Raw genomic sequence first — 191298 nt, 5'->3', positions numbered from 1 at the left:
AATTCGGCAAGCCACGAACGATAGTTTCTGACAACGGGACAGAAATGACTAGTCATGCCATTCTCAAGTGGTGTCAGGAGACGGGCATTGAATGGCACTACATCGCGCCGGGCAAACCAATGCAAAATGGGTTTGTCGAAAGCTTCAACGGTAGTTTCCGTGATGAATGCCTGAACGAGACCTTGTTCTCTTCGCTCGCTCAGGCGCGCACTGAGATCAAAGCATGGAAGGATGATTACAACAAAAACAGATCGCACTCTTCACTCGGCAATGTCACACCGAATGAGTTCGCCATAAAAATGGCTCTAGAAAAACAGGCCGCTTAAGGCCAATATTAAACTCTAAGACTCTCCTGAAAAATGGAGGAGTGTTGGGGCTCAGGTCACAGGACGGTGTTCAGGCTGATGGTGTGGCTACAATAGCAGTACAGGCTAGCCTAGTGGATTCACAAGGAGTGGCTGCACAAGGAAAAAATCTTGTTTTTGCCCTTCCTTCAGGTGTTGATGCAACTTTTACTGATGCATCAAAAGCGCTCGTGCTTGGTACAGATGCGCATGGTCAAGCTGTAGCGAAAGTACGGGCTCGCTCAGCAAGCGATGTGATAGTTAATGTAACGTGTAAACTGCAAGATCAGGATGAGCCAAAAGCAAATCTTGATGTTCACTTTAAGGCTGACGTTCCAATTGAGCAGTATACTAGGCTTACACTAGAAACAACAAAGAACCATGCAACTTTTGGCACGGGTCAACAGGATGAAGTTTTAGCCACCTTAACAGATATGAAGGGCGCCCCAGGAAAGAATATATCGCTTATTTTTACGCTTCCGCAAAGTAGTCGCGCTATTTTCATAAACGGTACGAAATCAATTACTGTTACTACGGATGAAAAGGGGCAAGTTCGCGTTGCAGTCATCGCAGCCAAGGATGGGGCATTTACGACAACGGTCACTTGTATAGTGGAATTGAATGCAACTGTTAATGCTAATACAGATGTTGTTTTTGAGACAAGTATTGTAACGCCTGCTCTGACTTTGGAAGTTACAAAAAATAATGCAAAAGTGATAGATGGAGATTACATTGCTGTTCGTGCTAAAATTAAACTGCCAACAAATAGTCCGCAACAGCATTATGTGCTAGGTGTTACTTTAAAAAATACTCCAGACCATCAGGAATATTTAATTTTTGCAGCAAATAGTTCTTCTGATAATGCATCATTTGCTTTTTTAAATACTATTTCTACAACGGGTGATGAAACCAACATTGATGTATGGATTAAATATAAAAATACTAATATCACCAGTAATGTATCGGCAGTCATCGTAGCGGAGTTGTTCTATCCAAAAGGATCAGCCAGAGAAAATGATAACCCTGTTGTTTCAAATGAGGTAACTGTTACGTTTTTAGTGCAAAAAAACCTCAGCCAGTGCCAGTGAAAAATAAAAAAATTACTATTGAGTACCTTAGGCATATGTATCGTGGCTTATCGGGAATTGTAACATTTAGACTTATTGATGAAGACACAGGAAAAAGTGCTCCGCATATAAAATTTTGGGCTGGTGTGTATCCTTTTCCAGCTCGTAGTGCTCTTACTGGACCTTTCGTTGGTTGGACAGATTCTCCTTACCTGTCTCCTAATTTACCATTTCTTTACCCTAACCATATTATGTGGTATTCTGATGAAAGAGGCTTGGCTGAGTTAAGTTAGACTATGACACCGGACGTTAGGAAAGTATCTGTTGTTATGGAGCAACCGCCTAGAGGTGACCTTAATCCAGCGGTCGTCGGTGAGTTTTCATTTGATGTATTATAGATTTTTTAATTATATGTGGTGCGCATATTAATTTGCGCACCATTTATTTTTTAACTCACCCTGTTTAATTTAACAGTATATGCTTCATTTTAATTGAACTATATTTTTATAATTACTTGGTAATTTTTAATATATAGGAATTTAAAATGACTGATATAGATAATGATATTTTGCTTTCAAATGATCCTATCGTTCTGCCCGTTTTAGCATCATTGAAGCTTAATTTAGTTAAAAGTGGTGTTGCAAAAGCAAATGGTAAGGATGTTATCATTGCAAATGCTACGATTGATAATGCTGGGGACTATAATCCTGATAATCCAGCATATATCGCCTTTCAAATTATTTCTGGAAGTGCCACTTTTGAAGGCACAACAGCACAAAAATATGTCAAAAAAGCTGTCAATATGGCATGGACGGCGAGTGTTCATATCGTCGACACTATAGGTGAAACTGGAACCATTAAGGCGTTCTTGTACACGACGAATGGCGACAAATATGTCACCCAGGATTATACATTTATTAATACATTAACTGGCCTGAAGTTAGAGCGCATAACACAGGACGGTGTTCAGGCTGATGGTGTGGCTACAATAGCAGTACAGGCTACTCTGCTGGATTCACAAGGAGTGGCTGCACAAGGAAAAAATCTTGTTTTTGCCCTTCCTTCAGGTGTTGATGCAACTTTTACTGATGCATCAAAATCGCTCGTGCTTGGTACAGATGCGCATGGTCAAGCTGTAGCGAAAGTACGGGCTCGCTCAGCAAACGATGTAACGGTTAATGTAACGTGCAAACTGCAGGGGCAGGATGAGCCAAAAGCAAATCTTGATGTTCACTTTAAGGCTGACGTTCCAATTGAGCAGTTTACTAGGCTTACACTAGAAACAACAAAGAACCATGCAACTTTTGGCACGGGTCAACAGGATGAAGTTTTAGCCACCTTAACAGATATGAAGGGCGCCCCAGGAAAGAATATCTCGCTTATTTTTACGCTTCCTCAAAGTAGTCGGGCTAATTTCATAAACGGTACGAAATCAATTACTGTTACTACGGATGAAAAGGGGCAAGTTCGCGTTGCAGTCATCGCAGCTAAGGATGGGTCATTTACTACAACGGTTACTTGTATAGTGGAATTAAATGCAACTGTGAATGCTAATACAGATGTTATTTTTGAGACAAGTATTGTAACGCCTGCTCTGACTTTGGAAGTTATAAAAAATAATGCAAAAGTGATAGATGGTGATTACACTGCTGTTCGTGCTAAAATTAAACTGCCACATAATAGTCCGAAGCAGCATTATGTGCTAGGTGTTACTTTAAAAAATACTCCAGACCATCAGGAATATTTAATTTTTGAAGCAAACGCTTCTTCTGATAATGCAACATTTGGTTATTTAAAAAGTATTTCTACAACGGGTGATGAAACTGATGTTGATGTATGGATTAAATATAAAAATACTAATATCACCAGTGATGTATCGGCAGTCATCGTAGCGGAGCTGTTCTATCCAAAGGGATCTGCCAGAGAAGAGGATGATCCTGTTGTTTCAAATGAGGTAACTGTTACATTCTTAGCTGAAGTGAAACCTAAGCCAGTGCCGGTTGCCCATGACCGGTACGATATTGAAATAATTCCATTAAGGGATAATGTTACAGCGCCATATTCTGTAATGGCTCCCCCCGGGCTTGGTAATATAGCATCTGTTCGGTTGACGCGTAATGGGTATCCAGTAGCAGGGCAGATTGTTCGATGTGATTTCGCAGCAAATGCGCTTGCTGGCTGGTATAAGTTTGCGAATGATGGCTCTCAGATGTCGCAATGTGTATCTGGGAACGGTACGACGCAGGTATTTATGCGAACCGACGGCAATGCTCATTTTTCGGTCACTATGGCCGTATGGTCGAATGGATCTTCACCGCAGGCACATTCCGGTACCCTTTCTGCTTCATATCAGGATGCTCATGCCAGTCATGCTTTTCATTGGCAATAGAATAAATATTAAGTATCCGTAATTTAATAAAATAGCGCCATAATATTTGGCGCTATTTTTTTATTAAATTTATAATATTTTGCATTATATATTAATATTTATTGAATTATAGTTTAATAAAGGTAGTAAATATTTTAATATTTAATTATTGTCAAGATTTTGTAAAATAATACAGTAATATTTTTTGCTTTAATTGACTCTATTGTTCTCTTGTGTAGCTTTAAATGATTAATTTTTTTCATTTATTTTATACATTAAAGAGGTAATTTATGATAATTAATCGAAATTTATTAAATATTTCTTTGCTTGTGCTTTTGTCTTCTACTTCACTTGTTCTGGCTGCTGGTAATGGGGGCGGTTCTGGTAGCGTAGGTCCTAACGGTGAAATTGTTGGTGGTCGTGGAGGGGGGGCTGACGTATATGGTGGTAGTGGTGGGTCGACTGTAGGGCATCCGGCGCCAGCAGTACCGACAGACGGATCAGGTGGTCGGGGATCAACATCGGCGTTACCTCAGTTTCCGGCTGGTGGTGGTGGTCGCGGTGGTAAACCTACAATTATTAATAATGAGACTGATGAGTTGCCAGGGCCCCTTGACTTTTCGGCGAATGGTAATCCAGGGGCACAAGGTGAAAGTGCCGCTGGCGGGGGCGGGGCTGTTAGTGTAATCATTAATGCCAGTACTTATACCCTCACTCGACCTATCAGGGGAGGTTTAGGGGGCTACGGCGCAAAGAATGATCCTATAGAGGGTAATGCCGGCTTGGTTGGTTCGGGTGGTGGCGGAGTTGGTGTTGTTTTTAATGGGGATGTTTTAAATATACCTGAACATTCAGGTGTTGAGGGAGGCTTAGGGGGGACAACTGTAAACGGTGGCTCACTTGACCGGTCGCCACTTGTATCTGCAGGCGGTGGCGGATTGGGATTGCTGATCAATAAAGGGACTGTAAATAATGCAGGCCATATACTGGGGGGCGCAGCGGGAAGTACTTTTGATGGTAGCTTGGGCGCGCAGGCGGGTGCAGGTGTATATATGCGGTCTGGAACAGTTTTGAACAATAGTGGTAGGATATCGGTTGCGTTTAACTCGGCGAACTTCAGTACCCAGCCTGCAGTCATTATGGCAGGTGATGGGATTGTTTTTAATAATAAAGAAAACGGTAAAGTTTATACTGGTTTTAATGCAACAACAAAATACGACCCATTTATAGTGGTTGAGGGTAACTCAAATATTATTGTCCATGAAGGCATAATATCAGGAGGACCATTTCTTGAAGGATTTGGCGAACTTACAGATGAAGCAAATACACCAATGGTTTCGTTTGATGGTGACAATAATACACTTGAATTGCGTGGTGGCAATAAAATAACGGGGCTAGTTAGTGCAACAGGTGGAAAAAACCATTTGGTATTTGGGGGCGCAAAAGACGATAGCTTTGATATTTCTAAGCTTGGTATAGAGGGGGCAACTCAGCAATACACTGGTTTTTCTGATTATAAAAAGACGGGCAGTAGTCATTGGACACTGCTTGGAGCACAAGGTGATAGTGCGCCCTGGAAACTGGAAGAAGGTGTCTTGTCCGTAATGGGTAGTATTGCAGGCACTATGCATGCTGTGAACGGACGATTGGAGGGGGCCGGTTCAGTCGGAAGTCTCACACATGAAGCAGGAAGCACAGTTGCCCCGGGTCAAAAAGGTATCGGAGTACTGACAGTTAATGGCGATTATATAGGTAATGCCGGTAATGTTGAGATTTCTGCTGTGCTGGGCGGAGATGATTCACAGGCGAGCCGGCTTATAGTTAAGGGCAACTCATCGGGCTCAGCTAATGTTCATGTCATTAATCGCGATGGTTTGGGTGCTCATACTGTCGAGGGCATAAACATCATAGAAGTGGGTGGCCAGTCTGATGCGACGTTTACCTTAGAAGGTAACGCTGTAACTAAGGACGGGCAGTCATCAATTGTTGTTGGTGCTTATTCTTATACGCTTCATAAGAATGGATTAGCCGATCCTAATGATGGTAACTGGTATTTAAGGTCGTCGTTAGGGCAGCCAGATAATCCTGTTAATCCTGTTAATCCAGATAATCCTGTTAATCCAGTTAATCCTGTTAATCCGCATGTGAGCCCAAATCCACCTCGATATAACCCTGGAGCTCCGGTTTATGAGGGTTATCTGCATTCAATGCAAGCACTCAATCGGTTGCCAACGCTTCAGCAACGTGTTGGCGAGCGCTACTGGAAGGGGGCAAGTAATCCGATTATTGAACAAGGTGCAGATGCCATAGTAGGAGAGCCTTTTATACCGGAAGCCCAGAGCGGTCCATTGATCGATAATGGAGGCATTTGGGGGCGCGTTGAAGGTAGTTACGAACATTTCGAGGCTAGAGTATCAACATCCGGTATGGCGCAAAATGTAAATTCATTAATTTTACAAGCTGGGCTTGATGGACAGTTTTATGAAGGTGAAACTGGCAAGTTGATTGGTGGCTTCACGGCACAATACGGAACTGCCAGATCTAGCGTTATTTCTGATCACGGTGATGGTAAAATCGACACCCAGGGTTGGGGTCTTGGGACTACTCTGACGTGGTATGCGGATAATGGTTTTTATTTAGATGGTCAGGCACAACTCATGCGCTATGATAGCAATCTTTATTCGACCACGACAAGCAGATCACTTCTCGAAGATAGTAAAGGTTTTGGATATAGTGCAAGTTTAGAGGCTGGAAAGCGTATTTATGTTGATAGTCATTGGTCACTAACTCCGCAAATGCAATTCATATGGTCTTCAGTGGATTTTGATTCCTTTAATGATGCTTGGGGTGCTTCTGTCAGTAAAGGCAATGGAAATAGCTTGAGGGGAAGATTAGGTATATCTGCAAATTATAGTAATGGCTGGTATGCGTCTAATGGTATGGTTAGTCGTTCTGATATTTATACTATAGTTAATCTGTATCAGGAGTTCATGAAGGCTCCTAAGGTTGCAGTAGCTGGTTTGAACTTTGAACATAATAATGAAAAAACATGGGGGGGGATTGGTGCCGGAGGCACCTATATGTGGGCAGATAATAAATATGCTCTCTATGGAGAAGGTTCTGTTAATACAAGCTTAAAAAATTTCGCGAAAAGTTATAATGTTAAAGGAACATTAGGTTTCAAAATAAAGTGGTAATGATTTAACTAAAATATACAGGGCTGCTTTTTATATGAGCAGCCCTGTATTGATCAAGATAAATTAAAGAAATTTGCTTTTATATTTAAAAGTGCATCTGTTTCAAAAACAGAAGATATAAAAATATTAAACTGACCGGGATCTTGGCTAGTTACTGCAAATTCTGCAGTTTTGTTGATGACATTAATTGTTTTATTATTGCTCATTGAAAACTTAAAACCTGTTCTTAAAGTTTTTTGAAGAAATTCTAAATTTTCATCAACTGATACAAGTAATGTTTCATCTTCATTTGAGTCCTGCATAATGATACTAACAATTGACATTGTTTGCCCATCTGCAATGCATTTTGTGTTGATGCAGTATGATTTAAATTGGCTTGATGCATCACCTGTTACTTGAACGTAATTACCGAATGTAACTGGTGAGGATAGTAATGGCTTTTTGTCGTTTTCCCTTGTAATAGTTATGCCGTCTTTCACTACAGCAAGTTTCGTGTCATATCTGGGGCCAGTATTGATATTGTCAATTTTTATTAGTACGATCGGACAAACACCTTTGTCGTCTAATTGAAAAAGAACACTATCTGCGCCGCCAGCTTCTTGAAATCTCGTATTTCCATCGCCGTGTGCTTTCCAGATTGTTCCAGGCGTACCGCGTATGACAGCAATATTTGCTGGCATCAAATGCTTGTAATCATCATTATAGGCAGCGGCACCTTCGGCTATATCTATTTTAAGGTTGCCTGAATCTTCGTCATAAATAACTTTAAATTTCAACTCTTTTGAGTAACTTTTGTTCGGGTGAGGTGTGCCGTCATCTATAGTTACAGCGTATTGAATAGTATTATTTCCAATTTTATAATTTAAATCTCCATTTTTATTATATGTTGGAATATCAAAATTATCAATAAATGGAAGCTTTGTAGATGAATCAAATTTAACTGTTTGGGTTGCAATTACGGTACCATTCAATAATAAGTCGACTGTCGTTGGTATTCGCATTAAGTCCCAATTTTCGATAGAGGACTGAGCATTGCCTTGAAGCTTATCCAAAACTAAGACATTATTTGAATCTAGAGGGGTTAGACTAGGTGTAAGCTCAGGGACAGTGAGGAGTGTTTGTGTCATATCATCCTCATGCTAATGATGTGCTGATCGGGCCGATAAGTGCTTTTGAATCACCGATTACCGGAGTGAAGATGGTGCTGGATGGTAAATACTGATAGAAAATAGAGTATGTATTTCCTCCTGCCGGATTTGTGGGGCCAAAACCGATAAATTCGTCAGCAGGAATGTTGATTGTTTGTTCAGCTCCATTGCTAACATTCGTCACTTGCTGGTCAAAAAACTTAGTTAATTCACGGAATTGACCGTTTGAGTCATCGCCTCTAAGACTTACAAAGATGCGAATAATATTTGTTGTGGTGAGAGTAGTGCCACTATTTTGAAGTTTTGTTGCGTCAGCTCCAACCGGTACGATGAAATCAATTCCATTGCTACCTTCGAGACTCCTTAAATTAATCACGCCGCCATCAGGTTGAACGAACGGGCCGACATTTTCTAAGGTTGGTTTTGGTGGAGGGGTAGGACCTGTTGCTACAGTGAATTGTGTGCGTTGCGAATTAAACATGTTTCCCTGTCTGCCTATTGAATAAAACATTACATTTTGACCGTTATTGCCTACAAGATCACTAATGTTTGCGGTTGCTCTCGCGTTTCTAGGGTTCAAGTTATTGATTGGAAATGGTGTAAACTCGGAAGGAACGAGCTGGGTTTGAAATTTATCATTTAGTATTAAACCAACAAAATCAGCGTCTTGTAACGGCACATCATTTAAAGCAACAGAAAATGTTGATCCCGTGACCGATGTCGCGTCGTAATTACCTTGGGAGTTTCTAGGTAGTAGAGGTTGAGGCGCTGATTGAGGGCGAATAACACTGTTATCGTATAAATAAAGCTGCATTGTCGGAACGCCATTTGTGCCCGCGTCCACACTGATGTCCAAAAATGCTGGTGTTGTGTTGGCAACGATAATTAATGTTGCTTTTCCGTCTGCCTGAGTTTTAACTTTAAATGATCTGCTGCCTAGACCTGATGCAACACCACTGAGTGGCCTGTTGGGATCATCGGTACTGTTTGGATCAAAGATCCGTCCTCCTCGACGATTTGATACCAAATTGGAGTCTCGAATAGTGAATGTGACTTCAAGATTGCTAACAGGGGCTCCGCCTGAGGTTGCAGTAATGACGATCGTTGACTTTTGATCTGCTGTGGCGGTTGAGGGTGTGAGGTCATCTGTTGTAGCCACCTGCATGGATGACTGACTTAACCCGCTTGAAGTAATTAGAGTATCTGCTGGAAGTACAGTAATATTAGATGTAATTTGTGAGATTGTTGGTGACGATGTTGTGAAAGCTAAACTTGCTTGTCCTGCAGCAATCGCTTTTAAACGAGCACGGTTAAAAATTGCAGTGCGATTAATTTTGTCTATGCTAGCTTCAGCAACACTTAATATTAGTGGGAAAGACGACTGAAATAATGGCTGAATTGTATTTGTTTGTCCTTGACTAATAGTTATTCTCGCATTCGTTGTGATGTCTGCATCAGTACTTTCCCATGTTATAGATGGAGTTATGGTAAATTGATCATTTACATATATATTTTCGGATATTTCCGTTCCTATTAACCTATAAGCCATTTTTATATCCATTAGTTATTTAAATTAATTTTGCGGATATAGAATATGGTGAAATGATTTTTTGAAAACTGTCACTTTTAACATCATTTTAGTATTTAATAAATTAGAATTATTTTTTAAATGTATCTATCTATATTGAAATCGGCAGAGATGTCGCGTTCTCAGCCATTTCTTTAGCTAATTCATCGATATATGCATTAATTGTTTATTTTAACGTAATATCTCAAATTGATACATAGCGTATAAATCCCAAACGCAGTTACCTTGACAATTCTCTATTCTTAGCCCCTGATATCTGATGAGGGTACGTGAATATGGGGAGAGCATGTCATGAGTAATCATAAGAATTTAGATTTTCTGTGAATGGGCGTGCGCTAAATGATGCAGAAAATTTTTGATGGCCATAATGACGTTTTACTAAGGCTTTGGGAAAATTCCCGAAATGGCTCAGACCCTGTAAAAGAGTTTACAGAAGGCACTACTGAAGGACATATCGATCTGCCGCGCTCGAAAAAAGGCGGTCTGGCAGGTGGGATTTCTGCCATCTATATTCCCAATGAGCAGAGCCTTCAATTGGCACCGCCCGATTCAAACGGGCATTATTCGACACCGCTCAATAAGCCGCTTGATTATACCAAGTCTCTGGTCATCGCATTGGAAATTGCTGCCATAGCGCTCCGATTGGAGCGTGCTGGCAGCTGGCGCCTGTGTCGCACTGCGACTGATCTGGATAAAGCGATTGATGCTGGTATTTTCGCAGCTGTTTTACATCTTGAGGGTTGCGAACCCATCAGTAAAAATCTGGATGAGCTGGAAGTCTGGTACGCAGCTGGCCTGCGCTCACTGGGGCCTGTCTGGAGCCGTAATAATATATTTGGTCATGGCGTTCCGTTCGCTTATCCAGCCCATCCGGATACCGGGCCGGGTTTGACTGATGCAGGGCGGGAACTGATCAAAGCCTGCGATCATATGGGCATTATGGTTGATCTTGCGCATATCACAGAACAAGGCTTTTGGGATGTTGCCAAGCTGAGCAGTCATCCATTGGTCGTCAGTCATTCAAATGCCCATAGTCTGACACCGGTTGCGCGTAATTTAACTGACAAACAACTGGACGCAGTAAAGGAAAGTAAGGGTGTTGTCGGCTTGAATTTTGCCACTACGATGCTGCGGGCTGATGGGCAGGAAAATGCTGATACACCTTTAAGCGATATGATCCGGCACATTGACTATATGGTTGAGCGGATGGGGATCGACTGTGTCGCGCTTGGTTCTGATTATGATGGCGCACTTATTCCTAAGGCTATTGCTGATGCATCCGGCAGTCAGGCTCTTGTCGGGGCATTGCGCGATGCGGGCTACAATCAGGACGATATCAATAAAATATGCCTTACCAACTGGCAGCGCGTTTTACGCAATGTCTGGCGGAATGCTTAATAATTACATAATCGTAAAAAGATCAAACGGGAGTATATTATGAAGAATAAGGGATATCTGAAAACGCTGGCGGCAAGTGCAGCTATGGCTACTATTTTTGCAGTCGCAGGCGCTGCCAATGCAGCAACACCTGCTGACACGCTCGTAGAAGCATGGGCTATTGATGATATCATCACTCTTGATCCGGCTGAATCGTTTGAAATTAGTCCGGCTGAAGTTCTGGGTAATGCCTATGACAGCCTTGTTCGTCTGAATATTGATGATCCGGCACAGGTTGTGCCTGGGGTGGCTGAAAGCTGGACTGTTTCCGATGACGGCCTGACCTATACATTCAAAATCCGTGAAGGTTTAAAATTTGCTTCCGGAAATGCGCTGACCGCGAAAGATGTTGCCTATAGTTTTGAACGCGGCGTCCGTCTTGATAAGTCACCTGCTTTTATTCTCACCCAGTTTGGTTTGACCGGCGATAATGTCGTTGAGAATGCCAAAGCCGTTGATGACACAACTTTTGTACTGAAAATTGACAAGCCATATGCACCAAGTTTCGTGCTGAACTGTCTCACGGCCACTGTTGGCAAGATCGTTGATAAAGATCTGCTGGAGCAGAATTCTGCCAAAGTGACGCCGACAGATGATTATAAATATGACACTGACTATGGCAATGCTTGGCTTAAAACCAATTATGCAGGCTCAGGGCCTTTCAAAATCCGTGACTGGCGTGCCAATGAAATCGTCGTGCTTGAGCGCAATGAGAATTATTATGACGATCCGGCCAAGCTGGCTCGGGTGATGTATCGCCATGTGAAAGAAAGCGCTACGCAGCGCCTGATGCTTGAAACGGGCGATGTGGACGTTGCGCGTAATCTTGAGCCGGGCGATTACGAGGCTGTTCTGAGCAATAAAGACCTCCAATCAGTGAGCGCTCCTAAAGGCACCGTTTATTATATCAGCCTTAACCAGAAAAATGAAAATTTAGCTAAGCCGGAAGTGCGTGAAGCTTTTAAATATCTGGTTGATTACGATGCAATCGGCAAAACTTTGATTAAGGGCATTGGTGAAATCCGTCAGAGTTATCAGCCAAAGGGCGTTCTGGGCGCACTTGATGAGCAGCCATATAAGCTTGATCCTGCCAAAGCAAAAGAACTGCTGGAAAAAGCCGGCTTGAAAGACGGTTTGAGCGTTACTTTTGATGTGCGTAACACACAGCCAGTAACGGGCATTGCTGAATCCTTCCAGCAAACGGCGGCACAAGCCGGCATTAAAGTTGACATTATTCCGGGTGACGGCAAGCAAACACTGACCAAATATCGTGCGCGTAATCATGATCTTTATATCGGTCAGTGGGGCATGGATTATTGGGATCCGAACTCCAATGCCGAAGCCTTTACAGCCAATCCTGATAATGGCGATGATGCAGCCAATAAAACGCTTGCCTGGCGTAATGCCTGGGACATTCCTGAACTCACCGAACAGGTTCAGGCTGCATTGCTGGAACGCGACACAGACAAACGTGCAAAAATGTATGAAAAGCTTCAGCAGGAAGCACTCGATACAAGTCCGTTTGTGATGATCTTTCAGCAGGTTGAAGTGGCAGGCATTCGCGGCAATGTTAAAGGTTTCAGACTTGGGCCTACCTTTGACACCAACTTCCTGAGCACTGTTTCTAAAGATTGATCTGAAAGACAATTATTGTGACAGCAGTCGTAACCAGAACAAGGACAAGGCGCGCACCATCGCGCGCCTATGTCCTGACCGCTTCAATAGCCAGTTTTCTGATTATTGTTGTGACCACATATTTAGGGCTTCTGGCGGTAACTTTTTTTATCGGCCGTGTTGTTCCTATTGATCCCGTGCTGGCAATTGTTGGTGATCGTGCACCACAGCATGTGATTGAGCGCGTGCGCAATGAAATGGGCTTGAATTTGCCCTATTACCAGCAGTTTTTTATGTATGTTAAAGGGGTGCTGCAAGGGGATTTCGGCACGTCTGTTTTAACGACAAATCCGGTTATGACGGATATTCGGCGTGTGTTTCCCGCCACAATGGAGCTTGCTACCGTCGGCACAATTATCGGTGCTGTGTTTGGTATTCCGCTTGGTGTTTTGGCCGCGGTTAAACGCGACACGCTAACGGATCAGATCGTACGTATCATCGGGCTTTTCGGTTATTCTGTACCGATATTCTGGCTTGGTATGCTTGGCCTTCTTGTGTTTTATGCCAAGTTAGGCTGGGTCGCAGGCCCGGGGCGTCTGGATGTTGTTTTTGAATATACATTCACGTCGATTACTGGCTTCTACATCTTTGATGCGATCATACAGGGGCAATGGGACGTATTAAAAGACGTGATGCGTCATATCATATTGCCATCGGCGCTTCTTGGTTATTTTTCAATGGCTTATATTAGCCGTATGACGCGTTCATTCATGCTGAATGAGCTTGATCAGGAATATATTACCGCCGCTCGTGCCAAAGGTATCACTGAAACAAAAATCATCTGGGGACATGCTTTGCGCAATGCTGCCGTTCCACTGGTTACTGTTATTGCGCTTTCCTATGCCGGCTTGCTTGAGGGCTCGGTCTTAACAGAAACCGTTTTTGCTTGGCCAGGCTTAGGCATGTACATCACCAACTCGCTACAAAATGCGGATATGAATGCAGTTTTGGGCGGAACCATTATTATCGGCTCCGTTTTTATTGCCATCAACTTGCTTTCAGATCTGCTTTATCGGGTTCTTGATCCAAGGACACGTTCACGATGAGTCAAATAACTGAAACGCATAAACAGTCACTGCGTGAGTGGCTCTTATCCGAGCGGCCACAGTCGCGTATGCAGGCTAGACTTGGCCGCAGCTACACAATCTGGAAGCGGTTTACGTCAAACAAGCTTGCTGTCATTGGCTTGCTTATCATCATTGGCTTAATATTGGTTGCGATTTTCGCCAATATGCTTGCGCCGCATAACCCATATGTCGGTAATCTGGCGAATGCACGGCTGTTACCGCCGGGCACTGATGGCTACTGGCTTGGCACGGATGATCAAGGGCGTGATATTCTCTCCCGTCTTATTTATGGTTCCCGCATTACGCTTTATGTTATTCTGCTGGTTGCAATCATTGCAGCACCGATCGGCCTGTTGGTTGGCACAATATCGGGTTATGCTGGCGGCTGGGTCGATGCCGTTTTGATGCGCGTGACGGACATTTTCCTCGCTTTTCCGAAGCTTATTCTGGCTTTGGCATTTGTTGCCGCCTTGGGGCCCGGCATTGAAAATGCGATTATCGCTATCGCTATTACATCTTGGCCTCCTTATGCTCGTATTGCGCGCGCAGAAACCCTGACCATCCGTAACTCTGATTATATTTCGGCGGTTCGTCTGATGGGCGCATCACCAAGCCGTATTGTTATCAGACATATTATGCCTCTTTGTACCTCGTCTTTGATTGTGCGTGTGACATTGGATATGGCAGGCATTATTCTGACCGCTGCCGGTCTTGGCTTTCTTGGCCTTGGTGCACAGCCACCCTTGCCGGAATGGGGCGCGATGATTGCTTCCGGTCGCCGGTTTATTCTTGACCAATGGTGGGTTGCAGCCATGCCCGGTATTGCAATTCTTATCGTCAGCCTCGGCTTTAATCTGCTGGGCGATGGCCTGCGTGATGCGCTTGATCCGCGAGGCAATAATCAATGAAACCATTATTGTCTGTTGAAAATCTCAAAGTCACTTATCCAAGCAGGACCGGCGATATTGAAGCGGTGCGGGGTGTATCTTTCACCCTCGGGCGTGAACGCTTAGGCATTGTGGGGGAATCCGGTTCAGGTAAATCACAAACCGGACGTGCGATCATGGGGCTCACACCTCATCATGCCAAAATCACGGCCGAGAAACTGCAATTTGATGGGGTCGACTTGCTGCAAGCATCAGCTAAGCAAAGGCGTGATTTGCGCGGTGGCCGCATTGCGATGGTCTTGCAAGATCCCAAATATTCACTCAATCCGGTTATGACAATCGGGCGTCAAATAGCAGAAACCCTGAACGCGCATAAACGTTATAGTCGTGAAGAAACGCGTAAGCGTTCTTTAGATATGCTTGAAGCCGTTCAAATCCGTGATCCGGAACGAGTTTTAAAGCTTTATCCGCATGAAGTTTCAGGCGGCATGGGGCAGCGTGTTATGATCGCGATGATGCTTGTTGCTGAGCCTGAATTACTCATTGCAGATGAACCAACTTCTGCCCTTGATGTGACTGTTCAGCTGGAAGTTTTATCAATTCTCGACAAGCTGGTTTCAGAGCGTGGTATGGGGCTGATTTTTATCAGTCATGATCTGCGTCTTGTCTCTTCTTTTTGCGACCGTGTGATCGTGATGTATGCAGGGCGCATTGTTGAGGAATTAGCTGCTTCTGATCTGGCCAATGCCAAGCATCCCTATACGCAAGGATTATTAAACTGCATGCCTAAAATTGGCGCTGATCGCCATCCTCTGCCAATCCTGCAAAGACAAGAGGCATGGAAACAATGACTTTAGATATGCAACCCAATGCAATTGATGTCAAAGAAGTCGATGTTTATTTCGATCACTATCAGGCACTCAATGATGTGAGCATCAGTGTTAAAAATGGTGAATCTTATGGCTTGGTAGGGGAGTCTGGTTCGGGTAAATCCACACTCTTGCGCACAATTGCTGGTCTGGCAGTTATTGAGCATGGCGAGATCAGCATTGACGGTCAGTTGTTGCCGACACCGCGCGATAAAGATTTTTATCGTCAGGTGCAGATGGTCTTTCAAGATCCTTATGGTTCACTTCACCCGCGTCAAACGATTGACCGGCTTTTGCTTGAGCCTCTCGCCATTCATGGCATTGCAGATACTGATAAAAAAATTGTGCGGGCACTGGACGAAGTGGGGCTTGGCTCCGGTTTTCGTTTTCGCTACCCACACCAGCTTTCGGGTGGTCAGCGCCAGCGTGTTGCTATTGCGCGTGCCTTAATTGTTGAGCCGCGTATTTTGCTGCTGGATGAGCCAACCTCTGCTCTTGATGCCTCTGTTCAGGCGGAGGTTCTTAATTTGCTTGAGCAAATTCGCCGCGATTATAATCTGACCTTTATTATGGTCAGCCATGATCTGGCGGTGGTTAATCATATGTGTGACCGCCTTGCTGTCATGCGCAACGGGCAAATTGTTGAAGAGCTGAATTCAAAAGATTTGGAAACAGGCAATGTGGTTCAAGATTATACAAAAAATCTAATGGCCGCGAGTGAGGGCTTTAGACGCTAAACAAAGCCGCTGTATCAGCGGCTTTTTTTAATTTATTCAATCTTTTGCCAGTGAAAAACGCGGAATTAAGTTTCACACACTGACGCGTCATAGGCGCTGGATAGAGCAGGAAAAATCACCCGTTTATGGGTTCCTTCTGTTATCTAACAAATTTCCTTGGCTTTATTTTAATATGACTATAATAATCATCTTTGTGGTGAGGGTTAAATCATGCTCTCATCCATTGTTTAATGAGAATATCCATTAGGCATAACCTATTGTGATATTTGTACAATTGCCGCCGGGGTTCGACAAATAATGGTAGAGTCAGATGTGGCCAATTGCGTGTTTCTTGCCCATCGGTCAAAGTTGATTGACTATGCAACGCCGATACTTGGCTCGCGTGAAGCCGCAGAAGATATCGTTCAGGACGCTTTTATCCGCTACATGCCGGCGAAAACACGTATTAATTCATCTGATCAGACACTGAGCTATTTATATCGAATTGTGCGTAATCTGGCTTTTGATGTTCTCAAGCGCAAGAAAATTGAAAAACGAGAGGCCGAAGGCAGTCCGCCATTTTGGATTGTGTCGCGTGCAGAAGAAACACCGGAACAAACCGTCTTGCTATGCGACCAGATCAAAACAGTAACCCGCATTTTACAGACACTACCCGTTGAGGCGCGCATAGCCGTGGAAATGAGCCGGTTTGGCGGGTTTACCCTTGATGAAATTGCCGTCCAGCTGGATATTTCAGTCGCGACAGTGCATCGCTATATCCGATCTGCTATGGTGCTTATCGCGTCTGAGTTGGATCACTCCAAGCACTGATCATACCGATAAAATAACAGTGTCGTGTCTTTACGCGAAATACCGTGGCGGTTTATAGAGGCTGTCATATTGTTAACGATTACTCTGGCAGGAATTTTCTTTGGGACAAGGCATCAAGCCAGATATTCTATTGGATGAAGCGATAGATTGGTTACTGCGATTGCAGGATCCGCAGAGCGATCCTGCTTTGTCACAACAATTTAAAGCGTGGCTTGAGCAATCTGACGCGCACTCAGAGGCGTGGCAGAAAGCCCAACAGGTTTGGGCGCTGATGGGGCATACCGAGCCTGTCTATGAAAATCTTTGGCTTGACCAGCATGCTGTCCCGCATGACGATTTATTCAAGCCTGTGCAGACTATAAAGCCGCATAAATCTCCCAAAATGTCCGGCTGGAGGAAAGTACAATATTCTGCTTTGAGTGTTGCAGCTGCGGTTATACTGTTTTTTGCCGCACCCGTGTTGATATTGCGTTTTGAGGCGGATTACAGAACGGCCAATGCGCAGACGGAAACTATATTATTGGCAGATGGCAGCACATTAACACTGGCTGCCGACAGCGCCATTGCGGTGAATATCAGTGAAACAACAAGGCATATACGCTTGTTGCGGGGTGAGGCTTATTTTGACGTGATCAAAGACGCGTCGCGGCCTTTTCTGGTCTTTGCAGGTGAGGCAGAAGTTTCTGTTCTTGGCACCGCTTTTGATGTTAAACTTACAGAGACTGGCACTGCGGTTTCATTGGAGCGTGGTGTGGTTGAGGTTCGTGATCGCTTGCATCATGAGCAGCAGCCTGAGCGGTTATTGCCGGGGGAGAGAGTGGTGCTTGAAAACGGTTCTGATCGTTTTTCCCGTTCGACAATCAGTCTTGATGACATTGCAGGTTGGCGAAAAGGCTATTTCTTCGTTGAAGATGTAACCGTGCGCTCGGTTATTGAAGAATTGCAACGCTACCATCCGGCATGGATTGCGCTTGCAGATAAGTCGCTTGGTGAAGAGCGTGTAACCGGCCTTTATAATCTGAATGAACCGGATCGCGCATTACGCGCTTTGGTGCAGCCTTATGGTGGCACGGTCAGTTCGGTGTCGCCTTATTTGCGGGTGATCAACCGAAATAATTAATTTGCTGTTTCGTGAAAAATATTTTCGAGCAGATCGTCTTACTCTCTGAATGCATATTTTGTGCCCAAAATATTATACCGGAGATTAAAGACAAATGGTGTCGCAGGCTCATATTCGTCCGTCTGGCTTTATTAATACGAAGCGTTTGAAAAAGCTCGCAGCCAAACTGTTCATAACAACAGCTCTGGTTGGCACCAGTATGGTTGTTTTATCTCCTGTCAGTGCCTTGGCTCAGGGTGCAGCCAATCAGGTTTCGGCTGAAAAACAGTTTAATATTCAGGCGCAACCATTGGCAAATGCGCTGAATAGTTTCGGACGTCAGGCAGGGTTGCAGATTTCACTGGTATCTTCTGTCACGCAAGGGCTTTCGTCTCAAAGTGTGAATGGAAGTTTTACGCCATCGGCTGCGTTAAGTCGTTTGCTGAAAGGGACAAATCTTTCTTTTGATATCAGCCCTGAAGGCACGGTTTTTATTACCGGTGAACAGCAGAGCACTGCTGTTGGTGAGACGGTTGCCTCCGATGCTATAGTGTTGGATACGATTACCGTGACGGCCGGTGGTTTCGCGCAGTCAGTTGTTGAGGCGCCTGCCAGTGTGACCGTTATTCCGCGTGAGGAACTGGAGAAAAAGCCTTATCGTTCTCTGATTGATGCCGTACGCCACGTTGAAGGCGTAACGATGATCGGCGGTGATAATGGTGATATTTCCATTCGCGGTATGCCGGGTTCAGGCACCTTGATCTTGGTTGATGGTCGCAGACAAAACAGCACCCGTGAATTAAACCCAAAATCCGGCAATTCCGTTGAAGATAACTGGATGCCGCCTATTGGTGCGGTTGAGCGTGTTGAGGTCGTACGTGGGCCAATGTCCTCCCGCTATGGTTCTGATGCCATGGGCGGCGTTATTAATATCATTACCCGTAAAGTCGCTGATAAATGGACCGGATCGCTTGGCGCGGACATGACAGTGCAAGGTAATTCTCACTCCGGCAACTCACAGCAGGGTGATTTTTATTTAAACGGGCCACTGATCGCCGATACACTTGGATTGCAGGTCTGGGGTTATAAAAAAATTCGCGATGAAGATGAAATTATTGGCGGTTTTAACAAGGAAGATAATCTGAACGGTACTGCCAGATTGTGGTTCACGCCGACAGAAAATCACGACTTTATGCTGGAAGCGCATCGCAGCCGTCAGCGTTATTGGGCGGAGCCGGGCATGAGCATCAAGCCCGCGGATAAAGAGTTTGAGCGGGATTATAAGCGCGAAAGTTACACATTTGCGCATACCGGACGCTGGGATCTCGGAACGTCACAATTCTCTTATATTTATGATGAAGCGTCCCGTGATGCGTTCACAGCGGGTGCCCCAGATAGCTGGATGCCTTCCGTTTCTAACCACACGATTGATGGCAGCTTTGTAGCGCCTGTGGGTGAAAGCCATATGGTGAGCATCGGTGGCCAGTGGCGCAGACAAAAACTGGATATTGGCGGCATGCGCAATGGCCAACTGCCTCCATTGCCGAATGGGGCACCAGCAACCGGCCAATTGGTGGCAGAAGTTGATCAATGGGCACTGTTTGTCGAAGACGAGTGGAGAGTTTTTGACAGTTTTGCTCTGACCGGTGGTGTGCGTTACGATAATAACTCGATCTTTGGTGATCAGCTGTCGCCGCGTCTTTATGCAAACTGGCAGCCAACTGAAAACTGGGCAATCAAGGGGGGGGTAGCGACTGGTTTTGTTGCCCCGACGATGAAGGAATATGTGCCTTATATTGGCAATGGTCAGCAAGGTGGTGCGACAACATGGGGCAACCCTGACCTGAAGCCTGAAACCAGCGTGAATAAAGAAATCGGTATTTATTACGATAATCTCGATAATTTCACCGCTAATGCGACTTACTTCCACACCACTTATAAGAACAAGATTGCCAATAGCGGTTCACGCTGTCTGAATGCACCAAATGGTCAGCCGTTAACTGATAAAGGTTGCTGGGCAGGAGCGGATGGTCGCCCGATGAGTGTGTATTTCAATGTGCCTGAAGCTGTTATTCAGGGCGTTGAGCTTGCCGCCCGCTGGGGCATCACGGATGATGTGGCGCTGAGTGGTACATATACATATACCAAATCCAACATGAAGACCGCTGGTATTGATATTTATGGGTTCCCGCTCGGTCAGGCTGACGGATTGGCGCCTGTCGCCACACCGCGTCATGTGGTGTCGGCCAAGCTGGACTGGCAGGCGCATGAAGACCTTGGCACATATGTGCGTGCAAATTATCGCAGCAAAGATAATCAGGGCGTTAACTGGGGCGGTGGCAGCAATCCGATGAACGAGAGTGCTGGTGATCTGCTGACTTTTGATGCCGGATTATCATGGCAGGTTAATGAGCATTTCACTGTGAATGCGGCGGTTTATAATATTACCAATAAGACAAATTATAATCCTGATCGCACGAACAGTTATCAATATATTGAAGATGGCCGCCGGTTCTGGCTGGGCGCAAGAACATCCTTCTAATCATTCTTTACAAGCACGCTGTCAGCCGATGGCGTGCTTTTTTGCTTCAGAGGGATACCCTATGATTATATTGCGACTTGTCAGTGTTTTATGTGTTTCTGCCGCTTTGTTTTCAAATGTAGCATATTCTGCATCGCTCAATATTGCTGATGCGGTTCCATATCCGCCATTATATAAACCGGTAGAGGCGATAGAGCCTTCAGATAAGCCGGATATCGTATTGATTGGTGCCGATCTTGTTGAGGTTGCGGTGGCACTGGGTGCTGCCGACCTTATTTTGGCGCGTCCCGCCGACATTGATCTTCCCGGTATTGAGAACACCCCTCATAAAATACGTGAATGGGCAGGTGTCGAAGGTGTGCTGGCACTGCGACCGGCTTTGGTCGTTGCATCAAGTATCACCAGTCAGCGTGTGCTGGATGGTTTAAAGAGCGTTGGCGTGCAAACCGCCATGATTGACCGCACATTACCCGCAACAGAGAAGGTCTCACGTCTTGCTGCATTGTTGAAACTGGAAGAGCGCGGCGAGAAACTGAATGCTGCTATCGAAGCTGACTATGCAGCGATTGAGCCTGTTTTGCTTGATGGACGCAAATTGCGGATTGTGCACGCATCCAAAATGGGTGCAGGCACCAGCTTTACTGCTGGCGGTGCAGAAACGGCCATCCATAATCTGATTTTACGGGTCGGGGCACTGAATGCGGCGGCGGAAGTCGGGCGTGATCGCTACCGGCCGGTAACACCGGAAGGCATGATTATGATGGCACCGGATGTCATTCTGATCTCGGAAAAAGAAATTGCTTCCTTTGGCGGTATCGATGGGATTTGGGGCTCTTATCCGGGCATTGATCAAACGCCTGCGGGACGTCAGCGGAATGTGATTGTCATGCGCGAACTACATGTGCGTGCGGATGCTGCTTCAAGTGGTATTGCAACAAAAGCACTGGCTTCGGCTTTACAGGAAATGTTTGTCAAACCATGACTTCGAAATCTGTTGTAAAAAAGCCTGCCGATCATCGTGTATTATTTGCCGTACTTGTCGGGCTGTTTTTAGTGTTGGCATTTTTCAGCTCAATAGCGATTGGTGCTGTTTCTCTTTCGCTTACCGATGTTATCAATGCTCTTTATGCCCGCATAGCATCGGTACAAAGTGACGATATCGGGCGGTTGAATGAAGCTGTTGTCTGGGATTTGCGCTTGTCGCGCGTTATTACCGCCATGATTGTAGGTGCCAGTTTGGCCACTTGTGGTGCTGCCATGCAAGGCTTGTTTGGCAACCCGCTTGCTGATCCGGGTATCGTTGGGGTTTCCAGCGGCGCATCATTGGGGGCGATCATTGTCGTTGTTTTGCAAATTTCAACTTTTGGAATTTGGACATTGCCAATCGGTGCTTTTGTGGCAGGTGTCGCAACAACTTTTCTGATTTATGCTTTAGCCCGACCGGGCAAGGATGGCGGCGATAATACAAAACTCCTGCTGGTAGGTATTGCGGTCAATGCTATTGGCGGTGCTTTTGCCGGTTATCTCACTTATCTGGCCACTGCCGAACAATTGCAAAGCCTGACATTCTGGTCGATGGGGTCTTTGTCCGGTGCCAAATGGATTACGGTTGCAATTTCTTTGCCGCCTGCGGTGGTTGGTATTTGGTTGCTCTATCGTTGGTCGCGCCCGCTTGATCTGTTGGCACTTGGCGAGCGACAAGCGCGACATTTAGGTGTTGACGTTACTGTTTTGCGGCGCAAACTGATTTTTGTGACAGCTTTGCTTGTAGCCGCAGCCGTTTCCTTTAGCGGTACAATCGGCTTTGTCGGGCTGGTTATTCCGCATTTATTTCGTTTGATGATCGGGCCGGCGCACCGTTTGCTCATTCCGTTTTCAGCAGCAGGGGGCGCATTGCTGGTTATGCTGGCGGATTTGGCCGCGCGTACCCTCGATCCGCCATCAGAGGTTCCGATCGGTGTGATTATGGGCTCTCTCGGCGGGCCGTTCTTCCTCTGGATGATTTATCGCAGCAGTAAAGCGCGAGGCGGACAAGAATGATCGACATTAAAAATGTAACCGTTCGCGCTGGTGAAAAAACACTGCTGGAAGATGTGAGTGCGCAATGTGGAAAAGGGACACTGACAGCGCTTGTGGGGCCGAATGGCGCAGGAAAATCCACATTGCTATCGGTGATTGCGGCTGATCGTAAGGCTGATGCAGGTGACGTTATTCTCGATGGAAAACCGGTAAACAGCTATTCAGTTCATGCTCTGGCACAAATCCGTTCAGTTTTTCCGCAAGGTTCCGTGATCCGTTTTGGCTATAATGTTAGTGAAGTTGTTGCTATGGGACGGGCATTTCGTGATTTGCCGCCCGATGAAGATCAAGCCTCTATTGATGAGGCAATGCTGGCGACAGAAATTGACCATATGGCTTATCGCAATGCGCAGACATTATCCGGTGGTGAACAGGCGCGCACTACCTTTGCACGCGTAATGGTGCAGGCAACTCCGGTTGTGTTGCTGGATGAACCGACCGCAGCACTTGATTTACGCCATCAGGAGCGGGTTTTGACGATAGCGCGAGACATGGCGCAAGCGGGAGCCACAGTGGTGGCTGTTTTGCACGATCTTAATCTCGCTGCGGCTTATGCAGACAGGATCATCTTGCTTAGTCAGGGCAAGGTTGCAGCTGAAGGGACGCCGTGGGACGTGCTCCAAAAAGACATGCTTGAAAAAGTGTATCGGCAAAATGTGCATGTGCTGCCGCATCCGGTGCGTCAATGTCCTGTTGTTTTGACAATTTAGTTTAAATTTTAAAAGAGGTGTGTGCGATGGAGTGTGTATTAAAACAACCGAAAGTGGCGGCGATTATACAACGTGAACATCAGGCCGCACGGCTGGCGCGGGAAAGTTTTACCGCACAAATGAATGCTCAATCGGACGTTCCGGTTTATAATCGTGATTTCCGCACGTCGGAAGCGCATAAAACGCAATATTTATCGATCGGCCCGCGCATGGGAGCCTATCTTTATACAATTGCTCGTACTCTGAATGCCCGTAATATCGTAGAATTCGGAACATCCTTTGGTATTTCAACGCTCTATCTGGCCGCGGCGGCAGCAGAAAATGGCGGCAATGTAACGGGCTCGGAATATCATGCACACAAAGCACAAAAAGCGCGTGATAATCTGCAGGATGCAGGTCTTTCTTCTTACGCAGAGATTTTGAGCGGTGACGGACGGGAAACATTGCAATCGATCAATGCACCCATTGATCTGCTGTTTCTGGATGGTTCAAAAGATCTCTATCTGGATATTTTGATGATGCTGGAAAAGCACTTACGGCCAGGCGCAATGATTATCGCTGATAATGCCGATCATTTGCCTGAAGATGAAGGCTTTTTGCACTATGTCGGCAAGGATAGTGATCGCTATCTGACAACCCTTATCGGCTTTCATAAAGGCTTGGTCAGTCAGTCGCTTTATTTAAAAAACTAATTTTGAAATGAAGAGCTGGACGAATTTGCCAGCTTTTAAAGTGTCGGTTAAATTTAATAAGAGCGCATTTATGATCATCATAAATGCGCTCTTATTTTTGTTAATTGCCTTTAGTCATCAACATGATCATGTCCACCAACGCGACCCGGGCGCCAATAGCCCTCTGAGGCGATCTGGTTGCGGTTAAAGCCACGGTCAATCAGATGGTGACGCAGTGCGCGCACATTGCTTGTCTCGCCGATCAGATAGGCGTGACCCGTGCCTTCAGGGAATTGAAAGGCGCTGACCTGATCCAGCATGATTGAACTTGGGCCCGCATGCAGACCTTCACGATTGATCCATTCAACCTTAGCATCTGCTTGCGTTGCAAAAGGCTGCTGTTCCTCGGCATTTCCCACTTCAATAAAGGCAAAAGCGCGTGTGCCGGCAGGCATTGTTTCAATAATATGCAAAATTGCAGGAATGCAGGTTTCGTCGCCTGTCAGCAAATGCCAATCTGCCGACGGGTTGAATACGGTGCGTCCACGGGGGCCGCGGGCGGTGATGGTGTCACCGGCTTTTACATTGCCTGCCCATGTCGGGGCAGGGGTGCTGCCATGCAGCACGAAATCCAAAGCTATGTGCTTTTTCGCTTTATCAAGCGCACGGATTGTATAATCCCGTCGTCCGGTTTCACCATTGCCAAGCGGGATTTGCATGACCAGCGCTTGACCAGCTTGATAGTTAAAGTCTTCAAAATTATCGGTTGTAACGACCACACGTCGCATTTTCGGTGTCACATTGAATGCTTCGACGACAGTCAATGTCCACTCAGGCAACTTGGGACGGCTTGGTGCTGGGGTATCTGACATATTCACACAGTAACCTTTCAATCGGGACAATGAGCATCAAAGTCGTTTCTGACCTGAAATGCTAACGATGGTGCAGGAAAATCGGCACCAATTATTTGATAAGACTATTCTTTTTAGCAAGAATTTAGGCGGGAGCAACATAATATGATTAAATTTATCATATTATGTTGCAATTATGCGAAAATAAAATATTGACTATTTAAATCATGTTTATTTTGCTAAATGCAATTGAGCTATTAACAGTTGAAAGCAGAGATAATATTGCACTCTTTAATTCAATGGTCATGCAATCGTGAGTGCGATTATGTCGGCATTGCTTGATGCTCTTTTTGCGCAGCATAAACGCTCATTATTATGGGTTTTGCGGCGTATAGTGCGGGATCAGCAAGCGGCTGAAGATCTGGCACAAGAAACCTATCTAAAAACCCATCAGGCTTTGGCAAACCGTCGCATCGACCATTTAGAGCAATATATTTTTCAAACGGCTCGCAATCTGGCGCTGGATCATAATCGGCGTAACCGCTTTCGCGGGCAGTTTTACCATGCCGATGTGAGTGATGAAAAATTACAAAATATTCCTCATGATGCACCCAATGCAGAAGACAATACAATTGAATGTGAGCGGCGTAAACTGTTTGAAAAAGCACTGAGTGAATTGCCGCTTAGAGCGCGTGAAGCCTGGGCACTTTCATATGTGGAAGAACTGACTTATCAGGAAATTGCTGACCGGTTGGGCGTTTCCCGCAACACGGTTTATAATGATATTAAATTAGTAATCGGCTATTGCCGTGATTACTTAGAGCGCTTTGAGAACAATTGAGATGATATTCCATTTGAACAACATATCAGGGCTTAAGCAGCCGTTGAAAAACGGATTATCAATTTGACAATCTCTGGCCAAAATAATGCGTCTGATATGCGCAATATTCCCGTTTCATCAGCCGTTAAAGATGAAGCGCTGGATTGGTTTATGCGTTTGAAAGAAGAAGACGATGCGGATTTAAGACATGCGTTTCAACTTTGGCTCAAGGCTGATAACATGCATGAAAAAGCCTATCTGCAACTCACTAAACTATATGGCTTTGATGCTCTAAAACAAGCAACGCTTGAAGATATGCGGTTGCGGGAAGAAACCCGTCAGCCAGTTCTTCAAAAAGGATCATTTTTCCCTGCACGATTGATGGCTGGCATGATGCTTGCAAGCCTTTCGTTGATTTTACTGGCTGGCTGGCAGTTCAATAATCTCACAATCTGGTGGCGGGCTGATTATCGAACCTCTTATGGTGAGCAGCAGGTTGTTAACCTGTCTGACGGCTCCACCATGTTATTAAATACCGGATCCGCTGTTGCAGTTGATTTTGAGCATGAAACACGCCGTATCAACTTGCTGCGAGGCGAAGCTTATTTCGATGTAGCTCATGATGAAAATCGCCCGTTTATTGTCCGTGGTCAGCATACAGATGTGAAAGTCACCGGCACTGCTTTTTCTGTACGTACGAATAGCGAAAAAGATGCCATTGTGCTGGAACGCGGTCGTGTCGAAGTGCAGTCTTTAAATAAGCCCGAAAAGCTTGAGACATTAAATGCCGGTGAAGCCATTGAAGCTTCAAACACTGATTTATTGGCGAAAGAGACGGTCAATCTTTCTTCTATGCTGGCATGGAAAGATGGCCGGATTATTTTTCACGACAGGCCATTTGCTGATGCGCTGGCTAATTTGCAGCGCTATTATGCCGGTACTGTTATTCTTTGGGCTGATGTGTCGGCTTTGCCGTTGGTTTCCGGCAATTATCGCATTGATGCGCCGGAGGCTGCTATTACGACATTAGCAGCCGTTTCGGGGCTGAAAATAACGCATTTACCAGCCAATATTATTATCTTGCGATAAAAGCTCAACTTTATTTGTGACGGCAGCCAAACCGAACGTCTTTATCATTAGGGGGTGCGGTTACATGTGTATGTTCAACAGCGCCTGTATGAGCGTTAAAGGTTGCTGAAATGAAATCTCATATGACTAAGCCGCGACACGGTAGGGCCAAAAAAACAACAAGTGACAAACACTGTTTATATGTGCCGTTTATATTATTAGCTTCGACAATTTTGACGGGTAGTATGGGTGCTTTTGTGGCGCCAGCCTATGCGCAATCAACCAGCCAATCAGTGCATTTTGCCATCGCTGCACAGCCTTTGACATCGGCCATCGATGCTTTCAGCCTTAAAACAGGCTGGCAGGTTGGTTATCCGCCTGCTATCGGGCGCACATTGAAGGTCAATGCCGTATCAGGTGAAATGGCGCCAGCTGTTGCCTTGCAAAAAATGATTGCCGGCACTGGCTTGACAGTCCGCATGACGGGGGCAGCAAGTGCGGCATTAATACAGGCAGATCAGCAAGCGGCAGGCGTGGCTGATGACGGTTCTGTCTTGCTGGATGTGATTACCGTGACCGGCACATCACCGCGTTTGAATATTGATTTACCTTATAAATCATCGGATTCCAGCGCCTATATCAATGCGGAGCAGATTGAACGCTATAAAGGAACCAGCCCTGCTGACCTATTGAAAAACGCCCCCGGTGTTTATTCCGGGCAAGCCCGAGCCAGTGGCGGTATTGATGCTAATATTCGCGGGCTGCAGGGGCAGGGTCGTGTGCCGGTCACTGTTGATGGCGCACAAAATTCGACCTCTATGTATCGCGGCTATCAGGGTATTGCGAATTCTACATTCATCGATCCTGATTTTATCGGCGGTATTTCCGTTGAGAAAGGCCCGAGCACCAATGCTGCCGGTGCCGGTGCCATTGGCGGCATGGTCAATATGCGCACGCTGAATGCTGACGATATAGTGCCAGAAGGCGAGGCTTTCGGCGCGCGTATGAAAATCGAAGGCAGCAGCAATACAAGCTCTCCTTGGTCGGAACTTTCAAAACGACACCATGCGATGTCGGGCGAACGAGAAACCAAAGATTATTTATGGGCTTTGCCGGAAAATAAGGTAGGGTGGCCGGGTCTGTTTAATCTTAATTCCGGCTCAGCCAGTATTGTGCTGGCCGGAAAGAGTGAAAATTTTGATATTGTGGGTGGTTTTTCGCGCCGTGTTTCCGGAAATTATCATGCAGGTAAAAAAGGTGGCAATGCGCCTTCTTTGGCAGATTGCGATCCGGATGCAGGCCGTTATTGCGAATTGGACTGGTATAAAAAGGGCTTGTCCATCTATCTGCCCGGTGAAGAGGTTTTAAACACTTCGCAGGATATTTATTCCGGTCTTTTGAAAACCACTTTCCGTTTTGGCGATGATCATACGCTTGATCTGGGTTATTCACGTTATGACAGCAAGTTTGGTGAGCAATATGCGATTGAGCTGGCCACTGACCGCGACAATACCTATCAGCGCAATCCCTCACATATTCTGGTGAATACCTATACCAGCCGTTATCGCTGGAATCCGGACAATGATCTGATTGATCTTCGCTGGAATGCATGGGGAAGCTGGCTTGATGAAGAAACCCATGCCGTTGATGGGTCGATCACCAAAAAATCGCAGATGCGCGGCACGGATATTTCCAATACGTCACGCTTTGCCACATCCGTTGGCGATGTAAGTCTGCAATATGGTTTGTCTTATCTTTATGAGGAAACAAAACCGGTCGAGTTTGGCACCAATGTAGCACCACGCAATGGCGAGCGCTGGGAAGCATCGGCTTTTACCAATGCGGGCTGGCAAGCACTTGATTGGCTGAAACTGGATGGCGGAATGCGCTATCATCGTTTTAGTGCGCAAAATAATGCAGAAGGCAACACAGACCCGAAACAAAAAGACGGCGCTTTCGATTATTCCACGACCATGACAGTCACCCCTTATGAAGGCTGGAATGTTTACGGAAGTTATAAAAATGCCTCGCGCTTGCCTTCTCTGTTTGAAGCCAGCGGTGGGTTTGCGACAATTGTTGATCCGGATTTGAAGCCTGAAACTTCAAAAACATGGGAAATCGGAACCAACTTTACCCGTGATGCTGTTTTCAACAATGATGATAGTGTGCGTTTCAAAGTAAGCTATTTCGACAGCACGATTGATAATTATATCAACCGTACGCTGAAGGGTGGCCGTAATATGCTCATCCGCAATATTGATCAGGCCAAAATGGCAGGTATTGATCTTTCAGCGCGTTATGAACAGGGTGGTTTTTCAGCCGAGCTGGCAGGTTCTTATTACACCAATATTGAATATTGTATCACGCGTGACACGTGTGCGCATTCTTCGCTCGCCAGTGACTATGCAACCAACTATGTTCCGCCTGAATATCAGGTAAGCCTGACTTTAAGCCAGACATTGCTGGATGAACGCCTTTCTCTTAGCGGTCGTGTTTCACATATCGGGCCACGCGCAGCCGATGCGCAGACACCAGATGCAGGTGGTGCCAGTATGATCGCACAAATTCCGTGGAAGCCGTACACGCTCGTGGATTTATGGGCGACTTATAAATTATCGGAAGCCGCTAAATTAAGCTTTGCTGTCGAAAATCTGACAGATGTTTATTATGTCGAACCATTAAGCCTCACCCGTATTCCGTCACCGGGACGTACGCTGCGTATTGGTTTTACGACTGATTTCTCGCCATCATCGCTTAAAGGCTGGGCCGATCTCGACAATGCAAATGCACATGACTGGAGCGGGCTCTATGCTGGTTTGCATCTGGGCGGTGGTACAAGCAGCTATCAGATGGCTGATTTTACAACGAATGGGGAAAACGCACAGGATTATAATTTTGGCAATGCGGACACAACAATTGCGGGTTTGCATTTAGGTTATGATTATCAGTTTGCCAATAATTTAGTGGTAGGTATTGGGGGCGAATATTCGAAGCTGAAAAGTGATATGGATATGGCAATTACCGGTATTCAAGGCGCCAAAGTTGAAGGAAACTGGATCGCTGGCGTGAATGCCCGTGTTGGCTATGCCATAAGCGATGTGCTCATTTTTGCTAAAGCTGGTTATGCAGTCGCAGATATGGAGGGCACTTACCGACGCGCACGCCGTATCGATGGCGAGCTTGTGTGGGCAGGTGTTTCGGACAAAAGCCGGTTAAGTGGCTGGAGTATTGGGGGCGGTGTTGAATATGCAATGACAAAGCATATCAGTATCAGTGGCGAATATAGTTTCACCAACTTGCGAAAGGGTAGCTTTGAAACGCCGGAGCTGAATGGTGGGATCTATAAATGGGACAGCAAGCCAAGAATTGATCAGATCAAACTCGGTATTAATTATCGGTTCTGATTGTTTGCTGCGCGTTTAAATAAAAACGGCTTCAGTTTTATGACTGGAGCCGTTTCATATTGGAGCCTGCAAAAACCGGAAGAACTAAACTGCCGCGTTAGCAACCGGTGAAGCACTGGCTACATATGTGAATGATTAAAGAGTAGCCTCATAGGCCATTCAGACGTGTTGTTGTTAAATTAAACGGTGAATAAAAAATGCTCTACTGGAAATAAATTCTAATGCCGGATATACAAGGTCGTTTACACGACAATTCGTTGCGTTTAGCAATGTTCAGTTAAAGTATTCTGTTTATTTTTATACCTATCGTCCTGGAAAGCTATTCGGCTCGTTCCACGACATGCCTTAACTTGGGGGACAAGATGGCCTATTTTCCCACCTGGCGCCTGACAAATAACGCCACGGTCTTACCAGATGAACGATTGCCGACGTCCGCTGCGGTTCCTATGGGAATTCAGCATTTGTTGGCAATGTCGGGTTCTACAATTGTTGCACCGCTCATTATGGGATTTGATCCCAATGTAGCGGTGTTTTTTTCGGGCATTGGTACGCTGCTGTTTTTCTTTATAACCGGCGGTCGCGTTCCAAGCTATCTCGGCTCTTCTTTTGCATTTATCGCTGTGGTGATAGCTGCAACTGGTTATGCTGGTACTGGTCCGAATGCTAATATAGCGCTTGCACTTGGCGGTATTATCGCTTGCGGTGCGATTTATGCACTGATCGGTCTCATCGTCATGGGGGTTGGCACCGGTTGGGTTGAAAAGCTGATGCCACCAGCGGTGACCGGTGCGATTGGTGTTGCGATTGGTCTTAATCTGGCACCTGTTGCAGTTAATCAGCTCAAAGGTACTGGCGCGCATATCACGATCGCGCTTTTAACAGTGTTGTGTATGGCAATGATCTCGGCCTATGGCCCGCGTTCAACTCGCCGTATTGCTGTTTTGCTTGCTCTGGTTTTTGGCTATTTGCTGGTTTTGATACTCGGTAATGGCTTTGGTCTGATTAACGGTATTGATTTTGCTTCTGTGCAAAATGCAGCATGGTTTGGTCTGCCGCATTTTACCAAGCCTGAATTCAGCTGGCCTGCAATTGCGTTGATCGCACCGGTTGCCATCGTATTGGTTGCAGAAAATCTTGGCCATATCAAAGCATTGGGTTCAATCACTGGTCAAAACATGGATCGTTATATCGGTCGCGGTTTCCTTGGTGATGGTCTTGCGACCATGATTTCTGGTTCCGGCGGTGGTACTGGTGTGACGACTTATGCGGAAAATATCGGTGTGATGGCAATGACTAAAGTCTACTCGACATTGGTTTTTGTGATTGCAGCGGTTGTAGCATTGGCGTTGAGTATGTCGCCGAAATTTGGTGCGGTTCTGCAAACCATTCCGGCACCGGTGTTGGCTGGTCTTGCTGTTTCTGTATTTGGTTTGATTGCCTCGGCAATGGCACGTATCTGGGTTGTCAATAAGGTTGATTTCTCTGATCCGCGTAACCTCTTTACCGTCGCTGTCGCACTGATCTTTGGTGCAGGTGATTTCACGATTACCATTGGTAGCTTCTCGCTCGGTGGTATCGGTACATCTACATTCGCAGCTCTGATCATGTATCAGCTGCTGGGTATCGGGCGTCGTTCTAAGGCCTGATTAATCTGTATAGAATGACAAAAAACCGGCGGTGCTATCACCGCCGGTTTTTTTATTATCTATTGGTGGCTATGTTTATTTATGCCGTTAAATTTTGCAACGCGTCATAGGCTGATAGCACAGTTTCCATCTGTGCTGTATGACCGCGGATGAAATCATCACCATAAATGGTTTCATCCGGATATTCGGTAATCAATGTCATTGGCACCATATGACGGTCATCGACGCCAATCAGGCATGGAAAACCGTTAATAATACGGAATCCTGTTTCGCCCGCATGTTTTTCAAACAATGCAATTTGCGCATTATTATAATCAACAAGCCCTGGAATAGACGCTAAATGGCGGGTGACATGATCAACCAGTTCTTCTGATTGCTGCGCCCATTCACTATGATGGCGGACAATCAGAAAAAAGCCTTTTGGCAATGTCCACATGCCAAAACCGCGCGGCACATAGCCCGAAAGCGGGCGCGTCCATTCATGTGATGGATAGCCATGCAAATTCACATGCAGCTTTGCGCCTGTGAGCTTTTCGGCTTGCAGGCGAATGGCTTTTTCCCAGAGCTTATCGCCGTTATTTTCAACGCTGCGATATTCCAGATCATCACCCATTGCAGTATAACGTGCTGCATGGTGCATATGTTTTGGATTATCTGCGCATAGACGGCGATGCAGCTCGTAGCCGTCCGGATTTTCTTGCGGCGAAATAGTAAAATGCGCTGAGCCGCGTGCTTTCAGCTGATGTGCGGCGCGCAATGCGCCCACAACACCGGTTGTTTCATTGGCGTGTTGACCCGCACTGATAATCATTGGCTGATCGCTGCCTTCGATATAGCGGCCATGGACTGTGCGGCCTGAGCGGGATTGGCTTTCAAAAACCTCGCCGCCGAGTGCTGATAATTCATCACTGATTTGCGCGGCATATAAAGGCGCTTGCGCGGTTTCGAGTTTTTGATTGTGGCCAGTCGCATTATTGGTCGAAAGCGGGCGAAGAGTAATGCAGATCGATGGGTTTTGATCTGCGTAAGTAATTTCCGGCACAATTTGTCCCGGTTGCAGCCCGCGATCACCCAGTGGACGGCCTGATTTTTTCTGAAAAACTTCCAGCAACGAGAAATAAAAATCCTCGTGCAAAGCTTCGCTCAGGCTGATCGCTTCTTCGGCGTAGTCCAGTTTTTCATCCTGAGCCGGCAGGCGTACCGAGATGTTCAGCTCGTCAAAATACGGCTCGCTATCGCCCCATGGATGGTTGATGACAGAGGCAATACCTGCGTAAAACAGTTTTTCATAATCTGTTTCAAAACGCTCTGATGTGGTGCCATCTTTGCGGGTAATTTTTAACCAGCCAGTTGGTGATAAAAGCGTTTCACCGACCGCATCCGGATGGACACGGTTTGGTGCAAAGATTTCGTGGTTCTCTGTGCGGCCATCCTGATAGGTCAACGCAACCGAATAGATAAAATCTTGCTTGCCGGATGGTGAAAAATCGACAGTGGCACTGCCTGCCAGTTTGGTGAGCGGATAGGTTTCCAGCAAAAAGCGGTTTGGCGCACAAGCGTCATGGGCAGGATAAGCGATCGACACTTTTGATAAAGTGCTACAATCGACATCCTCAACAAAGAAATGCACGAGTGGCTTATAGGCGCTGTGCAATTTGGCTTTTACGCCAAGGGCTTGCAGCTTTTTCTCGGTTGCTTCACGGCTTTGTCTATCGTCAAAAAGCCATGCTTCAAGTGTGGCACCCTGCATTGCCGGCTCTGCACACAATGCCTGCAACTGATCAATGCTGCGCTCAAAGCTTTTTTCGCAAATAGTGGTCATCGTGATGTTCTCCCTGTCGGGTCAAGGCTGTCACGCAGCCAGTCGCCCAGAAGGTTAAGACCAAGAACGGTTAGCAAAATTGCTAAGCCCGGGAATACACTCACCCACCATGCGGTTTGCAAATAGGTGCGGCCATCAGCCAGCATACCGCCCCAGCTTGGAATGGTCGGATCAACGCCGAGACCCAAGAATGTCAGGCTGGATTCCAGCAAAATATTATTGGCGACATTGAGTGTCATCAATACGATAACAGGGCCAAGCAGATTAGGCAGCAAATGCTGGAAAATAATGCGCCAGTCCTTTACACCGATTGCACGGGCGGAAAGGATAAATTCACGTTCACGCAGTGCGAGAACCGAGCCGCGCACAAGGCGGGCATATTGCACCCATTGCGAGACAATCAGCAAGATAATGGTATTGACCAGACCACCGCCGACAATGGCGATAAAGGTAATGGCCAGCAGGATGAACGGGAGCGCCAGCTGCACATCAGCAAAACGCATCACCAGCATATCCCAAAAGCCGCGGTAATAACCGGCAATCAAGCCCATCAACACGCCGAAAACAACAGCGCCAGCCACGGAAATAAAACCGACCATCAGCGAGATTTTACCGCCTGTGACCACGCGCGCCAGCACGTCACGGCCAAGCGGATCGGTGCCGAAAATATGTGCCATATTGGTGAATGGCGGGGTTAGACGCGCCATCAGATCAATTTTATCGGCACCGTTTGGAAACAGCAGGCCTGAAAAAAGTACAGCCAGACAAATGATCGCTGTAAGACCAACACCTAAAATAAACTCAAGGCTGAAAAGGCGGGAGAACAGCAGGGAAGAGGAAGTTTTCGCGGCCATTTTCTACTCCGTCCGGATGCGTGGATCGACAAGGCCATAGGCAATATCGACCAGAAGATTGACACCGATAATCAGGAGCGACAATACGGTGATGGTAGCTTGCAATACTGGGTAATCACGGCCGGAAACGGCATCAAAAGCCAGCGTTCCCATGCCCGGCCAGCTGAAGACGCGCTCAACAACCACGATGCCGCCGAGAAGGCCGCCAAATTGCAGGCCGAAATAAGTGATCAGTGGAATTGCGCAATTGCGCAAGGCATGTTTGTAGAGAACTTTGTTTTCACTCAAACCTTTGGCGCGCGCGACCATGATATATTGTGACTGCAATGTTTCGAGCATCGCAGTACGCACCAGCCGCACATTGGTGGCGGTGAGGATGATGCCCATTGTGACAGCAGGCATGATGTAGCTTTCAAAGCCGTTCATACCACTTGGCGGCAGCCATTGTACGCTGACGGCAAAAACAAGCACCAGCATGGTTGCAAGCCAGAAGTTTGGAAAGGACAAGCCGACGAGCGATAGGATACGGATCAGCTGATCTGCCCATTTGCCGCGTGATGTTGCAGCTTTAATACCAAGCGGAATGGAAATGATGATGGAGACAATCATCGAAGCAAAGGCGAGTTTCAAAGTGGCCGGTAGCGCATCTTTAATGAGCACATTGACCGGTGTTCCGCCAAGGAAACTGCGGCCAAAATCAAGCGTGAACAGGCCTTTAATAAAGTTCCAATATTGCACAATGAATGGCTGGTTGAGCCCCAAACCTTCACGGATACGTTCCAGATCGGCCTCGGTGACACTGCCTGCACCTTGGGTGAGCATCAGCGCCGGATCACCGGTCAGACGGATTGCAAAAGCGACGGTCAGTGTCACAATAATAACGACAAAGATCGCCTGTAAAATTCGTTTGATCAGAAAACCGGCCAAAGTGAATATCCTTTATAATATCAAGGAATTGCCGCGCCGATCATAACCGGCGCGGTGTATTGTTTTTAATTAGTCAACACTGACTTCGGTGAGGCGCAGACGACTGTCTGGTGCCGGTACGAAATCTTTGACACGTTTGTTGATGCCATAAATTGCTTTTTGGTTATAAAGCGGCATTTCCAACGCGCGTTCGGCTGCGTATTTCGCAATGTCCTTCAGAATAACTTCACGCTTGGCACGGTCAGTGATCGCGCGCTGCGATTCAAGCATTTCATTCATCTTCGGATCATCATCATATGGGTTCCACTTTTCACCGGTGTGATACATGGAATAAGCCGTATTATCATAATCGAATGTCCAGCCGCCCCATGACTGCTGGAACATCGCGCCGGTTTTACCCTGCGGGATGATGTCGTTCAGCAATACGTTGGTTTCATATGGCTTGATGGTCGCTGTAATGCCGATCATCTGCAAATAGCTGGAGATTGCCTGCACAACTTCGTTCAAAGTGGCGTCATTACCGCGAATGTCGATCTGAACAGTTGCGCCTGGTTTAACGCCAGCTTCAGCAAGCAGCTTTTTCGCAGCTTCCGGATCATAAGGAAGCGGCTTCAGTTCCGGATCATAACCGAAAGAGAGTGCGCCTTGCAGACTGCCGATTGCTTCTGCCTGCCCGCCCAGAATGGACTGGATGATGGTGTCGCGGTCAACGCCGAGGATCAAAGCTTTACGTACACGCGGATCAGCGGTGATGCCGTCACGGGTGTTAAAGCGCAAAGAATGAACGGTCGGGCCAGCAGTTGTTACGATTTCAAGCTTCGGGTCGCTCTGAATGGTCGGGATCATGCTGATTGGAATAGTCGGCGGGATCACGAGATCAACGCGACCGGCCTGCAATTCAGCAACAGCCGTTGCCGGCTCGCTGATGAAGCGATATTCGAGCTCTGAAAGCTTTGGTGCGCCGCCCCAATGGTCAGCAAATGCTTCCATCTGGATGCCGACTTTTGGCTTGTAGCTGGTGACCTTGAACGGGCCGGTGCCAACAGGATTTGCGTTGAAAAAATCATCGCCTTTTTCCTGAATATATTTTGGCGGCACGATCATTGCACCATAACCAGCCAGCTTGATCATCAAAACCGGATCAGTATCTTTAAGGTGAAGATCAACGGTTTTGTCGTCGATGACTTCAACTTTATCAATCGCAACATAATTGGAGCGCTGCGGGCCCTTGCCGCCTTCTTCACCGAGCAGGCGTTCAAAAGTGAACTTTACGGCTTCAGCGTTGAAATCTTCGCCATTATGGAATTTTACATTCTCACGAAGATGGAAGCGGATGCGTTTGCCTTCGTCAAGCTCTTCCCAAGAGGTCGCCAGAGCCGGAACGATTTTCAGATCAGGGCCGCGATAGACCAGACCGTCATAAATATTGGTGGCAACGGATGCCCAGTTGACCAAAAATGTGTCAATCGGATCCCAGCTGCCCGGATCCTGCGGTGAGGATACCGTCATTTTTCCGGCAGCAAATGCCGGTGCGGCTGACAGCGCAACAGCAGATAATGCTGTCGCCAGTGCCAGATTGGAGAAAATGGCTTTCAGTTTCATGCGCTCAACTCCCTTTTATATAAATTATTGTCAGATTTTACGTATTACGGGCAATGAAATGGCCGTTAGCCACTTCTTCATAAGCCCAAATCTGCGGCTTATCTTCGATCCGTCTGGTGGTGCTTGGAATTTCTCCTTCCAGCATCGGACGGTTGGTGCGCGCCAGCGGATCAGCCACAGGAACGGCAGAAAGCAGGCGGCGGGTATAATTATGAGACGGGGTTTCAAACACCTGACGGCGTGAGCCCAGCTCCATGATCTGGCCGAGATAAAGGACAGCAACGCGATGGCTCATTTTTTCAACCACTGCCATATCATGGCTGATGAAAAGATAAGCGAGCCCGTGCTCTTTCTGTAAATCCATAAACAGATTGATGATCTGCGCCTGAATAGAGACATCCAGCGCGGAGAGGGCTTCATCGGCGATGATGAGTTTCGGGTTGGAGGCAAGCGCACGCGCGATACAAACACGCTGGCGCTGCCCGCCGGAAAATTCATGCGGGTAACGATTGGCGACCGCTGAACTTAAACCGACGCGTTCGAGCAATTCGTCAACGCGTTTGGTGATGGATGCTTCGTCCAGAATGAGGCCGTGGGTACGGATTGGTTCGGCAATGGAAAAGCGAATGGTTTTACGCGGATCAAGCGAAGCAAACGGGTCTTGAAAGATATATTGTACTTCCTGACGCATACGGAAGCGCTCCGCCGCGCTCATATCCGAATAGGCTTTGCCGTTAAAGCGCATATCGCCTGCAAGTGGCTGCTGCAATTGCTGAATTGTACGGCCGATAGTGGATTTACCGGAGCCGGATTCACCCACCAATGCCAGTGTTTCGCCCGGATGAATATCGAAGCTGACTTGTGACACCGCATTACAAACATGGGTCACACGCCCGAACATGTTCTTTTTGATGTTGAAGCGCACCGATAAATCACGCACCGACAAAAGCGGTGACTGGTCAAGACGGGCAGTATCCTGAATACGTGTTTCACCGACCTGAACCGGCTTGCCGTCTTCAAGCATAGTGACTGGTGTTCTGATTGGGAAATCTTCACCGGCCATGCTGCCAAGCTTTGGCACAGCAGACAGAAGAACTTTTGTATAAGGATGTTGCGGATTGGCGAAAATATCGCTGACCGCGCCTTCTTCAACCTTTTTGCCTTTCCACATGACAACTACATCATCAGCCATTTCCGCAACAACACCCATATCATGGGTGATGAAAATCACGGCCATTTCCAGTTCTTTCTGGAGGTCGCGGATGATATGCAAAATCTGCGCCTGAATGGTAACATCCAGTGCGGTGGTCGGCTCATCGGCAATCAGAAGTTTTGGACGGCAGGCAAGTGCCATCGCAATCATCACACGCTGGCGCATACCGCCGGAAAGCTGATGCGGATAACGTGACAATAAACCCGCAGCATCAGGAAGGCGCACCATTTCAAGCAGGCGCTGCGCTTCTTTCAAGGCGTCTTTCTTCGACAGTTTTTCATGCAGCATCAACACTTCGGCAATCTGGTCACCAATGGTGAAAACCGGATTGAGCGAGGTCATCGGCTCCTGAAAGATCATGGCAATTTCTTTGCCACGAATACGGCGCATGGTTTTCTGCTCGGTTTCAAGCAGGTTTAAAGTGCCATTTGTACCGGTAAATTTAATTTCGCCTTCCGGATATGACGCGCCCTGCATATCGGCCAGACGCATCACCGAAAGCGATGTAATGGACTTGCCGGAGCCGGATTCGCCGACAATGGCCAATGTTTTGCCGGGTTGGACAGAAAAGCTTAATTGGTCGACGACCCGCGCCGTGCCGAACTCGACGGAGAGATTTTTGACTTCCAGCAATGGCTGGATTTCAGCTGTTTGGCGAAGCTGTGCGTCGTTCACTCCGGACATCCTTATAGCGTAATGGCAGAACGTGCTGCCTGATTAAATGCGCCCGACATGAAGCGAAGCAGTGATGCCACTTCAGACAGGGTTTCTTCCGAAGGGCGTGCATTTGCCGTTGCTCCCACAAGCAAACGCTCGCGGATTTGCGCGTAACGCGCACAGGCATCAGCACCCTTTTCGGTTATACGAACAGTTTTTTCTTTGGCCGCTTTACCAGTGGTCAGCAGACCTGCTTTTTCCAGCTTACGTAATGCATAAGTGGCGATATGCGTATCCTCAATATCGAGGACAAGACAGATATCAGCAAGTTTTTTTTCGCGTCCGCGGTGGCGGATGGAATGCAGGATGAGAATTTCAATCGGGGAAAGCCCCGGCAAACCTGCCGCTGCCATGCAGCGCACCATCCAGCGGGAAAAAGCATGAGAGGCGAGAATTAAACCATACTCGACTTCGGATAAAGCGGTCGAACCGCCTTCAGCCAAATGAGCAGATGAAACAATCGGTGTGATGGAAGGCGCGTTACGCAAATATTCAGGTAAAAGATTTTCAGACAAATTTTTCTCGGCCAACGCCGGATTGTCATCATCCTTCACACTAGTTTTTTTATTGCTCATATTGCCACGCTCCCAATCTCATGTATTTTATGTCACCATCTTATCGACATTTTGTCAATAAAATGAAACAATGTTTTCTGGTAAACACGCTGGATAATGATTATTTTCTCACAAGGGATCCGATAAATGAGCGGAACGGCACCACAGATTTCGCAAGTCTGGGACTTCTGGATTGATCGTGGCGGTACATTTACGGATGTTATCGGTCGCGACCCTGAAGGGCAGCTTCATGCCCGTAAAGTGCTCTCGGAAAATCCGTCTGCTTATAAAGATGCTGCTGTTCAGGGGATTCGTTTGCATCTTGGTTTGCGCGATGGCGAGCCGGTGCCGACAGGTGCAATCGGTGAAGTGCGCATGGGCACAACCGTTGCAACCAACGCTTTGCTCGAGCGTAAAGGCGAAAAGCTGGCACTCGTAACCACCAAAGGTTTCCGTGATGCGCTGCGTATCGGTTATCAGGAGCGCAAGAATATTTTTGCGACCGAAATCATCAAACCGGAAGCTCTATACGATCAGGTTGTGGAAATTAATGAACGCATTTTGGCCGATGGAAGCGTTGATGAAGCGCTTGATTTAGAGCAGGCAGAAAGCGCTTTGCGAGCCCTGAAAGCTGAAGGCTATAATGCTGTCGCAATCGTCTTTATGCATGCTTACAAATACCCTCAGCATGAAGCCCAAGTGGCAAAAATTGCCCGTGATCTCGGCATTGAGCAGGTCTCTGTCAGCCATGAAGTGTCGCCACTGATTAAGCTGGTCGGGCGCGGTGATACAACCGTTGTTGATGCTTATTTGTCTCCGGTTTTGCGCCGTTATGTAGCGCAGGTTTCACGCGAGCTGGATGTGGAACGCACCGGCGCGCGCGTGATGTTCATGATGTCGTCCGGCGGGTTAACCGCCGCTGATATGTTTCAGGGCAAAGACGCGATCTTGTCGGGGCCAGCCGGTGGGGTTGTCGGCCTTGCGCGCACAGGTGAAACGGCCGGTTTCCATCAGGTTATTGGTTTTGATATGGGCGGCACATCGACAGATGTTGCCCATTTTGACGGCGAATATGAACGTGCTTTTGAAACAGAAGTTGCAGGTGTGCGTGTTCGCGCACCTATGATGCTGATCCATACTGTGGCGGCTGGTGGCGGCTCTATTCTCCATTTTGATGCTGGACGTTTCCGCGTCGGGCCTGATTCTGCCGGTGCCAATCCGGGCCCTGCCTGCTATCGCAATGGCGGGCCTTTGGCAGTAACCGATGCCAATGTGATGCTCGGCAAGCTGATGCCGGATTATTTTCCGTCGATTTTTGGTGCTAATCAGGACAAGCCGCTTGATGTGGAGCGTGTGCGTGAACTCTTCACGCAAATGGCTGATGAAATCGGCGATGGCCGTTCGCCTGAAAGCGTTGCGGATGGTTTCATTCGCATTGCTGTGGCCAATATGGTTGAAGCGATCAAGAAAATCTCCGTGCAGCGCGGTTATGACGTTACCCGTTATGCGCTCAATTGCTTTGGCGGAGCAGGCGGCCAGCATGCGTGCTTGGTTGCCGATGCACTGGGCATGAAAAACATTCTGCTTCATCCGATGTCAGGCTTGTTGTCTGCCTATGGTATGGGCTTGGCCGATATTCGTGCCACACGCCAAAAGGCGCTCGGTGTCAATCTGGATGCGGATGCGCCTGCGCAATTATTCGCACTCGGGGAAGAACTGGCGCAAGAATGTGTGGATGAACTCACTGCACAAGGCGTCAAAAAAGATGTAATCACCACGCATTTGCGTGCGCATATTCGCTATGCTGGCACGGACACAGTGCTTTCGATTGAAGCAACCTATCCGCAGCACGATCAGGCAGAGCGCTTGCGTGCTGAGTTTGAAGCCGCGCATAAACGCCGTTTTGGTTTCATTGCTGAAAATAAAGCACTGGTCATTGATGCCATCGAATTTGAAACCGTTGGCGGTGGTGCAGGTGAAGGCGAAGCGAAGGGCTCTGCCATTGACGCTGGCGAAGCAAAAGCTTCGCGCCACACCCGTTTTTATTCGCATGGCGCTTTTCATGACGCATCGGTTGTCGTGCGTGAAACCATGCAGCGCGGACAAACCGTAACCGGCCCTGCAATCATTATTGAAAAAAACCAGACCATTGTGATTGAAGATGGCTGGCAGGCACGCTTGACCGGTCATGATCATGTGGTGCTGACCCGCATCAAGGCATTGCCGCAGCGCGTGGCGATCGGCACCGATGCCGATCCGGTAATGCTGGAAATTTTCAACAATCTGTTTATGTCCATTGCTGAGCAGATGGGTGTCACTTTGCAAAACACCGCTTATTCGGTGAATATCAAAGAACGCCTCGATTTCTCATGTGCCGTGTTTGATGCAACAGGCAATTTGGTGGCTAATGCGCCGCATATGCCTGTGCATTTGGGCTCGATGGATGCATCGGTTGCAACGGCTATTCGCGAAAATCCGGTGATCAAACCGGGTGATGTTTTCCTCATTAACGCGCCTTATAATGGCGGCACGCATTTGCCGGATCTGACTGTTTGCACACCTGTATTTGATGATGCACAAACAGAAATCCGTTTCTGGGTCGCAAGCCGTGGCCACCATGCGGATATTGGTGGTATTGCACCGGGTTCAATGTCGCCGCTGGCGGTTAATATTGAGCAGGAAGGTGTTTATATCGACAATTTTAAACTGGTTGATCAAGGGCATTTCCGTGAAGATGCGCTGGCTGACTTATTGAATGGCGCGACATATCCGGTTCGCAATCTGACACAAAACGTCAATGATCTGAAAGCGCAGATCGCCGCTAACGAAAAAGGCGTCACTGAACTGCGCAAAATGATTGCTTATTTCGGTGAAGATGTCGTGAAAGCCTATATGGGGCATGTGCAGGATAATGCTGCTGAAAGCGTGCGCCGTGTGCTGGATCAGTTGCCGGATGGCGGCTTCACCTATGAAATGGATCAGGGCTGCAAGATTGTAGTCAACATCACCGTTGATCGGGTTAACCGCGAAGCTGTGGTTGATTTTACCGGCACATCACAACAGCAGCCGAATAATTTCAACGCGCCGGAGCCGGTGACCCGTGCGGCTGTCCTCTATGTTTTCCGCGTCTTGGCTGAAGGCGATATTCCGATGAATGCCGGTTGCCTGCGTCCGATCAAAGTGGTTGTGCCTGAAGGTTCGATGCTGTCTCCGCATTATCCGGCTGCTGTTGTGGCGGGTAATGTGGAAGTCAGTCAGGCCGTTACCAACTGCTTGTTTGGCGCGACCAAAGCGATGGCCGCGGCACAAGGGACGATGAATAATCTGACATTCGGTAATGACGAATATCAGTATTATGAAACGATTTGTTCAGGTGCACCTGCAGGGCCGGGCTTCAATGGTGCGGATGCAGTACACACGCATATGACCAATTCGCGCCTGACTGATCCGGAAATTCTGGAATCGCGTTTCCCTGTTATGCTGGAAGACTTCCATATTCGGGAAAATTCCGGCGGACGGGGTCAATGGACAGCCGGTGACGGCACACATCGCACCATCCGTGCATTGGAAGAGCTTGAATTTGCTATTCTTTCCGGACATCGTCGCGTGCGTCCGTTTGGGCTGGAAGGTGGCGAAGAGGGCGAGCTTGGCCGTAATGAGGTTAGACGCCTTGACGGTAAACGTGAGGTTCTGCAAGGTTGCGATCAGGTCGTTTTGCAGGCTGGTGAAGCCTTTACGGTGATTACCCCAACCGGTGGCGGTTACGGTAAAAAATAATCTGCTATTATTGATGAAAAACCCGCGCCTTTATATAAAGGTGCGGGTTTTTCTTTCAGCTCGTTTTAAAATGTCCGGTATTTGTTCTGTCATTTAAATGTGCCAGTACAGTTTCACCAACCACTGCAAATTGTCCGACTGAGACATTCAGTGGTGTGCCGAGTGGTAGATAAACATCAAGGCGTGATCCGAAGCGGATAAGACCGAAGCGGTCACCAGCTTCCAAATGCTGATTTTCACTCACCCAGTGTTCAATCCGTCGGGCGATAAGTCCTGCAATCTGCACAACTGCAATTTTTCCGTAAGGTGTTTCAACAACCAGCCCGTTTCGCTCATTGTGGTCGCTGGCTTTATCCAGTTCTGCATTGAAAAACTTACCTGGTTTGTATGCGATACGGCTGATTGTTCCGCTGACGGGCATGCGGTTTATATGACAATCAAAGATGCTCATGAAAACTGAAATGCGCAGCATGGGTTCGTTCGTGAGGCCAAGTTCTGGTGGCGGTGCGATTTCAGTAATCATACTGACGCGGCCTTCGGCAGGTGCAACAACGATGCCATCCGCTATCGGAGTGGTGCGCTGTGGGTCACGAAAGAAATAACCGACCCAAATCGTGATGGTGAGCGCGACCCAAAACAAGTGGGTTGACAGAAAGGCTAAGCCGATTGTTGCAGCAATGCCGCTCAATAAAAATGGATAACCTTTTTTATGAATGGGAACGAAACAGTCTTTAACTGAAGATAATATGCTCATACCAACATCCTTCACGAGCGCCGCTTTTGATGATGAGCGTTAGTAAGTCTTGATGAGTAAGCATAGGGGCAGTTGGAATTAAGATGCTACTCCGGATATGGGGGGAGTTACAGCATATATGAAAAGCGACATTAAAAATATATCTGCTTAGCTTTTGAGTTACCTATATTATCCGTCTATAATTTTTGAGAAAAATGGAGGCCGGATCTGGAATTGAACCAGACTAAACGGATTTGCAATCCGTTGCGTAACCACTCCGCCATCCAGCCTTCTGAATATTAGGTAGTATATTCATTAACTCTTGTAATCGGCCGGATATATTATAATGATCAGGCCAGACGCTAAATAAAATGCATTTTTCAACACGCGTGTCGTCGTTACATACGGCGTTTTTTCTAGCTCTTATGGAATATGCTTTTTTATTATATGCTCATTGTTATGAGTAGAGGTCGGTTTCATATAATCCGTAGCGAAATAAGTGGTGTCGAGGCAGTTGCTGCCGATTCCGCTCATACTTTTGGCCGCCATATGCACGACCAGTTCGGCATCGGTGTCATCCTGCGCGGAGCGCAAAAATCTTTAAGTGGGCGCGGCATAGTAGAGGCTGAAGCAGGTGATGTAATTACGGTTAATCCTGGCGAAATCCATGATGGTTCACCTATCGGTGATCATGGTCGCAGTTGGCAGATGTTATATTTTGATCCAGCCGTTTTTTTAAAGCCAATTCATGCTTTGACTGACGGACATGATAATATGGCGGAACTCTCGCACCCTGCCATCAATGATCCGGTTTCTGCAAAATTATTCTTGAAACTATATCACGCGATTACTGATAAAAATGGTTGTGATAGTGAAATTCAATTTCACGAAAATTTACTTATTCTGTTAGAGCGACTAATTGAGTACGCTTCGAGTGAGCATAACAATGTCGTTCCTAAGAGTATTAGAGACGCTCAAAGCCGTATTGATGATGATCCCTCAGTTGCACTGACACTTGACGAGTTGGCAAATATTGCAGGTATCAGCCAGTTTCAGTTGATAAGGAGCTTTTCAAAATTTACAGGCCTGACACCTCATGCTTATCTTGTGCAGCGTAGACTGCAACGCGCACGGATGATGATTGCATCTGGCGAGGCGCTGGCAAATATAGCGCACGCATGTGGTTTTGCAGATCAAAGCCATATGACACGACTTTTCGTCAGTGCCTATGGCATGACACCTGGCAATTATGCTGCGGCACGATATTAATCTGCAATTTTATTCAAGACGTGATGCTTTGAAATTGATCAGTTGGCTAAAAACCAATGAGGTCAAAAATGCTTATGCAACGAGATAACCAAAACCGAATGGCTGTAACTTACCATAATTCCTTCTTTTCAGAAGGATATTTGGGATGACGCTCGAATTCTTTTTAACGTCTTTAGTCATTGTAGCGTCGCCCGGCACCGGTGCAATTTATACTGTTGCCATCGGTTTGTCTGATGGTGCGCGCATGAGCCTTTTTGCTGCATTAGGCTGCACATTTGGCATTGTCCCGCATATAATGGCAGCGATCAGCGGATTGGCAGTGCTGCTTCACACCAGTGCGCTAGCCTTTCAGTTTATCAAATATCTGGGTGTTATTTATTTGCTCTATATGGCGTGGGCGATGTTCCGTGCACGCGGAATGCTAAGCCTTAACGGCAATACAAAAACTGATAAAAATCCTCGGCAAATCATAGTTTCTGCCATTCTTATTAATTTGTTCAATCCGAAACTATCGATCTTTTTCTTTGCATTTTTGCCGCAATTTGTATCGGTGAATGACACATCGCAGTTTGGTCAAATGCTGCAATTAAGTTTAATTTTTATGCTGCTGACATTTATTGTTTTTGCGATTTACGGAGTGTTTGCTGCTTCCGTTCGCCAATATGTCATTTCCAGTAATTCAGTGCAAAACTGGATGCGACGAGGATTTTCAGCAGCCTTTGCAGGGCTTGCTGTTCAACTTGCGTTTACCCAGCGATAGAGTGGCTTTATGAATTTAGGCCAACAAAAAAGGCCGGGGCAACTCTGCACCGACCTTCGCTTTGTCATTTAAACTCAGTGCCAGTACATCCGTGGTCAAAGGTTCTAAATGACTTCAGGCAGTTGCAAGCGCTGTGAGATAAGCGCTAAGCAGTAATGCCTAGGAGCAATATATAGTCAGGCATTGTGTCTAAAATAAGGGCAGGAGGAAGTTTCTTCTGAAGTTTTTTGAAGCGGATTGCGTGGCTTGATCATGAACGAATGTTAACTTGCATTTCAAATTTTTATTGCCATGACATAATCTTGACTTTTTATGACAAGTTAGGATGTGAGCATGAACTTGAACTATCTCAATAAATATCAGCCATTTGCAATCGCAGCGCTACGTATTATGACAGGATTGCTGTATTTAGCACATGGTACGCAAAAAGCCTTTGGCTTCCCGATTGACGGCCCTGAAAGTTTGTCGGCACTGGCATTGACTTCAGCTATTCTGGAAGTCGTTGGTGGTACGCTTATCGTGTTGGGTCTCTTTACCCGTCCTACAGCTTTCATTCTTTCCGGTCATATGGCGTTTGCATATTTTATGGCACACGCGCCGCGCAGTTTTTATCCGGTTGCCAATGGCGGAGATTCAGCAATTCTGTTTTGCTTTGTCTTTTTGCTGTTGGTTACAACTGGTTCAGGTGCCCTCGCTTTAGATAAAAAATAAAGCAAAATGGAAATATTCTGGTGGCACATATTAGCAATGAATTTGATGATGTGTCACCAGAGCTTCATTGTTATTCGCCAAGCGGTTGCATTAATTCGATACGATTGCCGAACGGATCATCGACATAAGCTCGGTTATAGCCTTTTAAAAGTTCGTCTGTAACGACGCGGCAACCAGCAGTCTTTAAATGCTCAGAAAGAGCGTGTAAGTCACTGACTATAAAGGCCGGATGTGCCTTGGTGGCTGGCGTAAATGGCTTCTGCACACCAAGATGTATTTTGATATCACCGGACTGGAACCAGCAGCCGCCACGCTTCTTCAGGTTCTCCGGTTTTTCTACTTCAGAAAGCCCGAGTAGTCCTTGATAGAAAGAGTGTGCTTTATTCTCTTCACCTTCAGGCATAGCTAATTGTACGTGATCAAGGCTTAGTAATTTCATCTTATTGGCTCTCCTGTCAGGTTATCATGAAAACTATCTATCACAAGTTGTGATCAGTTCACCTTGCCTTTTTGTTTCTTCCAGCTCCCAGATGTTACATCTTCCGGTTTAAGTTATAAGGAAGGGCAGAAGTTACGGAATCGGGATATGGATCACAGAAAAGTTACATTGTTGGAAGTTGCGCGTGCTGCGGGAGTGTCACGGGCAACAGTATCGCTAGTGGTTCGAAAATCCCCTTTGGTGGCTGAGGACACGCGCAAAAAAGTTGAGCGGGTGATGGCTGAGCTCGATTATGTGCGTGATCTTGGGGCGGCAAGATTACGTAGTAATAGCAGCCATACCATTGGTGTTATCGTTCCCAATCTGGTGAATTCTTTCTTTACCGAGTTTCTCGCCGGTGTTGAACAGGTAATGGAAGAAGAAGATAGGGTTGTTCTTCTGGCAAATAGTCAGGATGATACAGCCCGCCAAAATGCCATTTTGCAACGCTTTCGTGGGCATGGTGTAGATGGTGTTATTATGTGCCCAGCCGAAGAAACCGACCCAGATTTGCCTGAGCGTTTGCAAAAATGGGGGTTGGCGGTTGTACAATCTTTGCGTGAAGTCGGTGATAGTGCAACTGATTATGCCGGTGCTGATTATGCGGGCGGTATTTTGCTGGCAATACAGCATTTGGTAAGCCAAGGGCATCAGCGCATTGCTTTTTTGTCGGTTCCCGCACGCACCTCAGCGCGCGAAGAACGCCTTGATGGTGTTGCGAGCGCCTTGGCACTTTGTGGCGCTGAAAATGCCGGTATTGTTGAGGCTGAATTATCATGGCAAGGCTCGGAGCAATCAGCTGCCGAAGTGCTAGCTTTACCCGGTAAGCCAACAGCCGTTTTATGCTTTAATGATATTCTTGCCGCAGGTTTGATGTTGGGATTGCGTCGTGCAGGTTGTGAGCCCGGTCGTGATATTGCTGTGATCGGGTTGGATGGCTTGCCATTGGCAGAGCTGACTTATCCGCCTTTGACAAGTGTTGCCGTTGACCCGGCAGGTATTGGTACTATGGCCGCAAGATTATTAGCACGTCGTCTCATCTTGCCTGATGCCGCGGTGGAAAGATCAATCGTTGCACCACGTTTGATTGTACGTGAGAGCAGTGGGTTTAACTTGGCTTGACTCTCCCATTTTTCTCATTTAGATCGTTCTAAATTGGGAAATTAGCAATATCCGCGGAGAGGGGCGATGTATCAGCTCAATTTCGAACCGGTTTTTAGCAACCTTGATCTGTTGCTATACGGTGCCTGGTTAACGGTACGCCTCTCGCTTGTGGCGATGGTATTAGGGCTTGTTGTCTCTATTTTAGGGGCGATGGCAAAGACCTCGACAATGCCGTTTTTGCGTTGGCTGGTTGGTGTTTATGTGGAGGTGATCCGCAACACGCCATTCCTCGTACAAATCTTCTTTATCTTCTTTGGTTTGCCGGCAATTGGTATCAGTATGTCACCTAATACGGCGGCACTGGTTGCGCTTGTGGTGAATGTGGGTGCCTATGGCACGGAGATCATCCGAGCTGGTATTGAATCTATTCCGCAGGGGCAGATTGAAGCCGGACGGGCGCTGAGCCTGTCGCGTATGCAGATTTTTCGCTATATTGTGATTAAACCGGCGCTGAGAAGTATTTACCCATCGCTGACCAGCCAGTTTATTTATCTGCTGCTGACCTCCAGCGTGGTGTCTGCCATTTCTGCAAATGATCTTGCATCAATGGGCGCGGATTTGAATGCTAAAACCTTTGCCAGCTTCGAGATTTATCTGCTGCTGAGCATCATGTATTTCGTGCTGTCGCTTGGCTTTACAAGTCTGTTTGCTGTAATTCGCCGCCTTTTGTTCACCTATCCATTGGGGCGCTGACATGATCCGTGAGTTTTCATCTGCAGATGTCTTGTTCATTGTTATGGCTGTGCGCTGGACATTGCTTCTGTCTGTCATTGCATTCGTAGGCGGAGCCATTGGTGGCTTGATTATCGCCTTGGCGCGAACTTCGGATAATATCTGGCTGCGTGGTATTTCCGCGAGTTTTATTCGCCTGTTTCAGGGCACACCGCTGCTGATGCAGCTGTTTTTGGTGTATTTCGGCCTTGCAGTTATGGGTTTTCCGATTAATCCGCTGATTGCCGCTGCAATCGCGCTGACTTTGCATGCGAGTGCTTATTTGGGCGAGATTTGGCGCGGTTCAATTGATGCTGTGCCTTCTGGTCAGAGTGAGGCGTCTTTTGCCTTGTCGCTCTCCTATTTTAACCGCATGCGTTATGTGGTGCTGCCGCAGGCGATGCGTCTGTCAGTGGCGCCAACGGTTGGTTTTTTGGTGCAGCTGATTAAAGGCACATCGCTGGCATCCATCATTGGTTTTGCGGAGCTGACCCGTGCCGGACAAATCGTCAATAATGCGACTTTCCAGCCATTTTTGGTGTTCGGTATTGTTGCCGCTCTTTACTTCATTTTGTGCTGGCCGCTGTCCATTCTGTCTCGCAGGCTGGAAGCGCGTATGCGTCTCGCAATTACCCGTTAATGACTTAACTAGCCATCATTTAAGGAGGAGAAGTCTATGAAATTGTCCACTCGTTTATTCTCATATGTTGCTGCCGCGACCGTTGCAGTCGGTTTGGCTCTGCCAGCAGCAGCTGCTGATCTGGCCGCAATTGAAAAAGCCGGCACCGTGAAAATCGGTATGCTGGTGGATTTCCCGCCATTTGGTATTCTTGATGCGTCGGGCACACCTGATGGTTACGATGCTGATGTTGCCAAGGCACTTGGCGATTATCTGGGCGTAAAGGCACAGATCGTACCGGTTACTGGTCCAAACCGCATTCCTTACCTTTTGTCAGGTCAGGTTGACGTGCTGGTTGCCTCTCTCGGTGTGACTGAAGAACGTGCACAGAAAGTCGATTTCTCCAAAGCCTATGCTGGTATCAGCACTGCTGTTTATGGCGATAAAACTTTGGAACTGACCAAGCCTGAAGAACTGTCGGGCAAGTCTGTTGCAGTGGCTCGTGCTTCCACACAGGATATTGGTGTGACGAAAGTTGCACCGGCTGATGCTGATATTCGTCGTTTTGACGATGATGCAACTGCCGCTCAGGCATTGCTTTCCGGTCAGGTGAAGTTGATCGGCCTTTCCAATGTTGTGATGGCTGAAATTACCAAAGCAACCGGTGATCGTTTTAACAAGAAATTTGACATGTCCAGTCAGGTGCAGGGCATTGCTGTTTCGCCGGGCTCTGATGCTCTGTTGGAAAAGATCAATGCTTTCGTAACACAGGCAACAACAGACGGCACTTTGGATAATATCCATAATAAGTGGTTATCCGAACCATTGCCGGATTTTGTTAAAGCAGCGCAATAAAAAATAATTAAGTGCCCGATCGGCAACGGTCGGGCATTTTGAGGAGAAGAGAGATCATGGCTGAACCAATCATCACAATGCGCGGCGTTAACAAATATTATCAGGCGTTTCACGCCTTGAATGATATTAATCTGACGGTTGGACGCGGTGAAAAGATTGTCATCTGCGGCCCTTCGGGTTCTGGTAAATCAACACTGATCCGTACGATCAATCAGCTTGAAGCTATTGAATCCGGTAGTATCACTGTTGACGGTGTGGAGCTGACTGCCGGTGGCAGTAATGCAGCGCTGATCCGCCGTGATATTGGTATGGTCTTTCAATCCTTTAATCTTTTTCCGCATATGACGGTGTTGGAGAATTGTATTCTCGCGCCGATGAAAACACGTAAAATTTCGCGTGCAGAGGCTGAGGCTACTGCGAAGGCCTATCTGGAGCGTGTAAAAATTCCGGAACAAGCTAATAAATATCCGGCACAGCTTTCCGGTGGCCAGCAACAGCGCGTCGCCATTGCTCGTGCGCTGTGCATGAAGCCGCGCATTATGTTGTTTGACGAGCCGACCAGTGCACTTGACCCTGAAATGGTCAAAGAAGTGCTGGACACTATGGTGGATCTTGCCCGCGACGGGATGACAATGCTGTGCGTGACCCATGAAATGGATTTTGCCCGTGCGGTGGCAGATCGCGTTATCTTCATGGATAAGGGCGTGATTGTTGAAGAAAATACGCCTGACGAATTCTTTAAAAATCCGAAAAATGAACGCTTGCGCAATTTCTTGGGGCAAATTGCATGAGTTCCCCACGCATTTTGGTTTTGGCAGAACTTAAGCCGCAAGAAATGGCTGAGCAATTGGCTAAAAACTATGATGTGCTTCGCGATATTGACGCCGCGGCCGATGTTGAAATGGTGCTGACATCAGGAAGCGTTGGTTTAACCGCAGAGCAAATGGCTAAAATGCCAAATCTGCGCCTGATTGCGGTCAATGGTGTGGGTGTTGATGCGGTTGACTTGAATGAAGCGAAGAAGCGCGACATTCAGGTGACGACAACGCCAGATGTACTTTCATCTGCTGTTGCAGAAATGGCATTGGGGCTGGCCTTTGCATCGGCGCGCCGCATTGCTGAAGGTGATCATTTTATTCGTGACGGTAAATGGGCAGATGGTGGGAAGCTGAGCCTTGGCAGCTCGGTTCTTGGACGCCGTGCTGGTATTTTGGGTTATGGCCGTATTGGACGCAGACTTGCCGATCTGCTGCGCGGGCTGGGCTTGGAAGTTTTTTATACAGCACGTAGCCGCAAACCAGATACATCTGACACTTATTGCGCCGATGTTATTTCCTTGGCGCGTGCGTGCGACCTCTTATTTGTAACTGCATCAGCAAATGCAGATAATAATGGTTTGGTCGGGCACGAAACCTTATCGGCTTTGGGTCAAAATGGCATTGTTATCAATGTTGCACGTGGCCAGTTGGTCGATGCTGCAGCCTTAGCGCTGGCCCTTGAAAGCAACATGATTGCAGGTGCCGGACTTGATGTTTTTGATGATGAACCTCATGTGCCTGAAGCCTTGATGAAGGCGCCTAATTGCGTGCTTACCCCGCATGTGGGCTCTGCTACCAGTGATGCGCGCCGTGCAATGGCACAATTGGTGCTTGATAATCTTGCAGCTTATGTTGCTGGCAAACCTTTATTGACCCCTTACGAGGTGTAACATGCGTTATCTGGCGATTGGCGATCCTTTGGTTGAATTTACATCACGCCGTGATGAGCCTTCGACATTTGATCGCCGCGCCGGTGGTGATACGCTCAATACAGCAATTTATCTTGCGAGACTGACAAAGGCAGGCTCTGTTGGTTATATGTCACGCGTTGGTAATGATCTGCATAGTCTCTGGTTGCGTGAGACAATTGCTGCTGAGGGCGTTGATGTATCAGCGCTAGCGGTTGATGAAAATGCCCGTGCCAGTTTGAGTTTTATTTCAACCGACGCGCAGGGCGAACGCAGCTTTTCTTACTGGCGAGATCAATCGCCATTCCGCACTTATTTTGACAATCCTGCGCATCTTGCTGATCTTGAAAAAGCTCCGGTGGTTATTTTTTCGGCCATCATATTGGCCGTTTTAAAACCGGAAGGCCGGAAGCATTTTTTAAAAAAACTTGCTGTGTTAAAACAACAAGGCACGCAGATTATATTTGATACGAATTACCGTCCAGTGTTGTGGGAAAATGTTGAAACAGCGCGCGAATTGCTCACGAAGGCAGCAAAATTAGCAACTGTTTTATTGCCTTCGCTGGATGATATTGATGCCTGTTTTGGCATTCATTCACCTGCTGAAGCGATAGAGAAACTCATATCGATTAGTGATGCAGAGATTGTTTTGACAACGGGTGGCGGCAGCGTTTTTTATCGTAGCACAAGTTCCGGTGAAGTTGAGCAATATGAGTTGCCAGAGGCTGTCGCAGCGGTTGATACAACAGGTGCGGGTGATAGCTTTAATGCTGCCTTTCTGGCGGCGCGCGGCGAAGGACTGGATGCAAAAACAGCTATCCTGCAAGCGGCAAGATTAGCGGCAATTGTAGTACAACATCCGGGTGCTATCATTCCAACAGCTGCAATGCCTGTTTAATATATTGAATGATTGTTTGGCCGAATAAGACCAGTGATTTGATATTTCACTCGTCTTATTCGGCTTATTTATAGTTTAGGCTATTGCTGCTTCGAAACGCTCAGTAACCATCTCCCAATTGACCAGATGGCTTAAAAAAGCATCGACATATTTCGGGCGCATGTTGCGGTAATCAATATAATAAGAATGCTCCCAGACATCGCAGGTCAGTAAAGCATGATGGCCATCGGTTAAAGGCGTATCAGCATTACCGGTTTTGGTAATTCGTAATTTATCGCCATCAAAAACCAGCCAAGCCCAGCCACTGCCAAATTGTGCAATACAGGCATCTTTAAATTCTTGCTTGAACTGGTCGACAGAGCCAAAATCGGCAATCAGCTGCTGCTCCAGATTGCCCGGCATTAAGCCGCCACCATTTTTCTTCATTCCAAGCCAGAAATGGCTGTGGTTCCAATGTTGCCCTGCCTGATTAAACAATGTCCGCTCAGCAGGTTTATCCGCACTCTGGCGAATAATGTCTTCTAATGACAGGTCATGGTAGCCGGTTGCAGGTAGAAGTTCGTTTAGCTTATCGACATAGGCCTTATGATGTTTGCCGTGGTGATATTCGAGTGTTTCGGCGGACATGAATGGAGCAAGCGCATCCATTGCAAAAGGAAGTTCAGGTAGTTTGAACAAAGTTTGTTCCCTCATAACTAATTCGTCAGGATAAAAGCGCAGGGCGCTCTTTTTGACACTGATCGAAGTGGGCGGAATGTTGGACGATTTGATAAACGCGATAAGCGGTGTGGTGCGCTTGCTGGATCAGCTTTCCCATATGCTCATTACTGGCACCATTGCGTTGCAAAAAGTGGATCAGCACGGAAAGCGTATGTTTAAGATGCTGCATGCAAGAAAGCCGCAATTGCAGTGCCGCGCATGGTTCATTGGCTGTGCTCAGCAAACGATCATAAGCTTGCTTATAAAAGCGAGCTGCTTCGTCAGTCATCCCCTGATGTTCACAAAGCTCTGCCAGATTATGGCATGAGATGTTGTAAATGACCGGCAGCGGGATGCTGTTGTCACTGTTGCTTTCATCTTCAAACAGCATTTCAGCTTTTTCAAGCGCATCACGATAAAGGGCTTCTGCAAGCGGAATTTGACTTGCAGAATAGGCTTTATTCGCTTTGTCTGTGAGCTGTTTCCATGTCCGGTCACGCTGCCAATTATCATTAGCGATTGAATTATCGGCGTTTGTTTCAGTCAGTTTTGCATAAGCCATCAGTGCACCTTTATGCGACGCTTAATACAGCGTCTCCCTTTTGCCAGTTGCATGGGCAGAGCTCTTCGGTTTGCAAGCCATCAAGCACACGCAAAACTTCATGCGGGTTACGCCCGACACTCAAATCGTTGACGGATACAAAGCGGATGATACCTTGCGGATCGACAATGAATGTTGCACGCAAACAAACACCTTCCTGCTGATGCAGAATACCAAGTGCGGAGCTGAATTCGCGCTTGATGTCGGAGAGCATAGGGAAGGGCAGGATGTTCAAATCCGGGTGATGCTGACGCCATGCCAGATGCACATATTCGCTGTCGGTTGAAATACCATAAATGACGGCATTGCGTTCTTTAAAATCGCTGTTCAATTGACCGAAGGCAGCAATTTCTGTGGGGCAGACAAAAGTGAAATCTTTTGGCCAGAAGAACAGAATTTTCCACTTATCAGCGTCAGTTTCATTGTTTATTTGCGCAAAATCATCACTTTGATTGGCTGAAACAACAGATTTCAGATCGAAAATGGGTAATTTATCGCCCACTGTTAACATTTTATATGTCCTTGTATTGAAATGAACCGGATAAAAATGCGGTATTGATCACCTCACCGGCATAGGTGGCCGCGCATCTCGTTTGAAATTGTTTGGATAAAAACAGGGCGGGAACTTGGAAGCTCATTTTGTAAACCACCCAAAAATGTAAACTTACATATACGAATCTATTTGCAAATGAATTGCAATTGCATCTTATGGACGGGCCGATTTTGAGTCAAGCAAGACGGGGCAGTAAAATATAAGCAGGGCCATGAAATTAAGCAGCAACAGCATCAGCTGTGTGCGTGAGAGCCCTAAAGTGTGATTTATCCGGCACAGCGGTTGAGGCAAAATAATTGTTTTATTTTTCGCCTCTTGAAATTTTGTAATTAATCAGTCTAAACATGACAAATTAAGTCAACAAATATTAAGCCTTTCAGGTTATCAATGTTTGCGGCTGACGATTGCGTGACAGGTGATTGGAGAAAATAGATGCTTTGATGTGAGTAACATTGAAGCTGTCAATAAGTGACGCAATTTTTAAAGTGCACGGATTAAGCGTCGTTTCGTGTCAAGGTGACTATTTAAGGTGCAATGATGATTGTACGTAAAAAAGAGTTCGAAACGCTTTATCTGGACGAACAGCCCGGATTGTTACGCCGTGCCGCCCGTCGATTGGGTGCAGGCTCTGTTGCTGCCGATCTGGTGCAGGACGTTTTTCTCAGGCTTTGGGAGCGCCGCTCAGAGCCTTTGGACGATGAGGCTGCTTATCTCGGACGTTCCGTTAAAAACGCCATCACTGACCATATTCGTGCTGAAAAAACGCGTGCTGAATATGTAGCTAATATTTTGCCCGAGCAATATGCGGTTCAGGTTCCAACACCTTTGGATATTATCGAGCCGCGTGATGAAATGCGCCGTATGGATGATATTATCCGAGGCCTTCCTGAACGCACGCGCCATATATTTTTGTTGAACAGGGTGCACGGCTGCAAATATTGTGAAATAGCTGAAGTACTTAGTATATCAAGAAGTGCAGTTGAAAAACATGTCGCTCGTGCCATGATGGCATGCAGAGGCATTCGGGAATAATTGCCGGTATCAAAGCAAATTTAGATGAAAAGTGAAACATCATTGCCGCAGGCAGAACTGAAGCGGATAAATCAGGAAGCGATTGCTTGGTTTACCCGCATGAATGGTGAGCCATCTGCGGCTGATCGGCGTCACTTTGAAAACTGGCAAAATGCCAGTGCCCTCAATGCACATGCTTATCAGCAAGTGCTGGCAACATGGGGCTGCGCTGATGAGGCGGGTTCGGAAGTCGCAGGTGAAGAAGCGGCAAAGCTTAAACAATATTTGGAAGCCGTACAGATGGTGCGGGCACGACGCACCAAGCGCAATATATTGGCAGGCACGGCCGCCAGCTTGTTTGCCTGTGTGGCCGGTGTTCATATGTGGCTTGATCATCCGCATTTTATTCAGGATTTCAGCGCTGATTATGTCACGGCACGGGCAGAGCGACGCACCATCAATTTGCCGGATGGCAGTAGCGTGACATTGGATGCCGACAGTGCTTTGGCTTTCTATGAGACAGACGATCTGCGGCGGGCAGAATTACTGCGCGGTATTGCTTATTTTGATGTTAAAAAATCAGGCAAACTGTTTGAAGTGGGTGCAGCAAAAGGCACAACGCGTGTGACCGGCACGGCCTTTTCAGTCGAAGTTCATGAACAGGATGTCGTGGTTAATCTGGAGCGCGGTGCTGTTACGGTTTTATCTGCTGACCAATCCCAGCAAGCGCAATTAAAGCCCGGTGAAAGTATCAATTATAATGCAAGCGGTGTCAGCACGGTTCAACCGGTTTTGATTGATGATGCTTTTGCGTGGCGTGATGGCCGGTTGATTTTTGATAATTCACGCTTGCAGGATGTGGTTGAACAAATCGGCCGTTATCATAGCGGGCGTATTGTTGTTATGGGATCAAAGCTTGCTGATTATCAGGTGTCGGGCAATCTGCCGCTTGATGATACACAGGCAGCCTTGGCTTCCTTGCAGGCAACTGTCGGCTTTAAAATGTATGAAGTCGGCTCGCGTCTTGTGGTTATACGCCAGTGAAAACCCCGATGTTTCCAATAAATTATAAAATATTTGAATTATTTTGATTTTTTTGATGTGTACTTACGTCCTCTCATCCGTGATCTATTATGAGAGGCTATGAGAATGCGAAACAGCCGCACACCTCTCTTTATATGGATACGAGAAGGGTTGCGTGGATGAAAATGAGCTTTTGGATGCGAGGGCGTGCCGCTCTCCTGTTGACGACAACGGTGCTTGGCACCGGCCTTTTGCCGGCATTGCCTGTTCCACCGGCATATGCTCAGGCCAATGCACAACAGCAATATAGTTTCAATATTCCTGCCAAACCAGTGCGTCAGGCATTGAATGATATTTCGCGTATCACCGGAATATCGGTTGTTTTCAGTGAAGCGAGCGCCGGTGCCGTGCGCGGCGCACCGGTTTCCGGTTCGATGACACGCGAACAAGCGGTGCAAAGACTGCTGGCAGGCAGCGGCTTTTCTTATTCTTTCTCCAACGGCAACACGGTTACAATTCACGCCAAACAGCAGCCGCAGCAAAGCGCGCATATTTCTGAAGATGGTGTCACAGTTCTTGATACGATTGTGGTGACCGGTGCTGGTGAAGTAACACCTTATAGCCCTTATGAAACTGCGGGTGCGAAAAGCTACATTGCAGCGGAAGATATTGAGCGTTACCGCGGTTCCAGTCCGGCTGACATGTTCCGTGGTACAGCCGGTGTTATGTCGGGTGAAGCACGCAACGGTGCCGGCGCAATTGATGTTAATATTCGCGGCATGCAAGGCATGGGGCGCGTTGCCACTACAATTGATGGCGCAGAAAATGCCGTCACGGTTTATCAAGGTTATCAGGGCGTTTCCAACCGAACCTTTGTCGATCCGGATTTTATCGGCGGTATTGATATTAACAAAGGCGCCGACAGCGCTTCATGGGGCAATGCCGGTTCTGTTGCCATGCGCACGGTGAGCGCGGCAGATATTGTTAAGCCCGGCGATACTTGGGGACTGCGCCTGAAAGGCGAAATCGGCAGCAATGCTTCTTCGCCCAACGCAGGTGATAAAGCCGGTTTCCTCTGGCCTTTCGCGCCTTGGGATCCGATGGGTGCGGTTCCGGTGGAATCAACTACCGGTATGGATCGCCCGTCTGCTCTGTCGCCAAGACGTGCGTCGGGCAGTATTATCGGTGCCTATCAGGGCGAGGACTTTGATTTTCTGGCCGGTTATGCCCGCCGTAAACAAGGCAATTACCATGCCGGTAAATATGGGCCTTCTGTTGATCCGGTGAATAAAGGCCGCCAGCAATATTGCCCGAATGGCGTGTGCAATCCGAACGGCACCACCTATTGGGACAATTATTATGAAAATGAAGGTCTTGTAAATTACCGCGGCGGTGAAGAGGTTCTCAACACCCAGCTGGAAACGGAATCCTGGCTTGCCAAACTGACTGCCCGCTTTGACAATGACCACACATTGCAGCTTGGTTATACCGGATTTCGCAGTGAGGCAGGGGATCGCCTTGCATCGCGTTTGAATGGTAAAAACGGTCAGTCAGAACAGCAGGCACAAACAGCCGGCACCAGCCTTGATACGGTGACAGCACGATATCGTTGGAACCCGGAAGAGAATGATTTTTTTGACCTCAAAACCAATCTCTACTGGACACATTTGCAGCTGCGCAATCCTATCCGTGGCGGTCGCGGGCTGACACCTGAGCAATTGGGGCTTTCATCCGATTTTCGTGTTGGTTCAAATTCCGACATGTGGGGCGCTGATATCAGCAATCTGTCAAAATTCACCACCGCATATGGTGATATTGATTTGACCTATGGCTTGTCTTATCGCGGTGAAGATACACGCGGCAGCCGTCATACTGCAGCCTTGGAAGCATGGAACTCCGCACGCGATGCGATACGCCATGAGGCAGCAGTCTATACAAAAGCGGCATGGAAGCCGGTTGATTGGGCAACACTTAATGCAGGTCTGCGATATTCGCATTTCTGGTCGAAAGATCGCTTTGACCCTTATGAGCGCGATGATATTGCCACGCGTGTTTTAGGGTTTAAAACCAATGATGGCGGTTTCAGCCCGTCTGTTGGCCTAACACTGGAGCCGTTCGATGGCACACAATTCTATGTCAATTATTCCAACACCATGCGTGCGCCAAGTGTTATTGAATCTGTATCTGCATTCAATAGTGTGACAGCCAATGCGGATGTAAAACCGGAGCGTTCCAGCAACTGGGAAATCGGCACCAATCTGATGCGCGACGACATCTTCGCTGATGATGATCGCGGCATGCTGAAGCTTGGTTATTTCAACTGGAATGTAAAAGATTATATTTCCCGTTCGATGAAAGCGAGCGGACCTTTAAGCCTCAATATTGAAAATATCGACAGAGCACGGTTCTCAGGTCTTGAGCTTTCTGCACGCTATGAGGTGGATGGTTTTACCGCTGATCTGTCGGCCAATTATTTCCTTAATGTGGAATATTGCCGAACCTCGAATTCATGCGAAAATAAATCGCTTTATGGTGACTACGCCACCAACCATGTGCAGCCGGAATATACAATTGACCTGACCCTTTCGCAGAAATTGCTGGAAGAGAGACTAACAGTCGGTGGCCGTATTTCACATATTGGTCCGCGTGCAATCGGCCATGGCGATATCACCGCACAGGGTGCCTCCGAGTTCATCTCGATGGTCAATTGGAAGCCATATACGCTTGTTGATGCTTTTGCAGAATATAAGGTCAGTGATAATCTGACCGCTGCTGTGCGTGTCGAAAACCTGTTTGATCGCTTCTATGTTGATCCTTTGGGACTGGTGACACAGCCGGGGCCTGGACGGACATTTTATGCCAGCCTGACCGGTACACTTGGCGGAGATCAGACGTTTAGCGGCTTAAACTCACCACTTGCCGGTCTGTTTGGCAAGTCCAGCAATTCAGATAGTCAGCCACAGGCTATTGACTGGACAGGGCTGTACGCAGGTTTCCATACCGGCGGATTGTTTAGTCATACCAAAGGCACGACCACAACGCTTGATGGCTCAGATAACACCGCGGCCAATCGTGAATCTGCTGATCTGAAAATTGGCGGTGCCATGATCGGGATGCAGGCGGGTTATAATTGGCAGTTTGAAAATGGTGTTGTCATTGGTTTTGAAGGTGATTGGAGCAAAGTTTATAATGCGACCGCCTCAAGAAAAGTCTTGGCACTGGATCCGGTTCTGGCGAAAAACGGCCATGTTAATGCCAGCACAAGCTATGATATTGACTGGACTGCAAGCCTGCGTCCAAAGCTTGGCTATGCGTTCAACAATCGCTTCCTCGCCTATGCGACAGGTGGTCTTGCGCTGGCACGCGAAACCCAGTGGCGTGATCAATATGTCTCAGATATGCATGATGAGAGCCGCCCATATGGTGAGAAGACCACTGTTGCTTCTACTGAAAAAGCATCAGCAACGCGCTTAGGCTTTACGCTTGGTGGCGGTCTTGAATATGCCTTGAGCGATAATTGGTCGGTGAAAGCGGACTATGCTTATAGTCACTTCGGCAAAAACAGCTTTAAATTCAAAACTGCCAGTGAGGGCACCGGACTTAACCATACCACGACTAAAGTGGTGGGTTGGGAAGAAACACCACCAATGTTTACGCCTGATAATCCATTATGCTCACAGGCCGGATGGGAATGGGCATGTGAACCGGGCAAGAAAGCGATCAGAGAAACAACGGAACATACAGGGTCGTCCAATGTTAAAAACGGACGTAAAGCCTCCAATTCGTTGGATATGCATACATTCAAAATCGGTTTGAACTATCGTTTCTGATAATCAAAGAACGTTTGTTCATTCAGACTATCATGATTGCAAAAGCAAAAAAAGGCGGCATTAATGCCGCCTTTTTTTAATATTTCAGTTCAATCAAGCTGCGCTGAAAGAACCTGAGAAGTGACCGCACCAATCATTGGCGGTTACAACTGGCCACAAACCACGGGAGTTGGCTTCAGGCTGTGATACAGGTGGATTGAAGCGGCAAAGGCCAGCGCTTTCAACCACTTTTGCAGTATTTGCAACGTGATCTTCATAAAAAGAACAAGCTTTACATGATGCAGAGTTTGACATGAGATATTCCTTTTATTGCTTAATAACTATTCAAATTAAAGTTGAGACTGCTGCTCAATGTTTTAGAATTATTCTAAATTTTATCGCTTTTTGCAAATGTTTTTTATTGCCTGCGACAGTTTGGAACAATTCTAATCAATGAAAAGCATGTGTAAAAACATGAGGTTATGTGACAGGTATAATGATGTCAGGCCTGTTTTGACGCTTTACGCCTGATAAGAAAACATCATTATATCTATAGAATTTAATATCTGGAGATTGTTTAAAAACTGATATGTGCCGATGCTCAGATGAAACTGCCTGCGCGAAGATTTTGCAGCGCTCCAGTCTATTAATCCAGAAAGGAAAACAGGGAAGGCGTTTCGTTATCTTCTAAGGCCTTTTCATGGTTCAACAGCCATTTTTTGCGTGCCAAACCACCAGCATAACCGGTTAATGTGCCGTTGCTGCCGATAACACGGTGGCAAGGTACAAAAAGGCTCACGGGGTTAAGCCCGTTGGCAAGGCCGACAGCACGCGCCGCACTTGGCGTGCCAAGTTTTGTCGCCAGTTCGCCGTAACTCCATGTTTTACCAACCGGTATGGTTCGTAGCGTTGTCCATACACGCTGCTGAAATGGTGTGCCGCCGCAATCTACAATTAAATCTTCGCCTGCATGCAGATCGCCGTTTAAATAATTTTCGATGTGTGCATCAATTGGATGCCGGTTTTGTGTCTCTTTGAGTGTGAAATCACTGCCAAAACGGCGCTTTAATAATGTCGTCAAACGAGCATCGACAGGGCCGAAATCAAGCCCGATCAGAATATCGTTACGCGTTATGTAATAGAGCGGATCAAGCACTGTGCCGGTATGAAGATGATGCAATACAAGCTCAGTTGTCATGGGCGTTCTCGATCTGATTTTCTCTGAAATCCAGCATAAGGCAGATTAGTGCAGCTGTCCCGTGATTCTAGCGAATTGCTGACAAAAAAATTGTAATTTTATTGCGCGACGTTTTAGGGTTTGGTGCGCAGCTATGCCTTAATGCTTATCAATAAGTCTAATAGAGCTGCTCAAAAGAGTACAGACAGGCACTATCCCCGTCGATTGAAAAAGCTCTTATTTGCACGCAGCGTATCAAGAATGAAGGTCATCAATGATCCTACACGCTGCGCATTTGCTACATCATTATGGCACGTTAGCCAGTAGCCGCGTTTAAGCTCCACTTCATCCGGCAGCACTATTTGCAGTTGCGGAAAGCCTTGCGCAATAAAATATGGAAGTACACATAAACCGCGGCTGCAAAGGGCTGCTTTGAGCTGTGCACTGATGCTGGTTGATTGGAAATTCGGCCGTAAACCGGGCAACACATCGCGCATATAATCAAGGCCGGGAGAGAAGACTAAATCCTGCACATAACCAATGAAAAAATGCTGCAACAGGTGCTTTTTTTGTGTGATTGGCGGGTGTTTTCTCAAATAATCGCGGGTGGCATAAATATGCAGCGTATAGTCGATTATTTTCGTATTAATATAAGGGCCGGCTTTGGGTGGATCGAGGGTGATGGCAACATCAGCCTCTTTACGGGAAAGCGCCATAATCTGTTGAATTGTAAGGAGTTCTACGTTGATATGCGGATGAATTTCCGCAAATTGTGTGAGTTTTTCTACAAAGAAAAAATTGGAAATTCCCTCCGGCGCACTCAGGCGCACAAGCCCTCGCAGATGGCTGACGCTGTCTGAAATTTGTGCCTGCAATCGTTCAGCTTCAGCCTCAATAATCTCAGCCGTATCAACCAGTCTGCGACCGATGACGGTAAGTTCATAGCCTCGCGGATTTCGCTCAAATAATTTTGCTTTAAGCGCAAATTCAAGCTGCTCAATGCGGCGGGAGACGGTCACATGAGTAGTACGTAAATTACGCGCTGCCGCTGATAATTGCCCCGTTCTTGCGACGGCTAAAAAATATTGCAAATCATTCCAGGAAAAGGCTGTCGACACGTTTGGGAACCTCCGCTTTCCAAAAGTTCTGTACAAAAATAAACAGAACCTGTTCGCATTCTGATGAGAGATGGCTCTTGTGTCAACGCGCCGTTTGCTCAAACTTAAGTCGTCTGGCACCGCTGAACGGGAGTGGTCATACTGAAATTTTCGAAAGCATAAGCTCTGCCTTGCTTTTAAAGAAAACGCTTTAAGGCGAGCTGCCATTTTATCTCTGGGAGGAGAAAACATGCGTACAGCAAAAATTTTTATGTCTGCCATGATGGCTTTGGCTGCAAGCACCAGTGCTTATGCCGCCGATATTTCAGATGGAAAAGTTAAGATTGGTATTTTGAATGACCAGTCGGGTGTTTATGCCAGTTTTGGCGGTAAATACTCTTATGAAGCTGCTAAAATGGCGGCAGAAGATTTTGGTGGCACAGTTTTGGGTGCGCCGATTGAGGTTGTCACTGCTGACCACCAAAATAAAACCGACGTTGCTTCAAACATTGCGCGCCAGTGGTATGACACTGAAGGCGTGGATACGATTATGGAGCTGACCTCTTCGTCCGTTGGTCTGGCCGTTCAGGCACTCAGCAAGGAAAAGAAAAAGATCACCATCAATACCGCGGCCGCGACCAATGAACTGACCGGCGCACAGTGCAGCCCTTATGGTTTCCATTGGGCATTTGACACCAACTCGCTGGCCTATGGCACAGGCGGTGCATTGGTGCAGCAGGGCGGCGACAGCTGGTTCTTCCTCACCGCTGACTATGCTTTTGGTTATTCTTTGGAAAAAAGCACCTCTGAATTTGTCAAAGAAAAAGGCGGTACTGTTTTAGGCGCGGTTCGTCACCCGCTTTCAACCGCTGATTATTCCTCGTTCCTTTTGCAGGCACAATCTTCCGGCGCTAAAGTTATCGGCCTTGCCAATGCTGGTCTTGATACATCCAACGCGATTAAACAGGCTGCAGAATTTGGCATCACTGCCGGTGGCCAGCGTCTTGCCGGTTTGCTTTTCACCATCGCCGAAGTGCATGGCCTTGGCCTTGAAGCTGCACAGGGTTTGACCTTGACCGAAAGCTTCTATTGGGATCGTGATGATGAATCCCGCGAATTTGGCAAGCGTTTCATGGAGCGCACGGGTGCGATGCCAAACATGGTTCATGCCGGTACATATTCCGCAGTGCTCAGCTATCTGAAAGCGATTGAAAAAGCTGGTACGGATGATGGTGATGCAGTTGCAAAAGCCTTGAAAGAACTGCCGGTTAATGATGTTTTTGCCAAGAATGGTCGCGTTGCAGAAAATGGCCGTATGATCAGCGATCTCTATCTGCTGGAAGTGAAAAAGCCTGCTGATAGCAAAGCGCCATGGGACTATTATAATGTTCTGGCAACAATCCCTGGTGAGGAAGCCTATCTTGATCCTGCAAAAAGCGGTTGCTCTCTGGTTGCACAGTAAGAGAGGTCGCTTTTATGATGAATGCAGCTTTGGATAAACATGAGAGCCCCCGTATTGTACTTTCAGCCAAAGGTTTGAGCAAAACCTTTGGTGATTTTGCGGCGGTCAAGAATGTTGATCTTAATGTGGAACATGCCCGCGTGCATGCATTGATCGGACCAAATGGTGCCGGAAAAACCACGGTTTTCAATCTGCTGACGAAGTTTCTTCAGCCCAGCAGCGGAACCATTGTGTTTGATGGCACAGATATTACCAATGCGCGACCTGACAAGGTCGCGCGTATGGGGCTTGTCCGTTCATTCCAGATTTCAGCCGTTTTTCCACATTTGACATTGCTGGAAAATGTACGCGTTGCTTTGCAGCGTCCTAACAAATTGGCAACGCAATTTTGGCGGCCCTTATCATCGCTTAACAGCCTCAACCAACGCGCAGAAGAGCTTTTGGCTTTGGTTGGTTTGACCAATGAAACCAATACATTGGCGGCAGATCTATCTTATGGACGCAAACGCGTTCTGGAAATTGCCACGACCCTGGCACTTGATCCCAAAGTGCTGCTGCTGGACGAGCCGATGGCTGGTATGGGCGGCGAGGATGTGGAGCATGTTGCAAGCCTCATCCGCGAAGTGGCAAAAACGCGCGCGGTTTTGATGGTGGAGCATAATCTGAAAGTTGTGGCTGATATCGGGCATAATATTACCGTGTTACAGCGCGGCGAAATTTTGGCTGAGGGCAATTACGCTGAAGTGTCAGCAGACCCGCGTGTGCGCACAGCCTATATGGGGACGGAGGAAGACTAAGATGGCGGCACTCCTCGAAGTTTCCGGATTGCAAGCATGGTATGGCGAAAGTCAGGCGCTTTACGGCGTTGATCTCCATGTCAATGAAGGCGAAATGATTACAATTCTCGGTCGTAACGGCGTGGGTAAAACCACCACATTGCGCACCATTATGGGCATTATCCGCAAGCGTAAGGGCACGATTAAACTGGGTGGCAAGGATTTAATGTCTGTGCCGCTGCATCGCACCGCCCGTTACGGTATGGGATTTGTGCCGGAAGAACGCGGAATTTTTGCAACGCTGACGGTTGAAGAAAACTTAAAACTTCCCCCTGTTGTTGCCAGTGGCGGCATGAGCCTCGACGAAATTTATGAGCTTTTTCCGAATCTTTTGGAGCGTCGTAATAGTCCCGGCACTAAATTGTCGGGTGGCGAGCAACAGATGCTGGCGATGGCACGCATTTTGCGCACCGGCGTTAAAGTTTTGCTGCTGGATGAGCCGACAGAAGGGCTCGCACCGGTGATTGTACAGCGCATCGGTGAAGTGCTTTTGAAACTCAAAGAGCGCGGTATGACCGTGGTGCTGGTGGAGCAGAATTTCCGTTTTGCCCGCAAAATCGCCGACCGCTTTTATTTGATGGATCACGGCCAGATGGTCAGTGATTTTCCGGTTCATGAGTTGTCTGATCGTATGGACGAACTCAATAAAGTGCTGGGGGTTTGATATGACAATGATCTTCGGCATACCTGTTCAGGCTTTATTCGGCCAGTTGCTGGTCGGGCTGATCAATGGTTCTTTTTATGCGCTTTTGTCGCTTGGGCTTGCGGTTATTTTCGGCCTGCTGCGGGTGATCAATTTTGCGCATGGCGCGCAATATATGCTCGGCGCATTTGTGGCCTATTTAGGCTTGCAATATTTCGGCATGAATTTCTGGGTGGCGCTGTTTGTAACACCTCTTATCGTTGGTCTGTTTGGCGCATTTGTTGAGCGTTTCATGCTCTCGCGCCTTTATGATCTCGACCATCTTTATGGCTTGCTGTTTACGTTTGGCTTAGCGCTAGCGGTGGAAGGCACTTTCCGCTGGCTTTATGGCGCGGCAGGTCAGCCTTATTCTGTGCCACCGCAACTCGCAGGAGGCACAAATTTAGGCTTTATGTTCCTGCCCAATTACCGTGCTTTTGTGGTGGTGGCATCGCTTGTCGTTTGTGTCGCCACATGGGCATTGATCGAGAAAACGCGCCTTGGCTCTTATTTGCGTGCTGCCACAGAAAACCCGACCCTTGTGCAGGTTTTCGGCATTAACGTGCCGGTATTGCTGACACTGACCTATGCACTGGGTGCCGGTCTTGCAGGCTTTACCGGTGTGCTGGCCGCGCCGATTTATCAAGTATCGCCATTGATGGGCACCAATCTGATTATCGTGGTGTTTGCGGTCGTTGTTGTCGGCGGTATGGGCTCCATCATGGGCGCCATTGTCACCGGTTTTATGCTGGGTGTCGCAGAAGGTTTGACGAAGGTTTTCTATCCCGAAGCATCCAATATTGTGATCTTCGTGATTATGGCGATCGTTCTTCTTATCCGCCCTGCGGGACTGTTCGGAAAGGATGCCTGATATGTCGAATATTCTTGATGCAACATCCGTGCAGCAACATGCAAAACAGGCATCTTTCAGTCCGGTAAAAACCGCATTGATCCTCATTGGCCTAGGACTTTTTCTTATTGCGCCAATGTTTGTCTATCCGATCTTTTTGATGAAGCTTTTGACCTTCGCAATGTTTGCCTGCGCATTTAATTTGCTGCTTGGTTACACAGGGCTTCTATCTTTTGGTCACGCGGCCTTCTTCGGGGGCGCTGCTTATTTCACTGGTTATGCGGTGAAAGAATGGGGCATTACACCCGAACTCGGCCTTATTGTCGGTATGGCGGGAGCGGCAGTGCTCGGACTGGTGATCGGCTTTTTCGCCATTCGTCGTCAGGGTATTTACTTTGCGATGATCACGCTGGCTTTGTCGCAGATGTTTTACTTCTTCTGTTTGCAGGCACCCTTCACCCGTGGTGAAGATGGCTTGCAGGGTGTGCCGCGCGGTTTTCTGTTCGGTTTGCTTGATCTCAATGTTCAGCTCAACATGTATTACACCGTTCTGGCGATCTTCATTCTGGCTGTTTTCGTGATCTGGCGCTTTATCAATTCTCCGTTTGGTATGATTTTGAAATCCATCCGCGAGAATGAACAGCGCGCTATTTCACTCGGCTATAATGTGCAGATGTATAAGCTTGGTGCGTTTGTGATGTCGGCTACACTGGCAGGTCTTGCAGGCGGGCTGAAAGCACTGGTGTTCCAGTTTGCAACGCTTACTGATGTGACATGGCAAATGTCGGGTGAAGTGATCCTGATGACCTTACTCGGTGGCATCGGCACCATGACAGGGCCGATCTTCGGGGCAGGGCTTGTGGTGACATTGCAGAACTATCTGGCGACATCTGACATACCGGTAACGATTATCACCGGCGTGGTGTTTATGGCCTGTGTGCTGGTGTTCCGTCGTGGTTTGGTGGGCGAGTTCTACGCATCAAGGCTTGGCCGTATGCTTGGCTTCGAACACCGCAAGTAAGTTTTAAATTGCTGAAATGAAATATCTCCGCCCGCGTCTTGGCTGACGCGGGACAGGGGAGGTGTGGAGAAAATTATGGGCGAATATGACTATATCGTCATCGGAGCGGGTAGCGCGGGTTGCGTTCTTGCCAACCGCCTGTCCGAAAGACCGGAAAATCGCGTTTTGCTATTGGAAGCCGGTGGCAATGATAATTATCACTGGGTGCATATTCCGGTCGGTTATCTTTATTGCATCAATAATCCGCGCACGGATTGGTGCTTTAAAACGGTCGCTGAACCAAACCTGAATGGTCGCTCTCTGCTCTATCCGCGCGGTAAAGTTTTGGGAGGCTGTTCGTCCATCAACGGCATGATCTATATGCGCGGGCAGGCAATGGATTATGACATCTGGCGCCAGCTTGGCTGCGAAGGCTGGGCATGGGACGATGTACTGCCTTATTTTATGAAATCGGAAGATCATTATCGCGGTAAAAGCAGCCACCACGGTTCTGGAGGCGAATGGCGCGTTGAGAAAGCGCGTGTGCGCTGGGATGTGCTGGATGCCTTCCAGAAAGCAGCAGGTGAAATTGGTATTCCGGCAACGGATGATTTCAACCGTGGCGACAATGAGGGCGCTGGCTATTTTGACGTTAATCAGCGTTCCGGCTGGCGCTGGAACACGGCAAAAGCCTTTTTGCGCCCTGCCAAAAACCGCAAGAACCTGACCATTTTAACCAAAGCACAGGTCAAGCGTCTGGTGCTGCAAGAGGGTGCAGTAACCGGCGTTGAGTTTCATCACAATGGCAGCTTGAAAACCGAAATGGCTCGCAAGGAAGTGATCCTTTCAGCCGGCGCGATTGGTTCACCGCAAATTCTCGAACTTTCCGGCATTGGTAATGGCGTTGTCCTGCAAAAAGCTGGCGTTGAAACCAAAGTCGAAGTTAAAAATGTCGGCGAAAATCTGCAAGACCATTTGCAATTGCGCATGGTTTATAAAGTGTCCGGTGTGCAGACGCTCAATGAAAAAGCCTCTTCGCTGATTGGCAAAGCCAAGATCGGTTTGGAATATGCTTTGAAGCGCTCGGGGCCGATGTCAATGGCACCTAGTCAGCTTGGTGTTTTCACTAAATCATCGCCTGAGAAACAAACCGCTGATCTGGAATATCATGTGCAGCCGGTGTCACTCGATAAATTCGGTGACCCCGTTCACGCCTTTCCGGCCATTACAGCAAGTGTTTGTAATTTGCGCCCTGAAAGCCGTGGTTCGGTGCATATCAGCAGCCCTGATTATCAAGTGCAGCCAGATATTCGCCCTAATTATCTCTCTACCGACGAAGACCGGAAGGTCGCGGTCAGCGCCATTAAACTGACGCGCGAAATCGTGAAACAACCGTCTTTTGCAAAGTTCAAACCAGAAGAATATTTGCCCGGAACTACGGCGCAAACGGATGAGGAACTGGTCAAGGCGGCTGGTGATATCGGCACGACGATTTTCCATCCGGTCGGCACATTGCGCATGGGCAATGATGAGGAAAGCGTTGTGGATGCGCGTTTGCGTTTCCGCAAGCTCAAAGGCTTGCGTGTGGTGGATGCCTCCGTCATGCCGCGCATTACCTCTGGAAATACCAACTCTCCGACCATCATGATTGCGGAAAAAGCCGCTGACATGATCCTCGCTGATAACCGTTAAAGGAATTCAGAATGTCTAAAATTGCTTTTATTGGCCTAGGTAATATGGGATTGCCAATGGCGCTCAATCTGACCAAAGCAAATCATGATGTGGTTGGTTTTGATCTTGCTGATGCAAGCTGCAAGGAAGCTGAAAAGCTCGGCATTAAAATTGCGAGCTCGGCAGAAGTGGCTGTCAAAACGGCTGATGTCATCATCACTATGCTGCCAAAAGGTGAGCATGTTTTATCGGTTTATCAGTCGATTAAATCATCCTTGCCCGCCAATGCTTTGCTGATTGACTGTTCAACCATTGATGTGGCAAGCGCCAAAAAGGCACATTCTTTGGCCGCAGAAGATAATCATCATTCTGTCGATGCACCGGTATCAGGCGGTACAGGTGGTGCGCAAAAAGGCACTTTGACTTTCATGTGCGGCGGCACTGAAAAAGCTTTTGCGCTGGCAGAGCCGGTTCTAAAGGCAATGGGCAAAAAGATTGTTCATTGCGGTGAAAATGGCGCGGGGCAGGCCGCAAAAATCTGCAACAATATGATCCTTGGTATTTCGATGATTGCGGTGTCGGAAGCTTTCGCTCTGGGCGAAAAACTGGGGCTGTCGCATCAGGCCCTGTTTGATGTCGCATCGACCTCATCCGGCCAGTGCTGGGCACTGACCACAAATTGTCCGGTTCCGGGCCCGGTGCCAACATCTCCGGCCAATAATGACTATAATCCGGGTTTTGCTGCGGGTTTGATGCTGAAAGATCTGCTTCTTGCGCAGGCTGCGGCAAAACAAGTGGATGCAACGACACCTCTTGGTGCAAGTGCGGCTGAACTTTACGAGCGCTTTACAAATGACGGCAATGGCGAAAAAGATTTTTCAAGCATCATTAAAATGCTGAGAGGTCATGCCGATGAGTGAAGCCGGAGACAACCGGATCGTTTGGCAACCTTCAAGACATCGTCTTGAAGGTTCGGTGCTGTTTAAATTTGCACTCAAGACGCAAGATCAGCATGGCTACAAGCCGGATGATTATCAGGGATTGCTCGATTGGTCTGTGTCTGCGCCGGAAGCATTTTATAGTGCGCTCTGGGATGAGTTAGATATTATCGGTGAAAAAGGCGAGCGTGCTGTTGCTCCATCCGATAATATCAGGGATGTTCGTTTTTTCCCTGATAGTCGTTTAAATTATGCTGAAAACCTCTTGCGTGAACCAGACGACCGGTTGGCTATCATCGCGCATCGCGATGACGGAACAAGGCGCGCAATTACCCGCAAAGAACTTTATGATAAAGTTTCAAGTCTGGCGCAGGCTTTGCAGGCAATGGGTGTTTGCAAAGGTGATCGTGTCGGGGCTATTGTCACCCATGATATTGAAGCCATCATCGGCTATCTGGCGACCAGCAGTTTGGGCGCGATCTGGTCGTCTTGTTCACCGGATTTTGGTCCTGCCAGTGCCTCTGATCGCTTGAGCCAAATTGCACCAAAAGTGCTGATTGCAGTTGCTACTTATCAATATGCCGGTAAAAAACAAGACGTCTTACCGACCATTCGAGAAGTTTGTAAGAATGCCAAGCCTGAACAGCTCATTTTAATAGGTGAGCAAGACCTTGAGGCTGTAGATGGCGTTGCTACCCATCAATTTGATGCTCTGTTGCAGCAATATTCTCCGCGTAAAATTGATTTTGTGCCAATGCCGTTTAATGCGCCTTTGGCAATTCTTTATTCTTCCGGAACAACCGGCGTGCCGAAATGTATCACGCATTCTGCCGGTGGATTGCTGTTGCAGCATCTCAAAGAGCTGAAACTACAAAGTGATATTCAGGCCAATGAACGCTTTTTCTATTTCACCACTTGCGGTTGGATGATGTGGAACTGGCAGGTGTCAGCTTTGGCTTTGGGCGCAACCCTTGTCACCTATGATGGCAATCCTGCTTATCCGGCACAGTCACGGCTCATTGATCTGATCGATGCGGAGCAGATTGCAACATTTGGCACGTCGGCCAAATTTATTGATGCATGCAATAATGCAGGTCTATGCCCCCTTGAAAGCCATGATCTATCCTCCTTGAGAACCATTTTATCAACGGGCTCAGCGCTTATTCCGTCTGCTTTTGATTATATTTATCAAAAGTGGAAAAGCGATGTGCATCTTGCCTCTATCTCTGGCGGTACTGATATTTGCGCTTGCTTTTTAGGTGGCAATCCGTTGCAAGCTGTCTGGCGCGGAGAGTTGCAAGGTGCAATGCTGGGCATGGATTTGGATGTGCTGGATGATGAAGGGCAGCCTTTACCGCGTCCTGAAGTACCAAGTGAAAACGGGCAATCCGGTGAACTTATATGCCGTAATGCACATTTATCCATGCCGGTGAAATTCTGGGGTGATGAAGACGGCTCCCGTTATCATGCCGCTTATTTTGAGCGTTTTCCCGATCTCTGGGCGCATGGCGACTTTGCTGAAAAGCGATTTTCCGGTGGTTATATTATTCATGGTCGCTCCGACACAACCTTAAATCCGGGTGGTGTAAGGATCGGCACATCTGAAATTTATCGTCAGGTGGAAACGATTGATGCCGTTGAAGAAGCGGTGACAGTTGGTCAGGATATTCACGGTGATCAGCGCATTGTGTTGTTTGTGAAACTTAAAGCCAACGAGGCTTTAACTGATGAACTGCGTCAGACCATTCGTGGTCGCATCCGCTCAGGTGCGAGCCCCCGTCATGTGCCAGCCAAGATTATTGCGATTGCTGCCATACCGCGTACGCGCTCGGGAAAAATTTCTGAAATTGCCGTGCGTGATACGATCCACGGGCGTGCGGTCAAAAATCTGGATGCGTTGATGAACCCTGAAGCGCTTGCACTTTATCAAAATATTGCTGAACTGAAAGACTGAACTCTATGGCAGATCATCAAGAACCCAAAATTGCTCTTATTACCGGCTCGACCAGCGGTATCGGCTTAGCCATTGCCCAGCGATATTGTGAGGCGGGTTTTCAAGTGGCAATGCATGGGATGGAGAACGCAGATCAGGCAGCCCCAGCGCTTGCAATCGCTGGGAAAGGCGCAAAACACGCGCCGGTCTATTTTCAGGCAGATTTGAGCGACAATGCACAAAGTGCCAGCCTTGCACCCGCTGTTATTCAACAGTTTGGCCGCATTGATATTCTGGTCAATAATGCGGGCATTCAAAAAGTGCAGCCGATTGACCAGTTTGAATATGCTGATTTCAACCGGATCGTACAGATCTCGCTGGATAGCAGCTATCATACTATTCATGCAGCCTTGCCTTTGATGAAAAAAGCAGGTTGGGGACGCATCATCAATATTGCTTCTGCACATGGTTTGCGCGCCTCTGTCAATAAAGCGCCTTATGTGGCAACCAAACATGCTGTGGTTGGTTTGACCAAAGGCGTGGCGCTGGAAAGTGCAGAACACGGCATCACCTGTAATGCGATTTGTCCCGGTTTTGTGCTGACGCCATTGGTTGAAAAACAAGTGCGTGATCAGGCTCAAGCGCATGGCATGAGTGAGAATGAAGCCATCAAAAATGTGATTTTGGCAGGCCAGCCAACCAAAAAATTTGTCGGCCTTGATGAAATTGCGGAAATGGCTTTTTATCTGTGTGGGGATTGGGCACGTTCCATCACCGGAACCACGATTTCCATTGATGGTGGCTGGACAGCTAAATAAACTAGCATCTCAAAAATATAGTCGATTAATTGCGGCGCGATATATTAAAAAAGTCACTAATTTAGATGTGGCTTATATTTATAGTGTCGCGCCATATGTATTTTAGCAGGATTTGAAATATAGAAGAATCTCATGCTTTGTCCGGCAATGCACACAAAAATGTTATCAATTTTAATTGATGTTCAATGGGCTGATTGTTATTATAAATACAACATATTCAATGGTTTATATTGAATGTTCTCTACCTGATTTTTACCCGTAGACAGTCCATATAATCTATGCGTATAGTTATAACGATCTCTACTAAAAGAGATGTTATAAAAGGGAACAATTAGGTATGATATCAAGACGTCAATTCTTGACCTATTCTGCTTTGGCTGGAACCACACTGGCAATGCCAGGTCTCATTCGCAGCGCATGGGCAGCAACGGATACATTAAATATCGGTATTCCTGTGCCTATTTCCGGTGCATTTGCGGCCAACGGAAAATATGCCTCGATGGGTGCTATCATCGCAGCAGAAGAGGCGGAAAAGAAGCACGGTATCAAAGTTAAAACCTTCGACATGGACACAGAAGGCAAGCCAGCCACTGCTGTCCGTAAAATGCAGGATGCCATTGAGCAAAATGGTATCAAGCTCTTTGCTGGCGGTATTTTGTCTTCTGAATCGCTCGCCATGGGCAAAGAAGCAACCAAAGCAAAAGCAACCTTCTTTACCACAGCCGGTGCGGATGAACTGACTGGTGTGGATTGTAATGCCGGTACTTATCGCTGGAGCGTGCCGACATTTGGTGCGATCGAACAGACCGTTCGCCCGATCATCGAACAGATGCCGGACGTTAAGCGTTGGTACACTATCACGCCGCAATATGTGTTTGGTGACGGCCTTCTCAATGCGGCTAAAAATGTCTTTAAAGAAAAAGGCGCCGAGCATGTTGGTAACAGCTATCATTCGCTGACCGAAAAAGAATTCAGTGGTTATCTGACCAATGCGATTGCGGCAAAGCCGGATGCATTGCTGATCCTGAACTTTGGTGCACAGTCTTCTGACACATTGCGTCAGGCGATCAGCTTTGGCCTTAAAGAACGCATGAAAATTGTGGTTGCATGGGCGTCCGGCCTTGAGCAATTTGAAGGCCTTGGCCCTGATTTAAGTGAAGATGTGTATTTCGGTGCGCAATATTGGCACGGTGTGGATGCGCCAACGAATAATGAATTGGCAGTGCTGACCCAGGCTAAATATGGCGAAAGCCCGAACTATTCGCTGGCAGGCTCATATCTGATGACCAAGCTGCTGATTGATGCAGCCGTACAGGCTGGCAGCAGCGATGGCGAAGCTGTCGCCAAAGTGTTGAACGACATGAAATATGCCGGTCTTACCGGTGAAGAGGTTATCCGCGGCGGCGACCATCAGGTTATCAAAGATTATTATCTCCTGAAGGGTAAGGCCAAGTCGGCGATGAAAGACAAAGTCGATTATGCTGATGTTGTATCAGCTGGTAAGTCATTCCTCGATCCGGAAGCTGCCGGTTGTAAAATGGGCTAAAGCCGCCAAGGCTTAAAGTTACCCGATACAACTCACTCGTGCGGGCATTTTATTGCCCGCGCCTGACTTCTTACTCTCAGGAGAACTCTGGTGATTTATTTATTCCAGATGCTGAACGGCATCGGGCTGGGGATGCTTTATTTCCTGCTCGCCGTCGGACTTAGCGTTATTTTCGGACTATTGCAGTTTGTAAACTTTGCCCACGGCGCTTTTTATCTGTTGGGTGCCTATCTGGCTTATGATCTGGTTGAACGCGGTTTCAGCTTCTGGGTAGCAATGCCCGTTGCAACAGTGATTGTGGCAGCACTGGCAGCGGTGACGGAAGCATTATTGCTGCGTCGTATTTATAAACTCCCGCATACATTCCATATTTTGGTGACTGTGGGTATGGCGCTCGCCATTCAGGAATTTGTCATCATCATTTGGGGCCCGCTGGGTGGCAGTGTTTCTGCGCCTGCTGCTTTGAGCGGTGTCTTCATCTGGGGCGATTTCATCTATCCGCAATATCGCATTTTTGTCATTGTCTTTACGGCTATTCTCGCAGCCCTGTTGTGGTGGTTGCTTGAGGGTACACGCCTTGGCGCAATTGTGCGTGCGGGTTCGGAATCCTCCGACAATATGGCATTGCTTGGCTATAATACGCTGCGTATTAACACAGCTATTTTTGCTCTTGGTGCAGGTCTTGCCGGTCTTGCTGGTGCGCTTGTGGCACCTATCCGCGGTGTTGAACCTTTCATGGGTATTGATGCACTCGGCATTGCCTTCGTGGTGGTGGTTATCGGCGGTATGGGCAGTTATACGGGCGCCTTGGTTGCCGGTATTCTGGTTGGCGTGCTGCAAAGTATGATGGCAACGATCTGGCCCGAAGGTGCGCGTCTGATCATTTATGTCGGTATGGCACTGGTTATTATTTCAATGCCGCGCGGCCTGTTCGGGAGAGCATAAATCATGAAAACCCTGAACAATCCCTACTTTCAGTTTTTGCTGGCCGTTGCTGCTGTTCTGATTATGCCGGTCTTTATGAAATCCGGTATTCTGGCAACTGAAATCCTGATTTTTGCGCTTGCTGTCACAGCATGTAACCTGCTGCTTGGCTATACCGGACTTCTGTCCTTCGGACAGGGCATTTTCTTCGGTTCCGGCAGCTATATTGCGGGCATCATGCTTACCCGCACCGGTCTGCCTGTCGGCGTGATGCTGCCGGTGGCAATTGTGAGCGGTGCAGCCCTTGCCACACTGGTCGGCTGGTTTGCCATCCGCAGGCAAGGTGTTTACTTTGTCATGCTGACGCTTGCCTTCTCGCAGCTGTTCTTCTTCCTTGCTTATACATTCAGCGATATTACCGGTGGTGATAACGGCCTGCTGGATGTGCCGCGTCCAAGCTTTGGCGGAACAATTCTGTCATCGACATGGTCATATTACACCTATGTCGCGGTTATCTTCCTCGTGGTTTTTGCGCTTCTATTGCGCGCAATCCAGTCCACGTTTGGCCGCACACTGATTGCTATTCGGGAAAACGAAGAACGTGCCATTGCGGTTGGTTTCCCGATCAAGGCGTTCAAAGTGACAGCTTTTGCCATCTCCGGTGCAGTTACTGCATTGGCAGGTGCATTACATGCGATGTTGATTGGGGTTGCACCGCTGACAAGCATTGAGCACCACACCAGTGAAATGATCCTGATCATGACCATCATTGGCGGCAGCACCAGCTTGATTGCTTCTGTGCTGGGTGCGGCGAGCTATCTGCTTTTAGCCGACTGGCTCTCGGTCATCTGGCCGCGTTGGTTGTTGCTGTTAGGCTTGGCGCTGATTGTTGTTTCGCTTTTTGCTCAAAAAGGTCTCTGGGGTCTTTTGGAAAAATTGGTGGCGGCGCTCACCTCAAAACAAGAAGACGCAAAAACCCAAGATACAGCGGAGGAGAAGTGACATGAGTGCAATGCATCAACCAAACTCCGCCGGATCAGTGGCGCTTGAAACCAAAGGTATTGGCATCACTTACGGCAAATTCGTAGCGCTTGCAGATGTTGATCTGTCGATCAAAGCCAATAGTGTGCATTCAATTATCGGGCCGAATGGTGCTGGTAAGACCACTTTGTTTCATGCGCTCACCGGACGCGTGAAGGCATCGTCAGGTTCGATCCATCTTTATGGAAAAGACATCACCCCAGCTTCGGCAGAAGAACGTGTGCAGCTTGGCGTTGCCCGTTCTTTTCAGGTGACCAGTCTTTTCCCGACGCTGGATGTCTATGAAAATTTGCGCCTTGCAGCGCAAGGAAAAACACCTTGGGCTGCACTGGCACCATGGCGCAGTGCCGACAGCAATGTGGAAACACGCGAAACCGCAGAATATGTGATGGAGCGTTTGAACCTTACTCATGTGCGTTCGCGCGCAGCGGGTGAACTCTCCCATGGCCAGCAAAGACGTTTGGAAGTTGGCATGGCCATGGCTTCCAAACCGCTTGTTATCCTGATGGACGAACCGACATCCGGTATGGGGATTGATGACATTGAGGATATGAAGCGCCTGATTAAAGATTTGGGTCGCGATCATACCGTTCTGTTTATCGAGCATAATATGGGCATTGTGATGAATATCAGCGACACCGTCACGGTGATGCGTGCGGGACGTAAACTGGTTGAAGGCGCGCCTGCATTTGTGCGCGAAGATCCGGAAGTACAACGTGCTTATCTTGGCAATATGATCACGGGAGATATCGCATGAGTGCTTTTCTTCAAGTGGATAATATTCACAGTTACTATGGCAAAAGTCACATCATTCAAGGCGTTTCGCTGGAAGTGAATGAGGGTGAAATTGTCACACTGCTTGGCCGCAATGGTGCAGGTAAAAGCTCAACGCTGAAATCCATCAGTGGTTTGCTGACACCGGCCAAAGGCAAAATCACGCTCGGCGGAAAAAATATGGCAGGTTTGCCTGCCTATAAGGTTTCGCAGCAGGGGCTGGCATTGGTACCGGAAGATCGTGGTATTTTTAGCATGCTCAGCGTTGAAGAAAATCTTCAAATTGCCCAGCGTAAAAATTCCCCTTGGTCGATGGCTGATATTTATCAGATTTTCCCGCGCCTTGAAGAGCGCCGGAAAAATGGTGGCAGCCAATTGTCGGGTGGTGAGCAGCAAATGCTCTCAATCGCGCGTGCTTTGCTCAATAATCCAAAACTATTGATGCTGGATGAGCCTGTTGAAGGACTGGCACCGGTTATTGTTGAGGAAATTGTCAGCCAAATTCAGAAAATCCGTGCAGCCGGCGTGCCTATTTTGCTGGTTGAGCAAAATCTGGCCGTTTGTACCGCATTGGCAGACCGCCATTATATTCTGGAACTGGGGCGCATTGTTTATCACGGAACCGCACAAGAATTTATCGCTGATACAGATGCACGAGACCGCTATTTGGGTGTGAAAGCCAATTAACATGCCGTGTTTGCCGGAGGAGGCACACTTTCTATGTCTAATATGATTGTCGATGAAAACCGCTTATGGAACAGCCTGATGGAAACCGCCAAACTGGGCGGCTTGCCTAATGGTGGTGTGGCACGTTTAACGCTGACCGAGCATGATAAAAATGTGCGCGATTGGCTGACAACCCAATGTGAAAAATTGGGCATGAGCGTTAAAGTTGACGATGTTGGCAATATGTTTGCGCTGCGCGAAGGGCGTAATAATAATCTTGCTCCCATTGCCATGGGCAGCCATCTTGATACCCAGCCGACCGGTGGTAAATTCGACGGTATTTTGGGGGTATTGGGTGGTCTGGAAGTGTTGCGCACTTTGGATCAGAGCGGTTATGTTACCGAAGCGCCGCTGATGCTCGTCAATTGGACAAATGAAGAAGGCTCCAGATTTTCACCGGCCATGCTTGGTTCCGGCGTTTATGCCGGTGTCTACAGCCGTGATTATGCTGATAATCGTGAAGACGTTGAAGGTGTGAAATTTGGCACGGCTTTAGATGATATTGGCTATCGCGGTGAAGCAAGCAAACAAGAAACAAGCTTTGGCGCTATGTTTGAGCTCCATATCGAACAGGGGCCAATTCTTGAGGCACAAGAAAAACTGATAGGTGTGGTTCAGGGCGTGCAGGGTATGCGTTGGTATGAAGGCCGCCTGTTTGGTACTGCCGCTCATACCGGTTCCACTCCGATGAGCATGCGCCGCAATGCATTGCTCGGTGTTGCGCGCTTGATTTCTTATATTGATGAGCTGGCACATAAACATGCACCGCATGCAGTGGGCACCATCGGCTTTATGGAAATCACTCCGAATTCTACCAATGTTATTCCGGGCGAGGTGCATTTCACCGTTGATATCCGCCATCCGGATGATGCTGTGCTGGATGAAATGGAAGCCCGTATTTTTGAAATGTTTGAAGCCCAGAAAGAACAGGTCGGCCTGACCGGTTCGCTGGAATGTATTTCAAAAACCGATGCTGTTGTTTTTGATGCTGATTGCATTGAGGCAGTGCGTCAGGCTGCTGACAAGCATGGCTATAGCAACATGGATCTCATTTCCGGTGCCGGACATGATGCCGCCCATACCGCAACGATTGTGCCGACAACTATGATCTTTGTTCCGAGTGAAGGCGGGTTGAGCCATAATGAAGCCGAAGCCACCAGCTCTTCTGAATGTAGCGCCGGTGTGCAGGTGCTGCTTGATGCTGTACTTCATTATGACCGTAAGGTTGCAGAACAGCAAAATGCAGGTTGAGGATAGATAATGCGCATTCTGATTGCTCGTCTAAACCACGAGACCAATAGTTTTTCACCTGTTATTACTGATTTAAAAGCGTTCGATCCGCATTTTGATGAAGCTGCCGTCAAATTTGCCAATGGTTCCAATACGGCCTTAGGCGCTTTTTATGATTATGCTGTTCGCAAGAATGCAGAGATTATTGTGCCATTGGCGGCCACAGCCAATCCAAGCGGGCCGGTGGAAGACGAGGCGTTTGAGCGCCTCGCAACTGCCATCACCGATGGGGTTGCCAAAGGCTGCGATCTCATTTTGCTTGATCTGCACGGTGCAATGGTCACGCGCTCTTTTGATGACGGCGAGGGCGAATTGCTGCGCCGTGTGCGGGCTATTGCACCATCAACTCCGCTTGGTGTTGCACTTGATCTGCATGGCAATATTACCCAGGATATTTTGGACAATTGCGATTGCATTGTTGGTTTTAAAACCTACCCGCATATTGATATGTATGCGACCGGCGAGCATGTCACACGCATTATCGATAAAATGCTCAATGATGGTTTACTGCCAAAACAGGCTTTCAACCATCCGCCAATGCTGGCTGCAACATTGCGTATGAATACCAATGAAGATTGCGCGATGACGGATGTTATCAATCTGGCCAAAGAGATTGAAAAACGTGACGGTGTGCATGCTGTTTCTGTGTTTGGCGGTTTTCCGATTGCTGATTTGAAAGAAACCGGTCTTTCCATTGTCGTGGTGGCTGACAGCGATGCTCTGGCTGAAAGTGTTGCTGCGGAAGTAGCGCAAGTTGCATGGCGGCGTCGCGACGAGTTTTTATATACAGAAACCCCGCTTGAAACCTCTGTCAGTCAAGCAAGGCTTGAGCGTCTGAAACATAGCTCAGGCTATGTCTTGATGCTGGATCACGGCGACAACTGCATGTCGGGTGGCACGTGCGATAATATGGATGTGTTGCAGGCCGCCATTCAGGCAGGGCTTAAAAATATTGTAGCGGGGCCATTCAGTGATCCTGCTGTGGTGGATGAACTGTTTAAAGCAGGTGTCGGTGCAAAGGCCACCATCACGCTTGGTAATAAAATTGCCGCCGATGATTTTATTGCGCCACAGCCACCGCTTCAACTCACCGGCACAGTCACCGCTCTCAGCGATGGTGATTATGTTGTCTCTGGCCCAATCTATACAGGGCAATTATGCCATATGGGACGTGCTGTTGCTTTTAAAACAGATGAGGCCACTATTCTCATTACAGAATTGCCGCATGAGCCATGGGATCTGGGCGTCTTTAACTGCGCCAATATTGACCCTTTGCAAGGTGATTACCTGATATTAAAGTCCCGCATGTATTGCCGTCCGGTATTCGAACCTCAGGCTCTGGCTGTTGTTGAATGTGCGAGCGGTGGTGTAACAAGTTCCAATTACCAATTGTTTTCGTTCAAGAAATTAGCAAGGCCGATTTATCCGTTAGATAATGAGGGCGTCTGGCAGTGACAGGATAAAATATGGATCAGGTGTCAGGCAAAATTGATAAGGCAGTTAAGTTCAAGCGAATTAAACTTTCTGATCAGATTGCGGAAGATTTACGACGCACAATCGCGCGTGAAAAAATGGTTCCCGGCGATCGCTTGCCCCATGAAAAAGCGTTGATGGAGCATTATGGTTGCGCCAAAGGCACAATCAGAGAGGCGCTGAAAGCACTTGAAGTTGAAGGATTGATTGCGATGCAATCCGGCCCCAATGGGGGGCCGGAAATTCAACCGGCATCGCTTGAAATCGCTATTCAGCAATTACGCCAATATATGCATTTTCAGACGCTGACGTTTCAAAATGTTTATGAAGTGCGTAAATCCATTGAGGTTGCGCTGGCGCTCAGTGTGGTCGGCAAGCTGACAGATGAAGATTATCGTAAGCTGGAAGAGAATATCAGCATTTGCGTTGAGGCCAATCGCGATGGCAATCGTGCTATCGGGCGTACAGCTGAAACGGAGTTTCATGATATTCTATGTGATGCTTCCGACAATCCGCTGCTGATTTTCATCTGCCGTTTTCTCAATAGCCTGCTGCGTGATCTGGTCAGCTTCCGCTCGCCAAGCCTGACCGAGCATGAGCAATTTGGCGATCATAATGTGGAAAGCCATATTGCCTTGGTTGAAGCTTTCAAGCGTCAGGACAGAGATGCTGTGGTGCACATTATGAAAGAGCATATGTGCTGCGCAGAAGATTTTATGTGCCGGCTTGATGCCGCTTTCAATAGTGATCTGCTTAGTCGCAGTTCCGGATAAAACAAAAAAAGCCGCGTCTTACGCGGCTTTTTTAATGTCTTGAACAAATTAGGCATTCAGCTCGTTTTTATGGATACGGCCGTCTTTCATAATCAGTTTGAAGTTCTTATCCGGATCAGCAATGAGATTGATATCTTCCAACGGATTGCCGTCAACAAGCAGCATATCGGCTGCGGCACCGGCTTCAATCACGCCTACGGCTAAAGCATAAGGATTGCGCGGGCCGGACATGGCCAGCAGTTGCGCATTGGTATGGGTTGCCATTTTCAACACATCGGCATTGTCAAACCAACGGGCAATTTTTGCCAGTTGTTTGCCCTGCGTTGGTGTGCCTTTCGGGTTGAAGAGAATGTCGGTGCCCCATGCCATTTTGACATTGTATTTCTGCCCCAGATCAAAAGCACGCATTGTGCCTTCGGCCACCATTTTTTGCTGGTCGCGCTGAAGCTGGGTCGGGTAAACATTGGAATCTTCATCGGCCAAAAACGGCTGCAAGCTCCACCATGCACCGGCATCGGCAATTTGTTTGACTGTTTCTTCATCGGCTAGCTGGCCGTGTTCAATGGATTTTACACCACATTTAAGCGCACGCTGGATGCCCGCTGATGTATAAACATGGGAGCAAACATAAGTGCCCCAATCCGAGGCCGCAGCAACGGCTGCACGAATTTCGGCTTCTGTGAACTGGATTGAATCAAACGGATCATAGGTCGAGGCAACGCCGCCGCCGACCAAAATTTTAATCTGGCTGGCGCCAAGCATTAATTGTTCACGCACACGACGCAGAACTTCTGCCTCACCATCCGCAATAGCTGCAATACCTGCGGATTCCGCAAGGCTTATATCATTGCTGCTATGACGCGGAATATCGGTGCGCATACGGAAATCGCCATGACCGGATGTTTGCGAAATCATCGCACCGGACGGATAAATCCGCGGGCCCGCGATCCGCCCTTCATCAATGGCGCGTTTGAGCGCGAAAGAAGGGCCGCCCACATCGCGGATAGTGGTGAAACCACGCATCAATGTTCGTTGCGCTTCTTCTGCCGCAACCAGATGGATATATGCGACATCTGAAGTCATCGCGACCATTTGAGGGATCGCTGCCAGAATGCTGTGCCAATGGGCATCAATCATGCCCGGCATGAGAACGCGATTGCCGCAATCAATGATTTGCGCATTTTCTACCGCCTCATCCGCACCGATAATATTTTCGATGCGATTTTTGACGATAAGAACGCTTTTACCTTCAATAAGTTTAGCATCCTGACCGTTAAAGATGCGGACATTTTTAAGCACCAGTGGGCGCTCAGTGTTTTCAGCAGCCAAAGTGCTGCCACTGCCAACGCCGACAGCTGCCATCGTGGCCATGATGCCGCGCAGAACAGAGCGTCTTGAAACGGATTGACTCACACGATCGGTCAGTTCCGTAATGACGTTACTGTGGCACAAACAACCAAATCCATGTGAATAGTTCTGATAACGCGCACCTAATCCAACGATCATAGGAAATCCCTGTCTTTTGAAGATTTTACTAATTATTCAAGCTGTAGCATAAGATTAATGAGTGGAATATTAAATTTCAGAATATTCTTTATATGCCTATACTGTGCCTGCCGCTGACAAGCGTTATGAGTGCAGTAGCACATCTGCTTATGTTGACAGACCTAATTTGCACAAATTTCTGTGTCATGTGATGCTATCAATTATCAACTGTACCGGACATGGCAAATGGCTGTTTATCACCCACCTAAAATTCCGTCGTCTGAAATCACACCACAGTCTGTTTATATGCAGCGCCGTGCTTTTTTAAAGCTTGCGGCACTCGGGATCACATCGCTTGCGACAACAAAATATGCCGGTGCAGCAGCGCTTAATACTTCAAGCAGCGCATATATGCTGGATGAGAAACTGACACCGCAGAAAGATATCACGACTTATAATAATTTTTATGAATTTGGTTTGAACAAAGATGATCCGTCTAAATTGTCTGGCAATTTTAAGCCAAGCCCGTGGACAGTGACAATTGATGGCATGGTCAGCAAGCCAGCCACATTTGACCTTGATAAACTGATCAAAGAACTAACCATTGAAAGCCGTGTTTACCGCATGCGCTGTGTCGAGGCATGGTCGATGGTTATTCCTTGGGATGGTTTTCCGCTGGCGGCTTTATTGAAAAAAGTTGAACCTTTGGGCAGTGCGAAATATGTCCGCTTTGAAACTATTGTCCGGCCGGATGAAATGCCAGGTCAATCGGGCTTTTTTCAATCGCTTGACTGGCCCTATGTTGAAGGTTTGCGGCTTGATGAAGCCATGAACCCGCTGACATTACTGGCTGTTGGTCTTTATGGTGAGACATTGCTTAATCAAAATGGCGCGCCGCTTCGTCTTGTTGTGCCATGGAAATATGGCTTTAAAGGCATCAAATCGATCACCCGCATTACGCTCACCGATCAGGAGCCGAAAAATACCTGGCAAATTGCCAATCCGCAGGAATATGGCTTTTATGCCAATGTTAACCCGGCAGTTGATCATCCGCGCTGGAGCCAGGCGACAGAACGCCGGATTGGGGAGGGCGGTTTCTTCGGTGCTAATCGCAGGCCAACTTTGCCCTTTAATGGCTATGGCGATGAAGTCGCCGCCCTTTATACGGGTATGGATTTGAAAGCGCATTTCTAATGCAGCGCGTTTCGTTGTCTGTTCCCAGACGTTGGCAACGCTTGGTTAATGCCGCTGTTTATATCACCGGCTTTATACCGGCGATTTGGTATTTCTATCTGGGCGCAACTAATCAGTTAGGCGCTGATCCGGTTAAAAGTTTTGAGCAGGCGCTAGGCCTTTGGGCGCTGCGGTTTCTTATACTGACGCTGGCAATTTCACCGCTGCGTGATATTTTAGGTTGGAATTTTATCCGCTATCGCCGTGCGCTTGGTCTGCTAAGTTTTTATTATGCCCTGATGCATCTGGTGGCCTATCTGCTGCTTGATCTGGCAATGGATTTTTCAACCCTTTGGGATGATGTCGTCAAGCGCCCCTTTATCATGTTTGGTATGGTGGCACTCGGGCTGCTGCTGCCGCTTGCTTTGACATCCAATAATTTTTCCATCCGTAAAATGGGTGGAAAATGGATATGGTTGCACCGGCTTATTTATGGTGTGACCGTGCTAGTTTTGCTGCACTTTTCATTGTCTGCGAAAGTGCTAAGCCTTGATCATTATTTTTATATCACACTCATTATCCTGATGCTTTTATATCGTGTTCACCGTGCTTTAAAAAGGAAACTGTGCAAGCTTAAATGAGTTAGCTCTTAGGCTTGAGATGAATAACCACATCCACTTTGGCTATCTCATAACCTTCCGGCGCTTCCGGCAGGCGATTGATAATTGTATCACCGGCAGGAGCATCAACTATGCGGTCTTCGTCCTGTACGTAAAAATGATGATGATCGCCGGTATCAGTGTCAAAATAAACCCGCTCGCTGCCTGTGCAGATGCGACGCAATAAACCTGCTTCACTAAAATGATGCAGCGTATTGTATATGGTCGCCAGCGATAAATGCTCACCTGTCGTTTGAATTTCCTGAAACAGATCATCGGCTGTAATGTGACGATGCGATGCGCCAAAAAGTAACTTGCCAATATTCAAACGCTGTTTTGTTGGCCGCAAGCCCACTTTTCTGAGGCGGGCAGAAATTTCCTGCAAACGTGCATTGTCAGGATTATCCGGTGATAATAAGCGTTTGCGGGTTTCCTCAGGTATGAACAGCATGTGATGATCCGGTATTTTGCAAAAGGTGGCGGTCAGCTTTGATCAGTGAAATTCAAAGCTGCCGATAGAATAAGCGAAAATAAAGCCGGGTCAAGTTATTTGCAATTGATTTGCAACTGCATTTGTTGAGTTGATTATAATTGAAGAGTAAATTTAAGGATCAGCTCAGTTTTACCGGAAGGCGCAGTTTCTGCCTCAGGCAAACCGGTTTGCGCAAAACCGGCCTTATGTAAAACATGTACGGATGCCGGATTGTCGGTAACAGTTCTGGCACGTAACTGGTACAGTCTTAAAGCGCGCGCATAGTCAGCTGCCAGCATCAATGTTTTATAAGCAATATTTTGCCCTCTGAAATCAGACGCAACCCAATAGCCAATTTCGGCGTCCTGTTCGGTGAAATCAAACAAGACCAGACTACCGGCAAAGCGGTCACTTGCAGTGTCAGCAATTGTTAAAACTGCTAAATCTCCACTGCGCAAACCATCCGCGATTGAGCCATAAATCATTTCGCTCACAATTTCAGGCGTGTAATGTTCAAGCGGCAAATGGCCAAATTGTTTAACCGCTGCATCCATAGTGCCAGCGGCATAGGCAGCCGCGTCTGCTTGTTTCATCGCACGTAAACTAAGCTGCGCATTGCTGACAGGTAGGTGTTTTAGCAAGCTGGTTTTGAGAGCCGGTGGTGTCATATCAAGCATTTACCTTTTCAATTTCCGCTTTGACATTCAATAATCAAACATCATTTGCTTGACTCGAACATCGTTCGATAAATATGTAGAGCGACATGAAAAAAGTCAAGTGGTAGTATTGAGTGGCAAGGTAGACTGGTTATGGCGGAAAAATCAGATACGACGAAAATCGGTCAGTCTGTTTGGCTAAAGAAAGTTAAACCTGCGCGAAAAGTGCCTGCTTTATCAAAAGAGAGTATTTTGAATGCTGCGTTAGAAATCCTTGATCAGCAAGGATTGGCAGGGCTCACTATGCGCAAGCTTGCCCAGCATTTAAACGCGGGTGCGGCTTCCCTTTACTGGTATGTCGAAACCCGTGATGATGTGCTGGAACTAGCACTGGATACCGTCTTGAGCAAAATTATCTATCCGCCTGAAGGTGATGACTGGCAGGTTACGCTGATTGCTTATATGCATGAGTGGCGGCGTGTTTTACTGCGCCATCATTGGGCGCCGGCATTGATCGGTTTTCGTCCCTTTATTGGCCCCAATGCTTTGGAGCGTTCTGAATATTTACGACGAATTTTGATGCATTCCGGCCTTGAGGCAACAGATGTCATTCAAGCTGGCTATACATTGTCCAATTTTATGATTGGCTCGGTAGTCACGCAAATTGCATGGCAAAATGGCGGCGGGGATAATGCGCGTCCGCAGATCAAAGAATTCATGCAGGCGCAAACGGAAAAATATCCTTTGCTTGCTTCACAAATGGCCTATGATTCAGGCGATTGGGATGCAAGCTATATCAAAGGTTTAAACTGGATCATTCGTTCGTTGAGCGAGGTTTAAGACCATCATCTTTTGATCAAACATTTGTACTAATTTCTTTTAACATAAAATATTTGCTTGCGAATCGCATAAGTGTTGACTTATGTATCATGCATGACAGAGAACGATATTTTTAAAGCACTTGCAGATCCAACACGGCGAGCAGTTTTTGAAAAACTGGCGGCAGGCCATATGAATGCCAGCTCTTTGCGTGAAGGTATGGGCATTAGCCAGCCGGCAATGTCGCAACATCTGGCGGTTTTACGCGGTGCCGGATTGATCCGTGAGGAAAAAGCCGGACGTTATGTCAATTATGAGGTTAATCCTGATGGATTAGCACTCATTGCACAATGGCTTAATCAATATCGTGCTTATTGGCCTAAGCGGATTGATGACTTGAAGCTCTTGCTGAAGGATATGGATCAATGAATGATCAATTGCCGGAAGAAAAGCCTGAAGCACTTGTTTTTAAATATGAGCTGGATGCAAGCCCGCAAAAACTATGGCGCGCATTGACCATTCCGGAATTTCGCGCCCGATGGTTGCCGGATCTGGCGGAGAGCGAGCCTGAAGAAGGGGCAACTATTCCCGAAAAGCAGATATCTTACAAAATGCGTGAGAAAGTACCGCCTTTTCTGGAAACACAGGTAATATTTCGCATTGCTGACAATGATGACGGCACAGCAATGCTGACGATCATTCATCAGTTGACAGATGCACGTATCCGGCAACAGCGAGATGCAGCTAACAGCAATCATGTGCTGATGATGATTGCTGCCTAAGCGCCTTTATCCCCCTATCAAATATTGAAGAACGGAGATCGCCGATGCGCGACACGATGCAACTCGTCCCTATGGTTATTGAACAATCGGAAAAAGGGGAGCGTTCTTTTGATATTTATTCCCGTTTGCTGCGTGAGCGCATCATTTTTTTAAATGGTGAGGTCAATGACACGATGTCAGCGCTTATTTGTGCACAATTGCTGCTTTTAGAAGCTGAAAGCCAGAAAAAGCCGATCAATCTCTATATTAACTCGCCGGGTGGTTCGATGACCAGCGGACTGGCAATTTATGATACAATGCAGTTTATCCATGCGCCTGTGCATACGCTATGTATGGGAACGGCGCGCTCGATGGGGTCATTTTTATTAATGGCCGGTGAACCGGGGCATCGCTCTGCTTTGCCTAATGCCAGCCTGCATGTGCATCAGCCGTTAGGTGGCTTTCAGGGGCAGGCTTCGGATATTTTTATTCAATCTGAAGAGATGCGTAAAACCAAGCATAAAGTAATTGAATTTTACGCCAGACATTGTGGCCGCACCTATGAAGAGGTCGAGCGAAAATTGGATCGAGACTGTTTTATGGATGCTCAGGAAGCACTGGAATGGGGCTTAATTGACAGTATTTTACAGAAAAATGCGTCTGTTTAAGGCAAAAATACAAAAGTGCAGTGCTTTTTTGAAGGAAAAATTGACTTTTTGAAGCGCTGCACCTAGATAAGAAACATTAATTCATTAGGAGATGTATGCGCAGAAGATAAAAAATTGGATCGCGTCAAGCGGCTGATAAACGGGAAGTTACTTCACCGTGCTTTTGTGCTATGCTCTTATGATACTTTCAATCATCGCCTTGTTTTCCATTATTTGGTTCAGCTGAACCAGAATATTGATGGTCTGTTTCAGGCTGATGATCTTTTCGGCACATTTCGCCTCTTTGCACCGATCCCACATTTTAAAACATGCTGAAGCGCGGTTTTAAAAACCATAGGTCGTTTCAGCATATCCGCATTTTTTAATGGGCACCTGTAAGTTTTTCAAAAGACAGGTGCGTGGGTGATATGATGAATATATCAAAACTAGAGCGTAAAGTGCTTGAGATGCTGTCGCGTGGTGGCAGAATTATGCTGGAAAAAGATGAGCGTAATAAAGTGATCGATGCTGATTTTATCACGCGTGAGGGCTGGTTTATGGATGGTGTTGGTTTGGCACAATTCGTTAATTTACGAGCCAAAAGATTGATCCGCTCAACACAAGGCAGTGACTATTACATCTCACGTGACGGAATAGTCAGCCTGCAAGCATCAAGACAGCAGGTAAAAAAGTGAGCTTGATCTCGCTAATTCCGGTCTTTATTGTTAACAGCTGCCTGCGCTTTGGCTAAAAAGCGCAGGCAGCGTTTTTTAATATTTAGCATACATGGTCGTTTAAAAATGAATTACCTGAAACTGACAGATGGTCGTCAATTAGCTTGGCATGAATGGGGTGCAGCTGACGGGCGTGTTGTCGTTTTTTGTCCGGGCGCTGGCATGGCTGGCCGTTTTGCTTTTGGTGAAAAAGACGCTGAAGAGCTCAATTTAAGAATTATCTCTGTAGATCGCGCTGGCTTGGGTGGTTCAGATGCTGACCCGCAGAAAAATTTTGCAAGCTGGACAAATGATATCGAGCAGTTGCTTACTCATTTAAAGGCTGAGGCACCGCTTGCAATGGGCTTTTCGCAAGGTGCGGCTTTTGCCTATGCACTGGCTTCCGCCAATCTTGTTAAAGGGCTTGCCATTGTTTCAGGGCAGGATGAGTTGTCTTATCCGGCAACTATCAAGCAGTTGCCTGAACAGGTTGCGATGATGGTGGAACGAGCAGGTTCTGATGCGCTAGCACTCGAAGCGGAGATTGCGCAATTTGCAACGGCTGACTGGCTTTGGCAGATGATTGAAACCATGAGTGCCGAGCAAGATCGTGTCTATTATTCACGAGGCGATTTTGCGCCGCATTATCGTGCGGCTTTAAAGGCTGGATTTTTGCAAGGTGCGGCAGGTTATGCGCGCGATACTATTCTTGCCATGGCACCTTGGCCATTTCGCTTGGAAGATGTGCGCTGTCCGGTTCAGCTTTGGTATGGACTGAGTGATACAAGTCCGGTGCATTCGCCTGATTTTGGTAAAATACTCAATGCACGCCTTCCGTCAGCAAAGCTTAATCAGGTTGCTGATGCGGGGAGTGCTATTTTGTGGAGCCATTCGCGTGAAATACTGATGCAATTGGTTGCATCCAGCTAATTGCTGCAAAACTTGGTGAGAGTGCGCTTAAATCGCACTCTCTAAAAGTGATTTTTAATCTGCCATTGATTTACGCAATGCTTCGGCAATGGCTGCTCTTGCCGGTTCATCCAGCGGGGCTTGCGGCAAGACAGGGTTGCCAACATCATAGCCCTGAATTTGCAGCGCCGTTTTAATACAACCAGCCAAGCGATAACGGGCAAAAACATCATTGAACTGCCATAGCTGCTTTTGCAAAATTGCTGCTTTTTTCCAGTCTGCTGCCACGCAAGCCTGATAAAGCGCTACGCTTTTTTCCGGTAGAACACATGCTGGGCCGGCAAAAATACCTTTACCGCCCATCATCAAAACACTTACAGCAATATGAGATGAAGCCGCATAAACATCCAAACTATCGCCGCACTGTTCTATGATGGTCAGCAGGCGGCCAGTATTGCTGGAAGCATCTTTAAGGCCGATAATATTTGGGTGTTTTGCTAAGACCCGAATGATATCAACGGTCAGATCGGTACGCTGAAAATTGGGATTGGTATAAACAATAACCGGCAGACCAGCCTGATCGGCGATTGAAAGAAAATAGCTTTCAATCTCTGTTTTATGCAGCGGAAAATACGAGTCCAGCACACTGACAATGCCGCTGACACCTATTTTTTTATAGAGTTTTGCTTGCGCAATAGCACCTTCCGTTGAGGTGCTGGCAACGCCTGCAATAACCGGCACGCGCCCGTTTGCAGCCTCAACGACCACTTCAATCACCCGCTGTTTTTGCGCATCATTTAGATAGGCATATTCACCGGTGCTGCCCAGCGGGGTCAGGCCATGCACGCCTTTGGCAATGAGGTCGTCACAAAGTTTTGCCAGCACGGTTTCGTTGACCTGTGCATCTTCTTTTAAAGGGCTGACAAGGTAAGGCATGACGCCTTGAAATAAGGACATTGTCTTCACTCCGGCTATGTTGCGAGCCAAAAAACAGGCGTGATCTGAGATGAAAAACGCCGCTAAATTGCTGTGAAACATGGGAAATTGAGTGAAAAGGGTAAAGAGAATTCTACGCCACCAGTTATTCCTAAAAGAAATAGCTGGTGCGTTTGTGTTGCTAGGTTCTTAAGTCTGCGGCCGTATTTCGCAGCACATCCAAAAAGGCATCTGCGGCTGGTGAAAGCCTTGTATTGTTGCGTGTTGTGATACCAATAACCCCGGCGGTTGCGCCCAATGTCAGTGGTAAAATCACCAAGCTGCCAAGCAACGCTTCCTGACGTGCAACCTGCACGGGCAAGACGCCTAGATAATCTGTATCAAGTAATAATTGCCGGTTGGTGAGAAGTGAAACTGAATCGACCGCATGCGCCGGCGGTTCAATACCTTCATCCCGAAACGCACTATCTATGCGCCGGCGCATGTTGGTTTCGTGAGGTGGCAACACCCATTCCCACTTGATCAGTTCCGCCAGATCAAGATTGTCATGACGGGTGAGCGGATGGCCGCGCCGTGCGACAACGCAGGCTGAATCTTCCATCAAAATTTCGTGGGTTACTTGTGCGGTTTCGCGGCGCTCAGACAGGCGCCCAACCACGAAATCCAGCTCTCCGGCGCGTAAAGCATGGATCAGAATGTCATCCGTACCCTCAACAACTTTAATGATGATTTTCGGGCGTTCACGACGCAATTGCGCAATGGCTTTTGGCAGCAATTCAGCCGATGCAGCAAGCAAAGTGCCGATTGCTACACGGCCACCCGTGCCATCACGAAGGTCAGCCAGATGTTCTTCTGCATTGCTAAGCTGATGCAGCATCAGACGGGCATGATCCGCCAGCGTGTCACCAAATAAAGTGGGCACCACGCCGCGATTGGTGCGGTCAAACAAGCGCACAGCAGTTAAGGCCTCCACCTCTTGCAATGCTTTGGTGACCGCAGATTGGGTCATATTCAACCTTTTGGCTGCGCGCGCCAGATTACATTCTTCAACAATAGCAACGACCATGCGCAAATGGCGCAAGGTGAGGTTGTTGGTCAGCAGTCTTGATCGTGGTGTACTCATTGCTCTGATATTCCATATAGTCATATATAAGTCCAGAGAATTCACTTGATAGAATTCCTGTTCCTTGAAACACTGTTGATGGAGGAGATAAGAATGACTGACTTGCTGGTGCATAAATTGGCTGAGGAGGCTGCATTGCCACGTACCCGACTGGACGTGGATTACAATGCCCGCGCTACAGTGACGGTCGAGCGTTTTGATGAGATTATGGCGCAGGCCAATGTGATTTCTCAAGAGGCGCTGACGCATTATGCGACGTTTAAAGATGTCATTTATGATGAACAGTCACAGCAAAAACTGGATATTTCCGGCACTGTAACAGGTGAATTGCGACCTGCTTTTATCTTTATTCATGGTGGCTATTGGAAAGCGCTCTCAAAAGAAGAATCGAGCTTTATGGCCGGTTTTCTGCAAGCGCACCAGGTGGCAACTGTAGCCGTTGAATATACGCTGGCGCCTCAGGCAAGTTTGCATGAAATTGTTCGGCAAGTACGTGCCAGCATTGCTTATTTATGGCAGCACGGACGTGAACATGGCATCGACCCGAACCGTCTTTATGTCGGCGGCAGTTCAGCCGGCGGGCATTTGGCCGGATGCGTGATTGCCAGTGGCTGGCAGGCAGAATTTAACGTGCCGGACAATGTCATTAAGGCGGCTTTGCCATTGAGCGGCCTGTTTCATCTGGCGCCAATCGCCAATTGTTTTGCACAAGAATGGCTGAATTTAACGCCTGCCGATGTGAAAGCTTTAAGCCCCGCTGAAAACCTTCCCTTCCAAGGCTGCCCGATTATCGTGGCATATGCTGAAGGTGAAGCGGCAGGCTTTAAGCGCCAGTCAATCGACTATCATCAGTCATGGCTGGATGCAGGTTTCAAAAGTGAAATTTTTGAAATCAAAGGCCGCAATCATTTTGATATCGTTTTGGATCTCGCCGAGCCGGACAGCCTGCTTGGGCAGACATTGTTGCGTCTGATTGCCGACAATCCTTCTTAAAAAATACAGGCCTTTGGGTCTGCTCTTTTCGCCTTCTGAACAGATTAAATGAACGGAAATAATATGAAATATACCAGGAAAGACGCCAAGGCTTATTCCCGGCAGCATATGAAAGGCATCTGGGCTGCGGCTCTGACACCTTTTACTGCCGATCATGCCATTGACGAAGATGCGGTTCGCCGTAACTACGATCATTGGATTGAAGACCTGAAGATTGACGGCTTTTTTGTCGCCGGTAAGCAGGGCGAGTTTTTCTCAATGTCACTGGATGAGCGCAAGCGCAGCTTTGAGCTGGCGGTTGAGGCTTGTGCCGGACGTGCCCAGACTATCATGTCTTGTTCTGACCAGAATATGGATGTGGTGATTGAACTTGCACAACATGCACAGAAAATTGGTGCAGATTATATCGTTGTGCATGCACCTATCCTGCATTTCTTCAAAGAACAGGATGAAACACTTCTCAACTATTACCGCACGATTGCGGAAAAAGTTGATATCGGCATTGCGCTTTGGAGCCATCCGGACAGCGGCTATCTGATGAGCCCTGAGCTGTGCAACAAGCTGGCTGATATCGAAAATGTGGTGGCGATTAAATATAGCGTGCCGCGTCCGATGTATATTGAGCTGGAACGCCTTGCAGGTGATAAAATTTTGGTCAGCACCGCATCAGAAGATGAGTGGCTCGACAATATTATCGATCTCAAATGGCAGCTCTATCTCTGCTCTTCCCCTCCATATCTGATCCAGACCAAAAATGATTTGCGCATGCGTGAATATACGGATCTGGCCTTTGCCGGTAAATTTGAAGAAGCACGCCGTATCCGTGACAGTCTTGAGCCAGTGCGTAAAGCGCTCAAAGGCACACGTCCGGCGGAAAAACCACATTCCCACCAGAAATATTGGCAGGAACTGCTTGGCCAGACTGGCGGCACGGTACGCACACCATTGCTTGAACTGACAGAAGCCGAAAAGAAGGTGACACGTGAAGCCTTCGAAAACTGCGGACTGAAACTGTAATACGATCTGAAAACTGCGCGGTGTTTGCATAAACACTGCGCAGTCTCAACCGACTGATAAATATTGGTTTTTGTTCATCATCACCCAGCCCAATGCAATCGAGGCATTATGAAATTTACCCGTCTTCTTCCGTTGCTTGCCGCATCTTTTCTGGCATCCAGTGCCGTCTATGCCGCTGATCCGGTGAAAATTGGTTTCATCACCACCTTGTCCGGCTCTGCCGGTTATTTGGGGCAGGATGTGCGCGATGGTTTTGAGCTCGCGGTCAAAATGGGCAAAGGCACGCTGGGCGATGTGCCGGTCAATGTGCTGGTTGAAGATGATGCGATGAAGCCTGCCAATGGTCGTCAAATTGCTGATCGCTTCATGAATGATGAAGGTGTGAAGCTCTTTACTGGTCTTGTGTTTTCCAATGTGGCTGGTGCAACTGTTCCTGAAATTTTGGATGGCGGCGGAATTTTTGTCAGCCCTAATGCGGGGCCATCGGAATTTGGCGGCAAAGGCTGCGATGCCAATTATTACGTAATTTCATATCTGACCGATACAATGCAGGGCAGTGCCGGTCAAAATGCGACAGATCTGGGTTATAAGCGTGCTTTTCTGCTGGCGCCTAACTTTCAGGCCGGTAAAGACGCGATCGAGGGTTTTAAGCGCTATTTCAAGGGCGAGATTGCCGGTGAGATTTATACACGCGTCGATCAGAATGATTTTGCCGCCGAAATGGCACAAATCCGTCAGGTTAATCCTGATGTAGTTTTCCAGTTTCAGCCGGGCGGTTTAGGTATTGCATTCTTGCGCCAATATCAGCAGGCCGGATTATTAGGCTCAGTGCCGATGGTGATTGCCGAGCCGTCCATGGATCATGCGATTTTGAAAGCTGTCGGTGATGCGGCAGAAGGCTTGAATGTTTCCGGTTCGTGGAACACCGATTTGGACAATGATGCCAATCGTGAATTTGTGGCTGCTTTTGAAGAAGCCTATAAGCGCACTCCAACCATGTATGCCGCGCAAGCCTATGACACTGCCAATGCCATTGGCGCCGCACTGCGCCAGACAAAAGGCGATGTTGAGGATCGCGATGCTTTCCGTGCAGCAATGTTGAAAGCCAATTTCAAATCTGTGCGCGGCACTTTCAGTTTCGGTAAAAACCAGCATCCGGTGCAGGATTGGTATGCCATGCAGGTGGTGCGTGGTGATGATGGTGCTTTGACACTCAAAACCCGTTCAAAATTGCTCAGCAGCCACGGCGACCCGTTCGCGGCTGATTGTGATCTTTGAGAGCGCCCATGAAGATTGTTGCACATCATCTTCCGGAATTAAATGTCACCTTGCATCAGTTTCAGGGCACAGATCTGCGTATTACCTGCATTCCGGATATGGAGGCAAACTGGCCGGTAAAAGCATTGCTGGGCAGTTTGTCGGATGATGAATTGCAAGAGGCTGCACAGCAGGCACCTGCGGGTTCAATGGATGTTGAAAAGGGCACTATTCGCCTTAATTTCAATATTTATCTGATTGAAACGCCGGATTATGTCGCGTTGATTGATGCAGGTGTGGGCAATCAGAAAATTCGCCCTGATCGCCCCGCATGGCATCAGCGTAATTCTGCATTTTTGGACATTCTGGCTGCCCTTGGTGTACAGCCAAGCGATGTTAATTACCTGATCAATACGCATCTTCATGCCGATCATGTCGGCTGGAATACTGTTTTACTCGATGGAAAATGGCAGGCCGCATTTCCTAATGCAGCCTATATCGTGCCGGAAGGTGAACTGACCTACTGGACGCAAATTCACGCAGAAAATTCAGATAAAACTACGCTGCATGGAGCGTTTGAAGACAGTATCAAACCGATTATCGAAACCATTGGTTTTCAAGCTGTACCAGCAAATTATCAGATATGTGACGGCCTGACATTTGAGCCGGCCTTTGGTCATTCGCCAGGCATGGTGGTGGTGCGTTTGAAATCTGCTGAACTCAACGTCTTGTTTACAGCAGATGTTATCCATCATCCGCTGCAATTATCGCAACCATTTGCGGCTTCCAATTTTTGTAAAGCCCCTGATCAAGCGCGTGAAACGCGCATGAGCTTGCTTGAAAATGCAGCCAAAGAGCGGGTGATCATGGCGCCATATCATTTTCCGCTGCCGGTTTTCGGGCAGGTGGAAGGAGGGGAAGGCATCTATAGCTATGTGCCTTTCGACGTAGAAATAACAATAAAAGACTGAACGAAACGAGATGCAGCAGAAGCTGCATACGGAGGAGAACGGGCATGATTAAGAAGAGTTTACTTGCAATGAGTGTTCTGGCTTTCAGCACTTTGCCCTATGCGGCATTGGCGCAAGAGCCTGTTAAAATTGGTATGATTACCACGCTTTCTGGGCCTGCCGGCTATTTAGGCCAAGATATTCGTGACGGCTTTAAACTGGCCATGGAAATGGACGGCGGCAAGCTTGGCGATGTTGCTGTTGATCTGATTGTGGAAGATGACAGCCAGAAACCGGGACAAGGCAAACAGATTGCGGAACGCCTTTTGAACAATGACAAAGTGCAGTTGTTTACCGGTATCGTTTTTTCCAACGTGGCTGGCGCAACGGTGCCGGACATTCTGGATGGTGAAGCCTTTTATGTGAGCACCAATGCGGCACCGTCCAATTTGGCCGGTAAAGAATGTAACGAAAATTATTTCGTTGTTCCTTGGCAAAATGACAGTCTGCACGAAAGTGCCGGACAGCTTGCAACCAATCTCGGCTATAAAACCGCCTTCGTTCTGGCTTCCAATTATCAGGCCGGTAAAGATGCGATCACCGGCTTTAAGCGCTATTTTAAAGGCGAGATTGTCGGCGAAGTTTATACCGGCCTCGATCAGACTGATTTTGCTGCGGAAATGGCACAAATCCGTGCCAAGAAACCGGAAGTGGTTTTCCAGTTTCATCCAGGTGGCCTCGCGATCACATTCCTGCGCCAATATGAACAGGCCGGCTTGATGAAAAGCACACCAATGGTGGTGGCTGAACCATCATTGGATGCAAATACTTTGAAAGCTGTTGGTGACATTGCGCTGGGCTTGAATGTTTCCAGCCACTGGAATTCTGATTTTGATAATGCGGCAAACAAAAAGTTCATGGAAGCATGGATGAAAGCCTATAATCGTGCGCCGACTTATTATTCCAGTCAGGGCTATGAGGCTGCCCTTGCCATCGGTGCAGCACTGAAAGCCACCAATGGCAATGTTGAAGATAAAGACGCTTTCCGTGAAGCTATGCGTAAAGCCGACTTTGAAGCCGTACGCGGTAACTTCAAGTTTGGTGTGAACCATCATCCGGTGCAGGACTGGTATGCTCTGCGCGTTGAAAAAGATGAAAACGGTGCACCAGCATTGAAAACCGTCGGTAAGATTTTGGAAAACCACGGCGACGTCTATGCCGCTTCCTGCAAAATGTAAGCACTGATTTTAATGCCTTAAAAGGCAGAGCTAACATTTCAGACGGGGAGTATTCTCCCCCGTCTGTGCAGTGTTCCGGCACAAATTGGTGTTTCGATTTTAATTCTCAAGGCGGTCTTTGATGATGCTTTTCCTTGAACAGATGCTGAATGGCCTGCAATTCGGCGTGATGCTATTTTTGCTGGCAGCAGGTTTGACGCTTATTTTTGGTATTATGGGCGTCATTAATCTGGCTCATGGTTCTATTTACATGATCGGTGCCTATGCGGGCACTTATGTGGCAGCAGAAACCAATTCGTTTTTCTTAGGAGTGCCGGCGGCATTGGCAGCAGCCGCTATTGCCGGTGTTGCCATTGAATTTCTGGTGGTGCGTCGGCTTTATAAGCGCGATCACCTCGATCAGGTGCTTGCTACTTTTGCCATCATTATGATTGCAAACCAGACAATTACACTGCTTTTTGGCCGCCAGCCTTTGTTTGTTTCGATGCCCCCTTTGCTGGACGGGTCATTGGAAATTTTGCCGGGTCTTTTTTATCCGGTCTATCGTCTGGCGATCATTTTTGTCGGCCTGATGGTCGCGCTCGGGCTTTATCTGCTTATCAATAAAACCCGTGTTGGTATGTTGGTGCGCGCCGGTTCGACAAACCGCGACATGGTGCGTGCGCTAGGTGTTGATGTGCGCCTTCTTTACACGGCTGTGTTTGGTCTTGGTGCGCTTTTGGCCGGTCTTGCAGGCTTTATGGCGGGGCCGATTATGGCTGTGCAAGTGGGCATGGGCGAGCAAATCCTCATAACAACATTTGTCGTCGTGGTGATCGGTGGCGTTGGCTCCATTCGCGGCGCGTTTTTTGCCAGCCTTTTGCTGGGTCTCGTTGACACAATGCTGCGTGCCTATCTGCCACCGCTATTGCGTCAAGTGATGGAAGGTGCCGAGGCTGATGCGCTGGGCGCCGGTATTTCCTCAATGGGTATTTATCTTTTGATGGCCATTGTTCTTCTCATTCGCCCTAAAGGGCTGTTCTATGCAAATAATTAATAAGGCAGCACCTATGGAAAACTCTCTTAAGAAGCCATTTCTGCTAGCCTTCGGGTTAGTTCTGCTCATAGCACTGCCGTTTGTGTCGGATGCTTTGGGTTATCCAGCAATGACATCACTGGCTACGCGTGTTCTAATTTACGGTATCGCTGCGGCAAGCCTTAATCTGGTGCTCGGCTATGGCGGCATGGTCAGTTTTGGTCATGCAGCATTTTTCGGCCTTGGCGGTTATGTGGTTGGTATTTTGTACCAGCATTACACACAGGATGATCTGTTTTTGGGGCTGATCCCCGGTTCAAACCAGTTGCTGGTGACACTGCCTTTGGCCGTGCTGGTCAGTGGTGTGATGGCGGCCATTATTGGCGGCCTGTCGCTGCGCACCGGCGGCGTGCAGTTCATTATGATCACGCTGGCTTTTGCGCAAATGCTGTTCTTTCTGTTTGTGTCGCTCAAAACCTATGGCGGCGATGATGGTTTGATTATTCGCCGTACCAATGAACTGCCTGGTTTAAACATGCGTGATAAGCAGACGATCTATTATGTCTGTCTTGCTATCACCGTGCTGTTCTTTTTCCTGATGTGGCGCATGGTCAATTCACGTTTCGGCAATGTGCTGGTTGGTCTTCGCCAAAATCAACGCCGCATGGCAGCACTCGGTCTTCCTGCCTATCGTTACAAACTTGTCGCTTTCATTATCTCTGGCATGGGGGCAGGGCTTGCCGGTTGTTTGATGGCCAATTTTCTGCGCTTTGCAAGTCCGGATATGGTGCATTGGACAAAGTCGGGCGAGCTGATGATCATTGTTGTGCTTGGTGGTGTGGGCACATTGTTCGGGCCGTTGATCGGTGCTGGTGCATTCATCGTGCTTGAGTCCATTCTGGCCTCATGGACAGAATATTGGCAGTTGGCCTTTGGGTTTATCCTGTTGTTTGTCGTGCTTTATACCAATGGCGGCATTCAGGCTCTGTTGAAGCGTATCGGCGGGAGATCAGCATGAGTGAACCTATTCTTAATGTCAGCGGTCTTGTTAAAAGGTTCGGTGGGTTGCTGGCGACAGACAGTGTTTCGCTGGATGTGCGGCCGGGCGAAATTCACGCGCTGATCGGCCCCAATGGTGCAGGCAAAACCACGCTTATTTCGCAGTTACTCGGCGAATTAAAATCTGATGCCGGTAAAATTGAACTCGAAGGACGTGATATCAGCCGTTTGCCGACCGCAAAACGTATCGGGCTGGGGCTGGCACGAACTTTCCAGATCACTTCTTTGCTGCCTGAGTATAGCGTGTTGGACAATGTCGCTATCGCTATTCAAATTCGTCAGGGACATAGTTTCCGCTTTTGGGGCAATGTTCGCAAAGAAACACAGTTGCGTGATAGTGCACTTGGTTATCTTAAACCCATTGGGTTGGAACACCGCGCCGATGAATTGGTCGCCAATCTCTCGCACGGTGAGCAAAAGCAGCTGGAACTGGCCGTTGCCATGGCAACAGAGCCAAAGGTGATGTTGCTTGATGAGCCGATGGCGGGGCTTGGTCATACTGAAAGCCAGCAAATGGTAAAATTGCTGCAAGGCTTGAAAAGTCAGGTCAGCATGTTGCTGGTTGAGCATGATATGGATGCGGTTTTCCAGCTTGCCGACCGTATTTCGGTACTGGTGTACGGGCGCGTTATCGCAACCGGCAGTGCAGATGAAATTCGTAATCATCCGGAAGTACGTAGTGCCTATCTGGGAGAGGGAGATGAAGCATGCTGAGCGTTGCAGGACTGCAATCCGCATACGGGCCCAGTCAGGTGCTTTTCGATGTGGAACTCGAAATTAAAGAAGGTGAAATCGTCACGCTGCTTGGGCGCAATGGTATGGGGAAAACCACCACTGTGCGCTCGATCATGGGGCTTTTGCAGCCATTATCCGGCAAAATCAGCTTTGGCGGGCGTGATACATTTGGTTCCGCACCGGAAGTGGTCGCACGCCTTGGTGTTGGTTTGGTGCCGGAAGGCCGCGAAACCTTTTCCACTCTAACGGTACGTGAAAATCTGGTGGCGACAGCTGCCAATCGTTTGAAGCGCTCATCCCCTTGGACATTGGAGCGTGTTTACGCGCTTTTTCCACGCCTTCATGAACGCGCAGGCCAGATGGCTGGCACATTGTCAGGCGGCGAGCAGCAAATGCTGGTGATTAGCCGCGCTTTGATGACCAACCCGAAATTGCTGATTTTGGATGAGGCAACCGAAGGCTTGGCACCGGTAATTCGCGCCGAGATCTGGAACTGTATCGAAACTTTGAAACAGCAGGGACAGGCGATCCTGCTGATTGATAAAAATATCAATGTTTTGAAGCGATTGGCAGACCGTCATTATGTGCTTGAAAAAGGTAAAACCGTTTGGTCGGGCACCAATCAGGATTTGATGGACAATGCCGAACTGGTTCACGGATATGTAGGGATTTAACAAAAAGCCTCTTCGCCAGTGTCGGAGAGGCAAGATTGAACAAGAGGCAGACGATCAAAAATCTCTCGTTAAGAGAGTGCGTTTTTTCACATTAAACAAAAAAGACATGACTGACTTTTTCGGCATCGTTACGGTGCATGCCTAGCTGCGTGCCGAAATTTTGAAAACCGCATGTCTCTTAAAAAAATATGATGCAATGGAGAATGAGCCATGACGAAACAATATCCGGAGCTAAGCCTTTATATTGGTGGCGCGTGGAGAAAAACTGCAAATACTTTACCTGTGCTTAATCCGGCAGATGAAACAGTCATTGGCGCTGTTCCGGTTGCAACACGTTCGGATCTGGATGATGCGATTGCGGCTGCCGAGCAGGGGTTTAAAGTTTGGAAAAACACCGCCCCTGCCAGACGCTCAGAAATTATTCTGAAGGCATGCGCGTTGATGCGTGAGCGTATTGATCAGATTGCACATTCCATCACCATGGAGCATGGCAAGCCATTTGAACAGGCAAGGCTTGAAGTTATTCGTGGCTGCGAATTTTTTGAATGGGATGCAGCTGAAGGTCTGCGCACTTATGGACGGGTTATTCCAAGTGCACCGGGCACTCGCTACACAGTTATTCATCAGCCGATTGGCGTGATTGCGGCCTTCTCGCCGTGGAACTTCCCGATGAGCCAGCCATCGCGCAAAATTGCAGGCGCTTTGGCTTCCGGCTGCTCAATCATCTTGAAGGCGGCGGAAGAAACACCAGCTGGTGCTTATCATATTGCGCGTGCATTTCATGATGCGGGTTTGCCGGCCGGTGTCTTCAATCTGGTTTTTGGTGTTCCGGCTGAAATCTCAGATTATCTGATCCCGCATCCAACCATCCGTGCCATTGCCTTTACCGGTTCAACGGCTGTTGGCAAGCATCTGACCACGATGGCATCGCGTTATATGAAGCCCGCCTTGATGGAGCTTGGCGGCCATGCACCGGTGATTGTTTGTGACGACTATGATGCCGTTGCCGCAGGTACGATGTCGGCGATCCGTAAAGCGCGCAATGCCGGACAGGTTTGCACCTCACCAACCCGTTTTTTTGTGATGGAAAAAAGCTTTGAAGCCTTTACCAATGCTTTTGTAGAAAAAGCGCGCAGCATTAAAATCGGAAATGGTTTGGATGCCCAGACGGAAATGGGGCCGTTGGCCAATGACCGTCGTATTGAAGCACTCGAAACTTTGGTCAATGACGCTAAGGCAAAAGGTGCCCGCGTTCTCACAGGTGGTGAATGTCTTGGTAATCGCGGTTATTTCTTCCCTGTTACTGTGCTTGCCGATGTGCCTGATGATGCGCGTGTTTTATCGGAAGAGCCATTTGGCCCATTAGCGCTGATCAACCGTGTTTCTTCTGTTGAAGAAGCGCTTGAAAAAGCAAACTCTCTGCCATTTGGTTTGGCGTCTTATGCTTTCACGCATTGTGCGAAAAACGTGCATTATCTGAGTGAAGGCATCGAAGCCGGTAATTTCTCAATCAATACGCTGGAGGCATCTTTGCCGGAGACACCTTTTGGTGGTGTTAAAGATAGCGGTTATGGCCGTGAGGGAGGCACGGAAGGTTTGTCTCATTATACGGTTGTGAAAAATATATCACACCAGATTTGGTAAATAAAAAAGGGGGATTTAATCCCCCTTTTGTTTGTCTGGCCAATGTTCAATCTATTGCTTCAGCTCTAAATTACCCGTTTGGGTCATGCCGGAGGCAAGGTAACCGCCATCGACTGCCAGTGTGTGGCCGTTAACATATTTAGCTTGCGAAGAGGCGAGATAACAAACTGCTGACGCAATATCGTCTGTCTCACCTAAATGACCGGCAGGGATCATTGGCAGTAGCTTGGCCCGCGTTTCATCCGTATAAGCGGCTTCAGTCATGGCCGTCACAATCGCACCCGGTGCAATTGCATTAGCTGTAATGCCATAAGCCCCGAGCTCCAGTGCTAACTGGCGAGTGAGGCCGGAAATGGCTGCTTTTGATGTGCCATAGGCCACACGGCCGATCCCAGCACGACTGCCACTAATCGATGCCATATTGATGATGCGGCCATAGCGCTTTTTGACCATGTCACGGGCTGCACGTTGCGAACATAAAAATGTGCCGGTCAGGTTGATAGCCATTAAGCGGTTCCACGCATCAAGCGGAAAGTCGAGAAGGGGATGCACTACCAAAATACCGGCGCAATTGACGAGGATATCGCAACTGCCGCGCCAATCACTGGTTTGTGTGAATGCGTTTTCTACCGATTGCGGGTCAGAAACATCGAGCTTAATGCCGAGGGCTTCATGGCCTTGTGCCTGAATAAGTGCGACGGTTTCGTCAATGCCTTGCTGGTTGAGGTCAGCGACTACAACAGAAGCGCCCTTGGCTGCAAGCTGTAATGCGCTCGCACGACCAATGCCTGACCCGCCGCCTGTTACTAGTGCAACACCATTGATTTCATTTGTAGTCATTTTAGCGCCCCATCATTGTGTCTGGCAACCATGTCACGATGATCGGGAAGCAGAACAGCAGAATGATCGTAAAAAGTTCCATCAAAACAAACCAGAACGAGCCTTTGAAAACATCAGCAAGCGAAGTTTCACGATCGATACCCGCAATCACAAAACAGTTGAGCCCAACCGGCGGTGTAATGAGGCCGATTTCGCACATTTTGACGCTGAGAATGCCGAACCAGATCGGATCAAACCCAAGCTGCACCACGGTCGGGAACATGATCGGTAATGTGATGACCATCATCGAGAAAGCATCAAGAAACATCCCAAGCGGGATATAGACCAGCAGCAAAAGTGCGATCACTGCATAAGGAGAAATATCACTGGCAACTACAAAACTGGCAATCGCATGCGGCAGTTGGATGAGGGTCAGAAAATAACTGAAAATACCTGCACCGATCATGGTAAACAGGATCATGACGGTGGTGGCGGATGTAGAGCGGAAACTTTCAATCAGTTCGCCGCGCAAGTTTTTCGGGCGATGTGCCAGCAGCATCAGAAAAGCAGCGACTGCACCAATGGCACCGGCTTCTGTTGGTGTAACAATGCCTAGATAAATCCCACCTAATACGACAATAAAGAGAACCAGCACTTGCCATGCTTCTGTGGTACCGCGAATGCGCTCACCCCAAGGTGTTGCAGGAATGCGTGCTGCTTGGTTCATACCGGTGCGGCCGATAATGCTGACACCAATCATGAAAACAACGGTTGTCAGAATACCTGGCACAAAACCGGCAATCAGCATTTTACCGGCGGATACTTCGGTTAATGCTGCATAAAAAATGAGCAAAACGCTTGGCGGGATCAATACACCAAGTACGCCACCAGCGGCAACGCTGCCAGTCGCAAGGCGAGGATCATAACCAGCTTTTTTCATTTCCGGAATGGCCACGGCTCCAACGGTTGCGGCAGTTGCAACACTTGAACCAGATGTGGCAGCAAAACCGGCACTGGTTAAAATTCCGGCCATTGCCAGGCCACCGGGCAGATGGCCGACCCATTTATTGGCAACACTGAATAATCGTTTGCCGACCTGGGCATGATGCGCAAATGCGCCCATCAGGATGAAGAGCGGGATTACGGTGAGCGTGTAAGAAGCCGACTGTGTAAACGAGAAGGATTTAAGACGATTAAGCAAAAATGGCAAATCTTCGATCATTATAATGCCTAAGGCACCCGAGAGCGCAAGCGCTGCAAAAACCGGTGTGCCAATCGCCATCAATACAAAGATCATTGCAACGGCAATTGTTGCGACTAAGGTTGTATCCATTGATAAATTCCGTTCTGATTAGTCAGCACGACGGCCAACTTTAAATATGCAGGCCTTGGCTTTACAAAAGCTGATTGGCGGTGGCTTCTGGCAGCTGACGGTGCGGATCGCGCCCCGTCAAAACCAGCAAGGCATGAAGAAGCGTTTGTGCCACTGCCAGCCAAAGGCCGATCGCTACAGCGATTTTTGCCCACCAAATAGGAACCTGAAAATAACCCCAGCGGAACTCGCGGATTGAAAAAGAGTAGATTGCTTCAAGCGTTGACGGATAGGCCAACATCAAAAGAGCAAGCGCTGCCAAAAGCCATGCAAGCGTTGTTGCAAGGCGCTGCCATGTCGGGCTGAATTTATCCGTCAGCATGGTCACTCTGATATGGGCATCGTCACTTTGCGCCCAACCAAGCCCCATGAAAACAACCATAACCATCGACATTTCCGACATTTCGAAAAGGCCGGGTACAGGTTTTCCTGTTAAAGCACGCAGTACCACATCAAGCGTAATACCGAACATCATAAAGGCCAGAAAGCCAAGCGCTATCCAGCCGGTAAAGTCGGTAAGACGGTTTATAAAACGATGTAGCTTGATCATCCGCATTCCCTCCCGGAAGCGGTCGCCGGATATAGAAACTTATAACCGGCGACATAAAGCAGTCTGTTATTTCAGAGATTGAGCAATCTCATAAGGACGCAGCATTTTGCCCTGTGGCGCGTGTTTTTCGATGGCTGCATCTATAAGTTTTTGCATGGCCGCACCATCAACACCGGCAGGCTTAGCCACAGTATCTACCCATGCTTCCACTTCAGCTGGTTGTACCAAAGCTTTCGCACGTGCTTTTTCTTCATCCGACAATGTGTGGAGTTTGCCGCCTTCAGCGGTTACTTTTTTCACATAGTCGAGCAGCACTTTGTCGTAAATTTCAGTAAATTTACCGGCGTAAAGTTCATCAGCCAGTTCGGTGGCAACCTTTTGAACTTCAGGTGAAAGGCCGTTCCAGACGTCGATATTCATGACAGTGGTTGCAGGGGCATGAGGCCCGTCACCGATGTCATAGAAGTTTGGCGCAACTTCATGCAGCTTGTAAGCAACGGCGGTGACAAAGTCGAAACCGTAAACGCCATCGAGTACACCACGCTCAAGTGCCTGATAAACATCAGGTGCCGCCATTGGCACGGCAATGCCGCCAAGGCGCTCGATTACATCCGTGGCGATGCCATACCCCCGAATTTTCTTGCCTTTGATATCGTCAATAGAATTGATCGGGTCGCGCATCACCAGCGGCGCGTAGTTCCAGTTTGTCCAATAAAGAACTTTTGCGCGGTGACGTTTTTCCCACTCATCGCGCAGTGGTTCAAATTGTTCGTAAACATCACGGCAAACGAGCTGCAAACTATCAGCGCGTTCCATGCGGAAATACCATTCTAAGCCACGGGTGACAGGCAGTTCAACCTGATAATAGCCCGGTGAAATCAGCGACATTTCCGAAGTTTTGTCCCGCACGGCTGCCAGATGTTCGCCAACTTTGTTGAGGCTGCCTGCCCAATAACGACGAATGGAAACTTCTCCATTAGTGCGTGTTTCCAGCTCTTTCATAAACCACTCATCAATCCACGAAGGACCAGCAGTTTCAGAAATATAACTATCGAACTTCAATGACGTTTTGGCAAATGCGGAGCTGGCAAATGATGGCAGCAGAGTTGAGCCTGCCAAAGCCGCAGACATTTTAAGAAAATGACGTCTATCCATGGTATTTCCTCCCTTTAGTTCGGTTATGCTTCCTCCGTCATAACCGATTGTTTTCAATTATTTTCTAATGATAATTGGCGCAGTTCAGTTTTGAGTACTTTGCCATAACTGTTCTTTGGTAATTCTTTGACAAAGAAATATTTTTTTGGTTTTTTGAACGATGCCATCTGTGACTGGCACCATTGATCCAGCAGTGTTTTTTCAGCCGGTTTTTCATCGCGCATGACAATATAAGCGACAATATTCTCGCCCCATTCAGGATCGGGAACACCAATCACCGCAACTTCGAAAACATCCGGATGTTGCAGCAGGGTTTCTTCCACTTCGCGTGGATAAATATTGGTGCCGCCGGAAATAATCACATCTTTGGAGCGGTCAGTGAGATATAAAAAGCCGTCTTCGTCGAGATGGCCTAAATCGCCTGTCATGAGCCAGCCATTGTTCAACGTGCTGGCTGTTGCATCCGGATTATTCCAATAACCTTGCATGACTGTTTGGCCAAAAACGGCGATTTCGCCCGTTGAACCATGCGGCAAAGGCTTGCCATTATCGTCGCGAATTTCAACTTTGACACAAGCCTGCGCCGTGCCAACAGATGCGCGGCGTGAGCGCCAGTTGGCGTGGCTTTGATCCTTAACCAGATCACGCGACAGAGCAGTGATGGTCATCGGGCTTTCGCCCTGACCATAGATTTGCACAAAGCGATCACCGAAATAGTCAAGCGCCTCATCAATATCGGCGGCATACATTGGCCCGCCGCCATAAATGATCGTGCGGATGCCTTCACCCTGATAATTAACCGTTTTCGAATACGCGATCAGTCGTTTCACCATTGTCGGGGCAGCAAAAAACACCAGATTTTTTTGTATTTTTGCCAGATCTATGATTTCAGCTGAATCAAAACCTTTGGAGTCCGGTATTAAATGGCGCGCACCGGCACGTATGAAAATCATGTTATAAAGGCCAGCGCCATGAGACATAGGTGCTGCATATAAAGCGGTGTCACTTCCAAAAACCTGATCAACATCAAGGCTGTAACAAAGGCTCATATGGATCAGATTATTGTGGCTCAACATCACGCCTTTAGGGCGTCCGGTTGTGCCGGACGTGTAAAAAAGCCATGCAATTTCATTGCTATCGCAATCAGCAGGTTTATTTTTATGTGCAGTTGAAACTGCCTGATTATAAGTGGCATCAGCAATTGTGATGACCGTTTGCAGGCAAGGCGCATCGTCAAAGCTGCAATCTGCATCCGTAAGGATAATTTTCGCATCTGAATCTGCGATAATCCATGCCGCCTCTTTGGCATGAAGCTTATGGTTGATTGGGACAATAACGGCTCCCAACCACCAAATTGCATGCATGATTTCCAGATATTCTGGGCAGTTTTGCGCAAAAAGCGCCACTCTGTCACCGCGATTGACACCATGATGGTGCTGCAACCAATGCGCCAGCGAAGCCGTGCGCGTTAAAAGCGCATTATAAGTGGCAAAGCATTCATTGCCTGACAAGATCGCTTCACGGTTAGGCCATGAGCGGGCTGTTTGATAAAGCCAATATGCGATATTCATTTTATACTACTCAGGCGCGGTCTGCATGCAGAATGGTGGCGTAATTGGCAACGGCTGCGCCGCCCATATTGAATAACAATCCCCATTCAGCGCCCTGACGCTGAATGGCTCCGGCTTGCTGTGTCAGCTGGCGGAAACCGAGCGCATGCATGGATACACCGGTGGCACCAACCGGATGGCCTTTTGCCTTCAAACCTCCTGAGAGATTGACCGGCAGTGAACCATCAGCAAACACCGTGCCATTTTTGATGGCCTCTTCACCACGCCCTGCCGGGGCCAATCCCATTGCCTCATAGGTCAGGAGTTCGGCAATGGTGAAACAGTCGTGTACTTCAGCAAAATTGATGTCTGATACAGTGACGCCTGCTTGCTTATAAGCCTGCGCCATTGCGCGCTGCGGGCCTTCAAATTTAAGGAAATCGCGGCTCGACATCGGCAGAAAATCACTGACATGCTCTGCGGCAGCAATACGGACACGACGCTTCATGTCGGTTGCTGCATCAGCAACGGATAAGACAATGGCCGCCGCACCATCAGTGACGAGCGAGCAGTCAGTGAGCCTCAAGGGAGGGGCAATCAATGGGTTTTTATCGCTAACTGTGTTGCAGGCATCAAAGCCCAAATCACGTTGCATCTGTGCCAGCGGATTTTTCATCGCATTATGATGATTTTTGGCTGCAATATGTGCCATTGCAGTGAGCGGATCACCGTAGCGCTCAGTGTAAGCACGGGCGGCTACGCCAAAAACCTGCGGAAAGCTCAGAGCTGCTTCTTCTGCATCATTTTGATAACCGGCACCAGCCAGAGCCGTTGTGACATCTTCGGTGGTGCGATGGGTCATCTTTTCGGCGCCGACCACCAGAACATGACGCGCTTTACCGCTTAAAATGGCATTAATACCAGCATGAATAGCTGCCGCACCAGAGGCGCAGGCATTCTCGCAGCGCGCTGCCGGTGTGAAGCGCAATGCAGGATCAGCTTGATGAATGAGGGAGGATGCAAAGCCGTCGCTGACAAGGCCTGAATTGAAGTGACCTAAGAAAACAGCATCAATTTCGCTGGCCGGAATGGCTGCTTCGCTCAATGCTTCGCGCGTTGCTTGCACGATCAGCTGTTCTAAGTTTTCTGTCAGTTTGCCGAATTTGGTGTGACCAGATCCGGTGATATAAATAGTCTTATTCATGACTGCTTCTCCTCATCCCTTTAACAGAAAAGCGGAATAGACAAGCTTCGTCTATTCGTAGTACTACGTAGAACTATACGTATTTCGTGATTTGGGAGGAGTTCATGAATTACAGTGACTTAAGCGATGATCAACTCATGGAAATCGCTTTTCAGGAGGCACCGATTGCTGTTTTGATATTAAGCAATCGTCAGATTAAAGCCTGTAACAAGGAAGTTCTTGAGCTGTTTGGTTGGCCTGTTAATGAGCTGGTCGGACAATCTGTTCGGGTGCTTTATCCATCAAAATTTGACTATGATGCAACGGGAGAGCGGTGGCTCCGCTGGCTTAAAAGTCGTCCGCGTTATGCCGATGAACGCTTCATGCAATATCGTGGTGGTGAAGTGTTTTGGGCGCGCGCCCGTGGACGTACATTGACGCCTGAAAAACCGTTTGAACTCATGGTCTGGACATTTGAAAGGCTGACGGCAGAGGCAAGCCCTGCATCGGATTTAACCCCGCGCGAGCGCGAAGTGGCGCAGCATATCGTGAACGGCTCTTCCTCGAAAGATATTGGTGTTATGCTTGGTATATCGCACCGTACCGTTGAGGTGCATCGCGCAGCGGTGATGCGCAAACTCAATGCCAGTAATACGGCTCAGCTGATTTCAAAAATTTTTGTGCGCGATGCTGATCATTAAAAAATGCGGCTGATGGTGTCAGCCGCATTTTTAGATTTAGCCAATGGCTTTAAGCAAGCTTCGGGATCGCGTTGAGAAGCATTTTTGTATAAGGCTGTTGCGGTGCCTCAAAAATATCTTCCGCCATGCCTTCTTCAACAATTTTACCATGATGCATAACGATGATGCGGTCACATAAGTGGCGCACAACCGAAAGATCATGGCTGATGAAAAGAAGTGTCAGGTTAAGCTCTTTACGCAAGCGCAGCAGCAAATTAAGAATTTGCGCCTGAATGGAAACGTCAAGCGAAGCTACCGGCTCATCGCAAACGATGACTTCCGGTTTCATTGCCAATGCGCGTGCAATGGCAATACGCTGACGCTGCCCGCCGGAAAACTGATGCGGAAAACGATCAGCAAAAGCTGGATCAAGACTTACCGCCTTTAGCCAATGCGCAACATAATTCCGCGCTTGCGCCGATGTGGTTAAACCATGTGCAATCGGCCCTTCAGCGATGGATTGCCCGACGGTACGGCGCGGATCAAGTGAGGCAAACGGATCCTGAAAGATCATCTGTACTTTGGTTGTCAGCTTGTTGCCGCTTTCCGACATAGCCGGTTGGCCAGCCAACCGGATTTCGCCTTCTGTCGGTTGATAAATACCGCATACCATACGCCCGAGCGTGGATTTTCCTGAGCCGGATTCACCCACCAAGCCTAAAGCTTCACCACGCGCGATGGAAATATTTACATCACTGACAGCAATGATCGGCTTTTTAGGTTTTACGAGGCCGATTTTCTGCCCCAGCTTGCCCCAAAGGTCGGGTTTACGCTCAAAGCGTTTAACGGCACCTTTAACGGTCACAAAATTGGGATCTTCAACGATGACCGGTGCGGTGTCTGAAAATAGCGCAAGCTCTTCATCGCTTACTTTGCCGAGCATCTGTCCGGGCTTGGAGCGCGAAGGCAAGGCATCGAGCAAACCTTGTGTATAAGGATGGTTCGGTGCTTTCAAAACCTCGGCAGCAGGGCCGGTTTCGATGATTTTGCCTGATTTCATCACGGCAATGCGCTGCGAAATCGAAGCAACGGTTGCCAGATCATGGCTGATCCAGATCATCGAAATGCCAAGCTCTGCAACCAGTGCTTTCACTTCGGTGAGAATTTCCGCCTGCACAGAAACATCAAGTGCCGTTGTCGGCTCGTCTGCAATTACCACTTTTGGGTTATGCAGCAGCGCAATAGCAATCGCTACACGCTGGCGCATGCCACCGGAAAACTGGTGCGGATAAAAATCCACTTTGTGCTCCGGATCAACAATGCGCACACGGCGCAGTGCTTCCACACAGCGGATGCGGGCATCACTATCAGAGATTGTTTCATGCGCGCGCAGTGCCAGTGTCATCTGATCAAGCACGGTCAGCACCGGATTGAGCGTCATCATCGGGTCTTGGAAAACCATCGAGATTTCACGACCGCGAAGTTTGCGCAAATCGCTATCGCTTAAACCGACAAGCTCACGGCCTTCCAGCTTGATGGAGCCTTGCTTGATGCGGCCAGGCTTATCAATCAAACCAATCAGCGAGAAACCGGTGATAGATTTACCCGAGCCGGATTCTCCCACCAGCCCTAAGATTTCGCCGCGCTCAAGATAGAATGAAACGCCATCGACAGATTTGACTGTGCCGGCACGGGTTTCGAAATGCGTATGCAGATCGGTAACTTCAAGAAGATGTGCCGTCATTTGTTCAACCTCGGATTCAGTTGGTCACGAATTTGATCACCAACAAGATTGATCGCCATAATCAGAACGATAAGTGCCAGACCCGGATAGATCGAAATCCAGTAGCGGCCAGATAATAAATACTGGAAACCATTGGAAATGAGCATGCCGAGTGATGGTTCTGTCGGTGGCAGGCCAACGCCTAAGAATGAAAGCGTTGCTTCCAGTGAAATGGCAGACGCCACCTGTACCGTTGCCACAACAATTAATGGCGGCAAGGCATTAGGCAAAATGTGACGGGTGACGATAAACCAACCGCTCATCGGCACAGACAAGGCTGCTTCGACATAATCTTTATTGCGTTCAGCTGCCGCTGCCCCATGGGCGGTGCGGACAAAATAAGCATATTGCGAAAAAACAAGTGCGATAATTAGCTGGCTTTTGCCTTGTCCAAGCAATGCAGCAACCACAAAGGCTAACAAAATTGCCGGAAAGGAAAGCTGCAAGTCGATAACGCGCATGATGAAGCTCTCAAAGCGTCCGCCAATATAGGCAGCACTTGAACCAACAAGCGCACCGATGGTGAAAGCAATGGCACCCGCCAGCAGCCCCATTTGTAAAGAAATGCGCAAGCCATAAAGAATGGCCGAGAAAAGATCGCGTCCCTGACCATCAGTGCCTAACAGATGAACATAGCCGCCTTGACCGACATAGCCGGGGGCACGTCTGCCGTCACGCAAAACAAGGCTTGAAAGATCGTAAGGGTCTTGCGGGGCGATGAGGGGCGCAAATACTGCCAGCAAGATGATGACCAGAACCACGAGTGCGGCAATGACCGGCACCGGATGGCGTTTAAACTCTGACCAGAATTGCAATGATCTGCTATTGAGCAAAGCCATTATTTGCTTGCCTCCTGACGCATGCGCGGATCAAGCAAAGCATAGGAAAGATCCACAATCAGATTAATCGTGATGAACAGCAGTGACACCAGCATGAGATAGGCGACCATGACGGGACGATCGAGCGAGGTTATGCTGTCAATGATAAGCTTGCCCAAGCCCGGCCATGAGTAAATTGTTTCCGTGACCACGGCAAAGGCCACAGTTGAGCCAAGCTCCAAGCCAAACACGGTGACAAGCGGAATGGAAATCAGGCGCAGAACGTGACGACGCAAAATAGTGCGCTCGTTAATACCGGCAGCACGGGCAAATTTGATCGTATCGGTCAGCATGATTTCCCGCGTGCCGGAGGCCGCGAGACGGATCATCAATGACAATTTAAACAAGGACAGGTTGATCGCCGGCAAGGCCAGATGATGCAAACCGTCAATGGTCAGAAAGCTTAAAGGCACGCCAAAAACCGAAACGGTTTCACCGCGGCCGCCAGCTGGCATAATGCCGAGCTGTACCGCAAAAACCATAATCAGCATCAGCCCGATCCAGAAGGTTGGCACCGAAAAGCCCAAAATGGACAGTGCCATAATGGTTTTGGAGCCCCAGCTATCCGGCTTATATCCGGCATAAATGCCAAGCGGAATGCCAATGAGGCTGGCCATGAAAACGGCCGTCAATGCCAGTTCCGCAGTGGCTGGCAAACGCGATGCAATCAGTTCTGCAACCGGCATATTATAAACGAAAGAACGTCCTAAATCGCCATGCAGCAGATTGTTCATAAATTGCAGATATTGCTGCCAAACCGGTAAATCCAAGCCGTATTGCGCAATAACGCGATCACGGATTTCCTGCGTTGCATCAGGCGAGATCAGCACATCGACAGGGTTGCCGATGACGAATACGCCCATGAAAACTAATAATGACATGACAAGCATAATCAGGATGGCTTGCCATAAACGTCTGACAATAAATGCAATCATCAGCGGTACTCCCCCAAGCGGATCATGGGCAGTTTGGCTGCTTTTCCGCTTCGTTTCTTGTAGTTTTCAGGCGGAGCTGATCCGCCTGAAAACTATGGTAAAATTGATTAGTGCCAGCCGTTTTCCAGCTCAAAGCGGGTTTCACGCACGGCCACATCCCAAATTGCCAGCATGTCTTCATCAGGACGTACAAACAGCCCCTGATAATTGCCTTCGGTTGCTTCCAGCATAACGCGCTTGCGGCCTGCATCAACGCGTGCCATGCCTGCATAGTCAGCGCGTTCCACTGCGTGATCAGGCTGTGCTACACCTTCAAGGCGTGTCCACGGAAAGTTTTCCATCCATGAAGCGTGCGAAGCGCGATTATCGATCTCCAGCACTTTGCCCATGGTCTTTGGTGCGCGCCACCAATCATGCATTTTCACGCTGGCATCACGGTTGCGGTTCAACCATTCAGACACAACTGTGCCGGCTGGTGTGTTGCCGCCATGGCCGTTGACGATCAGGATACGGCGGAAGCCGGAGCGGTAAATGCTGTCGAGAATATCTTCAATAACGCCGATGTAAGTGCGCAGGCTGAAAGACACTGTGCCCGGAAAATCTTCAAAGCTTGAAGCTAGGCCGTAAGGCACAACCGGAAAGACCGGAACGCCAAGTGGCTCTGCTGCATCAAGAGACACTTTTTCAGCCAGAATCATATCTGTTCCGAGGCTCAGACGGGCGTGCTGTTCAACGCTGCCAATTGGTAAAATGCAGCGGTCGTCATGTTTGACGCGCTCTTCAACCTGAGCCCAGTTCATGGCGTTAATATGCATATAAAAATCCTCTCACCCCAAGGTTTCCCGAGTCTCAGCCACGGGATCTGAAAAAACTAATATTCTTATTTTATTGCACAGACAAGTTCCAATTGGAACAAAAATTACGTTTGACATTCCGTAAACTAGCATTATCTTGTTCTAAATGGAACTTAATTGCTAAATTGCTTATCGGGAGGGGCGATGGAAAAGCGGGTGGCAATCGCTCTGTTGGAGGGGCGTGCAGGGCGAAGTGAGGCAAGTGACGACAGGCTCAGCGAGAGCGATATTCTGCACACAAAATTGTGGGAAAACCCGTGCTGGCTTTCGTTTCGGATCAATTATTTAGCGCTGCATTATAACAATCCTGTTTACGGTATGATCGGTGCTGACCACGACCTTTTGCGGCCGGAATTTGTGGTGCTCTATTCACTGTTTTTACGTGACCGGACGACCCTTTCCGAAGTGGTTGCAGGCTCTGGCTTTCCCAAAAACACGTTAAGCCGTGCCACCAAAAAGCTGACGCGGCTGAAGCTTATTCATCGTGAGGAAGACGCGAGCGATTTGCGCCGTGTGGTCTTGTGCCTGACAGATGCGGGGCGCGCAGTGGTGGAAGCCAAGATGGCGCCGATGCTGGAACGTGAACGCCTGATGCTTGAAACATTAAGTCCTGCCGAGCGCATGATGCTCTCGGACATACTTGCCAAACTCGTCATCGCTTCACGCGATTGGCCGGAAACAATCACATCGGGTGACGCCGTTAGTGACGACTACTTTGAATGAATAGCAAACTGGGAACAGGGAACCTAAAATGAAACACACATTGCGCGCATTTATGCTTGGCACAACATTGCTGTTTAGCGCCGGTCAGCTTTTTGCAGCTGATCTGGTTATGGCTGTTAAGTCCGGTCCGGCTTCAATGGATCCGCATTTTACTGCAACTGCGGCGAATGCTGAAGCAACGAAGCATATTTTTGATACATTAATCCGTTCAGGCGACAATCTGGAGCTCGAACCTTCATTGGCGCTGAGCTGGGAAGCGCTCGATGACACCACATGGGAATTTAAACTGCGTGATGGCGTTAAATTCCACGACGGTTCTGATTTTACCGCTGAAGATGTTAAGTTTTCCATTGAACGCATTCCGCATGTAACCGGCCCTAATCCGGCAACCATTTTTGTGCGCCGTGTGAAATCTGTTGAAGTTGTTGATCCGCTGACTGTGCGTGTGACAACCAATTCAGCTGCCCCTACATTGCCAAACGATTTCATTCGTTTGTTCATCACATCACATAAGGCGGCTGCCGATTATTCAACGCAGGAAACTGCGGCTGAAGGCTTTAACAGCGGTAAAGCAACCATCGGTACAGGCCCGTATAAGTTTGTTTCATGGGCGCCGACACAGGATTTGGTTGTTGAGCGCTTTGATGGCTATTGGGGTGAAAAACAGCCTTGGGATCGTGTTATCCGTAAGGAAATTCCAAATGATGCAGCTCGCGTTGCTCAGCTGAAGGCAGGTCAGGTTGATGTAATTTCCAAAGTTCCGGCTTCCGATGTGCCGGTGTTGGAACAGGATTCATCACTTACTGTTACCAAGCATGAAAGCATTTATATCAGCTATCTGGAATTTGACTTCCGCGAAAATAGCCCGATGATCTGGGATAAGAGCGGTAAGAAACTGGATAAAAACCCGCTTCGCGACCCGCGTGTGCGTGAAGCTTTTGATCTGGCGGTTGATCGCGAAACCATCGTCGAATTTGCGCTTGAAGGCATGGCGGCTGTGCCAACACAGTTGGTGACGTCCAATATCTTTGGCTATGACAAGTCGCTTACAGCACCTGAATATAATGTTCAGCGCGCGAAAGAATTGCTGGCAGAAGCCGGCTATCCGGATGGTTTCAAAATTACTTTGAGCTATGCCAATGACCGTATGCCAAATGAGTTGGGACCGACTATTGCCCAGATGCTGGCTGCAATCGGTGTGAATGCTGAGGTTAATGGCGTACCGGCTGCTGTGTTCAACCCTGCCAAAACCCGTGGTGAATATTCACTCTATATGGCAAGCTGGGGCACATTAACCGGTGAAGCAAACTACATGCTTTCATCGCTGATGCATTCAAATGAGCCGGAAAAATCACTCGGTGCATTTAACGTGCGTGGTTATGCTAATCCTGAAATGGACAAGCTGATTGAAGATGCCGCTGCTGCAATGGATGCGGATGAACGTCGTACCTTGCTTGAAAAAGCTAATAATCTAGTGGCAACCGATCGTCCTGATCTGCCATTGGCCATTTTGCTCAACGCATGGGCGGTTAAAAAAGACAAAGTCACTTTAACACCGCGTGCGGATGAAGACACACTGGCGATGAATATTAAGCCAGTAAAATAAGCTGAACTGAGATGAAATGGCCCGCTTTATGCGGGCCATTTTTTTTGAATAGTGACGCGTCATAATTTTTTGATTGCTAAAAATAGCAAAATCATAATTGCTGATTAGCGCTAAAACGGGAGTGATTGCGTTGCAAAAGATTATTGGCCTGATTGGTGGTATGAGCTGGGAAAGCTCGGCAGAATATTATCGTATTATCAATGAACTGGTCAGAGAAAGATTGGGCGGGTTACGCTCGGCACAATGTCTGATGTGGTCTTTTGATTTTGCCGAGATTGAAGCTTTGCAAAGTGCAGGGCGTTGGGACGATGCAACGCAGGAAATGATCAAAGCCGCACAACGCTTAGAGCGTGGTGGTGCTGATTTTATGGTTATTTGCACCAATACAATGCATCGTATGGCCGATGATGTTCAGGCCGCGATTAATATTCCACTGTTACATATTGCCGATCCGACTGCCGAGCGCATGAAAAAAGCTGGTTTAAGCAAAGTCGGATTACTTGGAACCGCTTTCACAATGGAGCAGGATTTTTATAAAGGCCGGCTTATCAATAAACATGGTTTTGATGTGTTGGTGCCTGATGATGAAGATCGCAAAATTGTGCATCAGATCATCTATGATGAATTGGTGCAGGGCATCGTGAATGAAAACTCCCGACAGGCTTATCGCGAGATCATTGACCGCCTTGTTGCACGCGGTGCGCAAGCGATAATTTTAGGCTGTACAGAGATCATGTTGCTCATCAAACAAAGTGATAGTCCTGTGCCTGTTTATGACACAACTGCCATTCATGCAGAAGCCGCTGTCGAGCACTCCTTGGCAGGTTAACTCCAGTATACTAGCATTAATTCCTATGGATGATTTAAATAAAATCTGTTTAAGCTGATTATACATGATCATCTTCTTTGATGGTCAAAGATTTTGGAACAGATTTTATTTTATTTCTATATGAGGAGATGCATCATGGAAGAAATGACATCCGGCCCGCGCGAGCGGTTGATCTTGCCATTCATGTCTTCTTTCTATCACAACGTCGCGCAGCCGATTGGCTGGGTGGTATTCCGTCTGATTATTGGCGGGCTTTTGATGGTTGAGGGCTGGCCAAAAATTCTTAATCCTTTTGGTCAAGCGGGTTTTGTCGAGGCTTTTGGCCTTTATCCGGGCTGGTTTTTCTCGCCATTGCTGGCAGTCATGCAATTTGTCGGTGGCTTCCTGATTGTCATTGGCTTTTTAACTCGGCCAGTTGCCCTCGCGAATGCAGTGATGCTGGCAATGACCATTTACTTCCATGTGACCCGCCCTTATGGCGATGCCTTTCTGACGCCGGAAGGGATTGCTTTCTTAAAAGACAATCTGGAATATCTGACGGCTGACGGGCAGGCACGTCTTTTGAAAGATGGCGGCGCGGCATTTTTAGAGCAGGTTCAGATGAAGGCTGAGTTTAACTCGATTTTCTGGACCGCCGGTGCAGCTATTATTGCAGCTTTTGGCGGTGGCAAGCTCTCGCTCGACAGAGCATTGCGTAAAGAGTTTTAAAGCTCTGATATGATATGAATTGCGGGAGGTTTTTGCTTTCCGCAATTTATTCGTGCACAACCAGCTGGAACCAAGTATCGAGAAAACGACTACGTTTCAGCCCGTCTAAATAGACCAGCAATTCAGGCCCCAATTCAACCGGCTGTAATGAGGCAAGATTTGACGGGCTGGTGGCTGACACCAGCCCTGTCTGCTGTAAGATAACCTGTCCGGCAGGCGACAATAAAAATGTGATTGCCTGTTCAGCTTCTGCGGCTTGCTTGCTTTTAAGCGGAATAAGTGCTATCCAAGGCAAAGCAACAACATAATCACGCGGCAGAATAACGGTCAGTTCTTCTGCATTATGCTGCCATTTGGTGATGTAAGAAAGCGGCACATTATAGGCCAGATCAATGCGCCCATCCGATAAAGCCTGCAATAGCTCTTCATTGTCATCGTAGATGCGTGCTTGCGAGGCACCGAAAGCCCGCACGATGCGCCAGAAAAGCGGCGAGCGGATGGAATCCTGCGCTGCCAGCGTATAACTGCCATTATCAATACTAATATTGACGAGGCCAACGCGACGCTGAAAGCGCTGCGGATTTTGTTCCATCAAACGCGCTAATTCGATGCGTGTTGTTGGCAGTTCATTGTCCAAAACACTGCGTCTGACAATCGTGACAGCAGGATCAAAGCCGATACTGAATAATTCATTGCGCCAATGGGCTTGCGAGGGCAGCGCGGCATTGCTCGTGATTGCGCTATGCTGTTGTGCAGCCCCTTCATTGGCAATCAAAACGGCAAGGTCTGGTGTGGAGAGGATGATAAGATCGGCACTATTGGCTTCTTCTGCACCGGCCAGCAATCTGGATGTCCATTCACCGGGGCGCACCTGCTTATATTTGATTTTTGCATTGGCTAAATGCTGATCCAGACCTTCAATCACCGGTGCAATTGTTTCAGGCGCAATATCGCCGACAATGAGAAATTGCGGCTGAGAACCGGAATTATTTTGAGCAACTGCTATATTGATCAAAAAGAAAGTGAGGAGAATATGCAAGAAAAAGTGCTTCATTGCGCGTCCTCCGGATGGGCGGCAGGTAATGTCACAATAACACTCGTGCCGCCGCCTTCGCGGTCTTGCAGTTCAATATGGCCGCCGACGGCTTCAGCCACCATTTTAGCAATGGAAAGACCGAGACCGGAGCCGGGTTTGGTCTGATCCGCGCGGACAAAGCGCTCAAAAGCGCGTTCCTTCATGGCAGCAGTAAAGCCTGCACCTCTGTCATGCACGCCAAGTGCGATAATATTGTCGTTTTCGCTCAGGCTGATATCAATAGGGCCGGGGGCATGGATTAATGCATTTTCAATGATATTGCGGATCATTTCGCGCAAACTTACCGGTTCGCCATAAAGATAAAAAGCTTTTTGCGTGGCATCCAGTCTGATGGTTTTTTGTAAATCTTGATAATTACCTTCAGCACGTAAGCGGCGGATTGCTTCTTGCACCACTTGCAGGAGATCGATCAGTTCGAGCTTGCGCGACTGGATGCTGTGCAATGTGGTGGCTTCGGATAAAAGCTGGTTGGCAAGCAGGCTGGCACTGATTGAATTGGCATGAATACGGGTGAGAATTTCATGCCGCCTTTTAGCGTCAGTTTCTTCCAGTGACAGTTCGGTTAAAGCGCGCAGTGCCGTTAAAGGTGTGCGCATTTGATGCGCGGCATCAGCCGTCACCAGTTTGAGGCCGTCCAGCAAACTATTGAGGCGTGCCATAAAATCATTCAATGCGGAAACAAGTGCACTCACTTCTTTTGGAATAGCACCCGAAACCGGATTAAGATCGGCTGATGAGCGTTGGCGTAAATTCGCCTCGACAATTTGCAACGGGCGGAAAGCCAAGCGGATTGCAAACCAGATAAGTGCTATCGCCAGCAGGGCGACACCTAACACGGGCAAAATTGTATTCAGGCTTAATTGTAGAGTAAGCTGGTCGCGCGCTTCACGGGTTTCGCCCACCAGCACATCCACCCAGCCACCGCCTTGTGCATCACTATGATAACGCGCAACTGCGGCAATACGAATTTTTTCACCACGATAGATACTATCGCTAAGGCGTAAATGATTATTGGTGCCATGGGCAAGCTCCAGCCCCAAAATAGGCGAGCCGGTGAGCAAATTACCATCTGGTGTCACCACACGGTAAAAAATGCGGTTCAGGCGCGATGTGCCTAAAATGGCAAAGGCGGAATGAGGCAGGTCAACGCTCAGCGCCCCGTCTTGCAAGGTGATTGTATCAGCAATTGAAAGTGCGGCAGCGCCTAAAACACGGTCAAAAGCTTCATCAGCAGCGCGTTGCGCATAAAGGCGGCCAAGAAAAAACAGCACAATCGTAACCGCAAGCAGTGTCAGCCCGCCGCCGATCATGATGCGGCGCTGGATGGAATATTCTTTATTCAGAACGGGCTTGGCGGTTGTTTGTGACATAGGCTCTGTTGGGCATCAGTTGGCTTTAAGGCGCAATAAATAGCCAACACTGCGCTGCGTTACAATTTCCAAACTGCTGTTTTCAAGCTTCTTGCGCACGCGGGATATCAGCAATTCAATGGCATTTGGCGTGCCGGTATCTTCATGACCAAAAAGCTTAAGCACCAGCATATCTTTAGGCACGGTGACATTAAAACGGGTTGCCAGCATTTCTAAAACGTCAAATTCACGCTTGCCGAAATCCAGTGGTTCCTCACCCTGCATCACCGAGCGCTGGCTTAAATTGATAGTCAGATCACCAAGGCGGATAAGCGGTTGGGCAACACCCATATGACGTCTGGCAACCGCACGGATTCGCGCCACCAGTTCCCGTAAATCAAAAGGTTTGACCAAATAATCGTCGGCACCAAGCTCAAGCAGGTCGATTTTATCGGCAATTTGATTCCGTGCCGTGATGACTAAAACCGGTGATGATAAAGAATGTTCGCGCATGCTGCGTAAAATTTCAAAACCATCACGGCGGGGCAGGTTAATATCCAGCACAACCAAGTCAAAAGAGCCGTTTACCGCCAGTTCTTCACCCTCTGAACCATCATAAACAGTGGTGACATGATAGCCTTCTTTTTCAAGCTTTGAGGCAATGGCAAAGGCAATATCGATGGTGTCTTCAATGAGAAGGATACGCATGAGAGGTGTAAAGTTTCCGTAATGACAGGATTCTGACAGGAAGAATTGGTATTGTTTTTAGATACCAATATCAAACTGTAACATAGAAACGGGTTTGGGAGGAAGAAATGTTCTGGCGCAAAATGGCATACCTTGTTGGTATTGCTATATCCGGAGCGATTATCGGATTGCAGTTAAGCGTTGCTTCTGCGGCTGAGAGCGCTTGCGCCAATCGCGGTGCGCTTGATGAGCGTTATTGCGATGAGAACAACGACCTCGTTGCTGATGCGCCGAAAGATCCCTCCCAATGGCGCGATCCGCAAACCCTTGTCTGGGCTTATTCGCCGATTGAAGATCCGGCCGTATATGCCCGTTTGTTCAAGCCTTTTACGCAACATCTGGAAGCTTGTTTAGGCAGACAGATTGTCTATTACCCGATCCAGTCAAGTGCTGATGAAGTGGAAGCCATGCGCTCCGGCCGGTTGCATTTTGCCGGTTTTTCAACGGGGCCAACCATTGAGGCGGTTAATCGTGCGGGTGCGGTGCCATTTGCAGCCAAAGGCTCCGGCAATCAGATGCGGGGCTATCGTCTGGTGGCGGTTGTACGTGCCGATTCACCTTTTCAAAATTTAAGCGACCTGAAAGGCAAGCGCATTGCGCATGCCTCGCTTTTCTCCAATTCCGGCAATGTTGCGCCCCGCGCATTATTTCCAAAACATGGTCTGACACCGGTGCAGGATTATGCGCCGATCATGTCGGGCGGTCATGATAAATCAATCTTAGGTGTTGTGGCCGGAGATTATGACATGGCGGCGGTTGCCTCCGATGTGCTGGAACGCATGATGGAGCGCGGCCTTGTTAAACGGGATGCGCTACGCCTTATTTATCAAAGCGATCTCTTTCCGACATCCTCTTTTGTCTATGCGCATAATCTTGCACCTTCATTGGTGGACGAGATGAAACGCTGTTTTTTCAATTTTACATTTACCCCCGAAATGAAAGCTGAATTTCAGGGAGATGACCATTTTATTCCGATTGAATATGCACCCGCATGGTCTGTGGTGCGCGAGGTAAACGAACAAGCGGGGGCAGTGCTTCCATGAGTTTATCGAGCGTTGATCTATCAGGCAAAAGTCAATTGCAAAGCCCCTTTTATAAGGTCAGGCCAAGCGCGGATTAAAGCAACAATTCCTGCACCCAGCCAGCCTATAACCAGTTGAAATTCCACCGTTTAAAATGAGTGGAACTTCAAGGGGAGCCTCGGCTCAAAGTGGAGAAACCATGAGTTATTACAAGAACCTGATATATAAACATAAGGTGTACAATTCCGACCCGACGACAATGATCGGGATCGTTTTGTCTATTGTTTTTGCCTATCTGATTGTCGCGCCAATTGTGTTGCTGTTGTCGGATGCGGTACTGGTTCAGTTTGCAGATCGGGCCCGTTCCGGCCAGCAAATTGGCGAACTGACCCTTTATTACATCAATCGTGCACTGTTTTCGCCGATTTCGACCGATATTTTCTGGCGTCCGCTTTGGAATACCGCCATCATTGCTGTGGGTTCAATTCTTTTTGCCCTTGCAACCGGTATTCCGCTGGCATGGCTTTTAAGCCGTACCAATTTGCCGGGTAAAAAGTGGTTCTCCACTGCTTTGATCGTACCATATATGCTGCCATCATGGACATTTGCGCTTGCATGGCTGACGCTTTTTAAAAACCGCACGACGGGTGGTCAGCCAAGCTGGATGGAAGCGCTGGGTTTCGCGCCGCCGGATTGGCTGGCCTACGGAATGTTGCCGATCATGCTGATTTTGGCGATGCATTATACGCCATTTGTGATCCTGCTTTTTGGCAATGCGCTGCGCCAGTTTGATTCAACGCTGGAAGATTCCGCCCGTATTATGGGGGCTGGCAAATTACTGATTGCACGTCGCATTATTTTGCCGCTGATGATGCCGTCAATCGTATCGGCCGCAACGCTGATTTTCGCCAAGTGCTTGGGTGATTTTGGTGTGGCTTATATTTTGGGCGTGCCGGTTGGTTTTGACGTATTGGCGACCTCGCTTTTCCGTGCCATTTCCACCAGTCAGGCTGGTATGAGTGCAGTTTTGGCTGCCACTATCGTAATTTTGGGCAGTATTTCGATTTTCCTCGATATGTATTTGCTTAAAGAAGCCCGTCGCTTTGTGACGATTGGCAATAAAGGTTCGATGAACCGCCAGACCGAGCTTGGCCGCTTCCGTATTCCGGCGTTCAGCTTTGCTATGCTGATGTTTATCATTAGTGCATTTATTCCGTTGATGGCGCTGTTCCTCACCACCATCATGCGTGTACCGGGCGTCTTTGCACTGGACAATTTCACCCTTGATTTCTGGATCGGCAGCGACCTGAAAACAACGGCAATGAGCCATGGTATTTTGCTGACCGGTGAATTCTGGCGTGCAACATGGAATACGCTTTGGATCGTTGGTTCGGCAGCCTTGGGTGCCGGTCTGCTTGGCCTTTTGGTTGGCTATGTGGTGGCACGCACCCCTTTGACAATGCTTGGCACATTCTTGCGTCAGGTTACCTTCCTGCCATATCTGGTGCCGGGCATTGCATTTGCCGCTGCTTATCTGACCATGTTTGCAGTGCAGCGCGGGCCATTGCCAGCCCTTTACGGTACGCCAATTCTGCTGGTTCTGGCTATTCTTGCAGACCAGATGCCGTTTGCATCCCGTGCTGGTATTTCCGCAATGATGCAGCTTGGCAAAGCACCGGAAGAAGCAGGGCAGATTGTTGGTGCTGGTTTCTGGAGACGTTTGGTTTCCATCGTAGCACCAATTCAAAAAGGTTCGCTCGTTTCCGGAATTCTGCTGCCGTTTATCTCCGGTATCAAAGGCTTGAGCCTTGTTGTGGTGCTGGCAGTTCCGGGCACTGACGTTCTCACCACTTATGCATTGCGCCTTGTTGATTACAGCTATTCACAAGCTGCCAATGCTGTCGTCTTGATGATCTGTGTGATTGCTTTTGGCGGCACGATCATCGTTCAAAAACTCACCAACAGTAAATTATCTGACGGATTGGGAGGCAAATAATGTCGAGTATTACACTTCGCGATATCAGAAAAAGCTACGGCAAAGCCACCCGCGCTGCAGTCGAAAAACTAACACTGGAAATTCCTAAATCAGAATTCCTGTGCCTGCTCGGGCCATCCGGTTGTGGTAAGACAACCACTTTGCGAATGATCGCAGGATTGGAATTTCCAACCGAAGGCCAAATTCTGGTCGATGGCAAAAAGATCGTCTCTGTTGATGACGGCATTTATGTACCGCCGGAAAAACGCGGCATGGGGCTGGTGTTTCAGAACTATGCGCTCTGGCCGCATATGACAGTCGTTGAAAATGTCGAGTTTGGCTTGAAACTGCACAAAGTTGCAAAGCCGGAACGCGACCAGATCGTCAATGATGTGCTGCAAAAGCTTGGCATTGAGCGCTATCGCGATCGTTTGCCAGCGCAGATGTCGGGTGGTCAGCAGCAGCGTGTTGCTCTTGCCCGTATGCTGGCATTGAAGCCTGAAATCATTTTGCTTGATGAACCACTTTCTAATCTGGACGCAAAGCTGCGCCTTGAAATGCGCGCTGAATTGAAGCGCATCCATCAGGAAATGGGCTCCACGGTTGTTTTCGTGACCCACGACCAGTGGGAAGCTATGACCCTTGCAACTACTATCGCTGTGATGAGTGAAGGTGAATTGCAGCAGCTTGGCACACCGGATGATATATATGAGCGTCCGGCCAATCGCTTTGTGGCGGAATTCATCGGCAATCTGCCGATCAATATTACCGAGCTGAATGACACCAATAAAGGCGCATTGGCAAGCTGGACCCGTGGCCTTTTGGCAGCACAGAAAATCGATGCGGCCAAGGTTGGCTCTGTCGGTATTCGTCCTGAATCTGTCCGTATCAGCGCTCAGGCTGTTGAGGGCGGTTGTGCTGCTAAAATTGTTGATATTGTGCCGACCGGCGGCAGCTGGATCGTGGAATTAGCAGTTCAAGGCGAACAATATTTCGCAATCATTTCGGACGCTCCGGCACAAAAAGCCGGGGAAGAAATCTGGATCACAGTCGAAGCAAACCACATTCATGTGTTCGACGGTGAAGGTAAACGCATCAGCGGCTGAGAAAGCCGCATCTGTTTTAGAATATTCGATTAACTCTGGAGGATAGAATGTCTTTGACCCTTCGTAATATTGCTGCTCTCTCATTGAGCGCAGCACTTTTGTCCGGCACAGCTGCATTTGCTGAGCCTGCCGGCGAAATCGGCATTAAAGATGCTGATTACTCACTCGAAGCTTTGATTGAAGCGGCGAAAAAAGAGCCAGCAATTACCGTTGTTGATGCAACCGGTAAGATCGTTGCAATGGCTGACGCTTTCACCGAAAAATACGGTGTAAAAGCAACCGGCGTTAAAATGAACGGTCAGAACCAGGAACAGGTTATCCTGCGTGAAGCAGCAGCGGGCAATGTGCGCACTGATGTTTTCAACATGAGCAACCTGCCATCCGTGACCTCTGAAATTATCGTTCAGGGCGCTGGCCTGAGCTGGCTGCCGCCGGATCTCAAAGATCAAATTCCGGCAGAATATCAGAACCCTGCGATTACAAGCCTCAACCCGTGGGTTTGGGCATATAATTCTGATGTTCATGGCGACAAATGCCCGATTGATAATATCTGGGCGCTGACCACTGAAGATTGGAAAGGTCGCGTGGCTATTCCTGATCCGTTGCTGCGCAACGAAACCATGTTCTGGTTCAACCAGATTGCAGAACATGACGATGCAGCCATGGCTAAAGCTTACGAAGATTTCTTCGGTGAGCCTTTGAAAACGGATGAAAAAAGTGCAACCGCTGAATGGGTTAAGCGTTTTGCCAAAAACAAACCAAGTGTCACCCGTTCAGACACCGATGTTGGCCCGATTGTAGGTGCCAAGGGTCAGGAAAAGCCATTCATGGGTTTCTTGAGTACATCGATTTTCCGTGATGCCAAGAAAAATGACTACACCATGGGCATTTGCGCAGGCATGAACCCATGGGCTGGTCAGCTGACCCCACGTGTGGCCGTTATTGCTGCTGGCACCAAGAGCCCGAATGCTGCCAAGCTTTTCGTTCATTACATCATGACCGAAGAAGGTATGGCACCACAGTTGGCTGACGGTAAAATCTCATCCAACAAGAATGCAAAAATTCCTGAAGGCGAAGTATCCGGTATCGTTAAAGTGATGGATCAGATGCATGTTCCGCATTCTGAAACAGCTGAAAGCGATTACACGAAGCTTCAGGACTGGCAGGATTTCTGGACAATCCACTCACGTTAATTGAAAATGATCCGTTCATTAAAACGGATATATCAATGATCAAAAGGGCAGCTTTGCTGCCCTTTTGGCGTTTATAGCTCAATTATCTATGAGCATTTTATCTGCAATTATTTCAGCATCGTGTTGATCAATCTCAAAAAGACCAAAGCGAAATTTATAACCCCAGCTTTTTTCATTGCGTGTGAAGTTTAATTCACTCAACAAAGGGTGAATGGCAACATCGCGTGAGGTAAGCCACAGCACATCTCTGCGCCACGGTTTAAATGAGGGTGCCATTTCCACTTGATAGACAGTGCCCTCACGCACAATGCCAAAAGCGGTAAAACATTGGAGGCGGTTTTGTGTGCCAAAAGATGCCACCGGTGAATAATAAATGACATAGCCATTGGGCAAAACGCGCTTTAACGGTGCCGCTTTACCATGACACACTTGCATGATGCCTAGTTCTTTCCCTGTGGCAACGTGATCAGCAGAGGCGATTGCTATCCAATAGCGGCGAGGGCGCTCCATCAGTCTTGCCCGATCATGTAAAAACGCAAACGATGCCCGTCTGGATCAAGTGCCATAAAACTACGTCCGAAACCTGCATTGGATGGCGCAAGTACAATATTGGCACCTTTGCCGCGCCATTCTTGATGGAGGCGGTCAATGTCAGCAGCATCATCGAGTTTGAAACCTAGTTCACAGCCACCAGCCATAATTGTTGGTGTGGGCTGCACTTCTTTTTTATCCCACAAAGCCAGCGCCAAGCCGGATGCAAGAATAAACAAAGCAAAGCTAGGGCTTCTTTCAACGGGTTGCAGTTGCAGCATTTTTTCATAAAATTCGATGCTTACGGGGACATCATTGACATAAAGCAGCAGAGTATTGGTTTTGGTCATTGGGTTGCTCCGGTTTGTTGTTTAACGTGGAGACAAACTAATGCAGCCTGCTGTCAGAATATGGCAGTAGTGATGGCTCAGTCAAAATTTCTTTTAATGCCTTCGGCTTCACGCCACTTTTTAAACAGGGTCTGACGACGTTCAGGATAGTGTTCTTGTTGTATATCGGCAAAAATTATTCTGTCGGTGCGGAAATGACGAAAGCCTTGGCGCAGTTCACACCAGCCTAATAATATACGTGCCGTGTCAAAGAAAGTTAGAGCAAAAGGCCAAATGGTTCTTGTTGATATAGCATCAATTTTATCATGATATTGGATTGTTAATTTACGCTCTTCTCTGATGGCTTTACGCAAATTTTTTAAATCGACAACATCGTTTGGCAGCTTTGTGCCGGGGCCTATCAGCAAAGTGGATTTTTCTAAATCATTGCGTAAATCTGTTGGCAGCACAGTTGCAATACGGCTCAGTGCACTGCGGGCTGCATCACTTAAATGATTATCGGCACGTTCTATAACCCAACGCGAGCCTAAAACAAGTGCTTCAATTTCTTCTTGCGTGAACATGAGTGGCGGAAGCAGAAAACCAGGGCGCAAGACATAGCCAACACCAGCTTCCCCTTCAATCATTGCGCCGAGTGCTTGCAGGCTGGCAATGTCGCGATAAAGCGTACGGATGCTGACACCGGTTTCCTCGGCCAATATTTTACCACTGACAGGGCGCTTGTGCCTTCGAAGCACTTGTAAAAGATCAAAAAGACGTTCTGAGCGTGACATAATTAAATCTATCAGCAAATCTTCCTGTCAGAAAGTGGCAGTATTCTTCTGGTCTATGAAATTATAAGTGTTTAATGACGAAATAGTGAACACTGCGTTCGCTCGATCATACCTGTTGTGGTTACTTTTATATACTATATGACTACCAACAGTGATGAAAGCCGCAACAGGCGGCAGGAGATATTCCATGAGAGCTTTTGGTTTTTTAAGCTTCGGCCATTATATGAACGCACGCGGTTCTCAAACCCGCACAGCCAGTGAAATGCTGAAGCAGGCCGTGGAGCTTGGCGTTGGTGCCGATGAAATCGGCGTTAATGGTGCCTATTTCCGCGTTCACCATTTTGCCCAGCAGCAGGCGTCACCTATGCCGCTTTTGGCAACCATTGCCGCCAAGACCAAACATATTGAAGTCGGCACCGGCGTGATTGATATGCGTTATGAAAATCCGCTTTATTTGGCGGAAGAGGCAGCAGCCCTTGATATTCTGGCTGATGGCCGCATTGCGCTTGGTATCAGCCGTGGTTCGCCAGAAACGGTTGTACGTGGTTATGAAGCCTTTGGCTATACCGGTTCAACTGATCCGCGTGGCGCAGATATTGCACGCCCGAAATTTGATTTGTTTATGCGTGCAATTGAAGGTGAGCCATTGGCATTGGGGGATAGTTCTATGGGCTACCGTGGACCAGTACCAATTGAGCCACGTTCTGCAACGCTGAAAGACCATATTTGGTGGGGTTCAGCAACACGCGAAACTGCTGAATGGACAGGTCGTCAGGGGCTTAATCTGATGTCATCCACTTTATTGACTGAAGATGGCGGTATGCCGTTCGATGAATTGCAGGCGGAACAAATTGTTCGTTTTCGGGAAGCTTATCGGAATGCTGGACATAGTGGTGCGCCGCGTGTTTCGGTAAGCCGTAGCGTGTTTCCGATTATGAATGATACTGACAGAGCCTATTTTGGTGATGCCGGCGAAAGACATGACGGTGTTGGCATGATTGACGGATTCCGCTCCACATTCGGGCGTACTTACGCGGCTGAACCTGATGCATTAATTGAGCAGCTAAAAAACGACAAAGCGATTGCTTTGGCCGATACTTTGATGCTGACAATTCCAAACCAGCTTGGGCCAGAATATAATCTGCATATTCTGGAATCTTTTGCCAAACATGTAGCACCAAGTTTGGGTTGGAAACCAAATTGGGAAGGGCCGGTCGCGGGCGATCAGATCAACTGATTAAAATCCTCCAGCCTGCCTAATGACGTGCCCGTAAATCTCTGACGGGCAGCATCACGCTGCCTGTCTTATTGCCTGAGAATAGACTTTGCACTTTCGGCATCGATAGCCAAAATAGTTGGATGGCCGCCTTTTAAAATAGCGGTGACAATTGGTACTTTATGCGCTCCGCCACCGACAATCAGCCGGTGGCGGATTGTCTTCAAGCTCGTCAGTTCCGGTGCCAGCACCTGACGATTAATCGTGTGGTCAAGTTGCTTGCCCTCAGCGTTGAGAAAGCGTCCGGCCAGATCGCCAACTGCACCATGTTCTTTCAGCTCCTCAATGCCGATACCTTCCGGCAAGCCGTAGCGTACTTGCAATGAACGGTTGGAAGCATCACCGACACTGAAATAAGCCAAGTCGACATTGCAGATAGTTTCATAAGTGCGGCGGAAGACCGTTTGCGAAATAATCGCATCGCGCGATTCCGGTGACTCTGCATAAATGGGCGCAACAAAATAACGGCAATGAGCTGAGAAAACTTGCGCAAAACCGCGCACGATCTCAAAAGTATTGATCTCGGTGCCTTGTGTCAGACCGCCTGTCATGGAGTGAACTTCCATATCTTCACGCGGTTGCGGGGTCATAAATTGAATGGTCTCCCGCAATGTAGAGCCCCACGCGACACCAAAAGAGCGGATATTATGCGCTGCAATAAACCGGTCAAGATAGGCTGCAACCGCACGCCCCATAATTTTATGGATTTGTGAAGCATCTTCGGGCGTTGGCACAACAATTGCATCTTCCAGACCAAAGCGCTGGCAAAGCTCTGCTTCCAAGGCCACGCAATCAGCCAGTTTGCTATTGAATGACACTTTGACAACGCCGTCGCGATGCGCCTGTGCCAGCATTTCATTGACCCTTCTGCGCGTCAGATAAAGGCGGTCGGCAATCTGTGCCTGCGTTAAACCTTCCACATGATAGAGCCACGATGCTCGCACAATCAGGTCATTTTGATCCATCATATTTCCTTTAAGTTACATTTGTCATTCGAGTGTAACATATGTGCATTAGTCGTTGTGCATCGTCGCTGCGGCACGATTCTTCCCACGAAGAACCGCTCTACAGCTCATACAATCATGCGTCTTAAGGATCAAATATGACGTCGCTCTTAAAAAAAGTCCTGACCAGTACAGCGGCAGGCAGTGTTTTGCTGGCAATGACAATGCCGGGCTTTGCCGCAGATCGGGTAAAGATTGAATGGTGGTATGCGATCAGCGGTAAGCTGAGCGAAACCGTACAGGAGCTCATTGCTGATTTTAACGCTTCGCAAGATAAGTATGAAGTTGTCGGCGTTTATAAGGGCGGTTACGAAGAAACTATGGCTGCAATGGTGGCAGCTTATCGTGCCGGTCAGCATCCGACCATTTTGCAATCGGCGGAGCGCGGTTTTCTAACTATGCTGAATTCCGGTGCTATTATTCCGGTCAACAAGCTGATGGCAGATCAGGGCTATAAAACCAACTGGGGCGAATTTATTGCGCCTGTTGCCAGTTTCTATGTTGTGAACGGAGAGCCGGCTGCACTGCCATTCAATTCATCAACGCCAATTTTCTGGTTTAATGAAGATCAGTTAAAGCAGGCCGGTTTTGATGGCCCGGGCGAAACATGGCAAGAGGTGGATGAGCGCCTTTATGCCTTGAAAGAAAAAGGCATCACTAACTGCCCGATGGCGCTGGCTGGTGATTATCACTGGAGCCTGTTTGAAAATTATTCAGCCATCAACAATCAGCCATTCGGCACAAAATCCAACGGTTTTGACGGTCTTGATACTGAATTTGTCTATAATAAAACCTCCGTTGTGCAGCAGACTGAGCGTCTGAAACGCTGGATTGATGATGGTATTTTGCATGTTGCAGGTGAGGGCTTGAACCCATCGCAAATGTTTACTTCCGGTACTTGCGCAACTTTAATCAATTCAACGGCTGGCCATTCTGCGGTTGAAAGTTCGGCTGAGTTTAAATGGAACGCCACTTATCTGCCCTATGAAAAAGGTGTTGAGCCACAAAACTCCACTATCGGTGGTGCAGCACTTTGGGTTCTTGGTAATAAATCGCAAGAAGAGCAGGCCGGTGCGGCAGCGTTTCTGGACTTTGTTGCCAAGCCTGAAACGCAGGTCTGGTGGAGCAAGGCAACCGGCTATGTGCCTGTAACCATGGCGGCTTATGAAGCCCTGAAGGCGGAAGGGTATTTTGAGAAAAACCCTACCCGTGAGATTGCCATCAAGCAGCTTTCACGCGGCACACCCAATGAAAACTCACGCGGCTTTCGTTTTGGCAACCACAACCAGACCGGTGCAATCATGCTGGAAGAGTTGCAGGCCGTATGGACAGGGCAGAAGTCCGTGCAGGATGCACTCGACTCCTCAGTGAAACGCGGCAATGAAGTTCTCCGTCAGTATGAGCGGATCAATGCCGGTAAATAATGAGAATATGACATTGTCTGCTGGCGCTTATGAGCGCCAGCAAGATAGAGCGCAAAGCGTCTGTGCGCAGACGGTTCGTTTTAAGCTCGCCAACTGGTTTGCAAAGCTGACAAAGCCGTCATTGACCGGCCTGAAAACGGCTCATTTCAAACGAAACGGTATCGGCTTTCTGCTGCTTGCACCACAATTGCTCATTCTGTTATTTTTCTTCTACATTCCTGCTTATAAAGCGCTGACATTGGCTTTTGTCGAAACAGATCCATTCGGCATGAGCGTTATTTTTGTCGGGTTCAATAATTTTACTCGTCTTTTTGCCAGCCCTGAATATCGGTTCAGTGCTGTGCTGACCCTTGTGCTCACCGTTGTGCAAAGTGTGATTACGCTTGGTCTTGCGGCGATGCTTGCATTTGCAACTGACCGCGTGATCCGTGGGCGGGCTGTTTATCGCCGTATTATCTTGCTGCCCTATGCGATTGCGCCGGTTGCATCCGGCACAATATTTGCATTCATGTTTAACGCCAATGTTGGCCCAATAGCCCATTTTTTACATGGACTCGACCTGCCGTGGAACCCGGCATTGCGCCCGATGGATGCGCAAATTCTGGTCGTTCTGGCCGCTGTTTGGAACCATCTTTGCTATGATTATATTTTTTTGGTCGCAGCGATTTTATCTGTGCCTACCTCTTTAATGGAGGCGGCAGCGCTTGATGGTGCGCGCCCTGTACGCAGATTTTTCACGGTAACTTTGCCGCTGATTATGCCGACCTTCTTCTTCCTGATGATTATGAACCTGATTTACGGCTTGTTTGAAACTTTTGCTCTCATTGACACAATGACGCGCGGCGGGCCAGCGGCTGCAACCAGTACACTTGTTTATAAGGTATATCAGGATGGTTTTGTGCAGCTTGATCTGGGCACATCGGCAGCGCAATCTGTGGTGCTGATGGGAATTGCCATTCTTTTCACGGTTCTTCAGTTCCGCGCGGTTGAACGCCGCGTCAATTACGGGGTGTGATTATGGTTGAACGCTCACCCGTATTGACCTTCTTTTGCCATGCGATTTTGCTGATTGGCGCTGTGATTGTTTGCGTACCACTCTACATGGCTTTTGTCGCCGGATCATTGGACTTTGCCAGATTGCAAAAGATGCCGTTTCCATTGCTGCCGGAAGGTGAATTCTGGAACAATATGGTGGCCGCATGGACAGTGGTTGATTTTTCACAGCTCTATATCAACTCGATCATCACCACGATATTGATTGTGGTTGGCAAGGTAACGGTTTCATTGATGGCAGCTTTTGCCATCACCTATTTCCGCTTTCCTTTCCGCATGACGATGTTCTGGATCATCTTCATTTCGCTGATGCTGCCGATTGAGGCGCGCATTATCCCGACCTATGAAGCCCTTGCCGATGTGGGCGGGCCTTTGCGCGACTTTTTCCGTGTCACAGGCATCAGCTGGCTGGTGCAAATGGCTACTGGCTATCGGCTGGAGCTTGGGCTGCAATGGAACTTCATCAACAGTTATAGCGGGCTTATTCTGCCTCTGATTGCTTCGGCCTCAGCAACCTTTCTGTTCCGTCAGTTTTTTCTGACTGTGCCGGATGAATTGCTGGAGGCTGCAAAAATCGACAATGCAGGGCCGTTTAAATTCTTCATTGATATTCTGCTACCGCTGTCGGTTACAAATATTACGGCATTGGTGGTGCTGCTTTTTATCGGCAACTGGAACCAATATTTATGGCCGCTTCTATTCACCACCACGCCGGACATGAAAACCGTTGTGCTGGGTTTACGCAGCCTTGTGCCCGGGCCTGATGAACCACCGGCATGGAACATCGCTATGGCTGCTTCTTTCTTTGTCATGCTGCCGCCGACGCTTGTCGTTATCTTTTTACAGCGCTGGCTCACCAAGGGCGTGACTGATGTTGGCAAATAATCTCTTCTCACAGGAAAACTAAAAATGACCTTTATTATCGGCCATCGCGGCGCCCGTAATCTCTGGGCAGAAAATTCTCTGACCGGATTTCGCAATCTACTCGACTTGAATGTCGAAGGTGTAGAATTTGATGTGCATCTCACCAATGATGGCGAGTTGCTGGTGATGCATGATGCCTTGCTGGATCGCACCGCCGAAGCCCAAGGGCCGGTCAGTGAATTACCTGCCGGGGCGCATCGCCAGATCCGTTTGAAAAACAGTTCTGACACTATTCCGACATTGGATGAAGTGCTGGAAGTTTACGCCGGCACAAAACTTGAACTGCATGTTGAACTGAAAAAAGATGTCAATGGGCAAGCCTATAAAGGCTTAGAAGAACTGGCGGCGGCGGCCATTGACAAGTTTGGGCTGGCAGATCGTGCTTATTTGACCAGCTTTTCCGTCGATGTACTGAAAACCATTCGTGCTACAGCCCCGCATATTCGCACATTAAATTCCTATCATATGCCGGATGCTGAAGCAGAAGGTGTGGTGGAAGGTTTGAAGGCACGCCTTGCAGCTGCTGATATTGTGGCGATTGAAAAACATCTGCTTGATACTCATTGGGATGAAATCACTGCAAATTCTCCTTTATCGCGTCTGGGCGCATGGGTGCCTAATGAACGTGATGACCTTGAAAAATGGATGAATTGCGGGTTACGCCAGATAACAACAGACAATCCAGACACGGCACTTACCGTTAGAGGCTCCGGCACAACACTATGATGCATAAACCTGAACTAGTTATTTTTGATTGTGATGGCGTTTTGATCGACAGCGAGATTTTGTCGAGCCGCACTCTGTCTGAAGCGCTTCGTCGTGCCAATGTGGATTTGTCACCGATGGATGTGCATTTGCATTTTACCGGAAAATCGGAACGCGACATTCGTCGTATCTGTGAGGATGATTATGGGCTGACCGATACGGATGCTGTATTTTCATCATGGCACGAAACGCTTTATCAAGCCTTTGCCGTTGACTTGATGCCAATGGCCGGTATGGCCGATTTGGTGCACTCATTGCAGATCAAAAAATCAGTCGCTTCAAACAGCCGTAACGAGCGCCTTTTGTTAAGCTTGGGCAGAACGGTTTTATGGGAAAATCTGGCGCCTCATGTTTATGGGGCTGATAGTGTGAAAAATCCAAAACCGGCACCGGATTTATTGTTGCATTGCGCGGCACAACATAACGCAAAGCCAGAAGCGAGCATCATGATTGACGATAGTCCGCATGGTATTAGCGCGGCAGTTGCGGCCGGTATGATGCCGGTTGGTTTTATTGATCTTAATGATCCGCGTCCGAACCGTGACACAATTTTACGCAATGCAGGTGCTGAACATATTGCCAAAGGTGCAGGTGAATTGGCTGTAATCTTAAACACGCTTGGCTGCGTGTTTGATGAGACGAGATATCAGCATGGCTAGTATTGCTCTTCAAAATATACGCAAAACCTATGCCGGTGATGTCACCGCCATTCATGATTTAAACCTGACAATTAAAGACAGTGAATTGCTGGTTCTGGTCGGGCCTTCCGGCTGTGGAAAATCCACTTTATTGCGGATGATTGCTGGCTTGGAAAGTATTTCAGGCGGCACTATCAGCATTGATGAAGTGATTGTGAATGACAAGGAACCGGCAGAGCGTGACATCGCCATGGTGTTTCAAAATTATGCGCTTTATCCGCATATGACAGTGCGCCAGAACCTTGAATATGGCTTGAAAAACCGTGGCACACCACGCGCTGAAATTGATCGCAGAATTAACAATGCGGCGCAAACTCTGGAAATTTTAGCCTTTTTAGATCGCAAGCCTCGGCAGCTTTCAGGCGGCCAACGTCAGCGCGTGGCGATGGGGCGTGCCATTGTGCGCGAGCCTAAAGCCTTCTTGTTTGATGAGCCGCTTTCCAATCTGGACGCGAAATTACGCGGTCAGATGCGCATCGAAATCCGCCGTTTGCAGCGTGCGCTTAAAACAACAAGCGTCTATGTCACCCATGATCAGCTGGAAGCAATGACTTTGGCTGATCGTCTGGTGGTGATGAATGGCGGACATATTGAGCAGGTAGGCAAACCCATTGAGCTTTATGACCGGCCAGCGACACTTTTCGTGGCTGGTTTTATCGGTTCGCCACCAATGAATTTGATGCCTGTCACACAAGTTGCGAGCCTTGTAGGGATTAACTTGCCTGCAAATTTATCAAAACAGGTGGATATTATCGGTTTTCGTCCAGATCAGATTGCTATGTCTGATGGCACGCAAACAAGTGATGCGCTGCAATTATCCGGTATGGTGGAGCTTATTGAGCAAGTTGGTGGCGAAAGCCATATCTATGTTCGCATTGATGGGCTTGATAAACCCTTGGTGACGGTATTGCAGGGCAGGCCGGCTTTAAACGAAGGCGATATACTGCGTTTTAAAGTGCCATATGCCAATCTGCATTATTTCAATTTGCTAAGTGGTTGCCGGATTGATTGAGATAAAACTTGCCGCGTAAAATATATTTGTTTTACGCGGCTGATTATCCTCAGGAAATGCCCATAAAACTATCAGCAAATTGTTTTAATGTGCTATATCTTTTTTATGAGTAGCATCCAATTACCGCAGGCGCCGCGGCGCTCTCTTGTCGATTCAGCCATTGACCTGATCCGTAACCAGATTGAAACTGGTGTATGGAAGGTGGGTGACCGTATTCCTAAAGAGCAGGAGCTTGCCGATATGTTGCAGATCGGCCGTAATACGGTTCGGGAAGCTGTGCGGGTCTTATCACACGCGAATATGCTGGAAGTTCGTCAGGGCGATGGCACTTATGTTCGCATGAGTGTGGATTCGGCCGAAATTATGCGCCGTGTTAACCGCGCCAGTTTGCAGGATCATTTTGAGCTTCGCGCCGTTTTGGAAACGGAGGCTGCGCGTCTAGCAGCTATCCATAGCACCAAAGCTGATATTGCTTTGCTGCGTCAATTGCTTAACCAACGTGGCGAGCAACATGATGCAGCTTCGCTTGAAAAATTTATTGAAGCGGATATGGCTTTGCATAATGCGATTGCACAAAGCTCTAAGAATACCGCTTTGGCCGAACTTTACCGCTATTTCTCAACAACGATTAAAGACAATATGCTTTCGGCTTTGAGTGACAGTGAATTGCCTGAGCCAGGTTTTCAGGTGCATCGTAAACTCATTGATGCAATTGAAGCCCATGATGAGGAAGAAGCCGTGGCAGCCGTCACTGAGCTGACACGACCTCTTATTATCGCGCTTAAAGCGTGAAGGCTTAAAGTTTTTCAATGAAACTTCCGGCAGTTAAGGTTTTTAGCGCCAGCTCAAGCGCCTCAGCCTCTGTTGCGCACGCCGCCTGCGCAATACCAAAAGCACGTTTTAAATTGGGAAACATGGCTGCCAGTTTTTCGCGTTTGTCTGCATCCGGTTCAATGATGAGAAAAGCTAAGCATTTATCAGCAAGCCGGGTTTTATTTTCTTTCAGCCAAGCACCCCGTATTTTTCTGTCAGCATGCGCTTCTTCTGGCTGTTCACCGATAAAAAGCATGACAAATGGTTTTGGGTTGGCGGTCAGGGCATCCATTTCCTGACACCAGCGTTCGCCAAAACCTTCCTTAATTTTATCGCCTAAAAAGCGAACGAATGGATATTCACTGACATCATGGATTTCAAAATTAACAGACATAGAATTTTCCTTTATATCCTATCATCCCATGTTTAATAAACATGAGTTAAAATAACAAGATTAAATATGCAGTGATCAGGACATATTGGAATTTAAGAGCGGAGATACCGTTATAAGAGCAGCAGGTGTTTAAAGGTTCCTGATCTCAAATGAGGTTGCAGCTATTTTTAAGCGACGCTTATTTGAATGATAGATAAAAAAAGTGCCACCGGCATTTTGTTTGCAGGTGGCACTATAAACATCAGAATTTAGCAGTCATGGCCAAGCGGAAGGTTCTGCCCGGTGCGGGCATCAGCGAGGCATTGAGCGCATCCATATAATAACGATCTGTCACATTATCGATGCCTGCATTAAACTCCAGATTATCGTTGTGTTTATAATTCATATAAAGATCAACGATCGTATACGGGTTCCATTTGGAGGCATGCAGCTGGCCGCCCAAATAGCTGTCTTCGCTGCCATCGCCGATACCTTCAACCATACGTTTACCGACATACATAATACGGCTGCCGACAGTGAGTTTTTCTTCCATAAAACGCGCACCCAGATGCAGGGTGAGGGTGTCTTTAGGTGGTACTTGCTGGAGCGTATAACTATTATACAGGCCACCGGCTGCGCATTGTGTGCGCTTGGCAAGCAGTGTGCCGTCTTTGGCACAATACATGGTGTCGATATAATGGTTCCATGAAATGCTGCCAAAATATTGGCCGGTATCATATTCTGCGGTCATCTCAATGCCGCTCATCTTGGCATAATCCAGATTAACCAGCGTCAGATATTCATAGTAAAAACCGGGGAACATTTCTTTGGGCACACCGGTTCGCGTCAGATAGTTTTTGACGTGATTGTTAAAATAGGCCGCATGCAGACGAAGCGTATCATCAGGCAGGAAGACACCATCCGTCAGATAGCTTGTACCAATTTCATAGGACTTGTTGCGCTCAGGCGAAACATTGACCTTATTGCCAAAATCGGAGAACGAGAAGCCTTTCAGGCTTTCAAACGCACTTGGCGAGCGTAAAACGCTGCTGGCTTTACCATAAATGCGCCAGCCATCCAGCGGCTCTACCGTCAAAGTAGCCGTTGGTGACCAGCCTCCGTCGGTGTTTTTGATCTTGTCACCATAAAATAGTTCCTGACCATTCATACCATTTTGCAGACCAGGATTAAGGTCGTAGGATTTATAGTGCGAATAACGCACACCCGGTGAAAATGTCAGCCAGTCCGTCGGCTTCCATTCCGCAGCAATCATCGCATTCCATTCTTCGCGATGTCCTTCACGGCCGGGTCCCAGATCCATATTGTCGGATGGCTTATAGTTATATCCCTTAGGATAACCCAAATCTTCACGCACAAAACCGGCACCATAATTGACCGAAAAATCACCAAAGGCGGTTTCAAAACGTGAGGTGTTGGTGGCACTGATCCCTTTACGTTTGTTGCCACTATACCAAAGAACCGGCGTAATCTGGGTATCGGTTTTCATCGCCGAATTAATTTTCAGCTCCAGATCGGTATAATATGCGTTGATCTTCAAATTGATCAGATCATTATCATCAGGGGAATAATGATATTGTGCTGTATAAGTATCAAGTTCGACATCATTGAGATAGCCCTGATAAGGGCCGCTCGAGAATGTATTCCAGATCTGCGTCGGCATGATTTCGCCGTAAGTGCTGGAGTATTTCATGTAGCCTAATTCAATTTTATGGCCGTTATCAGACGTGTATTTGCCCTTCAGCAACCAGCTTTCGTTGTCGGTGGATGTGTTAAGGACTTCTTCGCCTGCACGATATTGGCTCAAGCCGCCATAGCTGACAGTGGTGCCATAATTGGTCGGCGTCAATATCGGATAGGCAGCATCACTGCCTTGTTTGCCTGCATGATAGTTGCCATTTTTGCGGCGGGCATAAGCGCCAACCACTTCAAAATTTTCTGTACGTGCAGCCAGTGCTACGCTGCCTGAACCGCCGGTCGGGTTCAAAAATGCCGGACGATCCATGCCTCCTGAACCACCAAATGCAGTCGGTAAACTATTATTTGCGTGGCTACCAGCACCGCGAATACCGCCTGCGGTTGAAACGTCAGGCACAGAAGAACTATTCGTATTGAATGCGCCTTTAAGACGGATGCCGATGTTTTTTTCAGGCAGCAAAATATCTTTTGCGCCAATCGTGCTCATACGCACGACACCGCCGATCGCACCATTGGCATCAATACCCGCACTTGGTCCTTTTTCAACCGATACGGAGCCAATAAAATCCGGATCAATATAGGAGCGTGACTGCGCGCCATTATAACCACGATAGACATTGGTTTCTTGTGTCGCACCATCAACAACAACAGGCGCGCGGCCTTGGCCTTGAAGGCCGCGAATATTGACATCAAGCGAACCGGAATTGCGGTTTTCCCCATTAAGCACGCCGGGAATACCGCTTAACAGGTCACCAGGGGATGTGCCTTTGACATTTTCAATTTGTTCCGCAGAGAGATAGGCATGTGAACCGGATGTCGTGTACGGAATATCAGCAGGCGCAACTCCGCTGCTCACTGTGATCGTATTAAGCTGAAGGCTGCCATCACTCGATGTTTGATTACCGACAGGGTTTTCTGATCTTTCCAATACGATGGAGCGTGAACCGGTGGTACGGTACTGCACATCTGTGCCGGTAAGAACATGCGAAACCGCTTGTTCAGCGGTCATTGTGCCGCTTAGCGCCTTGGTTTTTGCACCCGCCGGCAGTTTAAATGCATAAGCAATGCGATAGCCGGAAACCGCACCAATATCGGCCAAGGCTGCGGCAACGGATTTGGAAGGAATGTTGAAGTGATGAGTTTGTGAGGCAGGGGCTGTTTGCGCCTGTGCTGTGCCGGTCATCAGGGCAACCGGACTTAACAATGCAGTGCTGCATAACAGCGTCACCATCAGGTTATATTTATATTTTTCATGCAATGGCTGCGCCATAAACTCATTCTCCGTGCTGAACGGGATAAATCTTGTCCCTATTCTTTAAACGAATGAGCAAATGCAAACCGCAACCAGATTTATAAAAATATGATTAAAACTAGCAAGTTTAATAAATTATGGTCACAAAGGGTATTTGGCGTAAGGCTTTGGCATCAACGGCGGCCGCAATTGTTTCAATTGAGCCTTCAATATCCTGCAAAGAAAAAGTGCCGGAAATTCTTTTACCCCTCAGCGCACCTCTGACATAGAATTTTTCACGGCTATGGCGGGTGAGTGTGGCAACAACATCGGCAACAGGTGCCTGATCAACCACCAAGCGACCAGAAAGCCATGCCAGTGCAAGCTCTGGTTCAACCGGTGTGATTTCGCCGGATTTACCGCCTGAGACTATTATCTGTTCTCCGTGCGACAAGTGCTCAGTTGCACCATCTTGTGCGCCTTGAACCGATACGATGCCTTCTTCAACGACAATGGTGGTTTTATCGGCAATATTATCGACATTGAAACGGGTGCCGATAACGCGGACAGTGTCGCCATTAATATCAATGCTGAAATCCGGTTTACTGCCAGGGGTGACATTGAAAAAAGCTTCACCACGCAACAAGCGCACATGGCGTTGATGTTCATCAAATTGCAGTGCGAGGGCGCTATTGGCTGCCATTTGCACATGCGAGCCATCCGGCAAAGTCACTGAAGTGATAATCTGCGCGCCTGAAACAATATCTGCCTGCAAATTTTCAAGAAAATAAGGATTAATAACCAAGACAGCGAGGCTGGCCGCAATGAGCGAGCCGGATAATGCATATCCACCACGCAGGGAAAAAACATGACGTGCCAAACCGCTGCGCGGTGGTGAAAATTGTGCAACGTGAGTGGCCGGTTGCTCAAGATGAGCCCATAAAACACGCATTTCGTCCCATGCAAGCCTGTTGAGGCGGTGGGCATTCAGCCATGTTTCAAATTCCAGCTCCTCATCAACAGACAACACGCCGCCCGTGCGCTTGGCAAGCCAAAGCGCGGCAATCTCCCGTTGTTCGTCTGTGGGCTGGGTTTTAGCTGTCATTGTTTCCTATATGCAATGAACGATATTATTCTGATAAATCCGACATTCTTTTTTGGCAGTGGCGCATGGCGCGGGCAATATGTTTTTCAACCGCACTGACGGAGATACCATATTTTCGGGCAATGTCAGCATTGGCCATGTTCTGCACACGTCTGAGCAGAAAAATATCGCGCGTTGTAACTCCCAATTCCAGCAATATTTTTTCAAAAGATTGCAGCGATTGTTTGCCTTCCATGATTGTATCCGGCGGTAATACGGATGGCATGATTTGCTCCGTTGCAACCAGTCCCATAATTTCCTGTCTGCGGTGGGCGGTGCGTATATGATCAATCATCGCATTGCGGGTTGAGATATAAAGGATTTTAACTGTTTCATCGGCAGCAGGTTCAGAACCATGGTTCAAAACCTTGCAAAATACATCCTGCACAATATCGGCGGCGGCTTCGCGATCATTGATATTACGGGCAACCCTGTTTTCCAGATGCTTCTGGTGATCTCTGAACAGTGATGCCAGCCGCTGGCTCCAGTTACTCACGAAGAGAAGCTCCCGATATAGCGTAAAGCTATTATAGATGTTGAAACGGCATCAACTGCGGATCAGTTTACCGTTGACAGCACATCAATATAAACCTGTGTTAAATTGTCAAGTTTAACATTGGAAGTTTTAAACCGCTCTTTTATCTAAGCTATAAATTTAGTTTTTTACCTTTTATCAAATCCAGCCTAGGGCAAGTGCTGATTTCAATGCCTCGCTGCGTTTACGGCAACCCATTTTGCGATAAAGATTGCCTAAATGAAATTTTACCGTCACTTCTGAAATGCTCAATGTATGTGCGATGCGTTTGTTGGACATGCCGGAGCCTAGAAGCTGCAACATTTGTATCTCACGTTGTGACAGCCCGCCTTGAATAGCGCGTGCCTGCGGAGAGTCGATGGCTTTGATCAGGACGGTCAGTGCTGTTTGCGCTTCGGGCGATGTTTCAATGAAACTGCGGATACGTTTTTCTTTTAAAAGCGGTGATAAAAAAATCCGCTCTTCAGACAGAACGCCGTAGCAGCCAAGGCGTTTGGTCGTCTGCAAAGTAGAGAGCAGACCGGCGCGCGCTGCCGCTATATCGCCACGCCGGAAGGCAGCAAAACTTAGCCATAATTGCAATGCAACTTTTTCGCGGTTGGTCACTTTAGGATTAACCAGCAAAGCATCCAGCTGTTTGGGCAGATAAGAGCGCGGCGTCCATTGATGCACCGCATCACGCAACCATGTCATAGCGAATGAAACTTCATCGCGGCGACTAATGCGGCTTAACTCATCAATCGCACTTTCCACACCGGTTCGCCCCATCGGCATACGCACGGCTGCCAGCGTCAATGCTGCATCCTGCCAGCGATTGGCATTTTGATAAGCAATTGCAGTACGGATTTCCATCATTGCGTTAAATTGTAAACCTTCCGACAAATGGATCCATAAGTGATCCAGAAAGCCAGGGCGGATGGCAACCGGAAAATTATCAGCCAATATCTGGGACGCATAATGCAGCGCAAACTGCATCAGGCTTGGCCAGATTTCGGCAGCGGCAAAAGCTTCAAACTCGTTATTGACGAACTCAAGCAGATCACGCGGACGACCCGTTTCATAAGCAAGGCACGCTTCTGCAAGCCGTAACATACGAAACTCTTGGGGAACTGGATGTGTAACCTGTTCTAATCGGCTTCTGGCTTCAGTGGCAGCTTGTCGTGCAAGCAGTGCATCGCCATTCATCAAACGCAAGACAATCTGGTGCAAATGAATGAAAAAATCGAGGAGCGGGCGGTCACCACTGCGCTTCAGATACATCAATGCGCGTGCGGCAGCGGCTTCCGCCTCACGAAAATTACGGCGGCGAACTTCAAATTCAAGAATAGAATTATAATAACCAGCCCAGCGGCCATATGCCCGCATCGGGTAGTCGGCCATGAACTCGCCAAGCCCTGCAATCATTGTATCGCTCGGGGTCAAGTCTTCCGAAATCATAAATGTAAGGCGGAAGGTTTTAGCGGTAAAAGAATAACGTGATTTAGCATTCAGCACTTTGAGCGGATCAAGGTAATCTGAGCCCAAATAGCGCATCAAAAGATGGCGTACGCGCTGTAATTCCCCTTGTTTTAGCAAAGTACGCGCAACGGCAAAAAGGACAGTTTCATCTTCGGCCAGCATCTGCGTGGAAAAACGCATAATGATGTCCTGAAACGCCTCTAAATCAGAGTCATATATCAGCTCACGCCCTTGTGCGCGTTTCAAAATTTGTGCAGCTTGATGTTCGTGATGATGGTCTAGTAACAAGCGCATCGCGGCCAGTGGTTGCCCTGCATCTTCCCATGCCTTGGCGGCCTCAAACAGGGCTTCTTCACTATTGAAATCATTGAGCTTATTTTGGACAGCGCGTTTTAAAAGCGCACGTAAAAATTTGTGTTTATTCAAATTTTTCATTAAGGCGGGCGGTAATAAAGAATGCCAGTAAGCACGACTTTCGGTGCTTGGATTATCCAGCCAGATGGAAAGCTCGACAATCTCGCTTGCACAAAATTGCGCTAAAAAAACCTGCTCCAAATAATCAATGCAAAGCTGTTCGTTTGGTTCTTTTGCTAGCACTAAGAACGCAGGCCAATTGGCAAATTCCTGCGAAATCAGGTGTTGCTGCTGTGGCTCAAGCGATTCTAATTCGCTTGGTTTAAAACTGAGTTTATCGGCATCATAAATCGAAACGCCATAATGCAGCCCATGACGCGCTATCCCTTTGATGTGCTGATCGGGGCGACACGCGATAAAAAGCACCGTATTTTCATTCAGCAGATGCGCCGGAATATGCGGTGTTCGTAAGCCTGCCGGCACATCCCATAACAGGCGATTATCTTGAAAATGGCGCTTGTCGGGCTGCGGGAGGGTGCAGATAGAAGCGCCTAAATCCTCCCCTAAAAGCTTCAATAAAACCGTTTTTCCGGCGCCGCTCGGTGCGTGCAGATAGACGGTTTTTGCAGTCTCTTGTGCAAGGCGTTTGCGCAGTAATAAACGGGGGAGAAGCTCTGATGTCATGCGCAAAAGCATAAAGTGCTTTTTATAAAATACCTATACCATTTTTCAAAAAAACTATACTTTTCTGCGGTTGCGCGTCGGGCAACATGCGCAGAAGCTTGGTGCCTGAAATGATGATGCAGAGGAGGAGGCGCCAATGCAGCAACACCCTTTAGTCGCTATTGTGACGAGATTAGGCACTTTCATTCTGGTGATGATTGCCTTGTCGGTCATGATTTTTGTACTGGCACGCGTTGTGCCGGGCGACCCTGCGCGCATGGCTTTGGGCCCTGCCGCAACACCTGAACAAGTTGACGCTCTGCGTTTGTCCATGGGGCTCGATCAGCCGCTGGTCGTGCAATATTTTGATTATATCCGCAAAGCTCTGCACGGGGATTTAGGCATGTCGCTGGTTTCACAGCGTCCTGTCACAACCGATCTGGCAAGCACTGTCCCGGCAACCGTTGAGCTGGTGCTGGTCTCGGTTATTTTCATGTTTCTCGTGGCGATCCCTTTAGGGGTTATCACAGCGCATTACCGTGATCGTGCTTTTGACCATATCGGCCGTGTGCTTTCGCTCACTGGTGTGATTATTCCAAGCTTTTTGTTTGCGATCACGCTGCAATTGCTGGCTGCGCGCTATTTGAATAATTGGCCGATTATTGGCCGTATTGATCATAATCTCGGCTGGACAGGCGGCCCTACCGGCTTTTTGATTGTTGATGGTTTGCTGGCAGGCCGTTTTGATGTGGTGGCAAGTGCGTTTCAGCATCTGGCATTACCGGCATTTGCCCTTTCAATGGCAGGGATCGGCCAGATAACGCGCATCACCCGCTCATCGATGATTGAAAATCAGCGCAAAGATCATGTGCTGACTTTGCAAAGCTTTGGTGTGCCGGAGCGGGTTATTATTTTCCGTTATTTGCTCAAGCTTTCATCCATTGCACCGCTGACCATTATGGGGCTCGAATTTGCATCCCTTATCGGCAATGCTTTTGTGATTGAGATGATTTTTGCATGGGGCGGTTTTGCTTCTTATGGCCTGAATTCCATTTTGCAAAAAGATCTCAATGCCGTCACCGCTGTGGTGCTGGTGGCAGGGCTGTTCTTTATCATTGCCAATCTGATCGTGGATATTCTGATTTCAATCATTGATCCGCGCCTGCGTCATAAGGAGGCTCGCTGATGGCTGAAGTCAAAATGCTTGATGCCAATGATCGGGCTTTAAGTTCCGGCTATATGATGTGGTATCGTTTCAGCCGCAATCCGGCGGCGGTTATCGGCACGCTCATTCTGCTGTCCGTCGTATTCTTGGCAGTGTTTGCGCCATTAATAACGCCTTACCCTAAGCATATTGGTGCAGTGGTGGATTTCCGTGCGCGTCATTTGCCTCCCGATCTGAACCATTGGTTTGGTACAGATAAAGCAGGCCGTGATATCTTTACGCGTACGATTTTCGGGCTTCGTATTTCTTTGCTGCTGGTTATCGGTGTGCTTGGCATTTCTGTGCCTGTTGGTGCGGTGCTGGGTCTTGTTGCCGGATATTTTGGTGGCTGGACAGAAAAATTCATCAGCGGCCTGACCAATGTCATGCTGGCAATGCCGCCATTGGTGATGGCACTGGCTGTTTCCAATCTGCTGGAACCGACTTTGATGAATGCGATGATTGCCATCACTTTGCTGTGGTGGACATGGCACGCACGCCTGATCTATGCGGTTTCAAAATCGGTTGCATCTGAAGATTATATCGAGGCTGCACGTCTTGCAGGTGCTGGCCCGATGCATATTCTCTTCCGTGAAATTTTGCCCAATTGTGTGTCGGTTATCTCGGTCAAAACCACGTTGGATGCGGCTTTTGTCATCCTCTTTGGTGCCACACTCAGCTTCCTTGGTTTCGGGGTCAAACCGCCAATCCCTGATCTGGGTTCGATGGTTGCCGATGGCCGTCAGTTCATGCCGGATTTCTGGTGGGAAGTTTTATGTCCGGGATTTGCCGTTCTTTATGTAACGCTTGGCTTCAACCTGTTGGGTGATGGTCTGCGCGATATGTTTGATGTGGAGAATTGAGCTTTGACAGAACCACTTCTTAAAGTCGAAGGCCTCAATGTTACCTTCACCACTTATGGCCGCAGCCGACAGGTTTTGCGTAATGTCAGCTTTACTGTTGGGGCGGGCGAACGCGTCGCTCTCATCGGTGAAACGGGTTCGGGCAAGTCCGTTACCGCGAAAGCGATAATCGGCACATTGCCGAAGAATGCGCGTATTACGTCAGGCGCAATTCATGTGGAAGGGCGTGATGTTTTCACGATGAACCGCAATGAGCGTGAGGCGCTTAAAGGTTCGGCTTTCTCGCTGATTATGCAGGATCCGCTTTCTTCGTTTAATCCGGTTTTTCGCATCGGCACACATCTGGATGATGTGATGCGCTTTGCGGATAAGCGCAACAGCATAAAATCATCAAAGAAAGAGCGCCGCCAACGCATTGCGGCGGTGCTGAAACGGGTGCAATTGGCTGATACCGAGCGCATCATGAATGCTTATCCGTCGGAACTTTCCGGCGGTATGCGCCAGCGTGTGCTGATTGGTTTGGCTTTGTTGCATCAGCCGAAACTGCTGATTGCCGATGAGCCGGGCACGGCACTGGATGTGACGACGCAGGATGAAATCCTCAATCTGATCAATCAGCTGGTTGCTGAAGAAAATATGGCATTGCTGATGATTACCCATAATCTCGGTGTGGTGCGTAAAGTCGCCGACCGTGTGGTGGTGATGCATCACGGCGATATTGTTGAAACGGGTCAATGCAACGATATTTTGCTTAATCCGCGTGAGGAGTATACGCGCTCGCTTTTGGATGCAGTGCCACCACTTTATGGTGACAAGGTCACCACAATTGCGCAGGCAACGGGCAAGCCGATTATCACTATCGACAAACTCAATAAAATTTACGGGCGCCGCGCTGGCTATCATGCGGTGCGTGATGTCAGCCTCACCCTTAAAGAGGGCGAAATTTACGGGCTTGCCGGTGAATCCGGCTCGGGTAAAACCACTGTTGCCCGTATCATCATGGGGTTGTCACAGCCAACTACCGGCGATGTCACCATTCATGCCCCAAAGCCTGAACGTGGCAAAAGACTGACCCAGATTGTCTATCAAAATCCGGGCACATCTTTGAACCCGAAACGAACTGTGCGCCAGACACTGACCCTGCCATTGAAATCCATTGGCATGGAGAAAGTACGGCTTGAGGCACGGCTGGAAGAGCTGATGCAGCTTGTTCGTCTGCCGCAATCCTATTTGGCCAAATATCCGCATGAATTGTCAGGTGGCCAGAAACAGCGCGTGGCGATTGCCCGTGCGCTGGCTGCTGAACCGAAAATTCTGATTTTGGATGAGCCGACAGCAGCGCTTGATGTGTCGGTGCAAAAGACGGTTATCGACCTGCTTTTGCAGCTTCGTGAAGAGCTGGGGCTTACCTATCTGATGATCTCGCATGATCTGTCTTTGATGCGCAATTTCTGTTCACGCATTGCCATCATGCTACGGGGTGAACTCGTGGAGGAGGGTGCAACGGCTGAGGTCTTTAGCCAGCACCAACACCCTTATACCCGCGCACTGATTGCCGCCATTCCGGTGGTGACAGACGCGGAAGAGAGCCTGAAACCAACTGTGACCGAGGAAGAGCGCATGCAATTCCTTGTAAAAACAACCGATTGATTGGAAGAGGAAGCTAGCGTGTATCGCGTTGGAATCGATGTTGGCGGCACCAATACGGATGCTGTCGTTTTACAGGATAATAAGGTTCTGGCAGGGGTGAAGGCCTCTACCACGAAAGATGTAACCTCGGGTGTTATTCAGGCACTGGAAAAAGTGATTGAAGCTTCCGGTATTGATCGCAGCCGTATCGGCGCGGTGATGATCGGAACCACGCATTTCACCAATGCGGTGATTGAACGCCGCCATATGGATGAAGTGGCAGCCATCCGCTTAGGTTTGCCATCCGGTGCGGGGCTGCCGCCAATGGTGGATTGGCCGGATGATTTGCGTGAGATTGTTGGCAATCATGCCTATCAGGTGAAGGGTGGCTATGAGTTTGACGGCCGTGAAATCTCGCCGCTTGATGAAGATGCGATCATCCGCATCGCCGGTGAAATTCGCGCCAAGGGCCTGAAAGCAGCTGCCGTAACCGGTGTTTTCAGTGGCATCAATGACACGATGGAAGTTCGCGCCAAAGAAATATTGCAAGAACATTGCCCGGGGCTTCCGGTTGTGATGTCCAAAGATATTGGCCGCCATGGTTTGCTGGCGCGTGAAAGTGCAGCGATTATGAATGCGAGCCTGTTGTCACTGGCTGATCACACCGTGGAAGCTTTCGGCAAAGCTTTGCGCAGCGCCGGTATTAATCGCCCATTCTATATTACCCAAAATGACGGCACCTTGATGGCTGCCGATGTGGTGCGGGCATTTCCGGTTCTGACCTTTGCTTCGGGGCCAACCAACTCTATGCGCGGTGCTGCATTCCTCACCGGTCTTAAAGATGCGGTTGTGGTGGATATTGGCGGCACGACAACCGATGTTGGTTCGCTTTCGCATGGCTTTCCGCGTCAGGCTTCCACAACGGTTGATATTGGTGGCGTGCGCACCAATTTCCGTATGCCGGATGTGTTTTCCATTGGTCTTGGCGGCGGCTCTTTGGTGGTCGAAAAAGAAGATACAGTTACGGTTGGCCCTAAATCTGTCGGCTACCGCGTGGCGGAAGAAGCTTTGTGCTTTGGCGGTTCGACATTGACAGCAACTGATATTGCGGTCGCAACCGGCAAAACTGATATTGGCGATGTTTCACTGGTGAAAAAGCTTGATGAAACATTGATCGACAAAGCATCCAAAAAAATTGACCAGATGCTGGAAGCCTGTGTTGAACGCAGCCGCATCTCATCAGCGCCTGTGCCGGTGATCGCCGTTGGTGGCGGTTCAATTTTGATGCCGGAAAAGGTTGGCGAACTGAATGTGATCCGTCCGGAAAACTTCTCGGTTGCCAATGCAGTTGGTGCAGCCATTGCTCAGATCAGTGGTGAAACCGACCGTATTTTCACCCTTGTTGAAGGCCGCACTCGTGAAAGCTCATTAGCCGAAGCTGAAGCTGAAGCACGCGAAAAGGCAATTGCTGCCGGTGCATTGGCTGAAACTTTGGAAGTGATTGAACGTGAAGATATGCCGCTTGCCTATCTGCCGGGCAATGCCACCCGCATTCACGTGAAAGTTGTTGGAGAGATGGGAAGCTATGATGCCTGAGGCTCGCAAATTGAAATATGATGAAGCAGATTTACGCGTTCTGACGCGGGAAGATCTCGACGCACTGGAAATCGGTTCGGGCATTTTAGGCACTGGCGGCGGCGGCAATCCTTATCAGGGCAAATTGCTTGCACTTGAAGCTATGAAGGAAGGCTATGAGCTGAAAATTCTGGCAACTGACAAAATCGAACCGGATGCGCTCTGCATGTCGATCGGCGGTATTGGTGCGCCGGTTGTCGGTGTTGAGCGTCTGCGTGAAGGGCGCGAAGGTGTGCGTTGTCTGCGCGCAATGGAAGAGCTGATCCGCACCTCTATTGATGCTGTTGTCTGTGAAGAAATCGGCGGCGCTAACTCGATGAACCCGCTTGTCACAGCGGCACTTGGTGGTTTGCCAATCCTTGATTGTGACGGTATGGGACGTGCATTTCCTGAAATGCAGATGACCACTTTCTCGATCTATGGTCATAGTTCAACACCATCCGTCATGTGTGACTTGCACGGCAATTCGGTGATTTTCAGCCATGCGGCATCAGAAGTCTGGCACGAGCGGATGGCGCGCGCCTGTGTGGTGGCACAAGGTGGTGGCGCAATGCTGGCAACAGCACCGATGCAGGCACATTACGTGCATCAATATGCCATTCCGAAAAGCTACACCAAGGCAATTGCTTTGGGTGAAGCGGTTATCAAAGCTCGTAAATTGCAGGAAGACCCGATTGCTGCCATTTGTGCGCTTGAAGGTGGCCGTCGTATTTTCAACGGCAAGATTACTGACCTAAAGCGCCATTTGCGCGGTGGTTTTGCGGTGGGTGATATTGCACTTGCCGGTTTTGATGAATGGAGCGGTGAAACGGCTGATGTTGCCATTCAGAACGAGTTCCTGATTTTCCGTCGTGAAGGCAAAGTGGAAGTCTGCGTACCGGATCTCATTGTGCTCTTGGATGTTGATACCGGTTATCCGATCACCACGGAAATGCTGCGTTATGGCCAGCGTGTCGCTGTTGTTGCCATTCCTTGCCATGATCTGCTGCGCACAGAGCGTGCTTTGGAAGTGGTTGGCCCTTCAGCCTTTGGTTATCCGGAAATTCAATTTTCACCGATGCCCGCCTTCAACCCGAAAGTTGATTAACAAAAAGCGGGACAACCCGCATCACAGAGGAGGAATTTTTATGAAAAATACGATCCGCAAATCACGCCTTGCAGCGCTTTTCTTAAGCGCTGCCATTGCAGCGCCGACTTTAATGGCGCCAAGCCTGATGTCGACAGCATCAGCCGCCGATAAAGTGTCTATCGCTGTTAATACAATGCAGATTTTCAGCTCGCTCGATCCGGCTAAAGTCACAGACTATACCGGCTATATGGCGGTGGTGAATATGTATGACGGCCTGACCACAGTCAGCCCGTCCGGTGAAATTGTCCCGCATCTCGCTAAATCATGGGATGTGTCAGAAGATGGTCTGACCTATACCTTCCATTTGCGCGATGATGTGAAGTTTCAGGACGGCACAGCGGTTAAAGCGTCCGATATCGCCTGGTCAGTTCAGCGCTTGGTTGGTATCAATAAAGGCCCGTCCAATCTGATCGTTGATCTGCTGAAGCCAGAAAACATCACTGCACCGGACGATCATACTGTTGTTTTCAAACTTGATCGCCAGTTCTCGCCATTTATGGCGGTAACACCAATTATGGTGGCACTGAATGAAAAGCTCATCACGGCCAATGCGGCAAGCGATGACAAATGGGGCGAGGCCTATGTCGGCGAACATTCTGCCGGTTCAGGCCCTTATTCATTGGTCAGCTATAACCGTTCGGCAGATATGGTTATCACCCGCAATCCGGATTATTTCCTTGGCTGGAATAAAGGCACGCCGATTGATCAGGTGCGTTTTGTTCAGACCAGCGACGATGCAACCGTTAAAGCTTTGGCTGAAAAAGGCGAGCTTGGCCTGACATCACATGGCCTTGGCAATGAAACATATGAATCCATTGCCCGTATGCCAGGTTATAAGCTGTTGCAGACCCGCACAGCCGGTGGTTTCATCATCAAGCTGAATACCCAGACCTACCCAACCGATGATGTTCATGTCCGTCGCGCCATTGCCTATGCCACGGATTACCAGACCATTCATGAAATCATCTATCCGGGTTTTGATATGCAGGGGCCATTGTCCCAGACATTCAAAGATGCCCATAATGATGCGATTGAACCGGGTGTCTTCGATCTTGAAAAGGCAAAAGAAGAACTGGCAAAATCCAAATATGCCGGTCAGGAAATCAAGCTGGTTAACAGCTATGTCGCTTCCCTTGCTTTTGAAGCAGAAGTAGCGCTGATGATGCAGGCCAATCTTGAACAGATCGGCATCACGCTTGATATTAAGCCGGAGCCATGGAACCGTATTGTTGAATTGTCGTCAAAGCCGGAAACGACACCAGCTTCCACGCAGGTGAATATGTCGCCGACCTATCCGTCACCGGATGCGATGTTCTACAACCAGTTCCATTCCAAAGCATCCGGCACATGGATGTCGATGGAATGGCTGCAAAATGCAGAAGTTGACGGCTTAATCGACAAGGCACGTGCCACAACGGATGTGGCCGAGCAAAATGCAATTTATAAAGAATTGCAGCAGAAAATCGTCGATTTGCAGCCGGATGTATGGGCTGTAGCACCAAACCGTCGTTTGGGTGCAAGCAAATGTCTGCAAGGCTATCAGTTCATTCCGATGCAGAGCTGGGATTTGAACTTCTCCAGTTTCCATTGGGATTGCACCAAAGACTAAGCGACTTTGATCAGGCAGGCTCCGTTCTTATGGAGCCTGTTTTTTGCATAAAAACAGGTGAACTATGCTTCAAGACTTTGCTTTGGAAGATATTGAGCCGCTGGCAACAGGCGCATGGATTTTAGGCACAGGTGGCGGTGGTAATCCTTATCTCTCAACCCTGAATTTGCGCCGTCTCTATGAGCAGGGCAAACGCGTTCAGATTATGGATCCGATGGATCTTGATGATAACGATATGGTGGCCGTTGTTTCCAAAATGGGTGCACCACTGGTGGGGCAGGAGCGCTTGGGCGATCCGGCACATCTGGCGCGCGCAGTTGAGGTTATGGAAGATTATTTGGGCAAGAAATTTCGCGCTGTTATGAGTGTTGAGATTGGTGGATCCAATGCTTTATCATCCTTTTTGACCGGTGCGATGCTTGATCGTCCTGTTGTCAATGCCGATGCGATGGGACGTGCTTATCCGGAAGCGCAAATGACCTCTTTTGCGATTGGTAATTTGCCAATGTATCCGCTTTCCTTGGTTGATGTGCGTGACAATGAAGTGATTGTAACGAAAGCCGCATCATGGAAATGGATGGAGCGGGTTTCACGTTCTGTCTGTACGGAAGTAGGTTCAACCGCTGCTACCTGCAAAGCCCCGCGTACCGGGCGCGAAGTAAAAGAATGGGGCATCCATTATACGGTTACAAAGGCTACCGAGCTTGGCCGTGCCGTTATCAATGCGCGTGCCCGTCATGATGATCCGGTTCAGGCCGTGCTTGATCATGAAAGTGGAAAATTACTGTTCAAAGGCAAGATCGTTGATGTTGCCCGCGAAACAACTGGTGGTTTTCTCCGTGGCCGTACCCTCATTGAAGGCATTGATGGTGATAAAGGCTCGGTGATGGAGCTAACCTTCCAAAATGAATGGGCGGTTGCCTTTAAAGATAAAGAAGCGGTGGCAATGACACCGGATTTGCTTTGTTTGCTTGATACCATGTCTGGTAGTGCGATTGGCACAGAGTCTGTGCGTTATGGCCAGCGTGTAAGCGTGATTGCATTACCTGCGCCAGAGCTTTTAACCTCGCCAGCGGGCATTGCGGCCGTTGGCCCACGCGCCTTTGGCTATGATCTGGATTTTAAATCCGTTTTTGCATGAAAAATACCCCTCTGCCATCATGGATGGTAGAGGGTATAATTCCTATGCGCTATATCTTGCATTAAATACTCATGTTTATTAAAAGCCATATAGTTTGAAAATAGCAGCTAATAGGGCTGCCGTGGAAATCTGTGGCATTATGATGTGGGATATCGCTTCTTTGTTTCGAAGCTATAGTGGCGATCTGCAACGTTTTTTACAGCGTCGCGGCTCAACTCATGATGTTGCCTGCGATCTGACACAAGAAGCGTTTTTACGGCTAATAACTTCGCAAAAGAAGGATGTGCCATCAGCGCCACTTCAAAATCACAAAGCTTATCTCTACCGTATTGCGGCCAATTTACAGATTGATTATGCGCGTCATTTAAAAACCATGCCGCTTACGGCTTATGACAGTCTTTTAAGTGAAACGCTGGCAGATCATGCCCCACTGGCTGATGATATTCTCATATTCAATCAAACCATGCGTCTTGTTGAGCAAGCTTTGGCAGAAGTACCCGACGCTGTGCGTCAGATTTATTTTTTACGGCTTGATGGTTTCACTTTCGCAGAAATTTCCGCTCAATTGGAAATCCCTTTGCAAACCGCCTATAGCCAATGGGGTCGTGTAATGATGCATCTGCAATATCGTTTGCAAAGCACAAATCTTTCCCCCAAAGGGCGCAAATCATGAAAGCCTGTGATTTTAACGATCAGAGCTGGAGCAGTGAGGCCGAGCAAGCCATTGATCCGCTGATGAAGGAGGCCATTCACTGGCTCTCGAAATTAAGTGACGTGCAGGCCGATGAAACGACATTGGCCGCACATCAAAATTGGCTCGTAATCAGTGCGGAACATGAGCTTGCCTATGCTGAGGCTGTCAGGATGTGGGGCAATCTTGCCCATTTAAACACATTGCAGCAGCATCAGAAAAAGACTGCAAAACTGAACCGCAGGCGTTTCGGGCAATTGGCGCTTTTTGCTGTTTTGGGTGGCGGGGCTGCTTATAGCTGGATGAAAGTCAATGATTATGACTATGTCACGGCTGCCGGTGAAATACGTCTGATTGATTTGCCCGATGGTTCGCAAATTCAAATGGCAGGTGAAACAGCTATTTCCGTTCAGTTTACACCGCATATGCGCCAAATTACCCTTCACCATGGTGAAGCCTATTTTACTGTTGCCCGCCACGCTCTGGAATTTGTTGTCGAGGCAGCAGAGGCACGTATTACCGCACTTGGAACGCAGTTTAACGTCAGGCTGTTAAAAGAACAGGCAATCGTTATGGTCACCGAGCATGCGGTGCGTGTTGACTATGCCCGTCACTCAGCAAAAGTCACCGAGGGCGAAAAACTGCATTATGCTGGCAATGCCATCAGTCTGCCGGAAAGGGCAGATAGTGAGACAGAGCTGGCATGGCGCAGTGGAAAACTGATCTTTATCGCGCGGCCGTTTTCGGAAGTTTTACAAGAGCTTAATCGCTGGAGCCCAGAGCGGTTACGTTTAATGGATGGGCGCTTGGCAAACCGACCTGTAACATTGATCATCAACATCAGCGATATCGGGGATATTGTGCCGCAATTATCGCAGGCTTTGCCGATCAGTACGCAATATGTGCCGTTTTTAGGTACGATGATTTATAGTTCCTGAGCAGCATTTAAAAATATTTTTAAATATATGACTCTTTTTATCATAAAAATCGATGGCCGTTCCGTCTTGTATCCGAGACTGAGATTTTGACCTCCGGAGATATAAGATGCCTGCCCATAAACAATATCGTGCAGCCGTATATGTTGGCCAGCTGCATAATGGCATGATGGTAAAAGCACTATTGTGCTCGGTAGCATTTGTTGCATTGGCGCTCCATGCCAGCCCTGTAAAGGCGCAGGAGACACAAGCACGCTTGGTTCAGGCAAACAAGCTCACCCAGTTTTCGATTGCCGAGCAGCCGCTGGCATCCGCTATTGTTAAATTTGCGACCCAAAGTGGCTTGAATATTATGGCTGATGGTACATTGCCATCGTCCATTCAGGCGCAAGCTGTGCAGGGAAAAATGTCGGCTCGTGAAGCTTTGATGCAAATGCTGAGCGGCACCGGTTATAGTTTCAAACAAAATGGGACGCGCTCTTTTACTTTGATCCGTCAGGAAGCAAATAATCTGGAAGATGGTGATGCCAGTGCTCTGCAATTGGAGACAATCACCGTCACAAGACCGGGTTCCACCGTGAGCGGATTGGTGGGGGACTACGAGAGTGCTTATCGCACCACAGAAGCTGTTTCGAGCACTGATGGTGAAACTTTGCAGCAAAGAAATGCTGGCAATATTGATAATGCCTTGCGTTCTGCACCAGGCACTTTCACCCGCAAAGCAATGTCCGGTGCCGGTGTTGCTGTCAATATTCGCGGCATGGAAGGTTATGGCCGCGTTAATATGATGATTGATGGCGCACGACAAAATATCCGTGTGATGGGACATGGCGTGTCCGGTGGCTCGACTTTTATCGATACCGATTTGCTGGCTGGTATGGATATCGGCCGTGGAGCACTGGGCGGAGCCGCAGGCATTGGTGCTCTGGGCGGCGCTGCAAATTTCCGTACCATCGGCATTGATGATGTGATTTTACCGGGACATTCATATGGTGCAATGACAACCATTAAATATGGCAATAATGCCTATGACTGGTCAAAGCTTATTGCCGGCGGCATGCGCATGGATGGTGTTGGCATTATGGGCGCCTTCAACCGCCGTGACAGCGGCGCGCCGCTCTCTGGTGTTGATGAGAAGGGCAACCGCTTAAACAACAATAATATGATTGAAGACCTGAAATCCGGTCTGGCAAAGCTGGAAATGGGTGACGGGCAAGATCACAAGCTGCTTTTGGGCGGGATTTGGTACGATAATGTTTCTGCCATCCGCGGTGAACCGCAAGATTACCGCAACCAAACCTATACGGCACGCTATAATTATACGCCTGATAGCGATCTGATTAACTTAAACGTCAATGCTTTTTATAATGATGCGCGGGTGCGCTTTGTTGAAGGCAATTACAAAGGTCAGTTTAATCGGGATAAAGGCAAAGGCATTGATATTACCAATAATAGCCAGTTTGCGCTTAGTGAGGATATCGGCCTGAAGCTTACCACTGGTGGCGCCTATTATCATGATGATGTAACCACTGGCCAGTCATGGGGCACGGGTGGGCCGGGTGATGGCACGCAAGCTATTAGCAGCCTGTTTGCAGACGCGACTTTCTCCTATGGCATGTTTGATTTGAAGACCGGTTTCCACTTCGATCATTTTCGTTTGAACGGCGATATTGCTAAAAAAGTAAATGGCAAGCTGATCACTGAAAATGTCAAACTAACGCAATCAAGCTTTAATCCGCGCGTCACCGTAGCAGTTAATCCGCTTGATGGCTTACAGTTCTATACTACTTATGCCAAAACTTTCCGGCCACCAAGTGTGACCGAAACTTTCTTTCCGGGTGCCCATAGTGCAACGCCATCCGATATTTCGCCCAATCCTGATCTGGAAGGTGAAACCAGCAAGGGCTGGGAATTCGGCGTTAATGTCATCGAAAAAGACCTGCTGACAGCCGATGATAAGTTGCTGCTGAAGGCCAATTATTTCAACAATAATGTTGAAAATTATATTACCTCCGGTGTGTTTTCGATGTCGAATATGCCAGGCTTGAAGTTTATCAATGCACCTGGAAAAACCCGGATCAACGGCTTTGAACTGGAAGCTAATTATGATAGCGGCTTCATTTTTGCCGGACTTGCTTATTCGAAAACAAAGACGCAGCTGCCTTATGGTATGTGGTCGGGTGATTATGGTGTTGGTGCTATCAACAATCTGCCGGATTCAACCTTAACCGTCAGTGCTGGTTTCCGTGCTTTGGATGAGAAACTGACAATTGGTGGTCAGATACGGCGTATCGGTAAGAGTAAAGCGTTAAAGCCGCCTTTTGGACCGGCACTCGTCGATGTGGACAGCTACACACTGGCGGATGTTTTTGCGTCTTATAAATATAATGAAAACGCAACATTCTTCGTCAACATCGAGAACCTGAGCAATGTGGCCTATAAACCGGCACAATATATGGACACCCGCAAATTAGGGCGTGGCCGCACAGTTATCGGCGGAATGACTTTACGTTTTTAATGTTCTGAAACCTTGTTTCTGCTGTCTGTCTTATAGGGCAGACAGCAGAAAAATCAGTGCAGATAGTTTTAATGATGACCTTCAACCGGTGGATGGCTACCGTCTTCATTCATCATCATAACCCCGTCAAATAAAGAAAATTTTTGCACCTGAGCGGGGTCAAGTTTTGCTTCAGCCTCGGCAATCGATTTTGACATTTTTTCTGCCTGTTCGGCAGTCAATCCAAATTGTTGCAGCGCTTTTGCTTCACGCAAAGCGTCACCGCCACAAAGAACAATATGCCAATTGCCTTTATGGCGGCGCATCAGCGCACGCCCTCCGGTTTCACCCTGTGCCCATCCTGTTACGGCAATATCACCTTCGATAATAACGGGATCGACGGTCAGGCGTTGTTCAGGTTGGTCAAACATATCCATCAAAATATGTTTGATAGCTGTGGTTGCTTCAGTTGTTTCAGAGGCATATGCCGTTGCTAATTGAACGCTGGAAATGCCGCAGAGAATGACGGCACCTATCAGGAAATGCTTCAAGCTTTGCTTTAACAACATCATTATTCCTTTTAGCGATGAGCGCTTTATGGCCGGATTTGAATGTTTTCCTCAATCCGTGCGAGTTCGAAATCATTGATGAGAATATCAAGCCGGATTTTCCAAGTGCCTGCCAAAGGTAGCAATACGTCGGTGGCTTCCCAACTGCCATTTTCTGTTTTAACCGCTTTTCGGCGAAATGGTTCGATACCTGCAACCGGATTGGAAAAAACAAAGGTTACTTCCTGTGCCTCAAGGGCTGCAAAATCACCATCCATCAAAACAGCCGAGACGACGACAGAACCAGTGCGACCCGGTGTGACAGCAACATCTGCCATGGCTTTATCCGTGTGGATATGCACAGTTGCAGGCTGTGCCGCAGCAATAGCGATAGAGCGCGGAGGAGGCGTAAAGCGCCAGCCTGAAGCAATACCGAAAATGACGAGAACTAACAGTGTTTCGACAATAATGGCACGTGCAAGCTTTTTACGCGCAGTACTATCATTCTTCACCACCGGCTCAGTGAGTTTCCAGCGATTATAGGCTGCCAATAAGAACAGCACAAACAGCACTGCCAATTTGGCAAGGAGCAGCTGTCCGTAGGCGGTTTCAAGCAAAGCTAAGGGTTGCTGAACCTGGATTACGGCCAATGTTACGCCCGCAATAATTAAGATCAAAAGAGCGTAAGGAATAAAGCTTGAAAACCGACGCAAGCCATCAATTGTGTCACTGTTGTTACGATAAAGCGCTGTGCTTAACGGGATGAGAGCGCCCACCCATAATGTTATGGTCAAAGCATGGAAAAAAACGGCAGGACGGGTGAGCCATTGCGGCTCGGCAGCACTGGCGTGCCCCGACAGTGCAAGAGCTCCGGCACCCGCAATCACTGCGATGAGTGATAAAAATTTCGCGGTCTTTTTGCTACTGACGCTGAGCGCAATGAAGGCTACAATAATGGCGAACAGCAACAAAATAACAGTTTGACCATAGCTGGTATTATAGGCCGTTTCCCAAACGCTGAGATCAAAAAAGTCGGCAAATCCTACGCCAAGCGCGTCCAAGCCTTGCAACCCCAGCGATAAAGCCGTGACAACAAAACCTATACTTAGAATAGCTTGCATTAACCGACGTGCCGGTCGCTGAGCCGGCCACAACCAATAAACAGCAAACGCACCGCCGATGCCGATAAAAAGCGTGATATAAAGAATAAGCTTGGCCAGCCAGACAGCAGTGCTGACTTTTAAATCACTGGTCTCAGTTAACTCTGGCGGGGCAGCACTTGCCGCGCCGATAGAAAAGATAACCGATCCGCCAACCGGATGACCGTCTGATGAAACCACACGCCATGTAAGCACGTGGGTGCCGTCATCCAGTTTGTTTGGCGCCACAATTTTCACCGTCTGGTCATGAAGCGCAAAGTCGGTCAATACGCTGGCTGACCCGTCAGGCCGGATGAGTTTGAGGGTAAGGGGCGATACAGGCTCGCTGAAAGATAAGCTAAAACTTTGCGGGGCAGTATCAACGACCGAGCCATCTGCAGGTTCGGTGCCGGTAAGAGAGGCATGCGCCGAAACCAGCGATGTTAACGCCAGCCAAAAGAACACGCTCAGTGTCAAAAACCGTCTAATCGAGTATAAAAAATTCATTCGGCGCATGAGTTCCTCTGTCCGGCATATAAGGTTGACCGGCGTATTAAATACGCCGGTCCGTTTTTAGCTTTTAGTGACCGCCGGTCTTTTCCAGCAGCTTCAAGCCCGGTGCTGGTAATTCCAGATCATCGGATGACTGACCATCGGCCGGAATTTCAATCCAACGCTCTGCCAGATCACCTGGGCACTCTTGCACAACAGGGAAATAAAGCATTTCACCGGCTTTCAAATCTGTAGTCAAATAAGCGCGCAAGACAAATTCATCATATTCGTCATCGCCAAGATTGCCGCCGCTCCAGATAACTTCTTTCACGCCTTCAGTGGTTGGCGTGCCGTAATAATCATAGCTTTTACCATATTCGCCACGGTTTTTTTCCAGTTCCCATCCAGCTTTCGGCATTGGCTTGACGGCAATAACGCCATCAGGAATTTTCACACGAACAACATTGGTTGGCTTACCTTCACAGCCATGCGGCACGCGCAACACAGCCTTATATGTCGAGCCGACAGGCGCTTCATTTTTCTCAAGGCTAACATGGGCAAAGGCTGCTGAACTGCTGATAGCAACGATCACGGCAGCAAGGGTCAGTTTATTAATCATGTCAAAGTTCCATAGGGTTGAGACCGGTTTTCACCGGCGGATTTTTCGGCTCGTGCATGAAATTTCATGACAACCGGATGGATGAGCCTTTTTGAAAGTGAAAATAAAAGGCAATCTGCAGCAAGCGTCTGGATAAAAGACGTGCAGCAATGACGCGTTCATCAGTCAATCAAATTGACCGGTCAAAATAAAAGGGAGGAGATCGGGGGCTGCCCGGACTAGCTTCAATAAGCGAGCTATGGAGAATTAAATCTGCGCTTAGTTTAAAGCCAGAATTATGCGGTAATAACGGATTACCGAGGCAGTGGCCGTCTGGATGATCTGTCAAAACGGGAGCAAACATGTTGCAACCAATCGTGCAACAATCGGGCATCATCCGTTGATCGGTTTGATCTGAAGAATTATCCAGCGTGACACTTGCAGTAATGCAGAGCGGGTTGCCAAATGCATCAAGCATGGGAGAACTGGCGGCGTAACCGGAAGCCAATGCGCCTGTCAGGGACTGCAAGACGAGCAGCAAGGCTGCGACAAGCGCGATACCTTTCCCTCGAAATAGCAGCCATGAATTACGCACTGTTTTTTTCTTCACTTTTATTCAGCTTTGGACGGATCATTCAGATAAGCAATCAGATTGCTCAGATCATCTGGCTTTTTGACACCTGCAAATGCCATTGACGTGCCTTTGACAGTGGCTTTCGGGGCATTTAAAAACTGCGCCAGCAGCTCTGCACCCCATATTTTACCGCCATCTGCAAATTCTGTCATGGCTGCTGAATATTTGAAGCCTTCAGCGGATGCAATAGGGCGGCCTACGACACCTGCCAGTGTTGGCCCCACGCGATTGGCTCCATCAATGGTATGGCAAGCCTGACACTTTTTAAAGACAGTTTTACCGGCAACCGGATCGCCGTCAGCCAAAGCAGGCATTGATAGGGTGGTTAAAACCGTCAAAAGAGCGATTTGTATTTTCATTGCTATTTCCTGTTTTATGCTCGGACTTTGTCGATAATGACAGATCATGCAAAATCCCTCCCGGAATGCCGGGACTTATTATGCTTTCCGCAATAACCAGCTCTTACGACAAAACCTAAATTTTGGGCGGCACTGACTGCACAAAAAATTTGGATATTGTCTTCTATAGATTGTATATTGACGGCCAACAGTGGCTACTCATAACAGCCTTGTTTAATTGTGCCCTTGGACAAATTGTCCAAGCCAGTGATGATCTTTTTATGGATAAATTTGATACAAGGCACTGACAAAGTTCCGCGATTTGGAAAGACAAAATGCCCGCCCATATTCATAATGTCACTAATAAACAGCATTTTTTATTGCTTATTCAATTGCGCTGGCTCGCTGTCGCAGGGCAGATTTTCACCATTATTCTGGTGAGCCAATGGATGGAAATTAAACTGCCTGTCGGTGCTATGGCTATCGTCATCGGCTTGTTATGTGTGTTGAACAGCGTCAGCTATGTTCATTATAAAAAAGAAAAATATGTCAGCAAAACATTGATGTTTGTCGGATTGCTGCTCGATGTTTTAGCTTTATCAGTGCAGTTTTATCTCAGTGGCGGGGCATCTAATCCGTTCATTTCACTGTTTTTGCTTCAGATTATTCTAGCAGTCGTTTTGCTGGAGGCATGGGCAACATGGATACTGGTTGTGCTATCCAGCTTCTGTTTTATTGTTCTGACGATTTATTATCGCCCGATTGAAATTCCGCATCACCATGGAAGTGATTTTTTCAATCTACATATTCAAGGCATGTTTATTTGCTTTGTGCTGGCATCTGTTTTGCTGGTTTTGTTTGTTACGCGCATTCAGCGCAATTTAAGCGCACGCGATGCACAATCGGCAGAAGAAGATCATATTGTCCGCATGGGATTGATGGCTTCGGGTGCCGCGCATGAGCTTGGCACACCGCTGGCAACGGTATCGGTTATTTTGAGCGATTGGCAACGTATGCCCTTGTTTCAAAAGGATCCCGTTTTGGAGGAGGAGCTAACAGACATGTTGGCTCAGATAGATCGATGCAAGACAATCGTTTCAGACATTTTGTTGTCTTCCGGCACCGCACGCGGTGAGGGGGCCGTGCGCACAACAATCAATCAGTTTTTAGATGGTCTGGTCAACGAATGGGAAAGTCTTTACCCATCAACGCACACACATTATCACAATCATTGTCAGCCGGATGTGCCGATAATTTGTGATATTGCTCTGAAACAAATGATTTTCAATGTGATGGACAATGCGCGAGAAGCATCAGCAAATCAAGTTGGCATTACAGCCACTATAGAAGACGATAATTTGGTTATTTCAATCAGTGATGAAGGGGCAGGGTTTAAGCCTGATGTTTTAGCGGAACTCGGCAAGGCATATTGTTCCACCAAAGGGCGCCCAGAAGGTGGTTTGGGCCTTTATCTGGTCAGCAATGTTGTGCGCAAGCTCAACGGTCAAATGACGGCACAAAACAAAGCGGATAAAGGCGCAATTGTTACAATCCGTCTGCCGCTTACCTCTTTATGCTATGGTGAATGCAATGACTGATAAGCGTGAATTGCTGATTATTGAGGATGATGCATCTTTTGCGCGTGCTTTAAAGCGCTCATTTGAGCGGCGTGATTACAGTGTGCATTTATGCGATGATATTGATCAGGTTCAGCACATTTTAGCCGTTGCATCGCCCGCTTTTGCGGTGGTGGATTTAAAATTGCCCAGCGGCTCAGGTCTTGAATGCGTGAAACAGTTGCATCAGCATGACCGTAATATGAAGATTGTTGTGCTCACCGGCTTTGCCAGCATTGCCACTGCGGTTGAGGCGATCAAGCTTGGCGCCTGCCAGTATCTGCCCAAACCTTCTAATACTAATGATATTATTGCAGCTTTTGACAAGCAAGAGGGCGACGCATCTGTGCGCCTGACGACACGCCCCACTTCTATTAAAAATCTGGAATGGGAGCGTATCCACGAAACATTGGTGGAGGCAGAATTCAATATTTCTGAAACTGCCCGTCGCCTTGGTATGCACCGCCGAACATTAGCACGAAAGCTGGAGAAGAGGCGGGTGAAGTAAGCAGTCGTTAGCAACTTCACCCATTAGTTTGTTTAGCTCAATTCCGCAGTGGAATGCTCAGGCGCACTGTGTACCAGTTGCGTTTCAGGCGTATGAACCAAAGCCAGATAGCGTTCAAACTGAACCAGAATATCAGCAATCAGCTGCTCTCTGGTAAAGCCCATCACATCATATCCGCGCCCGCCACTGGAAAAATATGTGCGTGCTTCATGCCGGTAATTGGGTTTGCCAACGCCAAGCGTTGAATAGGCAGGTGCGAGTTGTTGCACCGGCATAATGCCATAAATAAAATCGCGCATGCCCTCAGCAGTAGAACGCAGTGCAATTGCGCCATTTTCGTCTTCATCGACTATCGTTTCACGGCCGCGATTGTTCAGCTCTTTGGTTACGGCATTGAGTGCGTCTCTGGCGGTGCCATTAATAAAATTAGCAACCTCGCGTTTTGTTGGTGCGTGCAAAATCAATGAGAGCCTGCGCTGCCATGTCAGGCCGGAGGCGGGCTGTGCACTTGGTGGTGATGGTATTGTTGCCTGCGCTTCCTTTTGTGCCAAGTCTGCTTTCATGCCTTTGAAAAGCGACCAGACCAGCGCCAGAATAACCACACAAAACGGCAATGCACTGGCAATGGTGACCGATTGTAGCGCATTCAAGCCACCTGCAATCAGCAGGCTTGCTGCAACGACGCCTTCCAAAGCACACCAGAAAACACGCTGACCTGTAGTGGTTTCAGTTTCACCACCTGCGGCAATCGCATCAATAACCAATGAGCCTGAATCTGCGGAAGTGACAAAGAAAATTGCAACGAGCAATACCGCCAACCCGGAGGTCAGCGTCGTCCATGGCAGATATTCAAAGAAATAGAACAGGCCGACAGAAACATCAGCGGCAATTTCCGCGCCCAATTTACCACCGGCAACGGTTGTATCGATCATGATTGCCGAATTGCCAAAAACCGTCATCCAGAAGAATGTAAAACCGGCAGGGATAAAGAGAACAGCTGTCACGAATTCACGAACTGTACGGCCGCGTGAAATGCGGGCAATAAACATACCGACAAATGGTGACCAGGAAATCCACCACGCCCAATAAAACAATGTCCACGCATCCACCCAAGGCGTTGGCTCATAAGCATAAATATTGAATGTGCGTAGAACAATTGTATCAAGATAAAGACCGATATTTTGCACAAAATCTCGGAAAAGCTCTGTCGTCGGCCCGACAACAAGCACAAAAAGCATCAGTAAAATTGCAAAAATTAAGTTGGTTTCAGATAAAATCTTTACGCCTTTATCAAGGCCGGTCACCACGGAAATCGTGGCCAGCGTAGTGACGACTGCAACCAGCGGCAATTGAATATGCAGACCGATTGGTACGCCGAGCAAGTAGTTCAGACCGGCATTCATCTGCGACACGCCGAGCCCCATTGAGGTTGCAATACCAAACATTGTTCCGACAATTGCAAAAATATCAACGGCATGGCCGATCGGGCCATTGATGCGTTCTTTCAGCAATGGATAGAGGCCCGAGCGGATTGTCAGCGGTAAATTATAACGATAGCCGAAATAAGCCAGCGATAACCCGACAACGGCATAAATTGCCCATGCGTGAATGCCCCAATGGAAAAATGTAACGGCCATTGCCTCGCGCGTTGCCGCAATGGAGCGGGGCTCCGCTGTAGGTGGCGCCATAAAATGCGTCATCGGCTCGCCAACGGCATAATACATCAAGCCGATGCCCATGCCGGCTGCAAACAACATGGCGATCCATGATATGAAACTAAAATCAGGCGTTGCATCATCAGGCCCGAGCTTTAAGCGCCCATAACGCCCCAAACAAATCAGCAAAACGCTGATGAGAAAGATGCCAACAGAGAGCAGGTAAAACCAGCCGAAATTGGTGAGGATCATTTGCTGCAATTGTGCAAAGATCACAGCTGCCCGATCAGGGACAACAACACCGACTGCTAAGAATATTCCAATGATAATAATAGCACCGAAAAACACTGGCGGATTTATTATAAATTTAGCAGGCATGAGCGCTCTCTGAAGTTGATGGCTTAAGGGCGGCAATCATATTTGTCTGAGCTGTTGAATAATAGCAAGATCGTTATGATGTGAAAATTAGCCGAGTGGTTAATATCGTATGGTAAATGTTTATAACGGCAGTGAAAGATCAGATTTAACTCTGTCTAATACTATGATCGTACGATAAGACATGACTAAGGGATTTTCGCTCAGCAAGCGAGCGGTTTGCGCTTCATATTCTTCGGTGCTTGGCACACTCATTATTAATATGATGCCTGCACTGCCAGCAACGCCATAACACTGCTGCACATCCTCGGCATTTTTAAACATTTTCTTAGCGGCTGCGACAGTGGTTGAGCGCTCATCACGCAATGTGACTTCAATGATGACGGTTACAGGAAGGCCAACTGCTGTAGGCTCAACAATAGCTGAAATTTTTTTAATCGCCCCGCTTTTTTGTAACTTTACTATGCGCCGCTGAACGGCAGCGGGCGAAAGATGGATGCGTTCAGCCAGATCTTTTTGTGACTGCGTGGCATCTTCTTGGAGCAATCTGAGTAGCGCCTTGTCGTAACTATCCAGCTTGATGTGAGCGAACATTGCATCTTCCGTATTAAAGTGAGTGAAAATTGCACCAATATGTAAATCATAGAGCCCTAATATACGATTACATGAAATATTTCTATCTGTAACTTTCCGTGATTTTTACGTGAGGGGAAATGGTGTTCGCATAAATTTAAAAAATGCATGTGGTAATGATTAAGCACGGATCGTCCAAAAACAGAATTGCTCTTGTCATTTCATTATTCATTGCGATTTACGCAACTATTTTCATGCGTCTTGTTCATTACGGCATGGTTGAAAGCCCCGAAAAGCAATTTATTTCGCAACAAGCAAGCTTTAGCCGTCCGGTTATTCTCGACAGAAATGGCAAAATTCTTGCCATGGATATAACGGCATTTTCTCTTTATGCCGAACCGCGCCGCATTACGGATATTGATGAAGTTGCGGAAAAAGTGAACCGCATTATTCCGCAACTATCATTGAAGACCCTTTATGGGAAACTATCCAGTTCATCCGGATTTGTTTGGCTTGCGCGACAATTAACACCTGCCGTTAAAAATCAACTCATGCTGGCTGGTATACCGGGGATTGGCTTTCGACCTGAACTCAAACGGATCTATCCGGCAGGGCGTACCACAGCCCATATAATTGGCCTCACTAATGTCGATAATGCCGGTGTGGCAGGCCTTGAAAAGTGGATCGACGGGCAGGGGATTGATGATATCCGCCATGTCGGGCTGGCCAATGCCGAAAGTCTGGCGCCGGTCATCACATCAATTGATCTGCGCGTACAACATGCCTTGCATTACGAATTGTCAAAAGCGCTTGTAGAATATGGTGCAGCTGGCGTTGGCGGCGTTATTCTTAATATTAAAAGCGGTGAGATCATTGCCTTGGCTTCTTTGCCAGATTTTGACCCGCAATTTCCAACCGAAGCACAACTTCCTGATCGGCTTAACCGTATAACGGCCAGCGCCTCGGAAATGGGCTCAATCATTAAAACTTTTACCACTGCGATGGCTATTGAATATGCAGGCGCTGATCTGACCACCATTTATGATGCCACTAATCCTATCAAAGTTGGCAACCAGCTGGTACGCGATTTTTTTGGCAAAAAACGCCCCCTGACACTGGAAGAGGTGTTTCTTTATTCTTCCAATATTGGCTCTGCACATGAAGCACTGTCTGTTGGTGTCGAAGCACACCGGAAATTTTTAGTCGAAACCGGTTTGCTGAACCGTATTCATCTCGAATTGCCGGAAATTGCAAAGCCGATGGAGCCGCGCCATTGGACGCCGCCCACCTCCATTACCGCCGCCTTCGGCCATGGTTTTGCAACCACGCCCTTACAAACTGCTGTTGGTATTGGTGGCATTTTAAACAAGGGCATATTAGTGGCACCGACACTGCTAAAACGCAGTCACTCGCATACCGATTTACAGGCACGGCGCATCGTTGATGAAAAAGCGAGTGCGATTTTACGTCATTTATATCGTCTTAGTGCCGTTAAAGGTTCAGGGCGCCGCGCCAATATTGCAGGGCTGCGAGTTGGCGGCAAAACCGGAACGGCTGAAAAAGTCATTGATGGCCGCTATGCCAAAAACCGTAATTTCAATGTGTTTGCTGCCGCAATGCCGATGGATGATCCCACTTATGTTTATTTAATTGTCGTTGATGATCCGGCACCCAAATCTGAAAGACGTGGCCAAACGGCAGGTCTGACCGCAGCGCCTTTGGCGGGTGAAATCATTCGTAAAACTTTCAGCTTCCTCAATCTGACCCCACAATTTGAAGGTCAAAATATTTAATCACAACTCATGCAACTAAGTCTGCTTTTGAAACTAAGCAGAACCATGAAAATTATAATGGAGCCATCCTTTGTCATCGGGAAAAATACTATCAATTTGTGCTATCATCAGCACGCTGTTTTTGGCGGGTTGTGTCACAACACAACCGACAGATACAAGCATTTCTACTGAAGCAAAATCTAAAGAGGTCAAGCTTAAACAAGAAGCTGAACCAGTAGCTTCAACTAAAAAAACAGCGAGCAAACCGGCTGGTGATCCGGCACATATGTATCGCGCGATGAAGGATGGACGCTTTAATATTCCTGCGGTTGATGTCAAGAAAATGAACCCGGATCATATGCGCCAGATTGTGTCTTATCAATCAAATGAACCGGTAGGCACTATTATTGTCGAGCAAAAAAACCGTTATCTTTATTATGTGCTGCCTGACAATAAAGCCGTGCGCTATGCCGTTGGTGTCGGGCCTGCGGGACGCAATTTTCAAGGCACAGCAACAATTGCTCATAAACAGGCATGGCCGCGCTGGACGCCAACCGCTTCCATGATTAAACGAAACCCTGACCATTACGGTCGGTTTAAAGACGGTGTAGACGGCGGGCCTAAAAATCCAATGGGTGCCCGTGCGCTTTATATTCATCAAAATGGTCAGGATACATATTATCGTGTTCATGGCACAAATGCGCCATGGTCTATCGGTAAGGCCGTATCAGCTGGATGTATTCGTCTTTTGGCGCAGGACATTATCGATCTGCACGACCGTGTAAAGCCAGGTGCGCGTATCATAGTTCGTTAACTATGTCCGGCTTATTGTAACCAATAAATAGGATTGGTGTGCATGCTTGCATGCCAGTCCCGAACAGTTATTGATTGTAGGATATTTATATTATGTCTCTAACACGTCGAGCATTTGTTGTTGGCTTACCGGCAGCGCTTGCAGCTTGTACATCAACACAAGCTGTCAAAGAGGGGCCGAAGGTTTCCGCATATCATAACACGATGTATGCAGCCGTGGAGGGTGAACCTTTTCCGGTTCCTGCACCTAATCTGAAAAAGATTGAGCCACAATATTATCGTCGTGAAGTTGCTTATTCGAGTGGTTATGTACCGGGCACAGTGATCATTGATACACAAAAGCGTTTTCTGTATCTGCAACAGGAAAATGGCCGCGCCTTGCGCTATGGTATCGGTGTAGGTAAAGCCGGACTTGAGTTTGAAGGCGAGGGCACTATTCAATATAAGCGCCAGTGGCCTAGCTGGACACCAACGCCTGATATGATCAAGCGTGAGCCTGAGCGCTATGGCCCTCTCGCCTCTGGTATGGCACCGGGGCCAACCAATCCGCTTGGCGCACGCGCCCTTTATCTTTTCAAAGATGGGCGCGATACACTTTATCGTATCCACGGAAGTAATGAAGACTGGTCGATAGGTCGTGCCATTTCCAGCGGATGTATCCGTCTGCTTAATCAGGATATCATTGACCTTTACACCCGTATCCCGAACGGCACCAAAGTTGTTGTGTTGCAGGGGAACTCAGGGCCAATGGCTTCCGCCTCTTAAAGCAGATTAAAAACACGAGTTGTTATCGTGATCAAATAATGCAGTTATTCACGATAACAACTATCTTAAAAATCAGCTGCTTTTACGTCCCCAGCCTAGAAACACGGCTGTGCTGTGAATGATGAGAGCGATCATACCGCCCATCCAAAAAGCACTGTGCCATTGGAAATAAAAGGCAAAGCTTAGAAGCATTGCCCACGTAATTGCGAGCCAGCACACAACGCCCCATTGTCTGCCTTCACTGATACCTCCAAGGGCAACAGAACCTGCTGCAAGAAGCAAAAACAGCACAATCTGCTCTGTTAGTGACTGGCTGATTTGATAGCCGTAAAGCCAGATATATCCGGTCACCAGTATGAACAGGATTATCGCGCCACTTAGCACGATGAAGCCGGAGCTGAAAAAATCCGGTGTTTTAATTTTTCTTTTCTCACGGCGTTTTTGTAAATAATCGCGGAACGGTTCATTGCTCGCAACAAACGGATTTTGAGACGATTTTTTGCCTTTAACACCATATGCAAATTCATGCTCCGGCAAATCGGGGCGATATGTGCCGAATAATCTGTCCCAAAAAGCAAAGCTGCCTGCATAATTGGCATCTGAATAGGCTCTGTCATTAACATGGTGGATGCGGTGGTGAGCCGGCGTGACCAAAATATATTCCAGCCAGCCAAGGCGCGGTGTCAGTGCACTATGGTTCATCAATTGAATAGAATAATGCAGTACCGAAACTGTGATGAAAACTGGTAGCGGTATGCCGATCAATGCCATCGGAATGAAAAACGGAATAGATGCCAGCGATGAATACCACGAATTGCGCACGGCCAAAGAGAGATTAAAATGCTCGCCCTGATGGTGAACCACATGTACCGCCCATAAAAGCGCAAATTTATGATGCAAACGGTGCAGCCAATAAAAGCAAAAATCCCACATCAAAATGGCAAGCAGCCACACCCACACTTGCGACCAGCCAGCGACAAGATTTAGGCTCAAATGCGTTACAATGAAACCGTAACAGGCAAGCTCCAACCCGCGAAACAGCCACAGCATCATATGGCCTGAATTCAGGTTGAAAACGACATCATGCCAATCTACTTTTTCCTGTTCGGTCTTGGTGAGTATAATCATCTCCCCGAGCACCAAAATGATGAGCAGCAGAATGGGGAAAGCAATGGCCATCATAGCGCACGCCTCAAAATTCTTTTATTTTTCCAATGAAGAATATAGTGAGCAAACATGCCAGCCAAAATAGCAAGGGCTGCTCCGCCCAATGCATCAACAAATTGATGCCGGTGTAATTGCAAAATCGAGATTGTAATGGCAACACCCCAAAGGGCGATGAGAAAGCTGCGTAATAATTGCGTTTTTTGCCATAGCGCGTAAACCGCCAGAATTGTCAGTGTAACATGCAGCGATGGCAGGCAGTTTTGTAATGAATCCAACTGGATTAATAAACGCAGCACATCTGCACTGAGTGTTTCCTGTGTGACAGCCGGAAATTCCATTGTCGTTGGCCACAAGGTAAAAACGATACCTGCACCAATGGCTGACAATTGCATGGAGCGTGCCAGCCAGACCAGACGTTGCTGCGGGCAGCACAAATAAGCATAAGCACATAAGATGAAAAAGGACAAATAAAGCCATATCGCATTGGGATCAAACTTGAACCACAAATCAACGGCGGAAGGCTGGAGAAAATGTGCAGATGCCTGATCCTGACTGCTGGTGAGGCTATAGACAACCCCGACAGCACCCCATCCGGTCAGCATGTACCATAAGCGCAAATATAGCGAATTCATTCATTCTCCAGCACGAAAATATAGCTCATAACCATTGAATTTGCTTCAAAATAGCCGTTTTTATAAGTAATTACCGTCAGATTATAGTAGAAAAACACCTCTTGACGGGTGCTGACTATCATGCGACTGCGTAAATGAACACCATAATTTAAGTGCAGACATTAATGACAATCGTTCAAAATGGTGCGGGGAAACCCGGATTAAAAATTGCTGGAACCGGTGCCTATCTGCCTGAGACCCGTGTCCTTTCTTCTGAAATTGATGCTCGACTCGGCTGGCCTCAGGGCACGGTGGAAAACCGCTTTGGTTTGACCGCGCGATATGTGGCAAAGGGGCAGGAAACCAGCTCGTTCATGGCCGAACAAGCCGCAAGACAGGCGCTGAAAGCTGCCGGAATTGCGCCGCAAGAGCTTGATCTTATTCTTGGTGCCTGCGGGGTTATGGAGCAGGTTATTCCATCTACCGCCACTTTGGTTCAGCAGCGGTTAGGATTGGGGAAGTCCGGCATACCGGCATATGATGTCAATGCAACTTGTCTGAGTTTTATTCAGGCACTTGATTTAGCTGCGATGAAAATTCAGCTGGGCGTTGCCCACAATGTTTTGATTTTTTCTGCTGATGTTGCTTCCGTTGGTTTGGACTGGCGCGAACCGGATGTTGCAGCTATTTTTGGTGATGGTGCTGCGGCTGTTGTTTTAAGCGCTGACGGAAACGGCCTGATTGCCAGCCGTTTTGAAACTTATTCTGAAGGTGGCGAGGCGTGTGTGCTGGCTGGTGGCGGCACGCGCATTTCTGCCGCTGTTGACCGTGATGCAGCCGCTGAAGCATCCTATTTCAAGATGAATGGTCAGGCTGCATTTCGGATTACTGCCCGTTATTTGCCACGGTTTTTAAAACGGTTATTTACACAGGCCGATATGCATATTGCAGATATTGATTGCATTATTCCGCATCAGGCAAGCGGCCCGTCGCTAACCCATGGTTTGGCGCGTATCGGGCTTAATCCTGATCATGTCATCCAAACATTTTCGCGTTTCGGCAATCAAATTGCCACCTCAATTCCGATGGCTTTACATACGGCAATTACGGAAGAGCGTGTGAAACGTAATGATGTAATTTTGCTGGCTGGCACATCGGCGGGTATTTCCATTGGTGGAGCAATATTGCGATATTAATGGCAAAAGTTCTTGTAACCGGTGCAACCGGCTGTCTGGGAAAACGACTAAGCCTATATTTATCAGCACAAGGCCATCATGTGCTGGCGCAGGGGCGTAACCTGACGATGGCTTCAGAATTTTCAGCTGAAGGCATCGAATTTCTTGCCTTTGATTTGAAGGGTGATTATCCGGCTGCAGCGTTTCAGCATGTTGATATTGTTTTTCATTGTGCAGCGCTTTCATCCGCTTGGGGGGCGCGCCAAGAGTTTGAAGCCGTTAATGTCACTGCCACCAAACGCTTGCTTGAGGCTGCGGCCAAAGCACAAGTTGGGCGCTTTGTTTTTGCCTCATCACCCAGTATTTATGCCAATGGAAAAGACCGGTTTAATCTTGCTGAAGATGCAGCATTGACGGAGCATTTTCCAAGTCATTATGCCCGCACCAAATATGAAGCGGAATGTCTGGTGCTGGCCGCAGATAATGTGAGTGGTATGCGCACCACCGCTTTGCGCCCGCGTGCCATTTATGGCACCGGTGATCGTTCGCTGATGCCGCGTCTGTTGCAAGCTATTAAGCGCGGGCGTGTGCCGATGATTGGCGGCGGTAAAAGCCTGATCGATATCACCCATGTGTCAGATGCAGCACGCGCTATGGCACTTGCTGGATTTGAAGATGGCGCCTGCGGCGAAGTTTTTAATATTACTTCCGGTGTTGCTTATCGCTTTTCCGAACTACTGGCGGCTGTTTGCACGTTAAATAGCGCTGCCCCGCGCGAGGTTCATATTTCTTATGAAAATGCCATGCGACTGGCAAAAATGCTGGAGTTTGTGCACCGTGTTTTGATGCCTCAAAAGGAGCCAGTCATTACATGTCAGGCGGTCGCGTCACTTGGGTGCAGCCTGACGCTGGACATCACAAAAGCAAAAGAAAAGCTGGGTTATATACCAGCTATATCTATTGAAGATGGTATTCAGGATTATGCCGCAAACATCTGAAACCGTGCTGGAATTTACTTCTTTTCATATTGGCTATTGTCGCGGGCCCCTCGCAATGACACAGCGCGGTGCGCCTTGGCGCATGGGGCGTTTTCCTGCGGGTGTAGCGCTACTGCGCCATCCGGTTCATGGCACGATATTGTTTGATACCGGCTATGGTACACTCTTTAATAAAGCGACAAAACCATTTCCGGAGCGTATTTATCGCTGGCTGACACCTGTAACTTTTAATCCGGCTGATAGCCTGCCCAAGCAACTGCAAAGGCATGGTGTTGGTGCACCTGATTTAGTTTTTCTATCGCATCTTCATGCCGACCATGTGGCTGGTTTGTTTGACTTAAACACCATCCCGCCTGTTATTACATCCCAAGCAGCGATTGAAAAACTTGCCGCAAAGCGTTTAGCCAGTTTACAAGCCGGATGTCCGGCAATGTTGCGTGACCGGTTAAAAGCCTTACCTTTAAAAGCAGTTGAAAGCCTGCCGCAGCTCAGCCTTCAACCCTATGGGTTGCAAGCTTTCGGCATCGGTTATGATCTATTGGGTGACCAATCCGCGATTGCAGTTGCACTTCCCGGACACGGTTTCGGCCAAACAGGTTTGTTTTTACCCAAAACCTCTAAGGGTGCGATTTTTCTGGTGGCAGATTCCATTTGGAGTTTTCAATCTTTGCAGCGTAATTTGCCGCCGCCAAGGTTTACTTTGCATCGTTTGGGCAATGCTGCCGCTTTTATGGATAGTTTTGCAAAATTACGCGCCTTTCATCTGGCTCAGCCGCAGGTCGAGATCATCGCCTCGCATTGCACTGAAAGTTACCCGCTTTCGCCATCAGAGGTTAAAATATGAACCCGTTCAGCGTTTTTTGGCGCGCGCGTTATGGCAAAGGCTTTGCATCGCGCGAAGCGATAGCCCGTCATCAGCAACGGGCATTTGCGCATTTACGCCGCCATATTATGCCGCGCTCACCTTTTTATGCAGCCTTTGCTGATCAGCCATATGAAAACTGGCCGATGATGAATAAAGCGCTGATGATGGAGCATTTTTCCGACATCAACACAGCCGGTATCACCAAAGAAGATGCTTTACGGATTGCTTTAACATCAGAAGAAAAGCGCGATTTCGCACCAATGATCGGGCAGGTTGCTGTGGGGCTTTCCACCGGCACGTCCGGTCAGCGCGGGCTTTTTGCTTCCAATAGACGTGAGCGCGCATTATGGGCTGCTTTAATGTTGGGGCGTTTTTCACCATCATTTTTGCGCAGTCAGCGGGTTTGCTTATTTCTGCGTGCCAATAATATGCTGTATGAGCGATTGGGAAATGCGCTGATCAGTTTTGAGTTTTACGATTTGCTACAGGCCTTTAATCTCCATCTGCCACGTTTAAACAAGCAAAATCCAACAGTTCTGATTGCACCGGCGCAAATATTGCGGCTTTTGGCACAAGCTCAAAATGATGGTGCAATTAATATTCAACCCCGTTGTATCATATCTGTCGCAGAAGTGCTTTCACCTGAAGACGAGCGTGCCGTTAAAGATGTTTTTGGTGTCAGGGTGGATCAGGTTTATCAATGCACCGAAGGTGTGCTTGGCATGACATGCCGTGCCGGCTCTTTGCACTTAAATGAAGCTTATGTGCATATTGAGCGGGATATTATTGATCAAGCGAGCGGTGCTTTTGCTCCCATTATTACGGATTTGACGCGGGAAACCCAACCAGTGTTAAAATATCGCTTGGATGATATTTTAATCCCTGATGATGAGCCATGTCCTTGTGGCTGTGCCAGTCAGCGCCTGAAACGCATCGAAGGGCGCTGCGATGATATTCTTTATTGGCAAAAACCTGACGGTGAATTGCAGATGATCCCGTCTGATCTCATCCGGCAGTCTGTTGCTACAAGCCAATGTGAAATTCGTGATTATCGCGCGGTACAACATGGCCAGCACCTGCTGGAAATTTGGCTGGATACGGATGATTTTGCCTTGGCCTGTCAATATGTTGAGCAAAATCTGCGGATGGAAGCTGCGAAATTAACTACGCAGCTTCCACGACTTAATTTTCACCAAGGTATTACTAGCCAGTTAGATCAAAAACGCCGCCGCGTCATTGCGAAATAGCTTCTGGACCTAAAAGGATTAGTTTTGTTGCTGTGACATTTGCCCTTGCCTACGTGCCATTTGCACAATCCAGCGCTGAAAGGCCAGGCCAAATGGTTTTTGTAAGGCGGAGCGATCCCATGCCAGTACATAACTTTCGGCCAGTTTGAGTCTGATATCAAAAGGTATGATTAAACTGCCAGCTTTCAACTCATCATCAATCATGGAAATTTGCGCCAAGGCAAAACCTCGTGCGTTAACGGCAGCGCCAATAGCGCTGCTTGAAAGACTAAACTGACAGCTGGATAGTTTCAGTTTGTCATCAGCCTGAATATGATGCGCCCAATCTGCCCAGCTCGGAGGGGGTAGAAAATCCTCTTCCCACTCAAGACTTAAAAGCGGAAAAGATAAAATTTCTGAAGGATGATGGAGGCTGCGTCCATCCAGCAAACGAGGCGAGCAAACCGGTACAACCCAATCGGTATAAAGCTCGGTATAATGCTCATGGGCTTCGAAACGCTTGCCGTAAGTGATGCGAAAATCAACCGGCTCCTGCCCAAGTTTGGGTTCGTTTTCCTGCCCGTTAATTTTGATTTTAGCTTCGGGGTGAAGGGCTTGCCAATCAAAAATTCTGGTGCCGATCCAGCGATTGGCTACAGAAGATAAGGCACTGAGAGTTAAGGTGTTTTCGGTGCGGGCGCGTTCCAGAATATCGGTCGCTTTGACTAATTGTTGAAAGCCTTTGCTGATCTCATGGTGATAAAGACGTCCCCATGTTGTCATCTCAACCTGACGGCCTTTGCGCTCTAGTAAAGCAACGCCCAGATTATCTTCCAGATTGCGCATTTGTTGACTGACTGCACCGGGTGAAACACCCAGCTCTCTCGCAGCAAGTGTGACAGTTCCGCAGCGGCCAACAGCTTCGAAAACTTGCAATCCTTTGATGGACGTTCTTGTCATTTGTGCTTTCTCCTCCCCAGCTACTTTTTAGTTATTCTAAATAAAAACGTAGCACAAGCCAGCTTGAGTTCGTCACCCAATGCCCTGAATATCAATAGAAAAATGAGACATACAAGGGGAATTGGCAATGTTTTTGAGAAATGCGTGGTATGTGGCAGCGTGGGATCATGAAGTTGGCCGTACGCTGAAAGCCGTGACAATGCTGGGTGATGCGATTGTGCTTTATCGCACCCAAGACGGCAAAGCAGCAGCGCTGGAAGATGCTTGTCCGCATCGCAAATTACCTTTGTCGATGGGGCGCATTAAAGGTGATGATGTCGAATGTGGTTATCATGGATTGACCTTTGATTGCACAGGCACTTGCACCCGTGTGCCGGGAGCTGAACGTATTCCGCATGTGGCGCGTGTGCGCAGTTATCCGGTGGAGGAGCGTTACGGTTTAGTCTGGGTTTGGATGGGCGATCCGGCAATGGCTGATCCGGCAGAAATCTTCCATGTCGAACATTTTGATGATCCGACTTGGGGCGTTAATCGCGGCGAGTCTATGATGATCAAATGCAACTATCTCTACATGACAGATAATCTGCTTGATCCGTCTCATGTAGCCTGGGTGCATCAGTCGTCATTTGCCAGCTCTGCCTGTGAGGAAACCCCATTGGAAACGACCGTTGCCGATGATGGTGTGACCGTATGGCGTTGGATGCTAGATTCAGAACCTGCACCTTTTTATGCGCCTTTTCTTCAATTTGAAGGTAATACTGACCGTAAACAGCATTATGAAGTGCGCTATCCGAGCAATGCTATTATCAAAGCAATATTTGCACCGGCTCATAGCGGTGGTGAGGGTAAGAGCCTGCCGGATAATACATTCTTGATGGATAGCTATAATTTCATGACGCCGGTGGATGAAAACCACACCAAATATTATTGGTTTCAGATGCGTAATTTTGCAGCTGATGATGCAGATGTATCTGCCAGTTTTGCGAAATCCGTGCGTGGTGCTTTTGAAGAGGATAGGGTTGTGCTGGAGGCAGTGCATCAGGGCATTGCCAATCAGAAAACCCCGCATCTGGATTTGAAAATTGATGCAGGCCCATTACGCTTCCGACGCAAGCTTGCACAAATGATTGCGGCCGAGACAGAAGCCAAATCTGTCGCAGCACAATAAGTGTGTCGTATGGCTAATGCTGAGCGTATTCGGTTTCGTCCATTCAAAGTAACGGCGAAAATTCGTGAGAGTGAAACAATCACATCGTTTCACCTCAAACCAACAAACCCGTCTTATTGGACACCATTTGAAGCGGGACAGTTTTTAACTATTCGTGTGCCGGACAAAAACTCCGATGGCTTTGTTTTGCGCAATTATACGGTTTCATCCTCACCTGAAGATGTGGGCTTTTATCGTATTACCGTGAAGCGGGAAGGGGCACGTCAACCAGATCACGCAGATGGTTTAAGCTCCTGCTGGTTACATGATTGCATTGAAGAAGGTGCGCTTGTTGAGATTGATGGCCCACGCGGAGCTTTCAAACTTGACCGCAGCACGCAACGCCCAGTGGTGTTATTATCTGGCGGAGTTGGTATGACGCCAATGGTTTCGATGTTGCGGCAGTTATCTGCAGATAAAAATCGCCGTGTTAGCTTCATTCATGCCTGCGACCATGGCGGTGTTCATGCGCTGCATGGAGAGGTGGCGGCCCTGATTGCTGCCAATGACATGATGCAGGTGCATTATTGTTATCGTTTTCCGCGCATAGAAGATAAAGCTAATGGCCATTTTCATTCAGAAGGGGTGCTGACAAAGGCTGGCCTGCAAGCTTTGCTGCCGCTGGATGATTATGATTTTTATCTGTGTGGCCCAAGGCCATTCATGCAGGCAATCTATGATTATTTGCGTGAAATGGGCGTAAGCGATCAGCGCATTGCTTATGAGTTTTTTGGCCCCGCCAGTCTGCTGAAAGCAGGTGGTCACGTGACGGAGCACGCTCAAATCGCTCCGGTTCAAAAAATGGCCGGTAGTGGGGAGCATAAAATCCATTTGCAACGCAGCCAGCGGGATTTGATTTGGGATAATGATGCAGTGTCACTGCTTGATTTTCTTGAAGCGAATGGGATTGAACCGGAATTTAGCTGCCGTGCGGGCATTTGCGGCAGTTGTGAAAAACGGCTTATTTCAGGTGAGGTCTGCTATTTTGAGGAACCGCTGGATGAGCCGGCGCACGACAAGGTTCTTTTGTGCTGCGCCCGCCCGTCTTCGTCCATTGTGCTTGATCTGTAGATTGGGCTCCGAGATAAAATATTATCAGAAAGTGTAGCCGACCATGCATGCGACTAACACTCCTGTCAGTAAATTCACTCGTACTGACACATTTATCCCGACCGATTATCCGGCAATGCAAGCGCGCTTTTTAAAAGCTGCGCAAAACGCCAATGCCAGCATCACAGAATATCCTCATCCACTGGCTGGCCCTGATGGTACGCAAATCGCGACTTCGGTTGCATTGTTAGGTAAGCGCAATGCCCGCCAGATGGTGGTGGTAATTTCCGGCACCCATGGCGCCGAAGCGGCTTATGGCTCGGCCTGTCAAAGTGAATGGCTAAAACAGCTGAATGCAAAAGCCTTGCCCGATGATGTTGCTGTTTTAATGATCCATTTGCTTAATCCTTGGGGCGCAGCATGGATGCGGCGAGTAACTGAAAATAATGTGGATTTGAACCGTAATTTTATCGATTGGAGCCAAACGCCACCACTGAATGAAGATTATCGGCGAGTGCATCAAGCCGCAGCTTACAGTGTGTTTGAAGGGGAAGGGTGCGCTGCAGCAGATAAAGTTTATACCGATCTCATCCGGCAGTTTGGTAGCCATGCGGCCGTGCTTAATATTATTGAAACAGGCCAGTATGAGTTTTCTAATGGCTTGTTCTTTGGCGGTGAAAAAGCTGAATGGTCCAATGTGACCTTGCACAAGATTATCGCCGATTTTGCACAAAAGTCTGAAAAACTCGCATTCTTTGATTTGCATACAGGGGCAGGCCCTTATGCTTATCCTGCACTTTTATCGGTTACGGTTAGTGATCATGAGGGCATTCAATGGGGGCGTGATCTGTTTGGACCGGCACTGAATGTGGTGGTTACCGGCAGAGGTGCAGTGACTGATAGTGGTATCGCCGCGACTGCAACGGGTTATGTTTCTGCGGCTATCCGTAACATGTTGCCTAAAACACATTTGCTGCCACTAGTGATTGAATGCGGCACATTGGAAGGGCATATAGTTAATGATGCTGTGCGGGCAGATAATTGGTTGCATCTTTATGGTGATTTGCAAACGCCGCTCGCGCAAAAAATCAAGGCCGATTTGCGTAAGGCATTTATCCCTGAGGATAAAAATTGGGAAACCGCTTGTATTCCAGCCAGTGTTGCTCACTTCAATCGTGTTCTGGATGCAATGTTGAAAGCATCTGACAAAAAGCCGGCAGAAGTGGCTGCAAGCAAAACAGAAGGTCGTGAACCAGCTGTTGAAGTGCTGGATTTGCATAAATGTTTTGGCAGTCTCTCAGTGCTGAATGGTGTGAGCTTAACCGCACAACGCGGTGAAGTCGTCTCTCTGATTGGTTCTTCAGGATCCGGCAAGAGTACTTTCTTGCGCTGCATCAACCTGCTGGAACAACCTGATAGCGGCCGGATTATCATTGATGGTGATGAGATACTGATGAAAAAAGGGACAGGTGGCAAAACAGTGCCAGCTGATATGCGGCAGGTTGAACATATCCGTGCAGGCGTTGGCATGGTGTTTCAAAACTTCAACCTCTGGCCGCATATGAGTGTCTTGGAAAACATTATCGAAGCGCCGGTTCATGTGCTGAAACAAAGCCGAGCAGAGGCCATCGAAAATGCGCACCAGCTTTTAAAAAAGGTCGGGCTTTCAGACAAACATGATTATTTGCCAAGCCGTTTGTCCGGCGGGCAGCAGCAGCGTGCTGCTATAGCACGCACATTGGCGATGCAACCCAAACTGATCCTTTTGGACGAACCAACTTCGGCTCTTGATCCGGAGCTGGTGGGCGAGGTTTTGCGCGTTATTGCGCAACTGGCGGAAGAGGGTAACACAATGATCCTCGTGACCCATGAAATGCAGTTTGCCCGCGAGGTCTCGCATAAAATTATGTTTTTGCATCAGGGAAAGGTGGAGGAGCAGGGTGCTCCGGCTCAACTGTTTACCAACCCGCAATCGCCGCGGTTACAACAATTTCTGGCGCGGACATTTATGTAAATCCAAGCGTCTGAATAAGGCCGGTTAAAAGGCTATGTCTATCAACGATAATAATAGGGGAAAACTATGTGGAAAGTTTTGGCAATGGCTGCAGTAGTAACGGCTACTGTCCATTCAGCGCAGGCGGCTGACGGCGAATTGGTGATTGGCACGGAAGGGGCTTATCCGCCATGGAGCATTGCTGATGCCAGCGGCAATGTTTCCGGCTTTGATGCCGAAGTCGGCCAGTTGGTCTGTGAAAAAATGGGCGTAAAATGCCGCTTTGTTGTGCAGGCTTTTGACGGATTAATACCCGCATTAAAAGCCAAGCAGATTGATGCGATCATTTCCGGTATGTCGATTACCAATGAGCGTAAAAAGGAAATCGGCTTTTCAAAAGGTTATGGAGATCTGCCGAATTTCTTTGTCGTGCAGAAAACTGATGATTTGGCCAAAATCATGGATTGGGAGAGTTTGATAAAAGCGCTGGCAGATAAACGTGTTGGCGTACAATCAGGCACTACTCATGCCCGCTATATCAATAAGCATTTACCGGATGTTGATCTTAAAACCTATGACACGCTTGATCAGATGCAAATTGATCTGGCGAGCGGTCGGGTTGATGTTTCATTTTCTGATTTATCAGCTGCTGATGACTTTTTGGCTAAGCCCGACGGCAGCTCCTTTCAGCTGATTGACGTGCCGATTGATAGTAAATCAGATGAAACATTGGGCGATGCTGTTGGCATTGGTTTACGTAAAGATGACACTGAGCTGAAAGCAAAAATTGACACAGCTTTATGCGCGGCTATCGCAGATGGTTCTGTCGCCAAAGCCAGCCAGACTTGGTTCAAAATGGATATTACGCATCCGTGTGAACCTTAATTTGCACATGAATAACTGATGCGCAAAATGAGCTGGAGTGTTTGAAACACTCTAGCTCAACGCATTGATGTGTTTTGAAGGCAATTCAATCAGATTATAAGTGGTGCTTTGATGGAATTTGGACTCTTGCAAGTCTGGCAGGGCGGATGGGTTGGCGCAATTTTGCGCGGCGCAGCTATTACCATTGCCGTCGGTCTGTTCAGTATGATTTTTGGCAGTATCATCGGTGTTGCTTGTGGTTTAATTAAATGGGCAAAAGTAGCACCACTCAATTGGGCCGTAGACGGATACACAACAATTGTACGCGGTGTGCCCGAACTGCTGATTATCTATCTGTTGTTTTTTAGTTCTGTTGAAGTGGTTACGAAAGTTGCGGCTGCTTTTGGCTATCAAGGATTGGCTGCAGGTGGCTATGCTTTTGTTATTGCGGTGATCACGATTGCAATTATCTCCGGTGCTTATTCTACGGAAGTTGTGCGCGGAGCATTAGCATCTGTGCCAAGAGGCCATATCGAAGCAGGGCGTGCCTTAGGTATGTCTAAGGGACGAATTTTTCGCCGTATTATCTTGCCGCAAATGCTGCGTATTGCAGGACCTGGCATGAATAATGTCTGGCAAATTACTATCAAAGATACAGCTCTAGTTTCAGTTGTTGGATTACAAGAACTGATGCGTGTGGCTTACATCGGTGCAGGTTCAACACGCAGCCCATTTCTGTTTTTCCTGATCGCGGCCTTAACCTATCTACTAATCACACTTGTGAGCCAATATGGTTTCGACAGGCTCGAAAAGCGCGTAAAAACACAAGTAAGCGGGGGCAATCATGGATCTTGAATTTATCCAGAGAACAGTTCCGATTTTGCTGCAGGGGTTAACTAAAACCCTTATCTTGTCAGGTTTAGCTATTGTTTTTGGCTTTAGCTTAGGGCTTGGCCTGGCTTTAATGCGGCTTTCATCCAACACAAAACTGGCAAAACTTGCTAAAGGTTACAGCACTTTTTTTCGTGGAACGCCGCTACTTGTCCAAATATTCCTGATTTATTACGGCTTTGGGCAATTTGATTTTGTCCGCCAAAATGCAGTGCTGTGGTGGGTGTTTGGTGATGGAACGCGCTGCGCTATTTTAGCCTTGTCGCTGAATACGGCTGCTTACACATCTGAGATTTTGCGAGGTGGGCTGATGTCCGTACCGAGTGGGTTGATGGAAGCAGCAAAGGCTTGTGGCATGGGACGTTTCTTGCAGTTTCGCAGAATACGGTTTCCCCTTGCACTACGGCAGGCTCTACCTGCTTATGGCAATGAAGTTATCTTAGTGGTGAAAGGTACCAGTCTCGCTTCAACAATCACGGTTTTGGAAATTACCGGTTATGCAAAACGCTTGATGAGCCAGACCTATGCCATTTTTGAAGTGTTTGCTTTAGCTGGCGCACTTTATTTAGGCATCAGTTTGGTATTGATTTTAGTGGTACGAGTGCTGGAGCGGCGTTTGGCTATAGGCTGATAGTTGCTTTGCCAAAGGCAGTGAGTGTTTAAATACTATATTGACTTGGAGAGTGCCCAAATAATAATTCGGGCACTCTCAAAGAGTTGAAAAACTAATTTTACAATTTCCATATTTGATTTCAGAATCTTTATTTTTTGTTTTGCGCAACAATGATAACGACCAATGGCGAAACCATATTTCACTGTTTAAAAAGTGACCGGAATATAATTTATTTATAAAAGGTGGAGCATTCTCCTAATGCCTTACGAAGGTTTACCATGACCTTTTAAGCCATCAATCATTTAATCAGTCATGATAATAAACATTGGCATTCATGTGAATGAGTTTATTATAATCGTTATATATCATATACTTAATTCAGTATCACCAACATGAAATCTTAAAAATAATTATCAATGCTTCTAAACACAGAACCTGTTTTTGAAATATCATTAAATATATCTCTTGATATATCACAGAAAATTCAGCATAATGAAATGAAAGAGAGCAGGCAACTAACGATATTGAAAATAAGGTAAAGACGCATGAAACGGCCCAAGCCAAGCGCATCATTGTCAGATCAGGCTTATATTCAATTGAAGTGGATGATCCTCAATCAAGAGATACCCCAAGGCACTTTATTGAATGAACTAGCATTAGTTGACAGTACAGGCTTTGGACGAGCGCCCATTCACCATGCCCTACATAGATTGGCTTATGACGATCTCGTCGAGATTTTACCACGCAAAGGCGCGCAGGTGCGCATCTGGGGTGACCGAGATTTGGATGAATTGGTTGAGGCACGTTTACCTGTTGAGGTAGCAGTCATTGAGCTTGCTTGCCGTCGTGCGTCAGACCAATCAATTGATGAGCTTCAATCCGGCCTCACAGCCACACCGGAGCTGATTGAAACCATGGATAGGGAAGGTCTGTTGCGCTTAGACCTGTGGTTTCATGCAGCCTTGGCGCAGACAACAGGTAATGCAATTTTGTGCGATACTGCACAACGCCTACATCAGCGCTCCGCACAATTATGGTCAAGTGGCGTATCTGACCGAGCACGTTATCAATTAGTTTATCAGCAGCACTCCGACATTGTCGAGGCACTCGCAGAACGTGACGCAAAGCGTGCGCGACAAGCAATTACCACACATATTTCTATTTTTACCGAGAAAACAAAATGAGTTCTAATAATCGCGTACATATAGCAACCCCGAATGGGGAAGTTGTAGTTAACCTTGATGACATTGACCCAACAGGTTGGATTGATTTTCCGGACATTGGTCTTCGTCAATATTTTTATTGGATTAATCCTGAAACCGGATCAAGCATCGCGATTCTCGAATTCGAAAAAGGCGCCGGCATTCCAACCCGACATACCCATGCATCCAATCAGTTCATGTACTGCTTGGAAGGTAAATATGAATATGTGACCGACGGAATTATACTGACGCCCGGCTCATTTTATATGAATCCAAAAGACAATCCGCATGGCCCAACGATGACCCATGAGAAATGTCGTTTGATCGAGATTTATGACGGGCCACATTATTACGAAAAACCAAGTTACCATACTGACGACACGATGATCGTGCCGGCTACCGGTGGTTAATTAAACCGACGGCTGGGGGGAAGCCATGAACAATGTGAAAGTAGCAGTCGAGAAAGTGGTAAAGAGTTTTGGCTCTTTAACAGCCGCAGATAATATTGATCTGGATATTATGGAAGGGGAGTTTTTAACTCTTCTGGGAGCTAGTGGTTGCGGCAAGACCACTTTAATGCGCATGATTGCGGGGTTTGAAACAGTTACATCGGGTCGTATTCTGATCGACGGAAAAGATGTTACTCATCTTTCACCACGCGACCGTAATTTAGGCATGGTATTTCAGCAATATTCGCTGTTTCCACATATGACAATCGCCGAAAACATTGGTTACGGGTTGCGGGCGAGACGATTACCTGAAGCCGAAATTCGCAATCGTGTCCGTGAAATGCTCGAGCTTATCCAATTGCCACATTTGGCAGAAAGTAAGCCGCCACAATTATCCGGCGGTCAGCAGCAACGTGTTGCACTTGCACGTGCTTTGGCCGGACGTCCATCTGTTTTAATGCTCGATGAACCGCTTGGCGCGCTTGATCAAAAGCTGCGTGAACAATTGCAAGAAGAGCTTCGTCGTATTCATAGAGAAACAGGATCGACCTTTTTGTTTGTTACACATGATCAGGAGGAAGCACTTTCCTTATCCGATCGTATTGCAGTGATGCGTGGTGGAAAAATTTCCCAATTAGCATCACCGGAAGAACTGTATTTGAGACCTGCCAATGATTATGTCGCCGACTTTATTGGTCAGGTAACATTCATTGATGGTATTTGGCAGCGTTCGACAGGGCATGTCACAACCGCATATGGTCAGCGCTTAAAAGCCGAGATTGAGCTTGCCGATGGCCCTGTTCGATTAGCTGTGCGGCCAGAAAATGTCCGTTTGGCAGAAGCAGATGCTCCCAATTCCGTAAATGGAACCTTGGTCGAAATGGTGCACCAAACAGGCACAACAACTTATCAGGTAGAATTGCCAAATGGCCTTATGGTCAAGGCACGCCAGCTTGGTTTGCGCGAAGCTCGCTTACAACCGGGCACTCCGATTGGTCTGCATTTTGATACATGCAAACTTGCTTTTGCGCAAATTTAAGAGCTTCGCCATGAATAAACCTAGGCATATTTTACTATATCTGCTTCCCGCAATACTGACAGTTACTATTTTGCTGGCAATACCGCTTTTTGAAATGATTTCAATCAGCTTCCACAGGGAAGAGTTTGGACAGATTTTGCCTGGTGTCACACTGGCAAACTACGTCGACATTCTGGGGCGAGCACGCACATTAGAATTGTTAGTATCAACTTTGTTGATTGCTGGTGCGGTTACAATCATTACAGTTATTCTAGGGTTTCCTGTAGCTGCTGTGGTTGCAATGGCATCTCCGCGATGGCGTGGTTTGTTATATTTTATGGTTGCAGCACCTTTGTTAGTAAATACGGTCGTGCGCACATATGGCTGGCTATTAATTCTCGGCCGTAAAGGGCTAGTGAATGAAATATTGACCGCCATGAACCTGATCAGTGCACCACTGGCACTTTCCGGCAATGCACTTGGTATGATTATCGGCGGAGCACAAGTTTTCCTTCCATTCATGATTTTATCACTTGTAACTTCTCTTTTAGCTATCGACGGGCGCCTTTATGAAGCAGGTGAAATTCTGGGGGCAGGGCCGGTAAAACGCTTTTTCACCATTACATTGCCGCTAGCCATTCCCGGATTAATTGCCGGTTCTATTCTGGTGTTTTGCATGATGCTAGGCGCTTTTGTGACACCGTTAATCCTTGGTGGTTCAGCCGTCAAATATGTATCCGTTGCGGTTTATACTGATGCATTGGTGTTGTTCAACATGCCTCGTGCAACAGCTTTATCACTTATTCTGATGGTGATTGTTCTGGCTCTGTATGCCGTGCAAACCCGAATTAGTACTAAGAAAGGGCAAGCGCAGTGAGAAATTTGCCGCTTAATCTGGTTCGGTTGTCAGCCTTAATTGTCTATCTGTTCTTGTTGACGCCACTAATCATTGTTGTTCTGTTCAGTTTCTCTGACAAGTCATATTTCAGTTTCCCTCCAACCGGATTTTCAGTGCGCTGGTATGTTGCTGCATGGGAAAGTGGATTATTTCTCGAGCCTGCAATCCGTAGTCTATTACTGGCGACTTTTTCCACCTTTGCTGCTGCAATCATTGCCATTCCTGCAGCACTGGGCATGCGAAACATGGCTGACAGACGGCTAAAGACAATCCTTGAGTTTATGATTTTATCACCACTGATCGTACCAGCACTCATCATCGGGATTGCATTTCTTTATATGTTCAACCGTATGGGAATCCTTGATACATTTCCGGCATTGTTATTGTCACATGGCTTACTCGTGCTGCCTTACATGTTTCGTTCTGTATTCACTAGTGCAGTCAATTTACGTCAAAATCTCATTGATGCCTCTGAAATTTTAGGGGCGGGATCTTGGATGACATTCAAAAATGTAATCATGCCGAGTTTGATGCCGGGCATTATCTCTGGTGCAATATTTTCATTCATCATTTCACTGGATCAGTTCACTGTAAGTCTGTTCGTCACACAATCAGATCAAACAGTATTACCTGTCGCGATTTATAAATATCTGTCCGACATGAATGACCCGGTGACCGCTGCTGTCTCTACTATTCTTGTAGTTTTTGGTTTGGCTCTTGCTCTCATTATTGATCGCTTAGGTTGGTTGAAACACCTGTCTGGTGGCAGTGCATAACAACATAATTTGAAGGGAACTTAGAAATGTACAATATAAATCGACGTCATTTTTTAGCACTCGGTGCGGCATTTGGGGGTGCATCCCTAGCAGGGCTACCTGCTTGGGCTGCTGAAAATGTAATTGAACTCGGATGGTATCCAGGACTTCTGGGACAAAACTTTAAAAAAGGTTTTCTCGATGGCTACCCTGATGCCGCTAAAGTCAAAATCATTGAAGCCTTTGACAATGCTCGTTTCACGCAAATGCAGGCTAACCGCAACAAGCCATCACTGCACTTAGGCGTTTTCACAGACGCGATGTTGCCACTCGTTGCACGCTCAGGATTGATACGTGATCTCAGTGTTGATCTAATCCCTAATCTTGCGGACTTCGACCCGCTCGTACCACGTCCAGTGGGAGATAAAGCTGTACCTTTGACCTATGGGTCATGGGGTATTGCTTATAATGCTAAATATATCAAAGAACCGATTACTTCATGGGCAGATCTGCTCCGACCTGATCTGGCAGAAGGTGTTTCTGCACCTAATATTACCTATAACTCCTCACTCTACACCCTTGATGCCTTAGCCTCACTAAAAGGCGGCTCAATCAAGGATCCAAAAGCTGGTTTCGAAGCAATGCGACAAATCCGTCTAGGCGGGCCTGGTCTTTGGGATCAAGAAAGTACGGCTGTCGGGGGATTAAAAACAGGTGAAATCTGGGCGACGCCATATTTAAGCGGTTCGATTTTAGCGTTAATGTCAGATCCTGACCTGCCGGATTTGCGTTTCTGCGTACCATCGGAAGGTGCCTATTCAGTACCAATGAGTATCACGCGTGTAGACAATGACAGCGCTGGTAATGCGCCGGATGACTTAATTAACTACATGCTTTCTAAAGAGCCACAGGAAGCATTTGCACGTATTGGTGGTTGTCGACCGGTTAATAAAAATGCCGTCACACCTGATGATGTCGCGGCCATGGTACCTATGGCTGATAAATTACGATCGCTGGATTGGGCCTATTTTAGCGAAAATCGTACCAGCATTGTTGATGCCTGGAATGATATTGTAAACGGCTAAAGCTGTTTTGACAGCGTCGGAGCAAATCCGCTCCGATGTTTTTGAAAGTGGATTACAATGAAATTTGTTAGATATGGATTAGCGGGCAATGAGCGTCCGGGTGTCATTGATGCTGCCGGTAATATCCGTGATTTGTCGGCTTATACAGATGACATCAATGGCGCCGCTTTAGCGGCGGGTTTAATTGATAAAGTTGCATCATTAAATCTAGAAATGCTGCCGCTCGTATCCGAAAATCAACGCTTAGGTTCACCTATAGCGGAACCATCAAAGATAGTCTGCATCGGTTTGAATTATGTCGACCATGCGTTGGAAGGCGGTCGAGCAATACCAGATGAACCAGTTTTATTTATGAAATCGACTACGTCAATTACTGGCCCCAATGATACTATTCTAATTCCTCAAAATTCAATTAGAACCGATTGGGAAATTGAACTTGGCGTGGTGATTGCCAAAGATACACATTATGTTTCCGAAGAACATGCCTTGTCCTGCGTTGCAGGTTACGTGCTGGCAAATGATATTTCCGAACGAGATCACCAATTACGCCGTGGTGGTGAATGGACAAAGGGTAAATCTCACGACACCTTTTGTCCGTTAGGGCCATGGCTGGTAAGCCAAGATGAATTAGGTGACGCCAGCGATATAAGTTTACAGCTCTCTGTCAATAATATTCAGCGCCAAAATGGCCATACCCGCGATCTTATTTTCAGCGTTGCTTATTCAGTTTCATATATCAGTCAGTTTATGACGCTCAGGGCAGGAGACATTATTCTGACTGGCACACCGGCTGGTGTTGGCCAATCCATTAAGCCTGACCCTGTGTTTTTACACGCGAATGACACGATGACGATGTCTGCCACAGGTTTAGGCCAGCAGACACATGTTTTTGCCAATTACAGAGGATGACAATGAAAAAACGTATTTACACCGACGCCGTGAGTGAGCCTAGACCAAAAATGTGGTCTAACTGCTTAGTAAGCGGTGATCTTTTCTTCGTGTCCGGATTAACTGCACGAAGTAATGACCTTGTCACGATTGAAGGTAACAATGCATATGATCAATCAAAAATCATCTTCTCAAAAATTCAGTCTTATGTCGAAGCTGCCGGCGGTCAAATGGATGATATTTTGAAAATGACTATCTTCGTTACCAATATGGCTGACAATGAAGGTGTATGGCGTGCCCGCGCAGAAGTTTTTAACGGTGATTTTCCTGCTTGTTCATTAGTTGAAGTTTCCGCCTTAGCGTCACCACAAATTCTAGTCGAAATTGAAGCGATGGGTCGCCTCGGCTGCTCGTCCGTGTAATATAACTAAAGCCCTGCAAAAACAGCAGGGCTTTTAATTCAATATTTTAATAGTATATCATAAGACTTAAATCGAGTTGACCGAATTGTAATTAAACTTTGATTACGATGTTATGTTCCATAATACATATTATCAAACGCAAAGATATAGCAGGGGTGGGTTCTAGTTTGAAGTGCGACTTGCAAATGATAACAATGAGTTATCCAATGCAAGGAACCCTTCATGGATCGCACCTATTCACATATTGACCTGGATGAACGGCGTAAAATAGCACGCTGGCGCATTGCAAAGCTCTCCGTTGACGTTATTGCCGAGAAGCTTGGAAGGCATCGCTCGACGATTTTTCGTGGACTCAAACGCAATCAGTTTAAAGATGATGAGATCGCAGATCTTACCGGATATTATTGTACGATTGCTGAGCAAAAGTCCCGCGATCGCCGTTCAAGGCAACGCAAGCTGATCCGGTTTGATCATTTA

General features: G+C 47.9%; 176 protein-coding genes and 1 tRNA gene. 122 read left to right on the top strand and 55 right to left on the bottom strand.

Annotated elements, in window-relative coordinates:
* The 5 genes from ABDZ76_RS12380 to ABDZ76_RS12360 form a co-directional block, all read left to right on the top strand.
* The coding region (locus ABDZ76_RS12380; protein WP_343805939.1) for an integrase core domain-containing protein at positions 1 to 326 on the top strand (326 nt) is incomplete at its 5' end.
* A gap of 41 nt (positions 327 to 367) precedes the next feature.
* Positions 368 to 1432, top strand: a complete 1065-nt coding sequence (locus ABDZ76_RS12375) for an Ig-like domain-containing protein (RefSeq protein ID WP_374844620.1) — start codon at positions 368 to 370, stop codon at positions 1430 to 1432.
* Positions 1429 to 1704 (top strand): hypothetical protein, encoded by a 276-nt coding sequence (locus tag ABDZ76_RS12370; protein WP_343805935.1) that lies wholly within the window; start codon positions 1429 to 1431, stop codon positions 1702 to 1704. The genes ABDZ76_RS12375 and ABDZ76_RS12370 overlap by 4 nt, the downstream gene beginning before the upstream one ends.
* 251 nt (positions 1705 to 1955) lie before the next feature.
* Positions 1956 to 3800 carry an Ig-like domain-containing protein gene (locus ABDZ76_RS12365; RefSeq protein WP_343805933.1) on the top strand — a complete coding sequence of 615 codons (1845 nt, stop codon included), beginning with the start codon at positions 1956 to 1958 and terminating at the stop codon, positions 3798 to 3800.
* 269 nt (positions 3801 to 4069) lie between these two features.
* Positions 4070 to 6976 (top strand): autotransporter family protein, encoded by a 2907-nt coding sequence (locus tag ABDZ76_RS12360; protein ID WP_343805931.1) that lies wholly within the window; start codon positions 4070 to 4072, stop codon positions 6974 to 6976.
* 53 nt (positions 6977 to 7029) lie between these two features.
* On the opposite strand, the gene ABDZ76_RS12355 is transcribed toward ABDZ76_RS12360, so the two are convergent.
* Entirely contained in the window at positions 7030 to 8103 is a 1074-nt protein-coding gene (locus tag ABDZ76_RS12355; RefSeq protein WP_343805930.1) for a hypothetical protein, read from the bottom strand.
* A gap of 7 nt (positions 8104 to 8110) precedes the next feature.
* Positions 8111 to 9673: a hypothetical protein gene (locus tag ABDZ76_RS12350; protein WP_343805928.1), complete on the bottom strand. Its 1563-nt coding sequence runs from the start codon at positions 9671 to 9673 to the stop codon at positions 8111 to 8113.
* A 381-nt stretch (positions 9674 to 10054) separates the two neighbouring features.
* Between ABDZ76_RS12350 and ABDZ76_RS12345 the strand changes: the two genes are divergently transcribed.
* From ABDZ76_RS12345 to ABDZ76_RS12285, 13 genes are all read left to right on the top strand, one after another.
* The gene (locus tag ABDZ76_RS12345; RefSeq protein ID WP_343805953.1) at positions 10055 to 11110 is read left to right on the top strand and encodes a dipeptidase; all 1056 of its coding nucleotides are present in this window, start codon (positions 10055 to 10057) and stop codon (positions 11108 to 11110) included.
* Positions 11111 to 11149: 39 nt separating this feature from the next.
* Positions 11150 to 12784 carry an ABC transporter substrate-binding protein gene (locus ABDZ76_RS12340; protein ID WP_343805926.1) on the top strand — a complete coding sequence of 545 codons (1635 nt, stop codon included), beginning with the start codon at positions 11150 to 11152 and terminating at the stop codon, positions 12782 to 12784.
* Between the two features lie 74 nt (positions 12785 to 12858).
* The gene (locus ABDZ76_RS12335) at positions 12859 to 13869 is read left to right on the top strand and encodes an ABC transporter permease (protein ID WP_343805951.1); all 1011 of its coding nucleotides are present in this window, start codon (positions 12859 to 12861) and stop codon (positions 13867 to 13869) included.
* Complete coding sequence (gene nikC, locus ABDZ76_RS12330) at positions 13866 to 14798, top strand: nickel transporter permease (protein ID WP_343805924.1); 933 nt, start codon at positions 13866 to 13868, stop codon at positions 14796 to 14798. Before ABDZ76_RS12335 ends, nikC begins: the two co-directional genes overlap by 4 nt.
* Entirely contained in the window at positions 14795 to 15628 is an 834-nt protein-coding gene (locus tag ABDZ76_RS12325) for an ABC transporter ATP-binding protein (RefSeq protein WP_343805922.1), read from the top strand. The genes nikC and ABDZ76_RS12325 overlap by 4 nt, the downstream gene beginning before the upstream one ends.
* An 8-nt stretch (positions 15629 to 15636) precedes the next feature.
* Entirely contained in the window at positions 15637 to 16383 is a 747-nt protein-coding gene (locus tag ABDZ76_RS12320; RefSeq protein WP_374844626.1) for an ABC transporter ATP-binding protein, read from the top strand.
* A 297-nt stretch (positions 16384 to 16680) separates the two neighbouring features.
* Positions 16681 to 17193, top strand: a complete 513-nt coding sequence (locus ABDZ76_RS12315) for an RNA polymerase sigma factor (RefSeq protein WP_343805918.1) — start codon at positions 16681 to 16683, stop codon at positions 17191 to 17193.
* A 100-nt stretch (positions 17194 to 17293) separates the two neighbouring features.
* The gene (locus ABDZ76_RS12310) at positions 17294 to 18313 is read left to right on the top strand and encodes a FecR family protein (RefSeq protein ID WP_343805916.1); all 1020 of its coding nucleotides are present in this window, start codon (positions 17294 to 17296) and stop codon (positions 18311 to 18313) included.
* 94 nt (positions 18314 to 18407) lie between these two features.
* Positions 18408 to 20834, top strand: a complete 2427-nt coding sequence (locus tag ABDZ76_RS12305) for a TonB-dependent receptor domain-containing protein (RefSeq protein WP_343805914.1) — start codon at positions 18408 to 18410, stop codon at positions 20832 to 20834.
* Between the two features lie 61 nt (positions 20835 to 20895).
* A complete protein-coding gene (locus ABDZ76_RS12300) occupies positions 20896 to 21816 on the top strand; it encodes an ABC transporter substrate-binding protein (protein WP_343805912.1) in 921 nt (306 codons plus the stop codon).
* Positions 21813 to 22874 carry a FecCD family ABC transporter permease gene (locus ABDZ76_RS12295; RefSeq protein WP_343805910.1) on the top strand — a complete coding sequence of 354 codons (1062 nt, stop codon included), beginning with the start codon at positions 21813 to 21815 and terminating at the stop codon, positions 22872 to 22874. The genes ABDZ76_RS12300 and ABDZ76_RS12295 overlap by 4 nt, the downstream gene beginning before the upstream one ends.
* Complete coding sequence (locus tag ABDZ76_RS12290) at positions 22871 to 23623, top strand: heme ABC transporter ATP-binding protein (protein ID WP_343805908.1); 753 nt, start codon at positions 22871 to 22873, stop codon at positions 23621 to 23623. Before ABDZ76_RS12295 ends, ABDZ76_RS12290 begins: the two co-directional genes overlap by 4 nt.
* A gap of 26 nt (positions 23624 to 23649) precedes the next feature.
* A complete protein-coding gene (locus ABDZ76_RS12285; RefSeq protein WP_343805906.1) occupies positions 23650 to 24315 on the top strand; it encodes an O-methyltransferase in 666 nt (221 codons plus the stop codon).
* A gap of 110 nt (positions 24316 to 24425) precedes the next feature.
* On the opposite strand, the gene ABDZ76_RS12280 is transcribed toward ABDZ76_RS12285, so the two are convergent.
* Positions 24426 to 25166: a siderophore-interacting protein gene (locus ABDZ76_RS12280; protein ID WP_343805904.1), complete on the bottom strand. Its 741-nt coding sequence runs from the start codon at positions 25164 to 25166 to the stop codon at positions 24426 to 24428.
* A gap of 304 nt (positions 25167 to 25470) precedes the next feature.
* Here ABDZ76_RS12280 and ABDZ76_RS12275 point away from each other — a divergent pair, with 304 nt between their 5' ends.
* The 4 genes from ABDZ76_RS12275 to ABDZ76_RS12260 all read left to right on the top strand — a co-directional run bounded on the left by ABDZ76_RS12275 (position 25471) and on the right by ABDZ76_RS12260 (position 32083).
* Complete coding sequence (locus ABDZ76_RS12275; protein ID WP_343805902.1) at positions 25471 to 25986, top strand: RNA polymerase sigma factor; 516 nt, start codon at positions 25471 to 25473, stop codon at positions 25984 to 25986.
* Positions 25987 to 26049: 63 nt separating this feature from the next.
* Positions 26050 to 27054 carry a FecR family protein gene (locus ABDZ76_RS12270; protein WP_343805900.1) on the top strand — a complete coding sequence of 335 codons (1005 nt, stop codon included), beginning with the start codon at positions 26050 to 26052 and terminating at the stop codon, positions 27052 to 27054.
* A gap of 224 nt (positions 27055 to 27278) precedes the next feature.
* Entirely contained in the window at positions 27279 to 30437 is a 3159-nt protein-coding gene (locus ABDZ76_RS12265) for a TonB-dependent receptor domain-containing protein (RefSeq protein WP_343805898.1), read from the top strand.
* A 362-nt stretch (positions 30438 to 30799) separates the two neighbouring features.
* A complete protein-coding gene (locus ABDZ76_RS12260) occupies positions 30800 to 32083 on the top strand; it encodes a solute carrier family 23 protein (RefSeq protein WP_343805895.1) in 1284 nt (427 codons plus the stop codon).
* A 79-nt stretch (positions 32084 to 32162) separates the two neighbouring features.
* Here the strand turns inward: ABDZ76_RS12260 and ABDZ76_RS12255 are convergent, their stop codons facing one another.
* From ABDZ76_RS12255 to ABDZ76_RS12230, 6 genes are all read right to left on the bottom strand, one after another.
* On the bottom strand, positions 32163 to 33905 hold the full coding sequence (locus ABDZ76_RS12255) for a M14 family metallopeptidase (RefSeq protein ID WP_343805893.1): 1743 nt from the start codon (positions 33903 to 33905) through the stop codon (positions 32163 to 32165).
* Positions 33902 to 34759 carry an ABC transporter permease gene (locus ABDZ76_RS12250; RefSeq protein WP_184222071.1) on the bottom strand — a complete coding sequence of 286 codons (858 nt, stop codon included), beginning with the start codon at positions 34757 to 34759 and terminating at the stop codon, positions 33902 to 33904. The genes ABDZ76_RS12255 and ABDZ76_RS12250 overlap by 4 nt, the downstream gene beginning before the upstream one ends.
* A gap of 3 nt (positions 34760 to 34762) precedes the next feature.
* The gene (locus ABDZ76_RS12245; RefSeq protein WP_343805890.1) at positions 34763 to 35686 is read right to left on the bottom strand and encodes an ABC transporter permease; all 924 of its coding nucleotides are present in this window, start codon (positions 35684 to 35686) and stop codon (positions 34763 to 34765) included.
* 69 nt (positions 35687 to 35755) lie between these two features.
* Positions 35756 to 37288 (bottom strand): ABC transporter substrate-binding protein, encoded by a 1533-nt coding sequence (locus tag ABDZ76_RS12240; protein WP_343805888.1) that lies wholly within the window; start codon positions 37286 to 37288, stop codon positions 35756 to 35758.
* A gap of 37 nt (positions 37289 to 37325) precedes the next feature.
* Positions 37326 to 39176 carry an ABC transporter ATP-binding protein gene (locus ABDZ76_RS12235; RefSeq protein WP_343805886.1) on the bottom strand — a complete coding sequence of 617 codons (1851 nt, stop codon included), beginning with the start codon at positions 39174 to 39176 and terminating at the stop codon, positions 37326 to 37328.
* An 11-nt stretch (positions 39177 to 39187) separates the two neighbouring features.
* Positions 39188 to 39793, bottom strand: coding sequence for a winged helix DNA-binding protein (locus ABDZ76_RS12230; RefSeq protein WP_343805884.1), 606 nt, complete (start codon positions 39791 to 39793; stop codon positions 39188 to 39190).
* 126 nt (positions 39794 to 39919) lie between these two features.
* Between ABDZ76_RS12230 and ABDZ76_RS12225 the strand changes: the two genes are divergently transcribed.
* Positions 39920 to 43549: a hydantoinase B/oxoprolinase family protein gene (locus tag ABDZ76_RS12225; protein ID WP_343805882.1), complete on the top strand. Its 3630-nt coding sequence runs from the start codon at positions 39920 to 39922 to the stop codon at positions 43547 to 43549.
* 55 nt (positions 43550 to 43604) lie between these two features.
* Here the strand turns inward: ABDZ76_RS12225 and ABDZ76_RS12220 are convergent, their stop codons facing one another.
* Together ABDZ76_RS12220 and ABDZ76_RS12215 are read right to left on the bottom strand one after the other, a co-directional pair.
* On the bottom strand, positions 43605 to 44303 hold the full coding sequence (locus tag ABDZ76_RS12220) for a phosphatidylserine decarboxylase (RefSeq protein ID WP_343805880.1): 699 nt from the start codon (positions 44301 to 44303) through the stop codon (positions 43605 to 43607).
* A 195-nt stretch (positions 44304 to 44498) separates the two neighbouring features.
* Positions 44499 to 44572: transfer RNA gene (locus ABDZ76_RS12215), tRNA-Cys, on the bottom strand.
* Between the two features lie 169 nt (positions 44573 to 44741).
* Here ABDZ76_RS12215 and ABDZ76_RS12210 point away from each other — a divergent pair.
* From ABDZ76_RS12210 to ABDZ76_RS12200, 3 genes are all read left to right on the top strand, one after another.
* On the top strand, positions 44742 to 45551 hold the full coding sequence (locus ABDZ76_RS12210; protein WP_343805949.1) for an AraC family transcriptional regulator: 810 nt from the start codon (positions 44742 to 44744) through the stop codon (positions 45549 to 45551).
* A 145-nt stretch (positions 45552 to 45696) separates the two neighbouring features.
* Positions 45697 to 46311, top strand: coding sequence for a LysE family translocator (locus ABDZ76_RS12205; protein WP_343805878.1), 615 nt, complete (start codon positions 45697 to 45699; stop codon positions 46309 to 46311).
* A gap of 333 nt (positions 46312 to 46644) precedes the next feature.
* Entirely contained in the window at positions 46645 to 47022 is a 378-nt protein-coding gene (locus ABDZ76_RS12200; protein ID WP_343805876.1) for a DoxX family protein, read from the top strand.
* A gap of 70 nt (positions 47023 to 47092) precedes the next feature.
* Here ABDZ76_RS12200 and ABDZ76_RS12195 read toward each other — a convergent pair whose 3' ends face one another.
* Positions 47093 to 47461: a VOC family protein gene (locus ABDZ76_RS12195; protein WP_343805874.1), complete on the bottom strand. Its 369-nt coding sequence runs from the start codon at positions 47459 to 47461 to the stop codon at positions 47093 to 47095.
* Positions 47462 to 47608: 147 nt separating this feature from the next.
* On the opposite strand from ABDZ76_RS12195, the gene ABDZ76_RS12190 reads away from it, so the two are divergent.
* The 7 genes from ABDZ76_RS12190 (at position 47609) to ABDZ76_RS12160 (ending at position 53473) form a co-directional block, all read left to right on the top strand.
* On the top strand, positions 47609 to 48622 hold the full coding sequence (locus tag ABDZ76_RS12190) for a LacI family DNA-binding transcriptional regulator (RefSeq protein ID WP_343805872.1): 1014 nt from the start codon (positions 47609 to 47611) through the stop codon (positions 48620 to 48622).
* 66 nt (positions 48623 to 48688) lie between these two features.
* Positions 48689 to 49357, top strand: coding sequence for an amino acid ABC transporter permease (locus ABDZ76_RS12185; RefSeq protein ID WP_343805870.1), 669 nt, complete (start codon positions 48689 to 48691; stop codon positions 49355 to 49357).
* A 1-nt stretch (position 49358) separates the two neighbouring features.
* Positions 49359 to 50015: an amino acid ABC transporter permease gene (locus ABDZ76_RS12180; protein WP_343805868.1), complete on the top strand. Its 657-nt coding sequence runs from the start codon at positions 49359 to 49361 to the stop codon at positions 50013 to 50015.
* Positions 50016 to 50051: 36 nt separating this feature from the next.
* A complete protein-coding gene (locus tag ABDZ76_RS12175) occupies positions 50052 to 50849 on the top strand; it encodes a transporter substrate-binding domain-containing protein (RefSeq protein ID WP_343805865.1) in 798 nt (265 codons plus the stop codon).
* A gap of 56 nt (positions 50850 to 50905) precedes the next feature.
* Positions 50906 to 51640 carry an amino acid ABC transporter ATP-binding protein gene (locus ABDZ76_RS12170; protein WP_343805863.1) on the top strand — a complete coding sequence of 245 codons (735 nt, stop codon included), beginning with the start codon at positions 50906 to 50908 and terminating at the stop codon, positions 51638 to 51640.
* Positions 51637 to 52557, top strand: a complete 921-nt coding sequence (locus tag ABDZ76_RS12165) for a 2-hydroxyacid dehydrogenase (RefSeq protein WP_343805861.1) — start codon at positions 51637 to 51639, stop codon at positions 52555 to 52557. Before ABDZ76_RS12170 ends, ABDZ76_RS12165 begins: the two co-directional genes overlap by 4 nt.
* A gap of 1 nt (position 52558) precedes the next feature.
* Positions 52559 to 53473, top strand: coding sequence for a sugar kinase (locus tag ABDZ76_RS12160; protein WP_343805859.1), 915 nt, complete (start codon positions 52559 to 52561; stop codon positions 53471 to 53473).
* A gap of 75 nt (positions 53474 to 53548) precedes the next feature.
* Here the strand turns inward: ABDZ76_RS12160 and ABDZ76_RS12155 are convergent, their stop codons facing one another.
* Genes ABDZ76_RS12155 through ABDZ76_RS12145 form a run of 3 tightly spaced genes read right to left on the bottom strand, consistent with a single transcriptional unit; the run spans position 53549 to position 55284 of the window.
* Entirely contained in the window at positions 53549 to 54166 is a 618-nt protein-coding gene (locus ABDZ76_RS12155) for a superoxide dismutase (RefSeq protein WP_374844622.1), read from the bottom strand.
* Between the two features lie 10 nt (positions 54167 to 54176).
* Positions 54177 to 54734: a hypothetical protein gene (locus ABDZ76_RS12150; protein ID WP_343805855.1), complete on the bottom strand. Its 558-nt coding sequence runs from the start codon at positions 54732 to 54734 to the stop codon at positions 54177 to 54179.
* A gap of 10 nt (positions 54735 to 54744) precedes the next feature.
* Positions 54745 to 55284, bottom strand: coding sequence for a peroxiredoxin (locus ABDZ76_RS12145; RefSeq protein WP_343805853.1), 540 nt, complete (start codon positions 55282 to 55284; stop codon positions 54745 to 54747).
* Between the two features lie 576 nt (positions 55285 to 55860).
* On the opposite strand from ABDZ76_RS12145, the gene ABDZ76_RS12140 reads away from it, so the two are divergent.
* The 3 genes from ABDZ76_RS12140 to ABDZ76_RS12130 all read left to right on the top strand — a co-directional run bounded on the left by ABDZ76_RS12140 (position 55861) and on the right by ABDZ76_RS12130 (position 61190).
* Positions 55861 to 56358: an RNA polymerase sigma factor gene (locus ABDZ76_RS12140; RefSeq protein WP_343805852.1), complete on the top strand. Its 498-nt coding sequence runs from the start codon at positions 55861 to 55863 to the stop codon at positions 56356 to 56358.
* 24 nt (positions 56359 to 56382) lie between these two features.
* Complete coding sequence (locus ABDZ76_RS12135; RefSeq protein ID WP_343805851.1) at positions 56383 to 57381, top strand: FecR family protein; 999 nt, start codon at positions 56383 to 56385, stop codon at positions 57379 to 57381.
* A gap of 158 nt (positions 57382 to 57539) precedes the next feature.
* Positions 57540 to 61190 carry a TonB-dependent receptor domain-containing protein gene (locus ABDZ76_RS12130; RefSeq protein WP_343805849.1) on the top strand — a complete coding sequence of 1217 codons (3651 nt, stop codon included), beginning with the start codon at positions 57540 to 57542 and terminating at the stop codon, positions 61188 to 61190.
* A 93-nt stretch (positions 61191 to 61283) separates the two neighbouring features.
* Here ABDZ76_RS12130 and ABDZ76_RS12125 read toward each other — a convergent pair whose 3' ends face one another.
* From ABDZ76_RS12125 to ABDZ76_RS12115, 3 genes are all read right to left on the bottom strand, one after another.
* A complete protein-coding gene (locus ABDZ76_RS12125) occupies positions 61284 to 61484 on the bottom strand; it encodes a hypothetical protein (protein WP_343805847.1) in 201 nt (66 codons plus the stop codon).
* Positions 61485 to 61815: 331 nt separating this feature from the next.
* Entirely contained in the window at positions 61816 to 62367 is a 552-nt protein-coding gene (locus tag ABDZ76_RS12120) for a methylated-DNA--[protein]-cysteine S-methyltransferase (protein WP_343805845.1), read from the bottom strand.
* A 191-nt stretch (positions 62368 to 62558) separates the two neighbouring features.
* On the bottom strand, positions 62559 to 63464 hold the full coding sequence (locus ABDZ76_RS12115) for a LysR family transcriptional regulator (protein ID WP_343805947.1): 906 nt from the start codon (positions 63462 to 63464) through the stop codon (positions 62559 to 62561).
* A 250-nt stretch (positions 63465 to 63714) separates the two neighbouring features.
* Between ABDZ76_RS12115 and ABDZ76_RS12110 the strand changes: the two genes are divergently transcribed.
* The 17 genes from ABDZ76_RS12110 to ABDZ76_RS12030 all read left to right on the top strand — a co-directional run bounded on the left by ABDZ76_RS12110 (position 63715) and on the right by ABDZ76_RS12030 (position 82180).
* Complete coding sequence (locus tag ABDZ76_RS12110) at positions 63715 to 64905, top strand: ABC transporter substrate-binding protein (protein ID WP_374844627.1); 1191 nt, start codon at positions 63715 to 63717, stop codon at positions 64903 to 64905.
* Between the two features lie 14 nt (positions 64906 to 64919).
* Entirely contained in the window at positions 64920 to 65702 is a 783-nt protein-coding gene (locus ABDZ76_RS12105) for an ABC transporter ATP-binding protein (protein ID WP_343805841.1), read from the top strand.
* A 1-nt stretch (position 65703) separates the two neighbouring features.
* Positions 65704 to 66405 (top strand): ABC transporter ATP-binding protein, encoded by a 702-nt coding sequence (locus ABDZ76_RS12100; protein ID WP_343805839.1) that lies wholly within the window; start codon positions 65704 to 65706, stop codon positions 66403 to 66405.
* Position 66406: 1 nt separating this feature from the next.
* Entirely contained in the window at positions 66407 to 67294 is an 888-nt protein-coding gene (locus tag ABDZ76_RS12095; protein ID WP_343805837.1) for a branched-chain amino acid ABC transporter permease, read from the top strand.
* 10 nt (positions 67295 to 67304) lie between these two features.
* Entirely contained in the window at positions 67305 to 68294 is a 990-nt protein-coding gene (locus tag ABDZ76_RS12090) for a branched-chain amino acid ABC transporter permease (protein WP_343805945.1), read from the top strand.
* Positions 68295 to 68369: 75 nt separating this feature from the next.
* A complete protein-coding gene (locus ABDZ76_RS12085; RefSeq protein WP_343805835.1) occupies positions 68370 to 69965 on the top strand; it encodes a GMC family oxidoreductase in 1596 nt (531 codons plus the stop codon).
* An 11-nt stretch (positions 69966 to 69976) separates the two neighbouring features.
* Positions 69977 to 70864 carry a 3-hydroxyisobutyrate dehydrogenase gene (gene mmsB, locus ABDZ76_RS12080; RefSeq protein WP_343805832.1) on the top strand — a complete coding sequence of 296 codons (888 nt, stop codon included), beginning with the start codon at positions 69977 to 69979 and terminating at the stop codon, positions 70862 to 70864.
* Complete coding sequence (locus tag ABDZ76_RS12075) at positions 70857 to 72836, top strand: acetoacetate--CoA ligase (protein WP_343805830.1); 1980 nt, start codon at positions 70857 to 70859, stop codon at positions 72834 to 72836. Before mmsB ends, ABDZ76_RS12075 begins: the two co-directional genes overlap by 8 nt.
* 5 nt (positions 72837 to 72841) lie before the next feature.
* Positions 72842 to 73633, top strand: coding sequence for a 3-hydroxybutyrate dehydrogenase (locus tag ABDZ76_RS12070; protein WP_343805828.1), 792 nt, complete (start codon positions 72842 to 72844; stop codon positions 73631 to 73633).
* A gap of 337 nt (positions 73634 to 73970) precedes the next feature.
* Positions 73971 to 75179 carry an ABC transporter substrate-binding protein gene (locus ABDZ76_RS12065; protein ID WP_343805826.1) on the top strand — a complete coding sequence of 403 codons (1209 nt, stop codon included), beginning with the start codon at positions 73971 to 73973 and terminating at the stop codon, positions 75177 to 75179.
* Positions 75180 to 75269: 90 nt separating this feature from the next.
* Entirely contained in the window at positions 75270 to 76124 is an 855-nt protein-coding gene (locus tag ABDZ76_RS12060; protein ID WP_343060972.1) for a branched-chain amino acid ABC transporter permease, read from the top strand.
* Between the two features lie 3 nt (positions 76125 to 76127).
* Positions 76128 to 77105 carry a branched-chain amino acid ABC transporter permease gene (locus ABDZ76_RS12055; protein WP_343805820.1) on the top strand — a complete coding sequence of 326 codons (978 nt, stop codon included), beginning with the start codon at positions 76128 to 76130 and terminating at the stop codon, positions 77103 to 77105.
* 1 nt (position 77106) lies between these two features.
* Positions 77107 to 77901, top strand: coding sequence for an ABC transporter ATP-binding protein (locus tag ABDZ76_RS12050; protein ID WP_343805818.1), 795 nt, complete (start codon positions 77107 to 77109; stop codon positions 77899 to 77901).
* Entirely contained in the window at positions 77898 to 78605 is a 708-nt protein-coding gene (locus tag ABDZ76_RS12045) for an ABC transporter ATP-binding protein (RefSeq protein WP_343805816.1), read from the top strand. Before ABDZ76_RS12050 ends, ABDZ76_RS12045 begins: the two co-directional genes overlap by 4 nt.
* Positions 78606 to 78638: 33 nt before the next feature.
* Positions 78639 to 79895: a Zn-dependent hydrolase gene (locus ABDZ76_RS12040; protein ID WP_343805814.1), complete on the top strand. Its 1257-nt coding sequence runs from the start codon at positions 78639 to 78641 to the stop codon at positions 79893 to 79895.
* 9 nt (positions 79896 to 79904) lie between these two features.
* Positions 79905 to 81389, top strand: a complete 1485-nt coding sequence (locus ABDZ76_RS12035) for a M81 family metallopeptidase (RefSeq protein WP_343805812.1) — start codon at positions 79905 to 79907, stop codon at positions 81387 to 81389.
* Positions 81390 to 81400: 11 nt separating this feature from the next.
* On the top strand, positions 81401 to 82180 hold the full coding sequence (locus ABDZ76_RS12030; RefSeq protein WP_343805810.1) for a FadR/GntR family transcriptional regulator: 780 nt from the start codon (positions 81401 to 81403) through the stop codon (positions 82178 to 82180).
* A gap of 48 nt (positions 82181 to 82228) precedes the next feature.
* On the opposite strand, the gene ABDZ76_RS12025 is transcribed toward ABDZ76_RS12030, so the two are convergent.
* A complete protein-coding gene (locus ABDZ76_RS12025) occupies positions 82229 to 83686 on the bottom strand; it encodes a metal-dependent hydrolase family protein (RefSeq protein ID WP_343805808.1) in 1458 nt (485 codons plus the stop codon).
* Between the two features lie 225 nt (positions 83687 to 83911).
* Here ABDZ76_RS12025 and msrP point away from each other — a divergent pair, with 225 nt between their 5' ends.
* Together msrP and msrQ are read left to right on the top strand one after the other, a co-directional pair.
* Positions 83912 to 84859 (top strand): protein-methionine-sulfoxide reductase catalytic subunit MsrP, encoded by a 948-nt coding sequence (gene msrP, locus ABDZ76_RS12020; protein ID WP_343805807.1) that lies wholly within the window; start codon positions 83912 to 83914, stop codon positions 84857 to 84859.
* Complete coding sequence (gene msrQ, locus ABDZ76_RS12015) at positions 84859 to 85479, top strand: protein-methionine-sulfoxide reductase heme-binding subunit MsrQ (protein ID WP_343805806.1); 621 nt, start codon at positions 84859 to 84861, stop codon at positions 85477 to 85479. The genes msrP and msrQ overlap by 1 nt, the downstream gene beginning before the upstream one ends.
* A 1-nt stretch (position 85480) precedes the next feature.
* Here the strand turns inward: msrQ and irrA are convergent, their stop codons facing one another.
* Both irrA and ABDZ76_RS12005 read right to left on the bottom strand, forming a co-directional pair.
* The gene (irrA, locus tag ABDZ76_RS12010; RefSeq protein ID WP_343805805.1) at positions 85481 to 85948 is read right to left on the bottom strand and encodes an iron response transcriptional regulator IrrA; all 468 of its coding nucleotides are present in this window, start codon (positions 85946 to 85948) and stop codon (positions 85481 to 85483) included.
* A gap of 134 nt (positions 85949 to 86082) precedes the next feature.
* Positions 86083 to 86637 (bottom strand): GNAT family N-acetyltransferase, encoded by a 555-nt coding sequence (locus ABDZ76_RS12005; protein ID WP_343805804.1) that lies wholly within the window; start codon positions 86635 to 86637, stop codon positions 86083 to 86085.
* Positions 86638 to 86778: 141 nt separating this feature from the next.
* Between ABDZ76_RS12005 and ABDZ76_RS12000 the strand changes: the two genes are divergently transcribed.
* The 6 genes from ABDZ76_RS12000 to ABDZ76_RS11975 all read left to right on the top strand — a co-directional run bounded on the left by ABDZ76_RS12000 (position 86779) and on the right by ABDZ76_RS11975 (position 90495).
* Positions 86779 to 87465: a TetR/AcrR family transcriptional regulator C-terminal domain-containing protein gene (locus ABDZ76_RS12000; protein ID WP_343805803.1), complete on the top strand. Its 687-nt coding sequence runs from the start codon at positions 86779 to 86781 to the stop codon at positions 87463 to 87465.
* A 93-nt stretch (positions 87466 to 87558) separates the two neighbouring features.
* Positions 87559 to 87873 (top strand): ArsR/SmtB family transcription factor, encoded by a 315-nt coding sequence (locus tag ABDZ76_RS11995; protein WP_343805801.1) that lies wholly within the window; start codon positions 87559 to 87561, stop codon positions 87871 to 87873.
* Positions 87870 to 88226 (top strand): SRPBCC family protein, encoded by a 357-nt coding sequence (locus tag ABDZ76_RS11990; protein WP_343805799.1) that lies wholly within the window; start codon positions 87870 to 87872, stop codon positions 88224 to 88226. The genes ABDZ76_RS11995 and ABDZ76_RS11990 overlap by 4 nt, the downstream gene beginning before the upstream one ends.
* A gap of 44 nt (positions 88227 to 88270) precedes the next feature.
* A complete protein-coding gene (locus ABDZ76_RS11985; RefSeq protein WP_343805796.1) occupies positions 88271 to 88873 on the top strand; it encodes an ATP-dependent Clp protease proteolytic subunit in 603 nt (200 codons plus the stop codon).
* A gap of 407 nt (positions 88874 to 89280) precedes the next feature.
* A complete protein-coding gene (locus tag ABDZ76_RS11980; protein ID WP_343805794.1) occupies positions 89281 to 89547 on the top strand; it encodes a YjhX family toxin in 267 nt (88 codons plus the stop codon).
* Between the two features lie 105 nt (positions 89548 to 89652).
* Positions 89653 to 90495: an alpha/beta fold hydrolase gene (locus ABDZ76_RS11975; RefSeq protein ID WP_343805792.1), complete on the top strand. Its 843-nt coding sequence runs from the start codon at positions 89653 to 89655 to the stop codon at positions 90493 to 90495.
* A 54-nt stretch (positions 90496 to 90549) separates the two neighbouring features.
* Here ABDZ76_RS11975 and ABDZ76_RS11970 read toward each other — a convergent pair whose 3' ends face one another.
* Positions 90550 to 91431, bottom strand: a complete 882-nt coding sequence (locus ABDZ76_RS11970; protein ID WP_343805790.1) for a dihydrodipicolinate synthase family protein — start codon at positions 91429 to 91431, stop codon at positions 90550 to 90552.
* Positions 91432 to 91591: 160 nt separating this feature from the next.
* Positions 91592 to 92533: a LysR substrate-binding domain-containing protein gene (locus ABDZ76_RS11965; protein ID WP_343805788.1), complete on the bottom strand. Its 942-nt coding sequence runs from the start codon at positions 92531 to 92533 to the stop codon at positions 91592 to 91594.
* A 93-nt stretch (positions 92534 to 92626) separates the two neighbouring features.
* On the opposite strand from ABDZ76_RS11965, the gene ABDZ76_RS11960 reads away from it, so the two are divergent.
* The 10 genes from ABDZ76_RS11960 to ABDZ76_RS11915 all read left to right on the top strand — a co-directional run bounded on the left by ABDZ76_RS11960 (position 92627) and on the right by ABDZ76_RS11915 (position 103115).
* On the top strand, positions 92627 to 93526 hold the full coding sequence (locus tag ABDZ76_RS11960) for an alpha/beta hydrolase (protein ID WP_343805786.1): 900 nt from the start codon (positions 92627 to 92629) through the stop codon (positions 93524 to 93526).
* Between the two features lie 63 nt (positions 93527 to 93589).
* Complete coding sequence (locus ABDZ76_RS11955; protein WP_343805784.1) at positions 93590 to 94543, top strand: dihydrodipicolinate synthase family protein; 954 nt, start codon at positions 93590 to 93592, stop codon at positions 94541 to 94543.
* 108 nt (positions 94544 to 94651) lie between these two features.
* Positions 94652 to 95821, top strand: a complete 1170-nt coding sequence (locus tag ABDZ76_RS11950) for an ABC transporter substrate-binding protein (protein WP_343805782.1) — start codon at positions 94652 to 94654, stop codon at positions 95819 to 95821.
* 8 nt (positions 95822 to 95829) lie between these two features.
* Entirely contained in the window at positions 95830 to 96771 is a 942-nt protein-coding gene (locus ABDZ76_RS11945; protein WP_343805780.1) for an MBL fold metallo-hydrolase, read from the top strand.
* Positions 96772 to 96815: 44 nt separating this feature from the next.
* Positions 96816 to 97988, top strand: a complete 1173-nt coding sequence (locus ABDZ76_RS11940) for an ABC transporter substrate-binding protein (RefSeq protein WP_343805778.1) — start codon at positions 96816 to 96818, stop codon at positions 97986 to 97988.
* A 121-nt stretch (positions 97989 to 98109) separates the two neighbouring features.
* The gene (locus ABDZ76_RS11935; RefSeq protein WP_343805776.1) at positions 98110 to 99024 is read left to right on the top strand and encodes a branched-chain amino acid ABC transporter permease; all 915 of its coding nucleotides are present in this window, start codon (positions 98110 to 98112) and stop codon (positions 99022 to 99024) included.
* 13 nt (positions 99025 to 99037) lie between these two features.
* A complete protein-coding gene (locus tag ABDZ76_RS11930) occupies positions 99038 to 100021 on the top strand; it encodes a branched-chain amino acid ABC transporter permease (protein ID WP_343805774.1) in 984 nt (327 codons plus the stop codon).
* Positions 100018 to 100776: an ABC transporter ATP-binding protein gene (locus tag ABDZ76_RS11925; RefSeq protein WP_343805770.1), complete on the top strand. Its 759-nt coding sequence runs from the start codon at positions 100018 to 100020 to the stop codon at positions 100774 to 100776. The genes ABDZ76_RS11930 and ABDZ76_RS11925 overlap by 4 nt, the downstream gene beginning before the upstream one ends.
* The gene (locus ABDZ76_RS11920; protein ID WP_343805768.1) at positions 100770 to 101471 is read left to right on the top strand and encodes an ABC transporter ATP-binding protein; all 702 of its coding nucleotides are present in this window, start codon (positions 100770 to 100772) and stop codon (positions 101469 to 101471) included. Before ABDZ76_RS11925 ends, ABDZ76_RS11920 begins: the two co-directional genes overlap by 7 nt.
* A 210-nt stretch (positions 101472 to 101681) precedes the next feature.
* A complete protein-coding gene (locus tag ABDZ76_RS11915; protein ID WP_343805765.1) occupies positions 101682 to 103115 on the top strand; it encodes an NAD-dependent succinate-semialdehyde dehydrogenase in 1434 nt (477 codons plus the stop codon).
* A gap of 51 nt (positions 103116 to 103166) precedes the next feature.
* Here ABDZ76_RS11915 and ABDZ76_RS11910 read toward each other — a convergent pair whose 3' ends face one another.
* From ABDZ76_RS11910 to ABDZ76_RS11885, 6 genes are all read right to left on the bottom strand, one after another.
* Positions 103167 to 103955: an SDR family NAD(P)-dependent oxidoreductase gene (locus tag ABDZ76_RS11910; RefSeq protein ID WP_343805762.1), complete on the bottom strand. Its 789-nt coding sequence runs from the start codon at positions 103953 to 103955 to the stop codon at positions 103167 to 103169.
* A 1-nt stretch (position 103956) separates the two neighbouring features.
* A complete protein-coding gene (locus ABDZ76_RS11905) occupies positions 103957 to 105267 on the bottom strand; it encodes a TRAP transporter large permease (protein ID WP_343805760.1) in 1311 nt (436 codons plus the stop codon).
* A 61-nt stretch (positions 105268 to 105328) separates the two neighbouring features.
* The gene (locus ABDZ76_RS11900; protein WP_343805758.1) at positions 105329 to 105856 is read right to left on the bottom strand and encodes a TRAP transporter small permease subunit; all 528 of its coding nucleotides are present in this window, start codon (positions 105854 to 105856) and stop codon (positions 105329 to 105331) included.
* A gap of 66 nt (positions 105857 to 105922) precedes the next feature.
* Entirely contained in the window at positions 105923 to 107011 is a 1089-nt protein-coding gene (gene dctP, locus ABDZ76_RS11895; protein ID WP_343805756.1) for a TRAP transporter substrate-binding protein DctP, read from the bottom strand.
* Positions 107012 to 107064: 53 nt separating this feature from the next.
* On the bottom strand, positions 107065 to 108582 hold the full coding sequence (locus ABDZ76_RS11890; protein WP_343805754.1) for a class I adenylate-forming enzyme family protein: 1518 nt from the start codon (positions 108580 to 108582) through the stop codon (positions 107065 to 107067).
* Between the two features lie 10 nt (positions 108583 to 108592).
* On the bottom strand, positions 108593 to 109765 hold the full coding sequence (locus tag ABDZ76_RS11885; RefSeq protein WP_343805752.1) for an acetyl-CoA acetyltransferase: 1173 nt from the start codon (positions 109763 to 109765) through the stop codon (positions 108593 to 108595).
* Positions 109766 to 109869: 104 nt separating this feature from the next.
* Between ABDZ76_RS11885 and ABDZ76_RS11880 the strand changes: the two genes are divergently transcribed.
* Entirely contained in the window at positions 109870 to 110445 is a 576-nt protein-coding gene (locus ABDZ76_RS11880; RefSeq protein WP_343805750.1) for a LuxR C-terminal-related transcriptional regulator, read from the top strand.
* 49 nt (positions 110446 to 110494) lie between these two features.
* Here ABDZ76_RS11880 and ABDZ76_RS11875 read toward each other — a convergent pair whose 3' ends face one another.
* The 4 genes from ABDZ76_RS11875 to ABDZ76_RS11860 all read right to left on the bottom strand — a co-directional run bounded on the left by ABDZ76_RS11875 (position 110495) and on the right by ABDZ76_RS11860 (position 114835).
* Positions 110495 to 112168, bottom strand: a complete 1674-nt coding sequence (locus ABDZ76_RS11875) for a dipeptide ABC transporter ATP-binding protein (protein ID WP_343805748.1) — start codon at positions 112166 to 112168, stop codon at positions 110495 to 110497.
* On the bottom strand, positions 112165 to 113046 hold the full coding sequence (locus ABDZ76_RS11870) for an ABC transporter permease (RefSeq protein ID WP_184221947.1): 882 nt from the start codon (positions 113044 to 113046) through the stop codon (positions 112165 to 112167). The genes ABDZ76_RS11875 and ABDZ76_RS11870 overlap by 4 nt, the downstream gene beginning before the upstream one ends.
* Positions 113046 to 114020, bottom strand: coding sequence for an ABC transporter permease (locus ABDZ76_RS11865; protein ID WP_343805744.1), 975 nt, complete (start codon positions 114018 to 114020; stop codon positions 113046 to 113048). Before ABDZ76_RS11865 ends, ABDZ76_RS11870 begins: the two co-directional genes overlap by 1 nt.
* 107 nt (positions 114021 to 114127) lie before the next feature.
* A complete protein-coding gene (locus ABDZ76_RS11860; protein WP_343805742.1) occupies positions 114128 to 114835 on the bottom strand; it encodes a creatininase family protein in 708 nt (235 codons plus the stop codon).
* Positions 114836 to 115018: 183 nt separating this feature from the next.
* Here ABDZ76_RS11860 and ABDZ76_RS11855 point away from each other — a divergent pair, with 183 nt between their 5' ends.
* The 4 genes from ABDZ76_RS11855 (at position 115019) to ABDZ76_RS11840 (ending at position 118740) form a co-directional block, all read left to right on the top strand.
* Positions 115019 to 115597, top strand: coding sequence for a MarR family winged helix-turn-helix transcriptional regulator (locus ABDZ76_RS11855; RefSeq protein WP_343805740.1), 579 nt, complete (start codon positions 115019 to 115021; stop codon positions 115595 to 115597).
* 28 nt (positions 115598 to 115625) lie between these two features.
* Entirely contained in the window at positions 115626 to 117203 is a 1578-nt protein-coding gene (locus tag ABDZ76_RS11850; RefSeq protein ID WP_343805738.1) for an ABC transporter substrate-binding protein, read from the top strand.
* A 130-nt stretch (positions 117204 to 117333) separates the two neighbouring features.
* A complete protein-coding gene (locus tag ABDZ76_RS11845; protein ID WP_343805737.1) occupies positions 117334 to 118032 on the top strand; it encodes an aspartate/glutamate racemase family protein in 699 nt (232 codons plus the stop codon).
* 135 nt (positions 118033 to 118167) lie between these two features.
* Positions 118168 to 118740, top strand: coding sequence for a DoxX family protein (locus ABDZ76_RS11840; RefSeq protein WP_343805735.1), 573 nt, complete (start codon positions 118168 to 118170; stop codon positions 118738 to 118740).
* 46 nt (positions 118741 to 118786) lie between these two features.
* Here ABDZ76_RS11840 and ABDZ76_RS11835 read toward each other — a convergent pair whose 3' ends face one another.
* The 3 genes from ABDZ76_RS11835 to ABDZ76_RS11825 are packed head-to-tail and all read right to left on the bottom strand — an operon-like array spanning position 118787 to position 121893.
* Positions 118787 to 119794 (bottom strand): ABC transporter substrate-binding protein, encoded by a 1008-nt coding sequence (locus ABDZ76_RS11835; RefSeq protein ID WP_343805732.1) that lies wholly within the window; start codon positions 119792 to 119794, stop codon positions 118787 to 118789.
* Positions 119791 to 121206, bottom strand: a complete 1416-nt coding sequence (locus ABDZ76_RS11830) for a sensor histidine kinase (RefSeq protein ID WP_343805729.1) — start codon at positions 121204 to 121206, stop codon at positions 119791 to 119793. Before ABDZ76_RS11830 ends, ABDZ76_RS11835 begins: the two co-directional genes overlap by 4 nt.
* A 15-nt stretch (positions 121207 to 121221) precedes the next feature.
* A complete protein-coding gene (locus ABDZ76_RS11825) occupies positions 121222 to 121893 on the bottom strand; it encodes a response regulator transcription factor (protein ID WP_343805727.1) in 672 nt (223 codons plus the stop codon).
* Between the two features lie 107 nt (positions 121894 to 122000).
* Between ABDZ76_RS11825 and phnD the strand changes: the two genes are divergently transcribed.
* The 4 genes from phnD to ABDZ76_RS11805 all read left to right on the top strand — a co-directional run bounded on the left by phnD (position 122001) and on the right by ABDZ76_RS11805 (position 127228).
* Positions 122001 to 122975 carry a phosphate/phosphite/phosphonate ABC transporter substrate-binding protein gene (gene phnD, locus ABDZ76_RS11820; protein ID WP_343805725.1) on the top strand — a complete coding sequence of 325 codons (975 nt, stop codon included), beginning with the start codon at positions 122001 to 122003 and terminating at the stop codon, positions 122973 to 122975.
* A gap of 178 nt (positions 122976 to 123153) precedes the next feature.
* The gene (locus ABDZ76_RS11815) at positions 123154 to 124950 is read left to right on the top strand and encodes an ABC transporter permease (protein ID WP_343805723.1); all 1797 of its coding nucleotides are present in this window, start codon (positions 123154 to 123156) and stop codon (positions 124948 to 124950) included.
* Positions 124950 to 126035 carry an ABC transporter ATP-binding protein gene (locus ABDZ76_RS11810; RefSeq protein WP_343805721.1) on the top strand — a complete coding sequence of 362 codons (1086 nt, stop codon included), beginning with the start codon at positions 124950 to 124952 and terminating at the stop codon, positions 126033 to 126035. The genes ABDZ76_RS11815 and ABDZ76_RS11810 overlap by 1 nt, the downstream gene beginning before the upstream one ends.
* Before the next feature lie 47 nt (positions 126036 to 126082).
* The gene (locus tag ABDZ76_RS11805; protein ID WP_343805719.1) at positions 126083 to 127228 is read left to right on the top strand and encodes an ABC transporter substrate-binding protein; all 1146 of its coding nucleotides are present in this window, start codon (positions 126083 to 126085) and stop codon (positions 127226 to 127228) included.
* Positions 127229 to 127306: 78 nt separating this feature from the next.
* Here ABDZ76_RS11805 and ABDZ76_RS11800 read toward each other — a convergent pair whose 3' ends face one another.
* From ABDZ76_RS11800 to ABDZ76_RS11790, 3 genes are all read right to left on the bottom strand, one after another.
* The gene (locus tag ABDZ76_RS11800; RefSeq protein ID WP_343805717.1) at positions 127307 to 127738 is read right to left on the bottom strand and encodes an EVE domain-containing protein; all 432 of its coding nucleotides are present in this window, start codon (positions 127736 to 127738) and stop codon (positions 127307 to 127309) included.
* On the bottom strand, positions 127738 to 128109 hold the full coding sequence (locus tag ABDZ76_RS11795; RefSeq protein WP_343805715.1) for a VOC family protein: 372 nt from the start codon (positions 128107 to 128109) through the stop codon (positions 127738 to 127740). The genes ABDZ76_RS11800 and ABDZ76_RS11795 overlap by 1 nt, the downstream gene beginning before the upstream one ends.
* 77 nt (positions 128110 to 128186) lie before the next feature.
* Entirely contained in the window at positions 128187 to 128882 is a 696-nt protein-coding gene (locus ABDZ76_RS11790) for a helix-turn-helix transcriptional regulator (RefSeq protein ID WP_343805713.1), read from the bottom strand.
* Positions 128883 to 129069: 187 nt separating this feature from the next.
* Here ABDZ76_RS11790 and ABDZ76_RS11785 point away from each other — a divergent pair, with 187 nt between their 5' ends.
* Positions 129070 to 130119, top strand: a complete 1050-nt coding sequence (locus ABDZ76_RS11785; RefSeq protein ID WP_343805710.1) for an LLM class flavin-dependent oxidoreductase — start codon at positions 129070 to 129072, stop codon at positions 130117 to 130119.
* 68 nt (positions 130120 to 130187) lie between these two features.
* On the opposite strand, the gene ABDZ76_RS11780 is transcribed toward ABDZ76_RS11785, so the two are convergent.
* On the bottom strand, positions 130188 to 131123 hold the full coding sequence (locus ABDZ76_RS11780) for a sugar-binding transcriptional regulator (RefSeq protein ID WP_343805943.1): 936 nt from the start codon (positions 131121 to 131123) through the stop codon (positions 130188 to 130190).
* Between the two features lie 137 nt (positions 131124 to 131260).
* On the opposite strand from ABDZ76_RS11780, the gene ABDZ76_RS11775 reads away from it, so the two are divergent.
* The 7 genes from ABDZ76_RS11775 (at position 131261) to ABDZ76_RS11745 (ending at position 137830) form a co-directional block, all read left to right on the top strand.
* Positions 131261 to 132586 (top strand): extracellular solute-binding protein, encoded by a 1326-nt coding sequence (locus ABDZ76_RS11775; RefSeq protein WP_343805708.1) that lies wholly within the window; start codon positions 131261 to 131263, stop codon positions 132584 to 132586.
* Positions 132573 to 133601 carry an ABC transporter permease subunit gene (locus tag ABDZ76_RS11770; protein WP_343805706.1) on the top strand — a complete coding sequence of 343 codons (1029 nt, stop codon included), beginning with the start codon at positions 132573 to 132575 and terminating at the stop codon, positions 133599 to 133601. Before ABDZ76_RS11775 ends, ABDZ76_RS11770 begins: the two co-directional genes overlap by 14 nt.
* 2 nt (positions 133602 to 133603) lie before the next feature.
* The gene (locus tag ABDZ76_RS11765) at positions 133604 to 134524 is read left to right on the top strand and encodes an ABC transporter permease subunit (protein WP_343805704.1); all 921 of its coding nucleotides are present in this window, start codon (positions 133604 to 133606) and stop codon (positions 134522 to 134524) included.
* A 24-nt stretch (positions 134525 to 134548) separates the two neighbouring features.
* Positions 134549 to 135289: a glycerophosphodiester phosphodiesterase family protein gene (locus ABDZ76_RS11760; protein ID WP_343805702.1), complete on the top strand. Its 741-nt coding sequence runs from the start codon at positions 134549 to 134551 to the stop codon at positions 135287 to 135289.
* Complete coding sequence (locus ABDZ76_RS11755) at positions 135286 to 135987, top strand: HAD family hydrolase (protein ID WP_343805700.1); 702 nt, start codon at positions 135286 to 135288, stop codon at positions 135985 to 135987. Before ABDZ76_RS11760 ends, ABDZ76_RS11755 begins: the two co-directional genes overlap by 4 nt.
* On the top strand, positions 135980 to 137038 hold the full coding sequence (gene ugpC / locus ABDZ76_RS11750) for a sn-glycerol-3-phosphate ABC transporter ATP-binding protein UgpC (protein ID WP_343805698.1): 1059 nt from the start codon (positions 135980 to 135982) through the stop codon (positions 137036 to 137038). The genes ABDZ76_RS11755 and ugpC overlap by 8 nt, the downstream gene beginning before the upstream one ends.
* Positions 137039 to 137143: 105 nt before the next feature.
* The gene (locus ABDZ76_RS11745; protein WP_343805696.1) at positions 137144 to 137830 is read left to right on the top strand and encodes a FadR/GntR family transcriptional regulator; all 687 of its coding nucleotides are present in this window, start codon (positions 137144 to 137146) and stop codon (positions 137828 to 137830) included.
* Between the two features lie 4 nt (positions 137831 to 137834).
* On the opposite strand, the gene ABDZ76_RS11740 is transcribed toward ABDZ76_RS11745, so the two are convergent.
* The 5 genes from ABDZ76_RS11740 to ABDZ76_RS11720 form a co-directional block, all read right to left on the bottom strand.
* Complete coding sequence (locus tag ABDZ76_RS11740; protein WP_343805694.1) at positions 137835 to 138245, bottom strand: GntR family transcriptional regulator; 411 nt, start codon at positions 138243 to 138245, stop codon at positions 137835 to 137837.
* 241 nt (positions 138246 to 138486) lie between these two features.
* Positions 138487 to 141210: a TonB-dependent receptor gene (locus ABDZ76_RS11735; protein WP_343805692.1), complete on the bottom strand. Its 2724-nt coding sequence runs from the start codon at positions 141208 to 141210 to the stop codon at positions 138487 to 138489.
* A 109-nt stretch (positions 141211 to 141319) separates the two neighbouring features.
* Complete coding sequence (locus ABDZ76_RS11730) at positions 141320 to 142276, bottom strand: FecR family protein (protein WP_343805690.1); 957 nt, start codon at positions 142274 to 142276, stop codon at positions 141320 to 141322.
* Between the two features lie 25 nt (positions 142277 to 142301).
* Positions 142302 to 142811, bottom strand: a complete 510-nt coding sequence (locus tag ABDZ76_RS11725) for an RNA polymerase sigma factor (RefSeq protein WP_343805688.1) — start codon at positions 142809 to 142811, stop codon at positions 142302 to 142304.
* A 177-nt stretch (positions 142812 to 142988) separates the two neighbouring features.
* Positions 142989 to 145346 (bottom strand): helix-turn-helix transcriptional regulator, encoded by a 2358-nt coding sequence (locus tag ABDZ76_RS11720; protein WP_343805686.1) that lies wholly within the window; start codon positions 145344 to 145346, stop codon positions 142989 to 142991.
* A 136-nt stretch (positions 145347 to 145482) separates the two neighbouring features.
* On the opposite strand from ABDZ76_RS11720, the gene ABDZ76_RS11715 reads away from it, so the two are divergent.
* The 10 genes from ABDZ76_RS11715 (at position 145483) to ABDZ76_RS11670 (ending at position 158679) form a co-directional block, all read left to right on the top strand.
* Positions 145483 to 146511 carry an ABC transporter permease gene (locus ABDZ76_RS11715; RefSeq protein ID WP_343805682.1) on the top strand — a complete coding sequence of 343 codons (1029 nt, stop codon included), beginning with the start codon at positions 145483 to 145485 and terminating at the stop codon, positions 146509 to 146511.
* Positions 146511 to 147392 carry an ABC transporter permease gene (locus ABDZ76_RS11710; RefSeq protein WP_343805680.1) on the top strand — a complete coding sequence of 294 codons (882 nt, stop codon included), beginning with the start codon at positions 146511 to 146513 and terminating at the stop codon, positions 147390 to 147392. Before ABDZ76_RS11715 ends, ABDZ76_RS11710 begins: the two co-directional genes overlap by 1 nt.
* A gap of 3 nt (positions 147393 to 147395) precedes the next feature.
* Complete coding sequence (nikE, locus tag ABDZ76_RS11705; RefSeq protein ID WP_343805678.1) at positions 147396 to 149042, top strand: nickel ABC transporter ATP-binding protein NikE; 1647 nt, start codon at positions 147396 to 147398, stop codon at positions 149040 to 149042.
* A gap of 18 nt (positions 149043 to 149060) precedes the next feature.
* Positions 149061 to 150617: a hydantoinase/oxoprolinase N-terminal domain-containing protein gene (locus ABDZ76_RS11700; RefSeq protein ID WP_343805676.1), complete on the top strand. Its 1557-nt coding sequence runs from the start codon at positions 149061 to 149063 to the stop codon at positions 150615 to 150617.
* On the top strand, positions 150610 to 151743 hold the full coding sequence (locus ABDZ76_RS11695; protein ID WP_343805941.1) for an S-methyl thiohydantoin desulfurase family protein: 1134 nt from the start codon (positions 150610 to 150612) through the stop codon (positions 151741 to 151743). The genes ABDZ76_RS11700 and ABDZ76_RS11695 overlap by 8 nt, the downstream gene beginning before the upstream one ends.
* A 40-nt stretch (positions 151744 to 151783) precedes the next feature.
* A complete protein-coding gene (locus tag ABDZ76_RS11690; RefSeq protein ID WP_343805674.1) occupies positions 151784 to 153394 on the top strand; it encodes an ABC transporter substrate-binding protein in 1611 nt (536 codons plus the stop codon).
* Positions 153395 to 153458: 64 nt separating this feature from the next.
* The gene (locus tag ABDZ76_RS11685) at positions 153459 to 154535 is read left to right on the top strand and encodes an S-methyl thiohydantoin desulfurase family protein (RefSeq protein WP_343805672.1); all 1077 of its coding nucleotides are present in this window, start codon (positions 153459 to 153461) and stop codon (positions 154533 to 154535) included.
* Between the two features lie 139 nt (positions 154536 to 154674).
* Complete coding sequence (locus ABDZ76_RS11680; protein ID WP_343805670.1) at positions 154675 to 155208, top strand: RNA polymerase sigma factor; 534 nt, start codon at positions 154675 to 154677, stop codon at positions 155206 to 155208.
* A complete protein-coding gene (locus ABDZ76_RS11675; RefSeq protein WP_343805668.1) occupies positions 155205 to 156164 on the top strand; it encodes a FecR family protein in 960 nt (319 codons plus the stop codon). The genes ABDZ76_RS11680 and ABDZ76_RS11675 overlap by 4 nt, the downstream gene beginning before the upstream one ends.
* Before the next feature lie 106 nt (positions 156165 to 156270).
* Positions 156271 to 158679, top strand: a complete 2409-nt coding sequence (locus ABDZ76_RS11670; protein WP_343805666.1) for a TonB-dependent receptor — start codon at positions 156271 to 156273, stop codon at positions 158677 to 158679.
* Positions 158680 to 158747: 68 nt separating this feature from the next.
* Here the strand turns inward: ABDZ76_RS11670 and ABDZ76_RS11665 are convergent, their stop codons facing one another.
* The 5 genes from ABDZ76_RS11665 to ABDZ76_RS11645 form a co-directional block, all read right to left on the bottom strand.
* Positions 158748 to 159230 (bottom strand): copper uptake system-associated protein, encoded by a 483-nt coding sequence (locus ABDZ76_RS11665; RefSeq protein WP_343805664.1) that lies wholly within the window; start codon positions 159228 to 159230, stop codon positions 158748 to 158750.
* Positions 159231 to 159253: 23 nt separating this feature from the next.
* The gene (locus ABDZ76_RS11660) at positions 159254 to 160852 is read right to left on the bottom strand and encodes a copper resistance CopC/CopD family protein (protein WP_343805662.1); all 1599 of its coding nucleotides are present in this window, start codon (positions 160850 to 160852) and stop codon (positions 159254 to 159256) included.
* A gap of 73 nt (positions 160853 to 160925) precedes the next feature.
* Positions 160926 to 161456 carry a YcnI family copper-binding membrane protein gene (locus ABDZ76_RS11655; protein ID WP_343805660.1) on the bottom strand — a complete coding sequence of 177 codons (531 nt, stop codon included), beginning with the start codon at positions 161454 to 161456 and terminating at the stop codon, positions 160926 to 160928.
* A gap of 169 nt (positions 161457 to 161625) precedes the next feature.
* The gene (locus ABDZ76_RS11650) at positions 161626 to 162045 is read right to left on the bottom strand and encodes a hypothetical protein (protein ID WP_343805658.1); all 420 of its coding nucleotides are present in this window, start codon (positions 162043 to 162045) and stop codon (positions 161626 to 161628) included.
* A gap of 2 nt (positions 162046 to 162047) precedes the next feature.
* Positions 162048 to 162428 (bottom strand): c-type cytochrome, encoded by a 381-nt coding sequence (locus tag ABDZ76_RS11645; protein ID WP_343805656.1) that lies wholly within the window; start codon positions 162426 to 162428, stop codon positions 162048 to 162050.
* Between the two features lie 314 nt (positions 162429 to 162742).
* Here ABDZ76_RS11645 and ABDZ76_RS11640 point away from each other — a divergent pair, with 314 nt between their 5' ends.
* Together ABDZ76_RS11640 and ABDZ76_RS11635 are read left to right on the top strand one after the other, a co-directional pair.
* Positions 162743 to 164005, top strand: coding sequence for an ATP-binding protein (locus ABDZ76_RS11640; protein ID WP_343805654.1), 1263 nt, complete (start codon positions 162743 to 162745; stop codon positions 164003 to 164005).
* The gene (locus tag ABDZ76_RS11635) at positions 163998 to 164531 is read left to right on the top strand and encodes a response regulator transcription factor (protein ID WP_343805652.1); all 534 of its coding nucleotides are present in this window, start codon (positions 163998 to 164000) and stop codon (positions 164529 to 164531) included. Before ABDZ76_RS11640 ends, ABDZ76_RS11635 begins: the two co-directional genes overlap by 8 nt.
* Positions 164532 to 164563: 32 nt before the next feature.
* Here the strand turns inward: ABDZ76_RS11635 and ABDZ76_RS11630 are convergent, their stop codons facing one another.
* Positions 164564 to 166564, bottom strand: a complete 2001-nt coding sequence (locus tag ABDZ76_RS11630; RefSeq protein ID WP_343805650.1) for a BCCT family transporter — start codon at positions 166562 to 166564, stop codon at positions 164564 to 164566.
* Positions 166565 to 166684: 120 nt separating this feature from the next.
* Positions 166685 to 167155 carry an Lrp/AsnC family transcriptional regulator gene (locus ABDZ76_RS11625; RefSeq protein ID WP_343805648.1) on the bottom strand — a complete coding sequence of 157 codons (471 nt, stop codon included), beginning with the start codon at positions 167153 to 167155 and terminating at the stop codon, positions 166685 to 166687.
* Between the two features lie 155 nt (positions 167156 to 167310).
* On the opposite strand from ABDZ76_RS11625, the gene ABDZ76_RS11620 reads away from it, so the two are divergent.
* From ABDZ76_RS11620 to ABDZ76_RS11610, 3 genes are all read left to right on the top strand, one after another.
* The gene (locus ABDZ76_RS11620) at positions 167311 to 168927 is read left to right on the top strand and encodes a peptidoglycan D,D-transpeptidase FtsI family protein (protein ID WP_343805646.1); all 1617 of its coding nucleotides are present in this window, start codon (positions 167311 to 167313) and stop codon (positions 168925 to 168927) included.
* A 70-nt stretch (positions 168928 to 168997) separates the two neighbouring features.
* The gene (locus ABDZ76_RS11615) at positions 168998 to 169720 is read left to right on the top strand and encodes a L,D-transpeptidase (RefSeq protein WP_343805643.1); all 723 of its coding nucleotides are present in this window, start codon (positions 168998 to 169000) and stop codon (positions 169718 to 169720) included.
* 92 nt (positions 169721 to 169812) lie between these two features.
* Entirely contained in the window at positions 169813 to 170484 is a 672-nt protein-coding gene (locus ABDZ76_RS11610) for a L,D-transpeptidase (RefSeq protein ID WP_343805641.1), read from the top strand.
* A gap of 72 nt (positions 170485 to 170556) precedes the next feature.
* Here ABDZ76_RS11610 and ABDZ76_RS11605 read toward each other — a convergent pair whose 3' ends face one another.
* Both ABDZ76_RS11605 and ABDZ76_RS11600 read right to left on the bottom strand, forming a co-directional pair.
* Positions 170557 to 171666 carry a sterol desaturase family protein gene (locus ABDZ76_RS11605; protein ID WP_343805639.1) on the bottom strand — a complete coding sequence of 370 codons (1110 nt, stop codon included), beginning with the start codon at positions 171664 to 171666 and terminating at the stop codon, positions 170557 to 170559.
* Entirely contained in the window at positions 171663 to 172283 is a 621-nt protein-coding gene (locus tag ABDZ76_RS11600) for a phosphatase PAP2 family protein (RefSeq protein WP_343805637.1), read from the bottom strand. Before ABDZ76_RS11600 ends, ABDZ76_RS11605 begins: the two co-directional genes overlap by 4 nt.
* 164 nt (positions 172284 to 172447) lie before the next feature.
* On the opposite strand from ABDZ76_RS11600, the gene ABDZ76_RS11595 reads away from it, so the two are divergent.
* Genes ABDZ76_RS11595 through ABDZ76_RS11580 form a run of 4 tightly spaced genes read left to right on the top strand, consistent with a single transcriptional unit; the run spans position 172448 to position 176547 of the window.
* Positions 172448 to 173458: a 3-oxoacyl-[acyl-carrier-protein] synthase III C-terminal domain-containing protein gene (locus tag ABDZ76_RS11595; RefSeq protein ID WP_343805635.1), complete on the top strand. Its 1011-nt coding sequence runs from the start codon at positions 172448 to 172450 to the stop codon at positions 173456 to 173458.
* Entirely contained in the window at positions 173458 to 174435 is a 978-nt protein-coding gene (locus ABDZ76_RS11590) for an NAD-dependent epimerase/dehydratase family protein (RefSeq protein WP_343805633.1), read from the top strand. The genes ABDZ76_RS11595 and ABDZ76_RS11590 overlap by 1 nt, the downstream gene beginning before the upstream one ends.
* A complete protein-coding gene (locus ABDZ76_RS11585) occupies positions 174419 to 175279 on the top strand; it encodes an MBL fold metallo-hydrolase (protein WP_343805631.1) in 861 nt (286 codons plus the stop codon). The genes ABDZ76_RS11590 and ABDZ76_RS11585 overlap by 17 nt, the downstream gene beginning before the upstream one ends.
* On the top strand, positions 175276 to 176547 hold the full coding sequence (locus ABDZ76_RS11580; RefSeq protein WP_343805629.1) for a F390 synthetase-related protein: 1272 nt from the start codon (positions 175276 to 175278) through the stop codon (positions 176545 to 176547). Before ABDZ76_RS11585 ends, ABDZ76_RS11580 begins: the two co-directional genes overlap by 4 nt.
* A gap of 18 nt (positions 176548 to 176565) precedes the next feature.
* Here ABDZ76_RS11580 and ABDZ76_RS11575 read toward each other — a convergent pair whose 3' ends face one another.
* Positions 176566 to 177486, bottom strand: coding sequence for a LysR family transcriptional regulator (locus tag ABDZ76_RS11575; protein ID WP_343805627.1), 921 nt, complete (start codon positions 177484 to 177486; stop codon positions 176566 to 176568).
* A gap of 127 nt (positions 177487 to 177613) precedes the next feature.
* On the opposite strand from ABDZ76_RS11575, the gene ABDZ76_RS11570 reads away from it, so the two are divergent.
* The 15 genes from ABDZ76_RS11570 to ABDZ76_RS11500 all read left to right on the top strand — a co-directional run.
* On the top strand, positions 177614 to 178654 hold the full coding sequence (locus ABDZ76_RS11570; protein WP_343805626.1) for an aromatic ring-hydroxylating dioxygenase subunit alpha: 1041 nt from the start codon (positions 177614 to 177616) through the stop codon (positions 178652 to 178654).
* 9 nt (positions 178655 to 178663) lie between these two features.
* The gene (locus tag ABDZ76_RS11565; RefSeq protein WP_343805625.1) at positions 178664 to 179764 is read left to right on the top strand and encodes a 2Fe-2S iron-sulfur cluster-binding protein; all 1101 of its coding nucleotides are present in this window, start codon (positions 178664 to 178666) and stop codon (positions 179762 to 179764) included.
* 43 nt (positions 179765 to 179807) lie between these two features.
* Positions 179808 to 181757, top strand: coding sequence for a DUF2817 domain-containing protein (locus tag ABDZ76_RS11560; protein ID WP_343805622.1), 1950 nt, complete (start codon positions 179808 to 179810; stop codon positions 181755 to 181757).
* An 84-nt stretch (positions 181758 to 181841) separates the two neighbouring features.
* A complete protein-coding gene (locus ABDZ76_RS11555; RefSeq protein ID WP_343805620.1) occupies positions 181842 to 182621 on the top strand; it encodes a transporter substrate-binding domain-containing protein in 780 nt (259 codons plus the stop codon).
* A gap of 111 nt (positions 182622 to 182732) precedes the next feature.
* Positions 182733 to 183455 carry an ABC transporter permease gene (locus tag ABDZ76_RS11550; RefSeq protein ID WP_343805618.1) on the top strand — a complete coding sequence of 241 codons (723 nt, stop codon included), beginning with the start codon at positions 182733 to 182735 and terminating at the stop codon, positions 183453 to 183455.
* The gene (locus tag ABDZ76_RS11545; protein ID WP_343805616.1) at positions 183445 to 184122 is read left to right on the top strand and encodes an ABC transporter permease; all 678 of its coding nucleotides are present in this window, start codon (positions 183445 to 183447) and stop codon (positions 184120 to 184122) included. Before ABDZ76_RS11550 ends, ABDZ76_RS11545 begins: the two co-directional genes overlap by 11 nt.
* A gap of 527 nt (positions 184123 to 184649) precedes the next feature.
* Positions 184650 to 185288 carry a GntR family transcriptional regulator gene (locus tag ABDZ76_RS11540; protein WP_343805614.1) on the top strand — a complete coding sequence of 213 codons (639 nt, stop codon included), beginning with the start codon at positions 184650 to 184652 and terminating at the stop codon, positions 185286 to 185288.
* Positions 185285 to 185716 carry a cupin domain-containing protein gene (locus ABDZ76_RS11535; protein ID WP_343805612.1) on the top strand — a complete coding sequence of 144 codons (432 nt, stop codon included), beginning with the start codon at positions 185285 to 185287 and terminating at the stop codon, positions 185714 to 185716. Before ABDZ76_RS11540 ends, ABDZ76_RS11535 begins: the two co-directional genes overlap by 4 nt.
* Positions 185717 to 185741: 25 nt before the next feature.
* Positions 185742 to 186794, top strand: coding sequence for an ABC transporter ATP-binding protein (locus ABDZ76_RS11530; RefSeq protein ID WP_343805610.1), 1053 nt, complete (start codon positions 185742 to 185744; stop codon positions 186792 to 186794).
* A gap of 10 nt (positions 186795 to 186804) precedes the next feature.
* Positions 186805 to 187650: an ABC transporter permease gene (locus ABDZ76_RS11525; protein ID WP_343805608.1), complete on the top strand. Its 846-nt coding sequence runs from the start codon at positions 186805 to 186807 to the stop codon at positions 187648 to 187650.
* Positions 187647 to 188447, top strand: coding sequence for an ABC transporter permease (locus ABDZ76_RS11520; RefSeq protein WP_343805605.1), 801 nt, complete (start codon positions 187647 to 187649; stop codon positions 188445 to 188447). Before ABDZ76_RS11525 ends, ABDZ76_RS11520 begins: the two co-directional genes overlap by 4 nt.
* A 26-nt stretch (positions 188448 to 188473) precedes the next feature.
* Positions 188474 to 189511 carry an ABC transporter substrate-binding protein gene (locus tag ABDZ76_RS11515; RefSeq protein ID WP_343805603.1) on the top strand — a complete coding sequence of 346 codons (1038 nt, stop codon included), beginning with the start codon at positions 188474 to 188476 and terminating at the stop codon, positions 189509 to 189511.
* A gap of 57 nt (positions 189512 to 189568) precedes the next feature.
* On the top strand, positions 189569 to 190420 hold the full coding sequence (locus ABDZ76_RS11510) for a fumarylacetoacetate hydrolase family protein (protein WP_343805601.1): 852 nt from the start codon (positions 189569 to 189571) through the stop codon (positions 190418 to 190420).
* A gap of 2 nt (positions 190421 to 190422) precedes the next feature.
* A complete protein-coding gene (locus ABDZ76_RS11505; RefSeq protein WP_343805598.1) occupies positions 190423 to 190821 on the top strand; it encodes a RidA family protein in 399 nt (132 codons plus the stop codon).
* Between the two features lie 222 nt (positions 190822 to 191043).
* On the top strand, positions 191044 to 191298 hold a 255-nt coding region (locus tag ABDZ76_RS11500; RefSeq protein ID WP_343805595.1), incomplete at its 3' end, for a helix-turn-helix domain-containing protein.

Source organism: Paenochrobactrum glaciei (assembly GCF_039522165.1).
GTDB classification, from domain to species: Bacteria; Pseudomonadota; Alphaproteobacteria; order Rhizobiales; family Rhizobiaceae; genus Paenochrobactrum; species Paenochrobactrum glaciei.
Note: the sequence above shows the minus strand (reverse complement) of the source record. Positions and strands in the feature narration are given on the sequence as shown.

Excerpts from the sequence above, each read along its gene's own strand:
- ABDZ76_RS12365 (WP_343805933.1), top strand. The coding sequence starts at position 1,956 with ATGACTGATATAGATAATGATATTTTGCTTTCAAATGATCCTATCGTT.
- ABDZ76_RS12360 (WP_343805931.1), top strand. The coding sequence starts at position 4,070 with ATGATAATTAATCGAAATTTATTAAATATTTCTTTGCTTGTGCTTTTG.
- ABDZ76_RS12355 (WP_343805930.1), bottom strand. The coding sequence starts at position 8,103 with ATGACACAAACACTCCTCACTGTCCCTGAGCTTACACCTAGTCTAACC.
- ABDZ76_RS12350 (WP_343805928.1), bottom strand. The coding sequence starts at position 9,673 with ATGGCTTATAGGTTAATAGGAACGGAAATATCCGAAAATATATATGTA.
- ABDZ76_RS12345 (WP_343805953.1), top strand. The coding sequence starts at position 10,055 with ATGCAGAAAATTTTTGATGGCCATAATGACGTTTTACTAAGGCTTTGG.
- ABDZ76_RS12340 (WP_343805926.1), top strand. The coding sequence starts at position 11,150 with ATGAAGAATAAGGGATATCTGAAAACGCTGGCGGCAAGTGCAGCTATG.
- nikC (WP_343805924.1), top strand. The coding sequence starts at position 13,866 with ATGAGTCAAATAACTGAAACGCATAAACAGTCACTGCGTGAGTGGCTC.
- ABDZ76_RS12325 (WP_343805922.1), top strand. The coding sequence starts at position 14,795 with ATGAAACCATTATTGTCTGTTGAAAATCTCAAAGTCACTTATCCAAGC.
- ABDZ76_RS12320 (WP_374844626.1), top strand. The coding sequence starts at position 15,637 with ATGCAACCCAATGCAATTGATGTCAAAGAAGTCGATGTTTATTTCGAT.
- ABDZ76_RS12315 (WP_343805918.1), top strand. The coding sequence starts at position 16,681 with ATGGTAGAGTCAGATGTGGCCAATTGCGTGTTTCTTGCCCATCGGTCA.
- ABDZ76_RS12305 (WP_343805914.1), top strand. The coding sequence starts at position 18,408 with ATGGTGTCGCAGGCTCATATTCGTCCGTCTGGCTTTATTAATACGAAG.
- ABDZ76_RS12300 (WP_343805912.1), top strand. The coding sequence starts at position 20,896 with ATGATTATATTGCGACTTGTCAGTGTTTTATGTGTTTCTGCCGCTTTG.
- ABDZ76_RS12295 (WP_343805910.1), top strand. The coding sequence starts at position 21,813 with ATGACTTCGAAATCTGTTGTAAAAAAGCCTGCCGATCATCGTGTATTA.
- ABDZ76_RS12290 (WP_343805908.1), top strand. The coding sequence starts at position 22,871 with ATGATCGACATTAAAAATGTAACCGTTCGCGCTGGTGAAAAAACACTG.
- ABDZ76_RS12285 (WP_343805906.1), top strand. The coding sequence starts at position 23,650 with ATGGAGTGTGTATTAAAACAACCGAAAGTGGCGGCGATTATACAACGT.
- ABDZ76_RS12280 (WP_343805904.1), bottom strand. The coding sequence starts at position 25,166 with ATGTCAGATACCCCAGCACCAAGCCGTCCCAAGTTGCCTGAGTGGACA.
- ABDZ76_RS12275 (WP_343805902.1), top strand. The coding sequence starts at position 25,471 with ATGTCGGCATTGCTTGATGCTCTTTTTGCGCAGCATAAACGCTCATTA.
- ABDZ76_RS12265 (WP_343805898.1), top strand. The coding sequence starts at position 27,279 with ATGGGTGCTTTTGTGGCGCCAGCCTATGCGCAATCAACCAGCCAATCA.
- ABDZ76_RS12260 (WP_343805895.1), top strand. The coding sequence starts at position 30,800 with ATGGCCTATTTTCCCACCTGGCGCCTGACAAATAACGCCACGGTCTTA.
- ABDZ76_RS12255 (WP_343805893.1), bottom strand. The coding sequence starts at position 33,905 with ATGACCACTATTTGCGAAAAAAGCTTTGAGCGCAGCATTGATCAGTTG.
- ABDZ76_RS12250 (WP_184222071.1), bottom strand. The coding sequence starts at position 34,759 with ATGGCCGCGAAAACTTCCTCTTCCCTGCTGTTCTCCCGCCTTTTCAGC.
- ABDZ76_RS12240 (WP_343805888.1), bottom strand. The coding sequence starts at position 37,288 with ATGAAACTGAAAGCCATTTTCTCCAATCTGGCACTGGCGACAGCATTA.
- ABDZ76_RS12230 (WP_343805884.1), bottom strand. The coding sequence starts at position 39,793 with ATGAGCAATAAAAAAACTAGTGTGAAGGATGATGACAATCCGGCGTTG.
- ABDZ76_RS12225 (WP_343805882.1), top strand. The coding sequence starts at position 39,920 with ATGAGCGGAACGGCACCACAGATTTCGCAAGTCTGGGACTTCTGGATT.
- ABDZ76_RS12220 (WP_343805880.1), bottom strand. The coding sequence starts at position 44,303 with ATGAGCATATTATCTTCAGTTAAAGACTGTTTCGTTCCCATTCATAAA.
- ABDZ76_RS12210 (WP_343805949.1), top strand. The coding sequence starts at position 44,742 with ATGAGTAGAGGTCGGTTTCATATAATCCGTAGCGAAATAAGTGGTGTC.
- ABDZ76_RS12205 (WP_343805878.1), top strand. The coding sequence starts at position 45,697 with ATGACGCTCGAATTCTTTTTAACGTCTTTAGTCATTGTAGCGTCGCCC.
- ABDZ76_RS12200 (WP_343805876.1), top strand. The coding sequence starts at position 46,645 with ATGAACTTGAACTATCTCAATAAATATCAGCCATTTGCAATCGCAGCG.
- ABDZ76_RS12195 (WP_343805874.1), bottom strand. The coding sequence starts at position 47,461 with ATGAAATTACTAAGCCTTGATCACGTACAATTAGCTATGCCTGAAGGT.
- ABDZ76_RS12190 (WP_343805872.1), top strand. The coding sequence starts at position 47,609 with ATGGATCACAGAAAAGTTACATTGTTGGAAGTTGCGCGTGCTGCGGGA.
- ABDZ76_RS12185 (WP_343805870.1), top strand. The coding sequence starts at position 48,689 with ATGTATCAGCTCAATTTCGAACCGGTTTTTAGCAACCTTGATCTGTTG.
- ABDZ76_RS12180 (WP_343805868.1), top strand. The coding sequence starts at position 49,359 with ATGATCCGTGAGTTTTCATCTGCAGATGTCTTGTTCATTGTTATGGCT.
- ABDZ76_RS12175 (WP_343805865.1), top strand. The coding sequence starts at position 50,052 with ATGAAATTGTCCACTCGTTTATTCTCATATGTTGCTGCCGCGACCGTT.
- ABDZ76_RS12170 (WP_343805863.1), top strand. The coding sequence starts at position 50,906 with ATGGCTGAACCAATCATCACAATGCGCGGCGTTAACAAATATTATCAG.
- ABDZ76_RS12165 (WP_343805861.1), top strand. The coding sequence starts at position 51,637 with ATGAGTTCCCCACGCATTTTGGTTTTGGCAGAACTTAAGCCGCAAGAA.
- ABDZ76_RS12160 (WP_343805859.1), top strand. The coding sequence starts at position 52,559 with ATGCGTTATCTGGCGATTGGCGATCCTTTGGTTGAATTTACATCACGC.
- ABDZ76_RS12155 (WP_374844622.1), bottom strand. The coding sequence starts at position 54,166 with ATGAGGGAACAAACTTTGTTCAAACTACCTGAACTTCCTTTTGCAATG.
- ABDZ76_RS12150 (WP_343805855.1), bottom strand. The coding sequence starts at position 54,734 with ATGGCTTATGCAAAACTGACTGAAACAAACGCCGATAATTCAATCGCT.
- ABDZ76_RS12145 (WP_343805853.1), bottom strand. The coding sequence starts at position 55,284 with ATGTTAACAGTGGGCGATAAATTACCCATTTTCGATCTGAAATCTGTT.
- ABDZ76_RS12140 (WP_343805852.1), top strand. The coding sequence starts at position 55,861 with ATGATGATTGTACGTAAAAAAGAGTTCGAAACGCTTTATCTGGACGAA.
- ABDZ76_RS12135 (WP_343805851.1), top strand. The coding sequence starts at position 56,383 with ATGAAAAGTGAAACATCATTGCCGCAGGCAGAACTGAAGCGGATAAAT.
- ABDZ76_RS12130 (WP_343805849.1), top strand. The coding sequence starts at position 57,540 with ATGAAAATGAGCTTTTGGATGCGAGGGCGTGCCGCTCTCCTGTTGACG.
- ABDZ76_RS12125 (WP_343805847.1), bottom strand. The coding sequence starts at position 61,484 with ATGTCAAACTCTGCATCATGTAAAGCTTGTTCTTTTTATGAAGATCAC.
- ABDZ76_RS12120 (WP_343805845.1), bottom strand. The coding sequence starts at position 62,367 with ATGACAACTGAGCTTGTATTGCATCATCTTCATACCGGCACAGTGCTT.
- ABDZ76_RS12110 (WP_374844627.1), top strand. The coding sequence starts at position 63,715 with ATGTCTGCCATGATGGCTTTGGCTGCAAGCACCAGTGCTTATGCCGCC.
- ABDZ76_RS12105 (WP_343805841.1), top strand. The coding sequence starts at position 64,920 with ATGATGAATGCAGCTTTGGATAAACATGAGAGCCCCCGTATTGTACTT.
- ABDZ76_RS12100 (WP_343805839.1), top strand. The coding sequence starts at position 65,704 with ATGGCGGCACTCCTCGAAGTTTCCGGATTGCAAGCATGGTATGGCGAA.
- ABDZ76_RS12095 (WP_343805837.1), top strand. The coding sequence starts at position 66,407 with ATGACAATGATCTTCGGCATACCTGTTCAGGCTTTATTCGGCCAGTTG.
- ABDZ76_RS12085 (WP_343805835.1), top strand. The coding sequence starts at position 68,370 with ATGGGCGAATATGACTATATCGTCATCGGAGCGGGTAGCGCGGGTTGC.
- mmsB (WP_343805832.1), top strand. The coding sequence starts at position 69,977 with ATGTCTAAAATTGCTTTTATTGGCCTAGGTAATATGGGATTGCCAATG.
- ABDZ76_RS12075 (WP_343805830.1), top strand. The coding sequence starts at position 70,857 with ATGAGTGAAGCCGGAGACAACCGGATCGTTTGGCAACCTTCAAGACAT.
- ABDZ76_RS12070 (WP_343805828.1), top strand. The coding sequence starts at position 72,842 with ATGGCAGATCATCAAGAACCCAAAATTGCTCTTATTACCGGCTCGACC.
- ABDZ76_RS12065 (WP_343805826.1), top strand. The coding sequence starts at position 73,971 with ATGATATCAAGACGTCAATTCTTGACCTATTCTGCTTTGGCTGGAACC.
- ABDZ76_RS12055 (WP_343805820.1), top strand. The coding sequence starts at position 76,128 with ATGAAAACCCTGAACAATCCCTACTTTCAGTTTTTGCTGGCCGTTGCT.
- ABDZ76_RS12050 (WP_343805818.1), top strand. The coding sequence starts at position 77,107 with ATGAGTGCAATGCATCAACCAAACTCCGCCGGATCAGTGGCGCTTGAA.
- ABDZ76_RS12045 (WP_343805816.1), top strand. The coding sequence starts at position 77,898 with ATGAGTGCTTTTCTTCAAGTGGATAATATTCACAGTTACTATGGCAAA.
- ABDZ76_RS12040 (WP_343805814.1), top strand. The coding sequence starts at position 78,639 with ATGTCTAATATGATTGTCGATGAAAACCGCTTATGGAACAGCCTGATG.
- ABDZ76_RS12035 (WP_343805812.1), top strand. The coding sequence starts at position 79,905 with ATGCGCATTCTGATTGCTCGTCTAAACCACGAGACCAATAGTTTTTCA.
- ABDZ76_RS12030 (WP_343805810.1), top strand. The coding sequence starts at position 81,401 with ATGGATCAGGTGTCAGGCAAAATTGATAAGGCAGTTAAGTTCAAGCGA.
- ABDZ76_RS12025 (WP_343805808.1), bottom strand. The coding sequence starts at position 83,686 with ATGATCGTTGGATTAGGTGCGCGTTATCAGAACTATTCACATGGATTT.
- msrP (WP_343805807.1), top strand. The coding sequence starts at position 83,912 with ATGGCTGTTTATCACCCACCTAAAATTCCGTCGTCTGAAATCACACCA.
- msrQ (WP_343805806.1), top strand. The coding sequence starts at position 84,859 with ATGCAGCGCGTTTCGTTGTCTGTTCCCAGACGTTGGCAACGCTTGGTT.
- irrA (WP_343805805.1), bottom strand. The coding sequence starts at position 85,948 with ATGCTGTTCATACCTGAGGAAACCCGCAAACGCTTATTATCACCGGAT.
- ABDZ76_RS12005 (WP_343805804.1), bottom strand. The coding sequence starts at position 86,637 with ATGACACCACCGGCTCTCAAAACCAGCTTGCTAAAACACCTACCTGTC.
- ABDZ76_RS12000 (WP_343805803.1), top strand. The coding sequence starts at position 86,779 with ATGGCGGAAAAATCAGATACGACGAAAATCGGTCAGTCTGTTTGGCTA.
- ABDZ76_RS11995 (WP_343805801.1), top strand. The coding sequence starts at position 87,559 with ATGACAGAGAACGATATTTTTAAAGCACTTGCAGATCCAACACGGCGA.
- ABDZ76_RS11990 (WP_343805799.1), top strand. The coding sequence starts at position 87,870 with ATGAATGATCAATTGCCGGAAGAAAAGCCTGAAGCACTTGTTTTTAAA.
- ABDZ76_RS11985 (WP_343805796.1), top strand. The coding sequence starts at position 88,271 with ATGCGCGACACGATGCAACTCGTCCCTATGGTTATTGAACAATCGGAA.
- ABDZ76_RS11980 (WP_343805794.1), top strand. The coding sequence starts at position 89,281 with ATGATGAATATATCAAAACTAGAGCGTAAAGTGCTTGAGATGCTGTCG.
- ABDZ76_RS11975 (WP_343805792.1), top strand. The coding sequence starts at position 89,653 with ATGAATTACCTGAAACTGACAGATGGTCGTCAATTAGCTTGGCATGAA.
- ABDZ76_RS11970 (WP_343805790.1), bottom strand. The coding sequence starts at position 91,431 with ATGTCCTTATTTCAAGGCGTCATGCCTTACCTTGTCAGCCCTTTAAAA.
- ABDZ76_RS11965 (WP_343805788.1), bottom strand. The coding sequence starts at position 92,533 with ATGAGTACACCACGATCAAGACTGCTGACCAACAACCTCACCTTGCGC.
- ABDZ76_RS11960 (WP_343805786.1), top strand. The coding sequence starts at position 92,627 with ATGACTGACTTGCTGGTGCATAAATTGGCTGAGGAGGCTGCATTGCCA.
- ABDZ76_RS11955 (WP_343805784.1), top strand. The coding sequence starts at position 93,590 with ATGAAATATACCAGGAAAGACGCCAAGGCTTATTCCCGGCAGCATATG.
- ABDZ76_RS11950 (WP_343805782.1), top strand. The coding sequence starts at position 94,652 with ATGAAATTTACCCGTCTTCTTCCGTTGCTTGCCGCATCTTTTCTGGCA.
- ABDZ76_RS11945 (WP_343805780.1), top strand. The coding sequence starts at position 95,830 with ATGAAGATTGTTGCACATCATCTTCCGGAATTAAATGTCACCTTGCAT.
- ABDZ76_RS11940 (WP_343805778.1), top strand. The coding sequence starts at position 96,816 with ATGATTAAGAAGAGTTTACTTGCAATGAGTGTTCTGGCTTTCAGCACT.
- ABDZ76_RS11935 (WP_343805776.1), top strand. The coding sequence starts at position 98,110 with ATGATGCTTTTCCTTGAACAGATGCTGAATGGCCTGCAATTCGGCGTG.
- ABDZ76_RS11930 (WP_343805774.1), top strand. The coding sequence starts at position 99,038 with ATGGAAAACTCTCTTAAGAAGCCATTTCTGCTAGCCTTCGGGTTAGTT.
- ABDZ76_RS11925 (WP_343805770.1), top strand. The coding sequence starts at position 100,018 with ATGAGTGAACCTATTCTTAATGTCAGCGGTCTTGTTAAAAGGTTCGGT.
- ABDZ76_RS11920 (WP_343805768.1), top strand. The coding sequence starts at position 100,770 with ATGCTGAGCGTTGCAGGACTGCAATCCGCATACGGGCCCAGTCAGGTG.
- ABDZ76_RS11915 (WP_343805765.1), top strand. The coding sequence starts at position 101,682 with ATGACGAAACAATATCCGGAGCTAAGCCTTTATATTGGTGGCGCGTGG.
- ABDZ76_RS11910 (WP_343805762.1), bottom strand. The coding sequence starts at position 103,955 with ATGACTACAAATGAAATCAATGGTGTTGCACTAGTAACAGGCGGCGGG.
- ABDZ76_RS11905 (WP_343805760.1), bottom strand. The coding sequence starts at position 105,267 with ATGGATACAACCTTAGTCGCAACAATTGCCGTTGCAATGATCTTTGTA.
- ABDZ76_RS11900 (WP_343805758.1), bottom strand. The coding sequence starts at position 105,856 with ATGATCAAGCTACATCGTTTTATAAACCGTCTTACCGACTTTACCGGC.
- dctP (WP_343805756.1), bottom strand. The coding sequence starts at position 107,011 with ATGGATAGACGTCATTTTCTTAAAATGTCTGCGGCTTTGGCAGGCTCA.
- ABDZ76_RS11890 (WP_343805754.1), bottom strand. The coding sequence starts at position 108,582 with ATGAATATCGCATATTGGCTTTATCAAACAGCCCGCTCATGGCCTAAC.
- ABDZ76_RS11885 (WP_343805752.1), bottom strand. The coding sequence starts at position 109,765 with ATGAATAAGACTATTTATATCACCGGATCTGGTCACACCAAATTCGGC.
- ABDZ76_RS11880 (WP_343805750.1), top strand. The coding sequence starts at position 109,870 with ATGAATTACAGTGACTTAAGCGATGATCAACTCATGGAAATCGCTTTT.
- ABDZ76_RS11875 (WP_343805748.1), bottom strand. The coding sequence starts at position 112,168 with ATGACGGCACATCTTCTTGAAGTTACCGATCTGCATACGCATTTCGAA.
- ABDZ76_RS11870 (WP_184221947.1), bottom strand. The coding sequence starts at position 113,046 with ATGGCTTTGCTCAATAGCAGATCATTGCAATTCTGGTCAGAGTTTAAA.
- ABDZ76_RS11865 (WP_343805744.1), bottom strand. The coding sequence starts at position 114,020 with ATGATTGCATTTATTGTCAGACGTTTATGGCAAGCCATCCTGATTATG.
- ABDZ76_RS11860 (WP_343805742.1), bottom strand. The coding sequence starts at position 114,835 with ATGCATATTAACGCCATGAACTGGGCTCAGGTTGAAGAGCGCGTCAAA.
- ABDZ76_RS11855 (WP_343805740.1), top strand. The coding sequence starts at position 115,019 with ATGGAAAAGCGGGTGGCAATCGCTCTGTTGGAGGGGCGTGCAGGGCGA.
- ABDZ76_RS11850 (WP_343805738.1), top strand. The coding sequence starts at position 115,626 with ATGAAACACACATTGCGCGCATTTATGCTTGGCACAACATTGCTGTTT.
- ABDZ76_RS11840 (WP_343805735.1), top strand. The coding sequence starts at position 118,168 with ATGGAAGAAATGACATCCGGCCCGCGCGAGCGGTTGATCTTGCCATTC.
- ABDZ76_RS11835 (WP_343805732.1), bottom strand. The coding sequence starts at position 119,794 with ATGAAGCACTTTTTCTTGCATATTCTCCTCACTTTCTTTTTGATCAAT.
- ABDZ76_RS11830 (WP_343805729.1), bottom strand. The coding sequence starts at position 121,206 with ATGTCACAAACAACCGCCAAGCCCGTTCTGAATAAAGAATATTCCATC.
- ABDZ76_RS11825 (WP_343805727.1), bottom strand. The coding sequence starts at position 121,893 with ATGCGTATCCTTCTCATTGAAGACACCATCGATATTGCCTTTGCCATT.
- phnD (WP_343805725.1), top strand. The coding sequence starts at position 122,001 with ATGTTCTGGCGCAAAATGGCATACCTTGTTGGTATTGCTATATCCGGA.
- ABDZ76_RS11815 (WP_343805723.1), top strand. The coding sequence starts at position 123,154 with ATGAGTTATTACAAGAACCTGATATATAAACATAAGGTGTACAATTCC.
- ABDZ76_RS11810 (WP_343805721.1), top strand. The coding sequence starts at position 124,950 with ATGTCGAGTATTACACTTCGCGATATCAGAAAAAGCTACGGCAAAGCC.
- ABDZ76_RS11805 (WP_343805719.1), top strand. The coding sequence starts at position 126,083 with ATGTCTTTGACCCTTCGTAATATTGCTGCTCTCTCATTGAGCGCAGCA.
- ABDZ76_RS11800 (WP_343805717.1), bottom strand. The coding sequence starts at position 127,738 with ATGGAGCGCCCTCGCCGCTATTGGATAGCAATCGCCTCTGCTGATCAC.
- ABDZ76_RS11795 (WP_343805715.1), bottom strand. The coding sequence starts at position 128,109 with ATGACCAAAACCAATACTCTGCTGCTTTATGTCAATGATGTCCCCGTA.
- ABDZ76_RS11790 (WP_343805713.1), bottom strand. The coding sequence starts at position 128,882 with ATGTCACGCTCAGAACGTCTTTTTGATCTTTTACAAGTGCTTCGAAGG.
- ABDZ76_RS11785 (WP_343805710.1), top strand. The coding sequence starts at position 129,070 with ATGAGAGCTTTTGGTTTTTTAAGCTTCGGCCATTATATGAACGCACGC.
- ABDZ76_RS11780 (WP_343805943.1), bottom strand. The coding sequence starts at position 131,123 with ATGGATCAAAATGACCTGATTGTGCGAGCATCGTGGCTCTATCATGTG.
- ABDZ76_RS11775 (WP_343805708.1), top strand. The coding sequence starts at position 131,261 with ATGACGTCGCTCTTAAAAAAAGTCCTGACCAGTACAGCGGCAGGCAGT.
- ABDZ76_RS11770 (WP_343805706.1), top strand. The coding sequence starts at position 132,573 with ATGCCGGTAAATAATGAGAATATGACATTGTCTGCTGGCGCTTATGAG.
- ABDZ76_RS11765 (WP_343805704.1), top strand. The coding sequence starts at position 133,604 with ATGGTTGAACGCTCACCCGTATTGACCTTCTTTTGCCATGCGATTTTG.
- ABDZ76_RS11760 (WP_343805702.1), top strand. The coding sequence starts at position 134,549 with ATGACCTTTATTATCGGCCATCGCGGCGCCCGTAATCTCTGGGCAGAA.
- ABDZ76_RS11755 (WP_343805700.1), top strand. The coding sequence starts at position 135,286 with ATGATGCATAAACCTGAACTAGTTATTTTTGATTGTGATGGCGTTTTG.
- ugpC (WP_343805698.1), top strand. The coding sequence starts at position 135,980 with ATGGCTAGTATTGCTCTTCAAAATATACGCAAAACCTATGCCGGTGAT.
- ABDZ76_RS11745 (WP_343805696.1), top strand. The coding sequence starts at position 137,144 with ATGAGTAGCATCCAATTACCGCAGGCGCCGCGGCGCTCTCTTGTCGAT.
- ABDZ76_RS11740 (WP_343805694.1), bottom strand. The coding sequence starts at position 138,245 with ATGTCTGTTAATTTTGAAATCCATGATGTCAGTGAATATCCATTCGTT.
- ABDZ76_RS11735 (WP_343805692.1), bottom strand. The coding sequence starts at position 141,210 with ATGGCGCAGCCATTGCATGAAAAATATAAATATAACCTGATGGTGACG.
- ABDZ76_RS11730 (WP_343805690.1), bottom strand. The coding sequence starts at position 142,276 with ATGACAGCTAAAACCCAGCCCACAGACGAACAACGGGAGATTGCCGCG.
- ABDZ76_RS11720 (WP_343805686.1), bottom strand. The coding sequence starts at position 145,346 with ATGACATCAGAGCTTCTCCCCCGTTTATTACTGCGCAAACGCCTTGCA.
- ABDZ76_RS11715 (WP_343805682.1), top strand. The coding sequence starts at position 145,483 with ATGCAGCAACACCCTTTAGTCGCTATTGTGACGAGATTAGGCACTTTC.
- ABDZ76_RS11710 (WP_343805680.1), top strand. The coding sequence starts at position 146,511 with ATGGCTGAAGTCAAAATGCTTGATGCCAATGATCGGGCTTTAAGTTCC.
- ABDZ76_RS11695 (WP_343805941.1), top strand. The coding sequence starts at position 150,610 with ATGCCTGAGGCTCGCAAATTGAAATATGATGAAGCAGATTTACGCGTT.
- ABDZ76_RS11690 (WP_343805674.1), top strand. The coding sequence starts at position 151,784 with ATGAAAAATACGATCCGCAAATCACGCCTTGCAGCGCTTTTCTTAAGC.
- ABDZ76_RS11685 (WP_343805672.1), top strand. The coding sequence starts at position 153,459 with ATGCTTCAAGACTTTGCTTTGGAAGATATTGAGCCGCTGGCAACAGGC.
- ABDZ76_RS11680 (WP_343805670.1), top strand. The coding sequence starts at position 154,675 with ATGATGTGGGATATCGCTTCTTTGTTTCGAAGCTATAGTGGCGATCTG.
- ABDZ76_RS11675 (WP_343805668.1), top strand. The coding sequence starts at position 155,205 with ATGAAAGCCTGTGATTTTAACGATCAGAGCTGGAGCAGTGAGGCCGAG.
- ABDZ76_RS11670 (WP_343805666.1), top strand. The coding sequence starts at position 156,271 with ATGCCTGCCCATAAACAATATCGTGCAGCCGTATATGTTGGCCAGCTG.
- ABDZ76_RS11665 (WP_343805664.1), bottom strand. The coding sequence starts at position 159,230 with ATGATGTTGTTAAAGCAAAGCTTGAAGCATTTCCTGATAGGTGCCGTC.
- ABDZ76_RS11660 (WP_343805662.1), bottom strand. The coding sequence starts at position 160,852 with ATGAATTTTTTATACTCGATTAGACGGTTTTTGACACTGAGCGTGTTC.
- ABDZ76_RS11655 (WP_343805660.1), bottom strand. The coding sequence starts at position 161,456 with ATGATTAATAAACTGACCCTTGCTGCCGTGATCGTTGCTATCAGCAGT.
- ABDZ76_RS11645 (WP_343805656.1), bottom strand. The coding sequence starts at position 162,428 with ATGAAAATACAAATCGCTCTTTTGACGGTTTTAACCACCCTATCAATG.
- ABDZ76_RS11640 (WP_343805654.1), top strand. The coding sequence starts at position 162,743 with ATGCCCGCCCATATTCATAATGTCACTAATAAACAGCATTTTTTATTG.
- ABDZ76_RS11635 (WP_343805652.1), top strand. The coding sequence starts at position 163,998 with ATGACTGATAAGCGTGAATTGCTGATTATTGAGGATGATGCATCTTTT.
- ABDZ76_RS11630 (WP_343805650.1), bottom strand. The coding sequence starts at position 166,564 with ATGCCTGCTAAATTTATAATAAATCCGCCAGTGTTTTTCGGTGCTATT.
- ABDZ76_RS11625 (WP_343805648.1), bottom strand. The coding sequence starts at position 167,155 with ATGTTCGCTCACATCAAGCTGGATAGTTACGACAAGGCGCTACTCAGA.
- ABDZ76_RS11620 (WP_343805646.1), top strand. The coding sequence starts at position 167,311 with ATGATTAAGCACGGATCGTCCAAAAACAGAATTGCTCTTGTCATTTCA.
- ABDZ76_RS11610 (WP_343805641.1), top strand. The coding sequence starts at position 169,813 with ATGTCTCTAACACGTCGAGCATTTGTTGTTGGCTTACCGGCAGCGCTT.
- ABDZ76_RS11605 (WP_343805639.1), bottom strand. The coding sequence starts at position 171,666 with ATGATGGCCATTGCTTTCCCCATTCTGCTGCTCATCATTTTGGTGCTC.
- ABDZ76_RS11600 (WP_343805637.1), bottom strand. The coding sequence starts at position 172,283 with ATGAATTCGCTATATTTGCGCTTATGGTACATGCTGACCGGATGGGGT.
- ABDZ76_RS11595 (WP_343805635.1), top strand. The coding sequence starts at position 172,448 with ATGACAATCGTTCAAAATGGTGCGGGGAAACCCGGATTAAAAATTGCT.
- ABDZ76_RS11590 (WP_343805633.1), top strand. The coding sequence starts at position 173,458 with ATGGCAAAAGTTCTTGTAACCGGTGCAACCGGCTGTCTGGGAAAACGA.
- ABDZ76_RS11585 (WP_343805631.1), top strand. The coding sequence starts at position 174,419 with ATGCCGCAAACATCTGAAACCGTGCTGGAATTTACTTCTTTTCATATT.
- ABDZ76_RS11580 (WP_343805629.1), top strand. The coding sequence starts at position 175,276 with ATGAACCCGTTCAGCGTTTTTTGGCGCGCGCGTTATGGCAAAGGCTTT.
- ABDZ76_RS11575 (WP_343805627.1), bottom strand. The coding sequence starts at position 177,486 with ATGACAAGAACGTCCATCAAAGGATTGCAAGTTTTCGAAGCTGTTGGC.
- ABDZ76_RS11570 (WP_343805626.1), top strand. The coding sequence starts at position 177,614 with ATGTTTTTGAGAAATGCGTGGTATGTGGCAGCGTGGGATCATGAAGTT.
- ABDZ76_RS11565 (WP_343805625.1), top strand. The coding sequence starts at position 178,664 with ATGGCTAATGCTGAGCGTATTCGGTTTCGTCCATTCAAAGTAACGGCG.
- ABDZ76_RS11560 (WP_343805622.1), top strand. The coding sequence starts at position 179,808 with ATGCATGCGACTAACACTCCTGTCAGTAAATTCACTCGTACTGACACA.
- ABDZ76_RS11555 (WP_343805620.1), top strand. The coding sequence starts at position 181,842 with ATGGCTGCAGTAGTAACGGCTACTGTCCATTCAGCGCAGGCGGCTGAC.
- ABDZ76_RS11550 (WP_343805618.1), top strand. The coding sequence starts at position 182,733 with ATGGAATTTGGACTCTTGCAAGTCTGGCAGGGCGGATGGGTTGGCGCA.
- ABDZ76_RS11545 (WP_343805616.1), top strand. The coding sequence starts at position 183,445 with ATGGATCTTGAATTTATCCAGAGAACAGTTCCGATTTTGCTGCAGGGG.
- ABDZ76_RS11540 (WP_343805614.1), top strand. The coding sequence starts at position 184,650 with ATGAAACGGCCCAAGCCAAGCGCATCATTGTCAGATCAGGCTTATATT.
- ABDZ76_RS11535 (WP_343805612.1), top strand. The coding sequence starts at position 185,285 with ATGAGTTCTAATAATCGCGTACATATAGCAACCCCGAATGGGGAAGTT.
- ABDZ76_RS11530 (WP_343805610.1), top strand. The coding sequence starts at position 185,742 with ATGAACAATGTGAAAGTAGCAGTCGAGAAAGTGGTAAAGAGTTTTGGC.
- ABDZ76_RS11525 (WP_343805608.1), top strand. The coding sequence starts at position 186,805 with ATGAATAAACCTAGGCATATTTTACTATATCTGCTTCCCGCAATACTG.
- ABDZ76_RS11515 (WP_343805603.1), top strand. The coding sequence starts at position 188,474 with ATGTACAATATAAATCGACGTCATTTTTTAGCACTCGGTGCGGCATTT.
- ABDZ76_RS11510 (WP_343805601.1), top strand. The coding sequence starts at position 189,569 with ATGAAATTTGTTAGATATGGATTAGCGGGCAATGAGCGTCCGGGTGTC.
- ABDZ76_RS11505 (WP_343805598.1), top strand. The coding sequence starts at position 190,423 with ATGAAAAAACGTATTTACACCGACGCCGTGAGTGAGCCTAGACCAAAA.